Here is a 230,686-nt window from a genome sequence, read left to right as displayed (position 1 = left end):
CAGATGGAAGTGGATTGTTGGCAAAAGTTCCATCCCATCCTAAGTCAAAAGGATGAATTTGTTTTATAAGTTTTCCATATCGATCAAAGATGTAAATAGTGGCATTTCTGTTTTCGGTAGTATTTAAACCTACAATATTCCAGTAATCATTGTATCCGTCATCGTTTGGCGTAAAAAATTTTGGTGCCCCAACAACAGCCGCGGTTTTATGCACAACGCCACAATTTTTTTTGTCGTTTACATATACCTCATATATGCCAGCGCTGAGATTATCAAATGTGTTGGAGTCTTGAAAAGGTCCATATGGCGCGTTTAAACTATATTCGTAATCGCCTTTTCCAGATACAATTATTGTTATTTTATTGGAAGAGCCATCTATTAGATCTACGACATCTATACTCTCGATGTTTGCGGTATTAGATCCAGAAACTTCTATTGTTCTGGTTTTTGTACAGTTGTTGCTGTTTGTTATATTGGCAGTATACGTTCCGCTTTCATTAACATCTAGTGAATAAGAAGTGGCATCAGGTACTTTTACACCATCTTTGAACCAGGAATAAATAAAATTATTTATGGTAGAAAGTTCTATTATTCCAGCATCTAAATGTGCTTTATAGAACGGAAGGTTTTCGCAAATATTCGTAACTGCACTTGTTTCAATGTTTGGCAGTTTATTAATATGTAGTTTTATTTTACTGATTCCATAACAGTCATTTCCTTCTTCAATTCGTGCAAAAATAAATTGATCATAAGGTATTTCATTTTGATAAGCTGTTGGATTTAAAATCGAATTCTGTTCTAACAAGGCATCATTTTCGGTTGAGAAATAGGCTATGTTTTGAGAACCAGTAATCGGGATGTTGGATTTAGTTAAGTCCAATAAATGAAATCCATCTTCTATGCCATCATCGTCACAAACTGGATCAATATCGAAGGTTGATTCTGGAATTATATTTGTTTTTAAAGTTAAGTTGCTTATGCTAAAGCAATTTGTTTTTGCATTCGTAACACGAGCGAATAGTTGTTGAGGATTACTCGTGTTTTTAAACTCCGTATTAAGTGCATTAAGATTGTTTAAGGCATCGTTGTTGCTTAAAAAAAATAAAGTTTCAAGATCTGGATTGTTATTGGTTAAAACAGAATTTGCTTCTTTTAGATTAAACAAAACTAAACCATTGCTGTTTTGGTCAGTGTCGCATTGTACTAAAATTGCACTTTTTATCTCAGGAAGAGGATTTATAAAGACTTTAATTTCTTGTATTGCAACACTTGCGGTTTTATTTGAAGCTTTTATAAAAATAGATTGCTGAAAAGGTATGCTATTAGAAAATGTACCTGATAGCGGATTAGTTTCTGTTTCAGCATCATTTCTGGATAAATAATATTTTAGGGTTAGATTCTGTAGATTTTGATTCTCAAAAATACTTGCGGTTATGTCGTCTAAATTAATTTGAGCTTTTCCATCGGTTGAATTAGAATCTTGATCGTCGCATATATTTATAGTTGTTTTTGGGAAGTTTAATTTATCGCTTACTTTGATGTTAAATGAGATCCAATTGTAACAGCCCGTTTTAGTGTTGGTTATTCGGGGATAAAGGGTTTGCGGACTTGTAGTATTTTTAAAATCTGCTGGATTTTGGATTGCATTTAAATTTAATATAGCATCATTAGAGGTAGTATGGTAGGTAACAGCCATATCGGTTTGATTATCTACTATAATAGATGTATTTTTTGTTAGATCAAAACTTACAGAAGGATTAGTTTCGCCACTATAGTCTACTTTTTCTAAATCTAGTACATCTGAGTAAGGTTGAACGTTTATTCGTGGAGGATCATCAAAAGTTGCGGTTCCTGTCCATTGTATTGAAAAATTAGTGTTTCCTGAAAACCTGTCAATAACAATGTAATAGCTTTGACCTGCAGTAACTGTAAGCCAACTTACAAAGCCATTTCCTTTTTCTCCAGGCCCTTCACTAGTGTCATAATCTTGACCCGTCATTCCTGTTGTGTTATTTTGGAGTTTAGCCAAAGCGGGATTTGTTGATGAGCACCGTATGGATTGTCCTAACGAATTACATGTTGCAGTAGGCCCAAATACGAGAAAATCAAAGTCTACATCTAAACTAGTGTTCTCTGGTCTTAGTATAAAGCCTAAAGTTCCAGATGTTTTAATATAGAGTTTTAGCCATAAGCTGTTATTTTCAGCTGAAAAACAGCTGCCTTCTGAAGGAGAATATTCCGCAATTTGACCCGCACCTGTAGCACTTATGCCTTGAAAACCCGAATTGCCACAAACAAAAATAGCATCTTTACAGTCATTTTGTCCGTAAAGGTTTAAGGAGATAATTAAAAGGAACAGAAATATTTTAACTCGATTCATCTTAATAAAGTAAGATGTAAAAGTAAGAATAATGTAATTGAAATCTTAAAATACTGAACTGTTGTTGGTTGGCTGTTTTTTGTTTTTTGTTGAATTTATTTTCAAGGATGTTAAATTAAATAGCTAAATAGGTATTGATGTTAAAAAAGAAAGAATTTAAGATATTACCTTTTCAGGCTAAAGTGTCCTTTGACATTTTTTCCATTAGCAAAAAAGAGCGTAAACCAATAATCGTCTGAAGGCATTTGTCTCCCGTTAAAAATTCCGTTCCAGCCAGCTCCATTTTGATTCATTTGTTTTAGCAGATTTCCGTAACGATCAAAAATAGAAATGGTGTAATCTGGCATTTGATCAATATTTTTAATAACCCATAAATCATTGAATCCGTCTCCATTTGGAGTAAAGAAACGCGGATAATCCAAAACATATACTAAAAAAGAATTCGACAAACCACAGCCATTTTTGTCCCGAGCCTTTACATTATATATACCTGGGTTTACTTGTGTGAAAGTAGGGCTATCTTGAAAAACAGTTCCGTCTAGAGAAAATTCATAATTTCCAACACCCGTGTACTGAACTTGAATAGTATTGTCAGTTCCAGAAAAATCTTTTACATCTGCTCCAGTAATTAAAGCGGGTTCAGATAAAATTATTTTAAATTTTTTAGTTTTTTCGCAACCATTCGCATCTTTTACAGTTACCGAATAATCACCAGCGCTATTAATTAAGGTAGAATTTGTACTGCTTCCATTAGACCATGTATAACTGCTAAAGCCAGTTGCAACGGTTAGCGTCATTTCATCTCCTTTACATAAATAATGCGTTTCATCTTCAAAATTAGGAGGATCAAATGTGTGTACAATTAATTCTATTGAAGTAATATCGTAACAACTTGGACCATTTACAACACGAGCATAAATCGTCTGGCTGTTTGGAGTTGTATTTTTGAAAATATTAGGCAGCAGATTGGTTTCGGTAAGGGCATCAGAAGCAGTTAAAAAATAATTAATTGCCAAGCCTGTAGGTAAACCTGTTAAAATTTGAGGAGTCACTTCTGCATTTAAATCAAATTGATACAAACCGTCTTGCATATTGTCTCCATCGCAAGTTTCTACTGGAGATTGGTCTGGAATAGTAGAATTAGAGATGTTTAGTGTAATTTCAGCTATTTTACTACAGCCAAACGTGTTTTCAATTCGGGCAAAAATAATTTGATCTGCGCCTTTATTGGTGTATCGTTCCGGATTTGAAATTGGATTTGTTTTTGCTTGAGCATCTGCCAAAGTTTCATAATATCCCTGATTAATAATTTGAGAATCATTGTTTTTGATGAAATTGCCAGCTTTAGTCAAATCAAAAATTGAAATACCATCAGTATCATCATCACATTGAAGCAAAGAAGTATCCGTAGATGGGATTTCGGGAGCAAATTCAACAGTGATTTCTCCAACAGAAACACAAGTTGTATTGCCCAAGGTTGCCTCCACTTTATACGTTCCCGATGATGTTACGTTGTAAGAAGGAGATGTAACACCTGGAAGTTCAGAATAAGTGTTAGACGCATCTTTTTTAAACCATTTAAAAGTATAGCCTGTAGCACTCAAGTTGGTGTTCAAAACATAAGTTTCGCCATAACAAACAGGATTGTTATTGGCTACAGTTCTGTTTTCTCCAAAATTTATTTTAGTTACAAAACTGCCCGCTTCTATAAAAACAGCAGAGTTGTATTGTCTGGTTGCATCATCGGCAACGACCAATTTTAGATGGTATGTTCTGTTCGGAATTACACTTGTAGAGGCATTCATTACAATAGTTTGCCCTGCATAATTGATGGGGCTTCCATTTGCATTATAACCATTAAAGTAGTTTTCGTTTAAAGCTTCACATCCTTCTAAAGGCTGTCCATAATTGTCATTTACGGTTTCAATTTTAGGATGAACCGTTGTAGCTGACACTGCCGTAGTTGAATTAGGTAGAACGGCAAGATTTTTATATTCTTCAGAACTTCCGACTTCTTTAATTAAGAAAGCAAATCCATCTGAATAAGTGCAAGGAAAATTAGTTTGATATTCATTCGAAGCAAAAATATAATTGAAGCTTATTGAATTGGTCTGCGCTGTAAAATCAAATTCTATAAGTGTTGCTTGCGTGCTATTTGTAATTCCTAAAGCTTCATTAAGATCTGCGTCACCATTCCAACCTAAAATCCTTACTCCTTTGGAATCTTGTTTGTAAAACGGTCCTTCTGCATTTTTGCTAGGCGAAGTAGCCAAAACAATTCCTCCTGAAAAAGGAAAATTGGCACCAGCTGTAAAGGAACCGTAACTCTGTCCACTTAGATTCGGGTTTCCTGATGCCGTTACACTTTCTACATCAATACAAGAACTATTTATTAAAACATTTTGAATTAAATCTGTTGGAGTTGCTGTATCAGTTACAGAAATATTCTGCCCACTGATTTTATGGAAAAAACAGCACAAAATTAGAATTAGAAATGTTCTTAGTTGACTCATAGTAGCAAATATACTACAAATCTCTATTTTTTAATAGTTTGTAAGAAAAATATATAAATACAAAAGTCCAAGCTAAAACGATTAAAACAGCAGTATAATCTACATTGAAATTGCCTTCTGTTTCGATTCCCATTTGAGTGCCAATATTTTTAATTACCGATAATCTTGGTCCAGGATTAACGATTAGATTTGACATTGATTCTAAAGGTAAAAACTGCGTGATTTTTTCATCAGTATCGCTGTTTGGGAAAATTTTAAAAGCTAAAGTGCCTCTTATAATTGCTTCAATGATGCTCCAAACTAATAGAAAACCAAGGGCGAAAGCAGAACGTTTTACTAAAATTCCTAAAAACAAACAGAACGAAAAAAATCCGGTCAACTTTACAAAAAAGGCTAAAAGATAATCTAAGTCAGAAAAAATAATTCCAAATTCGGTATAAGATGAAAAAGAGAATCCTAGAAGCAAGCTCATAACAAAAACGAAAACCGTAGATCCAAAAGCAAATAAAACTACAGTTAAAAACTTGGATAAAATAAATTCTTTTTTGCTTAAACCATCAATTAGATTTTGTTTTAAAGTTCCGTAGCTATATTCATTCGCCATCATAGAAACAATTACAATAGCTAAAAAGAATTTAAGCCACGCAGCAACATACGTATTGAAATGCCAGATAAAAGGAAAATTGAAGATTCCCATTTCTGCCAAATGAAATTTGAAAGGGCCTATATCAAATTTTATTGCAGCGATTAAGGCTATAAAAGAAAGTAATACAAAGTAACTTAAGGTTAATATACGGCTGGCTTTGTTCATCCAGATTTTTTGAAGTTCTATAGAGAGAAGTCTTTTCATGGTTTAGTTTTTTTGAGCGATGGCGTTTTTGGTTAATTCTAAAAATTGAGCTTCTAAACTGTTTTTACGTTTTACTAAATGGCTTAAAACAATGTTTTTAGAAAATAAAAATTGGTTTAACTCTGAGGCAGATAAGTTAGAATTTAAGTAAACTAAAATTTTCCCCTCTTCTTCAGTAATTCTATCAATAGCAGGATGTTCTGATAAAACCGTTTTTAAAACTAAATTATCTTCGGCTTGCAATTCAAAGAAACCTTCGTTAGAAGACATTCCGTCAACAGGGCCAGAATATAAAACTTCGCCTTTTCTTAAAACAATTACTTGCGAGCAAACTTTTTCTACTTCGTCCAATAAATGAGAGGCCAATAAAATAGTAGTTCCTTGCGATGCAATTTTTTTAATGATATCTCGAATCTGATGAATTCCCTGAGGATCTAGTCCGTTCGTTGGTTCATCTAAAATTAAAATTTCAGGATCGTTTAAAAGTGCCGATGCAATTGCCAGACGCTGTTTCATTCCTAAAGAAAAAGTGCTGAATTTGCTGTCTTTTCTTTCGATTAAACCTACTAATTCCAGTTTTTCATTAACTTTAGAATAGTTTATATTTTTGATTTTGCAAACCAATTGGAGGTTTTGCTCGGCCGTCATGTACGGATAAAAATTGGGCCTTTCTATAATTGCACCCACTTTTTTTAAAGCATCATGCGTTTCTACATTGCCATCAAACCAGCGATAATTGCCAGAAGACTTATTAACAACATTTAAAACAATTCCTAATGTAGTCGATTTTCCGCTGCCGTTTGGCCCTAGAATGCCATAAACTCGACCTTTTTGTATTTGAAAAGATACATTTTTCAAAGCCTGAATTCGGCCGTATCTTTTACTTAAATTCTCAATGGTTAATATGGTTTCCAAATTTTTCTGGTTTTAGTTTTTAGTATGACGAGTCAAGTTGATTTTTGTTACTTTAAACTCTAACTTTAAATCGTATTGATGTAAATTTGTAATAAAGATATTCAAAATGAGCGAGCCTTTAATGGTTTTAAAAAAACCGTCTTACCCTTTAACACAGCCACTTTTAAGCTATTTAGAACGATATGAGCGTATTTCTAAAGTTTCTGTGTTTTATGATGACTTGCTTCGTTTTTCGGGTTCTATAAATGTTTATGACAAATACGATAATGATACGCTCTGGATTCGGGTGTATTATGGTGAATTTGAGCGCAATGAAATTGATTTAAATCTAAAAAAAATATATTCGCTTCTGCATTCTGATGGAAATAGCGAAATCATTCAATTTCTGAATGTCGATGCAATTGATTATTGCACTTTCGGAAATTCGAAGCCTTTTAGAATTAAAGTTCGAAATATTCTCAATGACAACTATGTTCATTTTTACATCAAAAAAGCAGATGCTTCACGTATTTACGGATTAGAATTGGAAGATATTCTTTCGCCAGATAAAATCAATTTTTTGGTATATAAAGACACCTTGATCGAAGAGCATATTATCGGAATTCCAGGCGATGTTTTTATGGATACACTTTTGGATAAATGTAGCGAAATGGAAAAAGCGCAGATTGCAAAAGAATTTGTAAAATTTAACGAACGCTGTATGATTCGTCTTTTGGGAGATATGCGCGCTTACAATTATGTAATTGTTCCAATTCACGATTTTGATCAGGTTGTTTATAAAATTCGTCCAATCGATTTTGATCAGCAATGTTACGAAGGGAATTTTAAAGTTTATCGCCCACAGTTTTTTAAAGAAAATTTCCCAATGATCCAGTTGATTAAAGAGAAATTAGAAGAACGTTCCATTATTCAGTATAAAGATGAGGAAAGAGCGATTTTAGCAAAACGTATTCATTCTGCCGAAACCAGAATAAAAAAATTACTGAATATAATGTGTCACGATACCATTTCGACGCATGAACATCTGACGCAGTTAAAAATGGAATTGTATCGTTATACAAACGATATGAAATTTAAAAATGCAAAATCGATGGGACACGTTATGCAAGCCGCGTTTGAATTTATTACACGTAATTTTAAAAACACTAACTTAGTTTAGAATTACTCGTGTGATCCCTTCGTTCTTCAGGATGACAAAAAAAATAAAAAATAATATTATGAAAAAATCTTTTTTAGTAGCCGTTTCTATAGTTTTATTGGCGTGTCAACAGCAGTCAGATAGCAAATTAAAAGAACTTTATACACTTCCGAAAAAATTAAAAGAAGTTTCGGGAATTACTTATTTTCCTGAAAGTAATTTGCTTTACACTTTAGAAGATAGCGGAAATAAAAATGCTATTTACGCCCTTGATTCTAAAGGAAAATTGGCTAAAACAATCACGATTTCTAACGCTACAAATGTCGATTGGGAAGATATTACAAAAGACAAATCTGGGAATATTTATATCGGAGATTTCGGAAACAATGATAACGAAAGAAGAGATTTGTGTATTTATAAAGTCGCAAAAAATCAATTGAATAATGATTTGGCCAAAGCCAAATATAAAATTTCATTCTCCTATCCAGAACAAAAAGAATTTCCGCCAAAGAAAAAAGAAATGTTCTACGACGTTGAAGGTTTCTTTGAACATGGAGGTTATTTTTATCTATTTACCAAAAACAGAAGTAAAGGTTTTGACGGAACGGCTTTTATCTATAAAATAAAAAATGCTACAGGAACTCAGAAAGCCGTAAAAATAGGCGAATTTAAAACGTGCAGCAATTACAATCATTGCGTGCTGACAAGCGCAACAATAAGTCCAGACGGGAAAAAAGTGGCTTTATTAAGTCATGATAAAGTACTTTTATTTAAAGATTTTAAAGGAGATTTATTCCATAAAGGGACTCATACAGAACTCAATCTAAATCACTTCTCGCAAAAAGAAGCCATCGTTTTTAAAGACAACAATACTTTATTAATCGCCGACGAAAAAACAAATAAAATAGGAGGGAATGTTTATGAGTTTAGACTCTAAGATTCTAAGATTCTGAGATGCTAAGATACTAAGGTTCTAAGTTTTTCGAAAAAAAGTTAGCCACGAATACTTTAATTAAAATTCGTGAATTCGTGGCTATTTTTTTTAAACTCAGAGCTAAAAAACTTAGAACCTTAGCATCTCAAAACCTTAGCATCTTTTTTAAAAGCTATATGCCGCTCCAAAAATCACCCTTCCAATTTCGTCAGGAGATTTAAAATAAGAAATTCTGGCTGTGATAACATTTATGGCATTCAGCCAAAGTCCGCCGCCGTAATCGTGGTGCCATTTTTTAGAATCTTCGCCATCAAGCCAAACTCTTCCGTAGTCGAAACCACCTAAAATTCCATAAGTAAAAGGAACGATCGTTTTACGGATTTTTCCAATACTTAAGCGTAAATCTGAACTTTGAGAGAAATACGAACTTCCTAAGAAACGCTCATTTCTAAAACCTCGTAAATCGGTATCACCACCAAGAGAAGCACCTTGATAGAATTCGTAATTATTATTGAAAATAGCCTTTCCTTTTACGTAAGTAGCCAATATCAATTTTCCGTTGTGATCAATCTTGTGTGTAAAACCTAAGAAACTCTCCAGAGTAGGAAAATTTTTCTTAGTATCATCCAAATTCGTTGTCCAAGTGGCAGCAACCATAAAGGCCATACCTAAAGTTGGTTTTGCAGCAAAATCTGAATTTTTAAAAAGGTATTTAACCTTTAAACTTCCGAAATTCTGACTATTAAATACATCAGGATTTACGATTCCAGGAATATTAATATATCGGTTTTCGGTTTCTTCAACAGTCATTCTCTGAAAAATGGGCTGTATGCTAAATTCGCTTCCATATCTTCCAACGTGTCTTATGGCTGTAGAAGCATTAAATTTTCTGATTCGGACACGATTGTAATCCATTCCTAGATCGTCATCGTATTTCGATTCATTTCCATAACCAAAATAGTTCATGGCAAAGTTTGGAGTCGTATATAAAGATTCCACATCTATAACCCATTTTCCTAATAAACCTGGGAAATGTGCTGCATAATTAAATTCTAAACCACCGGTAGCGAAATAGTAAAAAGCATTAAAAATATGTCTTTGCGTGTAAGGATTTTGTTTAAAATTATTGACTGTATAATTTAAGTTTACGCCCATTTTCACACCATCATCAGGATTATATCCAATGTTCGGAAGTCCTGCAATTACATTGTACTTAGGTTTTTCGTAGTTATACAAATTAACATCATAGTCATCTGTCAGTTGCGTTTGTGCCTTTGAATCTAAGTTATAAGTGTTTTCTTTTGACTTGAAATCGTAAACAATCACTTTTCTACCATTTTCAATGTTATAAGTGTCATTGTTTTGACCTCCAATCAAACGAATTTTAATGCTTGATTTTTCTTCCCCCTTAACTTCAAAAACATCATTATCGTCTAGTCCGTAAATCCAAAGATTTTTTGTTTTATCATCTGTTACATTTTTAGTGTAAAGCAATTCATCGCCTTCTTTTTTAATTCTGAAAACCTGAATTTCAATTCCTTTTTTTACATTATGGTTTAAAACAAATTTGTCTTTTTTGTCTGTTCCAGCAATCATAACGGTTTTGCTTAAAACATCAGAATATCTGCGAGCATACTTTTGAAGATCTCTTTTTCTGCTTTTTAGTTTTGCTTTTATTTCATCGACCGTTTCATCCTGAACTTCTTTAGGCATATTTTTGAAAGCCTCATCAATATCTGTATCTGTCAAGCTTTCCTGAATGTATTTAGCCTGTTCAACCCAATCTTTTTCTTGAGCAGTTTTTAGAAATGCCAAATCCATCGGATAAGGTTCTCTTCCTAGCCATTTTACATTGATTCTGTCACCTTTAAAAGAACGCATATGACGAAGCGGAGGCATATTCATGATAAGCGAAAGCAAAGCGCCATCGTATTTTACAAAAGCCTGATCACGATCTCTCGGAATTGGTCTATAAATTACTTTTCCATCTTCTTTATATTCAGCCCAACGCCATTGATCGCTGTGTCTGTCCCAATCTCCTAGAAGGATATCAAATAAACGTGCTTTTATATATTCTTTTTCATCAACGCCATATTTTTCATCTTTATGAAGATTAAGCATCATATCATCAGTTCCAATGATGTTGCTTGGTTTGCCGAAATTTTTTCCGTCCAAATGATTGTCAGCCGGTCTTTCTTCTACCATATATAACTGATCTCCAAAACTGGCATTAAATTCACCCAAACCATTTTGTTTCGGAATATAATATAAAATCGGATTGGTATGTCTCAAACCAATTTGATCAGACATGCTCCCAATTGCAAAAGAAGAATAAGGGTGAGAAGTTGTATAAAAATCAAATAAGAAATCTTCTGCGTATGTTTTTTGAAAATCATTTACCACATATTGATCTTTAAAAGCTACTGATTGTAAAAATACAGTGGCACTTTTTTTCATTGCACGCATTACATATTCACGCCCTTTAGGATCAGACATTCTTAAGGAAACCGATTGATGTCCGCCGCCTTCGCGAATTGGTTTCAAGCCACCTTTTAAAGTATCAACCGTTGCTGTTGTGGCTTCAATTGGCATACTATAATATTTTCTGTAATGTTGTCCAAATAAAAATCTGTGAAACACACCTTTTTGAGTCATTTTTGGAGAATAAATCGAAGTGGTCACCGTAGCAGGAAATTTATTCGGAATATCTGAAGCCCAGTTAATTTCTTTGGCTTTTATAATTTCGCGTTCAAAAAGTAGCTTCTCTTTATTGTTTTCATTTCCATAATACGAGACCTTAGCATCGCCACTTTTAAACATTGTTAAGACCGCATAACCATTTCCTCCATATGAAAAATCATAAGGATTAATGGCTCTTGCTGCTTCAGATTTTGATCCTGCACCACTAATGATCTGCTGAATGTTTTCTTTGCTGATATATTGCAGATTGTGATCGTGTCCAGAAACTACAATGACATTTTTCTGCTTTTGCAAAAGTGTTTTTATTCTTTTAGCATAAATAGTATATTGCTTATTTTGAATATCCTGTGGACTAACGCCAGATGTTTTTCGAACTAAATTAATAAAAGAACCAATTACTGGAAGCGGAATTTTTTGTTCTAGAGGGAATAATTGTTTTTCTAATGAAAATTGTCCGCCATGGGTTCCGTTGCTTAATAATGGATGATGAATAGCTAAGACAACTGTCTTTTCTTGATTTTTGTTTAAAAGGCTTTCTAATTCTTCAAAAAATGCTTCTCTAGTTTTAATTTCACAATTATCATTTATGGTTGGGTGATCGTTCCAATCTTCCAAAAACCATTCACTATCAACAGCTATCAAAGTAGTAACGCTATCAATTTTTACATCTTCAATTGGGCATGATTTTCTCGGAAGAAATCCTTTTTTGTCATTCAAATATTTCGTGACAAAATCGGCTTGACGTTCTAAACCTTTAATTCCACTGTACCAATCATGATTTCCGGGAATTACAATTGTTCTTCCTTTAAAACCTTCCGTTAATTTTAATTGATTCGTTAGTTTTGTTTCTGCTAAAGCCTTGTCTTCAGGGTTTTTGTTACCCGGAAAACCTTTGGGGTAAATGTTATCTCCCAAGAAAAGAAGTGTCGATTTTTTATTTGCTTTCTTCAGTTTTTGGTGCAAAAGTTCGAGCGTTTGTTGCGCTTGTCCTTCATCGGCATTTCCAGCATCTCCAACAAGAAAAAATGTATGTGCAATTTTTATAGTGTCAGTTGCGTTTTCTGTTTCGTTGGCACTAACGTTTTTCCCGTACTGCGGTTTACGCGTAGAACAAGAGTAAACGATAAATAGGGCCATAATTGCCAAAGAAAAGTTTTTAATCTTGGCAATAAAATGATTATCCAAAAACAATTTCATAATTTAGTGGTATAAAAATATTCTTTATGAATCTAATAGAACAATCCGAAGATTTTGTCGGTAATTTACTCAAAGATAAACTTTCTAATCTATATTCTTACCATAATTTTAATCATACTTTTACGGTGGTTACAGCGGTAAAAGAACTTTGTAAAAAAGAAGATGTAGAAGGCGAGGACAAAGAAGCGCTTTTGGTTGCTGCATGGTTTCACGACACTGGATATATAGAAGGATATGAAAATCATGAGCAGAAAAGCACTGAAATTGCAGCAGATTTTTTGCGTAAAAAAGGAAAATCGGAAGAATTTATTGCGCTTGTTTCAAGTTTAATTTTAGCGACAGTTAAAGAATATGAACCTAAAACGCATCTTGAAAAAATTATAAGAGATGCAGATTACGCGCATTTAATGGGAGCGGAATATGCTACAACTTGCGAATTATTGCGTCTGGAATTGAAAAATGCAGGAATAGTTAGTTTTTCTAATGCCGAATGGACAAGAGAAAATTTAAATTTCTTGTTGAATAAACATAGGTTTTATACCGATTACGCTTTAAGAAAATGGCAACCTTTGAAAGAAAAAAATCTATTAATGATTCAGAAAAAAATCAATAAGCAGGAATTGAAAGCGGCCGCTGCGCTTGAGGAAGAAAATAAAAAGAAAGAAAAAGCTGAAAAAGCTGAAAAACCAGACCGCGGAATTGATACTCTGTTTCGTGTGACTCTCGGAAATCATACTCGTCTAAGCGGTATTGCAGATAGTAAAGCCAATATATTATTGTCGGTAAATGCGATTATTATTTCGATTGCCTTATCTTCTATTATTCCAAAATTAGACAGTCCAAAAAATGCACATTTAGTTGTCCCTACTTTTATTATGCTGATGTCTAGTGTAATTACTATTATTTTTGCCATTCTTTCTACGCGTCCAAAAGTAACTTCTGGATTTTTTACAAGAGACGATGTGGAGGCTAAAAAAGTGAATTTAATGTTTTTTGGAAATTTCTATAAAATGCCTCTTGAAGATTACGATTGGGCAATGAATGAAATGATGAAAGACCGTGATTATTTGTACTCAACCATGATTAAAGATTTGTATTATCTAGGATTGGTTTTACAGCGAAAATATAATTTACTCCGAATTGCGTATAACTTTTTCATGTTCGGAATCATCATAACGGTAATCGCGTTTGTGATTGCTTTTAAATCAATCTAGATTTAGACAACTTTGTCAAAGTTTCAAACTTTGACAAAGTTTTTTTATATAGAAATATTTTAAACACATAGAAACATAGTTTTTTCTTATCTACGAAGAATAAAGAAAGAAACTAGTTTCTCACATAGCTATGTGAATTGATGTAAGTGAAACGTTTTTTTAAGTTTCAAAATCTATGTTTCTATGTGTTTAAAAACAAAAAAAGCTCAACTATTTAGTTGAGCTCATCTAATAAATCTTGATAGGTTATTTTTTTAACCCCTGGATCTGCATTATTATTGATTACTTTAACACGAATAGCTCTCAAACCTGAAACTCCCTGAAGATCTTCAACTTCAAATTGTTCAATAGAAGGCTCAAGAATTTTCTTGTGCTGTAAATATTTAATGTATTTTAAATATTCTGCTTCTTCGCTATTTTGAGAATATACAATTGTAATTTTCTCTTTCTCAGTAATTCTTTCGTTTGTTCCTTTAATATGCGATTTGTCAATTCGTTTTTTAACGACTTCGTATCTGGCATTATAAGTTCCATCAACATCAAAACGTTTTTCATCCATTCTAAAACGGATTGAAAGGGCAGAACTGAAAACCAAAATCAACGAAGTAACATCCAATTCGTATGGTAATGAAGTTTTAAGGTCATGATGTTCCAATTCCATTTCGCATAAAGTCTGCAATTGCCATAAACGAAGATTATGCAGATACATGATATCGAATGGTTTAGTTGGCGAAATTGAAGCTCCAATATACAAATTATGCTCTACACCATCTGTTTTAAAACGTTCGTAATAATGCGGATAAATCTGTTGTGCTTCAACTTGTTTTCTGTCTAAAACAGTTGCCAATCTTTTATTGATAATCGACATTGCATTGTCGAACTTTTTTCTTTCGTGGTAAAACATTCCAGTTTTTTCGTCCAGTTTTTCAAAGTACAATTTTTCCAGCTTTTCGCTTTTCGCATTGCTTTTAGTATTTTTTAAAATCGGATGAATTTCTTCTTCAATATAACGCTGAACATGTTGTTCTGTATCTGCTTTTAAAGGAAAATCCAGTTCGCTTCTAAGCGATTCAAGTTCAAATTTTCTCTGTTCCAAAAGAACAAGATTCGAATTAGATTCTTGATTATCAAAGATCTCCAAAAGAGCTGTAAGCTGACTTTTTAAATCAATTTTTACAGTTTCATTTCGATGTTCAGACGAACCTTTAATATCAATCTGGCCATACAACGGATATACATTTTTAAAAACAATTTCTTTAAAAATATAATCTTTAGTATGATTCATATTCTGAAAGTAATTTTGTGATTCCCTTTTAAATTTCCAGTAAACGCTAGGGTGAATTGTAGTATATTCTCGCTGAATAATCGCTTCGATCTGGTGCTGCATATCAGTATTGTAACGATCAATTGTGTCAGTTAAATAGGGAAGAACCAAATCTAGTTTTGTAGCATTTACGCTATTTAAATCTCTCGGATTTTCAGAAATCAATTCGACAACACCTAATAAATGTCCGCTTTTGATGACTGGTGCAAAAATACAGCTCTGAATTCCTTGTTTTAGTAAATGTTCGCCCAGTCTTTTATTGGTTTGTTCTTCAGTGAATTTGCTGACATTAGAAATAACAAAAGGCTCTTGATTGTCTAATAGATTTTCGAACGAGCATCCGAAAAAAGCATTTTTACAATCAACTTCCTGATCTGAAGAAAGTAAAAAGCTTTTGAGTTGGTTTTCGTATTTCGCAGGTCGCATAAATTTCTCTTCCTCGGGATTGTAAATAATGAATCCAACTTTCAAGTTTGGAAGATTAAAAATCGATTGGAAAATATTAGAAACCTCCTCACCAGTTGTCACTGTTTTTGGACCAGGCTTCAAGAGATTACTTTTCAATATAGAAATAGCACTTTCGGTCGTTGCATCAAACAAAGAAACAATACCAAAACCTCTTAAAATCCAGCTTCCTTTAGGAAATTTAGATTTCCATAAATCAATATCGTTGTAATTATCTATTAATTGATCGATATCTTCTTGAGTTAAAGGAATAGCGTTTTCAGTAGGAATAATTTCCATGAAATCGGCATTGTACAAAATGCGGTAATGTTTTTCAACGCCATTTTCATCTGGAATATCGTAGAAAAATGGCTGATTGAAGTCAATATGCTGTTTGTAATAGTTGCTTAAAATTAAACAGCAGTTATTGATGTAAAATTGATGTTCGCTAAAATCACGAATTTCCATATAAAATTCGTCTCCCGCATTTTTCAAGATTTTCTTGAAGCGCTCCGTATAATTGAAGGAGATATTTTGAAACGGAATTGTTACCGCTTTTATTTCGTTGTGCGTCAATGCAGTCGGAAATAAATCGGCTAATATATTTTTAATTAAAGCTTCATTGTTTTTGATAACCGAATAATCCTGGATTCCAGTCCTAAGTTCCGGAATTAATTCAATCTGTTCTAAAATCGCTTTGGCATAGTTTGACCTGTAATCAACATTTGATTGCGCAATTTCTTCAAAAGATTCAATTAGCTTGTGAAATGAAATTATAGTGGTAAAAGGACTTTCTTTAAAAAATTGAATATCCATCTGAGTTATTTTTTAATGCAAAATTAAGGATAAATTAAGAATACTCGACATTTTTCGATTTCTTTCCTCTATAGTTAAATAGTTGTTTTCCTTAGAATTAAAGGGTTTCGGGAAGTGCTTTTTTATTTTAACTAAAAATTAACATTATTAATAACGGAACGATCATTCCGTTATTATATCTTTGTACTGTAATAATTGAATAATCAATAACTTAAAAACAGATAAAAATGAAAAGTTTAGAAAACAAAGTAGCAATCGTGACAGGTGGTAATAGTGGAATCGGATATGCAGCGGCAGCCGATTTAGTATCAAAAGGAGCAAAAGTAATTGTAACAGGTAGAAACAAAGAAGCTTTAGCGAAAGCGGAAACAGAATTGAATGTTACAGGAATTGTAGCCGATCAATCTGATTTAAAATCAATTGATAATTTGGTTGAAGAAGTAAAAGCAAAATTCGGAAAAGTAGATATTTTATTCTTGAATGCAGGAATAGCAGCTTTTGCGCCTCTAGATTCAGCTTCAGAAGACCATTACGATAGTATTATGAATGTGAACGTAAAAGGAGTTTTTTTTACCGTTCAAAAAGTATTGCCAATTTTAAACGATGGAGGTTCAATTATCTTTAATACTTCTGTAAATGCTCATGTCGGAATGCCAAATTCTAGTGTTTATGCCGCAAGTAAAGCTGCTGTATTATCTTTAAATAAAGTTTTTGCTGTAGAATTGGCTTCAAGAAAAATTAGAGTAAACGCAGTTTCTCCTGGTCCAATTGAAACACCATTGTACGGAAAAGTTGGTTTAGAAAAAGAAGAAGTAGAAGGATTAGGATCTGCTTTAGGGGAGAAAATTTTATTAAAACGTTTTGGACAAGCTGCAGAAGTTGCAAAAACAGTTAGTTTCCTAGCTTCAGAGGATGCTTCCTTTATAACTGGATCTGAAATTGTGGTTGATGGTGGACTTATTGTAAATACTGTATTATAATTTTTTTGACTAATTCAGGAACGATTGTTCCGTATTTTTGTATCTTTGTAAATGAATTTAATTGGAATGTCATGGCTAGAACAAAAGAATTTAATGAAGATCAGGCTTTAGATAAAGCAATAGAAATTTTTTGGCACAAAGGTTACAACGGAACTTCGGCTCAGGATTTGGTAACTCACTTAGGTTTGAGCCGTTCTAGTTTGTATGATACTTTTGGCGATAAGCAACAATTGTTTACAAAGTCGTTGCAGCGTTATCAAGAGCAAGCGCAAAATTCCGTTAAAGAGCTTTTGGAAAAATCTGAAAATGTTAAAGAAACATTACAGGCTATTTTTAAGCAAGCTGTTATCGAAAGTTTGGAAGACCGAATTACAAAAGGCTGTTTTATGGTTAACTCGTCTGTAGAATTGGCTATGCACGATGAAGAAATTGCTAAAATTGTAAAAAGCAACAGCCAAACTATGGAAGAAGTTTTTACAAACGCTGTTAAAAAAGGGCAGGAGGCTGGACATATTTCCAAACAGCTGGAGGCAAAAGTTTTGGCCCGATTTATCTTTAATAATTATTCGGGAATTCGAGTTTGGGCTCGTGCTGGAGAAAGAAACAAACAAGTTTACGATGATATTGTAAAAGCCGTATTTTCGGTTTTATAACATTAAAATTCAAGACAATAAAAAAACGGCAATTACATTTGTAACTGCCGTTTTCTGTATTAATAAGTAAGTAATAGAAAATGAAAACTTCTTAGCTTTTTTCTTCTTTGTTGAAGTAAACTAAGTAGTAATACATTTGTTTTTCTTCATCCCAGCCTTTTTCAACAAATTTTTCTGCGCTTTCAGGATTAATAAAATCCATTTTAATCTGAATATGAGTATCCAAATTAATTACATTTTTAATCGATTTTCTAGCGTCAGAAACTGCTGCGTTGGCAATTGGGAATGAGGTAACATCTTCGATGCTGTATTTTTCTCCTTTATCAACTTTATAGTTTTTAAATTCAGGGATCAAATCAGGATTATCAATTACTTCATTCAAGAAATTCTGTTCTTCAAACTGATCATTTTTAGCGAAATAATTCACAGATCGGTTCATAAACATTACTTCCTCTTTCTTGTCTTCTGCTGGCAAAACCACGTCTTTTGCGAAGTTTTGACAGAATTTCAAATATTTTTTAGTGATGAAATTTTCATCTTCAAAAGCATCAACAGATAAAAAGTGCTCTAACCAGTAACGTGCATCATAACGGTTACTGTCTACAGTCAGGATTTTGTATCCTTCTTCTTTTTTGTAGTTGAAAATCAAGCATCCTTTATCTAATTTATTCAGGTTGATTCCCTGTTGTAAAATCATCTCAAGGTTACTATTATTTTCTTCAAACTGTAAAAAGTCTGCTTGCAACTCACTTTTAAAAATTCCGATTGCATCAACAACATTGTTGTCAATACTTAAGTTTGTCAAATAGGTTACATAAACCTCTCCGTTTTTAATGTGCGGGTGATTTGACTGCTCGTATAAATGTTTTGTGATGTTTTTAGAAACTTCATGAACATTTGACGGATTTGCAAAAATCTCAGTTGCATACTTAAACATGTCGTTGTAGTCCAAGTCCACTTCGTGTGCAAACTGATAATAGTTTTCTTCTTTTTCTCTAAAAGGCTTAAAAAAGAATTCTTTAATCAAAGGAACAATCTCATCATTTAAGTTGAATGGTTGCTCTGATAAAAAAATAGCTTCGTTACGACTTTTGTTTCCAACGCGGTGTATGGAAAGGGTGTCGATGTGGGTATTGAATAAGTTGATCATTTTTTTTGAGTTGCTGAGATTCTAAGTTTCTAAGATACTAAGTTTTTAATTGCTGTCTTTTAATTTTCTAATTAATGACGCTAACATTCTTTCGATCTCTCGACTATCCTCATATAAAAGGTTAAATTCTTCTTCGTTTATATAAATTATATTTTTTGCGATTTCAAGTTGGGTCTGCATTTCAAATAAAGAGCCGAGAGAAATATATAAAAATCGTAAAAAATCTTTATTGCTTTCTCTTCCAGATCCTTCTGCAATATTACTTGGAATTGATACTGAACTTCGACGTATTTGTGAAGTTAATCCAAAAGTTTCTTCTTTTGGGAAAGTTCTTGTTACTTTATAAATTTTTGTAACTAAGGAAATTGATTTCTGCCAGACCAAAATTTTTCTAAAATGACTCATTGTCTTATTTTTTAATTAACATTAAAAATAAGAAAAATCTTTCAAAATAAAAAACTCAGAATCTTAGAGTCTCAGCATCTTAGCAACTAAACGTTAGTTCCAATTCTCCTCAAATCCATAATCTTCGAAGCTGTCATCGCCTTCGAACATGTCAAGATCGTCTTCGTCTAGATCGTCTTCAAATTCTCCGTAGATATCATCATGCATGTCATCAGCTTCAAAGTTTTTTTCGATAGCGTCTGCTGGCATTTCACCATGAGAAAACAAAGTTTCTGGGTAAGTAACTCCAACTTGTTCATCTTCAACGGCAGCCAATTCAACTAAGAAAGTCCACATACTGATGAAGTCATAAACGTAGATAATTTTAGTATTGTCTTCGTCTAAAATACTTGATAACGGATAATCGTTCATGGTTCTTATTTCGCCAGGAACATCTCCTGTATCGAAAAGCGGAATTTCATCTTCTTGATTCCAAGTATCATCACAAGTATAAAATGAAGCCACTTCTGATCCGTCAAAGCCAAAAGAGTTGAAGATTGCATTGTGTAAATCCTCAAGAGTGTCTTCCTCAAGAATAGCAATGTCTCTAAAAATATCTTCTTCGGCGTCTAGAATAACTCTAAATTTATAAACCATAATCTTTGTTTTTATTGAGAGGTCAAAGGTAAAATATAAAAAACGAAATACGAATTGTGAATTACGATTTGTTGAAAAGATTTTTCGAAGGAAATAATGAAGTTCGAAATACGATTGTCATCCTGAGCGAAGTCGAAGGCTCTCAAAGTGGAATGTGGCTTCGACTTCGCTCAGCCTGACAAACAGAACTCAAAAAAACTATTTTCTCGCCAGTCTTTTTCTAATTTTATGATAATGTTTGTGATAGGTGCTGTGGCTTGGATAACTTCTGCTTGAAGTCATATTATTAAAAATCAAAGCCGTGAAAAGCAATATCATAACTCCTGTAAAAACGGGAGAAAGCACATAAATATAACCTAAGGCTTTTACTTTTTCTGTTCCGATAACTGCGATTAAAGCTGTTGCTCCTCCAGGCGGGTGAAGCGTTTTAGTAATCTGCATTAAAATAATGGCGATTGAAACCGCTAAAGGCGCTGCAATCCACATAATGTCTGGAACCAGTTTATTGACCGTAACGCCTACAAGAGCCGAAATTACATGCCCGCCAACTAAATTTCGCGGCTGAGAGAACGGACTCTGAATAATTCCGTAAACTAAAACACTCGATGCTCCAAAAGAACCAATTAAATAAACGGCATCAGGCCCAGAAAAATGTATTGATTGTACATAAGCTAAAATCCCAATTCCGACAAAAGAACCTAAAAATGACCAAAAGTGTTCTTTATAATCAATTAAAGTTTCTTTGTAAAGAATGTAACGTGTTTTGCGATAGCTTCTTTTTATTTTTTCAGTTGGCATTATTGTGGTATTATATTTTATTCGTTATGTTTTTAAATATACTTTGCTGTATGTTTTTAATCTCCAGATTATTATTAGTCTGAAATTATTTAACTAAACTTGGAGAATAACTATAAACGGTATACGGATAAATTGTTTTTGCAGTGTATTTTGAAATTAAACAAACTACAAGAATTGGGAAAAACAAAGTATAATCGTTTGTTAATCCGCAAACCAAGAATATCGCGGTGAAAGGTGCGTGAATACTTGCACTAAGAACTGCAGCCATTCCGATAATCATAAAGTTAACCGGAATTACATTTACATGGAAAAAACTGTTTAAAGTTGAAGCCAATAATAATCCTAAAAATGCTCCGATGAATAAACTTGGAGCAAAAACACCTCCGTCACCTCCAGAAGCCAATGTTATCGAGGTAACAATTGGTTTTAGAATTAAAATTCCGATAAATGTTAGAGCCAAAGTTATAGTCAATTGGGTTTGAGGTGCATTTCCAAAAATTCCTTTAATGGCGTGATAACCTTCTCCATATAATTGAGGGAAAAAGAATAAGGAAATACTTAAAACTGCTGAACCTAAAATGATTTTGTAATAATGTGTGTCGATTTTACCAAATTGTGATTTGAAGAATAAGACACAACGTGTTAGGTAAACCGAATTCATTCCAGCTAAAATTCCTAAAAGAATGAAATACGGAATCGCTTTTAAATTCCAAGTTGCAATTGAAACGGCAAATAAAGGTTCTTCTTTTAAAATCGTTAATAAACCAAATGCAATAGAAACTGCAATTAAATTTGAAATGATAAATGCACGACTTACTTTTCTAGAAATAACTTCAAAAGCAAATAAAACTCCCGCAATCGGACTGCTGAAAAGTGCCGTAACTCCTGCTGCAACTCCCGCACAGATTAATTCTGTTTTGTATTGACGGAAAACATTTTCTTTTTCATGAGCAACAGATCCAATAGTTGCTGTAGCGACAACGGTAGAAACTTCGATTCCTGTAGAACCTCCAAAAATAACCGTTAGTAATCCGTTTATGAAATGTGATGGAATTTTATAAGAAGGAAGATTTTTAGATTTTGATGCGGTGCTTTCAAAAACTTCTTTTATTCCTTTGTTTTCTTTTTTCTTAAAAAGATATTGTCTCAAGAAATAAATTACCGACAATCCGAAAACTGGAAATATGATATAAAAAATGGGATGAACCGAAACTTCGTGAAAGAAGATTTCTTCGTAGTATTCTGTTATTTTTTTTAGTGAAATTCCGAGAAAGGCAGAAAGAAAGCCAATTAAGATAGAAACAATAACTAATTTTCGGAGTTTAATGAATTGATGATTTTTTTTGATTTGCGCCGTTTTGTTCATCATTATAAGTTTGAGAATTCCGCATTTTTTTTTCTGCGGATTACAAAATTAAGCATCAAATTCGGTTTTTTCTAGAAAATGTTCATTTTAGTGTGTTAAAATCGATATAAACAGGAAAATTCTTTCGTAAAAAAGAGACAAAGTTACAGAGGAGCAAAGAGACAAAGTTTTATGCGGAGGCATTAAATATTTGATTTCGCACGATGAAATTTGAATTGCCTCCAACTTTAATAGGAGGTTGAAAATAAAAGAGAGAAGGGCTTTAGCCAAATACGTTTTGTTTGGCTAAAGCCCTTTTGGGACTATAATTTATTCATGCAACTAAAGCTGGACTCAATTCAAAAGAATATTACTATAAAACTTTGTCCCTTTGTAACTCTGTTAGTTTGTCCCTCTCATTTATCTCTCATAAAACTCAATTGGCAATAAATCAGGATCTGCAATAAAAGTAAAACGTTTTTCAGTTGTTTCATCAATTCTAATGGGTTCTGATTCTATGTTTTTAGAAGTTAAAAAAGCGATAGTTTCTTCTAGATTAATAACCTCAAATGCCAGATGGCGCAAACCAACAGCTTCTGGTCTTGAAGGTCTTTGCGGCGGATTTGGAAAGGAGAATAATTCAACTACATAAGAACCATTCAAAGCTAAATCTAATTTATACGATTGGCGTTCTTCGCGATAGATTTCTCTAATTATAGTTAAACCTAAAATCTGTGTATAGAAGTGTTTCGATTTTTCGTAATCGGAACATAAAATGGCAATATGATGAACTTTATTAAGGGTAAGCATTATTTTTTTGATTCAGGTTCTTGATTTAATTTTCGGATCACTTTTGCAGGATTTCCAACTGCTAGCGAATTGTCTGGAATATCTTTTGTAACTACAGACCCAGCGCCAATAACACAGCCTTTTCCGATGTTTACTCCAGGGCAAATAACAGAATTTCCGCCAATCCAGCAATCGTCTCCAATTGTAACAGGGTAAGCACTTTCTAATGTTTTTCTTAATTCAGCGTCAAGCGGATGTGAAGCGGTATAAATTTGAACATTTGGCGCAATAAATACATTAGAACCAATGTTTACCGGTGCGCAGTCTAAAACGACACAATTCACATTAAAATAAACATTTTCGCCAGCAAAAATATTGTAACCGTAATCACAATGAAAAGGAGGTTCAATATAAAGACCAGCTCCAGCATTCGGAATTAATTCTTTTAAAATCTCTTTTGCTTTTTTGGTAACTCGGTATTCTTTTACGTTTAAAGTGTGTAAAAGATTTTTGGCATTTCGGCGTCCTTTTACTAATTCTGGATCAAAGGCATTATAATATTCGCCAGAGATCATTTTTTCTTTTTCTGTTTTCATATTTTACATTTTCGTCTTGGCAATTTTGTCGTGTATTTTTACAGTTTCCTGCAAAGCTGCGGTGCAGTACCAAGGCGTTAATTCGGCTTCAAGTAAATTGGCTTTTATGGCCGGATCGGAGGCAACAAGAGCTTTGGCTTCTTCTATAGTTTCTACATTAAAGATGTAAATACCACGATAATTTCTGTCATTTTTCATGAATGGTCCTGCAACAACCAGTTTTCCTTCTTGGGCTAATTTACCAATGTTTTCCATGTGACCTTCAAAAAGTTTTTTGGTTTCTTCCTTAGAAGCGGTTGTATTGCTTCCAGATTTTAAAAGACAAAAAACATATTTCTTCATTCCGTATTCGTCGGCATGGAGAGATTTTGCGAGGTTTTCATCATATTTCACTTCGGTTTCTTGCGAAAAGCCGATTGCATTAAAAACCAAAAATGCGAGGACAAAAAGTATCTTTTTCATATCAATGATTTTTTATTTTAACACATAGAAACATAGCTTTTAAAACGTGGTAAAGGCATTTCATTTTTAGATTTCCCCATAGAACTATGTGTTAAATCTAGATTTTTAAATATTCTTTTTGAGTTCCAAAACCTATGTTTCTATGTGTTAGAATTAAATTAAAGCAATTTCTTCAAAATAACAATCTGTCCTAAATGATAGACATCGTGCTGAATAATTCCATGAATGTGTTCGTAGTATGTATGACCATTATTCACATAAATTTTAGCTAAATCTTCGTCATTAAAACCTTCAAAAAAAGCATTCCAAGAATCTTGAGATTTTGCTAAGGTTTGAAGCGATTGTTCCCATGCAGCTTCAGAAGGATCTAAAACAGGAACAAAATAATTATGATCTGGAGTTATGATCACTTCGCCTTGCATACGTTCCAGAATATTTCTTCTCCATTGAATCAAATGATTTACAATTTCCCAGATGGTATTCAGGTTTGGGTTTATTTTTCTGTAAGCTTGCTCAGCTGTAACATTTTTTAAAGTATTGTCTAAATTAACTTCAAGCCAAGGATTTCCATTATAAATAGACTGATATAGATTTGAAATTCGTTTACTTTCTGACATAAAATGATGATTTTGGTTTTCCTAGCTAAGATACAAATTAGTATTTTACAACTCATCCTCGAAAATCTACAATTGGGTTATTATATATTTTTTAACGTTTAATGTTAAAATACATTTGCTTCATCAAAAACCAAAGATGACATGAAAACCAAATTATTTTTTACCGTTAGTTTTTTATTTTTTACTGCATTAATTTTTGCTCAAAATACAATTTCAGGAAAAGTAGTAGATCAAAAAGGAAAACCAGTTGCAGGTGCAAACATATATATTGACGGAACTTATGATGGAGCAACAAGTTCTGAAACTGGAGATTTCTCTTTTGAAACGACAGAAACAGGAAACAAATTTTTAGTAGTGAGCTTTTTGCTTTTTGAAACTTTCAAACAAGAAATTGATGTTGCCAATTATAAAGGCCAAACGGTAAAATTAAGAGAAAATGTTAATGCTCTAGATGCGGTTGTGATTACAGCTGGAACTTTAGAATCTGGTGATAAGGCAAGAGTTTCTGTTTTAAAACCTCTGGATATTGTTACAACAGCTGGATCTGCTGGAAATATCGTGGCGGCATTGCAGACTTTGCCAGGAACGCAGTCAGTTGGGGAAGACGGACGTTTGTTTGTACGTGGAGGTGAGGCGAGCGAAACTCAGACTTTTGTTGACGGAATTCGTGTAGCACAGCCTTACGGTGCAACAACGAACAATTTGCCAACAAGAAGCCGTTTTTCTCCTTTCTTGTTTAGCGGAATCGCATTTTCTACGGGTGGTTATTCTGCAGAATATGGTGAAGCTTTATCGAGTGTTTTACTTTTAAATACTCAAGATGAGGAAGATCATGAAAAAACAGATATAGGATTAATGACGGTTGGTTTGAGTTTAGGAAATACACAGAAATTCAAGAAAAGTTCTTTAAGCGTAAATATGGCTTATATCAACTTGGCTCCTTATCAGGCTGTGATTCCGCAGAATGTAGATTGGAATAATCCGTATCAATCACTTGGAGGCGAAACGGTTTACAGATATAATTTCACAAATGGAATTTTTAAATTGTATGCTTCATTCGATTCTGAAAAATTCGATTTAAATCAGAAAAACGTCAATTTCGAAAACCCGATTCGAACTGATATGAACAATAATAACTTTTATTTGAATTCTTCATACAAAGGAAGTTTTGGAACAGGATGGCAGATTACTTCTGGAGTTAGTTACGGTTACAGCAAAAACAAACTTAAATATGATATTACGGGAGTTGATAGTCAGGAAAATGCGGCTCAGTTGAAATTGAAGTTAAGCAAGAAATTTTCAAACTATTTTAAATTGTCTTTCGGAACAGATTATTTCATTACAAAATACAATGAAAATGTAGCCGATAATATTGCGCTTGATGTTACAAATGGTTACGATTCGAACATTTTTGCAGCGTATACAGAAGGTGATGTTATGTTTTCTAAAAAACTAGCTTTAAAAGTAGGTTTGAGATATTCTAATAACAGTTTGTTAAACGAAAACCATATTGCGCCTAGAGCCTCATTAGGATATAAAGCTTCAAAAAGTAGTCAGTTTTCTTTTGCTTACGGAGATTTTACTCAAACACCAGTTGTAGATTATATTAAGTTTTCTAAATATCATCAGTTTGAAAGCGAGAAGGCAAGTCATTATATTTTGAATTATACGTTTACAAGACCTGGGCAAACCCTTAGAGCGGAGGCTTATTACAAAGATTATAGCAATTTGGTGCAGTATGATACAAGAGATATTCAATACAATTCGGTTTTCAACAACAACGGATCGGGTTATGCAAAAGGATTGGATATTTTCTGGAGAGATAGCAATTTGTACAAAAACTTAGAATATTGGATTTCGTATTCTTATATCGATTCAGAAAGACAATATAAAAACTTTCCTTACATGGCAACTCCAAGTTTTATTGCGAATCATAATTTATCTGTTGTAACAAAATATTTTATTACAGATTGGAAATCGCAAGTTGGTTTTACAAACAGTTTCAGTACAGGTCGTCCGTACAATGATCCAAATCAGACGCAGTTTATGAACGGAAAAACAAAATCATACAATAGTTTGAGTTTCAACTGGGCATATTTATTAACGACACAAAAAATCCTTTATTTCTCGGTTTCAAATGTTTTAGGAACACAAAATGTTTTCGGATACGATTATGCTAAAAATCCAGACCCAAGCGGAGTGTATCAAAGACAAGCCGTGGTTCCAACAGCAGACAGATTCTTCTTCGTAGGTTTCTTCTGGACAATCAGCCAGAATAAGAATGAGAATCAGTTGAAGAATCTTTAAAAAGGCTCTAAGATGCTAAGGTTCTGAGGAAAAAAACTTAGAATCTTAGCATCTCAGAACCTTAGAAACTTAAAAAAAACAATTCAGTAACCAAAATCAACAACTCAGTATCATTTAATTTTAAAAGAGTGAAAACCGATATACTTTTGAATTATAAACTAACAAACCGAGTTTTAATCATCAACATAAAAAAACTTAGAACCTCAGAACCTTAAAAAAAAAAATCATGACCAAAATTATCACAATAACCATCTTATTTATCTGCAGCTTAATGTCTGCACAAAATGTAAAATTAACTGTTGCTGTTTCAGGTTTAAAAAATGATACTGGAGTTGTAAAAGTAGGATTATATAATTCAGACGGAACATTTCTTAAAACAACTTACAAAAGTCTTGCTTCGGAAATTAAAGACAATAAAGCAGTTGTAACTTTTGATAATCTTCCTGCGGGAGAATATGCAATTTCTACGTATCATGATGAAAACAGCAACGGAAAGCTGGATAGAAACGCAATGGGAATGCCAGTAGAAGAATATACAGCTTCAAACAATGCAAAAGGATTTATGGGACCTCCTTCCTATCAAGATGCTAAATTTAATGTTAGTAAAGATTCAAAAATTGAAATTGTATTCTAAAAAGACAAATAACTAATCTATATAAACAAAATCATTAATAATTTATAAAATGAAAAAAATCATCACTTTAATCGCACTATTTGTAGTAGTAATAAGTTCAGCTCAGACACAATTTGAACAAGGAATGAATAAAGCGTTCGGACTTTGGAAAGAAGGAAAAAATACAGAAGCTTCTGCTTTATTTGAAAGAATTGCGGCGGCTGAAAAAAACAGTTATTTGCCAAATTACTATGTAGCTTTGATCAATGCAACAGCTGTATTTACAGAAAAAGACAAAACTAAAATCGATTTATTATTGACAAAAGCGCAAGATGCATTAGATATCGAATTGATAAAGGATCAAGCAAACTCAGAGCTATACGTAATGCAGGCTTTAATTTACACAGGATACGTTGTAGCCGATCCAATGACAAACGGGATGAAATATTCTGGTAAAGTGATGGAAGCTTACGCGAAAGCAAAAGCGCTAGACCCAAACAATCCGAGAGCTGTTTTTGGTGAGGCAGATTACCAATTAGGAGGAGCAAAATGGACAGGAGTAGATACAAAACCTTTGTGCGCGCAAGTTGATAAATCTATTGAACTTTTTAATACTTTTAAACCAGCTACACCTTATGCTCCAAAATGGGGATTGGATAGAGCATTAGAAATTCAAAAAACTTGTAAATAATTCAATAGTTTATAAAACATTATGATATTAAAACCTAATTTGTTAAAAGCATGCTTCGTTGGAGGAATAGTATTTTTATTTTCTTTTCTAATTCGGTTCGCCTCTTTAGGAACAGCAGTTTTTACCAAGAATCTTTACATTTATTTCTTGTACTGCATGCTTTACAGTGTGGTTTTATATATCGTAAACGTTGTTCTTTTTGAGTTTTTAGATAGGGTTTTCCGAGAAAATCCATATTCGCTAAAGAGAATTTTAATTGGTTTTGCAAGTTCGTTTTTAATATCGATGATTGTAATTGGAGTATTGCGTTTGTTTACAAGTGTAATAATCGAGAATAAAACAATAATTGGTTTTCTTGCGAATGAAAAAGCAGAAAATTATATCGAATCTGCGGTAATGACTTTTATTGTGCTTTTGTTTTTTCATGGACTTAATTTTTATAAACTCTATCAGGAAAATAAAGTAACGCAGCAGAAAATTATTGCGGGAACGGCAAATGCCAAATTCGAAAGCTTAAAAAATCAGATCGATCCGCATTTTCTTTTTAATAGCTTAAATGTTCTGAGTTCTTTAATAGAAGAAAATCCAGACAATGCGCAGCGTTTTACAACTTCTCTTTCTAAAATTTATAGATATGTTTTGGAACAGAAGGACAAAGAATTGGTTTCGGTTGAAGACGAATTGTCATTTGCAAAAACCTATATGAATTTGCTGAAAATGCGTTTTGAAAATAGTTTGTTTTACGAATTGCCAACAGAAAACATTAATCCAGAAGCCAAAGTGGTGCCGCTTTCTTTACAGCTCTTGCTGGAGAATACTGTAAAACACAATGTAGTAAGCGAGCAGAAGCCGCTTCATATTAGAATTTTTATTGATAAAGATTATCTGGCGATTCAGAATGATCTTCAGAAAAAAGAAGTTTTGCAGGACAGGCAAGGTGTCGGATTGCAAAATATTGTAAACAGATACGGAATTATAACAGATAGAAAAGTGAAAGTTGATCAGGATGAGAAGAATTTCACTGTTAGAATTCCAATTTTAACCAAACAAATTGCGGTTATGGAAATGAGTGCAGAATATACCGACGAAGCAAAAGCTTACTATAGAGCCAAAAAAAGAGTAGAGGAACTGAAAGGATTTTATGGAAATTTAATTTCATATTGTTGTGTGATTCCATTCTTGGTTTTTATTAATCTAAAATTTTCACCAGGATTTCAATGGTTTTGGTTTTCAGCTTTAGGCTGGGGATTTGGAGTTGCAATGCATGCTTTTAAAGTTTTTGGATACAGCTCAGATTGGGAAGAAAGAAAAATTCGCGAGATTTTAGAGAAAGATAACAAACAAAAAACGTGGAAATAATGGAAAATAATTTCACAGAAACAGTTCGCTATTATGATGCTCAGAAAAAAGTAAAAGAGATAAGAGGATTTTACGAGCATTTGACTGTATACGCTTTATGTAATCCAATTGTGGTTGTTGTAAATTATATGACTTCTCCAGAATACCTTTGGTGGATTTGGTCTGTAATGGGGTGGGGAATAGCCATAATCTTGCACGGACTGAAAGTTTTTAGTCTTCCGCCTTTCTTTAATAAGAAATGGGAACAGAAAAAGATTCAGGAAATTCTAGAAAAAGAAAATAAACAACGATTAGAAAATAGGCATGGAAACAAATTTGAGTAACGATCAAGAAGAAGTAATACTGCAGGAATTAGCCAGTAAAAAAGTAATTCAGCTGAAATCTTTTTACAAGCATTTGTTCATTTACACTATCGCACTGATTGTTTTTCTTTTAAAAGAATATACCAATCTGCCATTGCAATTTTTTCCGATAAAATATCTCAATTGGGTAGTTGTAATTATTTGGTCGGCTGTTATAGTGGGTTCTGCAATCGATTTGTTTGCTTCCTATAAGATTTTTGGACACGAATGGGAAGAACGAAAATTGAGAAGCATTTTAGAAAAAAAATATAAAAAACAAAAATGGGAATAATCATGGAAACGAATTTAAGCGAGGAAGAAAGATATATTCAGGCAAGAAAAAAAGTTGAAAATTTAAAAGGATTTTATGGAAATCTAGTTGCTTATATATTGGTAAATGCAATTTTGATTTTTATAAATCTTTATACATCACCTCAATATCTATGGTTTTTTTGGCCATTATTGTGGTGGGGAGTTGGAGTAGTTTTTCACGGATTAAAAGTTTTTGAGGTTTTTCCAGGAATGGGTAAGGAATGGGAAGAAAGAAAAATCAAAGAGTTTATGGAGAAGGAAAAACAGAATAAAAACAAGTGGAAATAATTAAAATATAGTTATGGGACGTTTTAGAAGAAACATGTACGAAGATTACACCAAACAGCATTTTGGAGAATATACAGATGACGAAAATTATAATGCAGCTTATAGAAGAGTAAAAAAACTGAAAGGGTTTTATTCGCACGTAAAAGTGTACATCATTGTAAATATTATCATTATTGTATCCAGTTTAAACCGAGATAATTTTACTGACGGAATGGATTTTAGCGGTTTGACGCAATGGCACACGTACTCTACTGCGCTTTTCTGGGGAATTGGTTTACTAGCTCACGGATTATCTGTATTTGGAACTGATTGGTTTTTTGGATCAGATTGGGAGAAAAGAAAAATCCAAAAATACATGGAAAAAGATACTGCAAATAAAAATAAATGGGAGTAACTTTGACTTCATAATTTTTTCAAATTTCACATTATAGTAAATGATCACATTAATTATAGAAGACGAAAAACCAGCTGCGAGATTGCTGCAAAGAAAACTTGAAAAGTTAGATGTAACTGTAGAAACCATGCTTCACTCTGTTGAAGAATCGGTTCTTTGGTTTGAAAATAATCCGCATCCAGATTTGATTTTTTTGGATATTCAACTGTCTGATGGTTTATCATTTGAGATTTTTGAAAAAATAGATATCAAAAGCGCTATCATTTTTACTACGGCGTATGATGAGTACGCTTTAAAAGCTTTTAAATTAAACAGCATAGATTATCTTCTCAAACCTATTGATGAAGATGATCTGGAAACAGCAGTTTCAAAATTCAAATCGCGTCTTCCGAAAACAGCAGAAACTTCAAATTTGCAATTGGACTTTGAGCAAATTCGACAGATGTTATCTAATCCTTTTGAAAAAACATATAAAAAGAGGTTTACAGTTAAAATTGGTCAGCATCTAAAAGTCATTACTACAGAAGAAATCGAATGTTTTTTTAGTGAAAATAAAGGAACTTACATTCGTACGTACGACAATCGAGATTATTTGATCGATTCGACTTTGGAAATTTTAGAACAAGAACTTGATAAGAAAGATTTCTTTCGCGTAAGCAGAAAATTTATTGTTCCTTTAAAAGCAATTAAAGAAATTCAGGTTTATACTAATTCTCGACTTAAAGTGATTCTTCCAACTTATAAGGAAGATGAGGTCATTGTAAGCCGAGAAAAAGTACAAGATTTTAAGACTTGGTTGGGATAGAAGCTTTTATTAAAATTAGAAATTCAACAGATTTTAATTTAATAAAATCCCAGAGGGGTGAAATATTTATAGAATTGCAATAAACAATTAAAATAAGCTCTGGAGGAGCGGCATATATTAAAAGTAAAAAAAAATAAATATGTCGCTCCGCTGGAGCTTTATATTGTAAACTTTTATCTTTTGCTATAAATATTTCGCTTCTCCGAAGCTCATAAAAAAAGCTGTCCTTTTGAGACAGCTTTTTTATGTTTTAATATATTCGATTTTATTTGCTCAATCTATGCAATGTATACGTCATTGCACTCAAAAGGAAAAACGCCATAATTTGGTGAATTAATCCTAAAGCCAATGGCACGCTATATAATAAAGTGAAAACTCCCAATAAAAACTGAATAAAAACAAAAACGACTAAAGTTTTGATTCCGTTTGATTGAGTGTGAGTAAGCGTATATTTTTTGCTTTTGAAGAAAAGGAAAAGAATAATCGCGACTACTACATAAGCAAAAGTTCTGTGTACAAACTGAACACCACTTTTTCCTTCAATTAAATTTTTAACTAAAGAAGATTGCTCAATAAAAACCGATTCGTGAATAAATTCTCCGTCACTCATTAAAGGCCAGTGATTATGAATTAGTCCTGCATTTAGACCTGCTACAAATCCGCCGTAAATGATTTGAATTAGAAGAGCAACCAAAGCATAACGCGCAATATTTCTAAGCGGTAGAATTTTGTTGATATTTCTTTCAGGATAAATTAAATCTAAGGCAACCCAAAGTGTGTATGCGAAAGTAATGAATGCAAAAGTTAAGTGTAATGAAAGTCTGAAGTGGCTTACATCTGGATTGTCAATTAATCCGCTTCTTACCATAAACCAGCCTAAAAAACCTTGAAAAGCTCCCATTGCCAAAAGAACGATACATTTTTTAATCGTATCTGTATCTAATTTCTTTTTGGCTAAAAAGTAAACAAATGGTACAAAGAAAACCAATCCAATTATACGACCGATGAAACGGTGAAACCATTCCCAGAAATAAATAAATTTATAATCGGCTAATTGAAAATCGTTATGAATGTTGATTTTCTGATACTCTGGAAATTTTTTGTACTCGTCAAAAGCGGCTTGCCATTTGGCGTCTGTTAAAGGCGGAAAGGTATCGGTTACCAAATGCCAGTCGGTCATAGATAAACCTGAATTGGTCAAACGGGTAATTCCTCCCACGACAACCATTAAAAACAATAAAACACAGCCTGATAGTAACCAAATGATTACTGATTTATTCTCTTTTTTCATTTTATTAAATAATACTTATTTCTCAACTTTTTTTAAGCCCAATTTCTCCGCTCTTTTAATTACAAAATCATAAGCCGCCTGATATTCATTCGGGATATCACCTTCTAAAATAGCTTCTTTTACTGCTTCTTTTAAAATTCCAATTTCGCGTGACGGTTTCAAATCGAATATTTCCATAATTTCTTCTCCAGTAATTGGTGGCTGAAAATTACGAACGTGATCTCGTTCTTCTACTTCAACGATCTTCTTGCGTACGAGTTCGAAATTTTTATGATATTTCTTGAATTTTGATGGATTTTTGGTTGTGATATCTGCCTCGCACAAAGTCATTAAATTTTCGACATCTTCGCCAGCATCAAAAACCAAACGGCGAACTGCGCTATCCGTCACAATATCCTGAGCCAAAACAATCGGACGCGAACTCATAATAACCATTTTCTGCACAAACTTCATTTTGTGGTTCAATGGCATGTGCAAACGTTCAAAGATTTTCTTTGCCATTTTTCCGCCCAAGAATTCGTGTCCGTGAAAAGTCCAACCTTGTTTTTTGGTGAAACGTTTAGTGGGCGCTTTTCCAATATCGTGTAATAATGCCGACCAACGAAGCCAAACATCATCTGTGTTTGGACAAATATTGTCGACAACTTCCAGCGTATGGTAAAAATTGTTTTTGTGCGTATGTCCTTCAATTTCTTCAACCTGATTTAACGCGGTCAATTCAGGTAAAATTAAATCTAAAAGTCCTGTTTTGTATAACAGTAAAAACCCTGTTGAAGGTTTATCCGTCATAAGAATTTTGTTTAATTCATCAACGATTCTTTCGCCAGATATAATTTTAATGCGATCTGCATTTTTTGTGATCGCATTCAAAGAATTTTCTTCAATTTCGAAATTCAATTGAGTCGCAAAACGAATCGCACGAAGCATTCGCAAAGGATCATCAGAATAGGTAATATCTGGATCCAAAGGCGTTTTGATTGTTTTATTTTCTAAATCGGTTAAACCATCAAAAGGGTCTAAAAGATCTCCAAAATTGTTTTTATTTAAAGATAAAGCAAAAGCATTGATTGTAAAATCACGACGGTTTTGATCGTCCTGCAAAGTTCCGTTTTCCACAATCGGATTTCGGCTATCACGATTATATGATTCTTTTCGGGCACCAACAAATTCAATATCCGTATCTTCAAAACGAAGCATGGCAGTTCCGTAAGTTTTAAAAACCTGAACTTTTGGTTTATTCGGAAGTAAATCGGAAACTTTAAGCGCTAATTCGATGCCACTTCCCACAGCAACTACATCAATATCTTTTTTAGAACCTCGATTTAAAAGCAAATCGCGAACAAATCCCCCTATCACATAAGAGTCGATTTTTAATTCCTGAGAAGCTTTCGAAATAACATCGAAGATTTTGTTTTGTAAAGCAGTTTTATAATTTGTTTGTATCGCCACGAATTCACTGATTTTTTGAGTAAAAGCATTATTTAATTTCAGTAGAAATAAAATGCATGCAAATTTACAACATAGAAAATGCCTATTATAATCTAGAGCTCACTTTTTTGAACAATTTCACATTTTGTAGCATCGATTTTTATGAATTGGGAAAGGTTTGCCACGAATTGCACGAATTTCCACGAATTATTTTTTTTCTGCCACAGATTACAGGATTAAAAGGATTAAAAAAATCTGTGTGAATCTTTTTAATCTGTTGCAAAAAGTCTTCGCAATCTGCGTCAAAGAAAAATTCGTGAAAATTTGTGTAATTGCTTTGCCTATTCGCTATCGCTCGGGTCGTGGCTAAAAAAATACAACAATAGAACAAATCAATTGTAAACGATAATTTTTAGAAATGCAATTTGTATTTTTGAATCACAGAAAAATGCACACATGAAAATTGTTATATCTCCAGCGAAATCACTGAATTTCGAAAAAGAATTACCAACATCTCAATATACAGAACCTTCATTCTTAAAAGAAGCAAGAGTGGTTCATAAAGTAGTAAAAGAAAAAAAGCCTTCTGAATTATCAGAATTAATGTCGATCTCAGACAAACTAGCCGATTTAAACTGGAAGAGAAATCAGGAGTGGAAAACGCCTTTCACACCAGAAAATGCTCGTCCTGCGGTTTATACATTTGATGGTGACGTTTATACAGGTTTAGATGCTTATACAATTCCGTTAGAAAAATTAGATGATTTACAAGATAAACTTCGAATTCTATCAGGTCTTTACGGTCTTTTGAAACCGCTTGATTTAATGCAGGCGTATCGTTTGGAAATGGGAACAAAAATGCCGGTTGGTGAATCTAAAAATCTGCATGAATTCTGGAAACCAACTGTGACTAAAGCTTTGAATAAAGAATTGAAAAAAGACGAATTGTTTGTGAATTTAGCGAGCAATGAATATTTTTCGGCGGTTGATGTAAAAGCTTTAAAAGTTCCAGTAATCACTCCAGATTTCAAGGATTACAAAGATGGAAAGCTAAAAATGATCAGTTTCTTTGCGAAAAAGGCGAGAGGTATGATGGTTCGTTATATTATCGATACAAACGCTGAAACTATTGACGATTTAAAAGGTTTCAATTACGATGATTATCAGTTTGATGCGAATCTTTCTAAAGGGAATCATTTAGTTTTTACAAGATGATTTTAAAAAGATGCTAAGGTTCTGAGGGGCTGAGGTTCTAAGTTTTTTTTACCGTGCAAAGTTCGCAAAGTTTTTTATGATAAAGCTTTGCGAACTTTGCGTTTTGTGACCTCGTAAAAATATAATCTTTGCGTTCTTTGCGGTAAAATAGAAATAAAAAACAACGCCGAATTCAATTAAGAATTCGGCGTTTATGCGTATTATAAAATTATTATTATCATTAATGCATTGCGTCGGCTGCACTAATTTTGTTCTTCCCTTTTTTAATAAAGAGAATAATCGGTATGCAACATAAAAACATGATTCCGAGATACATGAAAATATCCATGTATGCCATTACAGTACTTTGCTTCATCACTGACATTTCAATAGCCTGATACGCTTTTTTCAAAGCAACATCTGCGCTATATCCTTTTGCCATGAACGCGTGCTGCATTCCTGCAATTCGCTGCTGTACTTCAAACTTGGCAGGATCTAGGTTATTAATTAAATCTACTCGGTGTGACTGGCTGAAACGTGTGATGAAAGTAGTAATGATCGCGATACCAAAAGACCCGCCTAACTGACGCATCATTCCTGTAAATGCTGCTCCTTCACCAATTTGTTTTCCTTTCAAAGTAGAAAGAGAAAGTGTTGTAATTGGCACGAAAAGTAATCCTAAACCAATTCCTCTTAAAATTAAAGGCCAATACATATGTTCAACTCCTGTATCTGGTGTCATTCGGCTATACATCATAAAAGTAAAGAAGAAGAAAACTAAAAATCCTACTCCAACCATATAACCTTGCGGAACCCCTTTCTGAATCATGTTCCCAACAAAAGGCATCATAATTGCCGTTGTGATAGAACCTGGAATCAGTAATAACCCTGCATCAGTTGCTGTCCATCCTAAAATAGACTGTGTATAAATCGGAATGATTAATGTTGAACCATAAAGACCAAAACCAAGAATAAAACACATTATAGTTCCAATTCTAAGGTTACCATCTTTTAAAACGCTTAAGTTTACGATCGGATGTTTGTAGGTAAGCTCTCTCCAAATAAAAAGAACCAATCCTAAAACTGTCACAACACTTAAGGTTACAATAAGTGAATCGTTAAACCAGTCGTCTTGCTGTCCGTGCTCTAATACGAATTGTAAAGAACCAATAAAGGCACTTAACAAAATAATTCCCCACCAGTCAACCTGATTGGCTTTTAGTTTTTCTCCATATTTCGGACTTCTAACAAATGTTAAAGCCAAAATAGTTGCAATAATTCCCAACGGAATATTGATATAGAAAATATAAGGCCAAGAATAATTATCTACTAAATATCCTCCCAAAGGCGGACCTAGAGTTGGACCAACAATTACACCCATACCGTAAATAGCCTGTGCCATTCCACGTTTTGCTACTGGGTAACTTTCTGTAATAATCGTTTGGGCTGTTACTAGTAAAGCTCCTCCACCCATACCTTGTACGAAACGGAAAGCTACAAGCTCCCAAATATTTGTGGCATTACCACACAAAAAAGAACAGACTGTAAATATTATAATGGAAGCCACAAAATAGTTACGTCTTCCAAATTGCTGCGATAGCCAGCTCGTCATCGGAATTACAATAACATTCGCAATAGCGTATGCTGTAATTACCCATGCCACATCGGTCAAGGTAGCACCAAGACTTCCGCGCATGTCAGTTAGCGCTACGTTTACAATCGTAGTATCTACAATTTCCAGCAGTGCACAAAGTACTGCTGTAATCGTAATGACAACACGTCTGAACCCGTATTCTACTAAATCGTCATCTTGTACTGCTGTTGCCATTTATTTTATTTCAAATGTACATCTACATCAACATTCATTCCTGGTCTTAAAAGTTTTACTTTCTCAGGATCGTTTGATTCATCTATACTAATTTTTACTGGTAATCTCTGAATTGTTTTTACGAAGTTTCCTGTTGCATTGTCAGGAGGTAATAATGAAAAACGAGATCCTGTAGCAGGTGAGAAAGAAGTTACAGTACCTTTAAACTCATAGTTTGGATATGCATCTACTTTTAAACTTACTTTTTGTCCCACAACCATTTTGTTTAATTGTGTTTCTTTAAAGTTTGCTACAACCCAAGCTTCGTTGTTGTTAATGATGTAGAATAAAGATTGTCCTGGCTGAACCAATTGTCCTGGCTGAATATCAACTTTAGAAACCTGACCATCAATTGCAGCAGTTACTACGGTATAAGAAAGGTTTAAGTGAGCCACATCTAGCATTGTTTTTGCTTTTTTGATATTTGCTGCAGCAACTTCTGTTTGTTTGTCTGAAACTTTAGATTTTGACTGAATAACAGATTTTTGGTAAGAAGTAGCTTTTTGTTGTTGCTCTAAAACACGTACTTGGTTTTCTGCTTCTTCTTTTGCTGTTAAAGCTTGCTCATATTGTTGTTTTGTAATAGTATGAGTTTTGTACAAGTTGTTGTAACGATTGTAATCGTTTGTAAGCTGTCTCAATCTAATTCTTGCACTTTCGATAGAACCGGTTGCAGATCTCATTTGAGCATCAGATACTGAGATGCTTGCATAAGCACTTCCAATATCCGCTTTTGCAGCTTCGTACTGACCTTCAGCACCTAATAAAGCAGCATTAGCTTCATCAATCTTTAATTGATAATCTCTCTTGTCAATAGTAAATAAAGTATCTCCTTTTTTTACATAATCATTATCTTTCACATAAACTTTGCTGATATATCCTGAAACTCTCGGGATAATCGGGTTCATTTTTTTCTCGATTTGAGCATCATCCGTTTCTTCGTGAGCTTGACCGTGTAGGTATTTAGATATTCCGTAAGTTCCGCCTCCTAAAATCAGAACTGCAAGTATGATGATGAATTTTTTATTTGTTTTTTTCTTTTCCATGAGAGCTATCGATTATATTTTAGAAAGATTGAATGATTGTGATAATTGTCCTGATACTGAAAGTAATTCGTAATATTTTTGAATAATGGTTGCTTTAGATAAAGCAGTTTGAATTTTGGCATTTAAATGCTCTACATCTGCTTCTACTAAATCATTAGTGTCAGATAAACCATTGTCAAATTTATCTTTTACTAATCTGTAGTTTTCTGCTGCTTGCTGTAATGCTTCTTCATACACCACACTTTGATTAATTGCTAGGTCATAATCTTCAATAGATTTCTGAACTTCAACTTTAATGCGGTCTGTCATAATTGCTTCGGTGTTTTTTACCTCCAAAGCTCTGCTTTCTGCTTCTTTTACGTGAACACTATTTTTTAGAATTCCTGATAAATCATAAGATAATCCGATTCCAAAGTTCATCGCATATTTTACTGTTACAATGTCTTTAAGATCAAATGCAGTGTAACCGCCTAAAAGTGAAATTGAAGGATAATATCCAGCTTTTGCAATTTTGACATTAGCTTCTGAAGCTTTACCTTGTAATCTTATTGCTTCTAAATCTTTTCTGCTTTCAAGTGCAACAGCATCAGATGTTATAGAATTGCTTGTTTTAAGATTAAAGAAATCTTCTTCATTTACCTGAATTTTTACATTAGGATCTAGTTTCAGCAAAGTAGTCAAATAGAAGTTGATATTATTGATGTTGTTATTAGCTTCATCAATAGATAATTGCGTTTTAGAAACTAATAATTGCGCTTTCAATAAATCATTTCTCGGAATAATTCCGTTTTTCTCCAACTCTGTAAAATCAGTAACACGCTGTTTGGCACTTTTTTGATTTTCGTTTAAAACATCTAAAGTTTTTTGAGCCTTGTATAATGCCGTATAATAAGTAATTGCTTTTAAAGCAACATCTTCTTTAGTTTTTTCAGCATTTGCGCTTTCAGCTTCATATAAGTTATCGTAAGCATCAATGCTGTTTTGAATTTTAAATCCAGCAAAAATAGGAAGACTTAAATTTGCCATTCCAAGCATTGCTCTATCTGGAGAAGCTAATGAAGCACTTTCACCCTGATTAGGCATATCAATCGATGCTTTTGTAAGACGCTGATATTGACCAGAAATTTTAAGATCTGGGTATTGATTATTTTTTACGGTTTTTAATTCGTATTTTTTTGTGTTTACCTTAGTATTGGCAAGTGTAACTTCGTTACTCTTTTCCCAAGCCATTTGTACGGCTTCGCCCAAGGTTAAACTTGTTTTCTCTTGTGCTTCCATTGAAGATATTCCGATAAAGAAAACTCCAAAGAGCATTAATTGACTAATTTTCATAAACAAGTAGCGCTTTTATAGTTTGTTGAATGTGCTTTGTAAGATCGTTTTTAATGTAATTGTTAAACATTTCTTCGGTTTTTAAATCAAATATTTCTTCGAAGAAAGAGCGATTCATGTGAAAGTGAAAAAAGGTTCCGATAATTGTTGGTGTAATAAGCTGGATATTTACATCTTTTCTAAAAACCCCCACAGCTTGACCTTGCTTAATAATGCTTTCAACCGATTTTAAATTTCCTTTTTTAAGCTCAGTAAAAGCTTGAAGGCTTTTTTCTCTCTTTTTGTTGTAAAGTTCAAAATGTAAAACCCTGTAAATCCCTTTATTAAGGCAAATTCTGTTGATGTAAATTTCGATTAATTTATTGACTTTTTCAAGAGGTTCTATGTCTTCTTGTAATAAATTTTCGAGTTGTAGTTTTAAATCAACGGTCTTGTGAAAAATAAGAGCTTCCAGTAGCCTTTCTTTCGAACCAAAATAATAAGAGACCATTGCAATGTTAATTTTGGCCTCCTTGGAGATATCCCGTATCGATGTACCCTCAAATCCTTTCTCAGAAAATAGCTTTTCTGCAACATTGAGAATCTGAATTTTTTTATCGTTCAATTCGATGTGTGACATGGTATTGTTTCTAATCGGATGCAAAATTAAACACTTGTTTAATTTAAACACTTGTTTAATTTTATTTTAACACAATATTAACATAAAACGCTTTCGATAATTTATGTTAAATCGTGCATTAATTAGTTAAAATAAAAAAGCTGAAATACTTTAGTATTTCAGCTATGTGAGCTTGTTTTGTCATTCTGAGGAACTAAGAATCACACTAGAAATTCCGCAAACTATGTCGCCAATCTTTATAGAGTTACGAGTGTGATTCTTCGTTTCTCAGAATGACAAACGATATGCTTATTGAGATTTATTTATCGAATCTCTCCAACAAATTCTTCAATTTTTCCGCTTCCGTTTTCGCTTAAATGTTTAATAAAAGCACTTCCAATTATTGCACCTTTTGCATATTTGGTAGCCTGATTGAAAGTTTCTTTATTCGAAATTCCGAAACCAACTATTTGAGGATTTTTCAAATTTAGATTAGCGATTCTTTCAAAATAACTTTCCTGAACATCTCCAAAACCAGATTGAGATCCCGTAACACTTGCAGAACTTACCATGTAGATAAATCCGTTTGAAACGCTGTCAATAAAACGAATACGTTCGTCTGAAGTTTGAGGCGTAATCAAAAACACGTTTATTAATCCATATTTTTCAAAAATTGCTTTGTATTCGTCAGCATAAACATCAACCGGAAGGTCAGGAATAATTAGACCGTCAATTCCAATCTCGGCACATTTTGCACAAAAAGCTTCAACACCATACTGTAACATCGGATTAAAATATCCCATAATAATCAACGGAATTTTTACGCTTTCGCGGATGTTCTTCAGTTGATCAAAAAGAATTTGCGTTGTCATTCCGTTATGTAGCGCTGTTGTAGAACTAGCCTGAATAGTTGGTCCGTCTGCCAAAGGATCACTAAAAGGAAGTCCAATTTCGATTAAATCCACTCCATTTTTTTCTAAATCCTGAATAATCTGCACCGTATCATTTAAATTCGGATATCCCGCAGAAAAATAGATCGAAAGGATCTTTTTATCTTCTTGTAATTTTTGAGTTATTCTGTTCATTTTTATATTTTTTCTCCTGCAAGGTTTTCAAAACCTTGTAGGTGTTTGTATTTAATTGTTTGTAGACCTACAGGGTTTTGAAAACCTTGAAGGAAATTCTGCTAAGCGACAATAATTTTACTTATCCAATTATCGTTTTGTTTTTCGATCAATAATAATCCAGAATCAGCATCATTCATTTGGGCGACTAATTCTCCTTTATTATTCCAAAAAGCACTTTGGCCTGCTGACGGCGATCCCCAAGATTCTCCACTGAAATTCGACATCAAAACATTCATTTTATGTTTTTCAGCATAATTTTGTAAATCTCTATACGCATTCGGAATTCCGTTTGGCGAAAAGAAAATACTTGCGATATAAATATCGGTATCATTTTTAGCTGCGTTTTCAGGATGTAGCGGATTGTCAATGTCAGCGCAAATTGCAAAAGAAATATTTTGATCCTCAATAGTTAACATAGGGTTGTAATCAAACGAAGAATCAAAAAAATCACCTTCGCCTTCATGTAAAAATTGTTTCGTATAAATAGAAACAGAATCGTCTGGAGCTATAATAAATTCGCCAATAAACAGTTTTGAATCTATTCGAATTGGCGCTCCAGCTATAATCACAATGTTATTTCTAACCGACAATTCTTTTAAATGATCGATTCTATAATCGTCTTCTGTAAAAACTAAAGCTTCTGCATTTTCTCTTTCGTAACCCGTAATAGATAATTCAGGAAACGCAATTAAATTGGCGCCATTTTGAGCAGCCAATTCAATAAGATGATAATGATTCAGTAAATTAGAAGATATGTCTCCACGTTTTGGTTTGGTCTGCGCAGCCGCTAAAATCATTTTATATTATTTATTTTCTGTATAAACCCAAGCTACTCTTCCTGATTGAAGTTTGACCTGAACTCTTTTGTATGAATTAGACTCGAATTGATCTACTTTTAACAATTCTTGATTAGAAACTTCAAAAGCAACACCGTGTATAATGTCTTCCAAGCTTTCACTTGGTACAGCCACAACATAATCTGCCATTCCAAACTCTTCTTCAATTTGTAAACTTTTAAGTTTGAAGCCCAGTATTTGATCTGGACTGCCACTTAAAACTTTATTAAAAATCTGCATCTGAATTTGTTTCGATCTTAATGTTCCGTAGGAGAATAATAGTTCCATAATTATGATTTTCTCTTTATTTGTTAGCGTACAGACTCCCGATAACTTTCGGGATTTGAACGCCCAAATTACAATTTTTATTACAATTTAAAGTAATCTATATAATTATCTAAATCTTTGTCGCCACGACCAGAAAGACTTATTACAACAACATCTGTAGGCTTGAATTTCTTCTGATCTAGAACTGCAAAAGCGTGTGCACTTTCAATTGCTGGAATAATTCCTTCTAATTTTGTTAATTGTAGACCGGCATTCATCGCATCATCATCAGTAACTGAGAAAAATTCTCCTCTTCCTGTTTGTGCTAAATGGGCGTGCAAAGGCCCAACGCCAGGATAATCGAGACCTGCAGAAATAGAATAAGGCTCTGTAATTTGCCCGTCTGGAGTTTGCATTAAAAGTGTTTTACAACCATGAATAACGCCAACTTTTCCTAATTTACTAGTTGCAGCGCTGTGTCCGCTGTCAACACCTTTTCCAGCAGCTTCTACAGCAATAATTCCAACTTGTGGTTCGTGTAAAAAGTGGTAATAAGTTCCTGCAGCGTTACTCCCTCCGCCAATACAAGCTACTACATAATCAGGATTTTCACGACCTTCTTTTTCTTTTAACTGCCATTTAATTTCTTCAGAAATAATGCTTTGGAAACGTGTTACCATGTCTGGATAAGGATGAGGCCCAATTGCAGATCCGATAATATAATGTGTATCTACAGGATTGTTAATCCAGTCACGAATGGCTTCGTTTGTAGCATCTTTTAAAGTTCTTGAACCTGAAAGAGCCGGACGAACTTCTGCGCCTAACATTTTCATACGCGCCACGTTTGGTGCCTGACGCGCGATGTCTATTTCGCCCATGTAAACGATACATTCAATTCCCATTAAAGCACAAACTGTTGCTGTTGCTACACCGTGTTGCCCAGCTCCAGTTTCGGCAATAATTCTTTTTTTACCCAAACGTTTTGCTAGCAGGATTTGCCCAATTGTATTGTTTACTTTGTGAGCTCCAGTGTGGTTTAAGTCTTCTCTTTTTAGATAAACTTTGGTATTGTATTTCTCAGATAGACGTTTTGCAAAATACAACGGACTAGGACGTCCAACGTAATCTTTCAGCAACTGGTTGAACTCTGCTTTAAAATCAGGTTCATCCATTATACTTAAGTATTTCTGACGTAGTTCTTCTACATTTGGATACAGCATTTCTGGGATGTAAGCACCGCCAAATTCTCCGTAATATCCTTTTTCGTTAACGTTAAAACTCATTTTATTTAAATTTTAAAAGTTGGCAACATCAAATTTTCTCTTGAAATTGCTTAATAGATTTTTATTTTTTAGCCCTGGTTCGATTTCAAATTTACTATTTACATCGACAGCATAAATAGGTAATTTGGTTTTTGAAATTTCTTCAATGGCTTTTAGTTCATTCATTCCAATTCCGCCACTTAAAAAGAAAGGCTTTTTCGAATTGTATTTTTTTAATATGCTCCAGTCGAAAGTTGTTCCATTTCCGCCCGGAAGTTTTCCTTTGGTGTCAAATAGAAAATAATCGCAGACATTTTCAAAAGGTTTTATGATTTCAAAATCGAAATTCTCATCGGCCGAAAAGACTTTAATAATTTCAATTTTTTTTGGAAGTTTTTCTTTTAATGCTGAGCAAAATTCAACTGATTCTTCCCCATGTAATTGAACTGCTTGTAAGTTGTATTTTTCGACTTTTTCCAGAATTTCTTCCTGACTTTGATTAACAAAAACGCCCACTTTTTTGATTGTTTTTATCAATTCGGGAACATTCCCATTGCAATATCTAGCGGATTTTTCCCAGAAAATAAATCCCATATAATCGGGTAGGAGTGAACCTACTTCGAGAATGTTTTCGGGATATTTCATGCCGCATATTTTGAGTTTCATTTTTTTTAAATGCTTTAAGCTTTAAGCTTTAGGCTTTAGGCTAAATTAGTAATGTTAAGAAGGCTTATTGCTTACAGCTTAAAGCCTATAGCTGTTTAATAAATTCTGTTGCCGCTTGACCAGCATTGTCGGTTTTCATGAAGTTTTCTCCAATTAAGAAACCTTTGTAACCGTAAGGTTTAAGTTCTTGAATGGCTTCAATTGATGAAATACCGCTTTCGGATACTTTTACAAAATCATTAGGAATTTGTGAAGCCAATTCTTTACTGAAATCTAAACTTACTTCGAATGTTTTTAAATTTCTGTTGTTTACGCCAATCATATCTAAAGTCGGCATAATTGATTTTTCTAATTCTTCTTGATTGTGAACTTCCAACAAAACTTCTAAACCTAAACTTTTTGCAAATTCAGATAATGATTTGATTTCTTCTCGAGTTAAAACTGCTGCGATTAACAAAATCAAATCGGCTCCGTGTGCTTTTGCTTCCAAAATCTGATATTCGTCTACAATAAATTCTTTTCGCAAAAGCGGAATATTTACTGAAGCTCTAGCTAAAAGTAAATCGTCAAGAGATCCGCCAAAATATTTACCGTCGGTTAAAACTGAAATTCCGCATGCGCCGGCATTCTCATAACCTTTAACTACTTCTTCAACCGTAAAATTATTGTTGATGATTGATTTTGAAGGAGAACGACGTTTGTGTTCTGCAATAATTCCAGAATTGCTTTCTTTTAATTTCTGACTAAGAGAAATCGTCTGTTTTTCAAAAAACACTGAAGCTTCTAACTGAGAAACCGGAATGATCGATTTCTTTAGAACAACTTCTCTTTGTTTGTCAAGTATTATTTTATCTAAGATATTCATTGTTTTGTTTGTTTCAGGTTTCAAGTTTCAGGTTCGTTCCAACAACTTGAAACTTGAAACCTGAAACTTGAAACAATTTTTTACCTGCTTAATTCTTGTAATTTCTGTAATGCTTTTAACCCTTTTCCAGACAATAAACTTTCTTTAGCCAGTTCAAATCCTTCTTTTGGAGAGCATTTCGTAACGGTCGAAATTGCCATTGCAGCATTGGCACAAACTACATTATTCTGTGCTTCATTTCCTTTTCCAGAAATGATATTCGTAAAAATTTCTGCAGATTCTTCAATTGTTTTTCCTCCTTCAATTTCGGTTTGAGAGAGAAGTCGAACACCAAAATCTTCTGGATTCAACATTCCCTCCATATGGTTGGAAATTGTTTTGGTTGGACCAGTTAATGAAATTTCGTCATATCCGTCAAGCGAATGTAAGATCGTAAAATTGGTATCTGTATTTTGATATAAATAAGCATACATTCTTGCCAATTCTAAGTTGAAAACTCCAACCAATTGATTTTGTGGAAATGCAGGATTTACCATTGGTCCTAACATATTAAAGAACGTTTTTACTGCCAATTCTTTTCTAATTGGCCCAACATTTTTCATTGCTGGGTGAAATAGGGGGGCATGCAAAACGCAGATTCCAGCCTGATCGATACATTTTTCTAAAAAGGAAGAGTCGTTGCTAAATTTAATTCCCATTTTTTCCATCACGTTGCTTGAACCAGAAATAGAAGAAACTCCGTAATTTCCATGTTTTGCAACTTTTATTCCAGCTCCTGCTGATACAAAAGAAGCCAAAGTCGAAATGTTGAAAGTGTCTTTTCCGTCGCCACCCGTTCCGCATAAATCGATGGTATTGTAAGCTGATAAATCAACACGAATGCAAAGATCTAATAAAGCTTCGCGAAAGCCAGAAAGTTCATCAATTGTAATGCTTCGCATCATAAAAACAGTCAAAAATGCCGAAATCTGACTTGGATTGTATTGACCGCTTGAAATATTAATCAATACGTTTTTTGCTTCTTCTTTAGTAAGAACTTCGTGGTTGATTAATTTGTTTAATATAGTTTTCATTTTTTTTAAAGTTGCTAAGGTTCTAAGATGCTGAGATTCTAAGTTTTTTACTGAGACTGTAAACTGAGACTGAAATACTGATCACTAACTCTTAATCCAATTCTCTAAAATCCTTTTACCGTTTGGAGTCAAAACGCTTTCTGGGTGAAACTGAACGCCTCTCACGTCATAAGTTTTGTGTCTTAAAGACATAATTTGTCCGTTTTCGTCTACCGAAGTTGCTTCTAAATCTTCAGGCAAATTGCTGTTTACGACCCATGAGTGGTATCTTCCGACTTCGAATTCGTTTCCTAAACCTTCAAACAAAATTTCATCTGAAACTACTGTTTTTACATTTGTAGCAACTCCGTGATACACTTTATCAAGGTTAGAAAGCGTTCCTCCAAAAACTTCTCCAATGGCTTGTTGCCCTAAACAAACCCCAAGAATGCTTTTTGTCGGACTATATTTTTCGATTACTGCTTTTAACAAACCTGCTTCATCTGGAATTCCAGGCCCTGGAGAAAGTAAAATTTTCTCAAAAGAAGCAATTTCATCAATATCAAATTCGTCGTTTCTGTAAACGGTAACTTCGCAGTTTAAATCTTCTAAATAGTGCACTAAATTGTAAGTAAAACTATCGTAATTGTCTATAACTAAAATCTTTTTCATTTTTTTAAGGTACTAAGTTGCTAAGATTCTAAGGTTCTAAGTTTCCTAACTTGAAACTTGAAACAAAGAAAACTTGAAACTAAATTTTATTTATTTTTCTCGAACGTATTTTTCTATTATAACACGATCTATTCCTAATTTTTCTATTTTTTCTACACCTTTTTGAATTAAAGTGTCGTTTTGAATTTTCACTACAAATTCAAATTTGTTGTTTTCCCAATCGCGGTTGTTAAAGAACTCTAAGTTTTCTGTATAAATACTGTCTTTTAAAGTATATTTTCCGCCTCCTCCAAAGAACAATGCTGTTGTTGAATCTTTTCCATTTTTCAAATCATGATTAAAAAAAGCAAAATGTGTATCGTTAATAATCTTAATCATTTTTGTTTTGGTATTGAAAGTTGAAAAAGTCGAATCTTTCTCAGTTGTTTCAGCTGATATAAGACGCCAGGTTCCTTCAATCGGATTGTGCTTTTTTTCTGAATTACAAGATGTCATCGTAATGATTAAAACTAAAATTGATACTGCTTTTTTCATGGTTTTATAGTTTGTGGTTTTATGTTTTATGGTTAATTGTTTCAGGTTTCAAGTTTCAGGTTTTGCGACTGAAAACTGAACACTGATGACTAAATCTTCTCTGCCATTTCTAGCGCTGTATTTAATGCTCTTAACTTATTATAAACTTCCTGCATTTCACTTTCTTCATCAGAACTTGCTACAATTCCGGCTCCAGCTTGACAATGCAATTGATGATTTTTGGAAAGGAAAGTTCGAATCATAATGGCGTGATTAAAGTTTCCTTCAAAATCCATAACTCCAATTGCGCCTCCATAAAAATTACGATTTGTTTTTTCGCAATCTTCAATTAACTGCATTGCTCTGTGTTTAGGCGCGCCACTCAAAGTTCCTGCTGGGAAAGTGTCTGCTACAACTTGCATTGTAGTTGCTTTGTCGTGCAAATGTCCCGTAACTTTTGAAACTAAGTGTATTACGTGAGAGAAAAACTGCACTTCTCTATATTTTTCTACATTGACATCGTGACCATTTCTGCTTAAATCGTTTCTTGCCAAATCAACAAGCATAACATGCTCGCTATTTTCTTTTTTATCTTCTGAAAGTTCTTTTGCTAAAAGAGCATCGCGTTCGTCATTTCCAGTTCTTTTGAAAGTTCCTGCAATTGGGTGAATTTCGGCTTTTCTATCTTTTACGATAATTTGTGCTTCTGGCGAAGAACCGAATATTTTGAAATCTCCATAATCAAAGAAAAATAAATATGGAGAAGGGTTAATGCTTCTTAAAGCTCTATAAACATTAAATTCATCTCCTTTGAAGCCTTGAGTAAATCGGCGAGAAAGAACTAATTGGAAAACATCTCCACGATAGCAATGTTTTTTGGCTAAAGCCACATTTGTTTTAAATTCCTCATCGGTTAAGTTAGAGAAACCTTCGCCTTCTTTAGAAAATTTATAAGAAGCTATATTTCTAGATTGTAATAATTGCTCGATTTCTGAAATATTGTTTTTTCCATCAAGACTATGGCAGAAAATATAAGCTTCATTTTTAAAGTGATTGATTGCAATAATGTTCTGATAAACAGCATAAAAAATATCTGGAATAGAAGTCGCATTGTCTTTTTTTGCAATAGATACTTTTTCAAAATAACGAACAGCATCGTAAGAAATATATCCAAATAAACCGTTGTTGATGAATTTAAAATCGTTTTTTTCTGATTTAAACTGACTTGAAAATTCCTGAATTACCTGAGGAATATTTGTAGAAGCATCAATATTGATTTTTTCTGAAGTTCCGTCAGGGAAAGTTTTAGAAATAACTTCATTTTCTATTTTGATTGTAGCAATCGGATTGCAGCAGATATAAGAAAAACTGTTGTCATTTCCATGATAATCACTACTTTCTAGTAATAAACTATTTGGGAATTTATCTCTGATTTTGAAATAAATACTTACTGGCGTTACAGTATCTGCCAGAATTTGTTTGTAATGTGTATTAAGAATAAAAGGTTTCAAAATATATAGTTTTATGTTGTTCTGTTAATTTATTTTCAATTTGATCCAAAAAAAAGGGCTTGTCGTGATGACAAGCCCTTTATATTTTATAGTTTTAACAATACCATAGGAAGCTTCGTTCACGACGTCTGACGTAAATTGCTCCACCACCAAGTATTGTTTAAAATTGTTCTCATTTCTTTATTTTGATGTCACAAAGATATAAATGTAATTTTAATTAGAGTACATAAAATTTGAAAAAAAACTTTTCGAATTTGTAAAATTTGTTAAATTTTAATTCAAAGTATCTCTATAACTCCTTAGTTACCAATTGCTACCGTGTTATTTACATTTAGTCTAAAATCTGGATTTCCTTTAATATTTGGAATAGCAAATAGCTCGCTAAGTTTCATTTTTGTATACTCTATTCCGTACGCTGGGTTACCATAATAATTTTTTATGCCAGGAATATTGCTTCCAGATTCACTTTCAATTTCTCCTTGACAATTGTTTGCAATTACATTTTTAAATGTGATTTTTGATAGATTAGCTTCACCATTTCCGATATTTCCTTCCAATAAAATAAAAGGAGCAAATCCAGAAACTACACTATTGGTTAAATTGAAAAAAGTGTTTTCTTTAATATAGGCAGATTCTCTAACCAAGCCTTGATTGTTTTCTTCTAAATTAACCAATGTAATATTGTTGGCATTTATTTTAGTCATTTTTTTAGTCATGTCTGTAGCCGCAACTTTTTCGTATGAATCTACCTCAAAACATCTTGAACCTGAAATATCTGAAGAAAACGGATGGCGAACAGCAATACTATTGCTAATGTTAATTTGAGCACCTTGGGTAAAATCAAAATCATCATCTGTTGTTCTAAATGAAACCAAATTGCTTAGATTTAAATCTCCACCATAACATTCGAAAGAATCATCATTCGAAAAGCTAACTTGAACATGACTAACAATTGTTTTTCTTCCAACGCCAGCAAGAGAAAGACCATTTAATTCTTTAGAAGCGCTTAATTTTCTTCCAGCATATTCGATTCTCACGTATTTAATAATTCCCGAGTTATCTTCTGGATCTTGACCTCCATAGTGATTTAAGGTTGGATCTAAATCGAAAGGCAATGTATGTATACCTCCAAGAGAGTTTATTGGAGCTTTTCCTAAAACGATAATTCCGCCCCAGTCACCTGGTTTTCTATTGTTTATTTCATTTTCAGAAGTAAAAATAATCGGATCGGTTTCTAATCCTTCAGCTATAATTTTAGCTCCATTTGTAATTACAAGAGTTCCGCAGGTTTTATCATCGCCACGTATTACAGTACCAGGCTCGATTGTTAAAGTGGCATTATTTGTAACGTACACAACACCAACTAGATGGTAAATATTACGTTTTGCCAATCGGGTGTCTTTGTCGATTGTTCCCGCAATTATATTGGTTGCTTCGCCATAGTCATTACCAGCTGGTTTAAAGCTCGTCCAGTTAGTCATCCAGTTTGAAGTTCCAACGATTCCTTTTGGTTGTTGTTGAGCTTGTGCGAAAAAGCTGATAATGAAGATTATAGATGCAAAATGTAATTTTGTTTTCATAACTATGATTTTAATTTCTAGTTTTTGATTTTTTTAATTGTCCCAAAAATAGAAGCCGTATGTTAATCAAAGTCCTGATGCTTATTACGAAAGAGTTACTATATTATTAAGAATGTTAAGTTTTTGAAAAACTTAGAAAAGAATAAACCCCAACAGTAAAAAAACTGTTGGGGTTTATTGTATTTCTGAATTAGTAAGCTTGAAATATTAGAATTTTAAAGCTACAGCCAATTCGAATTCGTCATTGATAGTTTTGTCTCCTAAACCGTCGAAGAAGCTACCTGAACCGTATTTAATATCGTATTTAGTTCTGTCAACTTTGAAAGCAGTTGTAGCAGTGTTTCCTTTTACAGTGATATCAAAAGTTACTGGTTTAGTGATTCCTTTGATAGTTAAGTCTGCAGTTACAGTATAAACGTCAGCAGATTTTGCACCGATAGTTTTGAAAACTAATTTTGAAGTTGGGAATTTGTCAGTTCCGAAGAAATCGTCAGCTTTTAAGTGACCGTTTAATTTTCCTTGGTATTCTCCAGTTAAATCTGTAGAAGTTAATGAAGTCATATCAACTGTAAAGCTTCCTCCAGTTAATTTTTTTCCTTTGAAAACTACAGAACCTTCTTTGAAGTTTACTGTTCCAGAGTGCTCTCCAGTTACTTTTTTACCTACCCATTTAATAGTAGATGCTTTTACGTCGATTTTTTTAGTTTGAGCATTTACTGAGATACTAGCAGCTGCTACGAATAATGCTATTGCAATAGTTTTTAAATTTTTCATGTTTTTTAAAATTAAAATTTGAATTTGATTAATAAATAATTATAGAGTGATAAATAATTCTTCGTGTGATTTTCTAACTTTTTTCTGGTGTTGAGATTTGTCCTCATCATGTCTGTAACCTACAGTTGCAATTACAGAAGCATTTAGACCTAATTTGTCAAAACCTAAAATTTCGTTGAAAGAAGCTGCGCTGAAACCTTCCATTGGAGTAGCATCAATTTTTAATTCGGCAGCTGCATTTAATAAGTTTCCTAAAGCTAAATAAGTTTGTTTTGCCGTCCAGATGTGTTTTGCGTCTTCAGATAAATTTGAAATTACACCTTTCATCATATCGCTAAATCCGCCTAAAGCTTCAGCAGGAACGCCTCTTACTTCGCTAATATTGTTGATGTATTTATCAACAGAACCTCCGTCAAGGCTTAAATCATTTGCAAAAATGAATAGGTGAGAAGCATCTGTAATTTGAGTTTGTCCCCAAGCTGCTCCTTTTAATTTTTCTCTTAATTCTGGATTTTCAACAATAACTACTTTATAAGGTTGTAATCCGTATGAAGAAGCACTTAATCTTACTGCTTCTTTTAATGTATTTAAATCAGCATCTGATATCTTTTTTGAAGCATCATATTGTTTGACTGCGTATCTCCAATTTTGATTTTCTAAGAAATTGCTCATAGTTTTTATTATTTTATTTGTTGGTTCTATATTTCTCTAATAATTGATTTAAGAAAACTAATTCTTCTGGTTGTAAATTGTTAGCAAACGTTTGTTCGTGTTCATCTACTTTCGGATCTAATTCTTTTAAAACATCTAATCCTTTTTCTGTAATCGAAACTTCAATTTTTCTTCGATTATCTGGACAGACATTTCGAGTTACAAAATCCTTTAATAATAATTTGTCTACCAAACGTGTTGTGTTGCTTGTTTTAGCAAGCATTCGCTCTTGTATCACGCACATATTAGCAGGTTTTCCTTTTTGTCCTCTTAATATACGCAACACATTATACTGTTCTCCAGATAAATCATACGGTTTGATCAACTCGTTGAAATGATCCTGAATCACATTTTGCGTGTACATGATATTCAGAATAACTTTTTTCGCATTATCCATCTTAACCGTACTCTTAATAACCTCTTCAATTGTCATAGTCGTAAGTGTATAATTTGTATATACAAATGTATAACTTTTAATAGTTGTATATACAAATGTTGTGTTAATTATTTGTTAACATGTTTAATTGCGCTTTTAGCAAGAACTAAAAGAATAGTTTTTCGATACTAAAATTAATGTAATTTTTTAATATAACGATCTGATATATTGTGAATTAATGATTTTTTAAAATCAAGAAGCAATTTTGATTTATACTATTTTTTAAATGCCTTTTTGTAAGAAGATTTTAAAACAAAAGTTATTGAAGATAAGCTGAATTTACCATTTATTGGAATTCCGAGAGAAGAAAACCGTTTGCAATTTGCCTGAAATTGGCAATTTCTGTGTTGATCCAAGCTTCATCATGTTCTAATTCTTTAGCAATTACTCTTGCTGTTTTCTCAGAAACTTCAATTGCAGCTCTCGCATCTAAGAACAATAAACGAACTCTTCTTGCTAAAATATCATCTACCGTTCTTGCCATTTCGTAACGGATAGCCCAAACAATTTCTGCCATCGTAAATTCGTGATCAGGATGCAGTTTTTCTTTTAACTCTTGTTCGCTTTCTTGTAATTCAATTATTTTAGGAATATCAGTACCATATATATAAAGGTGATTTTCTCTATCTAAAGAATTCGTAGATTTATTTCCATGAATGGGAAGATGTTCTGTGCGACATTCCTTCGGAGATAATTTTCCAGTTTTGATTGCTTTATTCATAATATCTTCAGCAATTTTTCTGTACGTTGTCCATTTTCCTCCAGTAATAGTAATTAGCCCCGTTTCTGAAACTATAATTTTATGACTTCTAGAAACTTCTTTGGTGCTTTTACCTTCTTCTTTGGGAGCAGCCAATGGGCGCAATCCTGCAAAAACAGAAAGAACATCTGCTCTTGTGGGTTTCTTGGTTAGAAAACGTTGAGCGGTTTCGAGAACAAATTGAATTTCGCTTTCTAAAGCAATGGGCTCTAAGCTTTGTTTTTTAATTAAAGTATCGGTCGTTCCCACTACAACCCGATTATGCCACGGAACAGCAAATAAAACTCTTCCGTCTTTTGTTTTTGGAATCATTAAGGCATGATCTCCAGGCAAAAAAGATTTATCAAATACTAAATGAATTCCTTGACTTGGAACAATGTATTTTTTATAAACGTTATCATTCAATTTCATGATTGCATTTGTAAAAACACCTGTTGCGTTAATTACGACGGCACCTTTTATATCCTGTTTAATTCCGCTTTCCTGATCTTGAACTTGAACACCAATAACTTGATTTCTGTCGTCTTTTAGCAAATTGACAACTTTTGCATAATTCAAAACACAAGCTCCGTTTTCTACAGCCGTTTGAGCAAGGTTAATCGCTAAACGAGAATCATCAAATTGGCCATCATGATAAATAACGCCATTCACCAATCCATTTTCTTCTACGTTTGGAAGCATTTCAATAGTTTTCTTTTTCGAAAGATATTTAGAACTTCCTAAACTCACGCAACCAGACAATAAATCGTAAATCTTTAATCCGATGGTATAAAAATAACCGCTAAACCAATGATAATTTGGAATAACAAAGGATTGGTTTTTAACTAAATGATTTGCATTTTGCGCCAATAATCCTCTTTCTTTTAATGCTTCTCTAACTAAATGAACATCGCCCTGCGCCAAATATCTTACACCGCCATGTACCAATTTGGTGCTTCTGCTAGAAGTTCCTTTTGCAAAATCTACAGCTTCAAATAAAATGGTTTTGTAACCGCGACTTGCTGCATCAATTGCGGTTCCGAGTCCGCTTGCTCCGCCGCCTATAATTATTACGTCCCAATTTTCTGTATTTTGTAGTTTTAGTAACTGCTCTGAACGATTCATATTTTTTACGGGACTTTTTGTTTAAAGCAAACTTAACGAAATGAAATTAAAAATTGATGAAGAAAAAGTTTCAGGTTTTATTTGATTTAGGTTTCAAGTTGGATTTACTAGATCTAAAAAAAATAAACCCGACAGGCTTTTAAACCAGTCGGGTTATCAATTTTATATATTGTCTATCTAGATCAATCGTTTTTCAAAAGCTTTTCTTACAGCGCCTCTTAAATAGACTTTGCCACAATACGTATATTTTAGTTTATCTAAAATTTTAAGCATTGGAACATTGTCAAAATTCGTGTCAACTTTTATGCTGTAAATGTTATTTTCAACAGATAAACTTTCAATCTTTTCAAATAGATTTGTTGCAATCCCTTTTCCTTTTGCTAGTTTTGAAACTGCGACGCGGTGTACAACAGTATAATCGCTATCAGTTAGCCATTTTCCTTCGATGTTTTCGTAAGCAGGATCTTTGTCGAACATAATAGCGGCATAACACAAAATAGATTCGTTTTCTGTTAGTACATAACCGTAGCCATTTTCGATGTCATTTTTAACAGAAAGCTCGTTCGGATAACCATCTTGCCACTGGCTGCTTCCGTCTAATCGTCTTTGTTCAATTGCATCTTGCAGTATTTCCCAAATTGCAGGCACTTCAGAAAGAACTGCTTTTCGTAATACTAACTGTTCTGTAGAATTCATTTTTGGATTTACTTTATAAAAAATTAATGAGGCAATTTATCTTTAATCAAACCATAAACCCAAGTTCCAGCAATAGCACTTACCAAAGTAACCACGATTACAGTAGCACCAGTTCCTATTTGAGCGAAAAGCGGACCAGGACAGGCTCCCGTAATAGCCCATCCGAAACCGAATAATAATCCGCCATAGATTTGTCCTTTGTTGAAAGTCTTTGGCTGGATTTCGATTTTTTCGCCATCAAGAGTTTTGATATTAAATTTTTTAATCAATTGTACTGAAATTAATCCAACAGCAACAGCGCATCCAATTACGCCATACATATGAAACGATTCCAGATTGAACATTTCCTGAATACGAAACCAACTGATGATTTCTGCTTTTACGAATACAATTCCGAAAAAGATTCCAACGATTAAATATTTTAGGTTTGCAAATGCAGTTTCTTTTTTCTGGCTTGCGTTGATTCCTTCGCCGTCTATATTTTTATTTTCTAAACTCATTTTTGAAATTTTTAAAGTGAAAGAATATAAGGTAAAATCAAAAGTGCCATTACAAAACCGCCAATCATAAAACAGATTGTTGCTACCAATGATGGCCATTGTAAGTTTGATAATCCCATAATCGCGTGTCCGCTTGTACACCCGCCAGCGTAACGTGTTCCGAAACCTACTAAAAATCCGCCAACCACAATCATGATAAATCCGCGAAGCGTTAATAAACTTTCCCAAGAAAATAATTGCGACGGAACTAAACCACTGTGGTCTGTAATTCCGTAAGTTGATAATTTTTCCGATAATTCAGGAGCAATTTCTACAGGATTTGGATTTGATAAAAAGTGAGCCGCAATAAAACCACCGAAAAATATTCCAAGAACGAAGAATAAATTCCAGCTTTCTTTTTTCCAATCGTATTTAAAAAATGAAATATTTGCAGGAATACAAGCCGCACAAATATGACGTAATGAAGAACTAATCCCGAAAGATTTATTCCCAATAATTAATAAAATTGGAACTGTTAATCCAATCAGCGGGCCAGCAATATACCAAGGCCATGGTTCTCTCAAAATTTCTAGTAAACTCATAAATAATTTAAAGATTAAGTATTTTTTCGACCATATAAGTTATATAAGAAATTATAAGTTGAAGTTTCTTATATAACTTAGAAAAGTTGAGTAAATATAAGAAGTGGGCTTAAAATCACCCCAAACTAAAATGAACTTATATCACTTATATGGTAAAAATTTATGTTCAATGTTTATGCTTTCAAAACCTTGCTCTGGCAGACAAAATCTGATTTTGGAACATTAGTTTTAGAAATTGCTCCAAAACCGCCCTCAACTTCAGAGAAATTTCTGAAACCTCTTGCTTGAAGGATAGAAGCTGCAATCATACTCCTGTAGCCTCCAGCGCAATGCAAATAAAAATGCTCATTTGGGTTAATATCTTTTACCCAGTCATTGATGTAAGCCAAAGGTTTGCTGTAAGCGTCATCAATATGTTCTGCTGCGTATTCTGTTTCTTTACGGATATCTACGACTTTATCTTCGCCAAATTTAAACTCATTTGCAAATTGTTCAGCAGTAATTCTGTTAACAGTGTCAATTTCGAAACCTTCATTTTGCCAAGCTTCAAAACCGCCTTCCAAATGCCCAATAATTGTATCAAAACCTACACGACTTAAACGCGTTACAGTTTCTTCTTCCATGCCAGCTGCAGTAACCAGAATAATAGGCTGCTTTACATCGGCAATTAAAGTTCCAACCCACGGCGCAAAATCACCATTGATTCCGATATTGATAGATTGCGGAATAAATCCTTTACTAAAATCAGCTGCACTTCTTGTGTCTAGAATTAAAGCGCCAGTTTCTTCAGCAACTGCTTCAAATTCTTTTACATTTATCGCTTTCATTCCGTTGTGTAAAACTGTTTCAAAGCTTTCGTAACCTTGTTTATTCATGGCAACGTTCATGCTGAAGTAGGCTGGAGGAGGTAATAATCCATCCGTTACTTCTTTGATGAATTCTTCTTCAGTCATGTTAGCACGCAAAGCATAATTTGTTGCTTTTTGATTTCCGATTGTTGAAACCGTTTCTTTGCTCATGTTTTTTCCGCAAGCACTTCCCGCACCGTGCGCAGGATATACAATTACGTCATCAGCCAAAGTCATGATTTTATCTCTTAACGAATGATATAAAATTCCAGCCAATTGATCTTGTGTCATTCCAGCTGCTTTTTGAGCCAAATCAGGACGGCCAACATCTCCGATAAATAAAGTGTCCCCAGAGAAAATGGCGTGATCTTTTCCGTTTTCATCAATCAATAAAAAAGTAGTACTTTCCATGGTATGACCTGGAGTATGTAGTGCTTTAATTGTTATTTTTCCGATTTTGAATTCCTGACCGTCTTTCGCAGAAATGCAGTCAAATTCGCAAGCAGCATTTGGACCGTAAACGATTGGAGCTCCGGTTTCTTTGCTTAAATCAACGTGACCTGAAACGAAATCGGCGTGAAAATGCGTTTCAAAAATATATTTCAGTTTAACGCCATCACGCTCTAAACGATCCAGATAAGGCTGAATTTCTCTAAGCGGATCAATAATGGCGGCTTCACCATTTGAAGTGATATAATATGCACCTTGAGCAAGGCATCCGGTGTAAATTTGTTCTATTTTCATGATAGGTATTGTAAAATGATGGGTTACAAAGGTAACTTTGTTTTTTAAAAAAATAGGTGACTAATGTTACAGAAATTAGGTTTTTGTGTAAAAAAATGTGGCGTTTGTCATATTCGGTTGAGATAAATTAAATTTAAAGTTGAGCAATTACGCTTTAAGCTTTAATTTTGCATATGACGAATGTCATTTTAAAACAAAAAATAAAATGAACACACAACACTTATTGGATCAAATCGCTTTTATAAAAGAAATTGATAAAGTAAAATATATTCAGCGCAAGACAAAATTATTCAACAGCGACAGATGTGAAAATGATGCAGAACACAGTTGGCATTTGGCTTTAATGGCAATTGTTTTGGCAGATCATTCTAATGAACCGATTGATGTTTTGAAAGTCGTGAAAATGGTTTTGATACACGATATCGTAGAGATTGACGCAGGAGATGTTTTTATTTATGATACTGTAAAAAATCATGATAATACAGATGAAGAACGTTTGGCCGCAAACAGAATTTTTGGTCTTCTGCCTAAAAATCAAGCGGAAGAATTTATTTCAATCTGGGAAGAATTTGAAGCTGGAGAAACCAATGAAGCCAAATTTGCAAGATCTATGGACAGACTTGAACCTCTATTGCAAAATACATCAAACAACGGCGGAACTTGGAAAGAGTTTGGAGTGAAGTACGATAAAGTTTATGAGAAGAAAAGCATCATTAAAAATGGTTCAGCATCTTTATGGAATTACGCAGAAGGTTTGATTAATGAGAGCGTTGAAAAAGGGATTTTGGAGAAATAATCAAAACAATCACGTAATCAAAATCAAATATAGCCTGTGGTTTCAACGAAGGAACTCATGTGTAATTACGATACGTTTCCCGCGGTTGAAACCACGGGTTATGTTACGCATCCATATCTAAACGTGATCTTGTCATTTCGACGAAGGAGAAATCTCCGTGAGAAGCTCGACAAAGATTGGATTCTCGTTGCGGAGTTACTTGCGGAGATTTCTCCCTTCGGTCGAAATGACAAAACAATGCACAAAAAATATATACGAAGAAACTTTGTCAAAGTTCAAAACTTTGACAAAGTTGTAATGAGAAGTGTCATTTCTACCCTTTAAATTGTTGAAAAGTTTAACAAATATCGGGCGATAAACTTTTTTTAAAGGACGTTAATTCGGGTTCTAATGGTTAAATTTGTGGAACTTCATAAACAAATTACCATTATGGAAGAAATGCTCTTTTATGATCGAATGCAATTTGCCTTCACGATTACTTTTCATTATCTTTTTCCGCAACTTACAATGGGTCTTTCGCTGATCATTGTGTACTTCAAGTGGAAATATCTCAAGACTAAAGACGAACAATACAATCATGCCACCCATTTCTGGATGAAAATCTTCGCTCTCAATTTTGCAATGGGCGTCGTAACGGGAATTCCGATGGAGTTTCAGTTTGGAACCAACTGGGCTAAATTCTCCGAATTAACAGGAGGAATTATCGGGCAGACATTGGCAATGGAAGGAATGTTTTCTTTTTTTCTTGAATCTTCTTTCCTCGGATTATTTTTATTTGGAGAAAAACTACTCGGACATAAATGGCATTTTGTAACAGGATTATTAATCATGATTGGTTCGTGGGCGAGCGGTTACTTAATTATTGCCACACATTCTTGGATGCAGAATCCTGTGGGTTACGAAATCTTAGAAAATGGAAAATTTGTACTCACAAATTTCAAAGCTTTATTTTTAAATCCGTGGCTTTGGCCTTCTTATTTACACAATCAAGCCGCTTCTTTGGTAACCAGTTCTTTTGTTGTAGCTGGAATTGGAGCTTTTTATATTTTAAGTAATAAAAATGTTTCTTTCGGGAAATTGTTCTTGAAAACAGGTGTTATTTTCGGATTGATTTCGAGTGTAATTGTGGCTGTTCCAACAGGAGATTTATTGGCTAAAAATGTTGTGAAATACCAACCGGTAACTTTTGCGGCTATGGAAGGAATTTTTCATACCGAGAAAAAAGGTTCCGAAATTGTTTTAATCGGACAGCCCGATGTAAAAGATAAAAAACTGGACAACAAAATTGCCGTTCCTAATATTTTGAGTTTCTTGACTTATGGAAATTGGGATCAGGAAATAAAAGGATTAGATCAGTTCGAAGAAGATTTGCATCCAACTAATATTTCTGGACTGTATTATGCGTATCATATCATGGTTGGTCTTGGAACGGTTTTTATCGGATTAATGGTGCTTTCGCTTTTTCAATTAATTAGAGGGAAATTGTTTGAAACTAAATGGATATTATGGTCTTTAATGTTCATGATGCCGTTTCCTTACATTGCCAATACAACAGGCTGGTACACGGCAGAATTAGGAAGACAGCCTTGGTTGGTTTATAATTTATTACGAACTGCAGAGGGAGCTTCACCAACGGTTTCATCGGGAAATACCTTGTTTACATTGCTTGGTTTTATTGGTTTATACCTTTTACTAGGAATGCTGTTTTTACTTTTGATTGGAAAAATTATCAATAAAGGGCCACATAAAGTGGAACTTTCAACAGAAAAAATATAAGTATGGAATTTTTTTGGTACGTAGTTTTAATGGGAATTTTGGCTGTTTATCTGGTTTTAGATGGCTATGATTTTGGTGCAGGAATTATTCATTTATTTTTTGCCGATACAGAAAAAGATAAAAAAGCGATTACAAATGCCATTGGTCCGTTTTGGGATGCCAATGAAGTTTGGCTAATTGCGGCAGGAGGGGTTTTGTTTTTTGCCTTTCCAACTTTATACGCTTCTTCTTTTAGCGGATTTTATCTGCCTCTGATTATGATTTTATGGCTTTTGATTTTCCGTGCCATCGGATTAGAAATGCGTGGACAGATTCATAATCATATGTGGGAAAGTATTTGGGATAAAGCTTTCGGAATTGCGAGTCTGCTTTTGGCTCTTTTCTTCGGAATTGCTTTAGGAAATATTGTTCGAGGTGTGAATCTCGGAATGGTTCAAAACGGAGTTTCTACGCAGGAAGCGCATTATTTCTTTTTGCCTTTGTGGAATCCGACTTTTAGTCCGCAAGCAAATGAATTGGGAATTATTGACTGGTTTACGCTTTTCTTAGGAATTGTGAGTGTTGTGGCATTGACGATTCACGGTGCAAACTGGATTATTTACAAAACGAATTCTGCTTTAAATCCGAAATTGAAAAATGTAATCTTTAGATTGAACTTTGTTTTGCTGATTTTGGTCTTTATTTCCTTGGGGATTTGGCACTTTATCGAGCCTAAACCCTTTCATAATTTTATTGAAAATCCAATTCTTTGGTTTTTTCCTTTAATGACTTTTGTTGGAATTGCGGGATTATTCAAAGTTCGTTCTTTCAAAAAAGATGGTCAAGGATTTATTTTTTCGACCTTATTTTTAGTTGGCGGATTTGCGTCTACAGCGGTTTCGATTTTTCCGAATGTTTTGCCATCAACGAATAATGTAAATCCGTCTTTAACGATTTATAACACGGCCGCTCACGAATACGGATTAAACGCTGGTTTGAGCTGGTTTTTTATTGCTTTGTTTCTTGTAATTATTTATTTTATTATTCAATATCGCGTTTTCAGTGGAAAAATGGATGATATTGGATATGGAGAACATTGATTTTTTTATAGCCACGAATTCACGAATTTTAGTTTCAATATAAAATGAATTGCCTCCAGCTTTAGCTGGAGGTTTTTTGTTTGAATTTGAATTAGGCTTTAGCCAAACTTTACGATTTTGGCTAAAGCTTTTTTTTATATAGATTTGTTTACCTCCAGCTGAAGCTGGAGGCAATTTTTTTTAAAAAGCATCAATGAAAAAACAAATAATAGCATTACTTATTTTCTTATTTGGATCTATAAAAGCAGTTGCTTGCAGTTGTGATACACCTAAACCAATTTTAGAGTTTTATTCTTCCAAGTATGTTTTTGAAGGATTAGTAACACTTAAAAAAATTGCCAAAGATTCTGCTACTTATTCTATAAAAGTTAAAGTGCTCAAAAATTATAAAAAAGCTAATATTCCAAAAGAACTAAATTTTACATTTTACTACGAAAAAGTATACTCTGGTGGGAGTTCTTGTTATTCGGAAGTTTATAAGAATCAGAAATTACTAGTTTTTGCCTCTGAATATCAAGGAAAATTAGGTTTTAGTATTATGTGTTCCAATTCGCAGGTTATTCGGGAAAGAGGAATTGATCCTCGTCTGCAAAAGGTGTTGGATCATGGCAATGAATTTAAATTAGATAACTACATCTATGATCTTGACTATACGGTGAACAATGAATTTAATCCTACGAAACCAATTACCAATCTCGACTCCATTTTTAAAGATGCGAAAGCTATAAAATCTGATAAACCATTCGGGCTTTTTGCATTGTACATTAATAAAAAAGGAGAATTAGTTTCTGTTTTTAATTTTTTTGATTGGCATAAATCTTCTGAGGATTTTAAAATTGATCCGAATTTTGGTTTAATGACAGAATTTAATGTAAAAAGTAAAAGACCTATAACAGAATTTGAAATTTATGCTACAGAATTGCTCAAAAAAGTAAAGAGTTGGGAATTAAAAAGGAGTAAAGTAACACAAATTGCTGTTGATTACATGGCTTATATTTCTGTAGATTTTGATGAAAAGACTTCAAAATGGACTTATGAATTGAGATAAAGTTTTTATTTTAAAGTCAAATTGGCTTTAGAAAAATCATAAAGTTAGCCTATGGCTTTTTTGCATTAGTACGAAAAACTTGTATTTTTACGAATCAAATAATTTCTCAAGAAATTTAAATATCTTTGAATTATGAGCACAACAGCAAAACCAAAACATATAGGAAGAAACATAAGCCGAATTAGAGAGCTTAAAGGAATGAAGCAGGAAGCTTTGGCAATTGCAATTGGGCTAAGCCAGCAAACTGTTTCGAATATAGAATCGAGTGAAACGATTGATAATGAAAAATTGACAGAAATTGCAAAAGCACTTGGTGTTACTATTGAAGCTATTGAAAATTTTTCGGAAGAATCTGTCTTCAATTTCTTCAATAATTTTTATGATAATAGTTCAAGTCAAGGAAATAGTTTTAATCAAGGAATGTATGCGACTTTTAACCCTTTAGATAAAGTGGTTGAACTTTATGAACGTTTGGTTCAGGCTGAAAAAGAAAAAGTAGAATATTTAGAAAAACTTCTTAAAAAGTAATAGAAAAACATAAAGATAGAAATGAATTGCCTCCAGTTTTAACTGGAGGTTTTTTGTTTGAATTTGAATTGGGCTTTAGCCAAACTTTCCGGGTTTGGCTAAAGCCTTTTTTGTATACATTTGTTTACCTCCAGCTAAAGCTTGAGGCAGTTGATTGAAAATATTAAAGACAAAACGTCATTTTACCTGAGTCTGCGTTAGGGATAGGAGCGGTATCTCCCGATTTAGAAAAACAAGGCTTTTTAGCCGTAGTTTTTGTTAATCGGGAATAAAGCGGATAGCCCGGCCGGAGGCAACGCCCAAAAGAATCTTCTTACTTGAGATTTTTTTTGTAAATAAAGTATAAGATAACTTTTACGAAAGATTTAATTACAACCGATAGTTATATTCTATAATGTTAATTGTAAGAAAAAAAAAGTGTTAATGCTTAATATTGCGTATCTAAGAATTTTTTCCCCCTAAGAATTTTTAGAAATTGATTTTTCACTAGAAGCTTAAATCTATTTTTACCTACTAAATTATTATGCCTTTAACAGTTTTTTCCGACAAGGTTAGATTTCGTTACAAATCTAAGAATTGGCAGTATCACTTTGATGAAATTAAAGAAATTGGACTGCTTAAAAAAAAGAAGAAATATTTTCTTGAAAACGGTGCTTTTTTAGCCGTAACTGCTGCAACATATTATTGCATGCTATTTTCCAACTTAATGGACTTGTATTACATTATTCCTGCAATTTTGTGTTATTCGTTTATTTTAGCTATGAGATTCGGGAACAAGGCCGAATTTGCCTATTTTGTTTTTGTAAAAGATATTTACCAGAACAAAATAAGGACTAAAATTGCCACCAAAGACCGCATATTGGTTGGCAAGCAGATCGATTCTTACTTAGATCTTCAGTTTGAAAGAAGTATAAAAAGAACTGCTTAAAAAAAATCAGAGATGTTTATATTCAGTATTTCCCGTTATGATTGCATTTTTCATAATGGCAGCTTTGATGTACAGTTATTTTATCATTACACAAAGAAAAAATTAACAAAACGCTGCGACATAAGTCTTTAGTTATGAAGTAGTTTTATAATTTCCCAATAAAAATAATAGTATAGTCTTGCCGTTACATTCTAACGGCTGGCTGTTTTGACTATACATGACCACAAATCAGAAATAATATGGCCACAACAATTAAAAGTAAAATCAAAAATATTAGAGAGTTAAAAAATTATACTCAGGAATACATGGCAGAAAGATTAGGCGTAACCCAAGCTGGTTATAGTAAAATTGAAAAAGGAAAGACTTCTTTGAGTTACGAAAAATTGGTTGAAATAGGAAGAATTTTGGATGTAAGCGTAGAGGATATAATTAGTTTTGATTATGATAAATACTTTAATAATTACAACAAAATAACAGGAAACAATAACGGCAGTATTTTGATTAATGCCGATAATTCTTCGGTTTTGAAGGAGCTTTATGAAGATAAAATTCAATTGCTTGAAAAACTGCTTTCGAGAACTGAAATCGAGCTTGAGAGATATAAAGATAAATTTGGAGAAATCTGAAGGTTTTAGTTTCATCTTTGTCAAAGTTTAAAACTTTGACAAAGATTACTCTACAAGTGAAACTAAATAAAACGTTGAAATTCTTTTTAGAATAAAACTTCTTTGGCAATGATATAAAATCCCATCACGAGCACAAACCATCCAAAAAGAGGTTTTAATTTCGCGCCGTCCATTTTTTTAGAAAGCTGGCTTCCAATAAACATTCCGATTAAAGCCATTGCAGAAACGCTTAATAAGAAACTATAGTTTATTGGTGTCCCAATGTATAGATCGCCAGCAAAACCTATTGACGAATTAATAGTGATGATTAATAATGAAGTTCCCACGGCTTGTTTCATGGGTAAATTGGCAAAAAAAAGCAAGGCAGGAATAATTAAGAATCCGCCGCCTGCACCTAGAAATCCGGTTACGATTCCGACCAAAAAACCTATAAAACTCAATTGCGAATAATTAGTATCTGTTGATTTAATTTCGGACTGATTTTTTTTAATCATAGAAATGGCTGCCGTAATCATTAGGATAGAAAAGATGATCATAATTAGAAAATCTTTTGAAACGGTATAAGAAGCGACAGAAAACAAAGTCGATGCAATTTGCGGAAATATCACTTCACGAATTATTAAAATCGAAATAACTGAGGGAACAGCAAAGTACAAAGCCGATTTTAGTTTTAGATTCCCCATTTTGTAATGGCTGTAACTTCCAAATAAAGCGGTTAATCCGACAATGAATAAAGAATAAGAAGTGGCTTGATCGGGATTTACTTTAAATAAATAAACTAAAATAGGAATAGTAAGAATAGAACCTCCGCCGCCAATTAAGCCAAGCGAAATTCCGATTATGATTGAGGCAAAAAATCCTAAATATTCCATTGCATTTGTTTTAATGCAAAGTTGCCTCGGAAATTAGAAATCTACAGTAACATTTATCACAGAAGATTTTTTTTAGCCACGAATTTCACAAATTATTCTGTCACATTGAGCGAAGTCGAAATGCTTTGTAAGGCTTCGACTTCGCTCAGCCTGACAACAGGAAAAATTTTCGCCACGAATTCACGAATTAGTGCTAATTTTATTTGTGTAATAAATTTCACAGATTAGTTAATTTTTTTCGGTTCAGATTGAAAAAAATAAAATTCGTGAATTCGTGGCAGAAAAAACTATTTCAATAACTCAATCTGGTTTCGGTTGAGTTTGACCAGACCGCGTTGTTCCATTTTTTTGAGTAATCTGGAAACGACTTCTCGCGAAGTATTTAATTCGGTTGCGATTTCCTGATGCGATAAATTTACCTCAGAACACCCGCAGGCATCAGAATGTCTTTTTAAGTAGAATTCTAATCTTTCATCCATAGAACGGAAAGCGATATTGTCTACCACTTCGAGAACTTCTTCAAAACGGCTTCGGTAGGTTTCAATTACAAATTCGTACCAGCTTCTATGTTCCATCATCCATTTGTCCATTAATTGCAATGGAATCATCATCACGGTTACATCTTCTACTACTTTTGCCATAATCTGGCTTTTTTCGCTTTTTGCTGTACAAATCATTGATATCGCACAAGCTTGTCCAGGCTGCAAGTAGTACATTAAAAACTCTCCGCCGTCTTCACCTTCGCGATAGATTTTGATTTTACCTTTAGTTATCAAAACTGTATTTTTAATATACTGACCGGTACGCATTAAAATGGTTCCGGCTTCAAAATCTTGAAGGCTTCCGTTTTCTTCTATCGTAGCAATGAGTTCGTTCGAGAAATTAGGAAAGATGGTTTTTAATGAATGTTGCATATTGTAGATTTTTTTTGCCATCAATTGCATTAATTCAAAACAATTAATTATTGAGAATTCGTGTAATTGGTGGCGAATATTTTTATCAAAATCGGATAAAAATATAGGATTGTTTGCAAAGATAAGGGTTTGGAATGGGAATAATTATCAGAAAACTAGATTTAAGATTAATTTTATGTAAATGAAAAAATCCTATTTTCTATCGATTTTGTAGGCTGAATTTTTAAAAATAGTAACTAAATTTGTAATTCACTGATTATAATACTTTCTCTAAAACGTTTTCTGAGAATAATAATCGAAATCGCATTTGGTACGTTTTTTATATAGAGAAACGTCGTAATTTTACAAAAACACATTTTATTATGAATTTATCACAAGAAGATTGGGTTGCTCAGTTAGAAGCTGACGAAAATGCAGTTATACTTGACGTAAGAACTGAGGACGAATTTAATGATGGCTATATTGAGAACGCTCTTAATATTGATATCAATAAAGGGCAGGCTTTTATTTATGAGATTGAAGAATTAGACAAAAATAAAAACTATTATGTATACTGTCGTTCTGGGGCTAGAAGTGCAAAAGCATGCCAGATTATGAACGAATTGGGTATCGAAAACGCCTACAATCTGCTTGGAGGAATCCTAGATTGGGAAGGTGAAACAGTACAACCATAAAAGAAGAAGAGGCAGTAAAAAAGCCTCTTTTTTCTTTTGAAAATAAAATTACCAGACCATTAAACAAACCAAATTATGAGTTTTATACCAGAAGAATATCAGATTAATAGTCTGATAAATCAAGATGCCTATCTTGTAAATGGAGAATTGAAACAATGGACAGGGCAAACCACACCTGTGTTTTCTACTATTTCTTTAACAGAAAAGTATTCGCCGACTTTATTAGGATCTATTCCTTTTATGGGAGAAAAAGAAGCAGCGGAAGTTGTCGAAGCTGCTACCAATGCATACGATATGGGACAAGGCTTATGGCCGACTATGAAAGTAGTTGATCGTATTAAATGCATGGAAAAATTTGTGAAACAAATGAAAGAAACCCGCGAAGAAGTAGTGAAATACTTAATGTGGGAAATTGGAAAGTCATTAGGAGATTCGCAAAAAGAATTTGATAGAACTGTAGAATATATTTACGATACTATTGCCAGCTACAAAGAATTAAACGGACGCAGTTCGCATTTTGAAAAAGTGCAAGGTGTAAACGCCATGATTCGCCGTGGACCTCTTGGAGTTGTACTATGTCTTGGACCTTACAATTATCCTTTGAATGAAACTTTCTCATTGTTGATTCCTGCTTTGATTATGGGAAATACCGTAATTTTCAAACCAGCTAAACATGGTGTTTTATGTATTTCGCCATTATTGGAAGCTTTTAGAAGCAGTTTTCCTAAAGGAGTAATCAATATTGTTTATGGAAGAGGACGCGAAGTGGCTTCTCCGATTATGAAATCTGGAAAAATAGACGTTTTAGCTTTAATTGGAAACAGTAAATCGGCAATTGCTTTACAGGATCAGCATCCAAACAAAAATAGACTGCGTTTAATTTTAGGTTTAGAAGCTAAAAATCCAGCAATTATTCTTCCAGATGCCGATTTAGATTTGGCTATTCAGGAATGTATTACAGGAAGTTTGTCTTTTAACGGACAACGTTGTACTGCTTTGAAAGTGTTATATGTTCACGAATCGATTGCTGAAGAATTCAATAAACGTTTTTCTGAAAAAGTAGACAGTTTGCTTTTTGGAAATCCGTGGGAAAAGGGAGTTGCTCTAACACCGCTACCAGAAACCGACAAACCAAAATATATTCAAGGCTTAATTGATGATGCTCTTCATAAAGGAGCTAAAGTCATTAATGAAAAAGGAGGGAAACATACTGATAACTATATTTTTCCAGCAGTTTTATATCCAGTAAATAAAGAAATGCGTGTGTATCACGAAGAACAGTTTGGGCCAGTTGTTCCTGTACTTTCTTTCAAAGATATTAAAGAACCATTGAAAGATATGGCAGAATCAAATTACGGACAGCAAGTAAGTTTGTTTGGTAAAGATATAAAAACTCTTGCGCCGCTAATTGATGCCTTAGTTAACTTAGTTTGTAGAGTAAACCTCAACAGTTCTTGCCAAAGAGGGCCAGATGCTTTCCCTTTCACAGGAAGAAAAGATTCTGCTGTAGGAACTTTAAGTATTCCAGATGCTTTACGTTCTTTCTCAATTCGTACGTTTGTAGCTTCAAAAGATATCGATTATAATAATGAGATTCTGCAGGAATTGCTTAACAGCAAAGAATCGAATTTTATTAATACAGATTATATTTTGTAGTATCAAGGTTATATATTAATTGTAGATGCCGTCTATTCCTTTTGGTGATAGACGGTTTTTCTTTTTAAAGATGCTAAGTTTCTAAGGAGCTAAGATTCTAAGTTTTTTTGTAAAAGTTTGATGTAAAATGTAAAATGAAGTTTTTCTGCATCTCACATCTCACATTTCACCATTTACAATTCACATCTTACAATTCACCATTAACAATTAATAATTAAATTTGTAACATTGTTTTAAAACAGCAGTCTTATACATCAAACAATTTAAAGACCTAAGAATTATTTATGAAAAAGAGATTTTTGCAATTTGCATTAATAGCATTCGTTCTTTTTGCCCAAGATACTATTGCTCAAGAGCTTTACATGCCTCGAAATATAAAAAAAGCCTATGAAAATGGAACACGTTCTAAAGACGGAAAACCAGGCGCAAACTATTGGCAGAACCGTGGAAAATATAATATGGAAATTTCAGTTGATCCGAAAACGAGATTGGTTAGTGGAACTGAAACCATTATTTACGAAAACAATAGCAAGGATACTTTAAGAAACTTAGTTATTCGTTTTGTAAACAACCTTCACAAGCCTTCTTCTCCAAGAGGAGGTGAAGTAAGCAATGATTTTTTAAGCGATGGATTAACAATTACTTCATTGAAAGTAGAAAATGAAGTGTATAAAGAAGACGCTAAAAACTGGGGAACTGTTGGAAATGTAAAATTGCAAAAACCAATTTTACCCAATTCAAAGACCACTATAAATATTCAATGGAATTATCCTTTGTCTAAAGAAAGCGGTAGAGAAGGCCAGATTGATGAAACGACATTTTTTGTAGCGTATAGTTATCCTCGTGTTTCAGTTTTTGACGATTATAATGGATGGGATAGATTACCACATACAGATCGCCAAGAATTTTACAATGACTTCAATGATTATGTTTTTTCTGTAAAAGCACCAAAAAACTACGTGGTGTATGCAACTGGAGATTTATTAAATCCAGATGAGGTTTTGCAACCTGAATTTGCTTCACGCTTAAAAAAATCATACACAACAGATGAAATTCTGCATATTGCAAACGAGCAGGAAATGAAAAGCGGAATTGTAACGAAACAATACGATTGGAATGTCTGGAAATTTGAAGCTAAAAACATAACAGATGTGTGCTTTGGTTTAAGTGATCATTATTTATGGGACGCTAGTAGTGTTGTAGTGGATAAGAAGACAAATCGTCGCGCGAGCGTTCAGGCGGCTTATAATGTTAAAGGAACCGATTTTGTGAATTCGGTAAAAAATAATCAATATGCTTTAGATTGGTTTTCTAACAATTGGCCAGGAGTTCCATATCCATTTTCTAAAATGACAGCTTTCCAAGGTTTTGCCGATATGGAATATCCAATGATGTGTAACGATTCTGAAATGGGAGATCCTATTTTTGCACAGTTAGTACAAGATCACGAAGTAGCGCACACTTATTTTCCTTTTTACATGGGAATCAATGAAACACGTTATGCCTTTATGGACGAAGGTTGGGCAACAACTTTTGAATATTTAATCGGAATTGCTGAACATGGTAAAGAGGCTGCCGATAAGTTTTATAAAGAATTTAGAGTGAAACATTATATAAGCGATCGATCTTCAGAACAAGATCAGCCCATTATAACAATGTCTACACAGGTTTCTGGCGCAGGTTATGGAAATAATTCTTATGGTAAAGCTTCTCTTTCTTATTTGGCTCTAAAAGATATGTTAGGAGATGAAATGTTCAAAAAAGCGCTTCATTTTTATATGGATACTTGGAACGGAAAACATCCTATTCCGTGGGATTATTTTAATTCATTTAATACAGCAGCAGGAAAGAATTTAAATTGGTTTTTTAATAATTGGTTCTTTACTAACAATTACATAGATATTGCTGTAAAAGGTCTTTCTTCCGATAAGAAAACCATAACAATAGAAAACATTGGAGGTTTTGCAATTCCTTTTGATGTTGTAATTACGTACGCTGATAAGTCAAAAACAATTTTGCATCAAACGCCAGCGATTTGGGAGAAAAATCAAAAAACAGCTAGAATAATTTTGAAAAGCGCAAAAAAAATCGAAAAAATTGAGATTGATGGTGGAATATTTATGGATGCAACACCAGAGAACAATGTTTTAAATGTTAAATAATTGAATTAAATTTAACTAAATAAATTAAAGCGTCACTTTGTTTTAGCAAAGTGACGCTTTTTGTTTAAAATAATTAAAAATATTCAAGTTACGGAAAAACAGCACAAATATTTCTCGGAAAAATATTACGTTTGCCAAATACTAAAAATACCACCAAATCTAATGAAGAATACTTTTGTTCTGATTGCTTTGCTAAGCAGTCTTCAGTTTTTTGCGCAGAATGATCAAAAAGCAGCGTTTCAAAAAAGTAAATATGAACTAGCTGTTTCTTACTACAAAAAAGCCGATTTTGTAAAAGCTATCGACTTATTTTCTTTGGCTGCAAAGATTAAGCCGGACAACGAAATTGGAAAAGATGCTGTTAATAAAGTAGATACTTTACGTGAAATTTTAAGAAAAGAAATTCTAAGTCAAGCAATTGGAACTTGGAGAAGAACTGGAAGTCAGCCAGTTTGGTCTGCGGCAACAGCAGTTACCGCCAGTCAATCTACTTTTGATGAAGTGGTCGAAATTAAAGAAAATGAGATCTTGTTTTACGAGGTCGACAAAAAAACAAAAGTAAAGAAACTTCTTAAAACTGAAAATTTAGTTTATAATGATGCCAAAAGTACGGTCTCATTATTTTCAGAAATTATTCTTTCTGATGGAACAGTTTGGAACTGTAGTCTTAATGAAAAGTCAGATGTATTGCATGTTGTTAATGTAGCTGTTAAAACAGAAGAGGGAATAAAAAAGATACAAAGTGATAATGAGGAAAATTATTACGTTAAAATGTAAATGATAAATAAAAAAAGGGAATCGATTGATTCCCTTTTTTATTATGAGTTTTATAGAAATTTAAATCCAATGGAGAGATTGGTAACTCCAGTTTTAATTTCACTGCTAGAGGCATCTATATCACTAAGTCCAGCAAGATATCTAACATCAAAAGTTAGTCTCCAGACATCCACTCCAACACCTCCAAGAATGCTATGATTATTTTTTTCTATAGCTATAGAATTGAGATTATTGCTGGTACTTATGTCTGAATAATTTTTCCAGTTGTATCCCACAAAAAGCCTCACATTTCCGAGTTTTCCAAGCGGAATAATTTTAAGTCCTGCAATTAATGAAGCATCTGTTCCTGATAGTTTAAATTCGGTTTCTCCCACGCCGTTTTGGTATACGCTAAAATTAGTTTGACCATATCCAAACTCGCCCTGGGCATAAAAAAGTGCAAGGTTTAATCGGCCAAATGCGGCAAATCCAATTCCTGTATTCGTATGATCGGAACTGAAATTTTTGGCATTGACAGAAGTAATGCTTGTAGAAAACTGCGGCCCGATTTGTATTAATTGCGCAAATCCATTGGCACAAATACATAAAAATGTTGCTAAAAGGAATTTTCTCATAACGGAATTTATTTGATTTTGGTACTATAAAAATAATCATAATAGATTAGAATTGAATGATTTGTCTGATTTATTTTTCTGTAAAGTTTTGATAATTAATCAGATCAAGATTTCTGGTTTGTTTTTTTCGATTAAATCAAAATGAATTAATTTTGAGAAGATTTAATACATTAAAATGAAAGTTAAAACAATAAACCCTAGTGATACTTGGCCAATAAGACACGAAGTAATGTGGCCAGACCAGCCTTTTGAGTTTGTACAGCTTGAAGAAGATAATTTAGGAATTCATTTTGGAGTTTTTGAAGAAGATAAATTGGTTTCTATAGTCTCTTGTTTTATGGAAGAAAAAGAAATGCAGTTTAGAAAATTAGCTACTTTAGAAGAGTATCAAGGTAAGGGAATTGCGTCTCATCTTTTAAAGTATATTCTAGAATTTGCAAAGGAAAAAGGTGTAGAAAAAGTATGGTGCAACGCCAGAACCAATAAAAAATCATTTTATGAGAAGTTCGGAATGATAGATACTTTTAAAACTTTTGTAAAATCAGGACAAGAATTTACGATTATGGAAATTTTGCTTTCTTAATTGTGAAGTTTAAGTTGTTGATTTTTAATGTTGTAAATAAGGATTTTAATTTTGAAGTAAAGTGATTAATAAAAATTAAGAGAATGAAAACGTTTTCGTTTTATGGAACTGTTAAACCTTGTTAAAAATTCTTTTTTTGTTTTAATTCTTTTACTACTTTCGCACCGAAATGAGAAAGTTAATAGTATTTTTAGTATTCATGAATATGCTTCTGTTTGGCGGAGGCCAATATTTGAATGCAAATACTTTTGGTGCTCATACTCACCATCACCTACAGAAACATAGAGTTAAGTTTACTAATCAAGATCGTGGAACTTCAACAATTGAAGAAGCTACAGATATTGATTTAGAAGAAGATCTTGTTGGAGGTGAAGATGTTGATTTACTTACGAACAAATATTTTACTGCTTCGTATAGTTTGGTAGACGCTTTGTATCTGGCACTTTCAGATCAGTCTGCAGCGAATGATTCCAATCGTTTAAAAATTTCTACGCCTTTATTCGGGCATTCAAATCCTATCTATATTACTCAACGAGTATTAAGAATTTGATTCTAAAGTATACATCGGTTACCTGAGTTTTGATCTCTGCGTATCTTGCTGTTGTATATTTTTTCTACTTCTGCTTATATAAAGTTAAGGTCTGGGCTAAGGCTGACTGATGCATTTTAACATCCAAAAGGAATTTTCATTCCAAAGCATTCAATCGCTTAATTTCCAAACTAAATCATGAAAAAAATTATTGTGTTCACAGGCTTAATGGCCTTGGTGTGCTTAACGAGCTGTACATCTAAAAAAGAAGAAAAAGAAGAAGTAGAAAAATTCACCGTTACTAATCCAGTAAGAATCGATACTTCATTTACCAAAGAATACGTTTCACAAATAAAATCGGTTCGTAATATCGAACTTCGCGCCCAAGAAAAAGGGTTTTTACAAAATATATATGTTGACGAAGGACAGTTTGTAAAAAAAGGACAGCTGTTGTTTAAAATTATGCCAAACATGTATCAGGCAGAATTATTAAAAGCACAGTCAGAACAAAAATCTGTAGAAATTGAATTGCAAAATTCAAAATTACTGGCAGATAAAAATATCGTTTCTAAAAACGAATTAAGCGTGGCTCAGGCTAAATTGCAATCTGCAAAAGCTGAGGTTGCGCTGGCAAAACTTCATTTATCATTCACAGAAATTAGAGCTCCGTTTGACGGAACAATCGACCGTATTCCTTTAAAACTAGGAAGTTTAATTGACGAGGGAGAATTGTTGACAAGTCTTTCAGATAACAGTCAGATGTTTGCTTATTTCAATGTTTCTGAGCCAGAATATATTAGTTACGAAACGAATATTAAAGACCGTGCAGATAACAAAGTGAATTTGGTTTTGGCAAACGGAGATATTTTTAAAGAAAAAGGAAATGTTGAGGTAATCGAAAGTGAATTCAACAACGAAACCGGAAACATTGCTTTTAGAGCAAGATTCCCTAATTCTGGAAAATTACTTAGAAATGGCGAAACAGGACAAGTTCAAATGAATGTTCCTCTTAAAAATGCTATTGTGATTCCGCAAAAAGCGACTTACGAAATTCAAGATAAAAAATATGTTTTTGTAGTTGGAAAAGACAATAAAGTAAGTTCTAGAGAAATCACTATTACTGGCGAAATCCCTGATTTATATGTAATCAAAAGTGGTCTTACAGAAAATGATAAGATCTTGCTTGAAGGTGTTCAGAAAGTAAAAGAAAACGACAAAATTAAATTCGATTACGAATCTCCTAAAGAAGTAATCAATCATTTACGCTTAAAAGCAGAATAGTTTTTTGTTTTAATAGTTTCAAGTTTCAGGTTTCAAGTTGCATACTGAACCTGAAACTTGAAACCTGAAACTTGAAACATTTTAAACTTCAATAAGTTTAATCATTTAAAAAATATAAAAATGTTTAATAAATTTATTCAAAGACCTGTTCTGTCGATAGTAATATCGTTGATTATTGTCTTTTTGGGGGTATTGTCGGTTTTAAATTTACCAATTACACAATTCCCTACAATTTCACCTCCAATGGTGAATGTTACCGCAGATTATCCTGGATCTAATGGTGAATTGATGGTTAAGGCTGTTGTTATTCCTTTGGAAAGAGCCTTAAACGGAGTTCCAGGAATGAAATATATGGCTTCAGATGCTGGAAACGATGGTGAAGCTACAATCAAAGTGGTCTTTAACTTAGGAACAGATCCTAATCAGGCAGCAATTAACGTTCAAAACCGTGTAGCTTCGGTTACCAATAAACTTCCTCCTTTGGTAATTCGTGAGGGTATTAAAATCACTCGTGAGGTACCAAGTATGTTGATGTACGTGAATCTTTACAGTACAGACAAAAATACGGACATGAAGTTCTTATACAACTATGCCGATATCAACGTTCTTTCTGAATTGAAAAGGGTAAATGGTATTGGTTCTGGAGATATCTTAGGAACACGTGAATATGCAATGCGTATCTGGCTGAAACCAGACCGTATGTTGGCTTATAAAATTTCTGCAGATGAGGTAATGGAAGCATTATCTAGTCAGAGTTTGGAGGCTTCTCCAGGTAAAACGGGAGAAAGTTCTGGTAAACGTTCTCAAGCATTTGAGTATGTATTGAAATATTCTGGACGTTTTACAACAAAAGAACAATACGAGAACATTGTAGTAAAAGCAAATCCAAATGGAGAACTTTTAAGATTGAAAGATGTTGCTAAAGTTGAATTTGGTAGCTCGATGTATGATATCTATTCTAATTTGAATGGAAGACCATCTGCGGCGATTGTATTAAAACAATCTTTTGGAAGTAACGCGAATCAGGTTATTGAAGAAGTAAAAGCAAAACTGGAAAAAATCAAACAGAGATTTCCTAAAGGAATGGATTATGAAATTTCGTATGACGTTTCTAAATTCCTTGATGCTTCTATCGAAAAAGTAATTCATACGTTGGTTGAAGCCTTTATTCTGGTAGGTTTAGTAGTTTTCCTTTTCTTAGGAGACTGGCGTTCGACGGTTATTCCTGCAATTGCGGTACCAGTATCGTTGGTTGGAACTTTTGTGTTCATGACATTCTTTGATATATCATTGAACTTGATTACGTTATTTGCCTTAGTGTTAGCAATTGGGGTCGTCGTCGATGATGCGATTGTGGTTATTGAGGCCGTTCACGCCAAGATGGAAGAGGAACACCTCTCGCCATTTAAAGCGACTAAAAAAGCAATGCACGAAATTGCGGGGGCAATTATTGCAATTACTTTCTTGATGGCCGCGGTATTTATTCCTGTTGCCTTCATGTCTGGTCCTGTTGGAGTATTCTACAGACAGTTCTCTGTAACTATGGCAACTGCGATTATTCTTTCGGGTATTGTGGCTTTGACATTGACACCAGCACTTTGTGCAATGATGTTAAAAAACAATCATGGCGTGCCTAAAAAGAAAACACCAGCCAATAGATTTATTGATGCTTTCAACGAAAAATTCAATCTAGCGCAAGGTAAATATCAGAACTTACTAGGCAAAATTGTGGACAGAAGAGTAGTTACCATTGTAGCGCTTCTTGGTTTCTGTGCTGGAACATGGATCATCAGTAGTAATGTTCCTTCAGGATTTATTCCGAATGAGGATCAGGGAATGTTTTATGCGGTAATCCAGACACCGCCAGGATCTTCTTTAGAAAGAACAAATAATATTGCAGAACGAGTTCAGAAAATTGCTGAGGATATTGACGGAGTAAAATCGGTTTCTTCATTGGCAGGTTATGAAATTTTGTCTGAAGGTACTGGGGCTAACTCTGGAACTTGTTTGGTTAACTTGAAAGATTGGAGCGATAGAAAAGAATCTGTTTTGGAAATCATGCACGAAATGGAGGAAAAATGTAAAGATATTACGGGGGCGAATATCGAATTTTTCCAACCGCCCGCTGTACCTGGTTATGGTGCTGCCGGAGGATTTGAGCTTCGTTTGTTAGATAAAACCGGTTCTGTTGATTATAAGAGAATGGAACAGGTAAACAACGATTTTGTGGCTGAATTGAACAAACAACCAGAACTATCAAACGTATTTAGTTTCTATAGCTCTAGTTTCCCTCAATACATGATGAAAGTCGACAATGATTTGGCACAGCAAAAAGGGGTTTCTATCGAAAATGCGATGAATACTTTGTCAACTCTTGTGGGAAGTAACTACGAAATCAGTTTTATCAAATTTGGTATCAACTATAAAGTAATCGTTCAGGCTTCGCCAGAATATCGTGCACAGCCAGATGATATCTTAAAATTATACGTAAAAAATGATCGTGATGAAATGGTGCCTTTTTCTGCTTTTATGAAATTAGAAAAAGTATACGGACTTTCAGAAATTACACGTCATAATATGTATACCTCAACACAAATTAGTGGTTCTCCAGCTGCAGGTTATAGTTCTGGTACAGCGATTAAAGTAATTCAGAGAGTAGCTGCTGAAAAATTACCAAGAGGATATGACATTGACTGGGCTGGTATTTCTGCCGATGAGGTGGCTCAGGGCAATCAGGCAATTTGGGTATTCTTAATCTGTTTAGGATTCGTTTACTTGGTATTAGCGGCACAGTACGAAAGTTTTATTTTGCCATTGTCAGTAATTCTTTCTTTGCCAGCAGGTATTTTTGGAGCTTTCCTTTTATTGAAATTAACAGGATTAGAAAACAATATTTATGCACAAGTTGCCATGGTAATGCTTATCGGATTATTAGGTAAGAATGCCGTGTTGATTGTAGAGTTTGCGATCCAAAGGCATGCAGCCGGTAAGTCAGTTTTAGATGCTGCAATGGAAGGGGCAAAAGCAAGGTTCCGTCCGATTTTGATGACTTCGTTTGCTTTTATCGCAGGTTTATTACCGCTTGCTTTTGCAACTGGTCCTGGTAAAATTGGAAACAGAACCATTGGTACTGCAGCAGCTGGAGGTATGCTTATCGGAACCATTTGCGGTGTATTTGTAATTCCAGGCTTGTATTTCATATTTGCTAAAATTGCTGAGAAACACAAATTGGTAAAACATGAAGAAGAAAACCCATTAACAGAAGAAATTGACAACAATCATGTATAAAGTTAAATCATATCAATATAGTATTGCGTTTGCTGTATGTCTAGCAGTTGCAGGGTGTAAAACCCCTGCACCTGCGGCAGCAGTTACTACCAGTACACCAGTTCCAGAATCGTTTGGCTCAACAGTTCAGACTCAGGATGCAAACAGCAATACGGCAGCATTAAACTGGAAAGATTATTTTAAAGATCAGAATCTAGTTGATTTAATAGATACTGCTCTTAAAAACAATCAGGAATTAAATATCATTTTGCAGGAAATTGAAATTGCAAAAAATGATATTCGTGTTAAAAAAGGACTTTTATTGCCAACTGCAGGCTTACGTGCCGGAGCTGGAGTAGAAAAAGTGGGTAGATATACCAGTCAAGGTGCGGGTGATGCTACCACAGAGATTAAACCAGGGGTAGAAACTCCAGATCCGCTAGGAGATTTTACGATTTCGGCTTACGCAAACTGGGAAGTAGATATCTGGAAAAAACTGCGTAATTCTAAAAAAGCAGCTTTAAACAGATATTTGGCTACAGTAGAAGGTAAAAACTTTGTAATTACAAACCTCATCGCCGAAGTTGCTGATTCGTATTATGAATTACTAGCTTTAGACAATCAGTTGGATATTGTAAAACAAACGATCAAATTGCAGACTAATGCTTTAGAAATTGTAAAAGTTCAAAAACAGGCGGCAAGAGCAACAGAATTGGGAGTTAAGAAATTTGAAGCAGAGGTTTTAACTTCGCAAAGTATGGAGTTTGATATTTTGCAGCAGATAAAAGAAACTGAGAATAAAATCAACTTTTTGTTGGGTAGATACCCTCAGGAAGTAAAAAGAACAAGCAGCGCTAATTTCTTAAGTTTATTGCCAGCTTCTGTAAGTTCTGGAATTCCGTCTCAATTGTTACAAAACCGTCCAGATGTTAAACAAGCAGAATTAGAATTAGTAGCGGCAAAATTAGATGTAAAAGTGGCTCGTGCCGAGTTTTATCCATCTTTGGATATTACGGCAGCGATAGGAGTACAGGCTTTCAAACCTTCTTATTTGTTTACTATGCCAGAATCTCTTCTTTACTCATTAGCTGGAGATCTTGTAGCGCCTTTGATTAACAGAAATGCGATCAAAGCAGAGTTTGCAAGTGCCAATGCCAGACAGATTCAGGCATTGTACAATTACGATCGTACAGTTTTAAATGCTGATCTAGAAGTTTCAAACCAAATGTCTAAGATTGAGAATCTTCAAAAAGGATACGATCTTAAATCGAAACAAGTTGATGCTTTAAATACTTCGATTGATGTCTCAAACGATTTGTTTAAATCGGCTCGAGTAGATTATTTTGAGGTTTTGATGACACAGAGAGACGCATTAGAAGCGAAATTAGAATTAATTGATACTAAAAAAGAACAGTTGAATGCTGCAGTTCATGTCTATAGAGACTTGGGGGGCGGATGGAAATAATATTGCCAATTAATTTGTAGAAAGAAAGCCTTTTGGGAGTAAAATCCTGAAAGGCTTTTTTTGTAAGAAAATTATCTTATATTTGCATTTCACTGTTCTGAAAAAAAAGTGACCATAAACCTCGGAAGCTATTATTTAGTTTTCGGGGTTTTTTTTGCCTTTTAAATTTTTACCTATTGTTAAATTTTAATATTTTTCTTACTTATATAAACGGTCTTATTATATTTACAATATAATTATGTAATATTTTATTTACTTAAATACCACTTCTCATTTATTGATTAAGGTTATAAAATCTACAAAAGCCTGTAAAATAATCAATAACCTTTTAGATATGAGTTTTTTAGCAAAATTAGAATTAGACAATGAAGTGTTTAATGTTTTAGAATTTGATGTTCATTTTACCCAGAATGTCGATAACAACGGAAAACCGGCCAACAAGACAAAAGGCGGACAGATAAAACTTGTAATAGAAACCACACAGACAGATCTGTTTTCAGACTGGATGGTATCTCAGACCAGTGTAAAAGACGGAAAAGTCATTTTTTATCGCAGAGATGCTATGAGCACCATGAAAAATGTAACCTTTAAAAAGGCCTTCTGCATATCGTTTCATAAGAGTTTTAGAAGTGAAGGATCAGTTCCTATGGTTACTGAGATTTTGATTTCATCAAACGAAGTAAAAATTGGGAATACAATTTTTGAAAACAATTGGAAAAACTCATAGCTCTTTTAAAAAACAACTAGTATGGCATTGCAAACAATTACGAATATTAAAATTGGCGAAATAAGAATTGCTAATTTCAACAAATTAGAAGTTTTTCAGACGATTCATGACCACCACACTTTTTCCTTCGAAGTAAGACAAGATTTATTAGTAGAAGAATTTAAAAGTGTAATGCCTTTTTCCCAAAAGTTATACGGAGAAAAAATAAGCATAGAAATAAAACCTATAGAGGGTCTGGAAGATCTTATTATTGGAGCAGATTCTAAAGATTACATCATGCAGTTTTACGGCATAGTAACCGAAGTTAAACTGCAAAAATCCCGTATTAAAGACGTAGAAGAAACCATCGTAATAAAAGGAAAGAGTACTACAATACTTTTAGAAAACGGACCCGAATGCAATTCGTTCACCAACATGTCTCTGAATGATATTGTAAAAAAAGTAAAATCAGACTGTGACATTGATATCGATGTAAGACCGTTTTATTTAGACAACCTGCCTTACACTGTGCAGTATAACGAAAGCAATTTTGCTTTTCTAAATCGTTTGGCCAAAAGAAATGGGCATTGGTTCTATTATAACGGAAGAACAGCCATTTTTGGAAGTCCGGGCGGTTTGGGTGCAACGCCAAAATTAATGTATGGAATAAACATGCAGGATTTTGATTATACCCTAAAGCTTATCCCTGCACTGTTTAAAGTAATAGAAAACGATAACAATGACGGCCAGTATAAAACTGATGAAACTTTAAAATATAGAAAAGAAGCCGATGGTTTCCATCAAAACTTTTTAAACAGGTCTAATGAAGTTTTTAATAAAGAAACCATTATACAGTTAAACCAAACTCCTGTGGGCGGATCTGGAAGGCGATCTTCTGAAGAATATGCCAAAAACAAAATGCGATCTGTTTTGAGCGGTTTAGTAGAAATAAAAGCTTCAAGCGAAGTTCCAGGAATTACTATAGGAAACGAAGTAAGAGTAACAGGTGTCGACATGCAGTTGGAAAGTTCTTACCGCGTTACTCAGATAACACATATCTGCGATGACGGAGGCGGTTACGAAAACCATTTTACAGCCGTAAATTTTAACGGTTCTGTGTTTTCACCCGAAACAGATCCAGATTTAGTGCCATTCTGCAAAAGCCAGACGGCCATTGTAACCGCCAACGCAGATCCTGACGGACTTAGCGGTATACAGGTACAGATGCCGTGGCAGGCAGCCAAAGGCGAAACCACACCTTATATTCCTCTAATGCAGAATTATGGAGGCGATACCAGAGGCTCTCATATCATACCTGAAATTGGCGATACGGTTTTTGTAGACTTTCAGGGCAATAATGCCGAATTGCCGATTGTACTGGGAACCATGACCAGCAGAAAGGAAAAAAGTGGTTATAGTACGCCTAATAATGATATAAAGGCAGTAATGCATAGCCGAAGCGGAAACAGAATTATAAATGACGATGCTACGGGAGATATTACAATTGAAAGCCAAAAAGGAGAAACTATAGCTGTAATTCATGGAGATGGAAACATTAGGTTTAAAGCTCCTAAAAATATTGAATTGGAAGCAGGGGAAGATATTGTTATGAAAGCTGGTAAAAATATAAAAATTGATGCTAAAGAGGATATTGAGGTTGATGCAGGTTATAATATCTCTCAAGAAGCTCAAAATGATATTTATGTAAATGCAAATGGGAATATTATGGAAAGATCAGATAATAGGACTGAATTGGTTGATAAAGATTTTAGTCGTACTTCAGACAGTTCAAATGAAATAGCCTCGAAAGCAAGTCTTTATAGTCATGAAGAAGACATGACCATACAAAGCGGAAAGCAAGTGCGTATTAATAGCACAGAAAAATCTAATCTTTTTTAATTTAATTTTTATGGCAATTGCAAAACAAGCGAAGATTATTCAAATAAAAGTGAGTGATTCTTATCAATTAACTGTTGGCAGAAAACTTGAAAAAAATGCCAATAAATTGAATTTTGAAGCTACAAAAGACGATTTGAATTTGATTTGTGGTAAAAAAATAATAATAAACGGTGAGAAAAAATAGTATCAAGAAATACAACATCTTATTATGTTTCATCATAATAATAGTGATAACTGTAGTAACAATAACAATGAGTTCATATATAGAAAAAAAATATGAGTGGGCAGCAAATATTTGTGCACCAAGAGAGTATCCTGTAGAAGTTTATACAGGAGCAGCAGGAGGATATTTTTTTAGCCAAATGGGCGGATTTAGCAATTCTGGCTGGGGAGGATTGGGAAGTATCGATTATATAAAAGTACCAGTGCCAGACAGACTTGATATGACATGGTTATCATATGTAGACAATAAATTCTATAAAGGCGACTGGAAACTCCCTACAGAAAAAATAAAAAAGCTTTTTGATGAAGGATTTCCTGCTAAACCAGGTTTAGAAAATGTAAAGGAGTCTTATGATTATATAAATATTGGTCTCGGACCAAAAGGAATGGTTATAGTATGGGTAGCGGGGGCTGGTAGTCAGGTGGAAGTGGCGCGATTTCAGGCTCATGAAACGGTAATAGATCCTAAACTTATTATCGAAAGCGAAATGTATATGTTTCGAAAAGGTTATAGTCAACATAGATTAGAAAACAATTTTGTTATATCTGAAGACGTTCGGGAACAAATCAAACAATACGGTTATCCCCAATCAGAAGTTTATGAGGAGTATAGAGAAAAATACTTATGGAAACCGCGAGTAATCTTGCCAGAAGGCTCTAAGCTTACTTCAATGTATATTAAAATGTGTAATGGAGAAAAAGAAGATCCTTATGATAAGTCAATAGATATGAAATATAGAGCCATTCCTTACGCTTTTCAAATTTACTGGTCGGTTGCTAATGGCAAAAAAGAAAGACAGTTTGTATCTAGAATTGCTTTTACTAACGACAAAGAATATTGGGAAAAATATCTTAAACCTATGGGAGGGGATGAAATTCCTGTAGATTTTGATAAAAATGAGATTCGAAAATTGTTTAAAGAACATCTTGATAAAAATAAATCTGCAGAAATGATAATAAAAATTGATCCTAATGTCGAATTAAAATCAGATAGAGTCACTGAATTATATATAGAACAAGCAGAAAAACAGTATCATATAAAAGAGAAAGTTACACAAACAGGTAATTACGATTAATTATGAGTATAGTATTTGGAGATTACACGTCACCGCCGCCTCCCAAAGGAACAATTGATATACGAATTGGTGTTTTTTTTGATGGCACGCAAAATAACAGAACCAACACTAATGCTAGATTAGCAAAAAAAGGAAGCGACGCTAACAACGCCTATCGTAAAATGTCTGATAAAGAAACAGACAGTTACATGAATGATCTTTCTAACGTAGCTCGCAAGGAACTGAATTATACAAAAGAAAAATATGTAGATAGTATTTATATAGAAGGTATTGGGACTGATGATTTAGGTGCTGATACAGACGATGCAACAACTGCGTTTGGAGAAGGGCATTTAGGAGTTGCCTTTGGTGCAGGGAGACAAGGTATTGTTGCCAAAGTTACAAAGGGATGCGATATGTTGGCTGAAAAAGCAGGCAAATTAAAAGGCGAAGACGACATAAATACGTTAACCGTTGATGTGTTTGGTTTTAGCAGGGGGGCTGCGGCAGCCAGAAACTTTATTTATGAACTGAGTAAAAAAAGAAAAGACGACATTTGGGGTTCAAAACTGGTAAAACATAAGGTGCAATATGCACGTCTACAAGTACGGTTTGTAGGGTTGTACGATACTGTTTCTTCTTATGACCCCAATGCTACAAACACCACAACAGATCCAAACTATAACAATGATGTGAGTGAGCTTCATTTAAACAACCTTAATGTAGAAATCAATAATTTGTATAAAGCAAAAAAAATAATTCATTTTTGCGCCAGCGACGAACATCGCAAAAACTTTATGCTTACGCCTACTGCACGAGCAGGTGGGCAAGATTTTTATTTGCCTGGTGTGCATTCTGATGTTGGTGGATGCTATACCGATAAAATGAATGAGTCTAAACAAATAATGGATTTAGATAACACTTGGGGTGATGGTTATGACGATGATGAATACGACGAAATATTAAATAATGATCTAAACAATCTTATACAGCAAGGTTGGGTTAACGAAAGTGAAGTAGAACGTCCTGATAGCTGGCATCAAACCTTCATTAATCGTAAAGGGATACGTAATACCTATAGTTATGTTACCCTGTATTTGATGGTTGAAAAACTCAATAAAGAATATATTGATACTATTAATATGGAAAAGTTAAATAAACAATTTAACATTCCAAAACCAAGTAAACCGGACGAGTTAGATTTGCATACAGTAAAAAAACGTCTCGCGGAGTATATTAACGGCAATCAACCCCAAATGAGCTACTACACCAGCAAGGAGATTGAACAATTGCGAAAAAAACTCGATTTAAAGAACCCGAACGATGTAAAGAGTTTTAATATAAAAGTGCGTGACCATAATATACTCAAAGATTTAAGGCACAAATACATACATTGGAACTCTGAATTTGGAGATACCGTAGGAGCTTATTTACCCAATTACAAAATAGAAGGCAAAACCATTGTTAGATTTCGTAAAATAGAACCCCACTCATGAGAATTTTAACCTCTTTATTATTAATAACTATAATATCCTGTAAACCCGAAATGAAAAAATACAAATGGTTGCCCACGTCTAATGCTCCCGAACTTTATCCCACTTATATCCATGATGGCCATTTTTATTTAGAAGATGGTGGCAGTGTTTACATTCCGACATCTGCTTCAAACGAGAATGGCTGGGGTAATGATGGCTCAACGCACACACAAGGCGAAGATTTAAAAGCATTGCCTGTAAAAATGGATATTACCTGGGCATCTTTTAAAGAAAACAAGTTCTATACTGGCAGTTGGGATATGCCTATTGATACCCTAAAAAAACTTTTTGAAAAAGGCACTATCGACTGGAGAAGTGGCAGGATATCTAATTATTCTGATATAAGGGTAGGGTGTGCACCTGGAGGCATAGTGATGGTTTGGGTATATGGCAATGACCAGCAAATAGAAATAGCTCGTTTTCAAGCAAAAGAAACTCATGTGGCTATGAAGGAGCTTGTGCCAGGAAATCCTACTGTTTCTCAAAATGAATATTTTACAGTTTTAGGCAAATTAAAACCCGAGTTTGAAGAAGCGTTTAAAAAGAAAGGGATTCAATATGGTATTTATGATATTTATCGAAAAAAATATACTTGGCGAGCTCGTGTTGAAATCGCGAGTCATTCATTCGAACGAACTATAATAAGGATGTACAACGGAGAAGAAGAGACATTATTTAATGGTGTTGATAGACAAAATGATTTTAGACCAAGAGCAATTCCTAAATTTTTATCATTTGCTTTCAAAGACAATAAAGAGGTCATAACAATTTTTCAAGTCAAAGATTTTAATGAAGACGAAATCATGAGCCTATTCCAAGAAGCAGATGCAAATAAACCTATAGAAATTATTTTGCGCATGAATGCAGATTTAAGTAATCGAAGATTAATTTTTAAGCAAGGTGAAAAAGAAATCCCCATCAACAAAATAGATGTTGAGAATATGTGGAAATATAAAGGTTAAAAAGGTTGATTAAAAAAAACAAACGATGTAAAAAGTTTTAATATAAAAGTGCGTGAACCCGATAGCACGGATTTGCAATCCGTGCCCGCAAAGATTGGTTTTCAATTTTAAGTAAAAAACAAAACCCTGCAAATCTCAATTCGCAGGGTTTTCATTTTTTATTGAAATAATTTACCTATTACTAGCACAAGCCTTATAAATCTGCTTTTCTGAAAATGGCGATAAGGCTTCGGCGAGATTTCGGCTTGTTCTTAAACAGCTCAGTATTTTTTGCCTTAATTTAATATCGTCGCCAAATTCTGTATGCATGAGGAGCTCGAAGATTTCCTGCAAATACATGGGCTGTTCTTTGTACTCTCCCTCAAACAATTCGTCTGAAAGGAAATTAATTACGGATGGCATTACATCACGATGTGTTGGTTTTTGATTTTCTTTTGACATAACGGAAAATATTAAACGCACGAAATCCCTCATCTTCGGTTGTGTCAAAACATTTCTAGGAATGCGTTTAGGGCTATCACTAGCTCCAGCAACGTGAATGAGAGATTCGCTTATGTTAACTTATATTAAGTTTTCAGGATATAATCCTAGATTTATTTTGACATCACAAATATAAGTTTTTATTTTAAAAAGAAAGAAATAACCTACTTTTAATTCTTTTTGAATTGTAATGCTAAGTTTAGGTTTAAAACAAAGATAGAAAATATTATTTGTGGTTGAGTTGCGCCCTAATTTTGATATTAGAATTCATGTTTATAGAGACTTGGGCGGCGGATGGAAATAATATTGCCAATTAATTTGTAGAGAAAAAGCCTTTTAAGATTAATCTTAAAAGGCTTTTTATTATTTATAAAATAGTCAAACCAGTATTTTTATACGGCTTTAAAATTTCCTCATCTGGAGAAACATTGGTTACCAAGACATCAATATCTTTTATTGGGCAGACAAAATAAGGTTCGGCGGTTTCTACTTTTTCGATAGAGCTTAAAGCAATAACAAAGTTGGAGTTCTTAATCATATTTTTTTTCAGCATAGAATCGTCGTATAAAATTCCTGTAATTCCTCTTTCATGATGAATACTGCAGATTCCTAAAATGAAGATATCTGCTCTAAAATTTCTAAAGAAATCAATTGTTTCAATACTCGAAGTGGCAAAAGAAGTTTTACACATTTTACCGCCTGCAAAAATTAAATCAATATTAGGTAAATCTTCAACCAACGAAGCTATGGGAAAACTATTGGTAATAACCGTCAATTTTAAATCGTAAGGAAAGCTTGCTACCAAAGCTAGAGAAGTGGTTCCGCCATCAATAAAAACAACTTGTCCGTCTTTTAAATACGAAATAGCTTTTTGAGCGATAATTTTTTTGTTTTCGATATCGTGTTTTTCTCTTTTTCTATAATGAAGCGGAATCGGAGAAGGAGCGACCGCCCCACCGCGAACTGCTTTTAAAAGTCCTTGATCTGAAAGCTCTTTCAAATCACGTCTGATCGTATCTTCAGAAACACTCAAATATTCGCTTAATTCTACCGAAGTTACACGATGTTCTTTAGATAAATATTCTAAAATGGTCTGTTGGCGTTCTTCCTTTCTCATTTTGTTTTGCGGTTTTATATTGCAAAAATAAATAAAAAATTACAACTTTTTGCTGTTTATTGCAATTTTTGCATAATTTAGCAGCAAAATAAAATTACAAATGAAAAAGAAATCAATCGCAATCGACATGGATGGCGTGCTTGCTGATGTAGAGGCACACCTAATCGCTTACTTCGAAAGAGATTTCGGAATAACAATTTTAAGAGAAGATATTCAAGGTTTAACAGAAGAGGAAGCTTTTTATGGTCGTGAGAAAGTGATGAGTGTTTTAAACTCTAAAGACTTTTTTAGAACATTGCCCGTAATAGAAGATGCTGTAGAAAGCTTAAAACTATTACAGGAGGAATTTGAGGTTTATATTGTTTCTGCGGCGACCGAATTTCCGCTTTCGTTGAACGAAAAAATAGAATGGCTTGCAGAACATTTTCCTTTTATCAATTGGCAGAACATTGTCTTATGCGGAAGCAAAAGCATTATCAATACTGATTATCTAATCGATGATCATCCAAAGAATTTAGATTTTTGCATGGGTAAGCCTATTATGTTTACAGCATTTCATAATGCCAAAAAAGAGAATTATTTGAGAGTAAATAATTGGAAAGAAGCTGTTGTTATTTTGAAAGAAGCAGTTTAACGCAAGGTAATTTTAAAAATTACTTGTTTTTTGAAGAAAAAGCCTTTCAGAAATTTTCCGAAAGGCTTTGGTTTATTTAGGGATTGTTATTTTAGCTTTAAATCCGTTTTGGGGTTCTGTTTCAAATTCGATGGTTCCTTTAACGGTCTGAATTCGATGTTCCATGTTTTGAAGCCCATTTTTAGAAATCTTCGTTTTCTCACAGCCAATTCCGTTATCGGTATAGTTTATCAGAATTGATTTCTGATCACTGTCGAATTTTATCACGACCAGACTTGCTTTGCTATGCTTTTTCATGTTCACCATTAATTCCTGTAAAACTCTTCCAATAGTAATTTTCTTTATCTCGTCGACATCTTCCCAGTTTACACTTTCCAAATTAGTGGCAATGATGTTTCTCTCAGCCGTGTTGTAGGCAGAAAGCATTTCTTTTATGCTTTTGGTAAAGTCTTTGCCCGTTTCAATCTTATTATTTTCTTTTGAAATTCCTCTCACACGACCATAAATATCATCTAATTTCTGTAGAAGATTCTCTTTCGTATTTTCGACAGCCAATGGCTGAGATTCGGCAAAAGCAATGACTTGGAATACATCATTGGCCAATTCGTCATGGATTTTTTTAGAAATTCTGGTTTCTGTGTCGTACGAACTTTTAAACTCGATAGCCTTGTTTTTGTTTTTATAATAGCGGATTAAAATTGCAATTAGGATGACTAAAAAGACAAATACAATTACGAATACAATTCGTAGATATTTGGCCTTTTGAAGAGATAATTGATTTTCTGCTTTCTCTAAACGAAGTTTTTCGTTTTCATCTTTTTCTTTTTTCGCATCGTATTTAATTTTGGCAGACTTATTTTTAAAATTATTTCTGACTTTGATTATACTGTCGTTTAGTGTGAAGTACTTTTGCGTGTATCTGGGAGTGTTAGAAGTGTTATCATTTGAAATTAAAATTTGTAATGCTTCTAATCTTTCGTCGATGCTATTTATTTTTGTTGCAGCCTTATAAGCTAATAGAGCGTTTTCGTCAGATTTGTATATGTCTTTTTTAGAATAAAAATCAGCAAGGTGGAGATAGCTTTCGATACTCCCATACATATCCTTAGTATCAATTCTGATTTTCAAACCTTCAAACATAAGTTGAAAACCTTTTTCATCCATTCCATTTTTAAAATATGCATAACCCAAATTATCCAATAGTACGGATTTATCGCTTGGTTTAGCTCTTTTCTTTAAATCTTTGTTTGAAAGAGATTTTAAAAGAGAGTCAAAAATATGAATTGCTTTATCGTATTTTTTTTGTTGAGTATAAACAACCGCAATATTTTGTATGGGGTCATGTTTTAAAAGCGGATCTGTATATTCATTTACAGCTTTTTTATAGTAAAGAATAGCGTCATCATAGAGCGAAAGTTCTTTGTCAGCAATGCCTAAAGAATTATTAATACTAGCAGAATAAACGCCTTTTTTAGCATAAGGTAATGCTTCGGTCACGATTTCTTTACTACCATAATAGTCGCCGTTCCTCTGATGGATACTTGCTATCATAAGATATATGTAGGAAATATTAGCACTGTCTTTTATGGCTTCATAAAGCTCCTTTGATTTATTAAATTGAGAATAAGCAATGTTAAAGTTTTGTTTGTCAAAATTTTCAATTGCTTTATTTCGTAGAGCAAGTGCTTCTTTTCTTATCGATTCTGTCTTTGGACTAATAGGCTTTTTTTCTTCACACGAAGAAAGAAAAAGCGCTATAATAAAATAAAAAAACGGGGACCGTAACATGTAAATTTACTTTCCCCGAAAATAGTAATTAATTAGATAATAAAAATATATATTTATCGTCCTCCTGGAGGCGGCGGTGTATTTTTATCACCAGGACCGTCTGGATCTTCTCCATCGCCACCAATAGATAGATTAGCACTCTTTTCAACTTTCTTTTTTGGTTGAGTCTCATACTCATCTGGAGTACAAGAAAATATCGTGAACAATAGCGTGAAAGCTATAAATAGTATTAGTTTTTTCATTTTAATTTAATTTAGAAATTAGACATAGGTATGGCTGTCCGGAGTTAACCAGATCTTGGAATTGCGATACCAAAATTGTTTTTTGGGGAAGTAGATCGTGTAGACCTGTAAGACGTAATTTATACTTCCCGAATAAACTCGGTCTTACGGTTTTCCACAATGTTAATTAGAACTAGTTTTATATTTTTGTTTTAGTCTGCAGACAAAACTTGAACTAATTTCTGATGCAAAGTAAAGGCGCTTCTAGATCACTGTTGATAAGGGATTCCCGGAATTCCTGCGTTTTCCTGAGATTCCCGAGAATTCCCAATAAAACAAAATCGGAAGGCCTATTTTTTTAAATTAATTGTTATTTAATTCTAAACAAATCTCTATTATTATAGATGCAATAAGTCCGTCAAAAGTTGGTTGCGAACAGTAAAAAAAAATATATAAATAATATAGAATTGGAACAAAAATTGAAAGTGCTAGAAAGGGGTTAATAGTAGAAGTCGAAAATAAAGGCATAGAAGAAAGTTTTGGTGAAAAATGAAATTAAAGAGTCTAAAGAAGTTCCTAAAAAAGGCAAGATGAATAATACATTAGAAGCATATAAAAAGGCGATTAAAATTAAATATGAAATCGAAAAGGAGGGAGAATACTTTGATTTTCTGTACAGCCCTTCGCGAGGAAAACTCCGCGATCTGTGTTGGCTTATTTTTGAAGATAATCCGACCAAAGACGATTTAAATGTTTTTAGAAATTTATTGTGCTTAGATTTTGACCATACTCAAAAGAATAAGTTTAAAGATCAGAAAGACAAGTTTAGGCCTATTGAAACTTTCTTTAAGGGAGAAACAGATCCATCAAATATTGATGCGATAAATCTTGCCGCAGTGATAGTCGATTTTCAGCCGCGCCCTTTTAAAAAGTTCAATGAAAAATGTAGAATTGAAGAAGCGAAACAAATGAAAAGTGTCGTTAAAGAGGTAACGGTTGAAATTGAAAATAATGGCATAGAGAAAAAGGTTTTGGTGGAAAATGAACATGAAGAGTCGAAAGAAGTTCCTAAAAAGAGAAATTCTTTATTTGATTTAGCAGATGAATTTTCTAAAAAAATAGTTCAGAAAATACAACCAGAAAAAATAATTATGGTTGCAGTTGGTGCAGTCGCACTTGTATCGTCTGCGTGTGTAAACTTGGTGAAGAAAAAAGAGTAGAAATAAATTCTAACCGATTTTTGATTGCATTTTGAAAAATAAAATGCGTGAAGCGATAAAAAGAATAATTTTTTGAGGTGTGATTTGGGTAGTTAAAAAGTACGTTTTTCGGCATATATTTACTGTTATTTACACTATAAAGATAAGAAAAAAATCCCGTTAAACCTAATAAAAATCAATGAAATAGCACTTTTTTTGTCTAAAAAACGTGTTTTTTTTTGATAATTTGAAACCCACTTATTTCCATGTAACAAGACAGAAAAAGTCACTTTTTCGAGCAGCCGAATTGCAATAAAATTATCTATATTTATAAAATTAAAATAGATTTCGAATCTATCAGTATCAGTTACAAAAACATCATTTTATGAAAAAGCTTCTATTACTCCTAATTGTTTTATGCACCGTCAGCTGTAAAAAATATGTTGTCTCATTTGAACAGCCAACCAATATGAAATTGGACAATATAAAACTAGAAGTGTATATAGATAAAGAAAAAGTTCAAGACATTAATTTAAAAGCTACAGAAGCATTACCAACTTACGAAACAGTTGGACTGTCAGTTTCTGGTGAAGGAAAACATTTACTTCAAGTTAAAGTAAAAGATACGACCTTTAGTTTTGATGTAAAATATCCAGAGGAGAAATTTATTAGGATTATAACTAACTTAAAACCTAATGGGAAAATCCATGTTGGAATCTTAAAACAGAATTATAAATATAAGTCTTAATACTATTGGGGTCTAGTTTTTTAAAAGCAAAGAGCATAAAGATAAACGCAAAGTTCGCAAAGCAATTATATATAGCTTTGCGAACTTTGTTTTAACTGAAAGTTATCTAAAAAAAACTTAGCGCACTTTGTGAAAACTCTTTGTGTACTTTGCGGTAAAATCAAACAGTTAGGATAAAAAATCCTTAAACCACAATCCAGAGTTTTTTATCGTTCTTTTTTGCGTTTCAAAATCAACGTGAATTAATCCGAATCGGGCATTGTAACCTTCGGCCCATTCAAAATTATCGGTTAGAGTCCAGACAAAATAGCCATCGACATTTAAGCCGTCTTGTTTCGCTTTTAAAATCTGTTCTAAATTGTCCTGAATAAAATGAGTTCGTTTTATATCGTGCACTTTTCCATTCTGAACGGTGTCAGGAAAGGCAGCACCGTTTTCAGTTACAATGATTTTTCTGATTCCGTCATATTCATTAAATTTTTTGAGAATATGATACATTGCTGGCGGATAAACTTCCCAGCCCATATCGGTAGAAATTACATTTCGCTTTTCGGCACTTACTAATTCGGCACCAATATACGGAATCAACATGGCCGATTTTACCACTTCACGAGTGTAGCATTGCAAACCAATAAAATCAAAATCGAAATCGAGATTGTTTAAATCGTCTTCTAAAATGTAATTATTGAGTTTCTTAAGAACCGGAAGATCTTTCTGCGGATAACCTAATCCTAAAATGGGTTCTATAAAAGTTCGGTTTAATAAAGTATCGACACGTTTTGCGGCTTCAACATCTTTTGAGCTTTCTGTTGCAGGTTCGATATGGGTGCACGAAAAAGTGGTTCCGATATTCGCATTCGAAATTCGTTCTCGAATTATTTTGGCTCCAGCAGAAGTTGCAAGCGTAACATGATGCATGGCTTTTAGGTAATTTGTAATTCCTTTTTTACCTGGTGCGTGAATGCCTAAAAAATAACCTGCGCCTGTAAAGACAGAAGGTTCATTGATTACCATCCAATTTTTAACACGATCGCCAAAATACTGTACGCAGACTTCAACATAATCTTTAAACCAAGAGACAGACTCTCGGTTTGTCCAACCTCCTTTTACTTCTAGATCGTGTGGTAAATCCCAGTGATAAAGCGTTATCCAAGGTTCGATTCCAGAAGCTAGCAGCGAATCTATTATTTTGTTGTAATAATCGATTCCTGCTTGATTAATAGGATGAACGCCCGTTGGCATAATTCTAGGCCAGCTGATAGAAAATCTAAAATTAGGAATATTTAATTCCTTAATGAGACCAATATCGTCCTGATAAGAGTTGTAGAAATCGCAGGCAGTTATAGCATGATGACCGTTTTTAATTTTCCCTTTTTGAGAAGTAAAAACATCCCAGATAGAAGAACCTTTTCCGTCAGAATCATGCGCACCTTCAATTTGGAAAGCGGCAGTTGATACACCCCACAAGAAATCTTTACCAAATTGGTTTTTGTTCAGAAATGAGCTTTCAATTTTATTCATTCAATTGTACTTTCCTTTATTTATAAACTATTTATTAATGTAGGAAAGAAGATTGCATAGCTCTTAAGAAAAGCCATTCTTTGAAAGAAACTAGAAAATTTAGATTAAATAATTTCATGACGATTAGTTTTATATCAAATTAAAAAAACTAATGTGAAATTATTGTAAAGTCATTATTATCAAATGATTAAATATTGAAATGGGAAGATCTTTAATCTTCCCATCCGCAAAGTGTCAAGCCTAAACCTTTAGCCTGTTTGAGAGAAGTTTTTACCGTACCGTGACTACAAGAGCTTAAGCCACGACAATTTTCATTATAATGATATTTTTTAGCCCCAGTAGGCCCGCAGATAAAAACGTTGTCTTCTACAGGATGAAAAGAAGTGCAAAAAATAAAAAGTAAGAGTAGAGTGTATTTCATTAGTTTGTTTTTATTTAACGACTAGATTATATTCGTTTCCTTTTTTGTCAATAGCTTTTAGTTTTCCGTGAGAAACCCATTCGGTATTAATTTCTAATTCTGGAATGCTATCTGTTATTAAAATCCCTGCGCCGTATTTTCCTTCTGTATTAATGTTTCCAAAAACCGAATCGCCTAGCATGTTTATTCCCTTTACATGATAATTGTACTTATATTGCCCTGGATGCCCAGTTCTATACTCGTATTTATATACAGGATTTACATGATATGTTTTGGCTTCTTCTGCTGTAATAGTTTTGCGGTCGTCAGCGTTAATAGCGCTTTTGTAAAATGAATTTACTTGCGGTAATGGAGGTGGAGCGCTAGCTTTTTGGCAGGAATAAAATGCAAATATTAAAAGTAAGATGAGGTAGTTTTTTTGCATAGGCGATGTGGTGTTTAGTGGGAGCTAAAAACTTATTTGGTAGCGATAAATTTAATTAGAATTAAATTCTTTAAAATGAGTACTTATACGGGATTTAATTCTGTTTCGTAAAGTGCTACAGTTTCTAATAATTCCTTTTCGTATTGATAAATATCATCAATTGAGGATATTGCAATTTTAGCTTCGCTTTTGTTATTATTGAAAAGACTTATGTATTTTTTCCCGCCATTTAAGTGAAGTCTGCAGAGCGGTTTACGATTGTTATCATCTAGCAGTATTCCAAAATAAGATTGTGTATCGCGAGATACAATTCTTGCCGTTGGCAGTTTTCGACGTAAAATAGCAACTACAATACGATAACCATCAAGTTCTTCTTCGGTTGTTACGACTTTATTGTCATCTTCAACAGAACTAATTTCTTCATCTTGTTGTTTAATCGTTTCTTTACTTAAAGCGGCATTTAAACGATCATTAATCTTGTCGTTAATGAATTGACTAACTGATTTCTGAACTAAATCTTTAAATTCATCTACAACTTTTTCAGTTAATCTGCCCGTGTATATTTTACTTGCAAATAATTTTGTAAAATCATTCGAAGGATTCTCTAATTCAGCGTTGATCAGTTTCTTAATTTCTTTAATGTATTTTAGAGAGCTGGCATTGCTCACAATATTATCAACGTCAAAATTTGCTTTGTGAAATTTCGCAATTTCGTTTATTGTATTTTCTTTTAGATTACAAATATCAAATTCCAAAAAAGGCTTTTCATCCATTTTATTTTGATCATCCAAATCGGTAAAGAATTGATAATTTATTCCGTTTGTTAAAAGAGCAAATCGGGTTTTTGTGACATGAAAATAACGGAATAACTGAGAATTATGAACCGTAAGTTTTTCTTTCCAGCTTTTGCATTCCACAATTATTATCGGTTCTCCATTTTGGAAGATCGCATAATCTACTTTTTCACCTTTCTTTAATCCAAGATCTGCAGTAAATTCAGGAACGACTTCAAGCGGATTAAATGCATCATATCCCAAAATATGGATAAAAGGCAAGACAAAAGCATGTTTAGTAGATTCTTCTGTTTCAATTTTACTTTTCAGCTGATTTATTTTATCTGCCAATGATTTTAGTTGAATGTTCATTTCCATAGGTTTAGAATTTAAATTAATAATTCAAAAGTAAAACCAATCAAAATCAGTATTTTATGGAAAACCGTAATGAAACAGAATTTTAATAGAAGAAGTGTTTTAAACGGAAAAAAGAGGACAATGAAGTTCCTCTTTAAAACATATTGTTTTTACTAAAATGAGTTTTACTATAAATCTTAATCTTAGTTTCTGCAATCAATCATGATAGTGCCAGCTTGGCAAATGTATATGCTATTAACTCTTGAGTCGTCTTGGTAATGATTCTCGAGATCTTTCTTTAATTCTTCGTATTCTTCTGAAGTTACAATTTTTTGTATTTTTACATTTACCAAACGACCAATTGGAGAAATAGTATACAGTCCGTCACTAGTGGTCTTAGAATATTTTTCAGGAGAAAATCCATAGCTCTCATATTCTGTTTGTAGAGATTGCACAAATGAATCTGTTTCTTTATATAATTCACTTTTGGTTGAACAGCCAAAGATTGTAATTAGAGTAAAAAGTAATACAATTTTTTTCATAATTTAATATTTTTAAAAATTACCATTTTAAGTCTACCGTATTAAACTCGAGTATCTGATTTCCAGCTTGATATAGAGGTAATGAAATAAGTGTTTTTTTGGATTTTTTTAATTTTGATAAAAATTTTATTCCGTTATCAATAAAAATTAAGTCACTGCTTCCATCTTGTGGTTCAGTATAGCTAAATTTCAAAGGCTTCTCTTCATCAAAACGTACTGAGATATAATTGTTGTCATATCCTCCACTAATTTGTCCTTTATCAATACTTAAGTATATATCTAAGCCATCTTTTTTTCTTAATGTTAATATACCATAATTAGTTCCTTCGTATGGAAATTCTAAATCTAAGCTTTCATTAGACATTATTTGTGCAAACTTGATTGCTTTTGATGTCATTTTATCTGTCGATTGATGATATTCCCATTTATTATTTACAGTTGGTGGCATCGAATCAACAACTATTGCTGCCGTGTCTACTGCAGCTGCTATTTCTGTATCTGATACAATTGGTTTTTGACAAGAAAATAGAAGTACAACAATAGCAAATGGGATAATTTGTAAGATAGTTTTCTTCATTTTTTTAGATTTAATTGATTAATAATTCCAAAAGTAAAACCAATAAAAACCAGTATTTTATGGAAAACCGTAATCTCTAAAATTTAAATTTCAGAAATAAAAAAAGCTCCCAAAGGAGCTTTGAAAATAGAGTAATAAGGAATTTAAATAATTCCCATATCTTTTGTGATGGAAACCAAATGGACGGTATTATTTGCCTTGAAAAAATCTTTTAGTTTTGATAACCTTTTTTCCATCGCACTTTTGCTATTGGGTTTAATGTCGCTGGTTTTAAAAATTTCGATAATGTCATCCTGAGATGTTCCAGCAGACAAATATTTTAAAATTTTAATATCGACATCGTCTATTTCGTAATTGCCTTTTTCCTGTAATGCAGAAGCTATTTCCGGAGAAATAAATTTTTGATCAGAAGTTGAAATGATTGAAAGAGCTTTTCTGAGATCTTCAATACTGTTTCTGCCTTTTAGCACAAAGGCATTAATGTCAGAATCTTCAAAAAGTGATTTTATACGAACATTTTTATCTTCAACCGAATAGGCTATAATTTTAATATTGGGTTGCAATTCGCGAACTTTTTGAATTAATTCGTCGCCACTTCCAATTTTTACTTCACGATGGTCTTTTTTAAACGAAAGATCACTAATCAATAAATCAAACGGTTCATTATCCTGAATAGCTTTTCTTATTTTTAGAAAGGCATCATCACAATATTTTGCATGCTGAAAATTGACAATGTTGAGGTCGCTCAAAGTTTGTTTTACGGCTAAATTGAATTCTTCAAAATCTTCGGCAATAATTACTTTTTTAAACATAGGCTCTTATTTAGGCATTGTTATTTTTACTTTGAAACCTTTATTCGGTTCAGTGTCAAAAGTAATAGTTCCTTTTAAGGCCAAAATACGGTTTTCCATATTTTGCAGACCATTTTTTATAATTTTTGATTTTTCGCAGCCTTTGCCAATATCGCTGTAGTCAATAAAGAGAGAATTGGAATTGGAATTAAATTTTATGGATACAACAGAAGCTTCGCTATGCTTTTTCATATTAACCATTAATTCATGCAAAACTCGCTGAATGGCAATCTTTTTTAAATCCTCAACCGAATCCCAATTTATTTTATCGACACCATTTATAATAACGTTTGTTTGAGTGCTGTTATAAGTCGAAAGCATTTCTTTTAAATTTTTCGCATAATTTATGCCTGTATCGATATCATTATTTTCCCTAGAAATTCCTCTAACTCTTGAATAGATCGTATCTAGTTTTTGAACCAAAGTTTCTTTTGTGCTTTCATTTTCTAAGGGCTGTGTCTGTGTAAAAGCAATGGCATTGAAAACGTCATTTGCCAGCTCATCATGAATATCTTTCGCAATTCGGGTTTCGGTATTATACGCCGTTTCTATTTTTTCAATTCGATTTCGGTTCTGGTAATATTTCCTCAAATAAACCAATAAAAGAAAAAGCGATGTAATACCAATTATAAACAATATCTTTTGGTATTGCGCTTTTTGCAACGCAAGTAAATCCTCTGCTTTCTCTAATCGCAGTTTCTGATTTTCGTCTTTTTCTTTTTTAGAATCGTATTTAATTTTAGCAAACTTGTTTTTATAATTATTTCGAATGGTAATGATGCTATCATTTAAGAAAACGAATTTTTTTGCATATCCCGTATTTTGGGTTTCAGAATCATTGGAGATTAAAAAAGATAATGCTTTTAAACGTTCATCAATACTGCGAAGTTTTGTAGCGGTTTTGTAAGCTTCAAGTGCATATTGATTCGATTTTTTTGGATTGCTCGAAGAATAGTATTCTGCCAAATGTAAATTACTGCCAATACTTCCGTAAAAATCATCAATTTGGTTTCGTAACGCTAATCCTTTTGTCATAAGCGGAAGTCCTTTTTCTGGCATTCCATTTTTTGAATAAGCAAATCCCAAATTATCTAAAATTCGAGCTTTTTTTATAATGTATTCGTCTTTAGGAAAAATATCTTTGGCCAGTATAGGTTCTAAAATTTGAATGGCCTTGTCGTATTTTTTCTGCTCAATGTAAATAACAGCAATGTTATTTAAAGGTGATTGTTTTAAAACTTCATTTTCAGAATCTTGTAAAGCTTTATTGTAATAGTAAATGGCATCTTCGTATAAAGAAAGTTCTTTATCGGCGATTCCGAAGAAGTTGTTAATCGAAACGCTATAAATATCTTTCTTTTTAATATAGGGAAGAGCCTCGGTCAAAGTTTCTTTGCTTCCATAAAAATCGCCATTTATCTGCTGGATCGCAGCCATTTGAATCAGATTGTAGACAATATTGGTACTGTCTTTAGAGGCTTCCAATATTATTTTCGATTTATTGAAATTGTAAAAAGCATTATTGTAGTTTTTACTTTGAAGATTTAGAATGCCTTCATCTCGATGTTTATAAGCTTCTACCCGAGTAGGATCAGGCTTAGGCGAAACAACTGTTTTCTCTTTGCAGGAAAGGAAAAATAGAACAATTAGCAAACAAAAAAAAGGGGATCGTAGCATAAAAGTTACTTTCCCCTAAAATAGTAATTTATTACAAATTACAACTTTTTAAATTATGGTTTTTTTGGTGGCGGCGGAACCGTGATCGGATCATCATCTGGACCAATATTCGCTTGTGACGGAATAGACTCTTTTTGTACTTCAGTTTTATCTTTAGTTGTTTCTAGTTCATCAGCAGAGCAAGAAAATAATGTAGTTGACAATAGGATACACGCTCCCCATAAATATAATGTTTTCATTTTTTTAAAATTTAAATGTTGAACAATGGGCATTGCATTCCTGAATTCTTTTTCAGGTTGGTTTTAAATGGCAATACCAAATTTTGTTTGGGAAGTGAAGTGCGTAGAACAGTAAGATTTTCATCTATACTTCCCGGAATAAAATCCGTCTTACGGTTTTCCGCACTTGGTACATAAACTAGTTTTGTACATTTGCTTTTTGACCTGCAGATCAAAGCGATAACTAATTTTGTTGAGGCAAAGTAACAACCGTTTTGAGCCTGCATTGAGCAGAAAGTCAGGAAAGTCGAATGTTTTTTTTGAAAGTCAGGAGAAGTTCCAGAAAGTCATAAAAAGTCGAGTAAAGTACTTTAGATAAAGTTTTAAAAAGTTCAAATGCCTATGCCAACCATTACTTTTGAAGATTATAAAAAAGCGATTAAAGCTAAATATGAAGAAGAAAAAAATGGAGAATATTCTAATAATCTGAATTCTCCAACATCAGCAAATCTTAGAAATTTATGTGTCAAAAGATTTGATTCAAATAATGATAAAGATGACCTAATTACTTTTAAATCTTTTTTTGATTTTCCATTTGATAAGGATAAGAAAAATCAGTTTGGAGACGATGAGCTTAATAAATTAGAAGCAGTTAAGCGTTTTTTTCTAGGTAGAACAGAAAATCCCGCAGAAGATACAATTCAACTGGCTGCAATATTGGTAGATCTTCGGCCAAGACCTTTTAAAGAGTTCCAAAAACAGCTTGATCCAGACGAAATAAAATTAATTGAAGAGTTAAGAGACACCAAACATTATAAGAATGAAATTTCTTCTCTCACTTTGATTGATGAGGTAGAAACCGAAAATTTTCATGATTCTAAAAATAAAGAAGTAGAACAAGAAGAAAATCAGGATTTGGAAAAAATTCCAGCGGGTATATTTACTCCTATTAAGAAAGGAGGAGAAGGTGGGATAAATTCTGGATTAAAAAGATCTTTAATAATTGCAGCTTTTCTCTTGGGACTAACTTTAATCGTTTACTTAAACATGTCACAAAAAGACTGCATGCAATGGATGGGCGATCATTATGAAAAAATAGAAAGGTCTGACGACGGTTATTGCAATACTTATTATGATGCCAGATATTTTGATTTAAAGAAGATTGAAGTATGTAATACGACTGAGTTCTTTGACGATAGTGGAAGAGCAAAAGTTTGGTATATTAAGATAGGAAACTCTATAGAATGTTATAATCAACATGCCCCTTATCCAGAAAATACACAAAGATTCTTAAAACCAATTACGCAACATATTATCGATCGTTACTTATCAAACAGGCCAAAATGCAATTAATTTTTAAAACATCCTAAAATGCGATTTATGTAAAATATTCCTAAAATCATGGAATTATTTGTAAGTATATCCTTTTAATTTAGCATTATTGAATTAAATAATTAAAAAACAAACAAACATGAAAAAAAGAAGCATATTATTCGTATTAGCCTTAAGCGCGGGAATGTTCGTAACCTCTTGTAGTAGTGACGATAATGAAGGAGAAACAATTGTACCAATTCAAGGTAAATATAATCTAAGCCAAAGAGGAACAATTGTAGATGGAAAAGAAGTCTTGGTTGACGCACCAGAAAATGCGGCAGGTTGTAATAGAGATTATTTAGATTTAAGATTAAGTAATTCAGCAGTTATTGGTGACTATAATGGATCTGATTGCGCTTTAACAGAAACTACTGGAACTTATGTAAGATCTCATAATGATTTGACTATTACTGTTGGAAATTTAAGTTCAACAAGTGATATTATGAACCTTACTAACAAGGAACTAAAAATTAAAGACAAAACAACTGGTATTATTACTGTTTATACTAGATAATAAAATTGTTTTGAGATAATTTCAATTTGTTTTGAAATGGAAAACGGAAACTCCAATTAAGAAGTTTCCGTTTTTTTTATGGAGTAAAATTAATTGACGGGGATATAAATATCAAAGGAAGCTCCTTCGTTGTGAATGCCAGAAGCGGTTATAATTCCGTTGTGGTTTTCTACAATTTTTTTTACAATGGCAAGTCCGATTCCTGTGCCGTTATAACGATCTCTGCCATGAAGACGCTGAAAGACTTCGAATATTTTTTTGTTGTATTGCGCTTCAAAACCAATTCCGTTATCGGAAACTTTAATGTGACAATATTTTTTGGACGCAATCAGTTTTTCTTCTCCTAAATCTTGACCAAAAGCAACTGTACTTGTAATTTTAATTAAAATCGGAATTTCGGGATTTGAGAATTTCAATGAATTACTGATTAAATTATATAGTAATTGCTTGAATTGAAAAGGAATAACATCAACTTCAGAGGTTTCTCCGATTTCAATTACGGCGCTTTTCTGTTCTAATTCTTCCGTTAAATCTTCTTTAACCTCCTTAATAATTTGGCTCAGATCTGTTTTTATAAAAATGCGTTCTTGACTATTTGTTCGAGAATAAGCCAATAAATCATTAATTAAAGTCTGCATTCGCTGTGCGGCATTCTGCATTCGTTTAAATTTATCTTTTCCGTTTTCAGATAAATTTTCCGATTCTTTATCGATAATCTGCGAGGCAAAAGTCTGTATTTTTCGAAGCGGTTCCTGTAAATCATGACTGGAGATATAAGCAAAGGACTGAAGCTCTTTGTTCATTTCTTCCAATTCATTGTTTTTCTGTTCTAGCTCGAGTGCATTCATTTTTAATTTATCATCGGCTTTTTTTCTTTCATTTAAATCGTGCGTCACTTTAGAAAAACCAATAACATCGCCTTTTTTATTATGAACAGCCGTTATCACTACGCTTGCCCAAAACAAGCTGCCATTTTTACGTACGCGCCATCCTTCATGAATTACTTTTCCTTTTTCTCTTGCAGTTTGCAAAAGTTTTTGAGGCAGATTATTTTTTTGATCTTCTTCGGTATAAAAAATGGACAAATATTTGCCGACAATTTCCTCTGCTTTATAGCCTTTTATTTTTTCCGCACCAGCGTTCCAATTCTCAATAATACCTTCACGGTTGAGGTATAAAATGGCATATTCCTGAATTTCTTCGACCATTAAATGATAACGTTCTTCACTTTTTCGGAGTGATTCGTTGATCTGAATGAGTTCTTTGGTACGAGCAGTAACCTGCTGTTCTAGTTCGTGTGTAAAAGCTTTTTCGGTATGAATATCGGTAAACGCACCAACCCATTTTAAAATTTTATTATCAGGACCCAAAACAGGTTCCCCAATAACAGTATGCCATCTGTACGAACCGTCTTTTCTATGCATACGTACATCACAGCGATACATTTCTCCGGTTGCAAGAGCGTGCTGCCAGATTTTTACATTTTCGTCAAAATCATCAGGATGAATCATTTTCTGCCAAGAACCTTCGGCTCCAGGTTCTATTCCGGTATATTCAAACCATTTTCCTGAGGTAAAAAGTGCATTTCCTTCTGCATCGGTTTCCCAGATTAACTGCGGAATACTTTCGGTAAGCGAACGGAATCTCTTTTCGCTTTCTTCGATTTTTTTTCTGGCTTCGACTTTTTCAGTCACATCAATCAATGTCATTCTAATTCCAGAAATCGAATTGTCACTTTCGCGCAGCGGGGCAAATTCAAAATCAACATAAAATTGACTGCCGCCATTTTCATTAGCAATAAAAAGTAACGATTCAGATTCTGAATACACTTCTCCAGATTTGTAAACTTTACTTAATAACTTGGCATATTTTTGTTTGTTGAGTTCGGGAAATAATTCTAGTATTTTTTTTCCTTCAACTTCAGATGCTTCTCTTTTCCAAATATTATGCAGTAATACAAAATTGGCCATTTCGATTACAAAATCATCTCCACGTAAAATAGCTTTCGGCACAGGCGACTGCATAATAAGATTGCGCAGTTTCTTTTCGCTTTCTTCTATTTTCTGCTGGTATTTTTTTTCTTCGGTAATGTCGCGAATAGTTCCAATTAGTTTTGCAGGCTCATTATTTTCATCATAGAAAACTTTTCCTTTGCCTTCAATCCAATGAATCGATTTATCTTTCCAGATAACGCGAACTTCGTAGTTTAGAAAACCAGAATTTAAAGCTTCCTTAAAGCCTCTATTTCTAACCTGCAGATCATCGGGGTGAAGATGCTCCAATAATTCTTCGTGAGAAAGCATTACATCTTCGGTATAGCCGCCAAGAATTTCAAGATATCTTTTAGAGTAAGTCGGAATTCGTGTTTTAACATTCAATTCCCAAGTTCCCAATTCGCTGGCTTCTACAACAATTTTAAGACGATCTTCGTTAAGTTCGATTTTTTTTCGGGCTTCCACTTTTTCGCTTACTTCGGTAACCGTAACCAAGATTCCCGAGATTGTTCCATTTTCTTCTTTTAACGGATGATAAAGAAAATCAAAATAAGCAGTTTCGATTTTTCCGTATCGGTTTAAAGGAACAGGAACTTCAATGCCATGAAACGGAATTCCAGTTTTTAATACATTGTCTAATAAATCGCTAACGGTTTCTTTTACTTCTGGGAGAGAATCATACAATAGTCTTCCAACAAAAGATTCCTCTTCTCGAGCTACAAGTTTAAGATAAGCTTCATTGGCCATTTCCACAATATATTCTGGACCTCGAAGAATTGTGATGCCAACAGGAGCTTGTTTTACGGTATTACGGAAACGTTTGTCGCTTTCTTCAATTTTTTGCTTGGCCAAGTACAAATCTGTAATTTCTACAGCGGTATTCATTACACCGTAAATTTTACCAGTCAGATCATACAAAGGCGTAAAGCTATAATTGAAATAAAACGATTGTAATTTATTATCGATCACAAGATCAATACGAGAATTTCTCGAATGAAAAGATTGTCCGGTTTCAAACACCGATTCAACTTGTTCAAATACCGACTGATTTTGTAGTTCGGGGAGAATTTCTCTGTAGGTTTTTCCAATTACATCTGGGCCTTTTCCCCAGATTTTTATAATAGATTCATTTGCGAGTTCAATACGCATTTCCTTTCCAACATAAACACCAATCGGGAAAGGGGCGTTTTCAACTAGCTGTCTTATTTTTTGTTCGCTTTCTTCCACTTTAGCACGAGCCAAAACTTGAGCGGTAACTTCTGTAGCAATTGCTGCAACGCCAGAAATAGTTCCGTCTTTTTCGCGTAAAGCTTCGTAAACAAAATTGATATAAGTATTTTCGGTTTGGCCGTTTCGATTTAAAGGAATAAAAAGTTCTTCTGTAATTACTTTTTTACCAGAAATAAAAACGTTTTGCAGAATTTCATCAAGTCCTTGTTTTTTTAATTCGGGAAGAACTTCAAAAATAGGTTTATTAATAATGTTTTCTGCTTTTGCATCCCAAAGCCTCAGCATTTGGTCGTTGGCGATTTCAACAATATGATTTTCACCTCTAAAAATGCACATTGCTACTGGAGCCTGCATGATATTATCGATGAATCGTGTATTGCTTTCATGCAAAGCGTCTGCAACGATTTTCTTTTCTGTGGTTTCGATAACGGTAACCAAAATACCACCAACAGATCCATCTTCTATTTTTATGGGACTGTACGAAAAATCAAAAAAGCAATCTTCTGTATAGCCATTTCTATTAAGCGGCACTTTAAAATCAGGAAAACTTACCGCATGTCCTTTTATAACATCAGCAAACATAGGGCCTATGGTATCCCAGATTTCAGCAAATGTATCTTTAGAACTTCTGCCTAGAGCTTGTGGATGTTTGGAAGCACCCAAAATAGGACGAAAGGCATCATTATAGAGTTGAGTATAATTTTTTCCCCATGCGATGTACATTCCAAACGGATTGCCGAGCATCATTGCGGTCATTGTTTTTAAACTTTGAGGCCATTTTTCAGGATTACCCAAAGGGGTTTTGCTCCAATCTGCGGAACGAATTAATTCTCCCATTTCTCCACCTTCGGAAAGAAAATAATGTTCCTTTTGTTTGCGGTTCATTTCCAGAGAAGATTAAGGTTGCAAAATGAAATTGGCTCTTTCGGGCTGTTTAAAACTATTTTCGGGTGCAATGGTCAAGGCTTTTTCTATTACATTTTTTAGTTTAGAAAATTCACCGGGCTTTCTTATATAAAATGAAGCGCCTTTTAGGTATAAGTTATCAACGATTTCGCTATCTAGCGAAGTAGAAAAAATAATAATCGGCAGATTTTTTAAGCTTTCATCGTTTTTTATTTCAGCTAGACATTCCAAACCATTTTTTAGCGGCATGTTTAAGTCTAAAAAAAGAACATCAGGAAGATTGGTGCTATTAGTTTTTAAATAATTCATCAATTGCACGCCGTCATGCACCACTGATAGAGTAGTGCTAATCGTTATTTCGTCGAGAGCTTCTTCAAAGAAAAGGCAGTCATCTTCGTCGTCATCAGCCAATAAAAGATAATAATGCTCTTTGGTCATTTTTAGTCTCCTTAAATTTAGTGGTTATTTGCTTGGATAAATTTAACTTTTTTAAGTAAAACTTCTCGTTTTTTTAGGAAGAATGTTTTTTAAAAGACGCAAAAAAATAGAAAATTTAATTATTTTCTTTCTTTTATGCAATTTTAATGTAGTAATTGCGTTTTATTCATTCTTGTAGTTTTCGGTTTTTACGACCTGCTTTTTGAGATTCGCATTTCTTTACCAAATAGAAGACAGAAAATACTGTAAACCCTTTTGAAATCTCACTTCTTTCATTCAAAAAACCATCGTTTTAGTGTATACCGTATCCAAAAAGTGTAAAATAATTACACACTCTTTTTTGTTCTTGTTTTTCTAAATAGCTCTATACCAGTTTAAAACCGTATTGGCATGCCGCTTGTAAATTGAGTTAATGTCAAAATCTCTAATGTGTCCGTTTTTGAAAGGAAGAAGATTTTGCTAAAAGCCCAATTAAGGAAATTAAAAAAGGAGTATAAGCATGAAAAGCGAAACAATTATCTCAGAACAATTTTATGCGAACAGCAGTTCAGCTATCAGCGAAAAAACATTAAACGGTTCATTTTTTAGAACCAACGAAAAATCACAAAAAGTACACGTAGAAAGACCAACAAGCCCTTTCGGGTTAGCGGTTCTTATTGCAACGTTCTTATTACTACTTGCAGGTGTCTTTATGGTAATTCAATTGCAAGACGATTTCGAACAATTTCATTTTGAAAGAATTGCTTCATCTTGGGGATTACCATTTTTAATAATCACAACAATATTGTTTTTCTATCAAACAGGAGTTTTCTTGTATAGCTCTTATTTGTACTTAAGATACAAAGCAATTCCATCCGTTTCTGATGATTTATTGCCAACTTGTACGATTATCGTTCCAGCATACAATGAAGGAAAACTAGTTTGGGACACTTTATTGAGCCTTGCAGAAAGCGATTATCCAGCAGAAAAATTACAGCTTTTGGCTATTGACGATGGAAGTAAAGATGATACTTGGTATTGGATGCAAGAAGCAAAAGCAAAATTGGGAGATCGTGTAACGATTTTTCAGCAACCTAAAAACCAAGGAAAACGTCAAGCGTTATACAGAGGATTTAAATTAGGAACAGGAGAAATTTTTGTAACTGTAGATAGCGATTCTATTGTAAAAAAAGACACTCTAAGAAACTTAGTTAGCCCATTTGTGGTAAACAAAAAATGTGGTGCAGTTGCAGGAAATGTTCAGGTTTTGAACAACAAAAAAGCAATTTTACCTAAAATGCTAAATGTAAGTTTCGTAATGAGTTTCGAATTCCAACGCTCTGCAGAAAGTCAATTAGGATCTGTATTATGTACACCAGGTGCTTTGGCAGCGTACAAAAGAGATGCCGTTTTCAACTGTCTTCCAGAATGGATCAACCAAACTTTTATGGGACAGCCATCAGATATTGGAGAAGATCGCGCTCTTACCAATATGATTTTGAAACAAGGTTTTGAAGTGAAATTTCAAAGAAATGCAGTAGTATTAACCAATGTTCCAGAAGAATACAAAGGATTATACAAAATGTTCATTAGATGGGCAAGAAGTAACGTTCGTGAAAATCTTATGATGGCAAAATTTGTTTTCAAAGATTTTAGAAAAGATTCAAAATTTGGACCAAGAATGCTGTTTTTAAATCAGTTTTTTAAAATTGCAATGACGTATCCATTTCTATTGTTTATGTTTTACTTTATCGCGGTTCACCCAGTGTTATTTTTAAGTTCAACATTAATGGCAATCTTAATTTTTTCAAGTTTTTCAATGTTGTTTTACGCAAAAAGATACACGCTTTCAGAATCTTTCTGGGCCTATTCTTACAGTGTTTTCTACACTTTCAGTTTATTCTGGATTGCGCCTTATGCCATTGCAACAGCCAACAAAAAAGGCTGGTTGACAAGAGGACTATAAATTTAGTACACTATTCATTCTATTATATAAAACTCCGCCCAATGAAAACCCGCTGTAGTGTCAGCGGGTTTTTTTATTAATAGCATTTTCATTCCTCAGGAATGCTAAAATTGAAATTCCCTCAGCAATTATACGTTCCGTAGGAAAGTCTGGTTGGTAGTAGAATTAAAATTTAGATTGCGATTATACGTTCCGTAGGAACGTTTCGTCGGTAAAAAAATAAAATGATATGTTACTACGGAACATATAAAAAACGAGAATTTTTATGCGTTTTGTTTAGAATCCAAGGCAGCAATAATCTGCTTTTTCATCGTGGTATTGATATAATCTAAAGCTTCGGCATAAGAAATAGAATAGCGTCTTTCGATATTCTGGAAATGTTCAGGAAAACCGTTCAAGATTTTATCGTAATAAATATCCAACTGTTTTTCTGAAGGCATTTCATATTTCAAACGAAGTTGAAATCTTCGCAGTAAAGCGCTATCTATTATTTCGTAATGATTGGTTGCGCAGATTAATAAACTATCTGAAGGGAAATAATCAAAAAGCTGAATGATTGTATTGACCAAACGCCTCATTTCGCCAACATCTTTGTCATCGCTGTCACGGCTTTTTCCAATTTGATCAAATTCATCTAAAAATAAAACGGCTCTTTCGCGAATAGCTTTATCAAAAATAGCTTTTAAGTTTTTAGAAGTTTCGCCTATCCTAGAATCGACAACAGTGCTGAGGTTGACTATGATAATCTTTTTGTTTAAAGTATGGGCAATCGCTTTTGCGGTTGTAGTTTTACCGCAGCCAGAACTACCGTGCAGTAAAATCTTGTTGTCAACTTTAAGATTATATTGCTTTAATTCTTCGATATATTGATGTTCTTTGATAATCTGAAGCAAAGCAGCTTTATTTTCTTCGCTAAAAAACAAATCGTCTAAAGCAATTTTTTCAGTATCAATTACGGTAAGATCATTCAGGTTCATCTACTTTTAATTTGCTGCAAAATTAAGTTTTATTCTGCAATGTTTTCGTTCCAGATTTCTTTTCCTAAAAAACGGTTTCCAAAAATTGACGTGCCAATTCTCACCATATTAGAACCTTCTGCAATGGCAAGTTCCAAATCTTGAGACATTCCCATAGAAAGTTTTAAGTCTTGTAAGCCTTCAATTCCTTCTGAATAAATCTCATCTCGTATGGTTCTTAGAAGTCGTAACGACGGAATCATTTTTTCTTTTTCAACATCCAAAAGTCCAATGCTCATTAAACCTTTAATATTCAAGGTTTCGTACGTTTTTATTTTTTTAATGAAAGATAAAACGTCTTCTGGCGCCAATCCGAATTTGCTTTCTTCGTAGGAAGTATTGACTTGAACAAAAACATCCAATTTTCTGTTTTGATTTTGAAGCTGTTTGTGCAATTCATCAGCCAAATTGATTCTGTCCAAAGATTGAATGCAAGTAACATATTTCAAAACATCTTTGACTTTGTTTGTTTGGAGATGACCAATAAAATGCCTTTCAATAGGTAGGTTTTTCAAAACATCATTTTTATCTCGCAATTCCTGCATTTTGTTTTCGCCCATTAAAGTTTCACCAGCTTCTATCGCGATTCGTATTTTTTCGGCAGGAACAGTTTTGGTTGCCAATAAAAGCTGTACATCTTCAGGATTTCTTCCAGCAATCTTGCAAGCATTTTCAATGCGTTGATGCACTTTAATTAAATTAAAAATAATATCGTTTTTCATATTGCAAAATTAAATAGAAACCACAAAATTCTACTGGACCAGAATCTTTCAAAAAATGAAAAAACTGGATGATTCACGACTTTCATATCCACCGTAAATTTGTGTCATAAAATAATAAAACTTAGAACCTTAGTAACTTAGAATCTTAGCACCTTAAAAAACATGAAAATAGCAGTTTGGGATACCTATGTAACCCGCAAAGACGGAAAAATTATGCACTTTGATATTTTGGTAGACGAAAATGTTAACGATGCAGAGCAAGTTTACGAATATGGGAAAAAGTACCTGAAAAGTGTTGCGCAAGAAGGACAGACTTTGTCTTCTAAAGAATGTCGTTTTTGCCATATTGATAAAGCGCCGATTGAAGTAGAAAATCAGATTCGGGAAAATGGGTTTTCTATTATTGAAATGGAAAACTGTAATTAGTTTTTAAAAGAAACTGATGACTAGAAAGTCTTCGACTCCGCTCAGCCAGACAGCGATTTATGTCACCCTGAGCGAAGTCAAAAGGCTTTTTATAACAATTTAGAAAGCGCTATAATTCCTTCTTCCATTTGTTTTTCAGAAAGAGAAGCATAACCCAGACGAAAACCTTTAATGGTTTCATCAAAACTAAATCGGTTTGGGCTCATGATTTGAATGCCTTGTGATTTTAGCTTTTCAAAAATTTCTAAAACATTACAATCTGCTTTTGGAACAATCCAAAACGCAAGTCCGCCTTCGGGTTTTGTGAAAGTGATTTTATCTTTAAGATATTGATCTAACAAGTTTTCGAAGAAATCTCGTTTGCTTTTATAAACCAAATTGGCTTTTTTAAGGTGGCGCTTTATTTTTCCTTCATTAATAAGGCTTAAAATTGCTTCTTCCATAATATTGTCACCTTGGACATCGATGATTTTTCTATGATTTCCAATCTTTAAAACGTTCTCATGCGAACTGACTAAATATCCAATACGAAGCGCAGGAGCTACAATTTTGCTAAAAGTGCCAATATAAATATAGTTTTTCAGACCCGAATAACTGGAAATAGGAAGTATTGGTCTTAGTCCGAAATGAAATTCGTTATCGTAATCGTCTTCAATAATCGTAAAATGATATTGATTGGAAAGTTCGATCAATTTTAATCTCTTTTTTAGAGACAAGGTAACAGTAGTTGGAAATTGATGATGGGGTGTAACATAAATTGCCTTTATATTTTTATGCTGTACATATTTTTCGACTTGATCGATATCCAATCCGTCCGATTCTATATTTACAGGAAGTAGAGTTGCACCTGCATTTTCAAAAGCTTCCCAAGCGGGTTTGTACCCAGGATTTTCAACCAAAACAAAATCGCCTGATTTTAAAATACAATGAGAGGCAAGATACATCGCCATTTGGCTTCCGCGGGTAATACAGATTTGATCGTGAAAAATACTCATGCCGCGTTTAAAATTAAGCATTTGAGCAATTGATTTTCTGAATTCTAAATTTCCTAATTCGCTACTATAACCCATAATCTGCCAACGTGATTTTCGGCTAAATAATTCGCGATACGCTCTAGCCAAATCATTCATTGGTGCCAATCGGCTATCAGGAAGTCCGTCGTCAAAAACTAAAAAATTTTTAGGATCTTCAACTTCAACTTTTTGCTCTTTTTCATTTTCTGACGAATGACTGATTTTTGGCAACGATTCTGTTACAAAAGTTCCCTTTCGGTCAATGGTTATCAGCCAGCCTTCAGCAGTTAAAACATCTAAAGCTTCTACAACAGTATTTCGGTTTACTTTCAGTAATTCAGCCAGTTGTCTGCTTCCTGGCAATGCATTTCCTTTGACCAGTTTTCCTGTCTTGATAGCGTCAATTACAGCATCGGCAATCTGCAGGTAAATCGCTTTATCTGATTTTTTATCTAAATGAATTTGTAATGGCCAAGGTCGAAGCATCTGGACTGTTTGTTGTTGCTAAATTAAGTTTATTCAGTAGTCCAAAATTAACTTTTTTTGATGGAATAATAGTGATATTTATGCTAAAAGAAATACCTTATTTTGTTGTTTTTTAGACTTTTAGGAAACATTTTTTCGGAACTCTCATTTTAATTTTACATCGTCAAATAATTGATTTTTAATATTTTAAAATGAAAGGTTTATGAAAATAGTAAATATAATAATCCTAATAACAGCATGTGTTTTTGGCAACCCAAAACCAAAAGAAGAAAATACGATAAAGGATTCTGATGCAGAACGTTTTAATCAACAGATTGAAAATGTAAAAAAAATGAGCGCTTCTGGAGTTTATAATTCTAAAATCGCATTTTTTATTGATATGAGAATTAAATCGGGTAAAAATAGATTCTTTGTTTATGATCTTGAAAACGACAAACTAATTGATGAAGGTTTAGTAGCAAATGGCGCAGGTTCTGAAACGGGTGTTAAAGGAGAATTGAAATTTAGCAACGAACCGAATTCTAAATGCACTTCGCTTGGATGTTATGCAATAGGAAAATCGTATAGAGGAATGTTTGGAAAAGCTTATGTTTTAAAAGGGCTGGACCAAACGAATAATAATGCCGTTAAAAGAATGATTGTATTGCATTCATATTCGGCAGTTCCAGAAGGAGAACAGGATCATTATATTGCTCTTAGCCAAGGGTGTCCCATGGTTAGTGAAGTGTTTTTTAAAAGACTTGAAAAAATTATCGATAATTCGAAGTCGAATATTATCCTGAATATTTATTATTAATTAGAAAAAATTGTTTTTTAAGGGAAACTAGATTTGAATGCAGAAACAGATTCGCTATAGCGAAAACCCAGATTAACAGAGATTTTAAAAATTAATTTTTATGTGTGTCTTCGCTATAGTGAATCTCTTTTATCCGTATCTAATTTTATGTTTATTTTTTATTTTAGAAATTTTGAGTTAAAAAAGATAGCCTGAAAAGACTCAATTTTATATTTAAAGAAATTGGCTACGGTATTTTTTTGAAATTTAATAAAAATACAATATTAACGCAACAGCGTTTTAAATCTATTATTTTAAAATATTCATTTAATTTTAATCCTGAATCTTACTTAAGCTTAAAAAACATGAAGGTTTTATGGATAGAATTGAAAAATTTATAAAGTTTTTTTATTTGCAAAATTATGTTTTCTTGCAAAAATAAAGATGTGTTGTCGAGAACAAATTAGGATTATTAACGGAATTTATTAAGTTTGTTGCGAATTATTCAATATCGATAAACAGCCAATCATTGCCAAATTCCATTTTAAATCAGGATCAAATTTTAATCGATCGTCTTCGTGGCGGCGATGAATCGGCATTGACAGAGTTGTATAATAAATTTTGGCAGGCACTTTTTATGTCTGCTTACAATGTGATTAAAGACAAAGAATTGTGCGAAGATATTATTCAGGATATTTTCATGAATATTTGGCACAACCGCGAAAAGATAGAAATTCATATTTCACTTAAAGGGTATATGTATGCCTGTGCGAGATATCAGGTTTTTAATCATTTGAGAAAAAATAAAGACAAAGTTCATGTCGAACTTTTTGATGATGTAGAAAAGCGCTTTTTATCTACAACTCCAGAAACGCAATTAATGCACGACGAATTGGTGCAGCAGCTTAATTTAATCATTGCAGGACTTCCTGAAAAATGCCAAGCTGTTTATAAGTTAAGCAGAGAAGAACAGCTAAGTCATAAAGAAATTGCCGAACGACTCAACATTTCTACAAAAACAGTCGAAAATCATATTACAAAAGCGTTGCATACGATTCGATCTTCTATGGGCGAAAGTATGAGTATAGCCATGATTTTATGGTTCACAAAAAATATCTTTTAGCAAAAAAATAAATGAAGTGTTTGGGCTGAGGATGTGTGGTTTTTCTTCTTTTTTAATTCTTTTTCAAAAAAAAATAAAAAAAAATGCAATTGGGAATAGGGGGTATATGCCTTTTAGGTTACTTACTCTATATACTCCCGAAATAATACAATAAAAAATGAAAAAAGAGGATTTCTTACTGTTACTAAATAGATATCTTTCCGGTGATACTAATCTCGAGGAGAATAATAAATTATTAAATTATTACGAAAGTTTCCAGACAGATAAAGAGTGGGACGAAGCTTTGGGTTCTAAAGAAGAATTAGAATTTAGAATGAGAAACCGTCTTCAAAATGCCATTCAATCTGAAGAAACTCCAATAATATCAATACAGCCATTTTATACCAAAACAGCTTTCAAATTGACTGTTATGGCGGCATCATTATTATTGCTGATTTCAATTTCATTAATCATTAATAAAACAAATCCGCTTAAGATTGAAACCCCGCAAGTGGCGCACAAAGAAATCTTAATTGGAAGCGATAAAGCAACTCTGACTTTAGAAGACGGTTCTGTTATAGCCTTAGAAAAAGGAAAATCTTACACCAAAGGAAATGCTTCTAGTAACGGAGAAAAATTAGTTTACAATTCAAACGGAAAATCTGCAGCAATTGCCAATAACCTTTTAACGATTCCGAGAGGAGGGCAGTTTTTTGTACAGCTGGCAGACAGTACCAAAGTCTGGCTGAATTCGGAATCACAATTAAAATATCCTGTCGCTTTTGTTGATGGAGAAACAAGACAAGTAGAACTAGTTTATGGCGAAGCTTATTTTGAAGTATCGCCAAGTACCAAACATAAAGGTTCGAGATTTAAAGTAAAAACTGAAAATCAGAATGTAGAAGTAATTGGAACCGAATTTAATATTAAAGCTTACAGAGACGAATCTGCTATTTATACCACTTTGGTCAAAGGAGTTGTAGCAGTTAGCAATACGAGTAAAAAACAAATTCTGACTCCAAACCAGCAATCTAAAATAACAGAATATAACGGAAATATTAATGTTTCTGAAGTTGATGTCTATAATGAAATTTCTTGGAGAAAAGGTTTGTTCGTGTTTAAAGGAATGCCTCTAAAAGATATTGCGAGAGTATTGTCAAGATGGTACGATGTTGATATTGTCTTTGCAGATCCAGCGCTTGGCAATGTCAAGTTTAATGGGGTTTTAAATAAGAATCAGAAATTAGAAGACATATTAACCACGATCAAGAATATTAATTTTATTAATGCCTATGAGAAAAAAGACAATAAAATTATAATCAAATAAAAAAGAAAAGGGATTAAAGTTTAGACCTCTCACCGTACTGCGCTTTATCCCTTTCTGTGTATCAACCAGTAAGTCAGTTTTATTAACCAACCAACCAATTAACATGTAAATTTATGAAATTTAAATTAACCAGTGCCTATTTCTATTTTAGAAACAGGCTAATTATTAACATTATGAGAACTTTTATCTTCTTGTTTTGTACTACAATTTTTGGTTTTTCTCCCGTAAATCTATTTTCACAAAACACGAAAGTTGTAATTACAGCTGATAAAACAGTATCTGTTGACGAAGTTTTTGACATCATTACAAAACAGACCAATTATACTTTCATTTATCAGGAAGATTTATTTAAAAAATTGCCTAAAGTACATTTGAAAAAAGGAAAAATTAAGGTCAATGATTTATTGGAAGCCAGTTTCTCTGATAAAGATTTTGATTTTAGTTTTTCTGCTGGAAATACGATTATTGTAAAAGAAAGAAAAGCAGAGAAAGTTGTCGTTCAATCTAAAATAATCGAAATTAAAGGAACAGTTACCAATGAAGCCAAAGAGCCACTGCCAGGAGTTAACATTAAAGTAAGAGGTACAAATGTTGCTGTGCAGACCGATTTTGACGGAAAATATACAATTAGTGCACCAGAAGATGGGCAAATTTTGTTTACCTATATCGGGCACAAAGCGCAGGTAGTGGAGATAAACAAAAGAAAAGTAATCAATATCACACTAGCTCAAGAAACTAAAGAACTTGTTGGCGTTGTTGTAAATACAGGGGTTACGGTGCGTAAGAAAGAATTAATTACGGGTGCAGTTACTGTTTTTAGAGGTGAGGAATTAAGACAGATTTCTACGCAAAATGCAGTTCAGGCTTTAAAATCATTAGATCCGTCTTTTATTGTGGTCAATAATAATATTGCAGGTTCAAACCCAAATATTCTGCCAACAATCGAGGTGAGAGGACAGACAAGTTTAACGGCCAATCAGGTTGACAGTCAGTTTAGAGATGATCCAAATCAGCCTTTGTTTATTCTGGACGGATTTCCAACTACTTTACAGCAAGTTGTCGATTTGGATATTAATAGAATTGCAAGCATCACTTTATTAAAAGATGCGGCTTCAACTGCATTGTACGGTTCTCGATCTGCAAATGGAGTTGTGGTTATTGAAACCAATAAACCTCTTCCTGGAAAACTGCAGTTTAATTATGTGTATAATTCTTCTTATGAATTAGCAGACTTAAGTGTTTATCATTTAATGAATGCAGCGCAAAAATTAGAATTTGAAAGACTTTCAGGCGCATTCATTGTTAAGGATGGAACTGCCGAATCTACTCCATTAACTTGGGATAAAGAATATAACAGACGTCTGGCTGCAGTACGCAGCGGTGTAGATACGTATTGGTTAAACGAACCGATACAGATGGGGATTACTTCTGGACACAGTTTGAATTTTGGCGGAGGTTCTGATGAGTTTAGATTTAACATTGCTGGAAATTACAAAACACTAACAGGAACAATGAAAGGTTCTGAGCACGATACTTGGGGTTATAATACAACTTTGACTTACAGAAAAAACAAATTAAGTCTTAACAACCAGTTTTTTGTTTCTGGAGGAACGAATCAGGAATCTCCATACGGTTCATTTGAAACTTGGGCAAAAGCAAGTCCGTATTATCCAAAGTATAACGAAAATGGAGTGATAACACGTTATATGGATGGTTCGTCATTGCCATTAACTAGTTTGCAAACCATTGTAAACCATCCTGCTAATCCGCTTTACAATGTCTTTTTAGGAAGTTATAACAAAGGAAAAGACTTTAATTTTACGAATAACTTCGCTATTAATTATGATGTAAACTCGCATATCAAGGCAACTGGAGCTCTATCTGTTTCAAGATTGGATAACTACAATGTCGTTTTTGTTTCTCCAGACGATACTCGTTTTGTAAATAACATTGCGACAGAAAAAGGAACGTATAACAGGTATGATGCCATTACCGATAAATGGAATGCAAATCTTGGTGCAACGTACTCAAATGTTTTTAAGAACTTTCATTCTTTTAACTATACGATTAGAGCTTCGGCTTTAGAGACAAAAAACAATTCTTATAAATCATTTTTAAGAGGATTTCCTCTTGGAGTTCCTGGCAATCCTTCATTTGCTTTTGGATATGAGCCAAATGGAAAGCCAGAAATTTATACCGAATTAATTAGAAGTGTCGATTTGACTAACCAAATTAACTATGCTTACGACCGCAGATTTTTATTCGATTTTACTCAGACAATTTCAGGAGCGACCAATTTTGGAACCAATAAAAAATATTCGCCTTATTGGGGAATTGGTTTTGGATGGAATTTGAACAATGAGTTTAGAATGAATGAAGATATTGTCAATATTTTTAAAATTCGTGCCAATATCGGTCAGACCGGAAATCAAAACTTAGTGGGTTTTGCTTCTTATGATGTATATGCTTATAACCCAAATACCAACGTTTTTGGTCCTGGATTAGGAGTCTCTCAAATTGCAAACCCAAATTTAGAAGCGCAAAGAACCAAGGATTTGTCTTTAGGGTTAGATCTGGCTATGTTTAGAAACAGATTTTCGATGACTCTAGGAGCTTACAAACGTAAAACGTCTCCACAGATTGTAGCGATCGATCTTGCAGCTTCAACAGGACTTAACGGTTATCCTTTAAATGTTGGGTATTTAACTACTCAGGGATTAGAGTTAAAAATGAACTACAATTTTATCTATGATTTGAGCAGAAATTTTGTTTGGGGAATAGGTTTAATGGGAACGACAGGAGATAATGAACTTGGAGGTTTTGGTAATGCATTGGCTTCTTTAAATTCTGAGGCACAAAAAACAACCAGTTTAACGAGATATTATGATGGAGCAAGCAGCAATGACCTTTGGGCTGTACCTTCATTAGGAATTGACCCAGCAACCGGAAGAGAAATTTTCTTAAAGAAAGATGGTCAGACTACTTTTATTTTGGATAAAAAAGATGAAGTAGTAATGGGAAATTCTAGAGAAACGGCTACAGGAGTAGTTTCTACAAACTTAAACTACAAAGGTTTTAGTTTTGGATTGTTTGTGCGCTATAGTTTTGGTGCAGAAAGATTTAACTCTGCCTTGTACAACAAAGTAGAAAATATATCAAGAGATAATATTTTTGATAATCAAGATGTGAGAGCTTTTACAGACCGTTGGACAACTCCTGGTCAGATGGCACAATTTAAAGCGATCGGACTAACCAATAATACCCCAATCTCATCCCGTTTTATCCAAAAAGATGATTACATCTCTGGAGAATCTATTCGATTAGGCTACAGATTAACAGATAGAGCTTGGTTAAAAAGAAACGGATTAACTGCTTTAGGATTTAATGTTTTTGCAAACGAATTCTTCCGTGTTTCAACCATAAAAGCAGAACGTGGTATCGATTATCCTTTCTCAAGAATATATTCTTTGAGTCTTAATTTATCATTTTAATAAAGAAATTATGAATAAGTATTTATATAAAATTACATTCCTTTTGCTTGCTTCTTTTGTTGCAATAAGCTGCAGTGATTTTTTGGATGTTGTGCCACAAGATAAAATATTAGAAGATCAGGCATATAGCTCTGAAGCGGGTATGCAAAATGTGCATAACGGACTTTATCTTCAGCTGGCTGTAAATAATCTTTACGGCAGACAGCTTACCATGGATGCGGTAGAAATTTTAGGACAGCAGTATAATATGACTGGAACACATGTTAAAGCGAAAATAGCAAGTTATTCGTACGCTGAAACACTTCCAAAAAATACTTTCGCCGGCATTTGGGAAAGCGCTTTTACAACAGTTTTATCTGCAAATAAATTTTTAGAAAGTATTGATGAACATCCTGAGATTATTTCAGCTGAGAAAGCAAATCTTTTAAAAGGAGAAGCTATTGCTATTCGTGCTATGCTGCATTTTGATATGTTAAGATTGTACGGTCCAATTTACAAAATAGCACCTGGAGATCCGTCAATACCTTATTATGATGCTGCCGTAACATCCAATAACCCGATTTTGCCCGCTCAAGATGTTATTGCAAAAATTACTGCCGATTTAGATGCAGCAATAGCGCTTTTAGCAAATGATCCGATATTAACTACAGGAAAAATCACGGGATCGACAGCGTTTGATGGCAATCCGTATTATTCCGTAAACCGCGGACAAAGAATGAATATACTGGCGGTAAAATGTTTAAAAGCGAGAGTTCTTTTATACGCTGGAGATAAAACTGGAGCTTTTGCTCTGGCAACTGAAATTATAAATTTTGTAAAAACACAGTCTTTTATTTATTGGACTCCATTTTTAGAAGCGACAAACACTTCCAATCCAGATCGTATTTTTTCTACTGAGAATTTCTTTGCGCTTAGCGATTATACTTTGTATACCAAACAAAAAGCACTTTTTGATTCTAGTTTAGACGAGTTTAATATTTATGCGCCAATGCTGAGCAGAATAAATGCTGTTTTTGAGTCTAATGATAATGATTATAGAAGTTTGCCGAGTTGGAAAATTCCAATTACGGGAGGAAAAACCCAGAAGACATTTTTTAAGTATGAAGATGTAACAGACAAAACTAAACTTTTCCGTCTTCAGATTCCGATGTTCAAACTATCAGAACTATATCTTATTGCAGCAGAAACGGCACCCGTGCCAGCCGATGGTATTGCTTTCTTGAACACACTGCGATTTAATAGAGGTTTGACCAATTTAGCTGCAACTGCAGTATTGGCTACAGAAATTACAAAAGAGTACAGAAAAGAATTTATAGGCGAAGGACAATTGTTTTTCTACTACAAAAGAATCAATTCGACTGCAATTCCAAATGGTTCTGCTTCTTCAGGAAATGTTACCATGAATGCCGTTAAATATGTAGTGCCATTACCAGAATCGGAAGTTAATTTTCAAAACTAAAAAAAGTAATCATGAAAAAAATATTGATTTTAAGCATTCTTCTTTTTTCTCTGTTTGGCTTAACATCTTGCGATAAAGAAGAAATTGAAACTTATAAAGCTACCAATAACATTTATTTTCCGCTTGCTGTATTTCCAGCATACAACAACGCACCGCTTATAGACAGTACGGGATTCAGTTTTAGTTTTGATAAAGCTACTATTACCGAAAGAATTTATAGCATTCCCGTACAAGTTCAAGGAACTGTAAGTGATGTTGACCGTCAAATTAAAGTTTCGGTAGATCCTTCAAGTACCGCAGTTTTAGGCACACATTTTTCTTTGCCCGAAAATATTGTTCTGCACGCTGGTAGAGAAAAAGATTCTATTCCCGTAATCGTTCACAGAACTTTAGATTTAAAGGATAAGGCCGTAACATTAGTTTTGAATCTGGAAGAAAACGAATTTTTTACTGTCAATATGAAGGACAGAATAACAAATGTTTTGACACAGAAAAAGATTCACTATACACGTTTTAAGTTGACTTTTACAGACAAGCTTACGCAACCAATAAGTTGGCAACCTGGAACATTTGGAGTATTTACCGCTAAAAAACTCTTTTTGATGTGTGATTTGATGAATCTGGAGCCAGAAATGTTTAACCTGCCTACAACTGCACCAGGGCTTTCAATACCTGAAGTCTTGTATTATGGAAGTTTTATGAAACGTTATCTGGCCGATCAGAAAGCCAATGGCAATACTATTTATGAGGAAGACGGAAAAGAAATGTTTTTTCCTTAAAACCATTCTTTAATTTAAAAATATAAAGCGATGTTTAAAAATATAAAAATACAGACAGCCATAATAGCGCTCCTCTTTTTGGCATACGGATGTGTAAGCGATGAAGGAAATTACAATTATGAGAAGATCAATGAATTTAATGTAACAGGAATACAAGAAGAATATACGGTTTATACGGGAGATTATTTTAAGATTGCACCCGAATTAAATCCAACTTTAGATGATGGCAAAGATCCTGACCGATATGAATATAAATGGGTTGCGGTAAATCCTTTAAAATTGGTTGACGAGGCAAGGACAACTATTGCGACTACAAAAAATTTGGATGGGATTTTAAAATTACCGCCGGCAAAATATAGTCTTTATTATTTTATCAAGGATAAAGTAACGGGAATCAACTGGCAGCAGCCCATTATTACCTTAAATGTAGTTTCTTCTATTTATGAAGGATGGCTGGTTGTGGGAGATGTAGACGGAAAAGCTCGATTGGATATGGTTTCTGTAATTCCAGGAATTCCACAGCCGCGTATTATAAACGATGTGCTAGATGCCGCTGGGTCTGCATTGAAATTAAAAGGAAAAGCTGTAGATGTAGAAACTTTTAGCGGGCCTTTGTCAGGAAGTATCATTTATGGAATTTATGTAACAGCATCAGAATCTGGAACAGCAAGATTAGAACCCGATTCTTTTGAATGGAATCAGACCATGAATATTGCATACGAAACAATTGGAGGAAATTTTCCAACCAATTTTGCAGTAGATTTTATGAAATGTCCTGGAGGATCAGAAAATTACCTGTATAAGGATGGTGATATTTATTATTATAATAGAGCCGTACAAATTAGATATGGATTGCCCCAAAATAAAGTAGATCTTGAAACTAAAACTTTCTATGCAGCTCCTTTTATCGCAGAAACCACGGGAACAGGAACTCCTGTCTTTTTTGATGCTGAAAAACATCGTTTTCTACGTTATAGTTCTTCAAAAGGAAATTGTTCGGCAATGCCTCCGGTTACAGCTTCTCCAACAACATTGGATTGGAATAATCCCAACTGCGAGCTGATTTTTATGACTACATCAAATTTCAATTTAAATGAAAGTTTTGCAGTATTAAAGAACATTTCTACAGGCAAATTCTATCTGCTTCGTTTTAATACAAGTGCCGTGCAGACCTATTATAAAGAGATGCTGAATGCGCCCGATTTAGATAAAGCCACAAAATTTGCCGTAAGTCCAGATGCTGGTTATTTATTTTATACTGTTGGAAACAAAGTGTATGAATATGACAGCGGAACGCAATCTGCAAAATTAATGTTAGATAAAGGAAATGAAGAAATTACCTACATAGGTTTCAGCAAAAGAGGGAAAAAGGAGATTATCAGCAAATTAATTGTGGGTTCTTACAGCACAACAGGAAAATTAGAATTGTATACCGTACCTCCTGTAAATGGTAATTTAATTTTAGAAAGCAGTTATTCAGGCTTATGCAAAATTGTCGATGTTACTTATCGTGTTCGATAATGATAGGAAGTTAAAAATCTAAAAATAAAACCGAATGAAGTATAAATCTCATTCTTCATTCGGTTTCTAAAAACCACATTTTATGAAACGATTTATTAAAATCGCAAGCGCAGTTTTGCTGCTTGCCTGTCCATCTATTGCCTTAAAAGCACAAGCGCAATCCACTCAAGAAAGTTGGGAACAAGCTAAAAAACAGGCTAAAACAGAGAAAAAATTGATTTTTGTCGACTTGTATTTCACAGGCTGTATGCCGTGTGCACAAATGGACAAAGAAGTATTTCCAGATCCAAAAGTTGCTGCAGTTTTAAATGCCGATTTTGTAACGTTCAAATCGGATATTTTAAAAGAAGAAATTGGTAAAAAGCTATGCATGAAATATGGCGTTACCGGATTTCCGACTTTTCTGTTCCTGAATGCAGACGGAAAAGTAATTGATATTGCGGGTGGTTTTCAAAACGTAGAGGAATTTACTGCCTTGCTTCAAAACGCGAAAGAAGCGGCCAAAAAAGGAATCTTCAAAAAGTACAGTCCAGAAATTCAAGAAAAAGAGTATCCAGATTTTTACAAACAAGCGTATTTAGATGGAAAAAGAAACGTACCATTTGAGGTTATCGATACGTATTTGAAATCTGCAGCCGCTTCTGGAGAGGTTTCTTTTGTAATTATTACTGGATTAAGAGTAGGGAAACAATATGACGATCCATTTCTTTTTGCCAGTAAAAAATTAGCAACAGATTACGGAAAATGGAGCGTTAACAGCCATGTATTTACCATATTACAACGTAAGAAAAAAGAGTTCGAAAAAAAGAATGATTTGAAAGGATTTACAGAATTAGTAAATGATTCGAAAGAACTTTACACACCAGAAGAATTTGCAAAATATTCAGGTATTTTATTGAAAGATTTCGGAGTAGAAAAAGTGGTAGTGAAACCAAATACGGCACAAAAGTAAACCGAAATGAAAAAGATAATCCTGCTTTTAATATTGATTTTTGGCTGTACAATTTATGCTCAAAATAACATTCAGAAATCTATTAAAACTTTCGAAAAAGCCTTTCAGAACAAAAGTTATCAAGAAATGAAAGATCTTCTGGCGCCACAATTTACAGTTGGCGTTGGAGATTCTTCTTCAAACGAATTTTATCTGAATGGTATTTTTAAAGCATTTCCAGCTTTAGACTCAATTAAGATTGGAAAATCTGTGGCGATTAAAAATGAAACTTTTGTCTTGGTAGATTTCTGTTTTAATGGAAAAGAAAAAAAGCCGTCTCAAATTGTTTTCAATTCAGAAAATAAAATGCTATACGTGACTTTTTTCGATGGTTTATATAAAGTGGATCGACACGCGCAAGTAAAAGAAGTAGCAAGCATTCCATTTGAAATTATCGAAAACGGAATCGCCATTAAAATAAAACTAAATAAAGCCGATCGTGAGTTTTTAATGCTTTTTGATACGGGTGCAGACGGAATGGCGCTCAATCCAGACAGTGCATACAAAGCGGGAGTTGTAGTTACCAAAAGTAAATCGGCATCTGTAGTTGGCGGAAGTCAGCAAGTGCAGTATTCGGCAGATAATACGATTTATATTGGCGATCAGGTTCTCAAGAATCAAGGCTTGGTTATTTTTCCGAAACATGGCGTTTACGACGGATTATTTGGCGCCAATTTGCTTCGCAATTTTATCACTTCTGTCAATTTTGATACCATGACGATTGACTTGTACAATTTTGGAAATTTTAAATATTGGGGAAAAGCAAAGCCATTGGTTTTTGATTATAAATCGGGACTTCCAGTAGTAAAAATGAATCTGACTTTTGAAGATAAGAAAACAGTCGAAGGCAGTTTCACTTTTGATACTGGAGCAGGTTATGATTTAATTGCTTATGGACCTTTCAATCATAAAAATAATCTAGAGGCGAGCTTAAAAACCGAGTATACGTCTGTGAATTACAGTCTGGGAAAACAAACTAAAATTGTGGGAGGAGCCATTCCAAATGTTGCTATAAATGGGAATAATTTTTCAAACGTAACAATTGCTTTGCAGGAATACGAAGAAGCCAATAAAAACTGGGCTTATGCCGATGGTTCTCTCGGAATCGATTTAATAAAACGTTTCAATTTTACAATCGATTTGTTGCATAAAACCGCTTATCTCGAACCCAATAAAAATTTCAAAAAAATACCATCTTTCTATTTAAGCGGACTGGAATTAGATTTTGACGAAAACCAAAATCTTATTGTAAAAAGAATTATCAATCAGGAAAATGAAGATTTGAAGAAAGTGAAAGTTGGCGCCAAAGTCACACAAATCAATGACTATGAAGCCAAGGATTTATTGAATTCTGAAAATCTTAAAAAGCTGAAAGAAACCAAAGAAAGTAAAGACTTTATTATAGAACAAGGCGATCAATCGATGCGAATTTCAATTTAAAATATCAATCCAAAAACAAAGAAACAATGAAAAAACACATTTTTTATTTCATTTTGACCTTTATCACGGTTCAAATGAGTTTTGCTACAAACCTTTCAGAATATGCAGTAATCAGAGGGACAATTTCAATTCCAGATTTCAAGGCAAAAGAAGTTACGCTTTATAGTGTCGAAGAAGGAAAGCCAGCCGTTGCCGCTACCGCAAAAGTTAATTCGCTGGGGGAATTCGGCTTTATGACACCAGTTTCAGCTGCTGGCTTTTATTATATCGATTACGGACAATTTAAAAGTAGAAACCAATTAATCCGTTTGTATTTAGAACCAAAATTAGATATCAATCTTGCAATCAATAAAACGAATTATGTTTTGAGCGGGAAGAATGTCGGACAGAACGCTTTGGTACAAAAAGCAAATGAAATCTACAACGATTTTGCGCCTTTCGCAAGATTGGGAGGAAATGAAACCTATGTAGAATTTTATCCCTTCATTGATAAAGGTGTGGCCAAAGCAGAAGAATTTTCGAAATCAATAAAAACGAAAGATGCTAACTTTAATAAGTTATTAAAATTGGCCGTTGCAACAGATGTTGAAGAATTGACTTATACTTTTTTTAGAATGCCAAGAACAGCATTTCCAGACAAAGACGATCGTCCAGCAGTAATCAAAACATGGCAGACAGACAAAAAGTTTACAGATCCAGATTTACTAAAATTGCAAAACGGCGTTTCTTTAATGTCAAATTATTTCTTTTATGTAACTATGAATTCTGGTGATGCGCCAAAACGTTTAGATTTAACTGAAGCAATTACCCATATTACAGATCCTGCTTTAAAAGATGTTTATTTACGTGATGCAGTTGCAAATTCAAGAATGAAAATTGAAGAATACGAAAAAATCGCACCAAGCATAAAACCGTTTATGATTTCTGATAATAGCAAAGCATTTTTGTTAGAATATGAAAAAGTATTGCATAAAAACGTTGGTCAGAAAGGATTAGATTTTACATATAAAGACATTAACGATAAAGCGGTTTCGTTTTCAGATTTTAAAGGTAAATTTGTTTACATCGATTTATGGGCAACTTGGTGCGGACCTTGTAAAGCAGAGATTCCTCACATGAAAAAAATCGAAGAAGATTATCACGGAAAAAATATTGTTTTTGTAAGTCTTTCGTTAGATAAACCAAAAGATGCTCAAAAATGGAAAGATTACGTTACAAAAGAACAATTAAAAGGTATCCAGTTAATGGCCGATAAAGATTTTGGTTCTGATGTGGCAAAAAATTATGATGTAAATGCCATTCCGAGATTTTTATTGTTTGATACAAAAGGAAACATTATCAATGCAGATGCACTTCGTCCTTCAAATCCAGAGTTGCGAGTGCAACTGGATAAATTATTGAAAGGTTAATTAATAGCTTTATGAAATACAGCAAAAAAATATCAGTTTTACTCCTTTTTATTGGAGGTTTGACTTTCGCGCAAGCGCAAAACTTTAAATCAAGCGACCCAATTGCAGTCAACCAAAAAATTAAAAAAGGAGTGCTGCCAAACGGAATGACGTATTATATTTATCCGACAGATGTTAATAAAAATACGGCAAGTTATTATATTATTCAGAATGTTGGTTCAATTTTAGAAAACGACCAGCAGAAAGGTTTAGCGCATTTCTTGGAACATATGGCGTTTAACGGAACCAAAAATTTTGAAGGAAAAGGAATCTTGAACACGCTTCAAAAACAAGGGGCGGTTTTCGGAAAAAACATTAATGCGTACACAAGCACAGACGAAACCGTTTACAACTTAGATAATATTCCGTCAAAAGATGGCGGAGTAGTAGATACCTGTTTACTGGTTTTGCACGACTGGTCTAATTTTTTATCTCTGACGAATGAAGAAATCGATGCCGAACGTGGTGTAATTACCGAAGAATGGCGTACGCGACAAAATGCTAGAGCGAGAATCTACAATCAGTTGGCGCCTTATTATTACAACAATTCGCTTTATGCAGACCGCATGCCGATTGGTGATATGGAAATCGTTAAAAACTTTAAATATCAAGTTTTAAAAGATTTTTATAAAGACTGGTACCGTCCAGATTTGCAAGCAATCGCAATTGTTGGAGATATTAACGCAGACGAAATTGAAGCCAAAATCAAAAAACTTTTTGCAGATATTCCAACTCCAGTAAATCCTAAAAAACGTTTTGAAATTGCCATTCCAGAAAGAGTAGAACCAACTTTTAAATTGGCTTTAGACAAAGAAATTTCGGCTTCAAATATTAGTTATATGATTCGTCATACGGCTGAAAAATCAACTAATACTTATGCCGAATTAGAAAAATCTACTCAAAGAAGTCTTGCTTTTTCTATCCTAAATAATCGTCTGACAGAAATGGCGCAGAAACAAGAATGCCCATTTAAAAGTGCCTCAATTGGATACCAAAATTTTTCCCGTTTAAATGATATCTGGATTTTGAGCGTTTCTCCAAAACCAGAAAAACAAGCCGAAGCTTTTGCAATGATCATGAATGAATGGGTTAGAGCTTACAAATTTGGTTTTTCTAAAGGAGAAATTGAAAGGGCTGTTGCAGAAAACATTTCGGGTTACGAAAATTATTTAGAAAAACTAAATGAGATTTCGCATAAGGATGTTATTGGAATGGTGAAAGATGATTATCTAAATCACGAAGTTATTGCCGATCCTAAAGCTGAATTTGAAATGGTAAAAAGCATTTTGAAAAATGTTGACACTAAAATTCTTCAAGAGCAAATCAGAAAATTATATACAGCACAAAATCGTGTTGTAGCGGTTACAGGTGTAGAAAACGAGAATAATTTAACTCAGGAAAAAGCTTTTGATATTATTCAGAAAGCCGAAAACGATGCTTCGTTACAGCCTTATGTGGATACTTTTGAAGGAAAAACTCTTTTAGGAAACCTGAAAATCAATTCAGGAAAAATTGTTTCAGAGAAAAAAGAAACAGCGATTGATGCTACCACTTTTGTATTGAGCAATGGCGTAAAAGTGCATTATAAATTTGCCGATAAAAACAAGAAGCAAGTAGATCTGAAAGGTGAAAGTTTTGGAGGATCTTCTTTGTACGAACCTCAAGATTTACCATCAGTTAGTCGCGCAACCGAATTAGCACTAATGTCTGGGGTGGGTGAGTTGTCAAATGTTGATTTGACAAAAGTTTTAAAAGGAAAAATTGCTGGCTCTTCTGTAGATGTAGGCTCATTGAAAGAGACAGTTACGGCATGGGCAAATGCAAAAGATCTCGAAACAATGATGCAATTGGTTCATTTGCGTTTTGTGCAGCCAAGATTTGATAATCAGATGTATGCACTTATGAAGCAAAGATTAGAAAATTCGCTTAAAAACAGAGCAAATGATATCAATGCAAAAATGGGAGACAGTTTAACAGATGTCGTTTATGGGAAAAACAACCCAAGAATACAGCCATTGAATCAAAAATATATCGACGGTTTATCTTTTGATAAAATGAAAGCTTTCTATTTGGATCGTTTTGCAGATGTTTCAAACTTTGAATTTTATATTGCTGGAGATGTTACGCCAGAAGTTTTAAAACCTTTGTTAGAAAAATATATTGCGAGTATAAACGGAATTAAACGTAAAGAAAAGTTTAAAACAGACTTTCCGAAATGGACATCAAATAAAATTGATAGAGACGTTTTTATCAAAATGGAAACACCAAAAAGTTCTGTTCGTATTGCCTTTTTAAAAGATGTTGCTTTTTCTCAAAGAAACAGAATCTTGGTTTCGTATTTAAGCGATGTGCTGACTTTGCGTTATACTGAAAGTCTTCGTGAAAAAGAAGGCGGAACTTACGGTGCACAAGTAAGAGGAACTATTGATAAACTTCCAATTTCAAAAGCAAATCTTCAGATTAATTTTGATTGCGATGCTGATAAAGTGGAACATTTACTGCCAATTGTGTATCAGGAAATTGATAAAATCAAAAAAGGAGAAATCGCTGCTGAAGACATTGAAAAAACAAGAACAAACTATTTGAAATCTAGAGAAGACAGCAAAAACTTCAATAGTTATAGCATGAACTTGATTTATAATTATTTTGAGAATGTTTACGATATGAATGACCCTAAAAATTATGTTGATATTGTAAAAAGCATCACAGCCAAAGACATTCAGGAATTTGCTAATTCATTTTTGAACAAAGCAGATTCTTATGAAGTAGTTTTTAAACCATTAAAATAATCTGACCCCTTTTTATTTACTAGAGTTTAATTTGTATTTCCCTATCAAATAGTTATTTTGAATTAGTAAGCAATTTAGTTTGTATAGCGGATTACTTAGAGGGTTGTTTTTTGCTATTCAACCCTCTTTCTAAAGATTTTACCCCATGAAAAAGAATATTTTTTTACTGGGCTTTTTCCTGCTGTTTTCCATATTCGTAAAGGCTCAGATATACAATCCCATAAAATGGAAAACCAGTGTCGAGAAGATTTCTGATACTGAATACGAATTGCAGGCAAAAGCCATTATAGAGTCAGGCTGGCATTTGTACAGCCAGGAAGTTGCAGACGGAGGACCGATTCCAACGCGTTTTAATTTTATAAAAAGCGCAGATTTTCAGTTAATTGATGCTGTAAAAGAAGAAAAAGGAAAAACGGTTAATGATCCTGTTTTCAAAATGCAGATTAAGTTTTTTGAAAAAGAGACTACTTTTAAACAGCGTGTTAAAATACTTTCATCTAAACCTTTTAAAATCAAGGCTGAAGTTGAATTTATGGTTTGTAATGATGAAAACTGTCTTCCTCCAAGTTCAGACGAATTGGAGTTTGTCATGAGTCCTTCCGCGAAAGCGAAAACTTTAATAGAAACGGCAGCTAAAACAGAAGCTAAAGCTGTTGAAATAGATTCTTCGGTTACCGAAATAAAAGAAAAAACAGAAGAAGTTCTTGCTGCAGAAATAACAAAAACACCTCAAAAAGAAATTAGAAAAAGAGAACCAAAAACAGAATCAAGAAGTTTGTGGACGATTTTTTTATTATCATTTTTCTCTGGATTTGCGGCCTTGCTAACACCTTGCGTTTTTCCGATGATCCCGATGACGGTGAGTTTTTTTACCAAACAGAGTAAAACTAAATCGCAGGGAATACGAAAAGCCGTTTTTTACGGAATCGCGATTATTGCCATTTATATCTTTTTGGGAGCTGTTGTAACTTGGGCTTTTGGAGCAGATTCGCTTAATGCGCTTTCTACAAATGTCTGGTTTAATCTTGTATTTTTTGTGCTTTTAATGATTTTTGCATTTTCATTTTTAGGAGCATTCGAAATCATGCTTCCCAATGCATGGGCAAACAAAGTCGATTCGCAAGCCGATAGAGGCGGAATCGTAGGAATATTGTTTATGGCTTTGGCTCTAGCAATTGTTTCCTTTTCTTGTACGGGTCCAATTGTTGGTACTTTATTGGTCGAAGCTGCTTCGCGAGGCGGAATTGCGCCATTTGTCGGAATGTTTGGTTTTTCTCTGGCTTTGGCTTTGCCCTTTACTTTATTTGCGGCTTTTCCGGGTTGGCTTAATTCGCTTCCAAAATCGGGAGGATGGTTAAATTCTGTAAAAGTATTTTTGGGATTTTTAGAAATGGCTCTTGCTTTCAAATTCCTTTCCAATGCCGATTTGGTTCTGCAATTGCATTGGTTGGAAAGAGAAACTTTTCTAGCAATTTGGATTGCCATTTTTGGAACGCTGGCTTTTTATTTGTTCGGAAAAATTCAGTTGCCGCATGACAGTCCGGTTTCAAATATAAGCGTTGGAAGATTAGGATTAGGGGTTTTGGTTTTGGCTTTTACCATTTATTTAATTCCCGGTATTTGGGGCGCACCACTTAAAATGATCAGCGGTTTTCCTCCACCAATGCATTACAGCGAAATTCCAAAAGGATTAAATAATTCCAGTTCAAAAGAAATAACGCAAAATCTGCCAGAAGGAGCAGAGCTTGGTCCGCATAACATTATGGCTTTTACGGACTATGATTTAGGAATGCAATATGCCAAAAAGATCGGAAAACCAGTTATGATAGATTTCACAGGCCACGCGTGCGTAAATTGCCGTAAAATGGAGGACAATGTTTGGTCTGATGAAAAAGTACAGAAGATTTTAAAAGGCGATTTGGTTTTAATTTCACTTTATGTAGACGATAAACGAGAACTAAATCCGCACGAACAGATTACCTCTAAACTGACAGGAAAAAAATTAAAATATATAGGTCAGAAATGGAGCGAATTTCAAACACTGACTTACAAAACCAATGCGCAACCATTTTATGTTTTGGTAGATCATAATGGAGAAACGCTAAATGAAACGTCTGCTTATAATCCAGATATCGAAGAATATTTGAACTGGCTTAAAAAAGGGGTTTCTAATTTTGAGAAAAGCTAAAGTTCAGGATTTGTACTTTATTTATAATTATGTTGTTAATCAAAAAGGGAATAGTTTACGAGCTATTCCCTTTTTTGTCCTAAGAATATTAAGAAAGTACTGTGTCTGGCAGGACACTAGTTTTTTGTGTAAAATTTAAAGTCAGCTGATCCAGATGTCCAAAGAAAAAAGTATCTAGAATTTCCTGAAAAACAGGATGCGCATTTTCTACCTGAACAAATAAACTCATAGAAGAATGCAGTTTTCTTGCGCCAAGTTCTCCTAAAATTCCTTCGGCAGACTTCTTTTTTAAGGTCAACAGCAATTTAGAGATCTCAATTAAATGTTTCGATAAAATCGGATGCTTTAAAAATTCAGTAGCTTCTTTAAGATCTGCAACGGCATAATATTCAGAAAGAGCACTTTTGCCAAGTCCTTTGATCTGCGGAAAAATGAACCACATCCAATGGGTTTCTTTTTTACCTTTTTTTATTTCAGATAATGCGGTCAGATAAAGTTTATTTTGCGCATCTAAAAATCGGGTCAAATCATTTTTTGCGTAAGTCATCTCTTGATTCTGTATTAAATGGTTAGTGAATCTAATTTGTTTAATCGGTAACACTTGTAATATATTTTTTAAAGAATTGTATCAAAATTTTCGAATACCAAAAGTAGAATGCCTATAGTGTTCTGAGTTATAGAATTGTAGTTTGTCTTTACATAATTCCGATAGGCCTGTAAGAATGCCTTGTTAATATAATTTTAAAGTTTTGAATGATTCTAAATTCTAATGTTATTTTAATGTTCTACAAAAAAATTGGCTCTAAATTGCGCGCTCAGAAAAATTATAATAAACGCCTTAAATCACTGGGGTTTTGAATCAAAACGATGTGATTGCAATTAAACTTTTAGCCTTTTTTAGAGTATGTTGAACAAAATTAAAAATAGCTTTTTATGTAAATGCCTTCAGGCATTGCTTGTCGGCTATTTTCTAATTAGCAGTTTAAATATTTCTAATAGCGTTGGAAGGATCTTAAGCGATAACGCCGAAACCTACACGGTAAAAGGCATTACCTGCAACTTTCTGAAAAAAATCTTCAAGTGTGATGGAATCCCAGAGGAACTGGATGACTACAAAACAAAAGAAACTAAAACTGCCAAATTAGCAAAAGGCATTCCTTTAATGGAATATTTGATTTCATCTGAATCTTTGATGCCTCATTTTGGTTTTCTAATAGAATCAGAAGGGAAAAAATATATTGATAATACGATCTTTTCGTTTGGTTTTCATGGTAAAATAGATATACCGCCTCCTAGGGTGAATTCATAAATACTTGTTTTTTTAAGGATTAGGATAAAAATCTTAATCCAAAAATGCGGTTTTTGCCGTATATTTATTCTATGTAATAATCTTGTATTTATACTTAAATTCATGACACCATTTAAACGTTTCTATAACTTATTGCAGCTCGATAAGCGCGATGTGTATCAAATTATCTTCTATGCTGCATTTGCAGGGTTAGTTAATCTTTCTCTGCCTTTGGGAATCCAAGCTATTATTAATTTTATTCAAAGCGGACAGCTGAGCGTCTCGTGGATCGTTCTCGTGATTCTAGTTACGGTTGGAGTTGGCTTTGGCGGAGTTCTAACGATTTTGCAGTTGCGAATTGTGGAGAATTTGCAACAGCGAATTTTTGTGCGCTCTTCTTTTGAGTTTGCGTACAGAATGCCTTTAATAAAATTTAAAGAAATGTACTCGGAATATGCTCCCGAAAAAGCCAATCGTTTTTTTGATACTTTAATGGTACAGAAAGGCACTGCAAAACTATTGCTTGATTTCTGCACCGCATTTCTTCAGGTTGGTCTGGGGATTATTCTATTGGTTCTTTATCATTCTTTCTTTATGGTAATTGGACTTTTATTTATTGTCATTTTATATGTCATTTTTAAATTTTCGTATAAAGATGGTCTGGAAACCAGTTTAAACGAATCGAAATTTAAATATAAAGTGGCAGCATGGCTTCAGGAAATTGCTAGAAATAGAGAAAGTTTCCGTAGAAAAGGAGCTTTTGAATATGCTTTGGAAAGAAATGACCAATATGCAACCAACTATGTAAATTACCGCGAACAGCACTTTCAGGTAATGAAGAAACAATATATTCAGCTGACTATTTTTAAAGTAATTGTTACTGCTGCCTTATTATCGATCGGTGGTTTTCTGGTAATTCACCACCAAATGAACATAGGGCAGTTCGTAGCAGCTGAAATCGTAATTGTATTATTAATCAACTCGGTAGAAAAAATCATCTTCGGATTAGAGTCTTTCTACGACGTATTGACTTCTGTTGAAAAAATTGGTCAGGTTACTGATATGGAAATTTCATGCATTCCTCAAACTTCAGATAAAACTGAAAAAGGAATCAATATTGAGACCGAAAGCATCAATTACCATTATCCAGAACACAACAAAAAATCACTGAAGAATATCAATTTAAAAATCTCTCAAGGAGAAAAAATCATTCTTACAGGGACAAATGGTGCAGGAAAAAGTACTTTGCTAAGATTGCTTTCGGGTGTTTTAGAACCAGAAAGTGGAGCAATGTACGTAACTGACAATTATATGAATCGTCTTAACGAAGACACATATAGAGCGCAGGCAGGGACATTCTTGCAAGGCGATACACTTTTTGCAGGAACAATTCGTGAGAATATTGTTTTTGGAAATGAAGAATTAAACAGCGATGATTTAAAATGGGCTTTAGATAATGTTGGCCTTACTCCATATATTAAAACTTTTGAAAACGGGTTGGAAAATCAAATTCATCCTGGAGGTCGTGAACTATCTGCTTCTGATGTTCAAAAAATTCTTTTGGCAAGAAGTATTGTGGGTAAACCGAATATCTTATTCTTAGAAGATCCAGTTGACAAAATGGACGATTTGACTTCGAGTAAAATTGTAGACTTTTTACTTTCTGAAGAAAATGACTGGACTGTTATTGTGACTTCTAAAAATGATATTTGGAAAAGCAAATGCAGTCGTATGATTACGATTGATGACGGAAAAATTATTAACGACATAAAGCTTTAATCATGCTCAACCTATCTAAAGATAACAACGTACTTATAACGCCGGGGCAATACAAATCGATTACAAGTGTTGCTCGTAGACCACATTACGCAATTTTAAATAAAGTCATAATCGGATTTTTGATTTTTGCTGTCTTATGCCTTTTCTTGCCTTGGACACAGAATATTTCAGGAACAGGTTCTGTAACGACTTTAAAACCAGATCAAAGACCACAGACTGTTCATAATGCCATTGCTGGACGTATAGAGAAATGGTTTGTAAAAGAAGGAGATTACGTAAAAAAAGGAGATACAATTCTTTTTATTTCGGAGATCAAAGAAGATTATTTAGATCCTAATTTGGTTAATAATACCAAACAGCAAGTAGATGCCAAAAAAATGGCTGTAGAATCGTATGGAGATAAAGTAAACTCTCTTGACGTGCAGGCGCAGTCGCTTAACACGGAAAGACAGTTGAAATTGCAGCAAGCGCAAAACAAAATTCGTCAGTCACAATTGAAAATAAAAAGCGACAGTATGGATCTTGTAGCAGTAAAAACTCAGCTTCGAATTGCAAAAACACAATTTGACCGTTCGACTGCTTTAAACAAAGAAGGTCTTAAACCGCTGACAGATGTCGAGCAGAAAAGATTAAAACTGCAAGAGTCAGAAGCTTATGTGATTACGCAGGAAAATAAATTGTTGAGCAGCAAAAATGAATTGATAAATGCAAAAGTAGAAATCAATAGAATTACTGCTGAATATGCTGAAAAAATATCAAAATCAAGAAGCGATAAATTTACTGCTTTAAGTACGCAATACGATACAGAAGCTCAGGTAAATAAGCTAGAAAACCAATATACTAATTACAGACTTAGAAACGGTTTATATTATATTACAGCGCCACAGAGCGGTTACGTAAACCGAGCTTTACTGGCTGGTCTTGGAGAAACGATTAAAGAAGGAACTCCTGTTGTGAGCATTATGCCTTCTAAATATGATATTGCGGTAGAAACTTACGTAGATCCAATCGATTTACCGCTTGTGCATCGTGGTGCAAAAGTTCGTGTTTGGTTTGATGGATGGCCTAGAATTGTATTTTCTGGATGGCCAGGATTATCTTATGGAACTTACGGAGGTAAAGTTGTAGCGATAGAAAACTTTATAAGTCCGAACGGGAAATACAGAATTTTGGTTTCACCAGATGGAGAAGATCGTCACTGGCCAAAAGAATTGAGTATTGGTGCAGGTGCGCAAAGTATTGCATTGCTAGAAACCGTTTCGGTATGGTACGAGATTTGGCGAAACTTAAATGGTTTTCCGCCAAACTATTATAATTCAGGAGAAAAAGAAGATAAAGGAAAGGAGAAAAAGTAAAATGAGAAATCTTGTAAAATTGTTTTCTTTCTTAATACTATTTTGTTTTTCTACACTTCATAGCCAGAATTTTAATCAAGAGGAACTTACTTTTATCGAGTACTTGGGATATGTAAAAAAATATCACCCGTTGGTAAAACAAGCCAATCTTGAAGTGACAAATGCTCAAGCAAAATTGATGATGGCTCGAGGCGGATTTGATCCAAAACTGGAAGTAGATTACAATAAGAAAGAATTTAAAGGCACAGAATATTATTCGTTATTAAACAGCAGTTTCAAAATTCCGACTTGGTATGGAATTGAAGTAAAAGCAGGTTTTGACGATACAAGTGGAGACTATTACAATCCGCAGAACAAAACTCCAGAAGCAGGTTTAACTTCGCTTGGAATTAATGTTGCTCTAGGTCAGGGAATGTTTATTAACCAAAGAATGGCCGATGTTCGCGAAGGAAAACTTCAAGTAAAACTGAGCGATGCACAGCGAAAATTGAGAGCAATTGAAGTTTTATATCAAGCAAGTGAAGCTTATTTTGAATGGAGAAGAAGTTATAACGAAGCAGAATTGTATAAAAACTATTTAGGTTTTGCGAGCACTCGTTTTGAGGGGGTTAAAAAACTAATTGCAGCGGGAGATTCGCCAGCAATTGACAGCGTTGAAGCTAAAATTACCGTGCGAAATAGAGAACTGAATGTTGAAAACGGAAATTTGAAATTAGCGAAAGCAAAATTGAAACTGGCCAATTTTTTATGGATTGAAAATGTTCCGGTTGAATTGGGAGATTTGGTAAAACCAGAACAAAATCTAATTCAGACCATTGAGGAAACTTTGAAAACAGATGCCATGATGGTCGATGTTGAATCATTAGACTCTCACCCAAAGATTCAATCTTTAGAAACTAAAATGGATATTTTGGAAGTCAACCGCCAGCTGAAAGCCAATTCATTGCTTCCGAAAATAAATGTGGGCTACAATTACATTTCAGAACCCAATTACTGGAATAATTTCAACGCCGATGATTATAAGTTTAACATCGATTTCAGTTTCCCGATTTTCTTGAGAAAAGAACGTGGAAGTTTAAAAATGGCTAAACTAAAAATTCAGGATATGCAATATGATATTGGACAGCAGCGATTGGAACTTAAAAATAAAATAAAAGCGCAGCAGACAGAAATTGCTTCGTTAAGAAAACAGAAAATCGTGATCGACAATCTTGTACAAGATTATATGACGATGCTGAATTCAGAAGAAAAATTATTCTCATTTGGTGAGAGTTCGATTTTCTTAATCAATTCGAGAGAAAATAATTTGGTTAGCGCAAAATTGTCGCAAATAAGTTTAGAGAATCAGTTTTATCTGTCGAATGCCGAATTGTATAAAATATTGGCAAATCCAGATTAATACGTAATCAGATATGCAGTTTGCAATGACTGTACTATATTAATTTTCATAATTTAAATTTAGAAAGCTTCAGAATCATCTGAAGCTTTTTTATTTATGCAATTAATTCAAACTTCTTTTTAAATTTGGCTAAAAAGAAACAAATTAAATCATGAAACAAGCGATTGTAAATGCTGTTGTGCATACAGGTGACGAAATAATTGAAAATGGAGTTGTTATTATTGAAAACGGAACTATTATTTCGGTGCAGAAAGAAATCCCAAATGATTTGGAAAAAATCGATTTGGGAGGCAATCATCTTTCAGCAGGATTTATAGATATTCAGATCAATGGCGGTGAAAAGTATTATTTCAGCCAGACTCCAAACGAGGAAACCATTCAGGATATTTATGATGCAAGTATGAAATACGGCACAACACACGTTTTACCTTGTTTGATTTCTTCTTCAAGAGAAACCATTTTAGAAGGAATTGAAGCCGTTCGCAATTACATGGAAAAGCATAATAATGGTGTGATCGGAATGCATTTAGAGGGACCATTTTTAAATCCGTTGCGACGTGGTGCTCACAGCATTGATCAAGTTCGAAAACCGACTAATGCTGAGCTTGAAGAAATTATCGAAAAAGGAAAAGATGTTATTAAAGTAATTACAATTGCTCCAGAATGTTTTACAGAAGAACAATTGAATAAACTGATTGAAAGCGGAATTACCATTTCGATCGGACATTCGACCATAACTCATAAAGAAGCGCAACCTTATTTTGCTAAAGGAATAAATCTGGTAACGCACTTATTTAATGCCATGACACAGTTTGGACATCGTGAACCAGGTTTAGTTGGAGCCGTGTTTGAAAATGAAGCTGTTTATGCGCCAGTTATTCTAGACGGTGCACATTGCGATTATGCGGCGGCAAAAGTGGCTTACAAATTAAAAAAGGATAAATTCTTTTTAATAAGCGATGCTACTTTTTTAGGACGAAAAGTAGCCAATTTTAAATGGGATAATTTTGATGCTCATTTAGAAAATGGTTTTTACAGAAATGAAGACGGCAATCTGGCGGGAGCTACAATATCTATGGCAGAAGCGGTGCAAAATGCGTATAATCATCTAAATGTTTCTGCAGATGAAGCCATAAAAATGGCTACTATAAGAGTAGCTTCTGCAATTGGTATGCAAGATAGAGTGGGAAAAATTAAATCTGGATTTCCTGCCACTTTTGTTAAATTCAATGCTGATTTAAGCGAAATAGAAACCCTTTAATTTTTCTTAAACCAACTTACCTATTTTATATGATTGAAGAAAACGACTTTTAATTTTCAATAAATTAAAAGAATGTAAAATCATTTTAGTTGGAATTGGTTTCGCTTTTTTGTGGTCGATGAACCTCTGACTTTATATACGCTTTTTGGAGTTATTTTAGTTGTAGTAGGATTATACATCAGTATTTCTTCCGAAAAACTAAAAAAAACAAATTAGAAGAAGCAGTATATAATAGTCTAAAAACTAACCTTTAGATATTTTTAAAACAAAAAAAACGATTTTTAATATATTTTACCTTCATACTTTTCTTGCAATACCTATGATTTTAAAAATCATATTTATAGTTTTGCACCATATTTTTAACCCCAAACCTACTTACTTACTATGAGAAAAAACACTCACTTTTTTGTATTTGCCCTACTGGCAAGTATTATTTTTGGCTGTAGTGACGATGGAGATTCGTACAAACCAAATTATCTAGCAAGCATAGATTTAACAGCTTTGCCAGCAGAAAATCATCCGATGACCATGTTTGCCGATGACGAAGATCCAGCAAGAATGTACGACAAAACAGATCGCTGGTTTAGAGTAAACGAACCGTTTCAAGTTATTCAAAAAGGAAAAGATTCTGTACAAATTTCGCTTTATTCTCCAGTTGGATTAACAGACGTAAAAGTGTATGCAAAATTGCCTAATTACGATAAAAAGTTTTTGCTTTATAGTTTTTCAAAAGTTCCTGCTTTTCACCGTTCTTTTCATAAAATTCCTTTAACAGAGCAGAAAAACGATTATTTGCTAGAAACAGGAAATACAGTAACAATCGATAAAATTGAAGGGTTTTCATCTGGAGCGATCGAGTTTTCTGTAGAATCAGATGATCCTTTGTTTAAACAATTCAAAAAGATAAAATCTAATCATTTGGTTCAGTTTCATGACGGATACCACATTAATGATTTGGGTAAATATCTTCCGATGAATCCTGCATTGGCAAAAGAAGCGATTACAATGATTATCAACTATTCTTATGCATTGAGCCATCCACTGTATTACAGTACATTCACCAATTTTGACAAGTACAAGCAAGAACAGGCAGCAACGGCAGGAACGGGCATAAATGGCGCGTTAAACTGGCACGGAAATGCAGATGATGTAGATGGTGTTTACGATTATTATTCTAAAGAAGAAATTGAAAAAATATATTGGAATTATCTAGATAAAAGAACGCTTTGGATGGCAATGGTTGGAGGCGATTCTGCTTGGGGCGGAGGAAATCTGGCATCGCAGTGGGAATCAGGTTATGTAAGAGGACATTGGCTAGGAGAAATGTCGGTTTGGTCTCACGAATATTCGCATCATATTGGTTTCAGCCATAGCAGTAACTTAGCAAATAGCGGAGAAGGCGGTGGACAGCAAGAAATGCTGACTGAATTTTATAAGTATTTAATTTATTTAAATGATCTTCCTTTTACAGATCCAGATGTTTTAAAAACATATGAGAAAACAAATTATGTAACAGGAACTTATAAAAAACCAGTATTTAAAATTGACCCTAAAAATTCATTTTTAGTCAAATATAAAGGCGAAGGAAAATGGAACTAAAATATAAACTACACATGAAACATATTCTGCCCCTAATTTTAGCACTTTGTTTGTTTACAAATTGCAGTAAAGACGATGCTGCATCTAAGGATTATACCTATTATTATCCGACTGAGGAAGCTTCTATTACAAACGAAAATATTCCAGGTAGCACAGAAGCATTTGACCCGAAAGGAATCACTATTGCAAATGAAAAATTGTATGTGATTAACGGAAATGTATTAGAGATTTTTAATGCTCTGACTTTAGAACATATTAAAACAATAAAAGAATATAAAAAAGGAAACACAACTATTGCGCTAACAAGTTTAACATCGGTTTCTGTTGATGCTGGCCGTATTTATGTTGGCAGTACAGAATCGAGATTATTTGTTTTTGATGAGATTACAAATGCTGGAATTAGCACTGTTGGAAATGGTCAGTGGTGGCAGACTTTTGTTCATGTTTTTGGCGTAGTAGCAAAAGACGGATTGGTGTTTGTAAAAGAAAAAGAAAAGAGCATAAAGGTTCTTGACGCTACTCAAATTACAGAAACAAGCGATTGGAATTTAAAGCCTATTGCCAAATTGAATACGTTAAACGGGTATACAGAAGTGTATTCATTGGATGTTTTTGATGGAAATTTGGTTGTGGGAGGAAGAGATGCCAAAAGCTATTTATACTATAATATTGCCAATATTAAAGCCAATGCAGCAGCTTCGTTAACCACTCCTATAGAGCCAGAAAAAGTGCAATTTGTAGACATTAAGCCAATTGCAGTATCTTTTAGCAAAGATTGGGCAGTTACTTCAGAAAATGTTGGAAGTGCCTCTTATTTAAAACTATATCCAAAAGACGAATTCATTAAAAAGAATTATAAAGCAGCTTTAAGCGTTTCTGATATTTTAGGACAAAATGCTTTTGGAACTATTGTTGGAACAGCGCAACTTAACGATCGTATCTTCTTATCTGATAATACCAATAAAAAAATCAGAGTAATAAAATTGAATAAGTCGGTAATTGCAGAACAGAACAACTAGTTTTTTTTAAATTCCAATATTTAAAAATCCAAATTCCAAAGAATAAAAATTCCAAATTCCAATCTCGAAGTCTCGGGCAAATTGGAATTTGGCTTTTTTTTGAATTGAAATAAAATTCGGCATTTCAAATTTGGAATTTGGATTTCCAAGATTCGAATTTAAACTAAGATTGGAATTTGGAATTTAAAACTTAGATTGGAATTTGGGATTTCAAAAAAAAAGCCTACTAGATTGATAGGCTAATAAAAGTTTTAACAATTTATAGCTTAAAATTGAAAATAACTATTTAAATTTGCACTCGCTATGAAGAAACAGAACCAGAAAATGAATAATTATTATCGTCGCAGTATGATGTGCTGTGGTGCTGTTATGGTGTTTATTGATCTGGCTTAATATATAAAATGATAAAATTTATTTCGAAAACGCCTTTCAACTAATTAATGGAAGGCTTTTTTGTTTTTTAAACTGTAAAGAATGATTGAATTAAAAAATGTAACCAAAACTTTTCATCAGAAAGACAGAATTGTAGCTGCTTTGTCTGATGTCTCTCTAAGGGTTCCTCAGGGGAAAATTTTTGGTGTAATTGGAACTTCCGGAGCAGGAAAAAGTACTTTGATTCGCTGCGTGAATTTGTTGGAAAGACCAACTTCTGGCGAAATTATCGTTGACGGAAAAGCTTTGATGCAGTTGTCAAATGCTGAATTGGCGATTGAAAGAAGACAAATCGGAATGATTTTTCAACATTTCAATTTACTTTCTTCGAGAACGGTTTTTGAAAATGTGGCTTTTCCGCTAGAATTGGCTGGAACGCCAAAAACCGAAATCAAAACTCGCGTTTTAGAATTATTGCAATTAGTCGGATTGGCAGAAAAAGCCAATGATTATCCAGCAAGTCTTTCGGGAGGACAAAAACAAAGAGTTGCCATTGCAAGAACTTTGGCTAATAATCCGAAAGTTTTACTGTGCGATGAAGCGACAAGCGCGCTTGATCCTGCAACAACGAGATCGATTTTAAATTTACTGAAAGACATTAACAAACGTCTTAACATTACGGTTCTGCTGATCACACACCAAATGGAAGTGGTAAAATCTATTTGCGATGAAGTAGCGGTAATCAGTCACGGAAAATTAATTGAGCAGGGAAGTGTGGGCGAAATCTTTGCAGACCCAAAACATGAACTAACAAGAGAATTTATTTCTTCTTCGCTTCATATCGAAGTTCCGTCTGTTTATCAGGAAAAATTACAGAAAGAAGACAATGGAAATCTGAATCCGTTATTGAAACTGGAAATGACAGGAAAATCGGTTAACGAACCTGTTATCTCAGAAGTTTCAAGACTTTTTGATACCGATTTTAAAATCGTTAGCGCACAGATGGATCAGGCTGGCGAAGTGAATTTTGGTGTAATGCTGATTGAACTTTCAGGGAAACGCGAAAATTACGATGCAGCAATTCAATATTTTAATTCAAAACATATTAAAACAGAAATTATAGGTTATGTCTGATTCTCTTATAGATTTATTGTTAAAAGGAACATGGGAAACCATTGTTATGACTTTTGTATCGGGCTTTTTCGGGTTTTTGTTGGGACTTCCAACAGGAATTTTATTGTTCTTAACTCGTAAAAACCAGATTCTGGAACAGCCGGTTTTAAACAGAACATTATCGGTTGTGGTAAACGTTTTTCGTTCTATTCCATTCATTATTTTAATCGTTTGGATGATTCCGTTTACACGCGCTATTGTTGGGACTTCTATTGGTGTGAGTGCCGCTTTGGTTCCTTTGAGTATTGGTGCAGCACCGTTTATTGCCCGTTTGGTAGAAAATAGTTTGCTAGGCTTACCGTCGGGATTAATCGAAGCAGCGAGAGCATTGGGTGCAACTCCTTTACAAATTGTGTACAAAGTATTATTGCCAGAAGCTTTGCCTTCTTTAATCAATGCAGCATCAATAACTTTAATTACTCTTGTTGGATATTCTGCAATGGGAGGAGCTGTTGGAGCAGGTGGTTTAGGACAAGTTGGGTATCAATACGGATATATTGGTTATGATGCCGTAACAATGAACTCGGTTTTGGCTTTATTGGTTATTCTGGTATTCGTAATTCAGTTTGCTGGAGACAGATTATCAAAACGATTCGATCATAGATAATCCTCAATTAATAATTTATAATTAACAATTTACAATTAGAAATATATGAAACTTAATATTTTTAAAACGGCTGGAGTTTTGGCTTTGGCGCTTGTTTTATCCAATTGCGGAAACAAAAAAAATAACGATCCTCATTTTATAAAAGTAGGTGTGGCTTCTGGTCCAGAACTAAAAGTGGCGGAAGCGGCTAAAAAAGTGGCAAAAGAAAAATACGGATTGGAAGTAGAATTAGTTTCTTTCAACGATTATGTTATTCCAAACGAAGCTTTGAGCCAGGGTGATATTGATGCAAATGCATTTCAGCACAAACCATATTTAGACGAGCAATCGAAACAAAGAGGTTACAAATTAGCCATTATCGGAAATACATTCGTGTATCCGATTGCTGGGTATTCTAAAAAAATAAAAAGCCTTTCTGAATTGAAAAACGAAAGCACAATTATTATCCCTAATGATCCAACAAACGGAGGACGTTCGTTATTGCTTCTACAGAAAAACGGATTATTGAAGTTGAAAGATGGTGTTGGTTTATTGCCAAAAGTAACAGACATTGTTGGCAATCCTAAAAACTTAAAAATCTTAGAATTAGAAGCACCTCAATTGCCTCGTGCCTTAGATGACCAAAACGTGTCTATTGCGATCATCAACAATACTTTTGCTTCTGCAGCAGGATTGGTTCCATCTCGTGATGCTTTGTTTGTTGAAGACAAAGATTCTCCTTATGTAAATTTGGTGGTAAGCCGCGAAGACAATAAAAACGAAGAAAAAGTAAAACAGTTTTTACAGGCTTTTCAATCTCCAGAAGTAGAAAAAGCTGCTGAACAAGAATTTAAAGGAGGAGCAGTTAAAGGCTGGTAATTTTTTTAAGTTAAAAGTTAAAAGTTATGAGTTATAAGTTAGGAGTGTTGCCTAACTTATAATTCATAACTCATTTTTTTTTGTTATATACGCACATATATTCAAACATAGCCCGTGGTTTCAACCACGGGAACCACGATGGTATTTCACAATTCACAATTCACCATTTACCATTAACAATTATATAAAACAATCTGTTGATTTTGTAATGCTTACGTTTTTTTATTGAATTAAATTAGAGTTCAATTTTTAAAGCAAAAGCCATGAGATCGATTTGGACAGGTTCGGTAAGTTTTGGGTTAATTAATATTCCAATAAAAATGTTTTCGGCGGTGCAGGAAAGCAGTCTGGATATGGATATGCTTGACGCAAAAGATCACGCTAATATCAAGTTTAAACGTGTTAACGAAAATACGGGTAAAGAAGTAGATTTTGCCAATATTGTAAAGGGATATAATCTGGAAGGTAAATATATTGTTTTGGAAGATTCTGATTTTGAAGCTGCAGACGCTATTAAAACCAAAACAATCGATATTGAAAGTTTTGCTTTCGAAAAAGAAATCCAAAGTATTTATTACGAACAGCCCTATTATCTCGAACCCGATAAAGGCGCCATGAATGCCTACGGGTTACTTCGCGATGCGCTCGAAGCTTCAGGAAAAGTAGGTGTTACAAGATTTGTACTGCGAAATAAAGAAAGTCTGGCAATTCTAAAACCGTACAAAAATGTCATTGTTTTAAACCGAATTCGATTTGAACAGGAGATTAGAAGTACGGCAGAATTAAAACTGCCACCAATGTCAAAAAAATCGACAAAAGAAATGGACATGGCCGAAAAACTAATCGATCAGCTAACGGAGAAATTTGATATTTCTGGCTTTAAAGACGAATATACCGCCAAGCTTTTGGATATCATTAAAAAGAAAGCCAAAGGAAAACCGCAAAAAGCAGCTCCAAAACTAAAAGTCGTGCACAAACAAAGCGACGATTTAATGGAAATGCTGAAAGCCAGTCTCGAAAACAAAAAGAAAAAATCGTCTTAACTATTTTGGTTATTTTCCAATTTGTGAATAATCTTTTTAATATTGGCGCCTTTCGATAAAACAGGTTTCCATAAATCGCCTTTTTTCTCAAATCGCTTCAATACATTTTTGATGGTAAATTGCGACGGATGCAGTTTATCATTTACCTCACTCCATTCTAAAGGCGTAGAAACTGTTGCACCAGGTTTTGGACGAACAGAATACGGCGCTGCCAAAGTTTGTCCGCGTCGGTTTTGTAAAAAATCGATGTACAGTTTATTTTTCCTTTTTTTGATGCTTCTGTCAATCGAAGTAATATCTGGCAGTCTCGAATGTACTTCTTTGGCAATTAATTCGGCTAGAATTTTAATAGAATCATAATCGTATTTCGCGCCAAGCGGAATATAAATATGAAGTCCAGAAGCGCCCGAAGTTTTGCACAAACATTCGGTTTCCAATTCGTCTAAAACTTCTTTTACAACCAAAGCAGTTTGAACCACTAGTTTAAAGTCGTCTTTTGCGGGATCTAAATCAATTACGAGCCAATCTGGATTCTGAATATGTTTTATGGTCGAATTCCACGGATTCATTTCGATACAGCCTAAATTGGCCATATAAAGGAGTGTTTCTTTATTATTGCAAATAAGATAATCAATGTTGGCATTGTTGGATTCTGAGAAGATTTTTTTGGTTTTAAGCCATTTCGGAATTTTATCGACATCAACATCTTTCTGATAAAAACTAGGAGAATCAATTCCGTTTGGGAAACGGTTCATCGATTCTGGACGATCTTTTAAATACGGTAAAATCAGTTCTGAAACTTCATTATAATATTGCACAATATCACCTTTTGTAATTCCATCTTTTGGAAAATAAATTTTATTCTGATTGGTAAGATGTAAGGTAGTTTTACCAACTTTTAAATCGTAATCATTCTCAGTTTTGTGTTTATTTGATTTTTCCATTTCAATTAAATTAGAACTCCCATTAACATCGTTTTCCAAATTGATTTTGCCATTGTCATTGCCATTTTCATTACCATTAAAATTCACTTCCTCAGCTTTTTTATCAACCCTTAATCCAAGATAAACAGGATGTCGCAAATGCTGATCCTGCGTCCATTCGGAAAATTTTACCTGACATACCACTTTTGGTTTCAACCATTGAATGGGATCGCGCAAAGAGATTTTTTCGTCAAGCGGAGATTTTTCGATAAAGTAAGGCTCGAGTTGAGTGTATAAATCTTTCAGTACAGCTTCTGTAAAACCCGTTCCGCATTTGCCAATATATTGCAGTTTTTTACCATGATATTGACCTAGAAGAAGCGCACCAAAATACTTTCTCGAATTTTTAGGTTCGGTGATTCCGATAATTATGGCTTCTTCTTCGTTTGCTGTTTTTATTTTGAGCCAGTTGGAACTTCTTCTATTTACGGTATAAGTACTGTCAGATTTTTTGGCAATTATACCTTCCGTTTTATTTTTAACTGCTTTTTCAAATTGTTTTATTCCGTCGCCAACGGTATGTTCAGAATAAAAAACATTCGAAAAAGGATATTTATTGAAGAGAATTTTCAGCAGTTCTTTTCGTTCCAAAAGCGATAATTCGGTAATCAGATTTCCATCCAAATTCAATAAATCAAAGACGTAATATTTGAGATTCCCAATTCCGGTTTTCATGTAATTTTGAAGCAGTTGAAAATCGGCTTTGCCAGCATCATTTTCCACCACAACTTCGCCATCCAAAACTACGTTATGATCTATTTGTTGTAATTCTTCGGCGATTGGTTTGAAATTATCAGTAAATGAAAGCTGATTTCTGCTGAATAAATCTACCTGCTGATCATTAATAACGGCAATCGTCCTGTAGCCATCGTATTTATTTTCGAAAACCCATTCGTCATCATCAAATGGCTTTTCGCTCACACTGGCAAGCATGGGTTTTATAAACTCAGCTATTTTAACTTTCGGATTAGACTTTTTTTTTGCTGTTTTTTTCTCAACTGTTTTTTCTTCTGTTTTTGAAGCCAGTTTTTCAGATTTTTCTATCAGCTGTTCCAAACTTCTTTTAGAAATAACCGATTTATTTTTTTCTAAAATATCTTCAGTAGAAGCATATTTATCATTTTTCTTGATTAAAAGCCAAGCATTTTCTTGTTTGCCATGAAGTTTAACCAACGAAAATTCGCCTTTGAGTTTTTTTCCTTTTAAAACAAAACTCAAACGTCCTTTTTCTAAATCGCTTAATAATTGTTTTTCGTCCGAAGCTGTTTTTTCATCTGAAGTATATGTTCCATTATCCCAAACAATCACATTTCCGGCACCATAGTTTCCTTCTGGAATTGTACCTTCAAAATCCTTGTAACTATACGGATGATCTTCTACCATCATTGCGAGACGTTTTACTTCAGGATCCATTGACGGACCTTTTGGCACTGCCCAGCTTTTTAAAACGCCATCCATTTCTAACCTAAAATCGTAATGAAGATGCGATGCGGCATGTTTCTGTACCACAAAAATTAATTCGTTAGCCGATTTTTCTACTTTTCCTTTTGGTTCACGGGTTTGTTTAAAATCTCTTTTTTGATGGTATTTAGACAGTGACATAATCTTTCAAAAGAATTAAAGTGGTTAATGAAATAGAGTAAAGCGCCGTTGCCGTGACAGCAAAAATAATATGGGCAAAGAACAGCTGAATATAATAACCTTTAAAATCAATTGGGGGTTGATGATCGGTCATTTTAAATATGATAATCCAGCTGAATATGCCAATTACACCACTGATAACTCCTAATATAAGAGCACTTAGTGGAGAAATTGGTAAAATATTCTTTACCCATACTATATGATATCCCATAACAAATAGAAAACCAATAATGTAATGTATTAGCCATCCCCAAGTTTTCTGAGATTCTTCGGAAAGGCTTGTATTTGTTTTTTTTAGAGCAAAACTCAATAAAACAGGTTCTTTATATAATTCTTTAAAATTTTCCGACATAGCATAACTAAACCAAGTCATAGCCGATGTTGCCACAATAGAAATTAAAATTACTTGTATAATGGTGTAAATCATATTGACCTTGTTTTTGAATTAAAAACTCTTTATCAAAGTTACTTTTAAAAAGGCTGTTTTATGTTATAGGATTAAAAAAAGCACTTATATAATTATCAGTAAAATATTGGTTTTCAAATATTTTAAGATTCGAATGTTATAACCGTTAAGTATAAAATTTAACTTGAAAACTAATCTAACTTTGGTTGTCTATTGTTTTGAAAAACCAAAACAATTTTGATATAATTATAAATTTATTTTGACAAGTGAAAATAGCGAAGACAATTATCACCATTTTGTTTATAAAAATATTAGGAAGACATCGTTTCTGGGAAATAGAAATAATACTGTAATAAATTGCAAAAATGGCTTTAGCAAAAGACATCCAATTTTTGTTTTATACGCATTTATATTCAAAAATAGCCCGTGGCTGAAACCACGGGTTATGTTTGAAATAGATATTCATTTTGTATCCTAATGGATGAAAAGATTAGAAACTATTTCTCTAAAATTATTTCAAGACATTCCCTCAAAATAGAAACTGCTTTTTCCATTTCATCTTTCTCTAAATGTCCAAATCCTAAACGGGTCGCGGTAAGATTTTTGGTCTGATATAAAATGGTCTTTGGCAGAAATAAACCCTGTTTGGAACATTCTTTTTGAAACTGAACCAGATTAAAATGATCCAGCCATTCGACCCAGATTGCCAGTCCTCTTGGCGGGATTTTAAACTTAATTCTATCTTTTAGTTTATCGTTAAGAATCGAAACAAAATGATCGCGTCGTTCTTTGTAGATTTTTTTATTTTTCTTAGAAAGACGATGCACTTCCCCCTCGGTAATCCATTCAGTAAGAACCTGTTCTTTTATGACATCTATTCTCGGTTCAAGAATATTTTGATGCTTTTCGAGTTCTTTGATAAATTCCGCAGGCGCGGCCACAAAACCATAACTGAATCCTGATGGCAATGATTTTCCGAAAGAACCGATATAAACCACTTTCTGATTGGAATCAAAAGCGGCTAAAGGCAAAACAGGATTATTATCGTAATGAAACTCAAAATCATAATCGTCTTCCAAAATCACAAATCCGTATTGGTTGGCCAATTCCAAAACTTCGATTCTTTTTTTAGCACTAAGCGAAATCGTGGTTGGATAATGATAATTGGATGTCAAGTATAAAACCCTAATTTTGGTTGTTTCGCAAATTTCTTTTAAACGTTTGGTGTCAATTCCGTCTTCATTTACCGGAATAGAAATTATCTGCGCTCCCGTATTGGTCAGCGTCATGTTTGACATATAATATCCCGGCGAAGCTACAACGACTTTATCGCCTGGAGCAATAAGTACTTTTGTTACCAAATACAAAGCAATTTCGTGACTGCTTGTCGTAAGAAGATTTGAAGTTGAAATACGAATTCCGCGAGTAAGATTCAGATAATTAGAAAAATGAGTTTTAAAATTCGAATGCGAACGCAATTCTATCTGCTCGTAGGTTTTAGAAGTTTTTCTTCTCTTTAATTTCGAAACATATAATCTGGCTAAAACATCGGTTTGAGCTAATCTTAAATCAGGCATTCCGTCATTAAATTGATACGGCAGATTACTGATTTCTATTGGGCTTTCAAGAATAGTCGAACGCTGAAAACTAAAGCCAATATTATCTTGAGAGACATTTTGTTCTTTCGAAAGAATAAATTCAGCTTTGTTTTTTTGTTTTTGCTGAGATAAAATAAAAGTTCCTTTGTTCGGAAGTGTTTCAATCCAGCCTTGCGATTCTAAATCCTGAAAGGCTTTGATTAAAGTGTTTCGGTTAACAGAAAGCACTTTACATAAAATTCTGGTACCGGGAAGTTTGGTGCCTTCGGGAAGAAAATCCGTTTGTATGGCTTTGATAAACTCAAAAACAAGCTGCAGATAAATAGCAGTGCTCTCTTCTGGTTTAAGCTGAATAAAGCTTTTAAAAGGAATTTCAACCGGACTATCCATAATTTATAAACTGACACTTTTTATTAGTACGGCAAGATACTGCTTTTCTTAAAATTTTTAGAAAAAAAGAAAAGTGATCTTACCTAAATAAGTGCTAGAACGATGACCAAATCAAACTATTAAGTCCGGCTGAAATATTTTTTATTTAATGAATAAGATGCAATTAATCCGTTGACTGAAATTGAACAAGCATTTAACTGCGTCATTTTTTTCTGCGAAGTTTATGCTAAATATTGTGATTATATATTCTCAAAAACAATTCATTCCGTAGGAATGTTTCATCGGTAGAATTTAATTTGGATTGCGGTTATACGTTCCGTAGGAACGTTTGATTGGTAAAACGGAACGCTGTTATATAAAATCAGGTGTTCCTCTGGAACACAATGCAAAATGATATATTCTTTTTCTACCGACCAGATATTCCTACGGAATATTAAATTGTAACTCGTTGTGGTAATTCATTATAATATTAATTACACTTTAAAAATCAGTTTCTTTTTGTAGAAAATCCATAAGATAAACGACCAGAAAAGAGCATAAGATAAAGCATAAGCGAGTGATGCATTTAATGGGTTTTCAAAACAAGGAACAATTCCGTGGTTATATATATACGCTTGAAGTCCAATTTCTTCGCCAGCTTTTTCAGGATCGGCTACTTTTATGCCACTTAAAACTCTAGGAATTATTCCGGAAAAGAAAAATACGATCATCGGATTTACACCCCAGATCAGGAATAATTTCGTCCATTTTTTATGTCCTTTAATATCGATTATATAATACAAAAGCGTTAAACATAATGTTGCAATTCCGGCAGTATACAGAACATAAGAACTTGTCCAAAGCGATTTGTTAATAGGGAAGAAGATGTTCCAAATTAAACCTCCAATTACTAAAGCAGTTCCTGCAATGGCGGTCTTTTTTACGATTTCTATTTTATCAACAGACAAGTTTAATAGTTGACCAATGTACATTCCTAAAATTCCAGTTCCAATGGCTGGCAAAGTGCTCAAGATTCCTTCTGGATCCCAAGTTTTAGATGAAGCCCATAAATGCCCATTTAGAAGCGTATCGTCTATCCAAGCGGCAAGATTGGTTCCTTTATCAAAATTGGCAGGACCAAATCCGGGAACGGGAACAAAAGCCATTACAAGCCAATATCCAACTAAAAGCCCTGCTAAAACCAAAAGCTGTGTCTTTAAATTAGTCTTTAAATACAAAATAGAAGTAAAGAAATACACAATGGCAATTCGCTGTAAAACACCTGGAATTCTCGTGTCTTCAAAATGTTCAAGTCCGCTAAATGATAATGAAATAAGGATTAGAAACACACCAATGGCAAGAATGGTTTTGACTTTCATTGAAAAGTTTCCTAAAAGGGTATACGCAACCGCAAAAGCAATTATTAATCGCAATCCTAATAACGGAATTCCTTCTAAACCAAATAAATGAATTCTGCTGAAAACACTTAAAAACAATCCTAAACAGAAAATACGAAGCGATCGAACTAAAATTTTATTGAAAACACTTCCGTCAAAATGTTTTACAGGCATTGCAAACGGAATAGCCGTTCCCATAATAAAAACAAAAAACGGGAAAACTAAGTCAGTAGGCGTACAGCCATGCCATTCAGCATGTTCCAAAGGCGGATAAATAGATGACCAGCTTCCCGGATTATTGACAATCGTCATTAAGAGAATGGTAAATCCTCTAAAAACATCGAGTGAGGTTAAACGTTCTTTTGTCATTGGGTTGATATTTTAGATAGGGTTAGAATTTTAGAATATAGAATATAGAATATAGAATATAGAATATAGATTTTGAGATTTTTTGGTTTTGGATTTTGGAATTTAAAATTTGGAATTTTTATTTCATTATCGCGTCTTGAATGATCTGTTGAATTTCTTCTCTGATTTTTCCTTTGGCTAATTTATTTTCGTCATTCACTACTTCTGGATAGGTTCTGTTGGATAGAAAAACATATACAATTTCGGTTTCTGGATCTGCCCAAGCCATGTTTCCTGTAAATCCTGTGTGACCAAAACTTGCTTCAGAAACACAGTCGCAGGTTGGTCCGCCTTTGTGCACTCTTTTGTCAAATCCTAAGCCTCTTAGAACGCCTTGATCTTTGTAATAACACGTATTAAAAGCATCAAAAGTCTGAGGAGAAAAATATTGAATTCCGCCGTAATTTCCTTTTTGCAGATAAAGTTGCATCATTTTGGCAACATCCATCGCATTAGAAAAAATTCCTGCGTGACCTGCAACTCCGCCTTCCATTGCCGCGGCCATGTCGTGTACATAACCTTGAATGACTTGATGTCTGAAATAGTTATCAATTTCAGTTGGAGCAATATTACTTTTGTTAAATTTATCTAGCGGATTATAAAGCGTATTAGTCATTCCTAGAGTGCTGTAGAAATTTTCTTGACTCAGCTCTTCTAATTTTTTATGTGTTTTTCTTTCTAAATATTCTTTTAAAATGATAAAAGTAAAATCGCTGTATTTGTATTCTTTTTTCAGAGCTACAGGACTTTCAGCAATGATTTTCATAATCGTATCATGATAATCGTTTCGAATATAAAGATTGTCGGCAACTTTTGTTGTAAAACCGTTTTCGGCTGCTTTTCGATAGTATTTTTCAGAAGGCTGATTGTTGCTGTCTAACGTCGCTTTGTAAAACGGAATCCAAGCTTGAAGTCCTGCATAATGATTTAGGAGATCTTTGAAAGTGATGTTTTCTTTGTTTGTTTTAGCAAAAAAAGGCAACATATCTTTCAGTTTGGTATCCAGCTCTACTTTATTTTTATCATACAATTGCATCACATTTGGTAGTGTCGAAATCATTTTTGAAATCGAAGCCACGTCGTATAAATCTGAATCGGTTACTTTCTTGCCATTATCATAAGTTTGGGCTCCGTACGATTTCTGAAAAATTACATTTCCTTTTCTAGCCACCAAAACCTGCATTCCAGGCGCCATTTTTCCATCAATTGCTTTTTGTGCCACAGCATCAATTTTGGATAAAATTGCCGGATTCATATTTACATTTTCTGGAGCTGTAAAAGCAAGACGATTTAGTTTTTCGGTGGTCAAACCATCATTTACATGAAAAGCATCATTGATTGAAACAGGCAATTTTCCTTTGGCTTCAACAGCGCCAAAAAGCAATCCTGCCGAAACAACCTGACTAATATCTGAGTTTTGATACGAAACCACCAATCCTTCAATATCATCAAAATTGTTGATTGATAGTAACGAATATGGTTTTGCAAATATGTCCAAAATCACTTTGTTGTGTTTTGCAATTTCTTTCAGCCAAAGCATTTCTTGTAATGTGAATTCTTGTTTTTCCCAAGCTTTATTTACTTTATGATAGCTGATAATTACCTTGTCAAATTTTCTCAATTCTTTATTCAGACTGTCAAGATTCGTGTCTTTCACTTCTGTAATTTCAGTATATTTTTTTAGCGTAGAAATAAAAGCGCTGTTCGTGTCTTCGCCTAGTTTTACGTAAGCAATTTTTTCACTTAAATCTTTTATCGGAAGAATTTCTTTTTCGTTTTTTAAAACCGTAATCGCATTTTCATACAACTTATAATGCAAAGCATCATTTTGCGACGGATTCAAATCATTGTATAAATTGTTTAAATCGATTGGTTTGTATTTGTTCAGTCCTGCTTTGTATTTAAAATGAAGAATTTTTTTAACAGAATGTGCCAATCGTTCTTCTGTAATTACTTGTGTATTGTAAGCCTCTTCCAATTTCTGAAAAGCAACTGGTACATTTTCTGGACAAAGGAGAATATCGTTTCCTGCTAAAATAACAGCGATTTCTAGATCTCCAGGACCTTTAAAATTGGCTGCGCCTTTCATCGCCAAACCGTCTGTAAAAATTAATCCGTTGAAACCTAATTCTTTTTGAAGCAGATTGGTCACCACATTATATGAAGCCGAAGAAGGGCAATTTGGCTGTGATTCTAAACTCGGAATATTAAGGTGCGCCACCATAACAGAAGCCAGGCCTTCGTCAAACAGTTTCTTGTACGGATATAGTTCGACCAATTCCATACGTTCTTTAGAAAAATTAACGGTAGGCAAGGCGTGGTGCGAATCGGTTGAAGTATCGCCATGTCCAGGAAAGTGTTTTCCGGTGCAGAAAACGCCATTTCCTTGTATGCCTTTCATTAAAGCAAGAGCTTTTTCGGTTACATTGACTTTATCTTCGCCAAAAGAACGGTTTCCGATAATTGGATTTTTCGGATTGGTATTAATATCCAAAACAGGAGCAAAGTTAAAATGAACGCCGATTCGTTTGTTTTCGGCTGCCATATTTCTTCCCACATTTTCGATTAAACTTAAATCTTGAATAGCGCCCAGAGTCATATTCCAAGGATAACGATACGTTGAATCTAATCGCATGGCTAATCCCCATTCGGCATCAATTCCGATCATCAAAGGAACTTTAGCTTTCGATTGATATAAGTTGGTTAATTTCGCCTGACGAACTGGCCCGCCTTGAAAGAAAATAACGTTTCCTATTTTATAATCTTCAATTAATTTGCTGATCTGATTAACATGTACAGAATCTTTATTGGAATAGGCAGAAACCATAAACAATTGCCCGATTTTTTCCTGTACGGTCATTTTACTGTAAATGCTGTCAACCCAAGCCGTTTCTTTATCAGAATCTTTAAAGAAGGTTTTTTTCTCTGAAGTATTTTTGGGTACGTAAACAACAGTGTCTTGTAAAGGAATATTCTTTTTATCATCTGTTGCGCCATTATTTTTTTTGGATGCGCAATTGGTAATTAAAAATATAAAAGCGGCGTATAAACTGATTTTTATGAATGAATTTTTCATATAATTTTTTTTTAAAATCAATTTGAGTTTAATACACTCAGACTCAAATTGATTCATCAATATTGATGTACTGAATTAGAAACTTATTTCTTTCTCACTGCGCGTACTAGTAACAAATAAACCTAAATAAGTAATTAATCCGTTTAGTATAATTAATTCATTATCAAAAACATATCCTGCAAATAAAACTTTAGAATATTCATTGATAAAATAAGTAAACAATGGAGAAAGCAAACAGATAAACGGAACCAGTTTGTCGTTTACATGTCTTGATTTTTGGAATAAACCAAAAGCGTATAATCCTAATAATGGACCGTAAGTGTACGAAGCAACTTTAAAGATCATTCCTACGACTGAACTATCATTGATTGAGTTGAAAATTAGGATGATAAAAAAGATTAAAATAGAAAAACTGATATGCACTAAATGTCTAATTTTTACGGTGTTTTTCTTATGGCTGTTTTCCGCTTTGTCCATTCCTAAAAAGTCAACACAAAAAGAAGTCGTTAAGGCTGTTAGGGCAGAATCTGTAGTAGCAAATGTTGCTGCAATAATTCCTAATAAAAACACGATTGCAGGAATAAGTGCTAAATGATTTAAAGCAATTTCAGGGAAAAGCAAATCGGTTCTTGGTTTTCCGGTAACTAAATCGGTTGGAACTGCAATTCCGTTTTTGTTTGCATAGATGTATAAAAGTGCTCCGACGCTCAAAAAGAAAATATTGATTACAACAAAGATTCCTGTAAAAGTGAACATGTTTTTTTGTGCTTCGCCAATGTTTTTACAGCTTAAGTTTTTTTGCATTAAGTCCTGATCCAAACCTGTCATGGCAATGGTTACGAACATTCCGCCCAGAATTTGTTTTACAAAATGAAATTTACTTCCAAAGAAATCATCAAAGAAAAAGATCTTAGAATAATTACTGTTTTTCACTTCTTCAAAAGCGCTAATGGCACTCAAATCCATACGATCGCAAATGAAATAAATAGTAAGGAAAACAGAAGTTACAAGGAAAAACGTTTGTAAAGTATCTGTAATAATAATTGTTTTTAATCCGCCTTTATAGGTATAAGAAAAGATAAGCAGCAACGAAATTAAAACAGTAAAGGCAAAAGGAACATGATAAAAATCGAATACAAAACGTTGTAAAACAATTACCACCAAATACAATCTGAAAGCAGAACTTATTGTGCGGCTAATTAAGAAAATAGAAGCGGCTGTTTTATAGCTGAAAAAGCCCATTCTTTGCTCAATATACCCATAAATCGAAGTCAGATTCATTCTATAATACAAAGGCAGCAAGAGTTTTGTAATGACAATAAATCCAAGCGCATTTCCTAAAACAAACTGAAAATATTTAAATTGTTCACCGCTTGGTGCGCCAACTTCTCCAGGAACAGAAATAAAGGTTACTCCTGAAAGAGCCGTTCCGATCATTCCGAAAGCAACTAAATACCATTTTGAATTTTTATTGGCAGTAAAAAAGGCTTCATTTCCACTGTCTTTTCTGCTGACTCTGTGTGATATATAGAATAATGTTCCGAAATAAATGATAATAAGGAGAAGGATGGTACTTGGTGTCATTTTATAGTTTTGGTGTTTTTTTTGGTTTTTATAAATAATTCAAATCAGAAATTTTTTAATTGACCTAACAGATTTTACTCTGTTAGGTCGGTGTTAAAAACTCCAAAAAATGAATTTATTCAGCTTTTGAATTTGTATAAATCTATAAAAAGATTTTGATAGTGTGGTTTTAGTTTTCCTGATTTTTGTTGTGAGCTGAAAGTACAGCTCTAACGCTTTTATGTGTGTGCAGTAATTCTTCGGCAACATCGTATTCAATGCCAAGTTCTTCCATGATCATCTTGATACCGCGTTTAACCAATTTTTCGTTAGACAGCTGCATATCAACCATTTTATTGCCTTTTACTTTTCCTAATTTGATCATTACCGAAGTAGAAATCATATTCAAAGTTAATTTTTGAGCCGTTCCTGCTTTCATTCTTGTACTTCCTGTTAAGAATTCAGGCCCTACAATTAATTCAATCGGATAATCGGCTTCTTGAGCAATAAGTCCGTTACTGATGCAAGAAATACTTCCTGTTTTAATATTGTGTTCTTTAGCTTTTTTAAGAGCTCCTAAAACGTAAGGCGTATTACCAGACGCAGCAATTCCGATAATCATATCTAAGCTCGAAATTTCGAATTTTGCTAAATCCTTCCATGCTTGTTCGGTGTCGTCTTCAGCATTTTCTACCGCTTTTCTAATGGCAGTGTCCCCACCAGCAATGATTCCGATAATCATATCATGCGGAACACCAAAAGTTGGCGGACATTCAGATGCGTCTAAAATTCCGATTCTCCCAGAAGTTCCAGCTCCAATATAAAATAATCTTCCGCCCAGCTGCATTTTTTTTACAATGGCCTTAACCAGTTTTTCTATTTTAGGAATCTGTTCTTCAATAATATGCGGAACTTTTTTGTCTTCTGTATTAATGTTTGTAAGAAGTTCTTTCACGCTCATTTGATCCAAGTCTTTGTACAAAGATTCTTGTTCAGTTTCAGGATTTTTATTTTTCATTTTTCTTTTTTTTGATTTTTGAAACCGAGATTTTTCTACTATCAGGCTTCTCTATTTTACATTAATAGTTTGATATTTTTATCTAGAATAGAATTTAATTTTAAAAACATAGAAACACAGGTTTTGATTTTTGTTTAAAAAGGTAACCAATCTTTAAAAAGCAAACCAAAGAGAACTACATTTCTGCATAGCAATATATATGTGTGTGTTTATGCTAATGAAACGCTTTTGTGTAAGTCTATCAAAGTCTATGTTTCTATTGTTTAAAAAATTAAGTCTAAAGGAACTGAATTAGAAATATTATTTATAAATCAGGTATTTTGTTCGCATTTTTTTGAAAGCTTCAAGATCTTTCTGCCAAGTCTTTCTTATCTGAGCTTCAGAAACACCGCTTTCAATTTGCTGCTGTAGTTTTTTTGTTCCAGCCAGTTTGGTAAAAAATGCGTTGAAGAATTTTGTTTTGTCGCTGGTATTGTGGTACGCTTTAATAAGCCATTTCAATTCTAATTGCTTCAATTTTGGATATGCAGTTAAATCTTCACCAAAACATTCTTTTCCATTGTATAAAGGATCTTTTGCGCCAAAATTGGGTTTCGGAGTAAAACTGAAATTGCTTTTGGTTAAATATGGAGAACCGTAGATTTGAAATTGTTTCTCAGTTCCGCGTCCCATACTCACATTTGTTCCTTCAAAAAGACATAAACTTGCGTATAAATTTATAGACTGGTCATTTGGCAAATTCGGAGACGGTTTTACCAATAAACTATAAGGCATTGTTCTGTTGTAATCTACACAAGGAATTATGGTTAGTTTGCATTGAGCGCCATCTTTTAACCATTTTTCACCATTTACCATTTGCGCATATTCACCAATTGTCATTCCGTGAAGGAGCGGAATAGGGTGCATGCCGACAAAACTGGTAAATTCTTTTTCTAAAAGCGGTCCGTCAACAATAGAACCATTTGGATTTGGACGATCAAAAACAATAAGCTGAATATTGTTTTCTGCACAAGCTTCCATCACATAATGCAAAGAAGAAATATAGGTATAGAAGCGTGCGCCTACATCTTGCAAGTCAAAAATCATGACATCAATTCCAGATAACTGCGCTGGTTTTGGTTTTTTGTTGTCGCCGTAGAGTGAGATAATTGGCAGACCTGTTTTCGGATCTTTTCCGTCAACGATATGTTCGCCGGCATCGGCTGTTCCTCTAAATCCGTGCTCGGGAGCAAAAATATTCTGAACAGTAATTTTTTTCTCCAATAGAAAATCAACCACATGCGTTTTATCAGATAAAATTCCGGTTTGGTTGGTTACAATTCCAACTTTTTTATCTTTTAAAAGCGGTAAATATTTTTCGTAATTGTCTGCACCTGTTTTTATAACAGCGTTGTTAATTTCTGCTGAAATAACGTTTTTATCTGGCTGAATGGTTGCAGAATATGACGGGCTATAAAACAGAAATGCTGTAACAAAAGCACTTTTTGCTATAAATTTTATCATTTTAATACAGTTATTAGTTAGAGACAAAATGGACTAATAAAATTAAGATTTTATCGGAGTATATGAATGTTTTAGGCAGATTTGGGGAATCTAAAAACTAACAAGATATAACCTGCATGAATCAGGATTAATTTTTTATTTGGCCTTTTTATTGGTCACAATGTGTTTAAGAGAGTATTTTAAAATACTGCCTCCGAAAAGTCTCACGTCGGAGGCAGTTGTATTAGATGTGGTTTTTCAGTTTTACCGAATTACCACCCTGGATTTTGTTTTAAATCGACACCTTGCGCTTTGTACAAATCAATGTCATTCGTTGGAATGTTCATTAAATAATGCTTAGGTTCGAAAGTTCTTGTGCTTGCTGGGTATATTTTCACATATCCATTTCCGTCCACAACAGTTTGCGATCCAACTGGAGTTCCAATTCTAGCTCCTAGGTTCACATCAGGGTTTTTGCTAGTGTCTAAGTAATCTCCTTTTTTCCAACGATAAATATCAGCTTGTCTTAAAGTAGTCCAGCTCATGAATTCGATTTGACGTTCACGACGAACTTCCCAGATTAACGGATTTACAACACCAGAAAGTTGTTCTAGAGACGAAGTTCTTCTTGGGTCATTAATCTGCACACCATTTGCAGAAGCATTTGTTCCATCTGTTGTTAGAGGAGCAATTCCTGCACGTGCACGAACTTTATTGATCGATAAATCAAGATCGCTGTTGGTTGCTGTTCCTAACTCAGCGCAAGCCTCAGCATAATTTAAATATACTTCGCTTAGAGTAAATAATGGAGCGTCTGTGTAGTTACGTCCTCCAGTAGTTACATCTGGACCAGTTGTAGCAGGGTTGTTGTACAATTCAAATACATATCCTGACATAGAAACCAAAGCTGCAGTACCAAAAGGTTTTCCTTTATAACCATAATTTGCTGGGTTTACTGTTTTTGCAAAACGAGGATCTCTGTTAGCAAATGTTTTAGCAGCCGTATCGTCACCAGTATATTGGCTGTTTCCAGCTTGCTGAATAGGCAATCCGTTTGTGGTTACGTAGCTATCAGCTGCCCATTTTGTTAAACCGTACTGAATCGTTGAAGTATTCGTGTAGTTTTGAAGTGAGTGCATTAATACGTTTGTTAAGTAACGTTTTGCCAATATCACTTCAGTATTTCCAAGTAATTCAACTGAATTGTAAAGTCCTTTCCAATCTGCATTCAATTTGTAGCTTGGATTGTTCATGATCATCAATGAAGCTGCTTTTGCTTTGTTTAAGTAAGCGCTTCCATCTTGACCTAAATGGTATTTTCTGTATGTACCTTCGTAAAGGCAAGCATTGCTTAAAGCAGCGTAAGCAGTATATTTATTTGCTGTAACGTTTTTATCATCGCTAACCAACATTAAATCTGCAGCTTCTTGTAATTCTGCAATTACTTTGTCCATAATTTCGGCTCTTGGTTTTGCAGGAGCGTATACTTCTGCATCAGCTTGAGCTAAATATTGATCAGTATACGGTACATCACCAAATTTTTGCACTAAACGGAAATACGTATAAGCTCTAAAAAATTTAGCAACTCCAATATAGTGGTTCTTTTTCTCCGTAGACATACTTACTGTTGGTACTTTTTCCAGCATCAAGTTACAACGACGGATAAGCGTGTAATATTCATTCCAAGAATAAAGATTTGTAGTTGCAGCTGTAACTGGCATTTGATAGAAAGTAAAGGCAGACAAGTTATCATCTACTCTGTAATCACTTCCATGATAGTAAAAGAAAGAAAGTCCGATTGTCGTTCCGTTTCCATAACCATAAAAAGTATCATAATTAAGCCATGAAAAGGTTTTTACGTTATCTTCTGACTGCCAAAAGTTATCGTTTGTAAATTTATCTGCTGGATCATCAGTAAGATAATCTGAACAGCTAACTGCGCTTCCTGCAAGTAAAGCAGTTGCAAACATTAGCAGAAACTTAGATTTTATATTATATTTTTTCATTGTAAGAGTTTTGAATAGTTAGAGATTAGAAAGAGATATCAACACCAACTGACCATGTTTTTGTGTAAGGATAAGCTCTTCCCCAGAAAACTTCTGTTTCGTCGATTTCAGGATCTACAGGAAGACGTTTGTCTGCCCAAGTCGCAATATTTTCACCAGAAGTATATAATCTTACTTTTTCTAATCCTGCTTTTTTCACAAGAGCTACTGGCAAATTATATCCGATAGTAAAGTTTTTTAGACGGAAATAAGACATGTCTAACAAATATCTTGTAGAAGTAACAAAGTTGTTCTGACCTTGAGTACCTGACCCAAAAGTATTTGCTTCGTTACCATAGTATGGATTTGGAAAATAAGCATCTGTGTTTTCTGGAGTCCAGTAATCTGCTTGGTTTGCGTACATTTGCTGAGGCGCACGGAAGAAAGGCAATACAGCATCTGAAGCAGCCCAGTAATCACGTTTTCCAACTCCTTGGAAGAAAGTAGAAATATCAAATCCGCGGAATTTACCACCTAATGTGATACCGTATCTGTAACGAGGAGTTGAGTTACCAATTTTTTTCAAATCTCCATGATCATCTGCAGTTCCAGCTCCACGAGTAATAGCTCCATCGCCATCTACGTCTACATAGTGAACGTCTCCAGCTCCGTATTTAAAGTTTCCACCCATTGTTTTAGAGTAGTCAACACCATTTACCGTTTTTCCGTTATTAGTAATTACGTCATCAGCCTGTAAAAGTCTATCACTAGTTAATCCCCAGATTTGACCAATTTCATAACCATCATAGTAAGGTTTCGTATCTGGAGTAACTAAAGCTAATAATTTAGAAGAGTTGTTCCATTTTGTAATAACCGATTTAGAATCAGATAAAGCAAGATCAACAAAAACAGAAGCCGTTTCGCTTAAATTTTTATTAAAGTTCAAAGAAAGCTCCCAACCTTGAGTTCTCATGTTTCCTGAGTTAGTTTGTGCAGAAGTCTGTCCAAATGAACCTGGAAGTGTTATACCAGGAGCAAGCATTCCTTTTGTATCACGCTGATACCAATCAAAAGAAGCACCCAGCATATCAAATATTTTAACATCGATACCCACATCTTTTGTCATTACTTTTTCCCAAGTTAATGCAGGGTCTACGTTTGTTGGTAAGTTTGTAGAAGGAGGAAGAGTAGCACCGCTATTTACCCAAGAAGGATTTTTAGCTGTCATGATCGATAAGAAAGCATTGTTTCCAACGTTTTGGTTACCGATTGATCCGATAGAACCACGCAATTTAAGATCGTTTAACCATCCGCGAGTTCCTTCCATAAATTTCTCGTTCACAATTTTGTATCCTACCGAAGCAGAAGGGAAGAATCCCCATTGTTCGTTGGTTGGGAATCTTGATGAACCGTCATAACGAGCATTTAATTCAACTAAATAAATTCCGTTGTAATCGTAATTCACACGACCAAAGAAACCAGCAATTGAGTATTCTGTTTCCGTCGGATTTAAATCTGTGTTTGCAGCTCCAGAAACAAATTGTTCTCCTACTGCAAGGTTAAATTCTGGTTTAGATTTGTCCAAAAGTGTATTTCTTCTTGCATAGTTGCGCGATAAATTTTGCCATTCTGAGTTGAAACCAGCTAAGAATTTGAAATTATGTTTGTCAAATTGTTTTTTATAGTTACCATAAATGTTTACCACATTTGTAGTTGACTCTTGTTTTGATTGTCCAACAAAATCATTTCCTGTTTCAAGAGTTGCAGGAGTAGCAGTTTGAATCGTAGTTGCATCGTATGGCATTGCAGACCAGCTGTCCCATGCTAAGAATTTACCACCATTTTGTTTTCTGTTGTAGTAATCGTTTACACTGCTAATTTCAGTGATAAGGTTTAAATCTTTTGTAATATCTGCTGTAAATCTAGCGCTTAACCTTGTATTACGTTTATTGTTTTCGTTTCTAGAAGCATTAGATAAATATCCTCCAGCTGTACGGAAATTGTATCCTCTGTAAGTTCCAAAATTTGGGAAATATTGCCCCCAACGAAGCGCATAACCAAAGTAACCTCCGTAACCTGTGTCATCGGTTCCAGAACCTCCATAATAGTTAAACGGTTGATCATAAGAACTATTGATTGTCATTACTTTGAAATCTCCAGTAAGCCAATCTGCTAATTTTGTTGTAAAACCTAAGTTGATGTTGATTCTTTGTCTTTTTTCCTGATTTACTCTTAACATACCATCTTGGTTGGTCAATCCGAACGAAGCAAAGAATGAACTTTTATCACCTAAATTTCCTTGTGCAGAAACATTATGCGTTGTTTGTAACGCATTACTAGCATACAATTCTTTATTTGCATCCCAAACTCTGTAAAAATAAGGAACACCATTTTTTATTTCCCAATCTTCTCCATAAACCATTTCATTACTGGTACGATTGTTTGCGTATTTTGCTTTCCAATTTTTAATTCCGTCTAATAAAATGCTGTAGTTCTGACCAAAAATCTCTGGAGTAGAACCATCCGTTCTTGTTCCTGCAGCGATCAATCCTGGAATTTCTTCTGTTGGATCTAAGAATTTAAGTGTAGAAATCGGATTTACAAAAGCAGTATTTGCTGAATACGAAAATCTCACTTTTCCTTCACCCGTTTTTCCGCTTTTTGTAGTAATAAGAACAACACCAAACGCAGCACGAGCACCATAAATAGATGCAGAAGCAGCATCTTTAAGTACAGACATCGTTGCGATATCATTTGGGTTAATCAATGATAAGTCGGTAGGAACACCGTCTACTAATATTAAAGGATCGTCTGAACCATTAATTGTACCCGCTCCACGAATGTTGATTTTTGCGGCACGGTTAATATTTCCTGAGTTAAAATTAATGTTTACACCCGGAGTAGTACCTTGTAAAGCTTTACTAACATCAGTTAAAGGTCTGCTTCCAATTGTTTTAGCAACATCAATATTGGCAACAGCTCCTGTTAAGTTCGTTTTTTTCTGAGAAGCAAAACCTACAACAACAACTTCGTCTAGTTTCGAAGTGCTTTCTATAAGACCAACATTTATTTTCTGTTGGCTTTCCACTTTAATTGATTGAGTTTCATAACCCATATAACTAAAGCTTAGAGTTCGTCCCGGCGCTACAGAAATGCTGTAGTTTCCATCAAAGTCAGTGGTTGTGCCATTATTTGTTCCTTGAATAACGACGCTGACTCCTGGAATTGGAATTCCGTCTGCTTTGCTTTTTACTGTTCCAGTAACTGTTTTTGCTTGTCCAAATGCTGCTTGAATGCACAAAAACAACACTGAAATAAAGAGTAACTTTTTCATGATTAATCTGGTTTTTTATGGTTGTTGTTGAAGCAAATATATTTATTTATTGCATATAAATGCGTTATTTTGGATTTTTTTTCTAAAAATAATTTAAAAAACGCAAAATAACGCAAGTTTTGATAAAAAATAATTATTGATTTTGTTTTTAAAATCTTACTAATGCATGATTTTGCAGTTTTTGGGCTCTTTTCTGATATAGAATGAAATATTTGATATATTTGTGATGAATTTTAACTTTTATAAAAAAATGCTGAAAGCCGAGAGACATAAATACATAATGACTAAACTTATTGAAGACCAAAAAGTTGTTACAACAGATTTAGCTTTGGCTCTCGATTTGTCTGAAGATACCATAAGAAGAGATTTGAATGAATTGGATAGTAGAAAGCAGTTAGAGAAAGTATACGGCGGTGCTGTTCAAGTTAAAGAAAAACCTGCAAATGTATTTGATATTGCCATAACGGCAGAAGAACAGAAAAAGCAAATCGTAACAAAAGCATTGTCTCTTCTTCATGATGATCAGGTTATTATAATGAGTGGAGGAAGCACTAATTTGGTTTTTGCAAAGTTAATTCCGGCCGATTTGAAAGCTACAATATATACTTATAGTTTACCAATCGCCATGCAGTTGTCTCAGCATCCTAATATTGATTTGATTTTTATTGGCGGGAAAATGCAGAAAAACGCAATGGTAACAATAGGTATGGATGTAATTCAGGTGGTTTCTAAAATTAAAGCCGATATTTGTTTCATTGGTGCCAGCAGTATTAATATCAAACAAGGACTTACAGAAGTAGGTTACGAAATCTCAATTGTAAAAAAAGCAATGATAGAAGCTTCTGATAGAGTGGTTTCGATGTTTGCTTCAAATAAATTAAATACCAAAATGCCTCATGGTGTTTGCGATCTTACCCAGCTGGATACTATTGTAACAGAATTAGATCCAGAAGATGAAAAACTAGATGAATATAGAAAATCTGGAGTCTTTATCTTATAACTTTTAAACTTATTTAGTATAGTTTTTGCGTTTTGTTGCGTTATTTGAATTTTATTATGTTAAAAAACGCAAAATAATGTATTTGTATGCTTTTTTGTATCTATATTTGTTAAAACTAATTTTATTAGTCAGATATATTTATGAAAATCATTCCTTCGTTTGCTCGCCATTTCTGTGCTGTATTTGAAGAAGTTAGAAGCTTCTAAATAGGAACTTTAATAAATATTGAATTCTAATAAAATTTAGAATGTATTGTTTTTGCCGAATAGCTTTTTAGCAAAACAGGAACAAAACATTTATTAAAGAACCAAAAGCAACAGAACCAATTAAATGTCCGATTCTCTCCAATTACAAGAATTAGAAACTTCACTAGAAGGAACTCTTTTTTATGATGACCTTCATAAAAAAATATATGCCACAGATGCCTCTGCTTATAGAATTATGCCTCTTGCCGTGGCCATTCCAAAATCAGAAAATGATATTGTAAATATTATTCGGTTTGCTTCCAAAAATAAAATTTCCATAACGCCCAGAACAGCAGGAACATCTTTGGCGGGACAGACTATTGGAAGCGGAATCATTGTAGACGTCTCAAAACATTTTAATAAAATTGTTTCTTTTGATCCTAAAAAGAAAACCATAACGGTTCAGCCTGGAGTAATTCGTGATGAACTGAATTTATATTTAAAACCGCACGGACTCTTTTTTGCTCCAACTACATCCACAACCAATAGATGCATGATTGGCGGAATGGTCGGAAACAATTCGTCGGGAACAACTTCAATTCGTTATGGTGTTACCCGAGATAAAATTGTAGAAATAAAAGCCGTTTTAAGTGACGGAACTACTGCAGTATTTAGAGATTTAACTTCGGATGAATTTATCGAGAAAACAAAAGGAGATTCTTTAGAAAATAAAATTTATAAAACGATTTACGACGAACTTTCGAACAAAGAAAATCAGGAAGAAATCTTAAAAGAATTTCCAAAACCAGAAATTCACAGACGAAATACCGGTTATGCAATTGATGTTCTACTGAAATCGAAACTTTTTTCGGGAACTGAAGATACCATCAATTTAGGAAAACTCCTTTGCGGAAGTGAAGGAACTTTGGCCTTTACAACAGAAGTCACTTTGAAAGTGGACGATTTGCCGCCAGTACACAATATTATGGTTGTGGCACATTTTCATACCATTCAAGAAAGTTTAGAAGCCGTTGTCACTGCCATGAAACATCATTTGTACACTTGCGAAATGATGGATGACACGATATTGGACTGTACCAAAACCAATAGAGAACAGGCTAAAAACCGATTTTTTATTGTAGGCGAACCAAAAGCAGTGATCATGCTTGAAGTTGGATCGCACATTAGTATGGAAGATGCCGAAATGCAAGCTGATGCTTTAATTAAAGATCTTCAAATTAATGGTTTCGGATATGCCTTGCCAAAAATTTACGGAACCGATATTGACAAAGTAAACGAGGTAAGAAAAGCAGGTCTTGGACTTTTAGGAAGTATTGTGGGCGACGATAAAGCAGCCGATTCTATTGAAGATACAGCGGTTGAACTAAGTGATCTCCCAAATTATATTGCCGATTTTGCAGCGATGATGGAAAGACACGGACAAAGTGCGATTTATTACGCACATGCTGGAGCGGGAGAGCTGCATTTGCGTCCGAAGATAAATTTGAAGACAAAAGAAGGATTGCATCAATTCAGAAATTTATCTACTGAAGTAGCACATTTGGTAAAAAAATATAGGGGTTCGTTAAGTGGCGAACATGGTGACGGAATTCTGCGTGGAGAGTTTTTGCCGTTTATGATTGGCGATAAAAACTACGAACTATTAAAAAGAGTAAAAAAAGCATTTGATCCTGATACTATTTTGAATGTTGGGAAAATTGTAAATGCTTCTAAAATGGATGAAAACCTTCGTTTTGAAGCGGGACGAGTAGAACCTGAAATAAAAACGATTCAGGATTTCTCAGATAGTTTAGGGGTTTTACGCGCTGCAGAAAAATGCAACGGTTCGGGTGATTGCCGAAAAATGCCTTCGGCGGGTGGAACTTTATGTCCGAGTTATCGTGCTAAAAGAAATGAAAAAGATACTACACGTGCACGCGCCAACGCTTTAAGAGAATATCTAACGAATTCTGAAAAAGAAAATAAATTTGATCACGAAGAATTATACAAGGTTTTTGAATTGTGTGTAAGCTGTAAAGCCTGCGCTAGCGAATGTCCGAGTAACGTAGACGTAGCGACATTAAAAGCCGAATTTTTATACCAATACCAAAAAGCAAACGGTTTTTCTTTCCGAAATAAAATTTTTGCTTTCAATTCAAAATTGAATGAATTGGGAAGTATTGCGCCATCCGTTACCAATTGGGCATCCAACCTTTCTTTCGTTAAAAAACGAATGGGAATTGCGCCTGAAAGACAAGTGCCGTTACTGGCTCCAAAGACATTTAGAAAATGGTACGAAAAGAACAAGAAACGTAATATAAACAGCTCTTTTGAGAATGGCAATGTTTATCTTTTTTGTGATGAATTTACCAATTATTACGATGTTTCAGTCGGAATCGATGCCTATGAATTATTAACCAAATTAGGTTATAACGTCATTATAATCGATCATGAAGAAAGCGGAAGAGCTTTTATATCAAAAGGTTTTCTGGAAGAAGCGCAGGAAATCGCCAATAAAAACATCAATACCTTTAAAAATATAATTTCTGAAAATACGCCTTTAATCGGAATTGAACCTTCGGCCATATTGACTTTCAGAGACGAGTATCTCCGATTGGCTGCAGACAAAGAAAGTGCGGAGAAATTAGCTAAAAATACTTTTACGGTCGAAGAGTTTTTCAAAAGAGAAATTGGAAACGGAAAAATTCACGCTGATCAATTTTCTGAGAAAGAGAAAAATATCAAAATTCATGGGCATTGCCATCAAAAGTCATTGAGCAGCGTAGAAGCTTCTTTTGCGATGCTGAATATTCCAAAAAATAATACGGTTACGATTTATAATTCTGGCTGTTGCGGAATGGCGGGTTCATTTGGATATGAAAAAGAACATTACGAAATCAGTATGAAGATGGGAGAAGATACTTTGTTTCCGAAAATCAGGGCAACAGAGTTATCTACAGAAATTGCAGCCGCAGGAACCAGTTGCCGCCATCAGATTTTTGACGGAACGAGCAGAAAGGCCATGCATCCCGTAACTATTTTAAAAGATTGTTTGAAATAATTTTTTGTATTTTCCCAGTGCTTTTCAAAAATATTATTTTATAAAAACATCAATTATGAAAAAAACAATTTACACTTTCTTTCTTCTTTTTATAGCCTTTGCAGTCCAAGCGGCGAAGGTTGACACTTTGCAAGTTTTTAGTCCTTCGATGCAGAAGAACATTAAAACTTGTGTAGTAGTTCCGGACAATTATAAAAAGAGCAAGAAAGCATTTCCAGTTGTTTATCTGCTTCACGGCTATAGCGGAAATTATGCTTCATGGGCAAAAGATTTTAAAGAGCTGGGAAAACAAGTGGATCAATACGGATTTATAGTGGTTGGAGTAGACGGAAATTACTCAAGCTGGTATTTTGACAGTCCAATAGACCCGAGTTTTAAATATGAAACTTATGTGGTAAAAGAATTGGTTCCATTTATTGATAAACAGTATAGAACAATTGCAGACCGCAAAGCAAGAGCCATTTCAGGTTTAAGCATGGGCGGGCATGGTGCTTTGTATCTGTCATTTAAACATCAAGATGTATTTGGTGCAGCAGGAAGTATGAGCGGAGGGGTAGATTTTCGTCCGTTTCCTGAAAATTGGGATATCAAAAAACGATTAGGTCCAATTACAGAATTCCCAGAAAACTGGAATGAAAATACTGTGACCAATATGCTGGACTTGGTAAAAGACAATAAACTAAAACTGATTATTGACTGCGGAGTTGATGATTTCTTTATGAAAGTAAACAGAGAACTGCATGCAAAAATGCTGGATCTAAAAATAAATCACGATTATATCGAACGTCCAGGCGAACATAATCTAAAATACTGGGAGAATTCTTTAAAATATCAGCTTTTATTTTTTCATGATTTCTTCAACGAAAACATAAAAACAAAGTAACGTTAAGTGCATTGCGAACTACCGATAATTCGTAATGCATAAATTTTGGTTGGTTATCCTAACAGGTTTTCAAAACCTGTTAGGTATTTTTTGCCACAGATTAAAGGATTAAAAAGATTTTTTTGTCAAAAATTAAATCTATTGAATCTGCTAAATCTGCGAGAGAAATAACCATCAAAAATTAGAAAAAAATAAAATTTGCAAGCTAACAGAAGATTTTTTTTTAAGTTTTTTTCCTTAATCTATGAAATTGCTCGCAAAGTCGCAGAGACGCAAAGAATAAAAAAAGATAAAAAAATAAAAAACTTTGCGCCTCTGCGCCTTTGCGAGATTAAAAAAAAAAGAAAATAAAACTTTTGCGAACATAGCGTAAACCACTGCGCTCTTTGCGGTTAAAATTTTCTGCCAACAATATTATACTAACTACCTAAAATAATAATTTATGAAAAGCCTAAAAATTATGATTTTGGTATTGCTGATTCAGACCAAAATTTTCAGTCAGCAGTCTCCAAAAAGAGAAATGCGAGCCGCTTGGATTTCTACTGTAGAAAATATCGACTGGCCTTCTAAACCAGGATTATCAGATAAAGAAATGAAGAACGAAATGATTGCCATTTTGGATAATCTGCGTTCTTATAATATGAATACTGTAATTTTTCAAATTCGCCCAACTGCCGATGCGTATTACAAATCAACCAAAGAACCAGCGTCGCATTGGATAACCGGAACTCAAGGCGTTGCGCCAGGTTTTGATCCTTTGCAGATGATGATTGACGAAGCAGGAAAACGCGGAATGAACGTGCATGTTTGGCTGAATCCCTATCGTGTGCAGAAAGATACGGTAAGAGATGTGCTTTCAAAAAATCATTTATATTTTAAAAGACCAGACCTTTTCCTGACGTACGGAAAAACGAGATATTTTAATCCAGGTTTGCAAGAAACCAGAAATTTCGTTTCTTCTGTTGTAGGCGAGATTGTTCGTAAATACGATATTCAGGCCGTGCATATGGATGATTACTTTTATCCGTATAAAATTGAAGGGCAGGAATTTCCGGATGAAAAAGCATTTGCCAAAGAACCGCGCCAGTTTAAAGATAAAGACGATTGGAGAAGAGACAATGTCGATTTAATCATCAAACAAATTAGAGATACCATTATCGCCAATAAACCAGAAGTCGAATTCGGAATTTCGCCATTTGGAGTTTGGAGAAATATAGCCAAAGATTCGCAAGGTTCTAATACAAGAGCAGGAGCAACCAATTATGATGATTTGTATGCGAATATCTTAAAATGGCAAAAAGAAAACTGGATCGATTATGTAACGCCTCAAATCTATTGGCACATTGGTTTTGATAGAGCAAACTTTGAAGTTCTGGCAAAATGGTGGGCAGAACACAAATATGGAGCAAATGTTTATGTGGGTCATGGCGATTACAAAATTTCAACTACTGCTAAAGAACCGGAATGGAGAAGTCCTGATCAAATTGTAAAGCAGATTGAAATGATTCGCAAAATGCCTCAAATTGATGGTTCAATGCATTTTACTGCTTCGACTTTCCTAAAAAAAGGAGATACGCTTAGAAATCCTCTTCTTCAAAAAGAATACAAATACATCGCTTTAACTCCAGAAGCAAACAGAATTACGAGATTAAAACCAGAACCGCCAACAAATGCAGTAATAGTTAAAAAAGGCGATAAAGCAGTTTTAACTTGGAAAGCGGCTTTCAATGACAAAAAATATGTGATTTACAGATTTCCAAAAGGAAAAATTACCGATTTCTCAAATCCTCAGAATATTTATTATGTGACAACGGCTCTAAAACTAGAAGTGCCAAACCCAGATTTGGAAAACTATGTTTATGCGCTCACCGCTTTGAGTCAGACTCAGACAGAAAGCAGTCCGATTGAATTTTCAACAAAATAAAATATAAAAAGAAATGAGAAAAAGTATTCTTCTATTAGCCGTATTTCTAAGTTCGCTTAGTTTTGTACAAGCCCAAAAATTAGACCTAATTCCGAAACCTGTATCCGTTCAGCAAAGTGCGGGAGAGTTTGTTTTGCCTTCGCCATTAAAAATTGTTGTAGACAAAAAACTTAAAAATAGCGCCGATTATATCACAGCTGGTTTTTCAAAAAATACTGGAATTACACCAATTATTTCCATTGAAAAAAAACACGGAAAAAATACTATTTCATTTCTAGTAGATAAGAAATTGGATCTGCCAGATGAAGGTTATCAATTAGAAATAAATGAAAAAGGAATTTTCGTAAAAGGAAAAACGGATAAAGGCGTTTTAAACGGATTCCAAACTTTACTGCAAATCTGTTCTGCAAAAGAAGTCAAAAAAGGAACTGTTCCGTTTGTAAAAATAGAAGATTATCCTCGTTTTGATTGGCGCGGAATGATGCTCGATTGTTCAAGACAATTTTTCGATAAACAAACCGTAAAAAATTATATCGACTGGTTGGCCGCTCATAAAATGAATGTTTTTCATTGGCATTTAACAGATGATAACGGTTGGAGAATCGAAATCAAATCATTGCCAGATTTAACTTTAAAAGGTGCTTGGAGAGGACCAGGAGAAGTTCTATTGCCGTCTTATGGTTCGGGAGATAAACGTTATGGCGGTTTTTATACACAAGAAGATATTAGAGAAGTCGTAGCTTATGCTGCAGATCGTGGTATTTCGGTTATGCCAGAGATTGAAATTCCGGGACATTCGCGTGCGGTAACGGCTTCATATCCAGAAGTGGGTTGTGCGATAACGCAGGAACTTAAAAGTGTTCAGGGAGAAGTAAAAAATGTTTGGTGTGTAGGGCGTGAAGAAAATTATGATCTTTTGGATTCAATAATCAAAGAAGTTTCTGGACTATTTCCTTTTGAATATATCCATATTGCGGGAGACGAAGTGAATCGTGCCAATTGGGAACATTGCCCAAAATGTCAAGCTTTGATGGCAAAAGAAGGATTTACAGACAGTTTTCAGCTTCAGAATTATTTCTTTAGAAGGGTTCAAACCATTGTTGACAAATACCATAAAAAAACAGATGGCTGGAATGAAATTCTGAAAGGGGGAGAAATCAATCCAAATACATTAATTTCTGCTTGGCAGGGAATTAGTTACGGAATTGAATCGGCTAAAAAAGGATACAAAACCATCATGATGCCAGGACAATTTACGTATTATGATATGGCACAATCTGAAACAGAACGCGGCCATCGATGGGCGGCAATTACGGATACAAAAAGAGCGTATTCTTTTGAACCAATTCCTGATGCCGATTTAACACCCGAAGAACAAAAAAATATAATTGGAGTTCAAGGTGCTCTGTGGAGCGAATATCTGGATCGCCCAGCAAGAATCATGGAATACCAAAGTTATCCGAGAATCAGTGCGTTGTCTGAAATTGGATGGTCTAAAAAAGAAGATAAAAACTGGGATGATTTTTATGGAAGATTAACCAATAGCCATTTAAAAAGATTGGCTGATATGGGAATTGCATTTAGAGATTTTCCCCCAACAGCTATTTATAAAAACGGAACGATTACTGTAGCACCACCTTATGAAGGTGCTATTGTACGATTTGATAAAGACGGAAATGAGCCAACAAGACAATCGGCTTTGTACACTGGACCAATTCAGACCAAAGATTACGAGCAGTATATGTTTAGAGTGTTTTTCAATGAAATGTCGGCAAGTCCAGCTGTAAAAGTGGAGAAATTGCCTGTTGCTACTTGGAATACTTCAAAAGTGGAAGTTCTGACTATTTCTGAAAATATATCAGATCATGTAGATAAAAAGGGCATTTGGTATCTGACTTTTAATCCGACAGATAATGGAGCAAACGGAACAATCAAAAATGTTTTGCTTTTTGAAAATGATAAATTAGTTCAGACTTACGCAGACGAAAAAACTTTAAAATCAAAACCTCGCGTGAGATTTCTAATTGAAAATTATAGCGAAAAAAATATCTATAGATTAGATTTTACGGTTGAAAATAAAGAAGAGAAAAAGTCTGCTGCAAATGTAAAATTCAATTGCTCGCCATATCAGGAACCAGAAGTAAAAGTGACTTCGTCGATGGCAGAAAATCCGAAGTTCCCAATTGCGAATCTGCAAGATTATAATGAAGAATCGTACTTGCGTACCGATGTTGCGTGTAAAGACGGCGATTGGATTTTGTATACTTTTACTAATCCTGTAACTTCTTCTAAAATTGATGTTTTAACTGGAATTCCGCATCATCCGAGATTTATCATTAACAACGGTTTTGTTGAGTTTTCATATAATGGAACTGATTTTATAAAAGGCGATAATTTCGATTACGGAAATGCATCCATTTATCCGAAACAGCCTGTAAAAGCAGTTAGAATTCAAATTACAGGAACCAATAATGAGCCTTTGATGGCGGGGCAGGACTTAAAAATTAATCCGTAGTACTATGAAAAATATTGGTGTCAAAATTATAATGGTTTCCTTGATTTTCTTGGGAATAAATGGTTATTCACAGAAAAAGGCAAAGCAATCTTTTGATGTAAAAAGAAATGAAGTTTACATCGATTCGATGATGACAAATGCTCTTGAAAAAGGTTTTTTTCCAGGAGCACAAATTATCGTAGGAACAGGAGATTTTAACTTGATTTACAAAAATTACGGTTATCACGATTATTCCAAAAAGCAGTTAGTAAAATCAGATGACGTTTTTGATCTAGCTTCAATGTCTAAAGTTTTAGGCGCAACGCTAGTTACAATGCGTTTGGTTGGAGATGGAAAAATTAAATTGACAGACCAAGTTGGTCAAATTGTTCCGATGTACAAAAATACAGCAATTTCGGATTTGACGCTTTTTGAACTCTTAACGCATACTTCAGGATTAACGCCAAGTATTACTTTTTATCAAGCATTGCTTTCCACGCCAGATAATTCGCCTTTGCTGAGCAATCAAAAATCAGAGCAATATCCTGAGCAGTTTGACAATATGTACGTAAACAAAAACATTGTTTACGATTCTAAATATTTGGTTTTTGAACCAAAAGAAAATTGGGTTCAGATTTATAAAAATATGTGGCTGAATCCAGAATTTTATCCATCAGTTTATGAAAGGATTGCGAAGGCGAATACAAATCCGAGAGGGAAATATTTGTACAGCGATTTAAACTTGCTTTTGGTAAAGCAAATGATTGAAACCAAAACAGGCAAAAAACTTGATCAGTTCACAAATGAAATTTATACTGAATTGGGAATTTCAAAAATTGGATACAATCCGTTAAAATGGACTTCGATAGATAATGTCATGCCAACTGAAGTGGATAATTTTTTCAGAAAAGATACTATTAAAGGTTATGTGCACGATGAAGCAGCGGCAATTTTTGGCGGTGTTTCTGGAAATGCAGGTTTGTTCGCCAACGCAGAATCGATTGCCGTAATCTGCAAAATGCTCATGAACAACGGAAATTATAAAGGCAAACAGATTTTAAAAGCAAATGTTGTCAAAGAGTTTACCGATTCTCCGCTTGCGAAAGAAGGAATTTATAGAGGTTTAGGTTTTGATAAAAGAAAACCAGACGAGTTTTTTACAAAAGACGATTTTGGACATACGGGTTTTACAGGAACTTTTTTCTTTATGAATAGAAATACCAATAGATTTTTAATTATTCTTACGAATCGAGTTAATCCAACAAGAACAAACCGATTAATGTACAAAGACGATTTTAGTGCTAAAATCTGGAGGCAAATTAATAATTAAAATTTAGCCCCAGATTAAAAAAATTAAAAAGATTTCTTGTTTCACGCAGATTTTACAGATTTAAACAGATCAAGACAGATTATAAGATTTAAACAAATCTGCTAGAATCTGCAAAATCTGCGTGAAAAACTAAGCACAGCCAAATAAAAAAATCCTTTTTAATTCTTTTATCCCGATAGCTATCGGGAGTGGCAAAAAAACATAAACATTATGAAAAATATAATAATCTGCATACTAATTTCAGCAGTTTCTTTTGCGCAGCAAATAAAAACCGGCGCTGAGAATTCTGAAAAATACTTGCCTTTATTGAAAGGCAAAACCGTAGGAATCGTTACCAATCAAACGGGAATTATCACTAAAGAAAAACACTTAGTCGATTTTTTAGTAGAACAAAAAGTAAAAATCAAAACCATTTTTGCACCAGAACACGGTTTTAGAGGAACGGCGGATGCGGGCGAACATGTATCTGACGAAATCGATTCTAAAACAGGGTTATCCATTACTTCATTATACGGAAAAAACAATAAACCAACACCAGAGCAATTAAAAGGAATCGATATTATGATTTTTGATTTGCAGGATGTTGGAACGCGATTATACACGTATGTTTCTACAATGCACCGCATTATGGAAGCTTGCGCTGAGAACAATGTTCCACTGATTGTACTGGATCGTCCCAATCCGAATATCGCGATTGTTGACGGTCCGGTTTTGGACATTGCTTTTAAAAGCGGTATCGGAATGCACCCAACGCCTTTATTGCACGGAATGACTTTGGGCGAAGAAGCAAAAATGATCAACGGACAGAAATGGCTGAAAGATGGAATTCAATGTAAATTGACCGTAATTCCGTGTTTAAATTATACTAGAAAAAGCACCTATAGTCTTCCCGTTAGGCCTTCGCCAAATTTACCAAACGATCAATCGATTAATTTATATGTGAGTTTATGTCTTTTTGAAGGAACCAATGTGAGCATGGGACGCGGAACCGAAAAGCAATTTCAGATTTATGGTTCACCTTATCTTCCTAAAAGTGATTTTGCTTTTACTCCAAAACCTAATTTTGGCGATAAAGATCCTTTGTATAAAGGCGTGGAATGTAACGGAGAAGATTTATCTGCAATTCCAAAAATAAACAGATTAGAAATAAAATGGTTAATTAAAGCCTATCAGACCACTTCTGATAAATCGAAGTTTTTTGATAAAAGAAAATTTGCCATTCGTGCTGGCAACGAAAAACTGCAACAGCAAATTGAAGCCGGAATTTCGGAAGAAGAAATTAGAAACAGCTGGAAAGAAGGTGTGGCAACATTTAAAAAAATGCGTGCTAAATATTTGATTTATAAGTAATATCTCTCAGATTTGCTTAGATTGTAGCAAAATAGATCATTTATTCATCCGGACTAGTTATAATTATAAAACTGGTATGCTTTATTGGTACGGTAAGAAACTACTTTTGCAAAAAAAATAGTAAACCAAAATGAAAAAGATCTATTTTGCTGTCTTTACAGTAATTTGTACCAATTTTTACGCACAGACAAAGAACGATTCCATCAACCAAATGGATGAAGTTATTATTAATGAAGGCCGTTTTAATACACCAATTTCTAAACAAAACAGAAATGTATATGTTATCTCGAGCGAAACCATTAAAAAACTGCCAGGAAGAACGTTGCAAGAAGTATTGCAATATGCAAACGGTGTAGACATCAGACAAAGAGGACCATTTGGAACTCAAGCCGACATTAGTGTTGACGGTGGAAGTTTTGAGCAAACCGTTGTTTTGCTAAACGGAGCAAAAGTAATCGACTCGCAAACTGCCCATAATATGTTGAATCTGCCTCTTCCGGTTGAAGCAATTGAAAGAATAGAAGTAGTTCGTGGTCCAGCTGCGAGAATTTACGGAATTAACAGTTTAACAGGAGCAATTAATATTATTACCAAAAAACCAACCGATTCTGGTTTTATGGTAAGCACTTATGCAAGTTCTAATTTCGAAAAAGATACGCAAGATACAGGCGATACTTTTTACGGAACAGGAATTCAGGCTGGAGCTGTTTTAGGCAAAGAAAAACAGCAGCATTTACTTTTTGCTTCGCATGATAAAAGCAACGGATACCGCTATAATACAGCATTCGAAAACAACAAAATTTTCTATCAAGGAAATGTTCAGATCAATGATAAAAACGAAATTTTAGGTTCTGCAGGTTATATCAATAACGGATTTGGTGCAAACGGATTTTACGCTGCGCCTGGAGATAAAAACTCAACCGAAATTGTTCAGACTACATTTGCCAACATTCAGTCCAATCATCAAATTACGGACAGTTGGAAAATTATGCCGAGAGTGACATATAGATACAATTATGATGATTACCGTTATTTAGGAAACTCAAATTTGGCTGTTGGAAGAAGTCAGCATTATACCAATTCTATTGCGGGAGAATTGAACTCTACGGTTAAATTATCTAAAGGAGAAATTGGTTTTGGAGCGGAGTTTAGAAACGAAAACATTCACTCTTCAAACATTGGAGATCACGATCGTGAAAATGTTGGATTGTATGCAGAATACAGAACGAGTTTTACTGAAAAACTAGATGTAAATATCGGAACATATTTAAACTATAATTCAGATTACAAATGGCAGATTTATCCAGGAATTGATGCTAGTTATGCCATTACAGATGCATTTAAAATTATTGGAAATGTAGGAACAAGCCAAAGAATCCCATCGTTTACAGATTTGTATTTGAAGCAGACAGGAAATATCGGAAATCCAGAATTAGATTCAGAAAACGCGTTTCAGAGCGAAATCGGATTTAAATACAACAAAAGAGCTTTGAGCTTTAATGCGAATTATTTCTACAGAAAAATAGACAACTATATCGACTGGATGCGTAATCTTACAACGCAGCCGTGGCAAAGTCAAAACACAGGAGATTTGAACACCAACGGTATCAATTTGCGTGGAACTTATAGATTCGATTTCTCTAAAGATTCTAGATTGAACATCCTTCTAGGATACACCTATTTAGATTCTGAATTTAAAACAGCGCGTACAGAAACGTATTCGAAATATTCCATTTCTTCATTAAAGCATCAAATTACCAACACGATAGATTATCAGTTTAAAAATCTGTCTGTAATGTTTGCAACTCGTTTTAACGAAAGAATTACAGGACCTTCTTACTGGGTAAATGATTTTAGAGTTAGCCAGTCAATCAATAAATTCACCATTTTCTTAGATGGACAAAATATTTTCAATGCAACGTATTATGAAGTAGGAGCGGTGCCGCTGCCTTCTAGATGGTTTACATTGGGAGTGAAATTAGTTACTTTTTAATTGCAATTTTGAAATAGAAAAAAAAGGGAAGATATCGAAATTATCTTCCCTTTTTTGTGAAAAGACATCTTAAATTGCATTAGAAAGTTTTATCGGACCAAATGGTAACGATTTGAAAAATAGTAATCATTACGGGGAAAATTTTATTAAATAGCATTTCTTTAAAAGCCACTACTTTTTCTTCATTTGTTAATTCACTATTTTTTAAAACATTGGCAGATCTCGACAAGTATTTCATTATAAAAATGCTACAAGAAAAAATGATTAAAAAGTAAAACAGTTGGTTTGGTAGAACTTCAAAATAGAAATTAGAAGCAACAAGTATCAATCCAAATGGAATCAAACCTAAATAGTTTTTGCTAATATTTTTATTGTTTAGTTTTAGGTAAAGCACAAAATTTAAAAGTAAGAAGAATAATGAATAACCAATTTTTAGAATCATTTTTAGAAAAGAAATATAAGTTTTGATTTGTTTTTGAAAGCAATATTAGTCTTTTTAAAAATATAATAAAAAAAGCCTGTGAATATTACGTTTACAGGTTATTCTTTTTTAACCAAAGATTGACATCATCAAACATCTGTTTATTTACGGTATGGCCTTCTTCGTAAGAATGAAAATTTGGATTTAAGTTTTTTGTTTTTAGAAAATCAGAAGCATCTAAGGCATATTGATAATTTAAAACGGCATCTTGTTTTCCGTGCGAAATGAAGATTTTAAGATTTTCAAGACGTTTTTCATCTGCCATAAACGGTTGTATTTCTGGTAAAAGTCTTCCGCTCATTACAGCAATTCCCTTTACTTTTTCTGGAGCAGTAAGCGCAACACTGTAACTCATAATTCCGCCTTGGCTAAATCCCATTAAATAAACTTCATCTGGATTAAAGTTGATTTCAGATTTTAAATCAGTAACAAAATCAATCAGCATTACTCTTGATTTTTCTGCTTGTTCAGCATTTATTTGAGGTTTTCCAGTAGAAAAATCTACCTGAAACCAAGCAAAACTATTTGGGCCGAAAGTTAGCGGGCCGCGCGCAGAAACTACGACAAAGTTATCTGGCAATTCGGGAGCAAACGAAAAGAGATTTTGTTCGTTTCCGCCAACGCCATGAAGCAAAATCACCAAAGGCGGATTTGCCGTTTTTATTTTTGGTTCTCTAATTAAATAATGCAGTTTAGTTTTTTCTTTGGTTGAATTCATAATCGTAAAACTGAAAATTGATAAGGTAATAAGGACAGCAAATGCTATCCAAAAAGGCTTTTTTATACTCATGCTTTGTCTATTTTTACAGACATCATATTGAGTGATCCGGCAACAAGTTCGTCATTAAAAACAGTCGCTTTTTCGTCTTTTTCTTGAAGCGATAAAATGTACAATAATGGAAGATAATGTTCTGGTGTTGGAACCGCCAATTCAAATTCTCGTCCTTGTTTATCAAACTGAATAAGCGATTTATGGTCATTGTCCAAAATCATGCTTTTCATTTTTTCATTTGCAATATGCGCCCATTCGAAGGCATAACCAGGAACCATCATTTTGTCCCATGCCGCTAGACGCAAGTTGTGAACCGTATTTCCGCTTCCAACAATAAGAACACCTTTTCGGCGCAAGGCAGCCAATTCTTTCCCCAATTCATAATGATATGAGGCAGGTTGCGTATAATCAATACTCATTTCGATAACTGGAATATCGGCGTTTGGATAAAGAAATTTTACCACCGTCCAGCATCCGTGATCCAATCCCCAGCTATTGTCTAAACCAACCGAAGTTGAAGTAATCAGTTTTTGTGTTTCCAAAGCCAATTCGGGACTTCCAGGCGCAGGATATTGCACATCGAAAAGTGCCTGCGGAAAACCTCCAAAATCATGAATAGTGGGTGGTTTTTGCATTGCTGTTACAAAAGTTCCTTTGGTTTCCCAATGCGCCGAAATACAAAGTATGGCTCTTGGCTTTGGCAATGTTTTGGCTACTTGCTGAAAACCTTGCGTGAAATTATTATCTGCCAATGCATTCATGGGATTTCCGTGTCCAAGAAAAAGTACTGGCATTCGTTCTGTTGGGCCAAAAGTATCTACGGCCGTTTTGAGTGAGCTCAGTTTCATTGCTGCAGCTCCGATAGGTAAAATTGCCATGGTTTTTAGAAAATCTTTACGATTCATTTTTTATAATTAATTGCTTAAAAAGTATCTTTTATTTGTGATACAAAATTGCATTTAATTATAACCAAAGAGGTAACGATTTTCGGAAGAAAGGTTGTGTTTTTAAGAAAGAAGCTTCTTCATTTCTTCTCTAAATTCGGTTGGAGTCATTCCTGCTTTTCGTTTGAAAGCGTGCGTAAAATAGGTTTTTTCATTAAAACCGAGTTCATAACCTATTTCGGCAATGTTTTTATCGGTGGTCATTAATAAGTTTTTGGCTTCAGTCAATTTTCGGGTTTCAATAATTTCCGAAACGCTTTGCTGTAGAATATTCTGGCAGATAATATTTAAATTGCGCGAAGTCATAAAGAGTTTTTCTGCATAGAAATTAACGTCTTTAGATTCTTTATAATGCTCTTCTAACAATCTCAGAAAGTTTTTAAACGTAGAACTTTGAATTTTTTTCGATTCATCATTATTCAAATTCAATTTGCGTCTTTCCGATTCAATAATCGTAAAAAGCGCGCTTAATAATTGTTTGATAACGGCAAGATCAGGAGCTTCTTGTTGGTATTCATCAAAAATAATTTTGCAGATCGTATCTAGTTTTTCAAAACACTGATTGCTCTGCAAACTAATATTTGCTTTGTCATGAAAGGAAGCATAAAGGCTAAAAGTAGTTTCGGCAATAAATTCACTTTTAAATCGTAAAACCCACATATCACAATTACCATCTTTTACAAGAGGTTTTGCGCGATGAATTTTTCCTTGAGTGACAAAACTGATAAAAGGCGCTTCGATTAATTTGGATTGAAAATCTATAAAATGTTCCAGCTGACCTTTATTTCCAATAATAAGTTCTTCAAAATCATGTGCATGAGGTTCGTTTACCGATTGCATAATTTTTTCAGATTCGGCAGTTGTAATTTTAAACATTTTGAAAATCTCAGTCATAGATCAATTTTATAGAATTTTAAAGGTAATTATTATTCTTAGAACATTCTGCTGAAGATAAAAAACAAAGAGGGAAAAAATAATTAAAGCCTTGAAATAGAATCATATAAATTTTATACAAAATCATGTAACAAATTTTCGAGCTATTTTTTTCAATTTTACGAGTCTATGAAAACAAAGTAATAATCATACTTTCAGTTTTTGATGGTATAAAAAGAATTAGAAATGGATACACGAGATGAAAAAAACGATTTATTCCAAGATGGAATTGATCGTACGCAAGAAACCAATTGGGATCCTATTTTAGGATATCAGATGTATTTTCCGAATGATGAAAATAAGCACGAACACCTAAACGAAACAGATTATCCTCTGCACCAGCAAAACACGGGAGATTGGGGAGATGATGCCGATTACGAAGAACTTAGGCATAAAAATAATTTAAATAGAGACATTGCTGAAAATGAAGCAACAAAAACAGACTAAAAATAGAAATAAAGAGCGGAAATTTTCTGCTCTTTTTTTTACTTATCGCAAATTATAAGAAATTAAAAAGTTTGTTATATAATAAGTTAATGAAATTATGTAAGGTGAGCAAGGGCGAAATTCAGTATTTTTACAGTATTAAAGAAGGAAATATTTATTTAAAAATATAGGATTATGAAAAGGCAAATAAAAATGAAACTTGCTTTCTTAATTCTTCTTACGGGACTAGCATTTTCTTGTAAAAAAGAACGAAAGCACTACAATAGACTCATCCGAAAATGATTCTATTCAAAACACTATTGATACCGTTGGACCAGAAGTGGATACGATTAATATGGATACAACTGTAACAGTTAAAGCCGATACAATTACGAAATAATTATTCGGCAAAAAAATAGTAGAAAGCTGAATCTTAATGATTCAGCTTTTTTGATTTTAGAATCAGATAAAAGAATTGAACGAATGTTAAAAATAAAAACGTTTTTCTCTATATTTGAGAAACAGTTTAACCGTTTCAATGCCTTTTTTTTATTAAACAACTTTAGAAATTACCTTTATTTAGTACGATAATGGAGCTAATAAATAATTTAGACCTTTTTCAAACCGTCTTTAATTCTGCGCCAAATGGAATAGCAGTTTTAAAGTCTTTGTACGATAATAAAGGCAAAATAGAAGATTTTTCAATATTATTGTTTAATACTTATATCATCAACTGGATTGATGATAAAGAATACAAAGAAAAACCATTCAGTAAAGTTTTCTCTAAAATAAATAAAACCAATATTTTAGAACAGTTTATTGAAACTGCAGAAACTGGAGTTACAGCCAATTTTGAACAATGGTATCGAGAAGAAGCCAACAAACAATGTTTCAGATTTACTGCTGTAAAACAAGACGATGTTTTGGTGGTAACCATGGAAGATATCACAGAAAAGAAACATGCCGAAACAGCGCTTCATAATGCATTGCTTGATGCAGAAAAACAAAAAAGGCTATACAATTCTATCTTAAACGGAACTCCTGATCTGGCTTATGTCTTTAGTCTCGATTATAAATTTACTTACGCAAACAAAGCTTTATTGACGATGTGGGGCAAGTCTGAAGAAGACGCAATCGGACGCGGATTAATTGAAAATGGTTATGAGGACTGGCATGCCGAAATGCATGAAGAAGAAATAGATACTGTAGTGGCTACGAAAAAACCACTTCGAGGAACAGTTTCTTTTCCGCATGCAGAACTGGGAAGAAGAATTTACGATTATATTTTTGTTCCAGTCTTTAATGAAAATGGAGAAGTAGAGTTTGTTGCTGGAACAACACGTGATATTACAGAAAGCAAGCAAGCACAGGAAAAATTGCAGCAAAGTGAGAATCGTTTTCGCAAAATGATTCATCAAACGCCAGCTCCGACTTTAGTGCTTAAAGGCGATGATCTTATTATTGAGCAGATCAATAAGCATATGCTGCAAATGATTGGACGAGGAGAAGAAATTATTGGCATGCGACTGATTGATGTTTTGCCAGAACTCGAAGGGCAATATGTTTGGGAGCAAGTTTTAAAGGTGTATAATGAAGGAATTCCCTTTGATCAAAGTGAAGTTTTGGTGCCTCACAATCGTACAGGTGAATTAAAAAACTATTATTATAATTTGGCTTATCGCCCATTAATTGAAGATGGAGAGATAACAGGAATGATACAAGTGGCGGTTGAGGTTACTCAACAAGTTGTAGCACGCCAAAAAATGGAGGAGAGTGAAAGCCGTTTTCGAGCTTTAATCAACGCATCATCTGATTTGGTTTATAGAATGGATGCCGATTGGATGATTATGCAAGATTTAGAAGGAGATGGAAGTTCGACTAATCAAAGAGAACGTGGTGTCAATTGGTTGGATAAATTTATTCATTCGAGCGATTTGCAGATGGCTGTACATCTTATTTCTAAATCTATAGTAGAAAAATCCATTTTTGAAATGGAGCATAGGGTTATAAATAAAGACGATTCTGTTAGCTGGGTTTTCTCTAGAGTAGTACCGATATTAGACGATCAAGAAAAAATTATTGAATGGTTTGGTGCATCGAGTGATATTACTTCGCAGAAAGAACTTCAAAATGTTATTGCAGAAAGTGGAGAACGATTTAGACAGCTTGCAGATTTGGTTCCTCAAATTATTTGGACAGCCAATTCAGAAGGTTTTGTTGATTATTACAATAGCCGCTGGTACGAATATACGGGTTACATAGAAGATGAATTTGGAGATCCAAGCTGGATTTCAAAATTACATGCAGATGATGTTTATTTAGTGTCAAAAATGTGGTACGAAAGTGTCCATGCCGGAGTTCCTTATCAGACGGAATTTCGTTTAAAAAATGCCAATACAGGAGAATACCGATGGTTTTTAAGTAAAGCGCTTCCTATTAGAGATAAAGAAGGCATCATTACCAATTGGTTTGGCACCTGTACAGATATTCACGAACAAAAGTCGATTACTGAAAAACTTGAGATTTTGGTAACAGATCGCACTAAAGAACTGCAAAGATCTAACGACGATTTACAGCAGTTTGCGCATGTTGCTTCGCATGATTTAAAAGAACCGGTTCGAAAGATTAAAACTTTTTTAAGCCGTCTAGAAGATCATATGGCAGGACAGTTTGACGAATCTTCATCAAAATATATTGAACGAATTCATGTCGCGGCAGATCGTATGTTTAATATGATTGATGGTGTTTTAGCGTATTCGAAAATGAATGCCGATTCGCAAAAAACTACAGTAGTCGATTTAAATGAAGTTATTAAAAATATAGAAACTGATCTTGAAATTGCGCTTCAAAATACAAATGGGACCATTTATTTTGAAGAACTTCCTATTATAGAAGGTGCTTCAGTATTGTTGTATCAGCTGTTTTATAATCTTATTAATAATTCTATTAAATTTGCTAAAGAAGATACTCCGCCAGAAATAAGTATTACAGCAACAGAACAAATTGAAGAAGGGAACAGAATTGCGATAATTACAGTAGAAGATAACGGAATTGGTTTTGATCTTGATCAAACAGGACGAATTTTTGAAACCTTTACACGCTTAAATTCTAAGGATCGTTATGAAGGAACGGGGTTAGGGTTATCGCTTTGCAAAAAAATAGCCGAACGTCACGGCGGAAGTATTACAGCCACAGGAATTGCTAATAAAGGAGCCATTTTTATTATAACATTGCCATTTGAGCAAAAAGTAAAAGACATTTAAGTATGCAAGAAAAGATGATTTTATTGGCAGATGACGATCAGGATGATGCAGAAATGTTTTGCGAAGCATTGGCAGAAATAGATGAAAGTATTGTTTGTCATTGTTCAGAAAATGGTAGCGGTGTGCTAAATACGCTGAAAAATCAGGAGAAGATTCCAGAAATTGTTTTTCTAGATTTAAATATGCCAGTTATGAACGGCTGGGAATGTCTGAAGCAATTAAAATCAGAAGAACGATATAGAGATATTCCTGTAATTATGATTTCTACTTCTTCATACATAAATGATATGGATACGGCTGCCAATCTTGGAGCGCTCTGCTATTTTGTGAAACCAAATAATTTTGACGACTTAAAACAGGTCTTGAGATTAATTACTTCAAACCTTGAAAATGGAGTAAAAGAAACTTTTTCAAATCTTGAAAAGAATAAATATTTGCATGTTTTTCTTGCAGAATAAAACGATGTTTTCTTTTCTTGAAAAGCAAAACGTATGAATTTCTTTTATAAAAAAAGGGCTTGCTAAAAAGTGTTTTTTATTTTAAGATGTTGATTTTTAAAATCTTGAATTGTATTGAAAGGTTATTTTAATAAAAAAAAATAAAAAAAATGATTTTAAACTTGACTAATTCGGTAGAATTAATATATATTTGTATCACAGAAAATTTATATAATGATACTTATCCAGAAAGACTGAGGGAATAGGCCCATTGAAGTCTTAGCAACCTGTTGCCGAATAAGGTGCTAAATCCTTCCGCTGTGTGCGGGCAGATAAGAAAGATTTCTCCGTAAATCTGTTTAAGATCATCCAATTAAAATCTTTATTATGAAAGCAGAATCCATTTTGTACACCAGTTATGAACTCTTGAATTCCATTTTTGAAGAAAACAGTTTTGCTTTTTTCTGAAGGCTAAAAGACTAGTTTCTCTCCAATTTCTTTTATAAACAACAATATCGCTAATGACTTTTTCATTGGCCTAAAATTCTTTTGTCTAATCTTAAAACTAAAAATAAAATGAAAAAAATACTATTCGGTTTTGCTTTGCTTTTTGGAGCTTTTCAAACTCAAGCGCAGGAAAATAATTTACAATTAAAAGGGACTGTTGTCGATACCGTAGCACAATATGTTTACCTGCAAAAGTTTCACAATAAAATGTTTACTACAATTGATTCGGTAAAAGTAAAAGATGGAAATTTTAGTTTTAAAACAAAAGTAAAAACACCAGAATTATACGGATTAAGTGTCAATACAGAAAGTTCGCCTTTGTATGTTTTTCTTGAAAAAGACCCGATTACAGTAAAACTGAGTCCGAAGAAATATTATACTGCTTCTGTAGTTGAAGGTTCGGCTTCTCAAGATTTGTTCGAAATCTATAAAAAGAGCAAAGATGTAGAAATCAGTAAATTCATAACCGAACATCCAAAATCTATTGTTTCGGCTTATGTATTGTACAGAAACTGGTCTTATAGATTAACGCCAGAGCAGATTACACAAAATATTGCTTTGCTGGATAAAAGTCTTCAAAATACCACTTACGTGAAAGAATTAAAAGAACTGGCTATTGTTTTAGACGGATTAGCAGTTGGTAAAAAAGCCCCTGATTTTACAGCCAATGATCCTGACGGAAAGCCAGTTCGACTTTATGACAATTTAAAGGGAGGTTATACTCTAGTTGATTTTTGGGCTTCATGGTGCGGGCCATGCCGAAGAGAGAATCCGAATATTGTAGCCGCTTACAAAGAATTTCATGATAAAGGATTCAACATTGTAGGGATTTCTCTAGATAAAAAGAAAGAAAACTGGATTAAAGGAATCCAAGATGATAATTTAACCTGGACACATGTTTCAGATTTACTTTTCTGGAACAGTGCTGTTGCTAAATTATACGGTGTAAGAGCTATTCCAGGAAATTATTTAGTGGATTCTAAAGGAATAATCGTCGCTAAAAATCTGCATGGAGAAGAATTACAAGCTACACTAAAAACGCTTTTAGAAAATAAAATTTAATAAAGAAATACGCAATCTTGTCGTTCCTCGAAATGACAAAAATTGAGAAGGAATACATATTAGTTAATTTAAAATGATAAGGAAATGAATGCGATTGAGCCAACAACAAAACCAACAGAGCCTGAATGTTACTTTTCTAAATTTAGAGAAAATACAGTAGGAATTGACCATACTTTCGAATCGGTTTACGGAGAACAAAATCTGGTTTATGCAGATTGGGTTGCCAGCGGAAGATTATACCATCCGATCGAAGATATAATGCTCAATAAAATTGGTCCAATGATTGCCAATACGCATTCACTTTCAAGTCAGACAGGAAAAACGTCTACTTATGCTTATCAGCATGCGAGAGATATTATTAAAAAATTGGTTAATGCCAATGATTCGGATGTTTTGGTAACAACTGGAAGCGGTATGACGGCAGCTTTATCAAAACTGCAGCGTATTATGGCGCTTCGAACAAAATCGGAAGAAGACAGACCTGTGGTTTTTATTACGCACATGGAACATCATTCTAATCAGGTTTCGTGGTATGAGACCAATGCAGAGGTAATTATTCTTCCGCCTGATGAGAACAATTTAGTCGACCCAAATGTTCTTGCTGAAACGATTAAAAAATATGCAAACAGAAGCTTAAAAATAGGTTCGTTTACGGCTTGTTCGAACGTTACAGGAATTATTACGCCTTATCACGAATTAGCCAAAATCATGCACCAAAACGGCGGACTTTGTTTTGTAGATTTTGCAGCTTCGGCGCCGTATGTCAAAATCGATATGCATCCAAAAGATCCAGAAGAACAATTGGACGCTATTTTCTTTTCTCCGCATAAATTTTTAGGAGGACCTGGAACTTGTGGTATTTTGGTTTTCAATGAAAAATTATACCAATCTGATTTTCCGGATAATCCGGGCGGAGGAAATGTAAAATGGACCAATCCGCTAGGAAAATATTGTTACAGCGATGTAATAGAAGTGAGAGAAGATGGTGGTACGCCTGGATTTCTTCAAGTTATTAGAACAGCATTGGCTTTAGAATTAAAAGAGCAAATGGGCGTGGAGAAAATCAAAGAAAGAGAAAAAGAACTGCTTGATCTTTGTTTTTCAAGACTTCAAAAAATAGAAGGTTTATCGATTTTAGGAGATCTAACTACAGAACGAATTGGCTGTGTTTCTTTTGTTATTGAAGATATTCATTATAATTTGATCGTAAGGCTTTTAAATGACCGTTTCGGAATTCAGGTTCGCGGAGGCTGGTCGTGTGCGAGTACTTATGCGCATTATCTGTTTAATATCAACGAAAAGAAATCGGCTGAAATTACCAATGAATTATTGCAGCGAAATCAAACCAATAAACCAGGTTGGGTGCGTTTGTCACTGCATCCGATTATGAGCAATGAAGAGCTTTTTTATACCTGCGATGCAATTGAAAAAGTAGCTCTGAATTATAAAAAATGGAAAAAAGATTATGAATATAATCCGGTTTCAAATGAATTTGAAAATCCGGAAATTAAAGATACCATCGCAAGAGAAGTAAACGAATGGTTTAAGTTAGTTTAAGTATAGTTAGTTAAGTTCTAAACCTGACAGGTTTTTAAAACCTGTCAGGTTTCCAATGAGATAATATTCCGTAGGAATATCTCGTCGGTAGAAAAAAAATGGTTGTGTTTTACGTTGTGTCCTGTAGGGACACCTGTATAATTGAATTATGTATCTGCGCTCTTAATCAGACGTTCCTACGGAACGTGCAAATGTGCGTTGAAATCTGATTCTACCAACCAGACATTCCTAACGGAATGTTTTTTAGAATTATTTATGCGACTCGATAATCTTCTCTCTATGCGCCAATCCCCAATTGACTAAGGTTTCTGTAACAGGAAGCACGGATTTTCCATATTCGGTAATGGCGTAAACGACAGTTGCAGGTTTGGTATTTTGTTCGGCTCTGGTAATAAGTAAATTGGTTTCCAGTTCTTTGAGTTCTTTGCTGAGCATTTTAGCCGAAATACCATCAATTTCACGTTGCATTTTTTTAAAATGAATCACCTGATGCGTTCTATTGGTTAAAAACCTTAGAATCATCAATTTCCATTTACCGCCCAAAACATCAAGACTGTCACGCATTGCCATAAGTTCTTCAGAACAATTGGCCTCGCGAAGTACTCCGTTATCGTTAATTTTTGCCATACTAGTTTCTCTTTGGTAACCGGTTACCTTGGGTTAACCCATAACAAAAATAAGGCATTACGGCGATACTTTTGTAAACTAAAATGATAAAAATGAAAGCAATTGTATTACAGGAAAACCGTGAATTTAAACTGGAAACAGTGGTAATTCCACAACCAGAATCGCATCAGATTCAGGTAAAAATTATGGCTTCAGGATTTAATCCGATTGATTATCAAATGACCGAAAACGGTTCTGAAAGGAAGCTGATACATTCGCCAATTTTAGGAAGAGAATTTTCTGGAATTATAACAGCAATTGGTGATGAGGTAACGGAGCTTAAAATTGGAGACGCTGTTTTCTGCGGCTCTGGAAGTATGGGATCAAACGGTACTTATGCCGAATATATTTGTGTCCCAGCAGGAATTGCAGTAAAGAAACCACAGAATATTTCTTTTGAAGAAGCGGCAGGAATTCCATCAGCTGGACTCACGGCTTTGCAATCTTTTAAGCGAATGAACGCTTCTTTAACCGATTCGATATTAATTACGGGCGGTGCTGGTGGAGTAGGGAATGTTTTTATGAAACTGCTTATTGCTAAAGGTTTTACCAATTTTGTGGTTACAGCTGGAAACGAAGAAAGTATCGCTTCTTTGATAAATCTTGGCGTTAAACAAGAACAAATCATTAATTATCGAAAAGAAGAAATTTACGAAGCCGCTTTTTCTTTAAACGGAAATAAAAAATTTGATATCGCCGTTGATTTAGTTGGAAATCATGTTGCAGAAATTGCTGCAAAACTTTTAAAAATAAACGGAAAGTATATTGATGTCACAAATTTTTCTACCCCAGAATCGCGTGGAATTCTCTTTTCGAGAGGTGCTACAATTCATAATATTTCAAATTATGCGTATGGAGTTGAAAAACAATACGATTACTATAAAAACGGATTAACAGAGTTGAGTGATTTATTAGAAAATGAAATAATTACACCGCCAAATATTAATGTAATTGGAGGGTTGAGCCAAGAAACAGTAGATAAAGCACTTACTATTTTGAGAGAAAACAAAACCAGTGGCAGAAAATTAATAATGCAGATTAATCAAGAATGAGAACAATACCAAGAAGAATCGTAACAGGTTTACGAGACGGAAAATCGATTATAGAACAAGATGAAATCGTTTCGAATGTGTCGGAACATTTTCCAGGATTAATCATTTCAGATATCTGGTCGACAGATACGACGCCAGCAAGATTTGAGGAGAAAATTATTGAAAATACCGCTTTTCCAAATACGCCTAAAAACGGAAGTTATTTTCGTTATGTCCAGATTCCGCCCGACAAAGATTTAGGAATTGTTGCTCTCGAAGGAGAGCCACATCCGTTAATGCATCAGACTGATACTTTAGATTACATTATCATTATTTCGGGTGAAATTTATTTGATTGTAGACGAAGAAGAGACTTTACTGCAAGCTGGAGATATTGTAATTCAGCGCGGAACCAATCACGCTTGGAGCAATCGATCGGATTCGCCTTGTATTCAATTGGCGATCTTATTGGATGCCACAAAAGCAAAATAATGTAAATTACACGCCGATAACTACATTTTGATTTATTTGTAAAATTGCAATGATCTCATTTGATTGTTGCAATTTTTTTTTGGTTTAAAATAGGCATAGAAACCTTTGAAGTTGTTCCATTTTATAAAATGAAACAATTTTGAGTGTTTATACTATAAAGTATTGAATAAGAATTGTTTAAATTTATACGAAAATCATAATGTTGGAATAGCAGAATCCAAATTAACCATCGTAATTTTTCCGCCTAGCTAAAATTTAATTCTCTCGAAAGTTCTGCTAATGTTGATTGCAAATTTCCCAAAAGTGCAAAATTAAATCAATATCATCTCATGAGCTATTGGCGGTTTAAAGTTTTTCGTTTAAAGCATTTAGCTCTTTTTTTATTGAGCTGCAGCCTCAATGTAAGTTTTGCGCAGCAGGATACGATCAGTCTGGCGTCTGCTAAAAAAATAAGATTGGATGAAGCCATTTTATTGGGCATTAAAAACAACCGGCAATTAAAATTGGCCAATGCAGATTTGGCTATTGCAAATGAAAATGTCAGTCAGGCCAAAATTGCCAAAGCGCCAAGAATAAGTTTAAACGGTGGATACAATTATATTGGTGATCCTAAAATCTATGAAGGATTTTATGCCAGAAATGTTACCGTAGATTATTACGATCATCAAGGTTTTGCCAATATTGTTTCTTCACTCCCAATTTACGCTGGAAATGCCATAAACACTAGAATTAATCAGCAGGAATTAATCAGTGAAATGCAGGAATCTGCTGTAAAAATGACAGAAGCCGATGTCAAGAATGCGATTACAGAACAATATTTTACACTTGAGAAATTATATCGTCAGATTGAGGTTACCAAACAGAATATTATTAATACCGATATTCGAATAAATCAGCTAAAATCACGTGTAAAAAATGGTCAGAACCTTACGAGTGATCTCTTGAGAACCGAGTTGCAGCAATCTAATTTTAAGGTTTCGGTTTTTAGAAGCACCAATACGATTGAGCTGATTAGCAATTATCTGGATATTTTAATCGGTTTTCCAACCAATACGATTCTGAAGCCAGAAGTAACGGAAAGCATGATTCCGACAGAAAATATGAACCTGCAGCAAAGTTTGGAAGAAGCTTTTCTGAACAGGGAAGAGATGAAACGGGCAGATATAAGAATCAAGTTGTCTGAATCGTCACTAAGTCTCACCAAAAGCGGATTTAAGCCAAGCTTAAATGCAAATGTTATTCTGAATACCGAATATCCAGCGCAGTGGCCCAATTATGTAAACATTCTCAATTATTGGGCGGCGGGACTTTCTTTGAATTGGGATATTTCGAGTTTCTATAATCTGAAACATCGCATTAGCGGCGATAAACTGGAAATCGATAAAAGTAATATAGCCCTAGAAGTTACCAAAGACCAGATTACGACCGAAGTTAAAAATGCTTATGTGAGATATGCAGAAAGCAAAGAAAATATCAAAACCTACAAAAAAGATGTGGAGTTGTCGATGAGCAATTATAAAATTGTAAAAAGCCGTTACGACAACGATTTTGCTTTAATCAGCGAGATTGTTGATGCAGAATTACAGCTGAACAACTCTCGAATTTCACTTGTAAACGCCAATTTAGATTTAATCATTCAATATTACTCACTTCAATATGCAATGGGTAAACTTTAATACATCTTGTTATGAGCGAAACAGATACACAAAACGGAGCAGTTCAGAAAAATGAAAAAAGAAGAAACACAATTCTAACGGTATTGTCATTTGTTTTTTTGATTGCGGGCGGATTGTGGATTTTAAGTTTATTCTTTGATTTTAGTTCTTATGAAACCACCAATAATGCTCAGGTTGAAGCTTACATCAATAATGTTGTGGCAAGAGCGACTGGACATATAAAAGAAATACGATTTGAAGCCAATCAGAAGGTGCAGAAAGGAGATACATTGGTTGTTTTAGACGATTCCGAATATATCATTAAGGTCAAACAAGCAGAAGCGGATCTGGCTATAGCCGAAGGAAATCTGCATTCGCTACAGCAGAATATAACGACTTCTATTTCTAATCAGGCTTCGGGAAAAGAGAAATTGGCTGGGGATTTGGCGAGTTTAGACAAAGCGCAAAAAGATTATCAGCGTTTCAAAAATATGTACGCCGATTCGGCCGTAACGCTGAATCAGTACGATCAGGTTATTTCTAAATTAAAATCAGAAGAAGCTTATGTCAAGGCAGGAAAAAAAGGTTTGGATGCCAGCAGTTCTATTACCAAACAAAGTTCGATTAATCTTGAAGCAGCCACAGCCACAGTTGCCAGAAAGAAAGCAGATCTTGATGCGGCAAAACTTCAGTTATCATATACTATTATTACCGCTCCTACGAGTGGTTTTGTTGGCGAACGAAATTTGTCTATTGGAGAATTAATCAATGCCAATCAAACCATTGCGACAATTGTACTGAATGAAAAATTATGGATTTCGGCCAATTTTAAAGAAACTCAAATCGAAAAAATAAAACAGGGACAAGAAGTAACCATTACAATTGATGCCTTGGATGGAAAAGAGTTTAAAGGAAAAGTAGCTGGATTTTCTCCTGCTACGGGAGCTAAATTCTCAATGGTAGAACCTGATAATTCGACTGGAAATTTTGTCAAAATCACCCAACGAATCCCAGTTAAAATTGAATTTGAAACTCCCACAAAAGAGCTTCAGGAAGTTAGACCCGGAATGAATGTAACAGTTGATGTAAAAAAATAAGAGATGTTTGCAGGAAAAAAAGGAAGCGTTTTTACACTGACAGGATTGTATATCCTGACGATTCCTTTTTTTAACGGACTCAATGTTACGACTTATGATAATTCGCAGATATTAGGACATTTTGGATCTTCTACGACTGCTTTTAGTTATACGGTTTACGTTCCGATTTTTGTCATGCTGGCTTTTCTGCCTTTAGGTTTGAAATTAGGAAAACAAATCAAGGTTAGAACCATGATTTTATCGGTTTCATTTTTATCGTTAATCTTCAATACCGCTTCATTGTTTGCACCAACAATTGCTTGGTTTGTTGTATGTCGTTCTCTTTTGGCAATGGTTTCAGTCATTGGAATATTTGCTTCGATGGTGCCTATTTTATTAAAATACAATCCCGCTTTAAATATGGCTTTGCTGTACGGCATTTTTCAGTTTATACAAAAAGGAAGCCAGCATTTGTATCAATATTTAGGAGCGCATTTTGTAAGTTTTCATAATTGGACGTTTGGAATTTATTTCCTGAATGTCAATTTTTTGATTTGCATTCTTTTGGCTTGGTATTTTTACAAAGCCGATGTGGCACCCATGAAAACCAAATTCCAATTTGATTGGCGAGGTTGGATCATCCTGATTTTGTTTTTTGCAATTATTCTTTTTTTATGTGCCGAAGGGCAGACCCGAAATTGGTTTAGTGATCCAAAAATAACGCTGGCTTTTGCAGTTTTATTTATTGTGGCAGGAATCTATCTGCTTCACGTTCGTTTTACCACTGAACCTTTAATTAATCTAGACGTTTACAAGTTTAAAAACGTTATTCCAGGTGCGTTTTTAATGTTTTATATCGGAATAATAAACGGAACTGGAAGTGTCGTAACAGGCTATATGACCAATATTCTAGGCTTTGATTCTGTTTTGGGAGCAGTAACACATCTTTCACTTTTGATTGGGTTGTGCATTTCGATTCCGCTTTCGACTTATCTTTTATACAAACGCATTTATCTGGCTACGATTTGGGTAATTGGTTTTGCCTGCTACGGAATGTATCATATTATACTTTTTTTCAGATTCTATCCCGGAATCGATGCATCGGATTTTTATCTGCCCTTAATTTTTAAAGGATTTGGAATGGGGTTTCTTTTCCCTGTTTCGCTATTATACATTTCAGAAGGAATTCCTCCTTTTTTAAGCACATCGCGCATGATGACTGGAATCATCGCTCAGGCTGTTTTTGCCTCTTTACTTGGAGGCGCTGTTCTCGGGACTTTTATTTCGAATATGAATGTACAGCATAAAACAGGTTTAAGTCAGCAGTTGAGTCCGCTAAATAAACAAGCCGAACAACAGTTGGAAAACTCAAAAAGGCAATTTTTATTTATGGGATTATCAGATGCTGAAGCGCAGAAAAAAGCCGAGAAAAGTCTTTCGAATCAAACCTCTCAAACTTCTATGTTATTGGCATACAAAGATATTTATCTGGTAATGTCGGCAGTTTGTTTTCTGCCCATTTTTATTATTCTGCTTTTCAAACTTTGGCGAAGACCAATTGGAAGGGTAGAAGTAGAGCCGATACCGATTTGAGGGTGGAGAGGAAAGAAGCAAGCAAGAGTAAAGAATATAGAATATAGAATTTGTCCTTAGGCTTGATATTGGAATTTGGAATTTAGAATTTAGTTTTTGGAATTTGCCCTTAGGCTTAGGCTTCAGGATTGGAATTTGGAATTTAGTTTTTGGAATTTATCCTTAGGCTTCGGGATTGGAATTTGGAATTTGGAATTTAATATTTAGAATTTTGTATTATGATAGTTAAAAAAAGCCGTTTTTTATATCGCTTTTGGACACAAGAAAGCGGACTGAGTGGTATGCTGATACTTCTGTTTATGATGCATTTTATTGTCATTCCGTTTTTTGGCAGTTATTCGCGTTTTATGGCAGCGGTAAATATATTTTGGATGCTGTTTCTCTTTGCGGGAATTATAGCTTTATCCAAACATAAAAAACAGGCTTTTCTTATTTCCATAATTCCCTTTTTATTTATTATAACGCAATGGATTAATTATTTCGAACATAATATTTTCATCCTTTTTGCGGATCTCATTCTTTCAGTTGCGATTATGCTGCTTTTGATCACTTTGGTTTTAATGAAAGTTTTAGAACCCGGACCAGTAACTACTTATCGAATTGTGGGTTCAATTGTGGTATATATGATTCTAGTTCACTTTTGGTCTACACTTTATTTATTTCTATTTCAGCATATTGAAGGCGCTTTCCAAATAACCGAATCTAAATTTTCAAGTAATAGCGATCTGGCTAGTTTTATGTATTTCAGTTATGTCTGTATCACATCGACGGGTTTTGGCGAAATCGTACCTCTACATCCTTTGGCTCGTTCGCTAGTTCAGATTGAAGTGCTTACAGGTGTTCTGTATCCCGTAATCTTAATCGGAAGACTGGTTTCAGATGCCAATTTTGCTGTTAATAAGACGGGGAAGAATAAAGAGTAAAGAATATAGAATATAGAGTAAAGACACAAGAGTCAAGATTTATAGAGGAGAATTGATTTATCATTTACAATTCACAACTCACAATTTACCATTCACCATTAAAAACAATAACCATGAAAACAACCAATTCGAATAAAAAGAAAGAGCTTTTCGATACTATTTTGCAGTTATTTTTCATTTTTCTCCTTGTGGGATTTTGTCTTAAGTTGCTACTGCCTTTTTTTATGCCTATTCTTTGGGCGGTAATACTTTCGGTTGTGTTTTATCCGTTGTTTAATTCGCTGCAGCGAATATTAAAAGGACGCAAAGCACTGGCATCGGTTGTTATTACTATTTTGCTTATTGCCATAATGGTGGTGCCTCTAATCTATTTCTTGAAAGCGGCAGCTGGTAATTTTATAGAACTAAAAAACAGTTTTGAAGCAGGAACATTAAAAATTACTCCGCCAGGAGCTTCTATAAAAGAGTGGCCGATAATTGGTAAACCGCTCTACGAATTTTTACTTTCGTTATCAACAGATTTGGAACAGAGCGTTGTGAAGTATCAAGATCAGATACGAGAATTGTCGTCTAAAATCATGGCCAGTATTTTGAGTTCTGGTGCGGCATTTCTTCAGTTTATTTTATCGGTTATTATTGCGGGAGTTTTATTAGTATCCCCAGGTGGTAAAACTTTCTTTATGAAATTCCTTAGAAAAATTGCAGGAAGTGAAGCCGAAGAAATTATGACCATTTCGGTTTCAACTATTTACCAAGTGGTTAAAGGTATTTTGGGAGTTGCCGTTATTCAGACCATTATTCAGGCAATTGGATTGTTTTGGGCCGATATTCCATACGCTGGAATTTTGACGTTGATCTGTCTGATATTTTCTATTTTACAGATCGGACCCATTATAATTAATATTGGTGTTATTATTTACCTTTTTTCAACAGGAGATTCTGGTTATGCTATTTTTTGGACGGTGTTTTTCATTATCAGCGGATTATCAGATAATGTTCTAAAACCATTATTACTAGGAAAAGGCGCTCTTGTGCCTATGCTTGTTATTTTTCTAGGTGTAATTGGCGGATTTATCATGTCGGGCTTTATCGGATTGTTTGTTGGACCCATTGTGTTTTCAATAGGCTACAAACTCTTTGTTGCTTGGCTGGATGATAATTCAGAACCCATTGAAAAACCTGTAGAAGATGTTGAAATTAGTTAATTGTTAATTGTAAGATGTGATAGGTGCTATGCAAGTATTTTCTAATTTTCACTTTGTACCCTTTCACATCTAACATTTCACATCTCAAAACTTTTTACATTTGAATTAACAATTCACAATTTATAATTCACAATTAAATAAAGTATTTTTGCAGGATTATAATTTTATCAAATGAAACGTTCAGGCACGGCAGATCTTCCTTTACATTATGGACATGTTCCATTATGGCTTGCTGAGCGAATGTCTAAACTTGGTTTTGCGATTGTAGAAACCATTGCAATGGAATTTTCGACTGCCGAAGTGATAAGTAAATTGAGTAATCCGTTTTGGTTTCAGAGTTTTGGAGCCGTTATGGGAATGGACTGGCATTCCTCTGGAATTACAACTTCGGTGCTTGGAGCACTGAAAAAATCGGTGAATCCGCACTCCAAAGAACTCGGAATTTATATCTGCGGAGGCAAAGGAAAACACTCGATGGCAACGCCGCAAGAGCTTTTATTTGTTGGCGAAAAAACAGGTCTCGACGGAATTAATCTTGCCAACTGCAGCAGGCTTACCGCTAAAGTTGACAATACTGCCATTCAGGACGGATTTCAATTGTATCAGCATAATTTTATTGTAGATAATAAAGGACAATGGGCTGTAATTCAGCAGGGAATGAATCCTGATTCTAGAACTGCCAGAAGATACCATTGGCATTCGCAAGATTTAAAGTCTTTTATAAACGAACCGCACACTTTTATTTATGGCGAAAATCAAGGTGCAATTTTAAATCTTACGGCCAATGCGGCCACAAAATCTCGTGAAGGTATTTTAGAATTGGTAAAAGAATCACCCGTTAAAATTATAAAAGAAATGCAGCATCTTTCTATGCCCGCGCATCACGATGTGAGAATGGAAGATGTGAATATGAAAAGATTGGGCGCAATGCTTTGGGCTACTCACGAAAACAAGCCAGAAGATTTTGAAGAGCTACTGCTTTTAAAAGGAATGGGACCAAGAGCTTTGCAGTCTTTGGCTTTGGTAAGCGAAATAATCTACGGAACTCCAACACGATTTGATGATCCAGCCCGTTTTTCTTTTGCACATGGCGGAAAAGACGGACATCCGTTTCCTGTTCCCGTTAAAATCTACGATGAAACAATAGACACGTTGCAAAGAGCTATTAATCGTGCTAAAATCGGGAATAGCGATAAATTGAGCGCTATTCAGAAACTATCTGAAATTTCAAGAAAAGCAGAAGAAAGTTTTACGCCAAATTCCAATTTTGATGCTCTTGTTCAAAGAGAAAGAGAGGAGTCGCATAAATATGGCGGAAGAACCATTTTTGGAGATGCGAAACCTCCAAAAAAGAAGCCTATAAACCCAAGCAATCAGCTGGAATTATTTTAAAGAATCATAATTATCTATCTGCCTTTAGTTATATAAAAATCTAATAATGTCACAAAACGAAAAATCAATCTATACCTTACAATTCATTTTACTTTGCTTGAGTTCCTTGTTGTTTTCATCAAGTTTTAATATGATGATACCTGAGCTTCCAAATTACTTAAGCAGTTTGGGAGGAGCAGAATACAAAGGACTTATTATTTCCTTATTTACCTTGACGGCTGCAATTTCTCGTCCGTTTAGCGGTAAACTTACCGATAAATGGGGACGCGTTCCAGTTATGGCAATAGGTTCTTCGGTATGTGTAATCTGCGGATTTCTGTATCCAATTTTGAGTTCTGTTTCAGGATTTTTATTGTTGCGTTTGGTACATGGTTTTTCAACTGGATTTAAACCAACATCAACTTCGGCTTATGTGGCCGATATTATTCCGCAACACAGATGGGGAGAAGCACTCGGAATGCACGGATTATGTTTTAGTATTGGCGGGGCGCTAGGACCAGCGTTGGGCAGTATGATTGTGAATTCGTACGGAATCAATATTATGTTTTATACTTCGTCGTTTTTGGCTTTCTTTTCCATTATTATCGTAATGAACATGAAAGAAACTCTTTTGACAAAAGAAAAATTGAACCGATCAATGTTCATTATAGGCAAAAATGATATTGTAGATAGAAATGTATTTCCAGCAGGAATTATCACTTTTCTTTCCTACACCGCTTTCGGACTTATTTTAACCTTAATTCCGGATTGGAGTGAGCATCTGGGAGCAACCAATAAAGGAATATTTTTTACTGCTTTTACGGTAGCTTCCGTTATGGTTCGTTTTGGCGCGGGAAAAGTTTCCGATAGACATGGCCGTCCAAAAGTGATCATGGCTGGATTAATCATCACTTCGATTGCTCTTTTTGTAATAAGTGCAGGAAGAGATATCAATATGTTATTAATCGGAGCCGGAATTTACGGAGTCGGTACCGGTATTTTGTCGCCAGCCATTAGCGCATGGACTATTGATATGAGTAATCCTGAACATAGAGGAAAGGCGGTCGCAACGATGTATATTTCGATGGAACTCGGAATCGGTTTGGGAGCTCTTTTAGGAGGAACTTACTATAACGATCAAATCAACCGTATACCGCAAATCATTAGATTTGATATCTTGGTGCTAATTCTAGGAATTGTATATCTTACTTATTGGGCGAGAAATAAAAGGAAAATCAAAGCATAATTTTATAGCGCCTTATTCTTTTTGAATCTTTAACTGCACTTTAAAATTACCATAATACGGATTGTCGGCCATTAAAGAATGTCCGATGACAAAAATATGCGTTCCTTTTTGTTTAAGCGGCATTTTCATGTCCATTCCGAAAGGGCCGTCTGAGGTTTTATCCGGAAAAATAATTTGATTAAAACGAATGTTTCCTTTTCCTGTATCTGGAATTATTTGAGCGTTTAATTTGCCCAAATCTTCATTTTTGAATTTGACATATATTTTTGAATTTAGAGAATCTAAATGTCCTTCGGCTGAAAACACATTTTCTTCATTCTTAAAATTCATGGAAATAGTGTCGCCAACTTGTTTATTCTCCTGCTTTTTTTCTTCTTGAACAACTGGCATCGGGGAGTCCGCAGAAGTTTTTTTGTTTTCCTTTTGCTGACATGAAAATAAGAAGACTGAGATTAGAAATAGAAACCAATTTTTCATAGCAGTATTTTTTAGCCTAACATTTCAAAACTTCCAGGTTTTTCCTCATTCTTATCGTATTCTCCTTCAATATCATTTAGCTCTTCTTCTTCCCAATCATTTTCATCATATTCTGAATCGAAATCATATTCAAGATTATCTTCCAATTCTCCAAGCTCTAGATTATAATGATTAGAGGCTGTCAGTCTATTGGTGTAGTCACCGTCTAAAAAGTCGTCATAATTTAGTAGTAGTTGTTCTTCATAAGAATTCATTTCAAATTCTTCAGATGCGTAATTTTCATATGTCATAATAATCGGTTTTAAAGGATGAATAATAATTATCTCTATCTTTTAGATTATTCTAAAATTACTGTCTTAAACTGCTAACTGTTTTATATAATTTTTTTATAGTATTGTCAAATTTTCATTTACCCTTAAATTTACCCAGAAAAAAGCAAAAATTTGAAAATGCGACTACTTTTTTAACTATAATACTGCTGTTCAATATTATTAAGATTAATCATATTGAATTTTATTCAAAAATGTTTACGAAATCCTTTGCGCTTTTTTTAACTTAATAATCTTTTGGCTTTTAACATTAAAATTGTTTAATATTGCGTTTTTGATCCTCACTTTTTATTAATTAATGTCTGTTTATAGCAAATATGCTGATCATATCTTATTAAATCTCCTTAAGGATGATGATCAATTGGCCTATACAGAAATTTTCGAAAGATATTCTAGACTTTTAGTAAATCATGCCTACAAAATGACTGGAAATCATGATGAAGCCAATGATGTTGTTCAGGAAGTTTTCTTGTTTATCTGGAACAAGCGTCGGGAGTTGGAAATCACAGGATCGTTATCTTCTTATTTATACAAAGCAACCAAAAACAGAATCTTGAATCATATTGCTCACGAGAAAGTAGTTTCTCGTTACGCAGATTCTTTTTCGAACTTTATTGAAAATGATTATGTTTTTGCAGATTCTAAACTCAGAGAAAAAGAATTGGAAGCTATTATTGAAAGCGAAATTGCTTTACTTCCTGAAAAAATGCGTGAAGTTTTTCTTTTAAGAAAAGTAGAAGAACTTTCATACGACGAAATTGCACTTCAATTAAACATAACAGACAAAACGGCTAAACAGCAAGTTTATAATTCGCTAAAAATTCTTCGCGGAAAGCTAAAATCGGCGCTGAATGTTTTTGTCTGGTAAATTTTTCTTGTTCTTTTTGTTAAATTTTAAAATAAAATCTACTCATAAAAGCCTCATTAATAAAGAGAAACTAACGTTTCGATGAATTTATTAATGATAAATTAATATTTTTTTGATTTTCATCTATGACAAAACCCCTTTCTAACTGTCTTATTATAAAACAAGACAAAATTTCGTGTTGTAATTATGAATGAAACTGAATTTTTAGAACTGCTTAAAAAACATCAAAATGGCACTTTATCTGATGAAGATAAAGACAAACTTGATGCGTGGTATTTGCATAAAGCGGTAAATAGCAATAAACAGCTTAGCAAATACGAACTAGCAGATAGTTACGAACATTTGAAATCGAGACTTCCTTTAGCACAGCAAACAAAAGTGATTTCTCTTTGGCCGCGTATTGCCGCCGCTGCATCTATCGTGTTATTATTTGGTGCTGGAATATTCTATTTTACAAAATCGGAAGTAGGAGTAGAACAAGAAAATATTCAGGTTGTCGAAAAACCAAAAGAAATTGCCCCAGGCGGAAATAGAGGAATTTTAACGCTTTCGAACGGAAAGCAGATTGTACTTTCTGATATTTCTTCAAAAGATATTATTGCTAAAGAAGATCAAGATGAGGTAACCATTAAAATGGATGCCAATGGAGTGATTACTTATGTAATAAACCCAAATGCTAATGCTTCAGAAGAAGATGCAAATTCATTTAATACACTTTCGACCCCAACAGGCGGACAATATAATATTGTTTTGGCAGATGGAACAAAAGTATTCTTGAATGCTGTTTCGTCTATCAAATATCCGACTCAGTTTAATGGTGATCAAAGAATTGTTGAGCTAGAAGGAGAAGCTTATTTTGAAGTTGCTAAAAATAAAAGCAAGCCTTTCTTAGTAAAATCAGCGAACCAAACAATCGAAGTTTTAGGTACACATTTTAATGTCCATGCTTACAATAATGAATCTGTAGTAAAAACTACATTATTAGAAGGAAGTGTTGCCGTTTCTTCTAAAAATCAGAAAGCGATTTTAAAGCCAGGCCAACAATCCGATATATCTGAAAGTTCTAGTAAGATTGCCGTTAAAGAGGTCGATACCGAAGCTGCAATTGCTTGGAAAAACGGCCGATTTAAATTTGATAATGCCGATTTAAAATCTGTAATGAAACAATTGGAGCGCTGGTACGGAATTAAAGTCGAGTACCGTGGTGATGTCTCAGATGTGAGATTTAACGGAGGTACATTTAGAAATAAAAATTTGTCTGAGGTACTAAAAGTACTTGAGCTTAGTAATATAAAATTTAAGGTTGAAGGAAAAACGATTATTGTCTATCCGTAAGATCTTATTTAACCGATTATATTGAGTCTATAAACTAAAAAACCAGAGGCAGTTGCGATGCTTCTGGTTGTTTAAAAAGTTTATAGCCAATATAAGTTGTCCACTATTGTTTAACTATAACCAATGTAAATGTATGAAATTAAATTTACAACCAAAAAAACCTTACAAAAAACTTAAAAAAAAGATTCCCAAAGTTCATTTTTCTGCCCATTTATGGGCGTTATGCGCTGTTTTTATGGTGTTGTGCAGTTTTACTGGACAGGCACAGAATATTAGCATAAATTTTAAAGATGCTCCTTTAGAAAAAGTTCTGAAAGAAGTGGCAAAACAAGCCAATTACGAAGTTTTTTATACTCAGAAACTGCTTAAAGATTCAAAACCCGTTAGTATTAATGTTAAGAATACTAATGTAAAAGAAGCTTTAAATCAGATCTTTAAAAATCAGAATTTAAAATATACCATTACCAACCAAACTATTGTGGTAACTGCTTCAAAAGAAGAGGATCAGGGAAACGGATTAATAGATATACGAGGAAAGGTAGTAAATAATAGAAACGAACCTTTTCCTGGTGTATCTGTAACGATTTGGGGAACAAATAGGGTAAGCGTAACCGATTTTGATGGAAGTTTTGCTTTTGATGGCGTACCGTCAAATGGTGTTTTGGATTGTACAGGATTAACTATCGAAAAAAAATCTTTTGCCATTTCAGGACGTAAAGAATTAACTCTTGTGGTAGAAGACAAAGTTGCTGCGATGAAAGAAGTGGTGGTAACTGGTTTTCAAACCATTGCAAGAAGCAATTTTACTGGTGCAATTACAAAAGTGGATGAAAAGGTATTAAACGAAAATATCAATGCCGACTTAGCAAGTGCATTAGAGGGGCGTGTTGCAGGTTTAATGTTTCAGAAAAATCCAAGTGGTGCCGCAGCAGATAAACCTATTTTAAGAGGTATTGGTACTTTTTCTGTTGATCAAGTGGGTTACAGTCCACTTTTGGTAATTGATGGTTTGCCAACCCAATTGACTTTAAATGATATTAATCCGTATGATATCGAAAGTGTTGACGTTCTTAAAGATGCGGCGGCGGCTTCTATTTACGGTTCGAGAGCAGCAAATGGAATTATCGTTTTGACTACCAAAAAAGGAAACGGTAAACTGAAAGTTAGCATAAATTCAGATTTCTTTATCTCAAGCAAACCTAATTTGCGCGATATGAATTATGCTTCTACTAGCGATTTAATCGATTATGAACAAGCAGTTTATAATAGAGAAAGAGCAAGATATGCTGATACATCAACGATGTTTAACAGTTACGGTGATATTGGAAACTCGAGTATGAAATACTACAGTCCGCTTTATCAGTTAAACAGAAATTTGGAAGAAGGAAAAATTACCAATGCTGATTTTGATAGTACGATTGCCCAATGGAGAAAGAATGATTATATAAAAGACTATCATGACAATGTGTGGCAGAACGAATTTAGACAGCGTTACAATATTGCATTCTCTGGAAGTACATCCAAACAAAATACTTACGTTTCTCTTAATTATGATGAATCAAAAGAGAGAATTGTAAACAACAAAAGCCGATCATTTAACTTGTATGCCAAAAGCAGTTTTCAAATTAACAACTGGTTAAACGCAACATTTGGAGTAAACGGAACTTACAGCAATGATGAGAATACAGATGGTAGTTATAGCAATTACCATATTCAAAAAAGATATGAGCGTATTACAGACGATAACGGAAACCTTGTAATAGCTTCGTTTGTAGGCATTGCAGATGGATTTACTTCTGGAGGGATTATTAATCCAGCTGTAGCAGCAAAATTGTCAGGTTTGAGTGGTTTTAAATCGACAGAATTTAATGTTTTGAATTCGCTTAAAGAAGGTATCGAAGAACAAAATTCGTTAAGCTTAAGAACTTTTGCCAACATAAAAGCGAAATTATATAAAGGATTAAGCTTTAATACACAATTTCAGTACGAAGTAAGAAGAAACGACAACGAACAGTATTACGATGTTAACTCTTATAAAATGCGTTCTGCGATTAATTCTTTAACAGGATATAACCCAACTACAAATGCTTATACATATGTTGAAGGTTTTTCTACAGGAGGGCGCTACAAACAATTGAGCAGTCAGGCAAGTAACTATTCTTTTAGAAATCAGTTAGATTTTAATCAAGAATTTGGCGACGGCAAACATTCGGTAAATGCTTTGGCAGGTTTTGAAATGCGTGAAACTTTTCTTCCTAGAACCATCGAACAATTGCGTTATGGCTACGATCCTGTAACACTTTCTTCTGCCGTTATGAACAATCTTGCTCTGAGCCAAACTGGAGTGGCAAGCTACATTTATGGAAACAACAGAACTTTGGCAACTGTACCAAGAACACAGACAGAAATTTTGCATCGCTATTTTTCGGTTTTCAGTACAGCTAGTTATACTTATTTATCTAAATACAACATTACAGGAAGTTACCGTGTAGATAGAGCCGATTTGTTTGGAGTAGATCCAAAATATAAAAACCGTCCGTTATGGTCAGCAGGTTTAGGTTGGAATATTAGCAATGAGGATTTTATGAAAGAGGTAAAATGGGTTAATATGCTGAAGTTAAGAACGACTTACGGTATTAATGGTAATATTGACCAAAGTACAACACCTTATATTACAGCGACTAGAAGAAACGATAATCTATATCAGTCATTACAATATACCAATATTACGGCACAGCCTAACCCAATGTTAAGATGGGAAAAAACGCAAACGACGAATGTTGGAGTAGATTACAGCTTATTTAGAGGAAAGTTAAACGGTACTATTGATGTATACCGCAAATACAGTAGCGACTTATTGGCGACAACAGATTTAGATCCTACAGTTGGCGCTTTGTCAAGAAGAATTAATGCGGGTGGATTATTAAATAAAGGAATCGAATTTAGCGCAGGTTCTGAATGGTACAAAACAAATGATTTTCGTATCGCTTCTAATTTAATTTTTGCTTTCAATAAAACGACTGTAAAAGAAATTACAAGAGCAATGTCTACGGCTTCTGTTTACGTTAGTTCACCCGGAGATTATTTCTTGAAAGATGATACTTATAATAGTTTGTATGCTTACAAATATGGAGGAACTGTAAATGGGTATCCTTATGTATTAGATGAAAACGGAAATCCGTCAATCACTTTTGATGCAAATGGAAATCCAATATCAACCAGTATTAAAACAATTAATAGTCCAGAGGCTTTAGTAAATATGGGAAGCCTTGTTCCAACTTATACAGGTTCATTCTCACAGCGTTTTTCATATAAACAATTTGATTTGAATTTCTTGTTTGTTTTTTCTGGCGGAAACGTAATGCGTAAAGAAACGCTTGATATGGGATCAGATTTAGTAACGCTTTCAGGAATTGCAGATCGTTATACCGATACCAACCAAAATGGAAATACCCGTCTATATGTAGATTTTGACGAAAGTGTGAGAAATTATGCAAACACGATCAGCAGTCAGTGGAGAAATTCTGATGCCAATGTGGTAGATGGAGATTATATTAAACTTAGAAATATTTCTTTAAGTTATAATCTGCCAAAAGATTTTGCAAACAAAATTAAAATGACATCGGCAAAATTTACTTTCCAGATGAATAATATCTGGTACTGTAGTGCAGCTGGAAATCATATTGATCCAGAAGTTTATAGCGCAAATTCTGCAACACGTAATTTACCATTGCCAAAAACATATTTGTTTGGCTTTAATCTTACTCTTTAAAAAATGAAAAATTTATATATAACACTGCTGTCGTTCATGATGTTGACTGTATCATCATGCGAAGAATATACAGACATTACGCCAAAAGGTGCTTTGGTGGTAGAAACACCAGAACAATTTCTTGAATTGGTGTCGCTTCCTGGAAGAGGTTATCCGATTAATAATTTTCAATATTTATCTGACGATCAATGGATGAGAGAGGCTAACGTAATCGGAAGAACGCCAAACATCGATATTCTTAATTTTACTTTTGACGAAAGTGTCGACCGCGTTTCTTTAATGACGGGTTCAAGCTTTTATAACCAAGCGTACACTTACATCAACAGATGGAACACTATTATTTCTTTGGTTGATAACAGTAAAGGAGATGAGAATGTAAAAAGATTGGCTAAAGCTGAAGCTAAAATTTACAGAGCTTACGATCATTTTTTATTGCTAAATACTTACGCAAAAGGATATGATCCGCAAACGGCATCGACTGACGGTGGAATCTGCATTATGGATAAATTTGATTTGGAAGCACAACCTTCTAAATCTACTGTTGCTCAGGTTTATGATTTTATTCAGCGTGATATAGAAGATGCATTACCTTACCTTCAGGAAAAACCAACCGATGTTTATCATCCTTCTTTAGCATTTGCTTATGCTTTTAAAGCAAAAGTACATTTGTTTAAACGCGAAATTGCAGCAGCAGAAGCGGCAGCGCAAAAATCGTTGAGCTACAATAATCAGCTATTTGATATGGTTGCCTACAATGCAAAAGGCGGACCAACATCTCTTGCTGTTCCTGCGGCAGACAATACAGAGGTGTTAAGTTATATGTACATGACAGGGTATAACGAAATGAATTTTGGACAGCTTTATATTATTAGTCCAGAATTGAGAACTTTATTCGGAACTAACGATGCGCGTTTTAATTTGTTCTTTAATTCTACAAGTGCAACCAATTTAGATCAAGGTTCCAATACAGCATATTGGGGAACTCAATATACAAGGTTCTTTTATCCAACTGTTGGCATGAAAACACCCGAAGTATATTTAATTCTTGCAGAATGTTATGCTAGAGAAAATAGATTTAGCGAATCGGTAACTGTTTTGAATACATTGAGGGCAAAACGTATTTTATCAGGAGCAGTAAACTTAGAAGTTCCAGCTACAAGAAAAGAAACAATGGATCTTGTTATTAATGAAAGAAGAAAAGAATTGCTTTTTGGTTTCAATAGATTTTTCGATTTAAAAAGATTAAATACAGAAACCGAGTATGCAAAAACAATTACGAGAGTTTTTCCACTTGTAAACAAAACAGTTCCGCAGAAAACATACACCTTACAGCCTAATTCAAGATTTTATATCGTTCCGTTTCCTTTATCGGCGTTGACAAAAAATCCAAAACTTACTTTAAATACAGACGAAAAAGTTCCGTTTTAATCCCAATGAAAAAGTTAATTATATCTCTAATCATGCTGTCGTGTTGGCAGCATGGTTTTGCTCAGACTCCCGAAAAGAAAGCCGATAGTACCAGTACACAGCCAAAAGGTATGCAGGCTTACAATAAAATAATTACCGATAAAGCTAAAAGCAAATCAGGTCTTTTTACGGTTAGCCAAGTTGATACTAAATATTACTTTCAAATTCCAGATAGTTTATTTAATCGATACATGCTTGTTGTAACAAGATATCTTTCAACGCCTGAAGGTTTTGGAACTTTTGGTGGAGAAAAAGCGAACGAGCAGACTATTTATTTTGAAAAAGGTTCCAATAATACGGTTTATTTAAGATCGCTGCAATACAGACAAGATGTTCGTTCTTCAGATTCTATGCTTGCAAAAGCATTAGAAGGAAGCAATGAAAATCCGATTGTGGCTGCGTTTCCAATAAAAACAACCAATCCAGACACCAAAGATGTGGTTATTGAAGTAACAGATGTTTTCAAGAAAGATAATGCGATGTTCTCTATCGGAAGTCAGGACAAAACAGAGAAAAAATTAACATCTCTTGCCGATGACAAATCTTTTGTTGAAAGTATTGATGCATATCCAATTAATATTGAGACTAAAACAACAAAAACGTATACAAGTTCTACTTCAAGCAGCGGAAGCATAACATTACGATTGAATACTTCGATTGTATTGCTTCCGAAAACGCCAATGCGCAAACGTTTCTTTGATGAAAGAGTAGGTTATTTTGCTAATAAATATGTTTTGTTTGATGATGACGAACAGCGGGCTCAAAAGAAATTTATTGTGCAGCGCTATCGTTTAGAACCAAAAGACAAGGATATTAAAAAATACTTGAGAGGTGAATTGGTAGAACCAAAGAAACAGATTGTTTATTATATCGATCCTGCAACGCCAAAAAAATGGAGACCTTATTTAATTGCAGGTATCAACGATTGGCAGAAAGCTTTTGAAGCAGCAGGCTTCAAGAATGCCATTGTGGGTAAAGAGTGGCCCGAAGACGATAAAACCATGAGTTTGGAAGACGCAAGATATTCTGTAGTGCGATATTTAGCTTCTGAAACACCAAATGCTTATGGACCAAGAATTAGTGATCCAAGAAGTGGTGAAATTATGGAAAGCCATGTTGGCTGGTATCATAATGTAATGAAATTGGTGCAGAGATGGTATATGATTCAGGCTGGACCTTTAGATCCAAGAGCAAGAAAAATGCATTTAGATGATGAATTAATGGGGCAATTAATCCGTTTTGTGTCTTCTCACGAAATCGGACATACCATTGGCTTACGTCATAATATGGGAGCGAGCAGTGCAACTCCGGTAGAAAAACTTCGAGATAAAAAATGGGTAGAAGCAAATGGACATACGGTTTCTATTATGGATTATGCCCGTTTTAACTACGTAGCACAGCCAGAAGATAATATTAGTCCAATAGGTCTTTATCCGCGTATTGGGAGTTATGATAAATGGGCTGTTGAATGGGGATATAAATATTACCCAAACACGAAAGATGAGTTTGAAGAAGAGAAATTATTGGCCAAATTAACAACTGATAGTTTAACGGCGAATCCGAAATTATGGTTTGGTGGAGAAGGAAAAGATGAAGATCCGCGTAGTCAATCAGAAGATCTGGGAGACGATGCGGTACTTGCCAGCGATTACGGAATTAAAAACCTGAAGCGCGTTGTGCCTCATCTAATCGAATGGACTTATCAGCCAAACGATCCGTATGATAATTTAGCAGACATGCATAAAGCAGTAGTAAGACAATACGGTTTGTATTTGTATCACGTTCTGAAAAATATTGGAAACAACTACATTACAAAACGAACAGTCGATGAAAAAGGAGTAGTTTATAAACCAGTTCCTAAAGCAAAAGTAAAAGCAGCGATAGACTATTTAGGTAGACAATTGTTTGTTTCTCCGCTTTGGATGTATCCGCAGGAAATTGATGATTTGATTGCTTTAAAGAGAGAAGATCAAATCTCAGATCAGCAGAATCAGGTATTGAATATGTTATTGAGCTCTGGAATGCTTTATAATATCAGTTTAAAATCGATGCAATCTGAAGGAGCATATACAGTTCCTGAGTTTTTAAACGATGTTCAGCAAATCGTTTGGGTGAAATTTAGCGGAGACGAAAAACAAGATTATTATAGAAGAAGTTTCCAGCGTGGTTATGTTGAAAAGCTAGGAATGCTCTTATTGCCAAAAGAATTAGAACCCGGAAAAGCGTCTAATACAGCACAGCGAAGTGATGTAAGATTGTATGGAAAACAGCATCTTTTGAAATTAAAAACAGATGTTACAAAATTGATGAGTGGTTCAACAGGAATCAATAAAGATCACTACGAAAACATTTTATTAGAAATAGATAAAATCATTACAAAACTAGATAAACCTACATCATGAAAAATTTATTAGTTATAGCATTTATTTTCTGTAGCTTTTTAGCTCAGGCGCAACTTACGTCAGAAGAAGAAGTAACTCCTGAATTGGTTGCAAAGCGTGAAGCAGAGAAAAAAGAAATCACAAAAAGTTATTTGGCTTTAAAAAATAGTTTTTTAACATCAGACAGTTTAGCGGTTGTTAAAAATGCAGAAGCTTTAAAAAGTGCCTTAAAAAACTTCAAGTTTAAAAAGTTAAATTTAGAAAACATGAATGCAGCTACAACTTCGAGAAAAGAAATTATCGAATTGGCAACGGCATTAACAGCAACAAAAAACATCAACAAACAGCGTAAGATTTTTGAAACACTCTCGGTAAAATATTGGGATCAAGCTTCAAAATTCAAACCTGCTGATGAGATATTGTATTTACAAATTTGCCCCATGACAGGTGCAGTTTGGACAAGTGATAGTAAGGAAATCAAAAATCCGTACTACCCAAAAAACATGCTGACTTGTGGTGAAGTAAAAGCAAGTTTATAATTTTTTTAATTTTGAATTAGTTTGATGAATGCGGTATTCTTTGTAGGGAAGCCGTATTTGTCGTTTATGAGAATAAGACTTAGACTAAGTTTGAAGTGAAATAAAAAAAGCCTGTAAACAAAGAGTTTACAGGCTTTTTTGTGGAGTCGCCGGGAATCGAACCCGGGTCCAAACGAGCAACTAAAGAGCTTTCTACACGTTTATTTCCTGATTGAATTTTCGATGTTGAGCTAGGCCAGAAACAACCACCCAACACTTATCTTCTTAATTTTCAAAATCCACCCGAAGCTCATGGAAATCTAGGTTTATTTTTACGGTTCCCCTGAACGGAACGCCACAAACCAAGGCTTTCCAGGAGAATCCAGCTTCTCTACCTTGTAGAGACGTGGCGCAATCTTACTATGATTCGGATTATGCAGCTAAAGCGTAATTATTTTCGCCGTGTAAAAGTGTGAGATCTTATATTTACGAGCAAGGTCTCAATGCTCGACGTGCTTACTGTTCAATTCGACTCGCTGTCAAAACCAGTCGACCCCAAAAATAAGTCTGCAAATTTAGAGTATTTGAAATTACTTTCTGCTAAAAATTTCAGAAAAATTTTGTTATTCTTCGTCTTTAAAATTAAAAGGGTAATCTCCAAAGACAGGAGCTAGTTTACGAACTGCATAAGTGTTTCTGGTCATCTTATTTGATAACGCAATAATCGTTACGCCTTCGTTCATCAAAGTAATGTAAGATGAGGTATTTCCATGCCACCATCCGTTATGGAAATAGAAATTCTGACCTGTTTCCCAGTTAATCATTCTAATTCCAAGACCATAATTTTTAGTTCCTTTGCGTTCGTTGCTGTAACCTGTGTATACTTGTTTCAATAATTCAGGTTTTAAGAAATCTGGTGATTGTCTTGCTCTATCAAATTTTAAAAGATCTCTAGCGGTAGAGAAAATGTTTTTATCGCCGTAAACATTGTCTAGATAATCAAAACCAATTTCTACGCCGTTACCTTTATACGAAGGAACAATTTTTTTTCTGTCTTTATCATCGTCAAAAACGTAGGTATTTTTCATTCCTAGTGGTTTAAAAATCATTTCAGACATTGCTTCTTTATAGCCTAAACCAGTAATTTTTTCGATAATAAGCGCCAACATTGCATAATTAGTATTACAGTAGCTAAAACGAGTTCCTGTTCTAGATTCTAAACCAATGTCTTTTGTTGCTAAAATATCAAGAATATCTTTATTGGTTAATTGATTATGTCGGTCCCAAATCGATTTATCACGATCTGTGAAATAAGCATAGTTGCGCATTCCGGTACGATGATCCAGTAACATTCTTATGGTACACTCTTCGTATGGAAAAGTTTTTAAGATCGTATTTACCTTTTGGTCCAATTCAATTTTACCCGCATTAACCAATTTTAAAACTGCTGTAGCCGTCAAAACTTTACTTACCGAAGCAATTTGTACAGGTGTTTCAGACGTTATTTTGGTTCCTTCATTTTTATTAGCAAAACCATTATATCTTTCAAATAAAATCTGTCCGTTTTTGGCAACCAAGAAGCTCCCGTTCATGTTATTATTGGGCCAGTTTTTATTGTAAAAGTGATTTATTCTGCCCACAACCGAATTTTTATATGCTTGAGAAACTTTCGGTTCTGGACCTAAAGGTTTCATTTTGGGTAAAGTATCTTCGACTGTTTGAGTAGTATCTGTTGTTGTTTTTTTGTTTTGACCACATGAACTTAAAACAAGTATGGAAAAAAGTAATTGTGGTATCTTTGTCTTTTTAAGGAAAATCATTTGCATCGTTCTTTAAAAACAAATATATCGAATTCAATTTTGTTGTATTCTTAGTTCTGAGGCTTTAATTTGTGTTTTTTAACATAATTTTAAGAAAAGTAAATTTTAGTCGATTGTTTTTCAGCTTTTAACGGTTTTGAAACATTTTAAATTGAATTTTAGAAACAAAATTTTAACTAAATTTGTTATATTTGAAACAAATGCATTGTAAAAAGTTATATTATTTAATATTAAAAAATCAGTTTAAATGAAATTTGGAATCATAAAAGAGAGAAAAAATCCGCCAGATAGAAGAGTCGTTTTTTCTCCAAATGAATTGACAAGGTTAAAACAGCTTTATCACGATGCTTCTGTAAAAGTGGAGAGTTCTGATATAAGAATATTTTCTGATGATGATTATAAAAATATGGGAATTACAGTTGCCGATGATGTATCTGACTGCGATGTATTATTTGGAGTAAAAGAAGTTCCCGTAGCCGATTTGATTCCTAATAAAGCCTATTTCTTTTTTTCTCATACGATTAAAAAACAGCCTCATAACAGAAAATTGCTTCAGGCAATTTTAGAAAAGAATATTGATCTATACGATCACGAAACAATTGTAGACGAACATGATCGTCGTTTAATTGGTTTTGGAAGATACGCTGGAATGGTTGGTGTATATAACGGAATTAGAGCTTTCGGAATTAAATTCGAATTGTTCAAACTTCCTAAAGCAGAGACACTTTCAGGAAAAGAAGATTTGATCAAGCATTTAAAACGCATCACAATGCCAGCTCTTAAATTTGTAGTTACCGGAACAGGAAAGGTGGGGAGCGGAGCAAAAGAAATTTTGGATGCCATAAAAGTGAAAGAAATTACGATTGATAATTATTTGACTAAAAAATACGCTCAAGCGGTTTATGTGCAGTTGGATGTTTTGGAATATAACAAAAGAAAAGACGGTCAGGTTTTAGATTTTACAGATTTTGTGAATCATCCAGAGGAATACGAATCTGATTTTGAAAGATTCACGAAGGTTTCTGATATTTATTTTGCAGGGCATTTTTATGCAAGTAATGCACCAATGATTCTAACAAAAGAAATGCTGAATGCAAGCGACTGCAAATTGAAAGTTGTAGCTGATATTTCTTGTGATGTTAATGGACCAATTGCTTGTACAATTCGCTCATCTACAATTGAAGAGCCGTTGTACGGATATTTTCCTTTAGAAGATAGAGAGGTAGATTTTTTTCATCCTGCTGCAGTTGCAGTAATGGCGGTAGATAATTTGCCATGCGAAATCCCTAAAGATGCCAGTGAAGGTTTTGGAGAACAGTTTATGGAACATGTAATTCCAGCTTTCTTCAACGGAGATAAAGACGGAATCTTAAAACGTGCCAAAATCACAGAAAATGGAAAATTGACAGAGAGATTTAGTTATTTGCAGGATTATGTAGACGGGAAATAAGTTTTTTTTGTTTCAAGTTTCAGGTTTCACGTTATTAAAAAAGGGAGGAAATTTTAAATTTCCTCCCTTTTTTAATTAAATTAGGTTTTATTCGTCAAGTATTTCAAAACATGAAACATGAAACATGAAACATGAAACAAAAAAAACTAAACCATCTCTTCAGGTTTCACCCAAGCATCAAAATCTTCTGGAGTTACATAACCTAAACGAACAGCTTCTTCTTTAAGAGTAGTTCCGTTTTTGTGTGCGGTTTGGGCTATTTCAGCGGCTTTGTAATATCCGATTTTAGTATTTAATGCGGTAACTAGCATTAATGAATTATCTACCAATTCTTTTATTCTTTTATGATTAGGTTCGATTCCTTGTGCGCAATGTTCGTCAAAAGAAACACAAGCATCTCCTAATAATTGTGCCGATTGTAAAAAGTTGGCTGCCATTACAGGTTTGAAAACATTCAATTCATAATGACCTTGCATGCCTCCAACTGCAATTGCCATATCATTTCCAATAACTTGAGCGCAAACCATTGTTAAAGCTTCGCATTGCGTTGGGTTTACTTTTCCTGGCATGATTGAAGAACCTGGCTCATTTTCAGGAATATGAATTTCACCAATTCCAGAACGCGGACCAGAAGCTAGCATTCTAACATCGTTAGCAATTTTATTTAAAGAAACGGCTAGTTGTTTTAAAGCTCCGTGTGTTTCTACAATAGCATCGTGTGCAGCAAGTGCTTCAAACTTGTTTTCAGCCGTTATAAAAGGATGATTAGTAAATTGGGCAATATACTCAGCTACTTTTACGTCATAACCTTTTGGTGTGTTTAATCCAGTTCCAACAGCTGTTCCTCCAAGCGCTATTTCAGATAAATGGGCTAAAGTATTTTTTAATGCTTTTAATCCGAAAGCTAATTGAGCGGCATAACCAGAAATTTCTTGACCTAAAGTTAATGGCGTTGCATCCATTAAGTGTGTACGCCCGATTTTGACTACGTCTTTGTATTCAGCTGCTTTTTTGGCTAATGTGGCGTGAAGTTTTTCCACACCAGGAATGGTAGTTTCGACCACCATTTTATAAGCCGCAATGTGCATTCCGGTAGGGAAAGTATCATTTGATGATTGTGATTTGTTCACATCGTCATTGGCTTTAATGAATTGTTCGCCTTCGCCAATTTCAAAACCTTTAAGAACTTGAGCGCGATTTGCAATTACTTCGTTCACATTCATATTGCTTTGCGTTCCAGAACCTGTTTGCCAAATTACTAATGGAAATTGATCATCTAATTTTCCTTCCAGAATTTCGTCGCAAACAGCAGCGATAGCATCTCTTTTTTCGATTGGTAAAACGCCTAAATCATAATTGGCATAAGCGGCTGCTTTTTTTAAGTAAGCAAAACCTTCAATGATTTCTTTTGGCATAGATGCCGCAGGTCCGATTTTGAAATTATTTCTTGAACGTTCTGTTTGTGCACCCCAATATTTATCGGCTGGGACCTGAACTTCGCCCATGGTGTCTTTTTCTATTCTGTATTTCATTATGTTGTTTGTAAAAATGTTATTCTGTAAATGTGAAATGTCTAAATGCGAAATGAAAAGTTTCTTTTGAAAATGAGTCTTTTAGCCCTGATGGTAGCGGCATCTCCCGATTTAGAAAAACAAGGCTTTTTAGCCGTAGTTTTTGTTTATCGGGAATACAGCGGACAGCAGGAATAGCTCCTGAAAATTATTACAATTGTCTGAGCTCTTTATTTCAAAGGACTTCAAGTTCAAAAAAAGCTTATTTAAAATGAGTATAAATATACGTATAAATGTTATTTAACGAAAATTGATTTAGATTTTATTGCTGAGAAAAAATATATACCCTACATTTGTCGTAACATTCAAAAATTCCGGAAAACATGTTTGAATTTTCACAGTACTTAGGCTTTTTACTTTTCTTAACCATTCTAACTATAGGGTTTTGGTTAATGTTTTTCTTGGTTGGTTTCGTATCTTATTGGGTTACGGGAGCAAGCTGGGAAATGATCAAAGAAAAAAGAGCCAGAAAAAGACAAGAAGAACAATCTATTAAATATTAGATTGATGTCATAAGAAAAGAACCCACTAGGGTTCTTTTTTTTTGCACAAAAAAAAGGAAATTCCAATCCCGAAGCCTTGGGAGAAATTCCAAATTCCAATACTTTGCGTTTAGATTTGTGTCAAAGTTTAAAACTAAAGTTATTCTGCTCATTTTTGTCATTCCGACCAAAGGGAGAAATCTCTGTCAGTAGCTCGACAAAGATTGGACTTTCGTTGAGGAGTTTCTTATGGAGATTTATTTCTCTTTTACGCTATCTATTTGACTAAATTCCAAATTTCTATACTTTGAGTTTAGAACTTTGTCAAAGTTTAAAACTTTGACAAAGTTAGACAGCTAAGAAGTAGGCTTAAAATAAAAAATTCCAAATCCCAATTATAATTGGAATTTGGAATTTTTGATATTGGAATTTAACATATGTTAACCCGGAAATTCTCCGCCACCTTCTCCGCCACCGTCGTTTCTTGGCTGTGCATTTTTGTCTCTTTCGCTTTTAGGTTTGTTGAAACGGTAAGTGAAAGATAAATTAAACTGACGTTTACGGAATTGGAATTCGCTATATGAATTTACATTGTCTAAGTAGGTGTAAGATCTCATTTTTCTTGAATTGAAAACATCGCTAATATTGAATGCAATAGTTCCTTTGTCTTTCATAACATCTTTACTGAAAGCTGTATTCATTCCGAATTGGCCTAAGTTTTTACCTTGAGCTGTTTTTTGCTCTCCGTTGTACATTGCTGTTAACTGCCAGTCAATTTTGTATGGTAACGTTACTTTAGAGTTTACTCTTGCAAACCAAGAATTAGCCTGATTGTCTAAATTTTGAACAATCTCGTTTCCTTGTGTGTCTGTATAACTGTGTTCTCCAGTTGTTTTTACATTAAAAAAGTTGAAGTTACTGTTTAATTTCCACCATTTGTATGGAGTGTAATTAAATGTAAATTCGAAACCAAATTTTTGTTCTTTTCCTAAGTTAATAGGCTGGCTTTTGATAACTGGGATTCCATTAACTTCATCACCCGTAGGAGATCGTACGAAGCTGAAAACGTCTTTTGTGTCTTCAAAATAGGCAGATGTATTAAAAGTTACTTTATCCCATTTTTTAATATAGCCAATATCATATTTATCTGTTAAAGAAGGATCTAAGTCTGGATTTCCTTGAAAGATATTAATGTTACTTGCATAGTTTACAGCAGGATTCATGAAACGACCTCTAGGTCTAGTTAAACGTTTACTGTAGCTTGCCGAGAAATTACTCTGATCTGAGATTTCGTAACTAACAAAAGCACTTGGAAATAAGTTATTGTATTTTTTAGTATTGAAATCGCTGTTGTCTAATAAGTTAACATGAATGTCTGTGTCTTCCCATCTTAAACCAAATAAATAAGAAAACTTATTTGCTTTGAAACCATATTGCGTGTAAAGCGCATTGATGTTTTCTTTGTACTCTAAGGTGTTTGATAAATTAGGATTTTTTACGCCTTGATCATCTGTTACAAAATATTCGTTATTCAGATCTCCAAAACTTCCTTTATAACCCGCTTCAAACTGTCCGCCTTTTCCTAATGGCAATACATAGTCTGCTTGAAAAAGAACTTGTTTCTGAACTTGATCGTTTAAAGTTGTATCAAATCTAGGAGAATCTTCGATTGTACTATTGCTATCGTCTGTATTTCTTGAAATAGAAAAATCTGCGGTAAGTTTATGTCCTTTATCGTTGAAGTTTTTAATCAAATTAGAAGTATATTCAAAGTTTTCACTTCCAGTATCTGCATTGTTTAAACGAAATGTTGTTCCTGTAAAATTTTGAGCAGCATCGTAGTTGTAGTAGTTGATCAAATCTCTATCGTCACCAGAATTTTTTTGGTAATTGATCGCATTGGTCCAAAATGTAGATGGAGTTATGGTCCATTCTACACCGGCTCTTCCGTTAAAACCTTTTCTAATACGTTGTGTATCGCGGTCTTCGTCTAAGTAGCTTTTTATTGTTCCGTCTGGATTAAGGTATTCGGAATTTGTTTTTCCTGCTCCTTCTGTAGTTCTATAATTGTAACCAGCAGTAGTGAAATAGTTTAACTTTTCTGTTTTATAGTTCAAATTACCGCTTAAACCGTAAGTTTCTGGCAAACCTGTTGAAGCAATAAAAGTTCCGTTGAAGCCTTGGTTTTTACCTTTTTTAAGAATAATGTTGATAATTCCAGAACCACCTTCTGCATCATAACGCGCCGATGGATTCGTAATAACTTCTACTTTATCAATTGCATCTGCAGGCAGTTGTCTTAAAGCTTCTGCCATGTTTATAGCTTGCGAAGGTCTTCCGTCAATTAAGATACGAATATTGTCGCTTCCTCTTAAACTTACATTTCCTTCTGTATCAACAGAAACAGACGGAACGTTGTCTAAAACATCGCTCACGCTTCCGCCTTTTACAATCATATCTTGACCGACATTGTAAACTTTTTTGTCCAATTTAATCTCAACTGTCGATTTTTCAGCTCGAACAACAACTTCATTTAACTGCGCTGCATCTTCGGATAGATTTATTACGCCTAAATTGGTGTCATCCTGAATGCTTCTTGCCTTAATTTCAGTTGGTTTAAATGAAATAAATTCAACCTTAATATCGTAAGTTCCAGGCGCAACAGCAACCTCAAACTCTCCTTTTGGATTTGTGATGCCTCCAGCGACAACTTTTGTATCGTTTGGAGCAGTAATCGAAATAGTAGCATATTCTAAGGGCTGTTTGCTTACTTTCTCGAAAACTTTCCCGGTGACTTTTACTTTATTCTTGCCACCTGGGCCTCCTTGTTGAGAGTAATTGTAAAAACTTGTAAACAAGAATACAAGCAATACTGCAAATTTGATTTTTTTCATTTTCTGGTTTTCTTTATTCCTTTAGACGGCAAATGTAGTTTTTGGTTTAAAGAGAGAAATCACAAAAAAATGTTAATAGGATATTTTAGAATCAATCTAAAAAAGAAGCGACCAATTCTGGGTCACGTCCAATGATGGCTTTTCCGTCTTTTACAACAATTGGACGCTCGATTAAAATAGGATTTTCTACCATCGCATTAATGATCTCATCATTGCTTAGAGTCTTACCTTTAAAATTTTCAATCCAGATTTTTTCTTTAGTTCTGATAAGCTGAATTGGTTCAAGATTTAACTGTACTAATAGTGTTTTTAACTGATCAAAAGTTGGAGTTTCGGTTAAGTAAGGAATGATTTCAAAATCTTGATTCGATTTTTCGATAAAAGCTAGGCAGTTTCTTGATTTTCCGCATCTCGGATTATGGTAAATTTGTATCATTTTGTTATATTTAAACGTTTCAAATATTCTTACAATAAAAAAGGGGTATTTTAGCAATATCAAAAGTAAGATTAACTTATCGAATTTGAATTCTCATTTTTTAAAATTTTAAATTTATGTTTTTAGAGCAAGGGATTAAACCTGAAAATAAATTTTGGAAATATCTTTTAGGATCTGTCTTTATTATTTCAGCGTCTTTTGTTGGCCAACTTCCAATTACAGCAGCTGTGTTTTATAAAACATTTACCGAGCACATCGCTTTTCCAACAACTAACGAGGGTGTTATGAACATGTTCGAGTCGAATACGACGCTTTTTCTGGTCATGATTTCGTTTGTTTTTGCGTTTGCAGGAATTTATTTTGTTGTAAAATTTATTCATCATCAAACCTTATTGTCAGTCACCACTTCAAGATCTAGAGTAGATTGGAATCGAATTTGGTTTTCTTTTTTTGTGTGGACATTTTTTTCACTGCTTAGTTTTTTGTTTGTCTATTTAAGAGCTCCGGAACAATTTGTGTTGCAATTTAAATTGATTCCTTTTTTAGTATTAGTAATTTTAGGTTGCATTTTAATTCCGATTCAGACAACTACAGAAGAATATGTTTTTAGAGGATATTTAATGCAAGGATTTGCCAATTTAGCGCAGAACAGATGGTTTCCGCTCCTAATGACTTCTGTTATATTCGGTTCAATGCATTGGACTAATCCAGAAGTTGGTAAAATGGGAAATATTATAATGATTTATTACATAGGAACAGGATTGTTTTTAGGAGTTATAACTTTGATGGATGAAGGAATGGAGCTTGCGCTTGGATTCCATGCTGCAAACAATCTTGTGGGAGCTTTGTTGGTTACATCAGATTGGACTGTTTTTCAAACGAATTCTATATTTAAAGATCTTTCAGAACCTTCGGCGGGAATCGATGTTATTCTGCCAGTTGTGGTTATTTATCCTCTTCTGCTTTTTATTTTTAGTAAAAAATACGGTTGGACAAATTGGAAAGAAAAGCTAACGGGAAATATTAATCATGTCGAATTAAAAGCTTAAGAATATGCAAAACTTAACTCAAAATAACGTTCACAATTATTTCAAATTAAATGGATATCATTTAAATGCGAAAGATCTGTGCCGTATCGCTTATAGTTTTATCAAAGAAGGAGATGCCTACGAACAATCAATAGGGGAGTTCTTTTTGGATTGGTTTGATAAAAAGGATTATATCGAAATGACTACTTCTGGTACAACAGGCCTGCCAAAATTAGTTAGGCTGAAAAAACAAGCCATGATACAGTCAGCGCTTGCAACTGGAGATTTCTTTGATTTAAAACCAGGAGATAAAGCGTTGTTGTGCCTTCCAACGCAGTTTATTGCTGGAAAAATGATGCTGGTAAGAAGTTTAATTTTAGGTTTAGAATTAGATGTTGTCTCACCAAGTCTTCATCCGCTGGAATTAAATACAACGACTTATGATTTTGTAGCAATGGTTCCGCTTCAAGTTCAAAATTCTATTGCTGGATTGTCTAAAGTTCGTAAGTTGATTATTGGAGGTGCTAAATTAGATTCGGCTTTAGAGGAGAAATTGTTGCCACTTAAAACGGAAATCTATGAAACATACGGAATGACTGAAACCATTACGCATATTGCTGCGAAACGTTTAGGCGATTCTGTTTTTTCGATTCTTCCAAATGTAAAAATTTCTCAAGATGATCGCCAATGTTTGGTTATCAATGTGGCTACAATATCAGATGAACCAATTGTGACTAATGATTTGGTTGAATTGTTGAATGAACAGCAGTTTAAATTTTTAGGACGAATAGATAATGTAATCAATAGTGGAGGAGTAAAGTTGATTCCAGAACAGATTGAAGCGAAATTGATTGGAAAAATAAACAGCAGATTTTTTGTTACTGGACTTCCAGATACCACTTTAGGAGAAAAATTAGTTTTGGTTATCGAAGGAGAAAAACAAGAGTTTGAACCTGATTTTTTTGATGTTTTAGGTAAATATGAAAAACCAAAAGAGATAGTTTTTGTTTCAAAATTCAAAGAAAATGAAAATGGTAAGTTGTTGCGAAAACCTACTTTACAAGATTAAATACTAATCTTTTAAATTCCAAGGTTTCGCAATTTTGTCATTTCGTCGTAAGGAGAAATCTTCGCTAGAAACTCCACAAAGATTTGCTTATTGGAGCGGAGCTACTTGCGAAGATTTCTCCTTACGTCGAAATGACAAAGTTATATGGGATTAGAAAAAATAAAAAATTCCAAATTCCAAGTTTTAAGATTGGAATTTGGAATTTTAATATTGAGTATTCCGAAATAAATCGGAATTTGGAATTTATTTTTTTCTTTCCAAAAGTGCCATATAAAATCCATCAAAACCAGATTCTGAAGCCAGCATTTTACGATCTTCAATAAAAGTAAATTGTTGTCCGATTTCTGTTTTTAAGAACTTCTCTACTTGCTCTTGATTTTCTGATGGAAGAACAGAACAAGTTGCATAAACCAATTTTCCGCCTGGTTTTACAATTTTAGAATAGCTTTCTAAAACTTCACTCTGAACCTTACGGATATTATCAATAAACTCAGGTTGTAATTTCCATTTAGAATCTGGGTTTCTTTTCAAAACTCCTAATCCGCTACAAGGTGCGTCAATTAAAACACGATCTGCTTTTTCGTGTAATTTTTTGATCACTTTTGTGCTGTCAATAATGCGGTATTCGATATTAAAAGCGCCATTTCTTTTTGCTCTTAATTTCAATTGTTTCAATTTGCTTTCGTACAAGTCCATTGCGATCAATTGCCCTTTATTTTCCATTAAAGAAGCCATGTGCAAAGTTTTTCCTCCAGCACCAGCACAAGTGTCAACTACACGCATTCCTGGTTTTACATCCAAAAATCCTGCAACTAATTGAGAGTTGGCATCCTGAACTTCAAAAAGTCCTTGTTTAAAGGCATCTGTCAAAAATACATTGGCTCTTTCTTTTAAAACAAGAGCTTCTGGCTGGTCTTTTAAATATTCTGTTTCAATATTTAAATCCATTAAAGTATTTCGAAGGTTTTCTTTAGTGCCTTTTAAAGTATTGGTTCTAAGAATAACTTTTGCCGGCTGATTTTGCGCTGCAATTTCTTTTGCCCAAGCTTTTTCTCCAAGTTCTTTTACGCCCAATTCATCCATCCAATCCGGAATAGATTCTTTGATAGCTCTAGTCTTAGATAATTCGTCAAAACGGCCTTTTATTTTTCTTTCAGGAGTTCCTTCTAATTGTCTCCAATCTGGAATTGGATAGCCGCGTAAAACAGCCCAAACGGCAAACATTCTCCATAGATTATCTCTGTCGTAAGGTTCTTTTACTTCGGCAATTTCAGCGTATAATCGTTTCCAGCGAACAATTTCGTATATGGTTTCAGCAACAAACTTCCTGTCAGAACTTCCCCAACGTTTGTCTTTTTTTAATGCTCTTGCTACCACTTTATCAGCATATTCTCCTTCGTTGAAAATTGCATTTAAAGAGTCAATGGTAGTATAAACTAAATTTCTGTGTAATCTCATTTCTATAATTTGAGTTGCAAAGGTACTATTAATTGATTGAAAGTTAAATTTTTAATACTGAATCTTACTTCAGACTTTCACTAAATGAAAAAAACACTCTAAATTAGAGTGTTTTTGAAATTATTGTTAAGCTTTTTATTCTTTCGAAATAATACGCGTTAATCCAATATTTTCTGGAGCATGAAGCACCATTGGGAATTTCTCTATCTTAACAGAGCTGCTGTCCAGACCGAAAGCTCTTTCTTCAGACAAACTCAGTTTTTTGATGAAGAAATAAGAATTCATGATAATGTTTTCATGCCATCTTAAATCGTTGTCATTTGATAAGAATTTCTCAGACAATACAAATTTAAAGTCCCCAATAATATTGTTTTTATTCAAAGATTCATAACGGCTCGTAATATCAACTTCACCACGTTTTACCATATCTTTGATAACTTCTCTAAACATCAAATTTATCTTGGTAGGCTCTCTAAAACCTAAATTAAAGTCAATTCTGTAGATATCGTCTTTAGCAATCTCTGTTACTTTATATTGCGTTTTATATGGTTCAGTCAAGATATTCACATGAACAAACCAATAAATATCGGCTCTTTTCGGGCGCTTTTGAAGAATAGAATAAATGATTTTTTCCTCTAGTTCATCTACACGATTTGCGTTTGTCATATAAACCAAATGCGTAGCATATTTTGGAATAGATAAATCTTGGCTTAACTCTACCAAAACTTGTTTGTAATCATCAACCTTAACGACTTTTGTATAGTTTTTGTTGATTTTCTTAGCCAAGTACCAGATTGTCATAACAGAAATCAGCATACTTGCAATGATTAAAGTTACATAACCACCTTCTGCAAATTTGGTAATATTAGCGAAAAGGAAACTGAACTCAATCAATAAATAAATTGTGATCAACGGTACCATGAAGTACAGTTTTACGCGTTTCATGATTAAGTAGTAGTTTAAGAGAATCGTTGTCATGATCATACACAAAATAATCGCAAGACCATAAGCATGCTCCATGTTTCCAGATTTCTCAAAATGTAAAACGATTCCGACACAGCCAAAAAACAATAACCAGTTGATTGACGGAATATATAATTGTCCTTTTACCTCTGTAGGATATTTGATTTTTACTTTTGGCCAGAAGTTCAGACGCATTGCTTCATTGATCAAAGTAAACGAGCCAGAGATAAGTGCCTGAGATGCAATTACGGCTGCAAGAGTTGCAACTACAATTCCGAATGGTAAAAACCAATGTGGCATAATTAAGTAAAACGGATTTCCGTTTTCGCCTCCTAATTGCTGTAATGTGCTTCCTTCATGGTGAATCAAATAAGCTGCTTGTCCGAAATAGTTTAAAACTAAAGTCGTTTTTACAAACATCCAGCTAATTCTGATGTTTTTTCTTCCGCAGTGTCCCATGTCAGAATACAAAGCCTCGGCTCCAGTTGTACATAAGAATACAAAACCAAGAACGAAGAAACCATCAGGGTGTATCGATAATAAATGATAAGCGTAGTAAGGATTGATCGCTTTAATTACCTCTGGATAATTCAGAACCTGAATTGTTCCTAAAGTACCCAGCATTGCAAACCAGATTAACATCATTGGGGCAAAGAATTTACCAACCAATTTAGTTCCGAACTGCTGAATAGTGAATAAAACGAATAAAATTGTAATTACGATATACACAATGGTTTGTGTTTCCATCGTCGGGTAGAAAGCTCTAATTCCTTCTACAGCAGATGAAATCGAAATAGGCGGAGTTATAATTCCGTCAGCGAGTAGGGCGCTACCTCCAATAATGGCGGGTACTATGAGCCATTGAATTTTTGTTTTTTTGACTAATGCATATAAGGCAAAAATTCCTCCTTCACCGTGGTTGTCAGCACTTAAAGTAATAAGTACATATTTAATTGTAGTTTGTAATGTTAAGGTCCAGAACACACAAGAGATACCACCTAAAACAATATCAGCATTTATCGTGTGATCGCCTAATATAGCCTTCATTACATACAATGGAGATGTTCCAATATCTCCATAAATAATCCCTAAAGTAATTAATAAACCCCCAATAGACAACTTACTATGTAAGTTTTTATGCGATGCGCTCATGTTAATTTTATAAAAAGACGGTTGCAAATTTACTGTTTTAAAACAAATTAGAGGCATTTAAAATTAAAAAGATAAAAAAAAGCACAATCGTAAAATTGTGCTTCTGTTTTTGAATATTATTTATTTGGAAAATTAACCTCGTCTTCCGTTTCCTCTAGAATTCGAGCTGCTTTCTCTTTGGCTTTGTCCGCCTCTAGATTCTTGGCTCATTTTTGGAGATTCTTGACTTGGTCTAGAAGCTTCTTGGCTCATTCTTGGAGATTCTGAACGCTGACTTTGCTGTGGTCTAGCTGAATAATCTCTATTTGAACTGCTAGATTGATTCTCTGAGTAGCTTCTAGTACTTCTTTCAGCTCTTGGAGCAGATGTTTCACGGCTTGAGTTACCTCTTGATGTGCTAGAAGAATTATTGCTACCATAATCTACTCTCTGAGAATTTTGTGCTCTCGGAGTGCTTTCAGCTCTTGGAGTATTATTCGTACTATTAGAATAATCACGAGTTGCGCTTCTTTGAGTATTTACATTTTCAGTGCTTCTGCCTGTAGAATTGTAGCCTCTGTTGCTGTTTCCATTGCCATTATTGCTTCTGTCGACAGAAGGTCTATTTGTACTGCTTCTGTTATCAGCATATGTTCTGTTAGAAACTCCATTGTTAGATGTTGTTCTGCCACTGTTATTTCTGTTTGTATTGTACGTATTTCTGTTAGTTTCTCTGCTTACAACACGTCTTTGATCTAATTCGTATCGATTTGTTGTGTTAGCATGTCTTTCCGCAAAACTATAATTCGGACGCATTCTTTCGTAACCATAAGTACGTCTTGTTTCGTAAATAGCAGAAGCTCTATAGCTTCTTCTCACATTTACATAATTGTATGTATTGTGTACATTGATGCATACATTTACGTTGTTTCTGTATCTGTAAACAGGGTAAGGTGTCCACGCTGTGTAATACGTTGGATAATAGCCCCAGTACCAAGTTGAATAATAAGGTCTGTAATTTGTTACCCAAAACGAAGTGTAAATAACAGGAACCACACTATAAACGGGCTCATAAATATAATTTGCTCCGTATAAATAAGTGTTTCCTACAATCTGAACACTTACTTTGTTGTAATTGTCTCTCTCCACATCGATAGTTGCAATGTCTTGGTAAACATCACGATCTAAAACGGCTTGGATAATAACAACGTGTGTTCTGTTTTCTACACTCTCAATAACGCGAAGATAATCTACTTCGTTATCACCATTAAGGTCTAAGTTTGATATTTGATATTTAGGATCATTTAAACGTCTTTCAAAATCTTGAAGGTTAGCTGATTCTCCAAACATCGAAGCAACAGCTCTTAAATCTAAGTTATCGCTTATATCTGAGTTTTTTGCATAAACAGTAGCTCCAGCTTGGGCTTGGCACGAACTAATTCCTAATGCAAATAGGGCTAGTAAAAGTAATTTCGCTTTCATGATAAAATCATATTGAAGATTAATATTCTGAGATATCCAATTACTGTGCCATAAAATTTATTCAAGATAATTATGAGTTTAGTTTCTTGGTTATCAGTATCTTTTTTTTGTTATCGTCTATGGAGAAATACGTCTAAAACTGTAAATACAAATGGAATAATAATATCTTTTGGTCGAATACCAGGATCGTTACTGTAGCCTGTATTTTTAGAAGTCATGATAATATTAATGGTTGCCACATCTTCGAATATGTTTGGTTTTATTTCCGATTGAATGATGATGATTTTAATATTGTTTTGAATTTTTTCTGTAACTCTTAAATAATCAACCTTTCCATCATTATTTAAATCTAAGTTTGAGATTCGTTCATCAGGATAATTTAATCTTGTTTCAAAATCTGCCGCGTCTACAGATTGAGAAAATATCATAGAAACAGCATTTAAGTCTAAATTGTTTTCTACATAAGAGTTTTTAGCGTAAACATTTACTTTTTGGGCGTAAGTGGAATTTACTAGTAGTATAAAAATCCCTATAAATAATATATTTTTCATATTTTACTTGTTAAATGTATTTTGTAAGAAAACAATTACCATGCCAGAAAAGAATATAGAATGATTTTGAAATTTTATAAATAATCGTATTTTAGCGTTAACCAAATTTTAAATTTCCTATGAAAAAACTCGCTTTATTTTGTGTTATTTTTATTTTGCTGATGTCTTTTAGGACATTTAATTATAAAACTGATATTGTTTATAATAATGGCTTTACATCAATGACAATAGATACATTGTTTAAAGACAGAATTAGTATTAGAGCAATTCTTATTGATAAAAATAAAGTTTGGTACGGGGCAGATAATTCTCGTTTTGGTTATTATGATTTGGATAAAAACGAGAAATTTGAAGAACATATTTACCGTGATACACTTAAATTAGAATTTAGAAGTATAGCGCAAACATCAAAAGATATTTTTTTGTTGAGTGTGGCAAATCCAGCACTTCTTTATTCCGTTTCAAAAAAAGACCGCAAAGTTAAATTGGTTTATAAAGAAATTAATCCGAAAGTATTTTATGATAGCATGCAGTTTTGGAACGATAAGGAAGGAATTGCAATTGGTGACCCGACAGAGGATACTTTCTCTATTATAGTTACTCGCGACGGCGGAGAAACTTGGACAAAATTATTGTCTGATAAATTACCAACAAATAGCACTGGAGAAGCTGCTTTTGCAGCGAGTAATACCAATATTGTTATAAAAGGAAACGATACATGGTTGGTATCGGGCGGAAAAAAAGCGCGTGTTTTTTATTCTCCAGATAAAGCAAAAACGTGGAAAGTTGTAGAAACTCCAATCGTGCAAGGGAAACAAATGACAGGAATTTTTACTGCCGATTTCTACGATTCTAAGCAAGGTTTTATTGCAGGAGGAGATTATGATCTTCCTAATAATAAAGCCAATAATAAGGCTTTTACAAAAGATGGCGGGAAGACTTGGCAATTAATTGGTCAGAATATGGGATTTGGTTATGCGTCATGTATTCAATATGTTCCAGGAGGCAATGGAAGAGAAATTGTTTGTGTAGGTTCAGAAGGAATACAATATTCTCAAAATGGAGGAGAAAACTGGATGCAGCTTTCTACAGACACCAAATTCTTCACCATTCGTTTTGTGAATAGAAATACTGCTATCGCAGCAGGACATAATAAAGTAGTTCGATTGAATTTTAAATAAAAAAATAAGAACCCTAAATAATAAAGTAAGTATTATTATATAGGGTTCTTATCGCTGTTGTTTCTTTAAGTCTAGTCTTTATTGCCTTTATCTCGATATTGCTGCAATAGTTTTCGATTAAAATCGTCTTCTGATTTTTTAAGTAAAAGTATCTTCTTTGCAGGAAGTACTTTTTTCAGACTGCTCATGTATTTTTCACGAAGCTGATATATTTCTTTATCAGTACTTTCGATTTGAGATAATAACGTTGCCGCTTCTTTATCTGAAAGATTTTTAAGATTATCATCTTTTAATTGTCTCAGATAAGTCTTCATTTTCAAATACTTTAATTCATATTGCTTATCGTCATAAGCATTATAAATAGGCCAGAATTTTTCTGCTTCAGTTGAAGTTAATTCCAATTCTGTTGTTAAAAATGACACTTTAAAAGCTTTAATTTTTTCTCGCTTTTCATCAATTTTTCCGCTTTGGGCAAAAATTGAAAAACTTATCAGAAATAGCAGGAGTGGTAAAATGTTTTTTATTTTCATTGTTAAGCTAAGTTGTTGAGTTAAGTTTGATTTAATTTTGTTCTGAAATTAAGTGTTCTAAGTTCGGACTTGTAGCTAAAATATCTTCTAGTGTTTCGTCTTCTAAAGTGACATCGTTGCCTAATTTTTCTATATCACTGTCGTCTAAGGTCTGAATTAAATCATATTGGCTGATATTGGAGTGATAAGATAAATAAGTTTCTAAAGTAGCTTCGTCAAGTTCGTTTGAACTGGCTTTATAATTATTTACGATCGGTATTAATAATGCAAAACCAATTACTGCAGCGGCCGCTAGAGAGATTGTTTTGTTACGTTTGTAAAAAGGAATTACTTTAACTTCTTTTTCGTCTAATTGCTGTAAAACCTTCTCTGAAAAATGATCAAAATAATTGTCTGGAGTTTTAAAACCAGATTTTATTTTGGGTTCGTTTTCTAATTTAAATGTTTTCATGATACTTATAAGATAGTTTTTGTTACAAAAGGTTTAATTTGATGTAACATATAATTCAATTTTTTTTACTGCGTGATGATAAGAAGCTTTTAAAGCTCCAACAGATGTTCCTAAGATTTCTGCGATTTCTTCATACTTCAATTCCTCAAAATATTTCATTTTGAAAACTAATTGCTGTTTTTCTGGAAGTGTTACAATTGCTTTTTGAAGTTTGATTTGAATTTCATCTCCATCAAAATAAAGATCTGCTTTTAAATTATCGATCGTTTTATTCTGCAGATCTTCAGATGAAATTCCGCTTAATTTTGCTTTTTGCGATAAAAAAGTCAAAGCTTCATTGGTAGCAATGCGATACATCCAGGAAAAAAGTTTACTTTCTCCTTTAAAGTTTTTAAGATTTTGAAAGACTTTTACAAAAGTGTTCTGTAAAACATCGTCGGCATCATCATGATTCAAAACAATGTTTCGAATATGAGAATACAAAGGTCTCTGATAATCGGACAAGAGTTTTTGAAACGCAGTATTTTGCGTTTCGGGACTTAATAATTCTTTTATAAATTCTTTCTCGTCTATCAAAGTTTTTGTTTTGTAAACTTTCTTTAATAGAAGTTAGACAGAATTTAATGTAAAAGGTTTAATGCGCCTTTAAAATTATTTAAAATTCTGAATCTTCTTCTTGTGCCGGTGTTTGTGTTGGGGCAGGGGCAGGAGCCGCTGGTTTACGCTTTACTGGCTCTGCGCGTGGTTGTTCTGTATGTGGCTCGCTTGTGGTTTCGCTAGTGCTTTCTGGGCTATAAGTCGGCTCAGTGGTAACAGGAACTACTTTTGGTTTTATTGGGAAATAAATTTCAGTCACCAATTTTGAAGAAGCTTTTACGTCCAATTTGCTCAACGTTAAGATTTCAAGATGAGACCAGCTCAAATCTGGAATAATTTTTTGGTTGTTAATGTAAGCCGTTGTTTTTGCAATTGCTTCGTTTCTATGAGAGTAATCTCCGTTAAGAGTTGTTTTTACAGCATCAAAACCATTTAATTTCCCTGCTAAAATATCACTTCCTGAACTAGTT

Annotated in this window: 190 protein-coding genes, 1 other RNA gene and 1 riboswitch (2 of these 192 only partly in view); of the genes, 100 read left to right on the top strand and 91 right to left on the bottom strand. The window is 33.9% G+C overall.

The features are described 5' to 3' along the window. The 4 genes from SOM12_RS02725 to SOM12_RS02710 form a co-directional block, all read right to left on the bottom strand. Positions 1-2,380 carry the 5' portion of a T9SS type B sorting domain-containing protein gene (locus SOM12_RS02725; RefSeq protein ID WP_320492292.1) on the bottom strand. Its footprint begins 71 nt before the window's first position, so 2,380 of the gene's 2,451 nt are visible here — the first part of the coding sequence; it begins with the start codon at positions 2,378-2,380; the stop codon falls past the left edge of the window. Between the two features lie 164 nt (positions 2,381-2,544). Continuing rightward, positions 2,545-4,893 (bottom strand): choice-of-anchor L domain-containing protein, encoded by a 2,349-nt coding sequence (locus SOM12_RS02720; protein WP_320492291.1) that lies wholly within the window; start codon positions 4,891-4,893, stop codon positions 2,545-2,547. Between the two features lie 13 nt (positions 4,894-4,906). Continuing rightward, positions 4,907-5,743: an ABC transporter permease gene (locus SOM12_RS02715; RefSeq protein WP_320492290.1), complete on the bottom strand. Its 837-nt coding sequence runs from the start codon at positions 5,741-5,743 to the stop codon at positions 4,907-4,909. A gap of 3 nt (positions 5,744-5,746) precedes the next feature. Next, complete coding sequence (locus SOM12_RS02710) at positions 5,747-6,658, bottom strand: ABC transporter ATP-binding protein (RefSeq protein ID WP_095931012.1); 912 nt, start codon at positions 6,656-6,658, stop codon at positions 5,747-5,749. Positions 6,659-6,764: 106 nt separating this feature from the next. On the opposite strand from SOM12_RS02710, the gene SOM12_RS02705 reads away from it, so the two are divergent. Both SOM12_RS02705 and SOM12_RS02700 read left to right on the top strand, forming a co-directional pair. Continuing rightward, positions 6,765-7,817, top strand: coding sequence for a hypothetical protein (locus tag SOM12_RS02705; protein WP_320492289.1), 1,053 nt, complete (start codon positions 6,765-6,767; stop codon positions 7,815-7,817). A 58-nt stretch (positions 7,818-7,875) separates the two neighbouring features. Further along, the gene (locus SOM12_RS02700; protein ID WP_320492288.1) at positions 7,876-8,733 is read left to right on the top strand and encodes an SdiA-regulated domain-containing protein; all 858 of its coding nucleotides are present in this window, start codon (positions 7,876-7,878) and stop codon (positions 8,731-8,733) included. 162 nt (positions 8,734-8,895) lie between these two features. Here SOM12_RS02700 and SOM12_RS02695 read toward each other — a convergent pair whose 3' ends face one another. Beyond that, entirely contained in the window at positions 8,896-12,627 is a 3,732-nt protein-coding gene (locus SOM12_RS02695) for a metallophosphoesterase (RefSeq protein WP_320492287.1), read from the bottom strand. Between the two features lie 26 nt (positions 12,628-12,653). Between SOM12_RS02695 and SOM12_RS02690 the strand changes: the two genes are divergently transcribed. After that, entirely contained in the window at positions 12,654-13,841 is a 1,188-nt protein-coding gene (locus SOM12_RS02690) for a Pycsar system effector family protein (protein ID WP_095931009.1), read from the top strand. Positions 13,842-14,055: 214 nt separating this feature from the next. Here the strand turns inward: SOM12_RS02690 and SOM12_RS02685 are convergent, their stop codons facing one another. Further along, positions 14,056-16,425, bottom strand: a complete 2,370-nt coding sequence (locus tag SOM12_RS02685) for a GAF domain-containing protein (RefSeq protein ID WP_320492286.1) — start codon at positions 16,423-16,425, stop codon at positions 14,056-14,058. Between the two features lie 227 nt (positions 16,426-16,652). Between SOM12_RS02685 and SOM12_RS02680 the strand changes: the two genes are divergently transcribed. Both SOM12_RS02680 and SOM12_RS02675 read left to right on the top strand, forming a co-directional pair. Beyond that, complete coding sequence (locus SOM12_RS02680; RefSeq protein ID WP_320492285.1) at positions 16,653-17,405, top strand: SDR family oxidoreductase; 753 nt, start codon at positions 16,653-16,655, stop codon at positions 17,403-17,405. A gap of 71 nt (positions 17,406-17,476) precedes the next feature. Then, complete coding sequence (locus SOM12_RS02675; protein WP_320492284.1) at positions 17,477-18,058, top strand: TetR/AcrR family transcriptional regulator; 582 nt, start codon at positions 17,477-17,479, stop codon at positions 18,056-18,058. Positions 18,059-18,149: 91 nt separating this feature from the next. Here the strand turns inward: SOM12_RS02675 and SOM12_RS02670 are convergent, their stop codons facing one another. The 9 genes from SOM12_RS02670 to SOM12_RS02630 form a co-directional block, all read right to left on the bottom strand. Then, positions 18,150-19,208 carry a nucleoid-associated protein gene (locus SOM12_RS02670; RefSeq protein WP_095931005.1) on the bottom strand — a complete coding sequence of 353 codons (1,059 nt, stop codon included), beginning with the start codon at positions 19,206-19,208 and terminating at the stop codon, positions 18,150-18,152. A gap of 45 nt (positions 19,209-19,253) precedes the next feature. Then, on the bottom strand, positions 19,254-19,613 hold the full coding sequence (locus SOM12_RS02665) for a four helix bundle protein (RefSeq protein WP_320492283.1): 360 nt from the start codon (positions 19,611-19,613) through the stop codon (positions 19,254-19,256). A gap of 93 nt (positions 19,614-19,706) precedes the next feature. Beyond that, the gene (locus SOM12_RS02660; RefSeq protein ID WP_095931003.1) at positions 19,707-20,249 is read right to left on the bottom strand and encodes an IS1096 element passenger TnpR family protein; all 543 of its coding nucleotides are present in this window, start codon (positions 20,247-20,249) and stop codon (positions 19,707-19,709) included. Positions 20,250-20,447: 198 nt separating this feature from the next. Further along, complete coding sequence (locus SOM12_RS02655; RefSeq protein WP_320492282.1) at positions 20,448-21,047, bottom strand: HPP family protein; 600 nt, start codon at positions 21,045-21,047, stop codon at positions 20,448-20,450. Between the two features lie 85 nt (positions 21,048-21,132). Beyond that, positions 21,133-22,413, bottom strand: a complete 1,281-nt coding sequence (locus SOM12_RS02650) for a chloride channel protein (protein ID WP_095931001.1) — start codon at positions 22,411-22,413, stop codon at positions 21,133-21,135. A 399-nt stretch (positions 22,414-22,812) separates the two neighbouring features. Beyond that, complete coding sequence (locus SOM12_RS02645; protein WP_095931000.1) at positions 22,813-23,202, bottom strand: VOC family protein; 390 nt, start codon at positions 23,200-23,202, stop codon at positions 22,813-22,815. Further along, positions 23,202-23,777: a sugar O-acetyltransferase gene (locus SOM12_RS02640; RefSeq protein ID WP_095930999.1), complete on the bottom strand. Its 576-nt coding sequence runs from the start codon at positions 23,775-23,777 to the stop codon at positions 23,202-23,204. Before SOM12_RS02640 ends, SOM12_RS02645 begins: the two co-directional genes overlap by 1 nt. 3 nt (positions 23,778-23,780) lie before the next feature. Then, positions 23,781-24,239: a YciI family protein gene (locus SOM12_RS02635; protein WP_095930998.1), complete on the bottom strand. Its 459-nt coding sequence runs from the start codon at positions 24,237-24,239 to the stop codon at positions 23,781-23,783. A gap of 158 nt (positions 24,240-24,397) precedes the next feature. Next, the gene (locus tag SOM12_RS02630) at positions 24,398-24,856 is read right to left on the bottom strand and encodes a DinB family protein (RefSeq protein ID WP_095930997.1); all 459 of its coding nucleotides are present in this window, start codon (positions 24,854-24,856) and stop codon (positions 24,398-24,400) included. 141 nt (positions 24,857-24,997) lie between these two features. Between SOM12_RS02630 and SOM12_RS02625 the strand changes: the two genes are divergently transcribed. From SOM12_RS02625 to SOM12_RS02585, 9 genes are all read left to right on the top strand, one after another. Beyond that, positions 24,998-27,163, top strand: a complete 2,166-nt coding sequence (locus SOM12_RS02625) for a TonB-dependent receptor (protein ID WP_095930996.1) — start codon at positions 24,998-25,000, stop codon at positions 27,161-27,163. A gap of 226 nt (positions 27,164-27,389) precedes the next feature. After that, complete coding sequence (locus tag SOM12_RS02620) at positions 27,390-27,797, top strand: DUF2141 domain-containing protein (RefSeq protein ID WP_172426937.1); 408 nt, start codon at positions 27,390-27,392, stop codon at positions 27,795-27,797. Between the two features lie 49 nt (positions 27,798-27,846). Beyond that, positions 27,847-28,467 (top strand): hypothetical protein, encoded by a 621-nt coding sequence (locus SOM12_RS02615; protein ID WP_095930994.1) that lies wholly within the window; start codon positions 27,847-27,849, stop codon positions 28,465-28,467. A 21-nt stretch (positions 28,468-28,488) separates the two neighbouring features. Then, positions 28,489-29,826 carry a 2TM domain-containing protein gene (locus tag SOM12_RS02610; RefSeq protein ID WP_095930993.1) on the top strand — a complete coding sequence of 446 codons (1,338 nt, stop codon included), beginning with the start codon at positions 28,489-28,491 and terminating at the stop codon, positions 29,824-29,826. Continuing rightward, positions 29,826-30,149 (top strand): 2TM domain-containing protein, encoded by a 324-nt coding sequence (locus SOM12_RS02605; protein WP_095930992.1) that lies wholly within the window; start codon positions 29,826-29,828, stop codon positions 30,147-30,149. The genes SOM12_RS02610 and SOM12_RS02605 overlap by 1 nt, the downstream gene beginning before the upstream one ends. Continuing rightward, positions 30,130-30,459: a 2TM domain-containing protein gene (locus SOM12_RS02600; RefSeq protein WP_320492281.1), complete on the top strand. Its 330-nt coding sequence runs from the start codon at positions 30,130-30,132 to the stop codon at positions 30,457-30,459. The genes SOM12_RS02605 and SOM12_RS02600 overlap by 20 nt, the downstream gene beginning before the upstream one ends. 2 nt (positions 30,460-30,461) lie before the next feature. Continuing rightward, entirely contained in the window at positions 30,462-30,767 is a 306-nt protein-coding gene (locus tag SOM12_RS02595) for a 2TM domain-containing protein (RefSeq protein WP_248727832.1), read from the top strand. A 13-nt stretch (positions 30,768-30,780) separates the two neighbouring features. Then, a complete protein-coding gene (locus SOM12_RS02590; RefSeq protein WP_320492280.1) occupies positions 30,781-31,161 on the top strand; it encodes a 2TM domain-containing protein in 381 nt (126 codons plus the stop codon). Between the two features lie 40 nt (positions 31,162-31,201). After that, positions 31,202-31,966 carry a LytR/AlgR family response regulator transcription factor gene (locus SOM12_RS02585; protein WP_095930988.1) on the top strand — a complete coding sequence of 255 codons (765 nt, stop codon included), beginning with the start codon at positions 31,202-31,204 and terminating at the stop codon, positions 31,964-31,966. 265 nt (positions 31,967-32,231) lie between these two features. Here the strand turns inward: SOM12_RS02585 and SOM12_RS02580 are convergent, their stop codons facing one another. Continuing rightward, entirely contained in the window at positions 32,232-33,257 is a 1,026-nt protein-coding gene (locus SOM12_RS02580; RefSeq protein ID WP_320492279.1) for a COX15/CtaA family protein, read from the bottom strand. Between the two features lie 15 nt (positions 33,258-33,272). Then, positions 33,273-34,706, bottom strand: a complete 1,434-nt coding sequence (locus SOM12_RS02575) for a CCA tRNA nucleotidyltransferase (protein ID WP_320492278.1) — start codon at positions 34,704-34,706, stop codon at positions 33,273-33,275. A 435-nt stretch (positions 34,707-35,141) separates the two neighbouring features. Here SOM12_RS02575 and yaaA point away from each other — a divergent pair, with 435 nt between their 5' ends. Continuing rightward, positions 35,142-35,900, top strand: coding sequence for a peroxide stress protein YaaA (gene yaaA / locus SOM12_RS02570; protein ID WP_320492277.1), 759 nt, complete (start codon positions 35,142-35,144; stop codon positions 35,898-35,900). A gap of 220 nt (positions 35,901-36,120) precedes the next feature. Here the strand turns inward: yaaA and SOM12_RS02565 are convergent, their stop codons facing one another. The 23 genes from SOM12_RS02565 to SOM12_RS02455 all read right to left on the bottom strand — a co-directional run bounded on the left by SOM12_RS02565 (position 36,121) and on the right by SOM12_RS02455 (position 58,227). Further along, positions 36,121-37,707 carry an MDR family MFS transporter gene (locus SOM12_RS02565; RefSeq protein ID WP_095929089.1) on the bottom strand — a complete coding sequence of 529 codons (1,587 nt, stop codon included), beginning with the start codon at positions 37,705-37,707 and terminating at the stop codon, positions 36,121-36,123. A 5-nt stretch (positions 37,708-37,712) separates the two neighbouring features. Next, on the bottom strand, positions 37,713-38,792 hold the full coding sequence (locus SOM12_RS02560; protein WP_095929088.1) for an HlyD family secretion protein: 1,080 nt from the start codon (positions 38,790-38,792) through the stop codon (positions 37,713-37,715). A 12-nt stretch (positions 38,793-38,804) separates the two neighbouring features. Further along, positions 38,805-40,124 carry a TolC family protein gene (locus SOM12_RS02555; protein ID WP_320492276.1) on the bottom strand — a complete coding sequence of 440 codons (1,320 nt, stop codon included), beginning with the start codon at positions 40,122-40,124 and terminating at the stop codon, positions 38,805-38,807. Next, positions 40,114-40,743 (bottom strand): TetR/AcrR family transcriptional regulator, encoded by a 630-nt coding sequence (locus tag SOM12_RS02550; RefSeq protein WP_320492275.1) that lies wholly within the window; start codon positions 40,741-40,743, stop codon positions 40,114-40,116. Before SOM12_RS02550 ends, SOM12_RS02555 begins: the two co-directional genes overlap by 11 nt. A gap of 302 nt (positions 40,744-41,045) precedes the next feature. Further along, the gene (trpA, locus tag SOM12_RS02545) at positions 41,046-41,807 is read right to left on the bottom strand and encodes a tryptophan synthase subunit alpha (RefSeq protein WP_320492274.1); all 762 of its coding nucleotides are present in this window, start codon (positions 41,805-41,807) and stop codon (positions 41,046-41,048) included. A 101-nt stretch (positions 41,808-41,908) separates the two neighbouring features. Then, positions 41,909-42,646, bottom strand: a complete 738-nt coding sequence (locus SOM12_RS02540; protein ID WP_320492273.1) for a carbon-nitrogen hydrolase family protein — start codon at positions 42,644-42,646, stop codon at positions 41,909-41,911. Positions 42,647-42,652: 6 nt separating this feature from the next. After that, positions 42,653-42,973: a gamma-glutamylcyclotransferase family protein gene (locus SOM12_RS02535; RefSeq protein WP_202006225.1), complete on the bottom strand. Its 321-nt coding sequence runs from the start codon at positions 42,971-42,973 to the stop codon at positions 42,653-42,655. 80 nt (positions 42,974-43,053) lie between these two features. Continuing rightward, positions 43,054-44,235, bottom strand: coding sequence for a tryptophan synthase subunit beta (trpB, locus tag SOM12_RS02530; RefSeq protein WP_320492272.1), 1,182 nt, complete (start codon positions 44,233-44,235; stop codon positions 43,054-43,056). Positions 44,236-44,247: 12 nt separating this feature from the next. Then, positions 44,248-44,880: a phosphoribosylanthranilate isomerase gene (locus SOM12_RS02525; protein ID WP_095929103.1), complete on the bottom strand. Its 633-nt coding sequence runs from the start codon at positions 44,878-44,880 to the stop codon at positions 44,248-44,250. 85 nt (positions 44,881-44,965) lie between these two features. Further along, positions 44,966-45,745: an indole-3-glycerol phosphate synthase TrpC gene (gene trpC, locus SOM12_RS02520; RefSeq protein WP_095929081.1), complete on the bottom strand. Its 780-nt coding sequence runs from the start codon at positions 45,743-45,745 to the stop codon at positions 44,966-44,968. 80 nt (positions 45,746-45,825) lie between these two features. Next, a complete protein-coding gene (gene trpD / locus SOM12_RS02515; RefSeq protein WP_095929080.1) occupies positions 45,826-46,818 on the bottom strand; it encodes an anthranilate phosphoribosyltransferase in 993 nt (330 codons plus the stop codon). An 84-nt stretch (positions 46,819-46,902) separates the two neighbouring features. Continuing rightward, positions 46,903-47,469 carry an aminodeoxychorismate/anthranilate synthase component II gene (locus SOM12_RS02510; RefSeq protein ID WP_320492271.1) on the bottom strand — a complete coding sequence of 189 codons (567 nt, stop codon included), beginning with the start codon at positions 47,467-47,469 and terminating at the stop codon, positions 46,903-46,905. A 90-nt stretch (positions 47,470-47,559) separates the two neighbouring features. Continuing rightward, a complete protein-coding gene (locus SOM12_RS02505) occupies positions 47,560-48,003 on the bottom strand; it encodes a hypothetical protein (RefSeq protein WP_320492270.1) in 444 nt (147 codons plus the stop codon). Positions 48,004-48,092: 89 nt separating this feature from the next. Beyond that, entirely contained in the window at positions 48,093-49,493 is a 1,401-nt protein-coding gene (locus SOM12_RS02500) for an anthranilate synthase component I family protein (RefSeq protein ID WP_095929077.1), read from the bottom strand. 299 nt (positions 49,494-49,792) lie between these two features. Then, entirely contained in the window at positions 49,793-51,073 is a 1,281-nt protein-coding gene (locus SOM12_RS02495) for a hypothetical protein (protein ID WP_320492269.1), read from the bottom strand. Positions 51,074-51,280: 207 nt separating this feature from the next. Next, on the bottom strand, positions 51,281-51,847 hold the full coding sequence (locus SOM12_RS02490) for a YceI family protein (RefSeq protein ID WP_095929075.1): 567 nt from the start codon (positions 51,845-51,847) through the stop codon (positions 51,281-51,283). Between the two features lie 39 nt (positions 51,848-51,886). Next, positions 51,887-52,519: an NAD(P)H-dependent oxidoreductase gene (locus tag SOM12_RS02485; RefSeq protein ID WP_095929074.1), complete on the bottom strand. Its 633-nt coding sequence runs from the start codon at positions 52,517-52,519 to the stop codon at positions 51,887-51,889. 13 nt (positions 52,520-52,532) lie between these two features. Continuing rightward, a complete protein-coding gene (locus tag SOM12_RS02480; protein WP_095929073.1) occupies positions 52,533-52,991 on the bottom strand; it encodes a MarR family winged helix-turn-helix transcriptional regulator in 459 nt (152 codons plus the stop codon). 289 nt (positions 52,992-53,280) lie between these two features. Further along, a complete protein-coding gene (locus SOM12_RS02475) occupies positions 53,281-54,858 on the bottom strand; it encodes a glycerol-3-phosphate dehydrogenase/oxidase (protein WP_320492268.1) in 1,578 nt (525 codons plus the stop codon). Between the two features lie 177 nt (positions 54,859-55,035). Beyond that, positions 55,036-55,554, bottom strand: a complete 519-nt coding sequence (locus SOM12_RS02470; RefSeq protein ID WP_320492267.1) for a GNAT family N-acetyltransferase — start codon at positions 55,552-55,554, stop codon at positions 55,036-55,038. Positions 55,555-55,577: 23 nt separating this feature from the next. After that, on the bottom strand, positions 55,578-56,054 hold the full coding sequence (locus SOM12_RS02465; RefSeq protein WP_095929070.1) for a DUF6691 family protein: 477 nt from the start codon (positions 56,052-56,054) through the stop codon (positions 55,578-55,580). Positions 56,055-56,065: 11 nt separating this feature from the next. Further along, positions 56,066-56,635, bottom strand: coding sequence for a YeeE/YedE family protein (locus SOM12_RS02460; RefSeq protein ID WP_095929069.1), 570 nt, complete (start codon positions 56,633-56,635; stop codon positions 56,066-56,068). Between the two features lie 173 nt (positions 56,636-56,808). Beyond that, entirely contained in the window at positions 56,809-58,227 is a 1,419-nt protein-coding gene (locus tag SOM12_RS02455) for an MBL fold metallo-hydrolase (protein WP_095929068.1), read from the bottom strand. A 205-nt stretch (positions 58,228-58,432) separates the two neighbouring features. On the opposite strand from SOM12_RS02455, the gene SOM12_RS02450 reads away from it, so the two are divergent. The 7 genes from SOM12_RS02450 (at position 58,433) to SOM12_RS02420 (ending at position 65,008) form a co-directional block, all read left to right on the top strand. Continuing rightward, positions 58,433-59,023 (top strand): HD domain-containing protein, encoded by a 591-nt coding sequence (locus SOM12_RS02450; protein WP_320492266.1) that lies wholly within the window; start codon positions 58,433-58,435, stop codon positions 59,021-59,023. A 429-nt stretch (positions 59,024-59,452) separates the two neighbouring features. Beyond that, complete coding sequence (locus tag SOM12_RS02445) at positions 59,453-60,799, top strand: cytochrome ubiquinol oxidase subunit I (protein WP_320492399.1); 1,347 nt, start codon at positions 59,453-59,455, stop codon at positions 60,797-60,799. Between the two features lie 2 nt (positions 60,800-60,801). Next, positions 60,802-61,878 carry a cytochrome d ubiquinol oxidase subunit II gene (cydB, locus tag SOM12_RS02440; RefSeq protein WP_320492265.1) on the top strand — a complete coding sequence of 359 codons (1,077 nt, stop codon included), beginning with the start codon at positions 60,802-60,804 and terminating at the stop codon, positions 61,876-61,878. Between the two features lie 193 nt (positions 61,879-62,071). Next, positions 62,072-62,926 (top strand): hypothetical protein, encoded by an 855-nt coding sequence (locus tag SOM12_RS02435; protein ID WP_095929065.1) that lies wholly within the window; start codon positions 62,072-62,074, stop codon positions 62,924-62,926. Positions 62,927-63,058: 132 nt separating this feature from the next. Continuing rightward, positions 63,059-63,454, top strand: coding sequence for a helix-turn-helix transcriptional regulator (locus tag SOM12_RS02430; RefSeq protein WP_320492264.1), 396 nt, complete (start codon positions 63,059-63,061; stop codon positions 63,452-63,454). Between the two features lie 523 nt (positions 63,455-63,977). Next, the gene (locus SOM12_RS02425; RefSeq protein ID WP_320492263.1) at positions 63,978-64,382 is read left to right on the top strand and encodes a hypothetical protein; all 405 of its coding nucleotides are present in this window, start codon (positions 63,978-63,980) and stop codon (positions 64,380-64,382) included. A 239-nt stretch (positions 64,383-64,621) separates the two neighbouring features. Then, positions 64,622-65,008, top strand: coding sequence for a helix-turn-helix transcriptional regulator (locus SOM12_RS02420; protein ID WP_095929062.1), 387 nt, complete (start codon positions 64,622-64,624; stop codon positions 65,006-65,008). Between the two features lie 86 nt (positions 65,009-65,094). On the opposite strand, the gene SOM12_RS02415 is transcribed toward SOM12_RS02420, so the two are convergent. Together SOM12_RS02415 and SOM12_RS02410 are read right to left on the bottom strand one after the other, a co-directional pair. Beyond that, complete coding sequence (locus tag SOM12_RS02415; protein WP_095929061.1) at positions 65,095-65,880, bottom strand: sulfite exporter TauE/SafE family protein; 786 nt, start codon at positions 65,878-65,880, stop codon at positions 65,095-65,097. Positions 65,881-66,167: 287 nt separating this feature from the next. Continuing rightward, the gene (locus tag SOM12_RS02410) at positions 66,168-66,794 is read right to left on the bottom strand and encodes a Crp/Fnr family transcriptional regulator (RefSeq protein WP_095929101.1); all 627 of its coding nucleotides are present in this window, start codon (positions 66,792-66,794) and stop codon (positions 66,168-66,170) included. Between the two features lie 362 nt (positions 66,795-67,156). Here SOM12_RS02410 and SOM12_RS02405 point away from each other — a divergent pair, with 362 nt between their 5' ends. The 4 genes from SOM12_RS02405 (at position 67,157) to SOM12_RS02390 (ending at position 72,063) form a co-directional block, all read left to right on the top strand. Next, complete coding sequence (locus SOM12_RS02405) at positions 67,157-67,468, top strand: rhodanese-like domain-containing protein (RefSeq protein WP_095929060.1); 312 nt, start codon at positions 67,157-67,159, stop codon at positions 67,466-67,468. A gap of 75 nt (positions 67,469-67,543) precedes the next feature. Then, a complete protein-coding gene (locus tag SOM12_RS02400) occupies positions 67,544-69,124 on the top strand; it encodes an NADP-dependent glyceraldehyde-3-phosphate dehydrogenase (protein ID WP_095929059.1) in 1,581 nt (526 codons plus the stop codon). 284 nt (positions 69,125-69,408) lie between these two features. Beyond that, positions 69,409-71,286, top strand: coding sequence for a M1 family metallopeptidase (locus SOM12_RS02395; protein ID WP_320492262.1), 1,878 nt, complete (start codon positions 69,409-69,411; stop codon positions 71,284-71,286). 162 nt (positions 71,287-71,448) lie between these two features. Continuing rightward, positions 71,449-72,063 carry a hypothetical protein gene (locus SOM12_RS02390; RefSeq protein ID WP_320492261.1) on the top strand — a complete coding sequence of 205 codons (615 nt, stop codon included), beginning with the start codon at positions 71,449-71,451 and terminating at the stop codon, positions 72,061-72,063. Between the two features lie 50 nt (positions 72,064-72,113). Here SOM12_RS02390 and SOM12_RS02385 read toward each other — a convergent pair whose 3' ends face one another. Then, positions 72,114-72,677 carry an outer membrane beta-barrel protein gene (locus SOM12_RS02385; RefSeq protein WP_095929056.1) on the bottom strand — a complete coding sequence of 188 codons (564 nt, stop codon included), beginning with the start codon at positions 72,675-72,677 and terminating at the stop codon, positions 72,114-72,116. Positions 72,678-72,852: 175 nt separating this feature from the next. Between SOM12_RS02385 and SOM12_RS02380 the strand changes: the two genes are divergently transcribed. The 11 genes from SOM12_RS02380 (at position 72,853) to SOM12_RS02330 (ending at position 86,181) form a co-directional block, all read left to right on the top strand. Beyond that, positions 72,853-73,260: a GNAT family N-acetyltransferase gene (locus SOM12_RS02380; RefSeq protein ID WP_095929055.1), complete on the top strand. Its 408-nt coding sequence runs from the start codon at positions 72,853-72,855 to the stop codon at positions 73,258-73,260. 169 nt (positions 73,261-73,429) lie between these two features. Continuing rightward, the gene (locus SOM12_RS02375) at positions 73,430-73,810 is read left to right on the top strand and encodes a hypothetical protein (RefSeq protein WP_095929054.1); all 381 of its coding nucleotides are present in this window, start codon (positions 73,430-73,432) and stop codon (positions 73,808-73,810) included. A gap of 177 nt (positions 73,811-73,987) precedes the next feature. Further along, positions 73,988-75,070: an efflux RND transporter periplasmic adaptor subunit gene (locus SOM12_RS02370; RefSeq protein WP_095929053.1), complete on the top strand. Its 1,083-nt coding sequence runs from the start codon at positions 73,988-73,990 to the stop codon at positions 75,068-75,070. Between the two features lie 120 nt (positions 75,071-75,190). Further along, positions 75,191-78,358, top strand: a complete 3,168-nt coding sequence (locus SOM12_RS02365) for an efflux RND transporter permease subunit (protein WP_095929052.1) — start codon at positions 75,191-75,193, stop codon at positions 78,356-78,358. Then, positions 78,351-79,802, top strand: a complete 1,452-nt coding sequence (locus SOM12_RS02360) for a TolC family protein (RefSeq protein WP_320492260.1) — start codon at positions 78,351-78,353, stop codon at positions 79,800-79,802. The genes SOM12_RS02365 and SOM12_RS02360 overlap by 8 nt, the downstream gene beginning before the upstream one ends. A 334-nt stretch (positions 79,803-80,136) precedes the next feature. Then, on the top strand, positions 80,137-80,529 hold the full coding sequence (gene tssD / locus SOM12_RS02355; protein WP_095929050.1) for a type VI secretion system tube protein TssD: 393 nt from the start codon (positions 80,137-80,139) through the stop codon (positions 80,527-80,529). 21 nt (positions 80,530-80,550) lie between these two features. Continuing rightward, entirely contained in the window at positions 80,551-82,407 is a 1,857-nt protein-coding gene (locus SOM12_RS02350; protein WP_320492259.1) for a phage baseplate assembly protein V, read from the top strand. 10 nt (positions 82,408-82,417) lie between these two features. Then, on the top strand, positions 82,418-82,591 hold the full coding sequence (locus SOM12_RS02345; protein ID WP_320492258.1) for a hypothetical protein: 174 nt from the start codon (positions 82,418-82,420) through the stop codon (positions 82,589-82,591). 67 nt (positions 82,592-82,658) lie between these two features. Further along, entirely contained in the window at positions 82,659-83,705 is a 1,047-nt protein-coding gene (locus tag SOM12_RS02340; protein WP_320492257.1) for a DUF2931 family protein, read from the top strand. A gap of 2 nt (positions 83,706-83,707) precedes the next feature. Then, positions 83,708-85,180, top strand: a complete 1,473-nt coding sequence (locus tag SOM12_RS02335; protein ID WP_320492256.1) for a phospholipase effector Tle1 domain-containing protein — start codon at positions 83,708-83,710, stop codon at positions 85,178-85,180. A gap of 50 nt (positions 85,181-85,230) precedes the next feature. Beyond that, on the top strand, positions 85,231-86,181 hold the full coding sequence (locus tag SOM12_RS02330) for a DUF2931 family protein (protein WP_320492255.1): 951 nt from the start codon (positions 85,231-85,233) through the stop codon (positions 86,179-86,181). A 171-nt stretch (positions 86,182-86,352) separates the two neighbouring features. Here the strand turns inward: SOM12_RS02330 and SOM12_RS02325 are convergent, their stop codons facing one another. Together SOM12_RS02325 and SOM12_RS02320 are read right to left on the bottom strand one after the other, a co-directional pair. Further along, positions 86,353-86,622 (bottom strand): hypothetical protein, encoded by a 270-nt coding sequence (locus tag SOM12_RS02325; protein WP_320492254.1) that lies wholly within the window; start codon positions 86,620-86,622, stop codon positions 86,353-86,355. A gap of 406 nt (positions 86,623-87,028) precedes the next feature. After that, positions 87,029-87,778, bottom strand: a complete 750-nt coding sequence (locus tag SOM12_RS02320) for a DeoR/GlpR family DNA-binding transcription regulator (RefSeq protein WP_320492253.1) — start codon at positions 87,776-87,778, stop codon at positions 87,029-87,031. Between the two features lie 100 nt (positions 87,779-87,878). On the opposite strand from SOM12_RS02320, the gene SOM12_RS02315 reads away from it, so the two are divergent. Then, positions 87,879-88,412, top strand: a complete 534-nt coding sequence (locus tag SOM12_RS02315; protein ID WP_320492252.1) for a 5' nucleotidase, NT5C type — start codon at positions 87,879-87,881, stop codon at positions 88,410-88,412. A gap of 72 nt (positions 88,413-88,484) precedes the next feature. Here the strand turns inward: SOM12_RS02315 and SOM12_RS02310 are convergent, their stop codons facing one another. Next, the gene (locus SOM12_RS02310; RefSeq protein WP_320492251.1) at positions 88,485-89,963 is read right to left on the bottom strand and encodes an ATP-binding protein; all 1,479 of its coding nucleotides are present in this window, start codon (positions 89,961-89,963) and stop codon (positions 88,485-88,487) included. A gap of 290 nt (positions 89,964-90,253) precedes the next feature. Further along, positions 90,254-90,442 carry a hypothetical protein gene (locus tag SOM12_RS02305; RefSeq protein WP_320492250.1) on the bottom strand — a complete coding sequence of 63 codons (189 nt, stop codon included), beginning with the start codon at positions 90,440-90,442 and terminating at the stop codon, positions 90,254-90,256. Positions 90,443-90,963: 521 nt separating this feature from the next. Between SOM12_RS02305 and SOM12_RS02300 the strand changes: the two genes are divergently transcribed. Together SOM12_RS02300 and SOM12_RS02295 are read left to right on the top strand one after the other, a co-directional pair. Continuing rightward, on the top strand, positions 90,964-91,641 hold the full coding sequence (locus tag SOM12_RS02300) for a hypothetical protein (protein WP_320492249.1): 678 nt from the start codon (positions 90,964-90,966) through the stop codon (positions 91,639-91,641). Between the two features lie 364 nt (positions 91,642-92,005). Then, on the top strand, positions 92,006-92,368 hold the full coding sequence (locus SOM12_RS02295) for a hypothetical protein (protein ID WP_320492248.1): 363 nt from the start codon (positions 92,006-92,008) through the stop codon (positions 92,366-92,368). A 168-nt stretch (positions 92,369-92,536) separates the two neighbouring features. On the opposite strand, the gene SOM12_RS02290 is transcribed toward SOM12_RS02295, so the two are convergent. The 9 genes from SOM12_RS02290 to SOM12_RS02250 all read right to left on the bottom strand — a co-directional run bounded on the left by SOM12_RS02290 (position 92,537) and on the right by SOM12_RS02250 (position 99,750). After that, positions 92,537-93,889, bottom strand: coding sequence for a GH1 family beta-glucosidase (locus SOM12_RS02290; RefSeq protein WP_320492247.1), 1,353 nt, complete (start codon positions 93,887-93,889; stop codon positions 92,537-92,539). 211 nt (positions 93,890-94,100) lie between these two features. Beyond that, positions 94,101-94,310, bottom strand: coding sequence for a hypothetical protein (locus SOM12_RS02285; RefSeq protein ID WP_095929031.1), 210 nt, complete (start codon positions 94,308-94,310; stop codon positions 94,101-94,103). A 10-nt stretch (positions 94,311-94,320) separates the two neighbouring features. After that, the gene (locus SOM12_RS02280) at positions 94,321-94,734 is read right to left on the bottom strand and encodes a hypothetical protein (protein WP_320492246.1); all 414 of its coding nucleotides are present in this window, start codon (positions 94,732-94,734) and stop codon (positions 94,321-94,323) included. Positions 94,735-94,817: 83 nt separating this feature from the next. After that, entirely contained in the window at positions 94,818-95,885 is a 1,068-nt protein-coding gene (locus SOM12_RS02275) for a type I restriction endonuclease (RefSeq protein ID WP_320492245.1), read from the bottom strand. Positions 95,886-96,067: 182 nt separating this feature from the next. Further along, on the bottom strand, positions 96,068-96,406 hold the full coding sequence (locus tag SOM12_RS02270; protein WP_320492244.1) for a hypothetical protein: 339 nt from the start codon (positions 96,404-96,406) through the stop codon (positions 96,068-96,070). Between the two features lie 19 nt (positions 96,407-96,425). Beyond that, positions 96,426-96,983 (bottom strand): hypothetical protein, encoded by a 558-nt coding sequence (locus SOM12_RS02265; protein WP_320492243.1) that lies wholly within the window; start codon positions 96,981-96,983, stop codon positions 96,426-96,428. A gap of 143 nt (positions 96,984-97,126) precedes the next feature. Beyond that, positions 97,127-97,795 carry a response regulator gene (locus SOM12_RS02260; RefSeq protein ID WP_320492242.1) on the bottom strand — a complete coding sequence of 223 codons (669 nt, stop codon included), beginning with the start codon at positions 97,793-97,795 and terminating at the stop codon, positions 97,127-97,129. A 6-nt stretch (positions 97,796-97,801) separates the two neighbouring features. Then, a complete protein-coding gene (locus SOM12_RS02255; protein ID WP_320492241.1) occupies positions 97,802-99,511 on the bottom strand; it encodes an ATP-binding protein in 1,710 nt (569 codons plus the stop codon). A gap of 53 nt (positions 99,512-99,564) precedes the next feature. Then, on the bottom strand, positions 99,565-99,750 hold the full coding sequence (locus tag SOM12_RS02250) for a hypothetical protein (protein ID WP_248727773.1): 186 nt from the start codon (positions 99,748-99,750) through the stop codon (positions 99,565-99,567). 381 nt (positions 99,751-100,131) lie between these two features. On the opposite strand from SOM12_RS02250, the gene SOM12_RS02245 reads away from it, so the two are divergent. Together SOM12_RS02245 and SOM12_RS02240 are read left to right on the top strand one after the other, a co-directional pair. Further along, positions 100,132-101,082 carry a hypothetical protein gene (locus SOM12_RS02245; RefSeq protein ID WP_320492240.1) on the top strand — a complete coding sequence of 317 codons (951 nt, stop codon included), beginning with the start codon at positions 100,132-100,134 and terminating at the stop codon, positions 101,080-101,082. 118 nt (positions 101,083-101,200) lie between these two features. Then, the gene (locus SOM12_RS02240; protein ID WP_095929023.1) at positions 101,201-101,617 is read left to right on the top strand and encodes a lipocalin family protein; all 417 of its coding nucleotides are present in this window, start codon (positions 101,201-101,203) and stop codon (positions 101,615-101,617) included. Between the two features lie 89 nt (positions 101,618-101,706). On the opposite strand, the gene SOM12_RS02235 is transcribed toward SOM12_RS02240, so the two are convergent. Continuing rightward, complete coding sequence (locus tag SOM12_RS02235) at positions 101,707-105,726, bottom strand: PAS domain S-box protein (protein ID WP_320492239.1); 4,020 nt, start codon at positions 105,724-105,726, stop codon at positions 101,707-101,709. A gap of 12 nt (positions 105,727-105,738) precedes the next feature. Then, positions 105,739-106,185 (bottom strand): response regulator, encoded by a 447-nt coding sequence (locus SOM12_RS02230; RefSeq protein WP_320492238.1) that lies wholly within the window; start codon positions 106,183-106,185, stop codon positions 105,739-105,741. A 499-nt stretch (positions 106,186-106,684) separates the two neighbouring features. Between SOM12_RS02230 and SOM12_RS02225 the strand changes: the two genes are divergently transcribed. Beyond that, complete coding sequence (locus tag SOM12_RS02225; protein ID WP_320492237.1) at positions 106,685-108,130, top strand: glycosyltransferase; 1,446 nt, start codon at positions 106,685-106,687, stop codon at positions 108,128-108,130. A 263-nt stretch (positions 108,131-108,393) separates the two neighbouring features. Here the strand turns inward: SOM12_RS02225 and SOM12_RS02220 are convergent, their stop codons facing one another. Both SOM12_RS02220 and SOM12_RS02215 read right to left on the bottom strand, forming a co-directional pair. Further along, positions 108,394-109,107, bottom strand: coding sequence for an ATP-binding protein (locus SOM12_RS02220; protein WP_320492236.1), 714 nt, complete (start codon positions 109,105-109,107; stop codon positions 108,394-108,396). A 29-nt stretch (positions 109,108-109,136) separates the two neighbouring features. Continuing rightward, a complete protein-coding gene (locus SOM12_RS02215; protein ID WP_320492235.1) occupies positions 109,137-109,868 on the bottom strand; it encodes a YggS family pyridoxal phosphate-dependent enzyme in 732 nt (243 codons plus the stop codon). Between the two features lie 162 nt (positions 109,869-110,030). Here SOM12_RS02215 and SOM12_RS02210 point away from each other — a divergent pair, with 162 nt between their 5' ends. After that, entirely contained in the window at positions 110,031-110,294 is a 264-nt protein-coding gene (locus SOM12_RS02210) for a DUF2024 family protein (protein WP_095929017.1), read from the top strand. Positions 110,295-110,383: 89 nt separating this feature from the next. On the opposite strand, the gene SOM12_RS02205 is transcribed toward SOM12_RS02210, so the two are convergent. Beyond that, a complete protein-coding gene (locus SOM12_RS02205; RefSeq protein ID WP_320492234.1) occupies positions 110,384-111,793 on the bottom strand; it encodes a PLP-dependent aminotransferase family protein in 1,410 nt (469 codons plus the stop codon). Positions 111,794-111,995: 202 nt separating this feature from the next. Between SOM12_RS02205 and SOM12_RS02200 the strand changes: the two genes are divergently transcribed. The 12 genes from SOM12_RS02200 (at position 111,996) to SOM12_RS02145 (ending at position 131,103) form a co-directional block, all read left to right on the top strand. After that, positions 111,996-112,589: a murein L,D-transpeptidase catalytic domain-containing protein gene (locus SOM12_RS02200; RefSeq protein WP_095929015.1), complete on the top strand. Its 594-nt coding sequence runs from the start codon at positions 111,996-111,998 to the stop codon at positions 112,587-112,589. A 508-nt stretch (positions 112,590-113,097) separates the two neighbouring features. Then, positions 113,098-113,691: an RNA polymerase sigma-70 factor gene (locus tag SOM12_RS02195; RefSeq protein ID WP_320492233.1), complete on the top strand. Its 594-nt coding sequence runs from the start codon at positions 113,098-113,100 to the stop codon at positions 113,689-113,691. Between the two features lie 157 nt (positions 113,692-113,848). Next, a complete protein-coding gene (locus tag SOM12_RS02190) occupies positions 113,849-114,997 on the top strand; it encodes a FecR family protein (protein WP_320492232.1) in 1,149 nt (382 codons plus the stop codon). 113 nt (positions 114,998-115,110) lie between these two features. After that, positions 115,111-118,488 (top strand): SusC/RagA family TonB-linked outer membrane protein, encoded by a 3,378-nt coding sequence (locus tag SOM12_RS02185; RefSeq protein ID WP_320492231.1) that lies wholly within the window; start codon positions 115,111-115,113, stop codon positions 118,486-118,488. A 10-nt stretch (positions 118,489-118,498) separates the two neighbouring features. Continuing rightward, positions 118,499-119,947, top strand: coding sequence for a RagB/SusD family nutrient uptake outer membrane protein (locus tag SOM12_RS02180; RefSeq protein ID WP_320492230.1), 1,449 nt, complete (start codon positions 118,499-118,501; stop codon positions 119,945-119,947). An 11-nt stretch (positions 119,948-119,958) separates the two neighbouring features. Continuing rightward, positions 119,959-120,726 carry a DUF4843 domain-containing protein gene (locus tag SOM12_RS02175; protein WP_320492229.1) on the top strand — a complete coding sequence of 256 codons (768 nt, stop codon included), beginning with the start codon at positions 119,959-119,961 and terminating at the stop codon, positions 120,724-120,726. A 30-nt stretch (positions 120,727-120,756) separates the two neighbouring features. Next, entirely contained in the window at positions 120,757-122,247 is a 1,491-nt protein-coding gene (locus SOM12_RS02170) for a PKD-like family lipoprotein (RefSeq protein ID WP_320492228.1), read from the top strand. Positions 122,248-122,329: 82 nt separating this feature from the next. Continuing rightward, positions 122,330-123,199, top strand: coding sequence for a thioredoxin family protein (locus SOM12_RS02165; RefSeq protein WP_320492227.1), 870 nt, complete (start codon positions 122,330-122,332; stop codon positions 123,197-123,199). Between the two features lie 6 nt (positions 123,200-123,205). Beyond that, positions 123,206-124,678 carry a retropepsin-like aspartic protease gene (locus tag SOM12_RS02160; protein WP_320492226.1) on the top strand — a complete coding sequence of 491 codons (1,473 nt, stop codon included), beginning with the start codon at positions 123,206-123,208 and terminating at the stop codon, positions 124,676-124,678. Positions 124,679-124,704: 26 nt separating this feature from the next. Then, entirely contained in the window at positions 124,705-126,087 is a 1,383-nt protein-coding gene (locus SOM12_RS02155) for a TlpA disulfide reductase family protein (RefSeq protein ID WP_320492225.1), read from the top strand. A gap of 11 nt (positions 126,088-126,098) precedes the next feature. Beyond that, positions 126,099-128,915, top strand: coding sequence for a M16 family metallopeptidase (locus tag SOM12_RS02150; protein ID WP_320492224.1), 2,817 nt, complete (start codon positions 126,099-126,101; stop codon positions 128,913-128,915). Between the two features lie 145 nt (positions 128,916-129,060). After that, positions 129,061-131,103 (top strand): protein-disulfide reductase DsbD family protein, encoded by a 2,043-nt coding sequence (locus SOM12_RS02145; protein WP_320492223.1) that lies wholly within the window; start codon positions 129,061-129,063, stop codon positions 131,101-131,103. A gap of 88 nt (positions 131,104-131,191) precedes the next feature. Here SOM12_RS02145 and SOM12_RS02140 read toward each other — a convergent pair whose 3' ends face one another. Further along, on the bottom strand, positions 131,192-131,650 hold the full coding sequence (locus SOM12_RS02140) for a DUF1810 domain-containing protein (RefSeq protein WP_320492222.1): 459 nt from the start codon (positions 131,648-131,650) through the stop codon (positions 131,192-131,194). 357 nt (positions 131,651-132,007) lie between these two features. On the opposite strand from SOM12_RS02140, the gene SOM12_RS02135 reads away from it, so the two are divergent. The 11 genes from SOM12_RS02135 to SOM12_RS02085 all read left to right on the top strand — a co-directional run bounded on the left by SOM12_RS02135 (position 132,008) and on the right by SOM12_RS02085 (position 144,856). Continuing rightward, complete coding sequence (locus SOM12_RS02135) at positions 132,008-132,412, top strand: hypothetical protein (protein WP_095929014.1); 405 nt, start codon at positions 132,008-132,010, stop codon at positions 132,410-132,412. Between the two features lie 102 nt (positions 132,413-132,514). Then, positions 132,515-134,170, top strand: a complete 1,656-nt coding sequence (locus tag SOM12_RS02130) for a peptidase domain-containing ABC transporter (protein WP_320492221.1) — start codon at positions 132,515-132,517, stop codon at positions 134,168-134,170. A gap of 2 nt (positions 134,171-134,172) precedes the next feature. Further along, positions 134,173-135,525, top strand: a complete 1,353-nt coding sequence (locus tag SOM12_RS02125) for an HlyD family secretion protein (protein ID WP_095929012.1) — start codon at positions 134,173-134,175, stop codon at positions 135,523-135,525. Position 135,526: 1 nt separating this feature from the next. Beyond that, a complete protein-coding gene (locus SOM12_RS02120) occupies positions 135,527-136,924 on the top strand; it encodes a TolC family protein (RefSeq protein WP_095929011.1) in 1,398 nt (465 codons plus the stop codon). A 151-nt stretch (positions 136,925-137,075) separates the two neighbouring features. Further along, positions 137,076-138,185 carry an N-acetylglucosamine-6-phosphate deacetylase gene (gene nagA, locus SOM12_RS02115; RefSeq protein WP_320492220.1) on the top strand — a complete coding sequence of 370 codons (1,110 nt, stop codon included), beginning with the start codon at positions 137,076-137,078 and terminating at the stop codon, positions 138,183-138,185. 384 nt (positions 138,186-138,569) lie between these two features. Next, positions 138,570-139,784, top strand: coding sequence for a hypothetical protein (locus SOM12_RS02110; RefSeq protein WP_248727745.1), 1,215 nt, complete (start codon positions 138,570-138,572; stop codon positions 139,782-139,784). Next, positions 139,775-140,803: a hypothetical protein gene (locus SOM12_RS02105; protein ID WP_320492219.1), complete on the top strand. Its 1,029-nt coding sequence runs from the start codon at positions 139,775-139,777 to the stop codon at positions 140,801-140,803. Before SOM12_RS02110 ends, SOM12_RS02105 begins: the two co-directional genes overlap by 10 nt. 474 nt (positions 140,804-141,277) lie before the next feature. Then, a complete protein-coding gene (gene metN / locus SOM12_RS02100) occupies positions 141,278-142,309 on the top strand; it encodes a methionine ABC transporter ATP-binding protein MetN (RefSeq protein WP_320492218.1) in 1,032 nt (343 codons plus the stop codon). After that, positions 142,302-142,955, top strand: a complete 654-nt coding sequence (locus tag SOM12_RS02095; RefSeq protein ID WP_095929005.1) for a methionine ABC transporter permease MetI — start codon at positions 142,302-142,304, stop codon at positions 142,953-142,955. Before metN ends, SOM12_RS02095 begins: the two co-directional genes overlap by 8 nt. 45 nt (positions 142,956-143,000) lie before the next feature. Beyond that, positions 143,001-143,813 carry a methionine ABC transporter substrate-binding lipoprotein MetQ gene (gene metQ / locus SOM12_RS02090; RefSeq protein ID WP_320492217.1) on the top strand — a complete coding sequence of 271 codons (813 nt, stop codon included), beginning with the start codon at positions 143,001-143,003 and terminating at the stop codon, positions 143,811-143,813. A gap of 263 nt (positions 143,814-144,076) precedes the next feature. Further along, the gene (locus tag SOM12_RS02085; RefSeq protein ID WP_320492216.1) at positions 144,077-144,856 is read left to right on the top strand and encodes a Ku protein; all 780 of its coding nucleotides are present in this window, start codon (positions 144,077-144,079) and stop codon (positions 144,854-144,856) included. On the opposite strand, the gene ligD is transcribed toward SOM12_RS02085, so the two are convergent. The 10 genes from ligD to SOM12_RS02035 form a co-directional block, all read right to left on the bottom strand. After that, positions 144,853-147,441 carry a DNA ligase D gene (gene ligD / locus SOM12_RS02080; protein WP_320492215.1) on the bottom strand — a complete coding sequence of 863 codons (2,589 nt, stop codon included), beginning with the start codon at positions 147,439-147,441 and terminating at the stop codon, positions 144,853-144,855. The two genes, SOM12_RS02085 and ligD, sit on opposite strands and share 4 nt — an antisense overlap. Beyond that, the gene (locus SOM12_RS02075) at positions 147,428-147,907 is read right to left on the bottom strand and encodes a hypothetical protein (protein WP_320492214.1); all 480 of its coding nucleotides are present in this window, start codon (positions 147,905-147,907) and stop codon (positions 147,428-147,430) included. Before SOM12_RS02075 ends, ligD begins: the two co-directional genes overlap by 14 nt. Before the next feature lie 476 nt (positions 147,908-148,383). Next, a complete protein-coding gene (locus tag SOM12_RS02070) occupies positions 148,384-149,874 on the bottom strand; it encodes a PLP-dependent aminotransferase family protein (protein ID WP_320492213.1) in 1,491 nt (496 codons plus the stop codon). A 473-nt stretch (positions 149,875-150,347) separates the two neighbouring features. Beyond that, positions 150,348-151,619 carry an acyltransferase family protein gene (locus tag SOM12_RS02065; protein WP_320492212.1) on the bottom strand — a complete coding sequence of 424 codons (1,272 nt, stop codon included), beginning with the start codon at positions 151,617-151,619 and terminating at the stop codon, positions 150,348-150,350. A 118-nt stretch (positions 151,620-151,737) separates the two neighbouring features. Continuing rightward, positions 151,738-154,734 (bottom strand): glycoside hydrolase family 3 N-terminal domain-containing protein, encoded by a 2,997-nt coding sequence (locus SOM12_RS02060; RefSeq protein ID WP_320492211.1) that lies wholly within the window; start codon positions 154,732-154,734, stop codon positions 151,738-151,740. A gap of 75 nt (positions 154,735-154,809) precedes the next feature. Next, entirely contained in the window at positions 154,810-156,318 is a 1,509-nt protein-coding gene (locus SOM12_RS02055; protein ID WP_320492210.1) for a sodium:solute symporter, read from the bottom strand. A gap of 169 nt (positions 156,319-156,487) precedes the next feature. Continuing rightward, positions 156,488-157,315: an N-acetylmuramic acid 6-phosphate etherase gene (gene murQ / locus SOM12_RS02050; protein ID WP_250836957.1), complete on the bottom strand. Its 828-nt coding sequence runs from the start codon at positions 157,313-157,315 to the stop codon at positions 156,488-156,490. 300 nt (positions 157,316-157,615) lie between these two features. Continuing rightward, on the bottom strand, positions 157,616-158,818 hold the full coding sequence (locus SOM12_RS02045; protein ID WP_320492209.1) for a DUF1343 domain-containing protein: 1,203 nt from the start codon (positions 158,816-158,818) through the stop codon (positions 157,616-157,618). A gap of 251 nt (positions 158,819-159,069) precedes the next feature. After that, entirely contained in the window at positions 159,070-160,803 is a 1,734-nt protein-coding gene (locus SOM12_RS02040; protein ID WP_320492208.1) for a RagB/SusD family nutrient uptake outer membrane protein, read from the bottom strand. Positions 160,804-160,828: 25 nt separating this feature from the next. After that, the gene (locus tag SOM12_RS02035) at positions 160,829-164,116 is read right to left on the bottom strand and encodes a TonB-dependent receptor (protein ID WP_320492207.1); all 3,288 of its coding nucleotides are present in this window, start codon (positions 164,114-164,116) and stop codon (positions 160,829-160,831) included. Between the two features lie 226 nt (positions 164,117-164,342). Here SOM12_RS02035 and SOM12_RS02030 point away from each other — a divergent pair, with 226 nt between their 5' ends. The 8 genes from SOM12_RS02030 to SOM12_RS01995 all read left to right on the top strand — a co-directional run bounded on the left by SOM12_RS02030 (position 164,343) and on the right by SOM12_RS01995 (position 178,336). Next, positions 164,343-165,116: a DeoR/GlpR family DNA-binding transcription regulator gene (locus SOM12_RS02030; RefSeq protein ID WP_320492206.1), complete on the top strand. Its 774-nt coding sequence runs from the start codon at positions 164,343-164,345 to the stop codon at positions 165,114-165,116. 330 nt (positions 165,117-165,446) lie between these two features. Beyond that, positions 165,447-168,362, top strand: a complete 2,916-nt coding sequence (locus SOM12_RS02025) for an FAD-binding and (Fe-S)-binding domain-containing protein (RefSeq protein ID WP_320492205.1) — start codon at positions 165,447-165,449, stop codon at positions 168,360-168,362. Positions 168,363-168,417: 55 nt separating this feature from the next. Further along, positions 168,418-169,245: an alpha/beta hydrolase family protein gene (locus SOM12_RS02020; RefSeq protein WP_320492204.1), complete on the top strand. Its 828-nt coding sequence runs from the start codon at positions 168,418-168,420 to the stop codon at positions 169,243-169,245. A gap of 442 nt (positions 169,246-169,687) precedes the next feature. Continuing rightward, on the top strand, positions 169,688-171,169 hold the full coding sequence (locus SOM12_RS02015) for a glycoside hydrolase family 10 protein (protein WP_320492203.1): 1,482 nt from the start codon (positions 169,688-169,690) through the stop codon (positions 171,167-171,169). A 13-nt stretch (positions 171,170-171,182) separates the two neighbouring features. Beyond that, on the top strand, positions 171,183-173,684 hold the full coding sequence (locus SOM12_RS02010) for a beta-N-acetylhexosaminidase (RefSeq protein ID WP_320492202.1): 2,502 nt from the start codon (positions 171,183-171,185) through the stop codon (positions 173,682-173,684). 4 nt (positions 173,685-173,688) lie between these two features. After that, positions 173,689-174,993, top strand: coding sequence for a serine hydrolase domain-containing protein (locus SOM12_RS02005; RefSeq protein WP_095928988.1), 1,305 nt, complete (start codon positions 173,689-173,691; stop codon positions 174,991-174,993). Between the two features lie 210 nt (positions 174,994-175,203). Continuing rightward, positions 175,204-176,343 carry an exo-beta-N-acetylmuramidase NamZ family protein gene (locus tag SOM12_RS02000; RefSeq protein ID WP_095928987.1) on the top strand — a complete coding sequence of 380 codons (1,140 nt, stop codon included), beginning with the start codon at positions 175,204-175,206 and terminating at the stop codon, positions 176,341-176,343. 130 nt (positions 176,344-176,473) lie between these two features. Further along, on the top strand, positions 176,474-178,336 hold the full coding sequence (locus SOM12_RS01995) for a TonB-dependent receptor plug domain-containing protein (RefSeq protein WP_320492201.1): 1,863 nt from the start codon (positions 176,474-176,476) through the stop codon (positions 178,334-178,336). A gap of 533 nt (positions 178,337-178,869) precedes the next feature. Here SOM12_RS01995 and SOM12_RS01990 read toward each other — a convergent pair. The 3 genes from SOM12_RS01990 to SOM12_RS01980 all read right to left on the bottom strand — a co-directional run bounded on the left by SOM12_RS01990 (position 178,870) and on the right by SOM12_RS01980 (position 181,427). After that, positions 178,870-179,607 (bottom strand): alpha/beta hydrolase, encoded by a 738-nt coding sequence (locus tag SOM12_RS01990; RefSeq protein WP_095928985.1) that lies wholly within the window; start codon positions 179,605-179,607, stop codon positions 178,870-178,872. After that, positions 179,604-180,494, bottom strand: a complete 891-nt coding sequence (ygiD, locus tag SOM12_RS01985; protein WP_320492200.1) for a 4,5-DOPA dioxygenase extradiol — start codon at positions 180,492-180,494, stop codon at positions 179,604-179,606. Before ygiD ends, SOM12_RS01990 begins: the two co-directional genes overlap by 4 nt. Before the next feature lie 102 nt (positions 180,495-180,596). Further along, positions 180,597-181,427, bottom strand: coding sequence for a helix-turn-helix domain-containing protein (locus SOM12_RS01980; protein ID WP_095928984.1), 831 nt, complete (start codon positions 181,425-181,427; stop codon positions 180,597-180,599). A gap of 225 nt (positions 181,428-181,652) precedes the next feature. Between SOM12_RS01980 and SOM12_RS01975 the strand changes: the two genes are divergently transcribed. The 5 genes from SOM12_RS01975 to SOM12_RS01955 all read left to right on the top strand — a co-directional run bounded on the left by SOM12_RS01975 (position 181,653) and on the right by SOM12_RS01955 (position 188,718). Further along, on the top strand, positions 181,653-181,913 hold the full coding sequence (locus SOM12_RS01975) for a hypothetical protein (RefSeq protein ID WP_320492199.1): 261 nt from the start codon (positions 181,653-181,655) through the stop codon (positions 181,911-181,913). Positions 181,914-182,482: 569 nt separating this feature from the next. Then, positions 182,483-185,155: a PAS domain S-box protein gene (locus tag SOM12_RS01970; RefSeq protein WP_320492198.1), complete on the top strand. Its 2,673-nt coding sequence runs from the start codon at positions 182,483-182,485 to the stop codon at positions 185,153-185,155. 2 nt (positions 185,156-185,157) lie between these two features. After that, positions 185,158-185,613, top strand: coding sequence for a response regulator (locus SOM12_RS01965; protein ID WP_320492197.1), 456 nt, complete (start codon positions 185,158-185,160; stop codon positions 185,611-185,613). A gap of 217 nt (positions 185,614-185,830) precedes the next feature. Beyond that, a riboswitch (SAM riboswitch) is annotated at positions 185,831-185,931 on the top strand. A 237-nt stretch (positions 185,932-186,168) separates the two neighbouring features. After that, positions 186,169-187,161: a TlpA disulfide reductase family protein gene (locus tag SOM12_RS01960; protein WP_320492196.1), complete on the top strand. Its 993-nt coding sequence runs from the start codon at positions 186,169-186,171 to the stop codon at positions 187,159-187,161. An 84-nt stretch (positions 187,162-187,245) separates the two neighbouring features. After that, entirely contained in the window at positions 187,246-188,718 is a 1,473-nt protein-coding gene (locus SOM12_RS01955; RefSeq protein WP_320492195.1) for an aminotransferase class V-fold PLP-dependent enzyme, read from the top strand. Between the two features lie 249 nt (positions 188,719-188,967). Here the strand turns inward: SOM12_RS01955 and SOM12_RS01950 are convergent, their stop codons facing one another. Next, positions 188,968-189,345, bottom strand: coding sequence for a helix-turn-helix domain-containing protein (locus tag SOM12_RS01950; RefSeq protein WP_320492194.1), 378 nt, complete (start codon positions 189,343-189,345; stop codon positions 188,968-188,970). Between the two features lie 92 nt (positions 189,346-189,437). Between SOM12_RS01950 and SOM12_RS01945 the strand changes: the two genes are divergently transcribed. The 9 genes from SOM12_RS01945 (at position 189,438) to SOM12_RS01905 (ending at position 199,975) form a co-directional block, all read left to right on the top strand. After that, positions 189,438-190,436, top strand: coding sequence for an NADP-dependent oxidoreductase (locus SOM12_RS01945; RefSeq protein ID WP_320492193.1), 999 nt, complete (start codon positions 189,438-189,440; stop codon positions 190,434-190,436). After that, positions 190,433-190,906 carry a cupin domain-containing protein gene (locus SOM12_RS01940; RefSeq protein ID WP_095928975.1) on the top strand — a complete coding sequence of 158 codons (474 nt, stop codon included), beginning with the start codon at positions 190,433-190,435 and terminating at the stop codon, positions 190,904-190,906. The genes SOM12_RS01945 and SOM12_RS01940 overlap by 4 nt, the downstream gene beginning before the upstream one ends. A gap of 329 nt (positions 190,907-191,235) precedes the next feature. Next, positions 191,236-192,582, top strand: a complete 1,347-nt coding sequence (locus tag SOM12_RS01935) for a TolC family protein (RefSeq protein ID WP_095928974.1) — start codon at positions 191,236-191,238, stop codon at positions 192,580-192,582. Positions 192,583-192,593: 11 nt separating this feature from the next. Continuing rightward, complete coding sequence (locus tag SOM12_RS01930) at positions 192,594-193,658, top strand: HlyD family secretion protein (protein WP_095928973.1); 1,065 nt, start codon at positions 192,594-192,596, stop codon at positions 193,656-193,658. Positions 193,659-193,661: 3 nt separating this feature from the next. Further along, a complete protein-coding gene (locus SOM12_RS01925) occupies positions 193,662-195,230 on the top strand; it encodes an MFS transporter (protein WP_320492192.1) in 1,569 nt (522 codons plus the stop codon). 218 nt (positions 195,231-195,448) lie between these two features. Further along, on the top strand, positions 195,449-196,153 hold the full coding sequence (locus tag SOM12_RS01920) for an ion channel (protein WP_320492191.1): 705 nt from the start codon (positions 195,449-195,451) through the stop codon (positions 196,151-196,153). Positions 196,154-196,266: 113 nt separating this feature from the next. Then, positions 196,267-197,358 (top strand): AI-2E family transporter, encoded by a 1,092-nt coding sequence (locus SOM12_RS01915; protein WP_320492190.1) that lies wholly within the window; start codon positions 196,267-196,269, stop codon positions 197,356-197,358. A gap of 171 nt (positions 197,359-197,529) precedes the next feature. Continuing rightward, the gene (locus SOM12_RS01910; RefSeq protein ID WP_320492189.1) at positions 197,530-198,750 is read left to right on the top strand and encodes a DUF763 domain-containing protein; all 1,221 of its coding nucleotides are present in this window, start codon (positions 197,530-197,532) and stop codon (positions 198,748-198,750) included. A gap of 46 nt (positions 198,751-198,796) precedes the next feature. Then, positions 198,797-199,975: an MFS transporter gene (locus SOM12_RS01905; RefSeq protein ID WP_320492188.1), complete on the top strand. Its 1,179-nt coding sequence runs from the start codon at positions 198,797-198,799 to the stop codon at positions 199,973-199,975. Between the two features lie 12 nt (positions 199,976-199,987). On the opposite strand, the gene SOM12_RS01900 is transcribed toward SOM12_RS01905, so the two are convergent. Further along, positions 199,988-200,452 carry a hypothetical protein gene (locus tag SOM12_RS01900; RefSeq protein WP_095928967.1) on the bottom strand — a complete coding sequence of 155 codons (465 nt, stop codon included), beginning with the start codon at positions 200,450-200,452 and terminating at the stop codon, positions 199,988-199,990. Between the two features lie 11 nt (positions 200,453-200,463). Next, positions 200,464-200,742, bottom strand: coding sequence for a hypothetical protein (locus SOM12_RS01895; RefSeq protein ID WP_095928966.1), 279 nt, complete (start codon positions 200,740-200,742; stop codon positions 200,464-200,466). A 337-nt stretch (positions 200,743-201,079) separates the two neighbouring features. On the opposite strand from SOM12_RS01895, the gene SOM12_RS01890 reads away from it, so the two are divergent. From SOM12_RS01890 to SOM12_RS01865, 6 genes are all read left to right on the top strand, one after another. Further along, positions 201,080-201,649, top strand: a complete 570-nt coding sequence (locus SOM12_RS01890) for an RNA polymerase sigma factor (RefSeq protein WP_095928965.1) — start codon at positions 201,080-201,082, stop codon at positions 201,647-201,649. A 186-nt stretch (positions 201,650-201,835) separates the two neighbouring features. After that, on the top strand, positions 201,836-202,984 hold the full coding sequence (locus SOM12_RS01885) for a FecR family protein (protein WP_320492187.1): 1,149 nt from the start codon (positions 201,836-201,838) through the stop codon (positions 202,982-202,984). Between the two features lie 133 nt (positions 202,985-203,117). Further along, positions 203,118-206,756, top strand: coding sequence for a SusC/RagA family TonB-linked outer membrane protein (locus SOM12_RS01880; protein ID WP_320492186.1), 3,639 nt, complete (start codon positions 203,118-203,120; stop codon positions 206,754-206,756). 3 nt (positions 206,757-206,759) lie between these two features. Then, entirely contained in the window at positions 206,760-208,184 is a 1,425-nt protein-coding gene (locus SOM12_RS01875) for a RagB/SusD family nutrient uptake outer membrane protein (RefSeq protein WP_320492185.1), read from the top strand. A 5-nt stretch (positions 208,185-208,189) separates the two neighbouring features. Next, positions 208,190-210,625 (top strand): zinc-dependent metalloprotease, encoded by a 2,436-nt coding sequence (locus SOM12_RS01870; RefSeq protein WP_320492184.1) that lies wholly within the window; start codon positions 208,190-208,192, stop codon positions 210,623-210,625. Continuing rightward, entirely contained in the window at positions 210,622-211,143 is a 522-nt protein-coding gene (locus SOM12_RS01865; RefSeq protein ID WP_320492183.1) for a DUF3347 domain-containing protein, read from the top strand. The genes SOM12_RS01870 and SOM12_RS01865 overlap by 4 nt, the downstream gene beginning before the upstream one ends. 138 nt (positions 211,144-211,281) lie before the next feature. Here the strand turns inward: SOM12_RS01865 and ssrA are convergent. Beyond that, positions 211,282-211,679, bottom strand: a transfer-messenger RNA (tmRNA) gene (gene ssrA / locus SOM12_RS01860). A 66-nt stretch (positions 211,680-211,745) separates the two neighbouring features. Beyond that, a complete protein-coding gene (locus SOM12_RS01855; RefSeq protein WP_320492182.1) occupies positions 211,746-212,948 on the bottom strand; it encodes a serine hydrolase domain-containing protein in 1,203 nt (400 codons plus the stop codon). A 241-nt stretch (positions 212,949-213,189) separates the two neighbouring features. Here SOM12_RS01855 and SOM12_RS01850 point away from each other — a divergent pair, with 241 nt between their 5' ends. After that, the gene (locus SOM12_RS01850; RefSeq protein ID WP_320492181.1) at positions 213,190-214,392 is read left to right on the top strand and encodes an NAD(P)-dependent oxidoreductase; all 1,203 of its coding nucleotides are present in this window, start codon (positions 213,190-213,192) and stop codon (positions 214,390-214,392) included. A gap of 146 nt (positions 214,393-214,538) precedes the next feature. Here the strand turns inward: SOM12_RS01850 and fumC are convergent, their stop codons facing one another. Further along, entirely contained in the window at positions 214,539-215,924 is a 1,386-nt protein-coding gene (fumC, locus tag SOM12_RS01845; RefSeq protein ID WP_320492180.1) for a class II fumarate hydratase, read from the bottom strand. Between the two features lie 362 nt (positions 215,925-216,286). Here fumC and SOM12_RS01840 point away from each other — a divergent pair, with 362 nt between their 5' ends. After that, positions 216,287-216,466: a hypothetical protein gene (locus tag SOM12_RS01840; protein ID WP_095928943.1), complete on the top strand. Its 180-nt coding sequence runs from the start codon at positions 216,287-216,289 to the stop codon at positions 216,464-216,466. A gap of 419 nt (positions 216,467-216,885) precedes the next feature. Here SOM12_RS01840 and SOM12_RS01835 read toward each other — a convergent pair whose 3' ends face one another. Continuing rightward, positions 216,886-219,339, bottom strand: a complete 2,454-nt coding sequence (locus tag SOM12_RS01835) for an outer membrane beta-barrel family protein (protein WP_320492179.1) — start codon at positions 219,337-219,339, stop codon at positions 216,886-216,888. A gap of 91 nt (positions 219,340-219,430) precedes the next feature. After that, positions 219,431-219,775 (bottom strand): arsenate reductase (glutaredoxin), encoded by a 345-nt coding sequence (arsC, locus tag SOM12_RS01830; protein ID WP_320492178.1) that lies wholly within the window; start codon positions 219,773-219,775, stop codon positions 219,431-219,433. A 116-nt stretch (positions 219,776-219,891) separates the two neighbouring features. Here arsC and SOM12_RS01825 point away from each other — a divergent pair, with 116 nt between their 5' ends. Both SOM12_RS01825 and SOM12_RS01820 read left to right on the top strand, forming a co-directional pair. Further along, the gene (locus SOM12_RS01825; RefSeq protein WP_095928940.1) at positions 219,892-220,824 is read left to right on the top strand and encodes a CPBP family intramembrane glutamic endopeptidase; all 933 of its coding nucleotides are present in this window, start codon (positions 219,892-219,894) and stop codon (positions 220,822-220,824) included. Positions 220,825-220,828: 4 nt separating this feature from the next. Then, positions 220,829-221,872, top strand: a complete 1,044-nt coding sequence (locus tag SOM12_RS01820; protein WP_095928939.1) for an AMP-binding protein — start codon at positions 220,829-220,831, stop codon at positions 221,870-221,872. Between the two features lie 243 nt (positions 221,873-222,115). On the opposite strand, the gene SOM12_RS01815 is transcribed toward SOM12_RS01820, so the two are convergent. The 4 genes from SOM12_RS01815 to SOM12_RS01800 all read right to left on the bottom strand — a co-directional run bounded on the left by SOM12_RS01815 (position 222,116) and on the right by SOM12_RS01800 (position 227,457). Further along, positions 222,116-223,330 carry an RsmB/NOP family class I SAM-dependent RNA methyltransferase gene (locus tag SOM12_RS01815; protein ID WP_095928938.1) on the bottom strand — a complete coding sequence of 405 codons (1,215 nt, stop codon included), beginning with the start codon at positions 223,328-223,330 and terminating at the stop codon, positions 222,116-222,118. Between the two features lie 135 nt (positions 223,331-223,465). Continuing rightward, positions 223,466-225,445: a KUP/HAK/KT family potassium transporter gene (locus tag SOM12_RS01810; RefSeq protein ID WP_095928937.1), complete on the bottom strand. Its 1,980-nt coding sequence runs from the start codon at positions 225,443-225,445 to the stop codon at positions 223,466-223,468. Positions 225,446-225,577: 132 nt separating this feature from the next. After that, a complete protein-coding gene (locus SOM12_RS01805) occupies positions 225,578-226,906 on the bottom strand; it encodes a hypothetical protein (RefSeq protein WP_095928936.1) in 1,329 nt (442 codons plus the stop codon). 110 nt (positions 226,907-227,016) lie between these two features. Beyond that, complete coding sequence (locus SOM12_RS01800; protein ID WP_095928935.1) at positions 227,017-227,457, bottom strand: hypothetical protein; 441 nt, start codon at positions 227,455-227,457, stop codon at positions 227,017-227,019. 119 nt (positions 227,458-227,576) lie between these two features. Between SOM12_RS01800 and SOM12_RS01795 the strand changes: the two genes are divergently transcribed. After that, positions 227,577-228,638 carry an oxidoreductase gene (locus tag SOM12_RS01795; protein WP_095928934.1) on the top strand — a complete coding sequence of 354 codons (1,062 nt, stop codon included), beginning with the start codon at positions 227,577-227,579 and terminating at the stop codon, positions 228,636-228,638. A gap of 71 nt (positions 228,639-228,709) precedes the next feature. Here SOM12_RS01795 and SOM12_RS01790 read toward each other — a convergent pair whose 3' ends face one another. The 4 genes from SOM12_RS01790 to SOM12_RS01775 form a co-directional block, all read right to left on the bottom strand. Continuing rightward, complete coding sequence (locus tag SOM12_RS01790) at positions 228,710-229,168, bottom strand: sensor of ECF-type sigma factor (protein WP_095928933.1); 459 nt, start codon at positions 229,166-229,168, stop codon at positions 228,710-228,712. Between the two features lie 31 nt (positions 229,169-229,199). After that, positions 229,200-229,619 (bottom strand): hypothetical protein, encoded by a 420-nt coding sequence (locus SOM12_RS01785; RefSeq protein WP_320492177.1) that lies wholly within the window; start codon positions 229,617-229,619, stop codon positions 229,200-229,202. A 33-nt stretch (positions 229,620-229,652) separates the two neighbouring features. Continuing rightward, positions 229,653-230,195, bottom strand: coding sequence for an RNA polymerase sigma factor (locus SOM12_RS01780; RefSeq protein WP_250836904.1), 543 nt, complete (start codon positions 230,193-230,195; stop codon positions 229,653-229,655). Between the two features lie 79 nt (positions 230,196-230,274). After that, a protein-coding gene (locus SOM12_RS01775) for an SRPBCC family protein (RefSeq protein ID WP_320492176.1) crosses the window boundary here: on the bottom strand, positions 230,275-230,686 show its 3' portion. The gene runs 776 nt beyond the window's last position; only the last 412 of its 1,188 coding nucleotides appear in the window; its start codon lies off the right edge, out of view; it ends in the stop codon at positions 230,275-230,277.

This window comes from Flavobacterium sp. CFBP9031 (assembly GCF_034044945.1).
Lineage (GTDB): Bacteria > Bacteroidota > Bacteroidia > Flavobacteriales > Flavobacteriaceae > Flavobacterium.
This window is presented reverse-complemented; position numbering and strand designations above follow the sequence as displayed.

Excerpts from the sequence above, each read along its gene's own strand:
- SOM12_RS02165 (WP_320492227.1), top strand. The coding sequence starts at position 122,330 with ATGAAACGATTTATTAAAATCGCAAGCGCAGTTTTGCTGCTTGCCTGT.
- SOM12_RS02630 (WP_095930997.1), bottom strand. The coding sequence starts at position 24,856 with ATGTCAGAAAGTAAACGAATTTCAAATCTATATCAGTCTATTTATAAT.
- SOM12_RS02435 (WP_095929065.1), top strand. The coding sequence starts at position 62,072 with ATGAAAAAACAAATAATAGCATTACTTATTTTCTTATTTGGATCTATA.
- SOM12_RS02470 (WP_320492267.1), bottom strand. The coding sequence starts at position 55,554 with ATGAATTCTACAGAACAGTTAGTATTACGAAAAGCAGTTCTTTCTGAA.
- SOM12_RS02665 (WP_320492283.1), bottom strand. The coding sequence starts at position 19,613 with ATGAGTCATTTTAGAAAAATTTTGGTCTGGCAGAAATCAATTTCCTTA.
- SOM12_RS02525 (WP_095929103.1), bottom strand. The coding sequence starts at position 44,880 with ATGAAACTCAAAATATGCGGCATGAAATATCCCGAAAACATTCTCGAA.
- SOM12_RS02220 (WP_320492236.1), bottom strand. The coding sequence starts at position 109,107 with ATGAACCTGAATGATCTTACCGTAATTGATACTGAAAAAATTGCTTTA.
- SOM12_RS02140 (WP_320492222.1), bottom strand. The coding sequence starts at position 131,650 with ATGACTTACGCAAAAAATGATTTGACCCGATTTTTAGATGCGCAAAAT.
- SOM12_RS01785 (WP_320492177.1), bottom strand. The coding sequence starts at position 229,619 with ATGAAAACATTTAAATTAGAAAACGAACCCAAAATAAAATCTGGTTTT.
- SOM12_RS02340 (WP_320492257.1), top strand. The coding sequence starts at position 82,659 with ATGAGTTCATATATAGAAAAAAAATATGAGTGGGCAGCAAATATTTGT.
- SOM12_RS02410 (WP_095929101.1), bottom strand. The coding sequence starts at position 66,794 with ATGCAACATTCATTAAAAACCATCTTTCCTAATTTCTCGAACGAACTC.
- SOM12_RS02450 (WP_320492266.1), top strand. The coding sequence starts at position 58,433 with ATGAACACACAACACTTATTGGATCAAATCGCTTTTATAAAAGAAATT.
- SOM12_RS02205 (WP_320492234.1), bottom strand. The coding sequence starts at position 111,793 with ATGCTTCGACCTTGGCCATTACAAATTCATTTAGATAAAAAATCAGAT.
- SOM12_RS02675 (WP_320492284.1), top strand. The coding sequence starts at position 17,477 with ATGGCTAGAACAAAAGAATTTAATGAAGATCAGGCTTTAGATAAAGCA.
- SOM12_RS02385 (WP_095929056.1), bottom strand. The coding sequence starts at position 72,677 with ATGAGAAAATTCCTTTTAGCAACATTTTTATGTATTTGTGCCAATGGA.
- SOM12_RS02030 (WP_320492206.1), top strand. The coding sequence starts at position 164,343 with ATGAATTTTAACTTTTATAAAAAAATGCTGAAAGCCGAGAGACATAAA.
- SOM12_RS02025 (WP_320492205.1), top strand. The coding sequence starts at position 165,447 with ATGTCCGATTCTCTCCAATTACAAGAATTAGAAACTTCACTAGAAGGA.
- trpB (WP_320492272.1), bottom strand. The coding sequence starts at position 44,235 with ATGAGTTTTAACGTTAACGAAAAAGGATATTACGGAGAATTTGGCGGT.
- SOM12_RS02075 (WP_320492214.1), bottom strand. The coding sequence starts at position 147,907 with ATGATTTACACCATTATACAAGTAATTTTAATTTCTATTGTGGCAACA.
- SOM12_RS02415 (WP_095929061.1), bottom strand. The coding sequence starts at position 65,880 with ATGGAATATTTAGGATTTTTTGCCTCAATCATAATCGGAATTTCGCTT.
- SOM12_RS01980 (WP_095928984.1), bottom strand. The coding sequence starts at position 181,427 with ATGACTGAGATTTTCAAAATGTTTAAAATTACAACTGCCGAATCTGAA.
- SOM12_RS02625 (WP_095930996.1), top strand. The coding sequence starts at position 24,998 with ATGAAAACCAAATTATTTTTTACCGTTAGTTTTTTATTTTTTACTGCA.
- SOM12_RS02650 (WP_095931001.1), bottom strand. The coding sequence starts at position 22,413 with ATGAACAAAACGGCGCAAATCAAAAAAAATCATCAATTCATTAAACTC.
- SOM12_RS01900 (WP_095928967.1), bottom strand. The coding sequence starts at position 200,452 with ATGAAAAATTGGTTTCTATTTCTAATCTCAGTCTTCTTATTTTCATGT.
- trpA (WP_320492274.1), bottom strand. The coding sequence starts at position 41,807 with ATGAACAGAATAACTCAAAAATTACAAGAAGATAAAAAGATCCTTTCG.
- SOM12_RS02215 (WP_320492235.1), bottom strand. The coding sequence starts at position 109,868 with ATGAAAAACGATATTATTTTTAATTTAATTAAAGTGCATCAACGCATT.
- SOM12_RS02375 (WP_095929054.1), top strand. The coding sequence starts at position 73,430 with ATGAGAAAGTTAATAGTATTTTTAGTATTCATGAATATGCTTCTGTTT.
- SOM12_RS01945 (WP_320492193.1), top strand. The coding sequence starts at position 189,438 with ATGAAAGCAATTGTATTACAGGAAAACCGTGAATTTAAACTGGAAACA.
- SOM12_RS02295 (WP_320492248.1), top strand. The coding sequence starts at position 92,006 with ATGAAAAAGCTTCTATTACTCCTAATTGTTTTATGCACCGTCAGCTGT.
- SOM12_RS01805 (WP_095928936.1), bottom strand. The coding sequence starts at position 226,906 with ATGAAAGCGAAATTACTTTTACTAGCCCTATTTGCATTAGGAATTAGT.
- SOM12_RS01960 (WP_320492196.1), top strand. The coding sequence starts at position 186,169 with ATGAAAAAAATACTATTCGGTTTTGCTTTGCTTTTTGGAGCTTTTCAA.
- SOM12_RS02695 (WP_320492287.1), bottom strand. The coding sequence starts at position 12,627 with ATGAAATTGTTTTTGGATAATCATTTTATTGCCAAGATTAAAAACTTT.
- SOM12_RS02180 (WP_320492230.1), top strand. The coding sequence starts at position 118,499 with ATGAATAAGTATTTATATAAAATTACATTCCTTTTGCTTGCTTCTTTT.
- SOM12_RS02460 (WP_095929069.1), bottom strand. The coding sequence starts at position 56,635 with ATGAGTTTACTAGAAATTTTGAGAGAACCATGGCCTTGGTATATTGCT.
- SOM12_RS02200 (WP_095929015.1), top strand. The coding sequence starts at position 111,996 with ATGAAAATAGTAAATATAATAATCCTAATAACAGCATGTGTTTTTGGC.
- SOM12_RS01955 (WP_320492195.1), top strand. The coding sequence starts at position 187,246 with ATGAATGCGATTGAGCCAACAACAAAACCAACAGAGCCTGAATGTTAC.
- SOM12_RS02700 (WP_320492288.1), top strand. The coding sequence starts at position 7,876 with ATGAAAAAATCTTTTTTAGTAGCCGTTTCTATAGTTTTATTGGCGTGT.
- SOM12_RS02590 (WP_320492280.1), top strand. The coding sequence starts at position 30,781 with ATGGGACGTTTTAGAAGAAACATGTACGAAGATTACACCAAACAGCAT.
- SOM12_RS02585 (WP_095930988.1), top strand. The coding sequence starts at position 31,202 with ATGATCACATTAATTATAGAAGACGAAAAACCAGCTGCGAGATTGCTG.
- SOM12_RS01965 (WP_320492197.1), top strand. The coding sequence starts at position 185,158 with ATGCAAGAAAAGATGATTTTATTGGCAGATGACGATCAGGATGATGCA.
- SOM12_RS02445 (WP_320492399.1), top strand. The coding sequence starts at position 59,453 with ATGGAAGAAATGCTCTTTTATGATCGAATGCAATTTGCCTTCACGATT.
- SOM12_RS02495 (WP_320492269.1), bottom strand. The coding sequence starts at position 51,073 with ATGAAAACAAAATTACATTTTGCATCTATAATCTTCATTATCAGCTTT.
- SOM12_RS02390 (WP_320492261.1), top strand. The coding sequence starts at position 71,449 with ATGAAGAATACTTTTGTTCTGATTGCTTTGCTAAGCAGTCTTCAGTTT.
- SOM12_RS02680 (WP_320492285.1), top strand. The coding sequence starts at position 16,653 with ATGAAAAGTTTAGAAAACAAAGTAGCAATCGTGACAGGTGGTAATAGT.
- arsC (WP_320492178.1), bottom strand. The coding sequence starts at position 219,775 with ATGATACAAATTTACCATAATCCGAGATGCGGAAAATCAAGAAACTGC.
- SOM12_RS02620 (WP_172426937.1), top strand. The coding sequence starts at position 27,390 with ATGACCAAAATTATCACAATAACCATCTTATTTATCTGCAGCTTAATG.
- SOM12_RS02360 (WP_320492260.1), top strand. The coding sequence starts at position 78,351 with ATGTATAAAGTTAAATCATATCAATATAGTATTGCGTTTGCTGTATGT.
- SOM12_RS02705 (WP_320492289.1), top strand. The coding sequence starts at position 6,765 with ATGAGCGAGCCTTTAATGGTTTTAAAAAAACCGTCTTACCCTTTAACA.
- SOM12_RS02325 (WP_320492254.1), bottom strand. The coding sequence starts at position 86,622 with ATGTCAAAAGAAAATCAAAAACCAACACATCGTGATGTAATGCCATCC.
- SOM12_RS02335 (WP_320492256.1), top strand. The coding sequence starts at position 83,708 with ATGAGTATAGTATTTGGAGATTACACGTCACCGCCGCCTCCCAAAGGA.
- SOM12_RS01855 (WP_320492182.1), bottom strand. The coding sequence starts at position 212,948 with ATGCAAATGATTTTCCTTAAAAAGACAAAGATACCACAATTACTTTTT.
- SOM12_RS02370 (WP_095929053.1), top strand. The coding sequence starts at position 73,988 with ATGAAAAAAATTATTGTGTTCACAGGCTTAATGGCCTTGGTGTGCTTA.
- SOM12_RS02020 (WP_320492204.1), top strand. The coding sequence starts at position 168,418 with ATGAAAAAAACAATTTACACTTTCTTTCTTCTTTTTATAGCCTTTGCA.
- SOM12_RS02110 (WP_248727745.1), top strand. The coding sequence starts at position 138,570 with ATGAGAAAAAACACTCACTTTTTTGTATTTGCCCTACTGGCAAGTATT.
- murQ (WP_250836957.1), bottom strand. The coding sequence starts at position 157,315 with ATGAAAAATAAAAATCCTGAAACTGAACAAGAATCTTTGTACAAAGAC.
- SOM12_RS02085 (WP_320492216.1), top strand. The coding sequence starts at position 144,077 with ATGAGATCGATTTGGACAGGTTCGGTAAGTTTTGGGTTAATTAATATT.
- SOM12_RS02505 (WP_320492270.1), bottom strand. The coding sequence starts at position 48,003 with ATGAAAAAAGCAGTATCAATTTTAGTTTTAATCATTACGATGACATCT.
- SOM12_RS01815 (WP_095928938.1), bottom strand. The coding sequence starts at position 223,330 with ATGAGATTACACAGAAATTTAGTTTATACTACCATTGACTCTTTAAAT.
- trpD (WP_095929080.1), bottom strand. The coding sequence starts at position 46,818 with ATGAAAACTATATTAAACAAATTAATCAACCACGAAGTTCTTACTAAA.
- SOM12_RS02065 (WP_320492212.1), bottom strand. The coding sequence starts at position 151,619 with ATGACAAAAGAACGTTTAACCTCACTCGATGTTTTTAGAGGATTTACC.
- SOM12_RS02565 (WP_095929089.1), bottom strand. The coding sequence starts at position 37,707 with ATGGCAACAGCAGTACAAGATGACGATTTAGTAGAATACGGGTTCAGA.
- SOM12_RS02345 (WP_320492258.1), top strand. The coding sequence starts at position 82,418 with ATGGCAATTGCAAAACAAGCGAAGATTATTCAAATAAAAGTGAGTGAT.
- ligD (WP_320492215.1), bottom strand. The coding sequence starts at position 147,441 with ATGTCACTGTCTAAATACCATCAAAAAAGAGATTTTAAACAAACCCGT.
- SOM12_RS02120 (WP_095929011.1), top strand. The coding sequence starts at position 135,527 with ATGAGAAATCTTGTAAAATTGTTTTCTTTCTTAATACTATTTTGTTTT.
- SOM12_RS02015 (WP_320492203.1), top strand. The coding sequence starts at position 169,688 with ATGAAAAGCCTAAAAATTATGATTTTGGTATTGCTGATTCAGACCAAA.
- SOM12_RS02395 (WP_320492262.1), top strand. The coding sequence starts at position 69,409 with ATGAAAAAGAGATTTTTGCAATTTGCATTAATAGCATTCGTTCTTTTT.
- SOM12_RS02715 (WP_320492290.1), bottom strand. The coding sequence starts at position 5,743 with ATGAAAAGACTTCTCTCTATAGAACTTCAAAAAATCTGGATGAACAAA.
- SOM12_RS02610 (WP_095930993.1), top strand. The coding sequence starts at position 28,489 with ATGATATTAAAACCTAATTTGTTAAAAGCATGCTTCGTTGGAGGAATA.
- SOM12_RS02480 (WP_095929073.1), bottom strand. The coding sequence starts at position 52,991 with ATGACAATTGAAGAGGTTATTAAGAGTACGGTTAAGATGGATAATGCG.
- ygiD (WP_320492200.1), bottom strand. The coding sequence starts at position 180,494 with ATGAATCGTAAAGATTTTCTAAAAACCATGGCAATTTTACCTATCGGA.
- SOM12_RS02315 (WP_320492252.1), top strand. The coding sequence starts at position 87,879 with ATGAAAAAGAAATCAATCGCAATCGACATGGATGGCGTGCTTGCTGAT.
- SOM12_RS01870 (WP_320492184.1), top strand. The coding sequence starts at position 208,190 with ATGAAAAAGTTAATTATATCTCTAATCATGCTGTCGTGTTGGCAGCAT.
- SOM12_RS02660 (WP_095931003.1), bottom strand. The coding sequence starts at position 20,249 with ATGGTTTATAAATTTAGAGTTATTCTAGACGCCGAAGAAGATATTTTT.
- SOM12_RS02135 (WP_095929014.1), top strand. The coding sequence starts at position 132,008 with ATGTTGAACAAAATTAAAAATAGCTTTTTATGTAAATGCCTTCAGGCA.
- SOM12_RS02550 (WP_320492275.1), bottom strand. The coding sequence starts at position 40,743 with ATGTCACACATCGAATTGAACGATAAAAAAATTCAGATTCTCAATGTT.
- SOM12_RS02400 (WP_095929059.1), top strand. The coding sequence starts at position 67,544 with ATGAGTTTTATACCAGAAGAATATCAGATTAATAGTCTGATAAATCAA.
- SOM12_RS02720 (WP_320492291.1), bottom strand. The coding sequence starts at position 4,893 with ATGAGTCAACTAAGAACATTTCTAATTCTAATTTTGTGCTGTTTTTTC.
- SOM12_RS02405 (WP_095929060.1), top strand. The coding sequence starts at position 67,157 with ATGAATTTATCACAAGAAGATTGGGTTGCTCAGTTAGAAGCTGACGAA.
- metQ (WP_320492217.1), top strand. The coding sequence starts at position 143,001 with ATGAAACTTAATATTTTTAAAACGGCTGGAGTTTTGGCTTTGGCGCTT.
- SOM12_RS02635 (WP_095930998.1), bottom strand. The coding sequence starts at position 24,239 with ATGAAAAAGATACTTTTTGTCCTCGCATTTTTGGTTTTTAATGCAATC.
- SOM12_RS02615 (WP_095930994.1), top strand. The coding sequence starts at position 27,847 with ATGAAAAAAATCATCACTTTAATCGCACTATTTGTAGTAGTAATAAGT.
- SOM12_RS01820 (WP_095928939.1), top strand. The coding sequence starts at position 220,829 with ATGCAAAACTTAACTCAAAATAACGTTCACAATTATTTCAAATTAAAT.
- SOM12_RS02010 (WP_320492202.1), top strand. The coding sequence starts at position 171,183 with ATGAGAAAAAGTATTCTTCTATTAGCCGTATTTCTAAGTTCGCTTAGT.
- SOM12_RS02035 (WP_320492207.1), bottom strand. The coding sequence starts at position 164,116 with ATGAAAAAGTTACTCTTTATTTCAGTGTTGTTTTTGTGCATTCAAGCA.
- SOM12_RS02155 (WP_320492225.1), top strand. The coding sequence starts at position 124,705 with ATGAAAAAACACATTTTTTATTTCATTTTGACCTTTATCACGGTTCAA.
- SOM12_RS02425 (WP_320492263.1), top strand. The coding sequence starts at position 63,978 with ATGCCTTTAACAGTTTTTTCCGACAAGGTTAGATTTCGTTACAAATCT.
- SOM12_RS02210 (WP_095929017.1), top strand. The coding sequence starts at position 110,031 with ATGAAAATAGCAGTTTGGGATACCTATGTAACCCGCAAAGACGGAAAA.
- SOM12_RS02055 (WP_320492210.1), bottom strand. The coding sequence starts at position 156,318 with ATGACACCAAGTACCATCCTTCTCCTTATTATCATTTATTTCGGAACA.
- SOM12_RS02380 (WP_095929055.1), top strand. The coding sequence starts at position 72,853 with ATGAAAGTTAAAACAATAAACCCTAGTGATACTTGGCCAATAAGACAC.
- SOM12_RS02645 (WP_095931000.1), bottom strand. The coding sequence starts at position 23,202 with ATGCTTACCCTTAATAAAGTTCATCATATTGCCATTTTATGTTCCGAT.
- SOM12_RS02260 (WP_320492242.1), bottom strand. The coding sequence starts at position 97,795 with ATGTTTAAAAAAGTAATTATTGCCGAAGATTTTGAAGAATTCAATTTA.
- SOM12_RS01810 (WP_095928937.1), bottom strand. The coding sequence starts at position 225,445 with ATGAGCGCATCGCATAAAAACTTACATAGTAAGTTGTCTATTGGGGGT.
- SOM12_RS02095 (WP_095929005.1), top strand. The coding sequence starts at position 142,302 with ATGTCTGATTCTCTTATAGATTTATTGTTAAAAGGAACATGGGAAACC.
- SOM12_RS02230 (WP_320492238.1), bottom strand. The coding sequence starts at position 106,185 with ATGACCAAAGAGCATTATTATCTTTTATTGGCTGATGACGACGAAGAT.
- SOM12_RS01865 (WP_320492183.1), top strand. The coding sequence starts at position 210,622 with ATGAAAAATTTATTAGTTATAGCATTTATTTTCTGTAGCTTTTTAGCT.
- SOM12_RS01790 (WP_095928933.1), bottom strand. The coding sequence starts at position 229,168 with ATGAAAATAAAAAACATTTTACCACTCCTGCTATTTCTGATAAGTTTT.
- SOM12_RS01970 (WP_320492198.1), top strand. The coding sequence starts at position 182,483 with ATGGAGCTAATAAATAATTTAGACCTTTTTCAAACCGTCTTTAATTCT.
- SOM12_RS02475 (WP_320492268.1), bottom strand. The coding sequence starts at position 54,858 with ATGAATCGTTCAGAGCAGTTACTAAAACTACAAAATACAGAAAATTGG.
- SOM12_RS01950 (WP_320492194.1), bottom strand. The coding sequence starts at position 189,345 with ATGGCAAAAATTAACGATAACGGAGTACTTCGCGAGGCCAATTGTTCT.
- SOM12_RS02690 (WP_095931009.1), top strand. The coding sequence starts at position 12,654 with ATGAATCTAATAGAACAATCCGAAGATTTTGTCGGTAATTTACTCAAA.
- SOM12_RS02430 (WP_320492264.1), top strand. The coding sequence starts at position 63,059 with ATGAGCACAACAGCAAAACCAAAACATATAGGAAGAAACATAAGCCGA.
- SOM12_RS01930 (WP_095928973.1), top strand. The coding sequence starts at position 192,594 with ATGAGCGAAACAGATACACAAAACGGAGCAGTTCAGAAAAATGAAAAA.
- metN (WP_320492218.1), top strand. The coding sequence starts at position 141,278 with ATGATTGAATTAAAAAATGTAACCAAAACTTTTCATCAGAAAGACAGA.
- SOM12_RS02535 (WP_202006225.1), bottom strand. The coding sequence starts at position 42,973 with ATGGAACTATTATTCTCCTACGGAACATTAAGATCGAAACAAATTCAG.
- SOM12_RS02320 (WP_320492253.1), bottom strand. The coding sequence starts at position 87,778 with ATGAGAAAGGAAGAACGCCAACAGACCATTTTAGAATATTTATCTAAA.
- SOM12_RS02005 (WP_095928988.1), top strand. The coding sequence starts at position 173,689 with ATGAAAAATATTGGTGTCAAAATTATAATGGTTTCCTTGATTTTCTTG.
- SOM12_RS01885 (WP_320492187.1), top strand. The coding sequence starts at position 201,836 with ATGAATGAAACTGAATTTTTAGAACTGCTTAAAAAACATCAAAATGGC.
- SOM12_RS02640 (WP_095930999.1), bottom strand. The coding sequence starts at position 23,777 with ATGAAAACAGAAAAAGAAAAAATGATCTCTGGCGAATATTATAATGCC.
- SOM12_RS02605 (WP_095930992.1), top strand. The coding sequence starts at position 29,826 with ATGGAAAATAATTTCACAGAAACAGTTCGCTATTATGATGCTCAGAAA.
- SOM12_RS02595 (WP_248727832.1), top strand. The coding sequence starts at position 30,462 with ATGGAAACGAATTTAAGCGAGGAAGAAAGATATATTCAGGCAAGAAAA.
- SOM12_RS02160 (WP_320492226.1), top strand. The coding sequence starts at position 123,206 with ATGAAAAAGATAATCCTGCTTTTAATATTGATTTTTGGCTGTACAATT.
- SOM12_RS02190 (WP_320492232.1), top strand. The coding sequence starts at position 113,849 with ATGAAAAAAGAGGATTTCTTACTGTTACTAAATAGATATCTTTCCGGT.
- yaaA (WP_320492277.1), top strand. The coding sequence starts at position 35,142 with ATGAAAATTGTTATATCTCCAGCGAAATCACTGAATTTCGAAAAAGAA.
- SOM12_RS02555 (WP_320492276.1), bottom strand. The coding sequence starts at position 40,124 with ATGAAAATTAGTCAATTAATGCTCTTTGGAGTTTTCTTTATCGGAATA.
- SOM12_RS02170 (WP_320492228.1), top strand. The coding sequence starts at position 120,757 with ATGTTTAAAAATATAAAAATACAGACAGCCATAATAGCGCTCCTCTTT.
- SOM12_RS02310 (WP_320492251.1), bottom strand. The coding sequence starts at position 89,963 with ATGATAGCAAGTATCCATCAGAGGAACGGCGACTATTATGGTAGTAAA.
- SOM12_RS02225 (WP_320492237.1), top strand. The coding sequence starts at position 106,685 with ATGAAAAGCGAAACAATTATCTCAGAACAATTTTATGCGAACAGCAGT.
- SOM12_RS02655 (WP_320492282.1), bottom strand. The coding sequence starts at position 21,047 with ATGCCAACTGAAAAAATAAAAAGAAGCTATCGCAAAACACGTTACATT.
- SOM12_RS02175 (WP_320492229.1), top strand. The coding sequence starts at position 119,959 with ATGAAAAAAATATTGATTTTAAGCATTCTTCTTTTTTCTCTGTTTGGC.
- SOM12_RS02485 (WP_095929074.1), bottom strand. The coding sequence starts at position 52,519 with ATGAGCAATTTCTTAGAAAATCAAAATTGGAGATACGCAGTCAAACAA.
- SOM12_RS01915 (WP_320492190.1), top strand. The coding sequence starts at position 196,267 with ATGAAAACAACCAATTCGAATAAAAAGAAAGAGCTTTTCGATACTATT.
- SOM12_RS02240 (WP_095929023.1), top strand. The coding sequence starts at position 101,201 with ATGAAAAAAAGAAGCATATTATTCGTATTAGCCTTAAGCGCGGGAATG.
- SOM12_RS02670 (WP_095931005.1), bottom strand. The coding sequence starts at position 19,208 with ATGATCAACTTATTCAATACCCACATCGACACCCTTTCCATACACCGC.
- SOM12_RS01800 (WP_095928935.1), bottom strand. The coding sequence starts at position 227,457 with ATGAAAAATATATTATTTATAGGGATTTTTATACTACTAGTAAATTCC.
- SOM12_RS02255 (WP_320492241.1), bottom strand. The coding sequence starts at position 99,511 with ATGCTACGATCCCCTTTTTTTTGTTTGCTAATTGTTCTATTTTTCCTT.
- SOM12_RS01880 (WP_320492186.1), top strand. The coding sequence starts at position 203,118 with ATGAAATTAAATTTACAACCAAAAAAACCTTACAAAAAACTTAAAAAA.
- SOM12_RS01895 (WP_095928966.1), bottom strand. The coding sequence starts at position 200,742 with ATGACATATGAAAATTACGCATCTGAAGAATTTGAAATGAATTCTTAT.
- SOM12_RS01795 (WP_095928934.1), top strand. The coding sequence starts at position 227,577 with ATGAAAAAACTCGCTTTATTTTGTGTTATTTTTATTTTGCTGATGTCT.
- SOM12_RS02280 (WP_320492246.1), bottom strand. The coding sequence starts at position 94,734 with ATGCAAAAAAACTACCTCATCTTACTTTTAATATTTGCATTTTATTCC.
- SOM12_RS02060 (WP_320492211.1), bottom strand. The coding sequence starts at position 154,734 with ATGAAAAATTCATTCATAAAAATCAGTTTATACGCCGCTTTTATATTT.
- SOM12_RS01975 (WP_320492199.1), top strand. The coding sequence starts at position 181,653 with ATGGATACACGAGATGAAAAAAACGATTTATTCCAAGATGGAATTGAT.
- SOM12_RS01905 (WP_320492188.1), top strand. The coding sequence starts at position 198,797 with ATGTCACAAAACGAAAAATCAATCTATACCTTACAATTCATTTTACTT.
- SOM12_RS01925 (WP_320492192.1), top strand. The coding sequence starts at position 193,662 with ATGTTTGCAGGAAAAAAAGGAAGCGTTTTTACACTGACAGGATTGTAT.
- SOM12_RS01940 (WP_095928975.1), top strand. The coding sequence starts at position 190,433 with ATGAGAACAATACCAAGAAGAATCGTAACAGGTTTACGAGACGGAAAA.
- SOM12_RS02350 (WP_320492259.1), top strand. The coding sequence starts at position 80,551 with ATGGCATTGCAAACAATTACGAATATTAAAATTGGCGAAATAAGAATT.
- nagA (WP_320492220.1), top strand. The coding sequence starts at position 137,076 with ATGAAACAAGCGATTGTAAATGCTGTTGTGCATACAGGTGACGAAATA.
- SOM12_RS02145 (WP_320492223.1), top strand. The coding sequence starts at position 129,061 with ATGAAAAAGAATATTTTTTTACTGGGCTTTTTCCTGCTGTTTTCCATA.
- SOM12_RS01850 (WP_320492181.1), top strand. The coding sequence starts at position 213,190 with ATGAAATTTGGAATCATAAAAGAGAGAAAAAATCCGCCAGATAGAAGA.
- SOM12_RS02365 (WP_095929052.1), top strand. The coding sequence starts at position 75,191 with ATGTTTAATAAATTTATTCAAAGACCTGTTCTGTCGATAGTAATATCG.
- trpC (WP_095929081.1), bottom strand. The coding sequence starts at position 45,745 with ATGAATATCTTAGATAAAATAATACTTGACAAACAAAGAGAAGTTGTT.
- SOM12_RS01935 (WP_095928974.1), top strand. The coding sequence starts at position 191,236 with ATGAGCTATTGGCGGTTTAAAGTTTTTCGTTTAAAGCATTTAGCTCTT.
- SOM12_RS02125 (WP_095929012.1), top strand. The coding sequence starts at position 134,173 with ATGCTCAACCTATCTAAAGATAACAACGTACTTATAACGCCGGGGCAA.
- SOM12_RS02040 (WP_320492208.1), bottom strand. The coding sequence starts at position 160,803 with ATGAAAAAATATAATATAAAATCTAAGTTTCTGCTAATGTTTGCAACT.
- SOM12_RS02540 (WP_320492273.1), bottom strand. The coding sequence starts at position 42,646 with ATGATTTTAGCGGCTGCGCAGACCAAACCAAAACGTGGAGACATATCT.
- SOM12_RS02185 (WP_320492231.1), top strand. The coding sequence starts at position 115,111 with ATGAAATTTAAATTAACCAGTGCCTATTTCTATTTTAGAAACAGGCTA.
- fumC (WP_320492180.1), bottom strand. The coding sequence starts at position 215,924 with ATGAAATACAGAATAGAAAAAGACACCATGGGCGAAGTTCAGGTCCCA.
- SOM12_RS01995 (WP_320492201.1), top strand. The coding sequence starts at position 176,474 with ATGAAAAAGATCTATTTTGCTGTCTTTACAGTAATTTGTACCAATTTT.
- SOM12_RS02685 (WP_320492286.1), bottom strand. The coding sequence starts at position 16,425 with ATGGATATTCAATTTTTTAAAGAAAGTCCTTTTACCACTATAATTTCA.
- SOM12_RS02235 (WP_320492239.1), bottom strand. The coding sequence starts at position 105,726 with ATGAACCGCAAACAAAAGGAACATTATTTTCTTTCCGAAGGTGGAGAA.
- SOM12_RS02130 (WP_320492221.1), top strand. The coding sequence starts at position 132,515 with ATGACACCATTTAAACGTTTCTATAACTTATTGCAGCTCGATAAGCGC.
- SOM12_RS01825 (WP_095928940.1), top strand. The coding sequence starts at position 219,892 with ATGTTTTTAGAGCAAGGGATTAAACCTGAAAATAAATTTTGGAAATAT.
- SOM12_RS02045 (WP_320492209.1), bottom strand. The coding sequence starts at position 158,818 with ATGATAAAATTTATAGCAAAAAGTGCTTTTGTTACAGCATTTCTGTTT.
- SOM12_RS02290 (WP_320492247.1), bottom strand. The coding sequence starts at position 93,889 with ATGAATAAAATTGAAAGCTCATTTCTGAACAAAAACCAATTTGGTAAA.
- SOM12_RS02250 (WP_248727773.1), bottom strand. The coding sequence starts at position 99,750 with ATGAAAACATTATATTTATGGGGAGCGTGTATCCTATTGTCAACTACA.
- SOM12_RS02465 (WP_095929070.1), bottom strand. The coding sequence starts at position 56,054 with ATGAGTTTAGAAAATAAAAATATAGACGGCGAAGGAATCAACGCAAGC.
- SOM12_RS02150 (WP_320492224.1), top strand. The coding sequence starts at position 126,099 with ATGAAATACAGCAAAAAAATATCAGTTTTACTCCTTTTTATTGGAGGT.
- SOM12_RS02510 (WP_320492271.1), bottom strand. The coding sequence starts at position 47,469 with ATGAAAAAGATTTTAGTTATAGACAATTACGATAGTTTTACTTACAAT.
- SOM12_RS02560 (WP_095929088.1), bottom strand. The coding sequence starts at position 38,792 with ATGGAAAAGAAAAAAACAAATAAAAAATTCATCATCATACTTGCAGTT.
- SOM12_RS02600 (WP_320492281.1), top strand. The coding sequence starts at position 30,130 with ATGGAAACAAATTTGAGTAACGATCAAGAAGAAGTAATACTGCAGGAA.
- SOM12_RS02330 (WP_320492255.1), top strand. The coding sequence starts at position 85,231 with ATGAAAAAATACAAATGGTTGCCCACGTCTAATGCTCCCGAACTTTAT.
- SOM12_RS02285 (WP_095929031.1), bottom strand. The coding sequence starts at position 94,310 with ATGAAATACACTCTACTCTTACTTTTTATTTTTTGCACTTCTTTTCAT.
- tssD (WP_095929050.1), top strand. The coding sequence starts at position 80,137 with ATGAGTTTTTTAGCAAAATTAGAATTAGACAATGAAGTGTTTAATGTT.
- SOM12_RS02305 (WP_320492250.1), bottom strand. The coding sequence starts at position 90,442 with ATGAAAAAACTAATACTATTTATAGCTTTCACGCTATTGTTCACGATA.
- SOM12_RS01990 (WP_095928985.1), bottom strand. The coding sequence starts at position 179,607 with ATGAGTATAAAAAAGCCTTTTTGGATAGCATTTGCTGTCCTTATTACC.
- SOM12_RS02070 (WP_320492213.1), bottom strand. The coding sequence starts at position 149,874 with ATGGATAGTCCGGTTGAAATTCCTTTTAAAAGCTTTATTCAGCTTAAA.
- SOM12_RS02490 (WP_095929075.1), bottom strand. The coding sequence starts at position 51,847 with ATGAAAAATTTAAAAACTATTGCAATAGCATTATTCGTAGCAGCTGCT.
- SOM12_RS02580 (WP_320492279.1), bottom strand. The coding sequence starts at position 33,257 with ATGAAAAAAGAGAATAAATCAGTAATCATTTGGTTACTATCAGGCTGT.
- SOM12_RS02265 (WP_320492243.1), bottom strand. The coding sequence starts at position 96,983 with ATGAAGAAAACTATCTTACAAATTATCCCATTTGCTATTGTTGTACTT.
- SOM12_RS02275 (WP_320492245.1), bottom strand. The coding sequence starts at position 95,885 with ATGGAAATGAACATTCAACTAAAATCATTGGCAGATAAAATAAATCAG.
- SOM12_RS02000 (WP_095928987.1), top strand. The coding sequence starts at position 175,204 with ATGAAAAATATAATAATCTGCATACTAATTTCAGCAGTTTCTTTTGCG.
- SOM12_RS01840 (WP_095928943.1), top strand. The coding sequence starts at position 216,287 with ATGTTTGAATTTTCACAGTACTTAGGCTTTTTACTTTTCTTAACCATT.
- SOM12_RS01875 (WP_320492185.1), top strand. The coding sequence starts at position 206,760 with ATGAAAAATTTATATATAACACTGCTGTCGTTCATGATGTTGACTGTA.
- SOM12_RS02105 (WP_320492219.1), top strand. The coding sequence starts at position 139,775 with ATGGAACTAAAATATAAACTACACATGAAACATATTCTGCCCCTAATT.
- SOM12_RS01920 (WP_320492191.1), top strand. The coding sequence starts at position 195,449 with ATGATAGTTAAAAAAAGCCGTTTTTTATATCGCTTTTGGACACAAGAA.
- SOM12_RS01835 (WP_320492179.1), bottom strand. The coding sequence starts at position 219,339 with ATGAAAAAAATCAAATTTGCAGTATTGCTTGTATTCTTGTTTACAAGT.
- SOM12_RS02455 (WP_095929068.1), bottom strand. The coding sequence starts at position 58,227 with ATGAAAATAGAACAAATTTACACCGGATGCCTTGCTCAAGGTGCATAT.
- SOM12_RS01890 (WP_095928965.1), top strand. The coding sequence starts at position 201,080 with ATGTCTGTTTATAGCAAATATGCTGATCATATCTTATTAAATCTCCTT.
- SOM12_RS02420 (WP_095929062.1), top strand. The coding sequence starts at position 64,622 with ATGGCCACAACAATTAAAAGTAAAATCAAAAATATTAGAGAGTTAAAA.
- SOM12_RS02270 (WP_320492244.1), bottom strand. The coding sequence starts at position 96,406 with ATGAAAAAAATTGTATTACTTTTTACTCTAATTACAATCTTTGGCTGT.
- SOM12_RS01910 (WP_320492189.1), top strand. The coding sequence starts at position 197,530 with ATGAAACGTTCAGGCACGGCAGATCTTCCTTTACATTATGGACATGTT.
- cydB (WP_320492265.1), top strand. The coding sequence starts at position 60,802 with ATGGAATTTTTTTGGTACGTAGTTTTAATGGGAATTTTGGCTGTTTAT.
- SOM12_RS02245 (WP_320492240.1), top strand. The coding sequence starts at position 100,132 with ATGCCAACCATTACTTTTGAAGATTATAAAAAAGCGATTAAAGCTAAA.